We start from the raw sequence: 229,114 nt of genomic DNA on the forward strand, positions 1-229,114 counted from the left end.
GGGCGACGTCCTTGCGGGACGGCACCTCGTACATCACCGACTGGAGGACCTCCTCCATGATGGCGCGCAGGCCGCGCGCGCCGGTCTGGCGCAGGATCGCCTGGTCCGCGATGGCCTCCAGGGCCTCGCGCTCGAAGTCCAGCTCCACACCGTCGAGTTCGAAGAGTCGCTGGTACTGCTTCACCAGCGCGTTACGCGGCTCGACGAGGATCTGGAGCAGGGCCTCGCGGTCGAGGTTGTGGACCGAGGTGATGACGGGAAGGCGGCCGATGAACTCGGGGATCATCCCGAACTTCACCAGGTCCTCCGGCATGATGTCCTCGAACTGGTCCTTCTCCTCCAGCTCCCGCTTGGAGCGGATGGTGGCGCCGAAGCCGATGCCCTTCGCGCCCGCCCGGGCCTCGATGATCTTCTCCAGGCCCGCGAAGGCGCCGCCCACGATGAACAGCACGTTCGTCGTGTCGATCTGGATGAACTCCTGGTGCGGGTGCTTGCGGCCGCCCTGCGGCGGGACCGAGGCCGTCGTGCCCTCCAGGATCTTGAGGAGGGCCTGCTGGACGCCTTCACCCGAAACGTCACGCGTGATCGACGGGTTCTCGCTCTTCCGGGCGACCTTGTCGATCTCGTCGATGTAGATGATGCCCGTCTCGGCCTTCTTGACGTCGTAGTCGGCGGCCTGGATGAGCTTGAGGAGGATGTTCTCCACGTCCTCGCCCACGTACCCCGCCTCGGTGAGCGCGGTGGCGTCCGCGATGGCGAAGGGGACGTTCAGCATGCGGGCCAGGGTCTGGGCGAGCAGCGTCTTGCCGGAGCCGGTGGGGCCGAGCAGCAGGATGTTGGACTTCGCCAGCTCGATGGCGTCCTCGCGGCCCTGCGCGCCGCCGTTCTCCCCGGCCTGGACGCGCTTGTAGTGGTTGTAGACGGCGACGGAGAGGGCCTTCTTGGCGGGCTCCTGGCCGACTACGTACCCCTCGAGGAACTCGTAGATCTCGCGGGGCTTGGGCAGCTCTTCCCAGCGGACCTCGCTCGTCTCGGCGAGCTCCTCCTCGATGATCTCGTTGCAGAGGTCGATGCACTCATCGCAGATGTACACGCCCGGGCCTGCGATGAGCTTCTTGACCTGCTTCTGACTCTTTCCGCAGAACGAGCACTTGAGCAGATCGCCGCCGTCACCGATGCGTGCCACGGTGTGCTTCCCCTTCGCCTGGGAGACGCCGTTGGTCCAGCGGCTCCTGGTGCCTTGTATCCGACGGTACCTTGCCTGGCCCCCCGTTCGGGCCCCCCTTGGCGCGGTTCGCTGCTACGCGGAACCGTGAAGAACTACGAAATGTCGCAGATCGCCACGGACCGACGCGACCGCGCCAAGGAGCGGGCAGTTGGTGCTGCGGTTTCCCCGGACGAGTATCAGGCGACCGCGGAGTTGTTCATCTTGCGGGTGGAGATGATCTGGTCGATCAGGCCGTACTCGAGCGCGTCCTCGGCGGTGAGGATCTTGTCGCGCTCGATGTCCTCGCGGATCTTCTCGATCGGCGTCGAGGAGTGCTTGGCCAGCATGTCCTCGAGCTGCGTGCGCATCCGGAGGATCTCGTTGGCCGCGATCTCCAGGTCGGAGAGCTGCTCGCGGCCGGTGCCGCCGGACGGCTGGTGGATCAGCACGCGCGCGTTCGGCAGGGCCATCCGCTTGCCGGGGGTGCCGGCGGCCAGGAGCACGGCCGCGGCGGAGGACGCCTGGCCCATGCAGACCGTCTGGATGTCCGGCTTCACGAACTGCATCGTGTCGTAGATGGCCGTCAGGGCGGTGAAGGAGCCGCCCGGGCTGTTGATGTAGACCGAGATGTCCCGGTCGGGGTCCATCGACTCCAGGCACAGGAGCTGCGCCATGACGTCGTTGGCGGAGGCGTCGTCGATCTGGACGCCGAGGAAGATCACGCGCTCCTCGAAGAGCTTCGCGTACGGGTCGTACTCGCGCACGCCCTGCGACGTGCGCTCGACGAAGCGCGGGATCACGTAACGGTTGTCCACCTGGGGGCCGGTGTGCAGGCCCGCGGGCTGGCCGCTGATGGGGAAGCTGTTCATCTGAGGTGTTCCGTCCTGGTGATGAGCGTGGGCTTGGTCGGCTGGGGCCGGCCGCTGCGGGCCGCCCCGGGCGGGGGCCTCCTCAGGCCCCCTGGGCGCCTTCTCAGGCGCCCGTGCCGCCGCCGCCCGGAACACCGGAAGCGGCGCTGATGATCTCGTCGATGAGGCCGTACTCCTTGGCCTCCTCGGTGGTGAACCAGCGGTCGCGGTCACCGTCGCGGATGATCGCCTCGACCGTCTGGCCGGAGTGGCGGGCGGTGATCTCGGCCATCCGCTGCTTGGTGCGCAGCAGGTACTCGGCCTGGATCTTGACGTCCGAGGCCGTGCCGCCGATGCCCGCGGAGCCCTGGTGCATCAGGATGTCCGTGTGCGGCAGGGCGAAGCGCTTGCCCGCGGTGCCGCCGGTCAGCAGGAACTGACCCATGGAGGCGGCCATGCCCATGCCGATCGTCACCACGTCGTTCGGGATGTACTGCATGGTGTCGTAGATCGCCATGCCGGCGGTCACCGAGCCGCCGGGGCTGTTGATGTAGAGGTAGATGTCCTTCGAGGGGTCGGCCGCGAGGAGGAGCATCTGCGCCGTGATCTTGTTCGCGATGTCGTCGTCGACCTGCTGGCCGAGGAAGACGATGCGCTCGCCGAGCAGCCGGTTGTAGACATGGTCGCCGAGGCCACCACCGATGGACGGCTCACCGGCTGCGTAAGGCATCAGATTCGTCACGTATCCACCTGCTCGTCTCTGACGGCACCGGCCGTCTCAGCATCTTCGTTCTGAGGGCAACGACTCCACTGCCCCCGTATTCATGGACCCTAACGCGCGGCCCCCTTCGGGGAATCCCGCAAGGGCAACTGTTCGCTGTGAGCGCAGGTAGCACGCCCTGCGCACAGCGCCCCGAAGGGGCGCCGGGAACCGCGCGCCCGGCCCACCGCGGAGCAGCGCCCGCACGCGCTCCGGAAGGGGCGGACGCGTACGCCCCGCGGGGCGTGAAGGGCCCCCGGGACGGGTGTCCCGGGGGCCCTTCACGTACTACTGGGGGGATCAGGCCTCGGCCTTCTCCTCACCGTCCTTGTCCGCCTCGGCGGCGGCCTCGGCGGCCTCGCCCTCGGCGGAGTCGGCCTCGTCCTCGTCGTCGAGGTCCACGACCTCGCCGTTGGTGTCCTTGACCGTGGCGGCCTCGACGACCACCGCGAGCGCCTTGCCGCGGGCGACCTCGCCGACGAGCATCGGGACCTGGCCGCCCTCGACGACAGCCTGGGCGAACTGGTCGGGGCTCATGCCGGAGGACTGGGCGCGACGCATGAGGTGCTCGGTGAGCTCCTCCTGGTTCACGTTCAGCTTCTCCTTGTTGACCAGCTCGTCGAGGATGAACTGGGTCTTGATGCCCTTGACCGCCTGCTCGCGGGTCTCGGCGTCGAACTCCTCCTCGGTCTTGCCCTGGATCTCCAGGTACTTGCCGAGGTCGAGGCCCATCTGGCCGAGCTGGTGGTGCTCCAGGTTGTGCTTGCGGGTGCGGATCTCGTCCTCGAGGAGCTTCTCGGGGACCGGCACCTCGACGAGCTCCAGGAGCTTGTCCAGGACGCGCTCCTGGGCCTGGGTGGCCTGGTCGAACTGGCGGGCCGTCTCCAGGCGCTTGCGGCTGTCGCCCTTCAGCTCGTCCAGGGTGTCGAACTCGGACGCCAGCTGCGCGAAGTCGTCGTCCAGCTCCGGCAGTTCGCGCTTGGCGACCTGGGTGACCTTGACGGTGACCTCGGCCTCCTTGCCCGCCGCGGAGCCGCCCTTCAGCTCGGAGGTGAAGGTGGCCTCGCCGTCGGCCTCCAGGCCCTTCACGGCGTCGTCGATGCCCTCGAGGAGCTCGCCGGAGCCGATGGTGTACGAGACGCCGCTGGCGACGCCGTCCTCCAGGACCTCGCCGTCGACCTTGGCCTCCAGGTCGATCGTCACGACGTCGCCGTCCTCGGCGGCGCGCTCGACCGGCGCGGTGGACGCGAAGCGGCCCCGCAGGTCCTCGACGGCCTTGTCGACGTCCTCGTCGCTGACCTCGACCGCGTCGACCTCGACCTCGATGCCGGAGTAGTCCGGGATCTCGATGGTCGGGCGGACGTCGACCTCGGCGGTGAAGCTGAGGGTCTCGTTGTCCTTGAGCTCGGTGATGTCGACCTCGGGCTGGCCGAGGACGTTGAGCTCGGCCTCGTTGACCGCCTCCGTGTAGAACTTCGGGAGGGCGTCGTTGACGGCCTCCTCCAGCACAGCACCGCGGCCGAACCGCTGGTCGATGACCCGGGCGGGGATCTTGCCCTTACGGAAGCCCTTCACCGTGACCTGCTGGTTGATCTTCTTGTACGCCGCGTCGAGGCTGTCCTTGAGCTCCTCGAAGGGCACCTCGACAGTGAGCCGAACCCGGGTCGGGTTCAGGGTCTCCACGGCGCTCTTCACGGTTCGGTCTCCTTGTGGGCTGACTGCTTGGGTTTCTGCCCGGTCGAGAGACACACGGGCACACAGCTTGCATAGTAACGGCACGCGGGAGCCGACCCACAATGCGATCTTGAAAGACGGGCCGAAGACAGGCCGCGAATCCGGCCGGAGCGCCCGCATCCGGATCCTCGGCCCGGGAAACCGGCCACTGAGCTGGAGAGATCCTGCTGGTCGGGGTGGCGGGATTTGAACCCACGGCCTTCCGCTCCCAAAGCGGACGCGCTACCAAGCTGCGCCACACCCCGTCGGTGCGACACGTAGGGTACATGCCCGCGGGGGGTGCGGCGCCCGCTTGCGGGGGCGCGCGCAGAGCGCGGGGACGGGGGTGTGCGGCGGACCGCCGTGACCCGCTACGATGCATGCCGTGCCGCGCTCGCCGATCTGCGAGCCGCTGCACCAGCTGTGCGGGCGTAGCTCAATGGTAGAGCCCTAGTCTTCCAAACTAGCTACGCGGGTTCGATTCCCGTCGCCCGCTCCACGGCCTCCGGCCCGGCGCCCAGGTTCGTCCCTGGGCCCCGGGCCGGAGGCTTTTTCACGCCCGCGCGCGCCCGCGCACACCGGTCACGGGTTGCGTATGTCGAGGCTGTACACGGAGCGGATGCCGTAGGGGACGTAGAGCGCGTCGCCGACGAGGGTCGGCGGGACGCCGGAGACCACGCCCACGACGCCACCGGCGATCTCGGAGCCTGCACGGGTCCACCGCACGCGGCCGGTCCTGCGGTCGAGGGCCGCGAGACGGCCTCCGGGAGAGGCGACGAAGACGTACTCGTCCGAGACAAGCGGCGGACCGGGGAACTCCACTCCGGAGTCGCGCTCCCACTTGAGGCGCCTCGTCAGCGGGTCGACGGCACGCACGCCACCGCCTTGGCGCGTGAAGTAGAGGGTGCCGCGGCTGAGGGTCACGTCGCTCGCGGGCGGCTCCAGTGGCAGCGACACGGGGTCCGCGTCGCGGGTGTCCACGTCGACGGTCAGGATCCCGGTGCCCTCCTCCTCCACGTCGGAGCTGACGAAGACGAGCCGGTCGGCGCTCCGGCCGACGAGATCCTGCTGTCCGTCGAGCGTGACCGTCCAGCTCCGCCTGCCGTCGGAAGGGGCGACGCGGTGGACACGGGTGACGTCTCCGCCCTTGGTGCTGGCGTAGCAGAGCAGGTAGCCGTCGCCGGCCGCCACGGCCACCTGACAGGTCGCGTCCCCGGTCGAGGGCACCGGCAGGGGCCGCTTCCAGCGCACCTCGCCGTCGGCCTCGTTCAGCAGGGCGTACGAGGTCCCCGCGGCGCCGTACACGGTGAGGATGCCGTCGTCCGTGCGAGCCGCGTGCCCACTGACGTCCGGGGCGGGGTCCGGCGCCTGCGCGTGGGGGCCGCGCTCGACGGGCCGGGACCACAGGACCTTGCCGATCCGGGCGTCGACCGCCTCGATGGCGTAGTTGTCATCGGGATCGCTGTCGCCCCTCCCGTCGGCGATCTGGTTGTTCCCGTAGACGAAGACGCGTCGGCCCGCGGCCCCGATGACGGCGCCCTCGCTGTTCAGGACCGGGCTCGCGCTGGAGTTGACCGGCAAGCCCCACTCCTTCTTGCCGGTGGCGAGCGAGAGCCGTACGGCCTTGACGTCGTCGCCCGCGCAGATGAGTCCGCCGTCCACCGCGGTGCAGCCGCTGAAGGAGCCGCCCGGAGAGTCGTCCTCGCTGACGACCTCGCTCCGCCAGGCCCGCCAGCCGTCGGGCAGATCGCTGGGCGGACGGTGGCCGGGCAGCCACATGACCAGCCCGGCGGTGAGGCCGGCGAGCAGAGCGCCACACACCGACGCGGCGATCACCAGCCGACGGCGGCGACGCGGGCGGGTGACGGGCGGGGGTTCCGCCTCGGCGAGCCGGGGCGGAAGGGGGTCACCCCGCAGCAGGGCCAGGAGTTCGTCCGGGGTCGGGCGTTCCTTGGGGTGTTTGGCCAGGCAGAGGGTGACCAGGGCGCGCAGGTCGGGGGGTACGGCGTCGAGCCGGGCGTCGCCCTCGACGACGCGGGTCGCCGTCTCGTACGGGGAGACGTCGTCGAAGGGGCCCCGGCCCGTGGCGGCGTGGACCAGGACGGAACCGAGGGAGAAGACGTCGGACGCGGGGCCCACGTCGCGGGGCGAGGTGAGCTGCTCCGGGGACATGTAGGGCGGGGTGCCCATGACGCGGCCGGTCTGGGTGAGGGGGTCCCCGGCGAGGGCCTCGGCGGCGCGGGAGACGCCGAAGTCGATGACGCGGGGGCCGTCGTCGGCCAGCATCACGTTGGCCGGTTTCAGATCGCGGTGGACGACGCCCACGCGGTGGATGTCGCGCAGCGCCTCGGCGAGGCCCGCCGCGAGCTCCGGGAGGCGCTCCGCGGGCAGCGGGCCGTGGCGGCGCACGTGCTCGCCCAGGTTCTCGCCCGGAATGTAGAGCGTGGCCATCCACGGGCTCGGCGCGTCCGCGTCGGCGTCCACGACGGGGGCGGTGAAGGCGCCGCTGACCTGCCGCGCGGCCTCGACCTCGCGACGGAACCGGGTGCGGAATTCCGGATCATCGGCGTACTGCGCGTGCACGACCTTGACCGCGAGGCGCCGTCCCGACGCGGAGCGCGCGAGATAGACGACGCCCATCCCGCCCGAGCCGAGGCGGTCCTCGACCGGATAGCCGCCGACGTCCTCAGGGTCCGTTTCCCGCAGCGCCACCGCTCCCAGACCCCCCAGTGTCGCCGCGGCCGGCCGTCAGCCGTCAGAACTGTATGTCGCCGATGGTCTCCGCCAAGGAGTTGAGAAGCTCCTGGATGTCGTCCGCCATTCCCGTCGAGGCGAGGGTGAAGCCGAAAGTCGCCGCGACGATGGCAGGCCATACCTTGATGTTCCCTTGACGAATCATCAAGACGAGGACGATCGCCAACAGCAGTACCACTGACAGCGAAATGGCCACACTCATCACACCCTAGGTCGGTCGCTCTCCCGCCCGGGGGGTACGGCCCCGCACACCCCCGCCAGGAACCATCGTGCCACCAACACGACCGCCCTATGCGGCCGGTGACACATCGTCGGCCACGCGTTGACCAGTGACGCACCCGTCCCGCCCGTGTCCCGGAGGGCCGCGGGGCACGCGCCGCACGGGCGCCACCCGCATCCGTACGGCAATTCGACGGTTCCACTGGAGGGCGAATTCGACGTGATCGTTTCCATGGCCAGCCATCGCCCCGAGGCCTCGCGCACCGGCTCCCGCACCGGCAGTTCACCGGGAATTCGAATGGTGGCCGAGAACACATCGCACGGGTTCCCATAACCCATCACGGACCGATCAACCAGGACATTTCACCAGAGTCGCCCGCAGGCGTTATGCACGATTTAAGCGGTACGAGTGGTGACGTATCGGACAGCGATCAGTGAGTTTTCGGTCTTTCGCCCCGGGTACCCGGAGTCCAATTGCGGGAACCCGGCCGAGCGGCGGACAGACGGACCGACCGGGGTTGTCGACGTCGTTACGAGCGTATTGGCGAGGCATTGCACGAATGAATGAGCCGAGAGTTTTACGGCAGCGGCGGAGCGGCGCTAGGGTGCCCCAGATGTTCCACGCTGCCATGACCCCCGTAGGCGCAGTGCGGTCCCGGATCGTCTCACCGAGCTCTTGGTGGGAGGGCCTGTGACGAACTCCGTGCAGCCGCACGGCCGGCACCGGGCACCGCTGCCCCCCGTGCAGGAGACGGCCCCGCACTCCTTTGGACCCGCTTCCCCCCACCACTCCCCCCGGCCCGCCGCTCCCGCCCCGCGCTCCGCCACCGGCCCCGCCGGACGCCCCGCCAAGCAGCGCGACGCGTTCTTCGACAACGCCAAGTACCTGGCGATCGTGCTCGTCGCGATGGCCCACGCGTGGGAGCCGCTGACCGATCACAGCCGCACCGCCGAGGCGCTGTACATGACCGTGTACACGTTTCACATGCCGGCCTTCATCCTGATCTCCGGCTATTTCTCCCGCAGTTTCGACATGCGGCCCGACCGGCTCAAGCGCCTGGTGACGGGCGTCGCCGTGCCGTACGTCGTCTTCGAGGTCGCCTACACCTTCTTCAAGCGGTGGGCGGACGACGACCCGACGCAGCCGATCAGCCTGCTTGACCCCTGGTACCTGACCTGGTTCCTGATCGCCCTGTTCGTGTGGCGCCTCACGGTCCCGCTGTGGAAGGTCGTGCGCTGGCCGGTGCCGCTCTCCCTGTGCGTGGCCCTGCTCGCCGTCATCTCCCCCGACATCGGCGACGACCTGGACCTCCAACGGGTCCTGCAGTTCATGCCGTTCTTCGTCCTCGGCCTGTTCCTGAAGCCCGAGCACTTCCAGCTGGTGCGGCGGCGCGAGGTCCGGATCCTGTCGGTGCCCGTCTTCGCCTGCGCGGTCGCGCTCGCGTACTGGGCGGCGCCGCGGATGACGTCGGTGTGGTTCTACCGGCGCGAGAGCGCCCAGGAGCTGGGCGTGCCGTGGTGGGTCGGCGTCGTGATGACGCTGGCGCTCTTCGGCTGCTCCGTGGTGCTCACGGCGTGCTTCTTCGCGTGGGTGCCGCGGCGGAAGATGTGGTTCACCGTCCTGGGCGCGGGAACCCTGTACGGGTATCTGTTGCACGGGTTCCTCGCGAAGGGCTCCCGGTTCTGGGGCTGGTTCGAGGACTACGCGTGGCTGCACCGGCCGCTGGGCGAGGTGTTCGTCTCGGTGGTGGCCGCGGCGGTGGTCACGGCGCTGTGCACGCCGGTGGTGCGGCGGGTGTTCCGCTTCGCGATGGAGCCCCGGATGGAGTGGGCGTTCCGCCGCGACGCCACCGAGGTCGCCCGGGAACGGGCGGGAGCCTCCGCCCGCTAGGCCCCCCGAACGCACAGCCCCAGGCGCTCAGTTGCTCGGAGCCTGGGGCTGTGCTCGCGGCCGGGGCCGGCCCTTCGGACAGGCCCTAGGTCTGCCGCAGGGCCGCGCGGGCCGGGAGGGTCGTGGCCAGGAGGCCCAGGAGGACCGCCGAGCCCGCGAAGGACGCGTAGAGCAGGGGCGGGACGTACGGGGACTCCCCGGTGAGGCCGCGCATCATCGGCACCAGCGTGGCGAGCGCGATGGCCGTACCGATGATCACGCCCGCGCAGGTCACGAGCAGGGCCTCCCAGCGGACCATCCGCATCACCTGGCTTCGGGTCGAGCCGATCAGGCGCAGCATGCCGAGCTCGCGGCGCCGGTCGAGGACCGTCATCACCAGGGTGTTGACGGCGGCGACGGCCGCGAAGCCGCCGAGGACGGCCGCCATGACGGTGTTGGCCCAGGCGTTGAGCTTCCGGTCGAGGGACTGGGCGGTGGTGTAGCCGTCCCGGTCGCTGACCGTGCCGAGGGACTTCAGCCCGGCCGCCGTGCCGCCCTTCGTCCAGATCTCCGTGTCGAGCGCGGCCGTGACGTGCTGGCGCACCGCGGCGGCGGGCAGCGTGACCTGGGAGAGGCCGAGGCCCCGCTCGTACGTCGCCGCGAGCGTCGGCCGGATCTTCGTGCCGTCGGGCAGGCGCAGCTCGACGCGGTCGCAGGTCTTCAGGTGCGCGGAGGTCGCGAGGTTCGCGTCGAGGCCGATCTCGCCCTCGCGCAGGGTCAGTTCGCCGGTCTCCACGTTCAGGTCCTGCACCTCGGCGAGGTCCGCGGCGGAGCCGGTGACGCCCTGGGCGGACGCGGACTGCAGCCAGCGGTCGCCGCCGGAGCCCATGGGGATGAGTACGGACGTCTTCAACAGGCCGACCGCGGAGGTCACTTCGGGGGCCTTCGCCGCCTCGCGCACGGCGCCGGGGCCGAAGCCCGCGCCGGAGGTGACGATGTGGTCGGCGGTGATGCCGTCCCGCTGCTGGTCGGCCGTCACCTTGTCCTCGCTGGTGTGCATGAAGACGAGCGTGGAGGCGAACGCCATGGCGAGGACGATCGGGGTGATGGCGGAGGCCAGCCTGCGGGCGTTCGTACGGGAGTTGGCGGCCGCGAGGGACGCGGAGGCGCCCGCGCCGCGCAGCGGCAGGCCGAAGAGGGCCGCGCAGCCGCGGGCCACCAGCGGGCCGAGCAGCGCCACCGCCAGCATGAACAGCATGACGACGCCGAGGGCCGCGTTCGCCGCGTCGTCGCCGGTCGAGGTGGCGGCGACCCGGGACAGGACGATGCCGCCCACGGTCGCGGCGATGCCGAGCGGCGTACGGATCCAGCCGGGCCGCAGCCGCTCCACCGAGGCCTCGCTGAGGGCCTGCCCCGGCTTGATGCGGGAGGGGCGGCGCGCGGCCGTGTACCCGGCGAACAGGGCGGTGAGGACGGCCGTGCCCGCCGCCGTGACGAGCGGGATCCAGGACACGGCGAGGTCCACCGCGTCCGGGACGGCGCCGCGGTCCTTGAGCTGGCCGAACCACCAGTTCGCCAGGGCGATGCCGGGCAGACAGCCGAGGGCGCCCGCGAGCGGGGCGACGAGCAGCGTCTCGGTGGCGATGGTGCGGCGCACCTGGCGCGGGGTCGTGCCGATGGCGCGCAGCAGGGCGAACTCGCGGGCCCGCTGGCCGACGGAGAGCGCGACGGTGCCCGCCGCGGTGAAGACGGCGACCACCGCGGCGATGCCGCCGAAGGAGCCGCCGAGGCCGGTGAGCAGTTCCTCGGCGCCGACGAGCGAGGGGTCCTCGACGCCGCCGCGGTCCTCGCCCGTGTGGACCTTCGCCTTGCCGTCGAGGGCCTTGGCGACCTGGGCCTTCAGGGCCGCCTCGGTGACGCCGTCCTTGGGCAGGACCGCGATCGCGTCGACGCGGCCCGGGTGCCCGGAGAGGCGGAGCGCGTCGGCGTCGCGGAACCAGACGGTGGGCTCGGCGGCGCCGGAGACCGTGCCGGAGACCCGGACCTCGCGGGGGCCCGCCGCCGTGGTCAGCGTCACGCGGTCGCCGACGCGGGCCCCGGTGCCCGCGAGGACCGCCTCGCCCGCGGCGGGCGCGCGGCCCGCCGTGAGCTTCTCGCCGGTGAAGGCGGTGGCTCCCCAGCCGTGCGCGGTCAGGGCCTTGCCGCCCCCGGCCGCGAGCGCCACCGGGAAGGTGACGTCCGCGACGGCCGTGCGCGCGCCGGGCACCGCCGCGGCCTTCGCGACCAGGGAGCCGTCGAGACGGGCCCGGTCCGGGACCGGCTCGGTGGAGGCGCTGTCGCCGCTGCCGAAGTGGACGCGCTGGTCGGCGGCGGCCACGACGGGCGCGTCCGCGTAGCGGGTGGGCGGCACGGAGGCGCGCAGGCCCGTCTCCAGGAGGATGCCGCAGGCCGACACGATCAGGGACGCCATCATCAGCGCGACGAACGTGCCGACGAACGCGGCGGGCTTGAAACGGACGGCCGCGCGGGCCAGGCCGTTCGGGACGAAGCTCATGCCGCCGCCACTCCCGCGTACGGGGGTGCGGGCGTGGCCGCGGGCGCCGCCAGGGCGCGCATCCGGTCCGCGATCCGCGCGGCCGACGCGCCCTCCAGACGGTCCACGATCTCGCCGTCGGCCAGGAACAGCGTGCGGTCCGCGTACGCGGCGGCGGCCGGGTCGTGGGTGACCATCACCACGGTGGCGCCCATGCCGTCGACGGCCGAGCGCAGCAGGCCGAGGATCTCCGCGGCCGTGGTCGTGTCCAGGGCGCCCGTCGGCTCGTCGGCGAACACCACGTCCGGCTCGGTCACCAGGGCGCGGGCGATCGCGACGCGCTGCTGCTGGCCGCCGGAGAGCTGTCCCGGGCGGCGCCTGCCCTTGTCGCCGAGGCCCACGCGGGCCAGGACGTCGGCGGCCTTGCGGTGGTCGGGCCGGTGGCCCGCGAGGCGCATCGGCAGCAGGACGTTCTGCTCGACGGTGAGCGAGGGCAGCAGGTTGAAGGCCTGGAACACGAAGCCCAGGCGGGTGCGGCGCAGGGCCGTCAGCTTGTTCTCGCTCATGCCGGTGATCTCGGTGCCGCCGAGGTGGACCGTGCCGGCCGTGGGGCGGTCCAGGCCCGCCGCGCACTGCAGGAACGTGGACTTGCCGGAGCCGGAGGGGCCCATCACGGCGGTGAAGCTGCCGCGGGGCAGGGCGAGGTCGATGCCGCGCAGGGCGTGCACGGCCCGGTTGCCGCGGCCGTACTGGCGGCGGACGCCGCGCAGCTCCACCGCCCAGTCGGCCGGGGCGCCGTACGGTGCCCTCTGCTCGGGGGCGGGGGTCGCGCTCTGCTGGCCCCGCTGCCTCTTCTTGCGCAGCCCCATGGCTTGCCCAGCCCTTCCGTAGTCCTGTCCGTGCTCGATGCATCGAACCTACGGATCCGGGTCCTGTCCGGGCCATGAGGTGCACCGGCGAATGGGGGGTGGGGTTTCCCCCACCTGCCCCCTCAGGCTGTCCCCTCGCGGGTGCGCCCCAGGCCCGCCCCTTCCCGATTCCTGGGGGCTCCGCCCCCAGACCCCCGCTCCTCAAACGCCGGAGAGGCTGGATCTGTGCCCGGACGACGGCGTGCAAGCCGCCAGGTCGGGGCCGGGCCGGGTGACTGGGGTGGGACGGTTCGAGGCCCAGGGGCCAGGTCAGGCGTCGCGGCAGAGGAGCAGGAGGGCCCTGTCGTCGTTGACGTCCTTGGCCACGGCTTCGATGAGGTGCCAGGCGGCTCCGTGGAAGCCGCCGGCGACGTAGCGGTCGGCCTCGCCGGTGAGGCGGTCGATGCCCTCGCCGATGTCGCGGTCGGCGGTCTCGACGATGCCGTCGGTGAACAGCATGAGGACGTCACCGGGGCGCAGGGAGCCCTTGACGGGGTCGAACTGGGCGCCGTCGTACACCCCGAGGAGGGGTCCCTCCCCGGCCTTCTCCTCCCAGCGGCCCGTGCCCGCGCTCAGCTGGAGCGCGGGGAGGTGCCCGGCGGAGAGGAGTTCGTAGTCGCCGGTCTCCAGGTCGAGGACCAGGTGGATGGACGTGGCGAAGCCCTCGTCCCAGTCCTGGCGGAGCAGATAGCCGTTGGCGGCGGGCAGGAAGGCGTGCGGCGGGAGCGACCCGAGCAGGCCGCCGAACGCGCCGGACAGGAGCAGCGCCCTCGACCCGGCGTCCATGCCCTTGCCGGAGACGTCCGTGAGGACGACCTCCAGGGTGCGGCCGCCGTTGGTGCGGGCGGCGACGACGAAGTCGCCGGAGAAGGACTGGCCGCCCGCCGGGCGCAGCGCCATCTCGCGGTGCCAGCCGCGCGGCAGCTTCGGCAGCTTGCTCTGTACGCGGATGCGCTCGCGCAGGTCGAACAGCATCGTTCCGCCGCCGCGCCACGGCACGCCGACCCGGCTGCGGAACTGGGCGATGAGCAGCCCGAAGAAGCCGCACGCGGCGACGGTCAGGACGGTGCCGGGGGTGACCCGTGCCGGGCCCTCGGTGTAGGGCCCGAGCCGGGCGGACTCCACGATGAGGGCAGCCGCGGACGCCGCGTACAGGCCGAGGAGGCTGGAGGGCCTGAGCAGCAGTCCGCCCGCGACGATCGGCAGGACGAGGACGGAGGGCGAGAACCACACCGGGTTGACGATCGTGCACACGGTGATCACCGGCACGGTCAGGAGCAGCGCGGCGAGCGCCACCCAGTCCGAGCCGTCGCCCCGGAAGTAGTCCACTCCGGATTTGCGCAGCCCTATGCGGGCCCGGTGGAGCCGCTTCTTCATCCGGGCCGGGAACGTCTCGGCTGCGGCGCGCCGCTCACGCGGTGCGCGCCGCTCGCGCTTGTTTCGTCGTACCGCCATTGCTCGTGGACCCTATCCACCGGGCCAGGCGCTTCGCACGGGAGGTACCTCTTGTCCCCCTTCAGGGGCACCTCGCCCGTATCTCCGCTCCCAGCGTCCACACGCGCGTTCCGGTACGCGGAAAACATCTCGCCGCGTCCCAGGAGCCCTGGTAGGCATGGCATATGACAGCAGACTTGCGGGAGTTGGGCCAGAGAGATTGGGACCGCTGGTACGGAACGCTGGAGCGGGCCTTCGGCGGAGTGGCCGAGGCGGCGGAGGAGCGCGCGCTGTGGGACGCGCTGACGGAGCACGACCGCTCCTACGGCCTCTGGGACGGCGAGGCGTGCGTCGGCACGGCGAGCGCCTTCAGCTTCCGCGTGACCGTGCCGGGCGGAGCCCTGGTGGACGCGGCGGGCGTCACGATGGTGAGCGTGGCCGCCACGCACCGCCGCCGCGGCCTGCTCACCACGATGATGCGGCGGCAGCTCGACGACCTGCGGGCGCGCGGGGAGGCCCTGGCGCTCCTGACGGCGTCCGAGCCCGCGATCTACGGCCGGTTCGGGTACGGCGTGGCGTGCTGGCAGCTCAGGGCGTCGATCGACACGGCGCGCGTGCGCCTCACCGTGCCCGCGGGCACGGACGAGGTGACCCTGCGGTACGCGGTCCCGGCCGAGGCCGCGGCGGCCTGTGAGGCGGTGTACGCGCGCGTGGTGCCCGGCCGTCCCGGGATGCTGGCGCGCCAGCCGGGCTGGGAGCGCCTCGCGCTGCTCGACCCGGAGGGGGACCGCGACGGCGCCTCGCCGTTGCAGTGCGTGCTCGCGGAGCGCGCCGGTGAGGTCGTCGGGTACGCGCACTTCGCGGTCAAGCCCGACTGGGACGTCCGGGGCCCGCAGGGCGTGGTCCGGGTGCGCGCCGTGGAGGCGGTGGACCCGGCGGCCTACGCGGCCCTGTGGCGCTTCCTCTTCGACATCGACCTGACCTCGCGGATCGAGGCCCGCAACCGCCCGGTGGACGACCCGCTGCTGCACCTCGTCTCGGACGTGCGGCGCTGCGGCCTGGTGACGCGCGACTGGCTGTACGTGCGTCCGGTGGACGTCGGCGCGGCCCTGGAGGCGCGCGCGTACCGGACGCCGGTGGACGTGGTCCTGGACGTCACGGACGCGTTCTGCCCCTGGAACGAGGGGCGCTGGCGGCTCACGGGCGACCCCAAGGGCGCTTCCTGCAAGCGCGTCGACGACGACGCGCCCGCCGACCTCGCCCTGTCCGTACGCGAGCTGGGCTCGGCGTACCTGGGCGGTGTGTCCCTCGCGGAGCTCGCCCGGGCGGGCCGGGTGCGGGAGCTGCGCCCCGGGGCCCTTGCGGAGGCGAGCCCGGCCTTCGGGTCGGAGGCCGCGCCCTGGCTGCCGCACGGGTTCTAGCCGGGGGCTTCGCGCGGGTCGTCGTGCCGCGCGCGGGTCCTCACGCGCCGGACGGGCTTCGCTGGCACCCGGGGCACCAGAACAGATTGCGGGCGGCGAGATCGGCGGTGCGGATCTCGCCGCCACAGATGTGGCAGGCCATCCGGGCTCTGCGGTACACGTACACCTCGCCGCCGTGGTCGTCCACGCGCGGCGGGCGGCCCATGGCCTCGGGGGTGTGCTCGGGCCGCACGGTGTCGATCCGGTTGTTGCGCACGCCCTCGCGCATCAGCTCCACCAGGTCCGCCCAGATCGCGGTCCACTGGCGGTGCGTGAGGTCCTTGCCGGGCGTGTACGGGTCGATGCCGTGGCGGAAGAGGACCTCGGCCCGGTAGACGTTGCCGACGCCCGCGATGACCTTCTGGTCCATGAGGAGGGCGGCGATGGTGCTGCGGCTGCGGGAGACGCGGCGCCAGGCCCGGTCCGGGTCGTTCTCGCCGTCCTGCGGGCGCAGCGGGTCCGGGCCGAGGCGGGCGTGTATGTCCTGCTTCTCGCCGTCGGTGATCAGCGCGCAGGTGGTGGGGCCGCGCAGGTCGCTGTAGTGATCGGGGTTCGCCAGGCGCAGGCGGACGGTGTCCGTGGGCGGCGGGGCGGGGGCGTCGCCGAAGGTGTACTTGCCGAAGAGGCCCAGGTGGATGTGGATCCAGCCGGACGCGGCGAAGCCGAGGAAGAGGTGCTTGCCGTGCGCTTCCGCGGTGTCCAGGGGCTGGCCGTGCACGAGGGCCGCGCCGTCGGAGAACTTGCCCTGGGGGCTGGTGGCGTGCACGGGGTGTCCCTGGAACCGGCTCCGGTGATCGGCCGCGAGCCGGTGGATGGTGTGCCCTTCCGGCACGGTGCCTCCTGTCGGGGTCCCTCGCGGTGCGCCCCAGGCCCGCCCCTTCCCGATCCTGGGGGCTCCGCCCCCAGACCCCCGCTCCTCAAACGCCGGAGGGGCTATTCATAGCCCGTCCGGCGTTTGAGGACGAGGCGCGGAGCGCCGATACGGGGGTCCAAGGGGGCGGAGCCCCCTTGTTCGGGAAGGGGCGGGTCAGGGGCGCCCCGCGAAGGTCAGGCCTGCGGGTGGTGGGGCGGGATCGCGGGGAGCTCGCCCGAGGTCTCGTAGCGCGACAGCATCTCGATGCGGCGGGTGTGCCGCTCCTCACCGGAGTACGGCGTCGCGAGGAAGATCTCGACGAACTTGGTCGCCTCGGCCTCGGTGTGCATGCGCCCGCCGATGGAGATCACGTTCGCGTCGTTGTGCTCGCGCCCGAGCGCCGCCGTCTGCTCGCTCCAGGCGAGAGCCGCCCGTACGCCCTTCACCTTGTTCGCGGCGATCTGCTCGCCGTTGCCGGAGCCGCCGATGACGATGCCGAGGGAGTCGGGGTCCGCGGCCGTCTTCTCCGCGGCGCGGAGGCAGAAGGGCGGGTAGTCGTCCTGGGCGTCGTAGATGTGGGGCCCGCAGTCGACGGGCTCGTGGCCGTGGGCCTTGAGCCATTCGACGAGGTGGTTCTTGAGTTCGTAACCGGCATGATCGGAGCCGAGGTACACGCGCATGGGTCCGAGTGTGGCATGCGGGGCGGCGGCAGGCCGTCACGGGGCCGGTCCCCGGGGCCCCACGACGGCCTCCCGCCGCCGATTGGTTCAGGCCAATCCGGTGTCCGGTCATCGTCAGTGACCGATCGTTCACTCTGCATTCCGCTGAATACAACGATCCGGAGACGGGTCTTTCGTCCCGTACGCCCATGAGCTTTTAATGCGGAAGCTCTTGCCCGTGAACCAAAGGATCTGCCTATGACCTCGCAACCGTCCCTTGCGAAGGAAGACAGCACCCCCGGCGGGCCTGTGAAATCCCAGCCGGGGAGCGGGAACGGCGACGGTGACGGCCTCAAGGCCGGTCTCAAGAACCGCCATCTGTCGATGATCGCCATCGGTGGCGTGATCGGAGCGGGTCTCTTCGTCGGGTCCGCCTCGGGCATCAAGGCCGCGGGCCCCGCCATCCTGGTGTCGTACGCGCTCGTGGGCACCATGGTCGTGCTCGTGATGCGGATGCTCGGCGAGATGGCCGCGGCGCGGCCGTCCTCCGGTTCCTTCTCGGCCTACGCCGACCAGGCCCTCGGGCGCTGGGCGGGCTTCACCATCGGCTGGCTGTACTGGTTCTTCTGGGTCGTGGTGCTCGCCGTCGAGGCGACCGCCGGCGCCGTGATCCTCAACGAGTGGGTGCCCGCGGTCCCGCAGTGGGGCTGGGCGCTCATCGTCATGGTGGTGCTCACCGCCACCAACCTCGTCTCGGTCGGCTCCTACGGCGAGTTCGAGTTCTGGTTCGCGGGCATCAAGGTCGTGGCGATCGGCGGCTTCGTCCTCATCGGTCTGCTCGCCGTGTTCGGCGTCCTGCCCGGCTCGGACAACCCGGGCGACGGCTTCAAGCACCTCACCGACGCGGGCGGCTTCATGCCCAACGGCGCGGGCGCGATCCTCACCGGCGTCCTGATGGTGGTCTTCTCCTTCATGGGCTCGGAGATCGTCACGCTGGCCGCCGGTGAGTCGGAGGACCCGCAGCGCGCCGTCACCAAGGCCACGAACAGCGTCATCTGGCGCATCGGCGTCTTCTACCTCGGCTCGATCTTCGTGGTCATCACGCTCCTGCCGTGGAACGACAAGTCGATCGTCAAGGACGGCTCCTACGTCGCCGCGCTGAACTCGATCGGCATCCCGCACGCCGGTCAGGTCATGAACGTGATCGTCCTGACGGCCGTGCTCTCCTGCCTCAACTCCGGCCTGTACACGGCCTCGCGCATGGCCTTCTCGCTCGGCGAGCGCGGCGACGCCCCGAAGGCGTTCGCCCGCACCACCGCCTCGGGCGTGCCGCGCACCGCGATCCTCGGCTCGGTCGTCTTCGGCTTCGCCGCCGTGTGGTTCAACTACCAGTGGCCCGAGACCGTCTTCGACTTCCTGCTGAACTCGTCCGGCGCCGTCGCCCTGTTCGTGTGGCTCGTCATCTGCTTCACGCAGCTGAAGATGCGCGGCATCATCCTGCGCGAGCAGCCGGAGAAGCTCGTCGTGAAGATGTGGCTGTTCCCGTATCTGACCTGGGTCACCATCGGCATGATCTCGTTCGTGATCGTCTACATGCTGTACGACGACGCCGGGCGCAAGCAGATGGTGCTCTCGCTGCTCGTCGGCGCCCTGGTCCTCGGCATCGCCCTGGTGCGCGAGAAGGTGGCGCCCCGGAAGCGGGTCTCCTCGTAACACTCAGGAGCACTCAGGAGCACTCATCGGTTCACGGCGGCGGGGTGCCGCCCGGGCTCGGGCCCGGGCGGCACCCCGCCGCCGTGTGCGGGCAGACCCGACCGGGGTGCGGGAAACCTGACGGCACCTGTCAGGTTTCGGCGGCAGGGTGACCTCCGTCAGCGCGATCGCCGCGCACCACGCACGACGGAGGCACCCGTGGAACTCAGCGACCCCACCGCCAAGCGACTCACCTTCCGCCCCGGTCAGCAGGGGTACGAGGAGGAGGTCGCGGGCTTCCAGACGGGCTTCGCCCAGCGGCCGGACGTGGTCTTCGCCGCGTCGGACGCCGAGGACGTCGTGGCCGCCGTGCGGTACGCGGCCGCCGCGGGCCTGCCCGTGGGCGTCCAGGCCACCGGGCACGGCCTGCCGGACGCCGCGCGGGGCGGCGTCCTGATCAGCACGCGCCGCATGGACTCCGTGACCGTCGACGCCGGGACGCGCACCGCGCGGGTCGGGGCCGGGGCGCGCTCGGGCCAGGTGGTGGCGGCCGCGGCGGAGCACGGCCTCGCCCCGCTGAACGGCTCGGCGCCGGGCGTGGGCGTCGTCTCGTACACGCTCGGCGGCGGGATCGGCATCCTGGCGCGGGAGTTCGGCTACGCGGCCGACCACGTGCGCGCGGTGGACGTCGTGACGGCGGACGGCACGCCGCGGCACGTGACGGCGGCGGACGAGCCCGAGCTGTTCTGGGGCCTGCTCGGCGGCGGCGCGAACCTGGGCGTGGTGACCGCCCTGGAGATCGGCCTGGTGCCGGTGGCGCGCCTGTACGGCGGGGCCCTCGCCTTCGACGGCCGCGAGGTCGACCCGGCGGCGGTCCTGCGCGGCTACGCCGCCTGGGCCGAGACCCTGCCCGACGAGGTGACCTCGTCGGTCGCCGCCCTGGTCTACCCGGACCTCGACCAGCTCCCGCCGCACCTGCGGGGCCGCTATCTGGTGACGGTGCGCATCGCCTGCACCGGCACGGCCGAGGACGGGGAGCGGCTCGTGGCGCCGCTGCGCGCGCTCGGGCCGACCGTCTCGGACAGCCTGCGCGAGCTGTCGTACGCGGAGAGCCACACGATCCACAACGACCCGGACTTCCCGCACGCCTACTACGGCGACAACCTGATGCTCACCGAGCTGGACCTGCCGGGCGCCGAGCGGCTGCTCGCGCTCACCGGGCCCGCCGCGGACCACATGCACGTCGTCCAGCTCAACCACCTGGGCGGCGCGCTCGCCCGGCCCGTCCACCACGACAACGCCGTGCCGCACCGGAGCGCGGCCTGGGCGGTGCGGATCCTGTCGCCCCTGGAGGGCACGGACCGCGAGGCGCTGCGGGAGCTGTACGCGCGGGCGTTCGCCCCGCTGGCCCCGCACGCGGTGGGCCGGGCGGTGAACTTCGCCCTTGCGGGCGGTGACCGCCCCGAGGGCGTGTACGACGCGGACACGCGAAAGAGGCTCGCCGGGCTGAAGGCCACGTACGACCCGGCGAACCTCTTCAGGCGGAACTACAACGTCGGCTGAGCCGCCGGGCGGCGGCCCAGGCCGACCGGGCCCGGTGTCAGCCCTTGTCGCCGAGCAGCTTCCACGACAGCGGCAGCGCGCCCATGGCGAGGGCCGCCTTGAGGGCGTCGCCGATCAGGAACGGGGTGAGGCCCGCGGCGACCGCCTCGGTCAGGGACATGCCGGTGGACGCGGCCAGGTAGGGCACGCCGACGGCGTAGATGATCGCGGAGCCGAGGACCATCGTCCCGGCCGTGCGCAGCACGTTCCGGTCGGCGCCGCGCCGGGCCAGGGAGCCCACCGCGGCGGCGGCGAGCATCATGCCGAGGACGTAGCCGAGCGAGGGCATGCCGTAGCCGGACTTGGCCTCGGCGAACCACGGCACGCCCGCCATGCCCACCAGGGCGTACAGCGCGAGCGACAGGAAGCCGCGGCGCGCGCCGAGCGCCGTGCCGACCAGGAGCGCGGCGAAGGTCTGCCCCGTCACCGGCACCGGCGAGCCCGGCACGGGCACGGAGAGCTGGGCGGCCAGGCCGGTGAGCGCGGCGCCGCCGAGCACGAGGGTCGCGTCGCGCAGGCGGGAGGCGGGGATCAGGTCGGCCAGGACCTGGCCCGGGCGGGTGGTGGCGGCGGCTGTGCTCATCGGGACTCCGCGGTTCTGGGACGTCTGGGGGCAGGTGGTGCGTGGGACGACCTGACCCTAACCCCGGGGCGGGCGCCCCATCAGGGGCCGCGGATGACAAAGGGAGCGGCTCCGCCTTGGTGGGCTCCGCACAAAGGGCGCGGCCCACACCCGGCCGGGCGTGATGCTGGTCACGGAGGTCAGGAATGCCGGGGCCGGGTTTTGCGTTCAGGGGCAGGCGCCGGTGAGACTGTGGAGTCTCACCAACTCGCCTCTGAGCACCACGAGCGCCCCGAGCACCCCGAGCACCCTGAGAGTCAGCTGAGCCCGATGCACGATCACCAGCGGCCCGACTCGGGGGTGCCCTCGACGGCTCCCGCGGACCCCTTCGGCCCCGCCGAGCCCCTCGGCGGCGGCCTCAAGCAGCGCCACCTGACCATGCTGGGCCTCGGCGGCGTCATCGGGGCCGGCCTGTTCGTCGGCTCGGGCGCCGGGATCGCGGTCGCCGGGCCCGGCATCGTCCTGTCGTATCTGATCGCGGGCGCGCTCGCGATGTGCGTGATGCGGATGCTCGGCGAGATGTCGGCGGCGATGCCCTCCTCGGGCGCGTTCTCCGTGCACGCCGAGCGGGCCCTGGGCCGCTGGGCCGGGTTCTCGGTCGGCTGGATGTACTGGTTCCTGCTCGTCGTCGTGCTGGCCGTGGAGGCGACCGGGGCGGCGCGGATCGCGCACGCGTGGGCGCCGGGCGTGCCGCAGTGGGCGTGGGTGCTCCTCTTCATGGTGTTCTTCACCGGCGCCAACCTCGCGGCGGTGAAGAACTTCGGCGAGTTCGAGTTCTGGTTCGCCGCCCTGAAGGTCTTCGCGATCGTCGCGTTCCTGGTGCTCGGGCTCCTCGCGGTCTTCGGGCTCCTTCCGGACACCGACCCGGTCGGGTTCACCCACCTCACCGGCGAGGGCGGCTTCCTGCCGCTCGGCTGGGACGGGGTGGTCTCCGGCGTGGTCGTGGTCCTCTTCGCCTTCGGCGGCCTGGAGATCGTCACGATCGCGGCCGCCGAGTCCGACGACCCGGTGCGCGCCGTGGCCCGCGCGGTGCGCAGCGCCGTGTACCGCATCCTCTTCTTCTACGTCGGCTCGATGCTGGTCATCGTGACGGTGCTGCCGTGGACGGCGCAGCAGGCCGGGTTCAGCCCGTATGTGAAGGTGCTCGACTCCATCGGCGTCCCCGCGGCCGGGACCCTGATGAACATCGTGGTGTTCGTGGCGCTCCTGTCGTCCCTGAACGCCAATCTGTACGGCGCCTCGCGCATGGTCTTCTCGCTCGCCGAGCGCGGCGAGGCGCCCCGGGGCCTGCTGAAGGTGGCGCGGGGCGGGGTGCCGCGGCGCGCGGTGCTCGCCTCGGTGGCCTTCGGCTTCGTCTCGGTGCTGCTCAATCTGAAGTGGCCCGACACCGTCTTCCTCTACATGCTCAACTCGGTCGGCGCGGCCCTCCTCTTCGTCTGGGCGCTGATCGCCGTCTCGCAGCTGCGCCTGCGCCGCCGCATCGAGCGCGAGGCGCCGGAGCGGCTCACCCTGCGGATGTGGTTCTTCCCCTGGCTGACGTGGGCGGCGCTCGCGGGGATGGGCGTGGTGATCGCGCTGATGCTGCGCGACGACGGCGCGCGCCCGCAGCTGCTGTGGTCGGCGGGCGCCACGGCAGTGGTGATCGCGGTGGCGCTCCTGCGGGACTGGGCGACGCGTCGTACACGCCGTACGTAACTCTTCTACGAACGGCGCATGACACCGGTGGGACATCGCGGCCGGAACACCCCGCCGGATCACGTGAGTATGACGAAATCGTGAAGACGTCTTCACCTTGTGTGAGCGTCGTGTCCGTATACCGGTCAACTGTTCCCTGTGAGCGGTGCCAGTGCTCAGACTGTGCCCCACTTCCCCCTGTGGTTCCCGCGCGGTTCCTTCCTTCCGTCTCCCCGCTAGCGAACAGGGACGCCCATGTCTCAGACGTCCGTGAAAGACGCACCACCCCAGGCCGACGCCCCCCTCGGACACGGCCTCAAGCAGCGTCATCTGTCGATGATCGCCCTCGGCGGCGTCATCGGCGCCGGGCTCTTCGTGGGCTCCGGGAAGGCCATCGCCGCCGCGGGGCCCTCGATCATCCTGGCCTACTCGCTGTCCGGCGCCCTGGTCATGCTCGTCATGCGCATGCTGGGCGAGATGGCGGCGGCCAACCCCGCGTCCGGCTCCTTCTCCGTGCACGCCGAGCGGGCCCTCGGCCCCTGGGCCGGGTTCACGGCGGGCTGGTCCTTCTGGTTCCTGCTCTGCGTGGCCGTCGGCCTCGAGGGCATCGGCGCCGCACAGATCGTGCACGGCTGGGTGCCCGGCGTGCCCGAGTGGGCCTGGGTCGCCCTCTTCATGCTGATGTTCTGCGCCACGAACCTCGCGGCCGTGAAGAACTTCGGCGAGTTCGAGTTCTGGTTCGCCGCCCTGAAGATCACCGCGATCGTCCTCTTCCTCGCCATCGGCGTGCTGGCGATCCTCGGCTGGCTCCCCGACACCGACGCGCCGGGCACCGCCAACCTCACCGGGCACGGCGGCTTCATGCCCAACGGCGTGGACGGCCTCATCGTGGGCCTGCTCGCCTCCGTCTTCGCCTACGGCGGCCTGGAGACGGTCACCATCGCGGCCGCCGAGTCCGAGCACCCCGTCCAGGGCGTGGCCAAGGCCGTGCGCACCGCGATGTGGCGGATCGCCATCTTCTACATCGGCTCCATGGCCGTCGTCGTGACGCTGCTCCCCTGGACCTCCGACGAGGTCGCCACCAAGGGCCCGTACGTCGCCACGCTCGACCACCTCGGCATCGACGGCGCGGGCCAGATCATGAACGTCGTCATCCTGGTCGCCCTGCTCTCCGCGATGAACGCCAACATCTACGGCGCCTCCCGCATGGCCAACTCGCTCGTGCAGCGCGGCCAGGGCCCGAAGGCCCTGGGGCGGCTCTTCAACGGCGTGCCGCGGATCGCGGTCCTCACCTCGTCGGTCTTCGGCTTCCTGTGCGTGCTGCTCAGCTACTGGCGGCCCGACGACATCTTCCAGTGGCTGCTCAACACCATCGGCGCGATCATCCTCGTCGTCTGGTTCTTCATCGCCGCCGCCCAGCTGCGGCTGCGCAAGAAGCTGGAGCGCGAGGCCCCCGAGACGCTCGTCGTGAAGATGTGGCTCTTCCCCTGGCTGACGTACGTGGCGCTCGCCGGGATGGCCACGGTGTTCGTCCTGATGGCCCGCGAGGAGGAGACCCGTACGCAGCTGTACTACACGGGCGGCCTGACGCTGCTCCTGATGGTCGTGGGCTTCGTACGGCAGAAGATGGCGGAGGGCCGCGAGACGGCGCCGAGCGCCTGATCCGACGCGCCCCGCCGACGGCCGGAGGCCCGGTCCACATGCGTGGACCGGGCCTCCGGCCGTTCCCGCTCCCGGGCGCGCCGGGGCTCGCGACCTAGGGCCAAGGGCTGATCAACTTCCGGCGCCTCCTGCTGCTAGCCTGCACTTGCACATAGGTCGCAATAAGAGGTGCGCCGCGGCACCGGGCGATACGGCACGGTCCCCCGCGGAGCACGGTCGGAGGGCTCACTGATGGCCATTTACACGCTCCCTGAACTTCCGTACGACTACGCGGCGCTGGAGCCGGTGATCAACCCGCAGATCATCGAGCTGCACCACGACAAGCACCACGCCGCATACGTGAAGGGCGCGAACGACACCCTGGAGCAGCTGGCGGAGGCCCGCGACAAGGACGCGTGGGGCGCCGTCAACGGCCTGGAGAAGAACCTGGCCTTCCACCTCTCCGGGCACATCCTGCACAGCATCTACTGGCACAACATGAACAGCCCCAAGGACGGCGGCGGCGGTGAGCCCACCCACGCCGACGGTGTGGGCGAGCTCGCGGACGCCATCACCGAGTCCTTCGGCTCCTTCGCCAAGTTCAAGGCGCAGCTGACGAAGGCCTCGGCGACGACGCAGGGTTCGGGCTGGGGCGTGCTCGCCTACGAGCCGCTCAGCAACCGCCTGATCGTCGAGCAGATCTACGACCACCAGGGCAACGTCGGCCAGGGCTCGACGCCGATCCTGGTCTTCGACGCCTGGGAGCACGCCTTCTACCTGCAGTACAAGAACCAGAAGGTGGACTTCATCGAGGCGATGTGGCAGGTCGTCAACTGGCAGGACGTGGCCAAGCGCTACGAGGCCGCCAAGCAGCGCGTGAACAGCCTGCTGCTGGCCCCCTGACGCCGCCTCCTCCCGATACGTCCTGCCTCGTGATCGTCTTCTCAACCTTCGCGTCGGCAGGCGGATGGACGAAGGGCCCCCGCGAGGACGTGACTCGCGGGGGCCCTTCGCCTCGGTCCTCGGCACTCAGTCGAAGATGGGGCCCTGCGTCCTCGTGCGCTTGATCTCGTAGAAGCCCGGGGTCGAGGCCACGAGCAGGGTGCCGTCCCAGAGCCTGGCCGCGGCCTCGCCCTTGGGGGCGGGGGTGACGACCGGGCCGAAGAAGGCGATCTGCTCGCCGTCGGCGCCGGGGACGGCGATGACGGGCGTGCCGACCTCCTGGCCGACCTTCTCGATGCCCTCGTTGTGGGAGGCGCGCAGCTCGGCCTCGTACGGGGTCTCGTCCCAGTGGCCGAGGAGGGACTCGGGCAGGCCGACGTCCTTCAGGGCGCCGGCGACGGCCTCCTTGGTGGGGCCCTCGCCCTGGTTGTGGATGCGGGTGCCGAGCGCGGTGTAGAGGTCGCCGAGCACCTGCGCGCCGTGCTCCTGCTGGGCGGCGATGACCACGCGGACCGGGCCCCAGGCCTTGGTCGCCAGCATCTCGCGGTACTCCTCGGGCAGCTCGTCGAGCTTGTTCTCGTTGAGCACGGCGAGGCTCATCACGTGCCAGCTGACCTCGATGTCACGGACCTTCTCGACCTCCAGGACCCAGCGGGAGGTCATCCAGGCCCAGGGGCAGAGCGGGTCGAACCAGAAGTCGACGGGGGTCTTGCCGTTCTCGGTGGTCGCAGAGGACGCGGACATGTCTCTCCCTAGGGAATGTGTGCGAAGCCTGGCCAGGGCAACGTCGGGGGTGTGGCAGGGCATTCCCGGATGTCCGCCGACCGGGGCACGTGCGAGGATCAGAGGCATTCGAACGAGAGTCATGCGAGCCACGAGGGAGTGCCGCCCGTGCCCGGTGAGAATCTGTCCCGCGACGAGGCCCAGGAGCGGGCCGCGCTGTTGTCCGTCGACGGGTACGAGGTCTTCCTCGACCTGCGGTCGGCGGTCGGCGACAGCCAGGAAGGCGACACCACGCCGCGCACCTTCCGCTCCGTCACGACGATCCGCTTCCGCTGCGCCGAGCCGGGCGCGGCGAGCTTCGCGGACCTGGTCGCCCCGAGCGTCACGGCCGTCTCGCTGAACGGCAAGGACCTCGACCCGTCCGAGGTCTTCGACGGCAGCCGCATCGCGCTGGAGGACCTGCGCGAGGAGAACGAGCTGGTGGTGGACGCCCAGTGCGCCTACAGCCGCACCGGCGAGGGCATGCACCGCTTCGTCGACCCGGAGGACGGCGAGGTCTATCTCTACACGCAGTACGAGCCCGCGGACTCCCGCCGCGTGTTCGCGAACTTCGAGCAGCCCGACCTGAAGGCCCCCTTCCGCTTCTCCGCACGGGCCCCCGAGGGGTGGACGGTGTGGAGCAACGGCGCGGGCGAGCAGGTGGACGGGGTCTGGCAGTTCGCCGAGACCAAGCCCATCTCGACGTACATCACGGCGGTCGTCGCGGGCCCGTACCACTACGTGACCGACTCCTACGAGCGCGTCTTCGAGGACGGCACCCGGCTGGAGATCCCCCTCGGCGCGATGTGCCGCAAGGGCCTGGCCAAGCACTTCGACGCGGACGACGTCTTCCTGGTCACCAAGCAGGGCCTGGACTTCTTCCACGACCACTTCGACTTCCCCTACCCCTTCGGGAAGTACGACCAGGCCTTCGTGCCGGAGTACAACCTGGGCGCGATGGAGAACCCGGGCTGTGTGACCTTCCGCGAGGAGTTCATCTTCCGCGGCAAGGTGACCCAGGCGTCGTACGAGCGCCGGGCGAACGTCATCCTGCACGAGATGGCGCACATGTGGTTCGGCGACCTGGTCACCATGCGCTGGTGGGACGACCTGTGGCTGAAGGAGTCCTTCGCCGACTTCATGGGCTCCTTCTCGATGGTCGAGGCGACCCGGTTCACCAACGGCTGGATCACCTTCGCCAACAACCGCAAGGCGTGGGCGTACCGCGCGGACCAGTTGCCCTCCACCCACCCGGTCACGGCCGACATCCGCGACCTGGAGGACGCCAAGCTGAACTTCGACGGGATCACGTACGCCAAGGGCGCCTCCGTCCTCAAGCAGCTCGTGGCGTACGCGGGCCGCGACGCCTTCCTGGAGGGCGCCCGGCGCTACTTCAAGCGGCACGCGTACGGCAACACCCGCCTCGGTGACCTGCTCTCGGTCCTGGAGGAGACCAGCGGGCGCGACCTGGCGGCCTGGTCGCGGGCCTGGCTGGAGACGGCGGGGGTCAACTCCCTCACCCCGCAGGTCACCCTGAGCGCGGAGGGCCGCGTCACGGAGCTCGCCGTCGTCCAGGAGGCGGCCGAGAGCCACCCGACCCTGCGCCCGCACCGCGTGGCCGTGGGCCTGTACCGCCGCTCGGACACGGGCGACCTCGTGCGGTACGCCCGCGCGGAGGTGGACGTCGAGGGCCCGCGCACCGCGGTCGCGGAGCTCGTCGGCGCCGAGGCCCCCGAGCTCGTCCTGGTCAACGACGACGACCTGACGTACTGCAAGATCCGCTTCGACGAGACCTCGCTCGCCACCCTGCGCGAGCGCCTGGGCGACCTCACCGACCCCCTCGCCCGCGCCCTGTGCTGGTCGGCGCTGTGGAACCTCACGCGGGACGGGCTCATGCCCGCGCGGGACTTCGTCGGCCTCGTGCTGCGGTTCGCCGGGCGCGAGACGGACATCGGCGTGCTCCAGATGCTGCACGCCTGGGCGGGCACGGCCCACACGCACTACGCCGCGCCCGGCTGGCGCGAGGAGGGCGGGCGGCTGCTCGCCGAGGGCGCGCTGCGGGAGCTCAGGATCGCCGAGCCGGGCAGCCAGCACCAGCTGACGTGGGCGCGGTTCTTCGCCTCCGTGGCCTCCTCGGACGCCGACCTCCAGCTCCTCCAGGGCCTGTTGGACGGCACCGCGAAGATCGACGGCCTGGAGGTGGACCAGGAGCTGCGCTGGGCGTTCCAGCTGCCGCTCGCGGTGCACGGGGTGGCGGACGAGCGGGCGCTCGCGGCCGAGCTCTCCCGCGACGACACGGCGTCCGGCAAGCGCCACCAGGTCCGCTGCCTGGCCGCGCGGCCGTCGGCGGCGGTCAAGGCGCAGGCCTGGGCCTCCGTGGTGGAGTCGGACGCGCTGTCCAACGCCCTGGTGGAGGCGACGATCTCGGGCTTCGCCCAGCCCTCGCAGCGGGCGCTCGTCGCCGAGTACGCCCCGAAGTACTTCGCCGCCATCGAGCGGGTCTGGGCGGAGCGGTCCATCCAGATCGGCATGGACGTGGTGCGGGGCCTGTTCCCACACCTCCAGGACAGCCCGGAGACGGTGGCCGCGGCCGACGCGTGGCTCTCCGCGCACGAGTCGGCCCCGCCGGCCCTGCGCCGCCTCGTCCTGGAGGCCCGCGACGACCTGGCCCGGGCCCTGCGCGCCCAGGCCTGCGACGGCACTGCCTGACCGCACCCCCGAAGGGCTGGGGCCGCAGCGGTGCGGCCCCAGCCCGGAGGACCGGGAGACCGGGCGTCAGCCGATCTGCGCTCCATAGCGCGAGAGCGCGTCCACGACGGGCGCGAAGTAGGTCCGGCCGCCGCTGGAGCAGTTGCCGCTGCCGCCGGAGGTGAGACCGAGCGCGCTGGTGCCCGCGAACATCGAGCCCCCGCTGTCACCGGGCTCAGCACAGACGTTGGTCTGGATCAGACCGTTGACCGTGCCCTGGGGGTAGGAGACCGACGCGTTGAGCCGCTGCACGCTGCCGCCGTGCACCTGGGTGGTGGAGCCGCTGCGCTGTACCTGCTCGCCGACCACGGCCTGGCGGGCCCCGGTGATCTGCTGGGAGCCGCCGTTGTAGAGGTTGACCTCGCTCGGGTGGGCGACGTTCGCGGTGTACTTCACGATGGCGTCGTCGCGCCCGGGGAAGCCGTAGTCCTCGACCTGGGCGATCACGGGCCCGCCCCGGGTCTCGGACCAGCTGGTGCCCGCGAGGGAGGCGCAGTGGCCCGCGGTGAGGAAGTAGGGCTGGCCGCCCTTGACGACGTTGAAGCCCAGCGAACAGCGGCCGCTGGAGCTCCAGATGGCGTCGCCGCCGCGGATGAGGGGCTGGAACTTCCCCGCGGTGCGCTCCAGGACCGCCTTGCCGTCCTGGGCCGCCACGCGCTGCTTCAGCCGGTCGAGGGCGGCGCCCCTGACCGTGGAGTCGGCCGTGACGACCACCTTGTTGAGGACCGGGTCCGTGGCGCGTGCCGTGCCGGGCACCGCGCGCTCGCCCAGGGCCCGCTGGACGGCGTCCAGTTGGGCCTGGGAGTGGGCGACCGTCCGCGGCTCGGCTCCGGCGGCGCGGACCCGGTCGGCCGCGGCCTCGTCGAGGACGTTGACGACGAGCTTCTTGGCGGGGGCGTCGTAGTAGGCGCCCGCGGTGCCGGTGGGGAAGCCGTCGGTCAGGGAGTCGGCGAGCCTGCCCGCCGCGGTGGCGCCGACGGCCTTCGGAGTGGGGTCCTGGGCCGCCGAGCTGGTGGTCGCCGCGGTGAGGGTGCCCGCGACCAGGGCGGCGACGCCGATGCCGGTGAGGACGAGGCGCCGTGTGGTTGCTCGTGGGGGTGTCACTCAGTACCTCCATGGGGGGATGGAGCCGTCCAAGTCGGATGCGGCTCCGGGGAGTTACCGGTTCCTGGCACGGACCGCCGACGGGTTACGTCGCGTTCATGCCAAGCATCGCGCCGAGTATGACGACGGGGCCGACCGCCCACAAGGGGGTGGCGCGGGAAAGCGGACGCACTCCGTCCCCGCCGCGCGCCCCCCGAACCGCACCTTTTCGGTCCTCGAACTCCCGTACTTTAGGACGGGCTTGTCCGGTTTTGTCGACGGGACTGTAACAGCGGTTAGGGGGCGGACCGGCACCGGGAATGGCCACGGCATGAACCACAACACCCCGCTCTCCCCCCGCCCCCTGCGCCACCTCGCCGACGTCCAGCGCCGCGTCCTGAGCACGGCCCAGCTGCGCGCGCACGGCGTCGGCGCCGCCGAGGTCAGCGCGCACTGCCGCCCCGGCGGCCCCTGGCAGCAGCTCCTGCCGGGGGTCCATCTGCTCCACCCGGGCCCGCCCACCAGCGAGGAACGGCTGCACGGCGTGCTGCTCTACGCCGGGCGGCCCCCGGCCAAGGAGTCCCGGGCGATCCCCGCGCAGCCGCGGCCCGGCGAGCCGCACGCGGGCTACGCCGACGCGATGATCACCGGGCTCGCCGCCCTCACCCTGCACCGCTTCTCCTCCGCGCCGCCGCTGCTCTCCCTGGACCGGATCGACGTCCTGGTCCCGCGCACCCGGCGGCTGCGTTCGACCGGCTGCGCCCGCCTCGTCCGGGCGCACACGCTGCCCACACCGCTGCAGATCACCGGCGTACCGGTGGCGCCGGTGGCGCGGGCGCTCGCCGACGCCGTCGCCCATCTCGCCGAGGCGCGCGCGGTGCGGCGGCTGCTCACCGAGGCGGTGCGCGGCGGGCACTGCGAACCGGCCGCCCTGGTGGCCGAGTTGAACCGGGCGCGGCTGCTGGGCCGTCCGCACGTGGTGGACGCCGTGGACTCGCTGCTCGCCGAGGGCCGCGCGATCGCCGAGGACCGGCTGCACGCCCTCGTCCATGACCACGGGCTCCCCGATCCGCTGTGGAACGTGGATCTGCGCCTTCCGGGCGGGCCGCACCTGGGCGGCGTCGACGCGTACTGGCCCGAGCAGGCCGTGGCCGTGGAGCTGGACACGCGGGCGCCGCGGCACGGCCGCACGGGACGCAAGGAGTGGGAGGACGACGAGCAGTGGTCCGAATACGCCCGCAAGCGCGAGCACTTGGAGCGGCTCGGCGTCACCGTCGTCCACATCACCCCGAAGAAGCTGCGGGACGCCCCCGACCAGCAGGCGGCGGTCGTCCTGACGGCCCTGATGGCCTCCTGCGACCGGGATCCGGCGGCGTACATCGTGGTCCTGCCCAGATAGCCCGGCCGCCCGTGCCCGCGGGGCACGGGGCGGGCCCGCGAGGGGGGTGCGGGGGCGGAGCTCCGGACGGCGGGGCTCCGCCCCCGCACGGGTGCGGCCTACGGGGCTCCGCCCCCGCGCGGGTGCGGACGGCGGCGGTCAGGCGCCGCAGAACTCCGCGGCCAGGATCCGGTCCTGGCCGCCCGCCCGGTCGCCGTTGAAGTTGAACGTCAGGGCGTGCCCGCCGTCGGCCGTGGCCAGGGACAGGGACAGCGAGCCGTGGATGCCGCCGCCGTGGCCCCAGAGGACCGTGCCGCAGGGCAGTTCGAGCCGCAGCAGGCCGAGGCCGTAGCGGCCGCCCGCGCCCTCCTTCCCCCGGGCGAGGACCGTCCTCTTCATCGCGGCGAGCTGCTCGGGCGGCAGCAGCTCGCCGCGGAGCAGGGCCGCGTAGAAGCGGTTCAGGTCCGCCGCGTCCGAGATCAGCTCGCCCGCGGCGCCCGCCACGGACGGGTTCAGCTCGGTCACGTCGTACGTCCTGCTCCCGGCGGCGCCGGAGAGCTTGGAGTACGCGCGCGAGCTGGGCCGGGGCAGGGTGGGCGTCGTGCCGGGCACGGAGGTGGCGCGCAGGCGCAGGGGAGTGATGACGCGGTCGCGGATCTCGTCCGCGTAGGACCGGCCCGTGACCTTCTCGATGACCATTCCGGCGACGACGTAGTTGGTGTTGGAGTACGCCCAGCCCCGGCCGGGGGCGAAGTCCGGCGCGTGGCGCGTCGCGAGCGCGACCAGGGCCGCCGGCCGCCAGGTGCGGTGGCGGTGCGCGAAGAACTCCGGGGTGGTGAGCCGTCGGCGGACGTCCGGGTCCTCGCTGTAGTCGTGGATGCCGCTGGTGTGGTTGAGGAGCTGCCGGACGCTGATCCGGTCGCCGTTGTGGCCGTTGCCCTCGATCACGCCGGGCAGCCACGCGCCCACCGTGTCGTCGAGGTCGAGCCTGCCCTCGGCCTCCAGCTGGAGCAGCACGGTCGCCACGAACGTCTTGGTGACGCTGGCCGCGCGGAACCGGTCGTGCGCGCCGCGCGGGGTGCCCCGCCGCAGGTCGCCGACGCCCGCGGCGCCGCTCCACGGGCCGTGCCGGTCCCGTGCGTGGGCCGTCACGCCGGGGACGCCGCCGCGGACGGCGGCCGCCAGGGCGGCCCGGGTCCCGCGGTGGTCCCGGTCCGTGCCGGGCGTCGCGGCCGCGGGGGCGGTCAGGGCCCCCGCCACCGCCACGACCAGGGCTGCCGCCGCCACGCACCCCTTGCGCACCGGGGTGAGCCGTCTCCGCACCGCCATGGGTCACTGTCCCTTCGCCCGCTTCGCCCGTACGTCCGCCCGTTACGCAGGGCAGAACTCCTCCCCGGCCGGGAAGTCACGGCCGGGGCGGTCGGGCGGGGCGGTCGGGCGGGGCCGGGTCAGCGCTTGCGGAGGACGAGTTCCGTGTTGCGGTCGCCCGGTGCGCCGCCGAGGGCGGGCTTGGCGCCCGGGGCGTTGAAGGCCAGCTCGCGGTAGAGCGCGGCGAGTCCGGTCTGGGAGAGGTCGGCGAAGTCCGTGCGGTGCGGGGCCGCCGACTCGATCAGGGTGGTGAACAGGGACAGCGTGCCGTCGTGGTTGTCGACCAGCTCGATCACGCGCGCGAGCTGCGGGAAGTCCACGTGCGAGGCGGTGGAGACCTCCCAGAGCGAGCCGTGCGGGGTGATGGCGTTCTTGTGGCTGTGGCCGTTCACCCAGGCCAGGACGGAGCGGTGGCGGCGCAGCAGCGCGAGCACCTCGTCGCCGCCGTGCCGGGCCTCGCGCGGGTGGTGCGGATCGGTGACCAGATTGCGCATGGTGCGGCTGGTGTGGTGGCTGAAGACGATGACGTACGAGGCGTCGCCGCTACGCTCGACGGCCTTCAGGGTCCGCTCCAGCCAGCGCAGTTGGGCGGTGCCGAGCGAGCCCTCGTAGTGGCCGCCCGGGTCGGTGGTGTCCAGGCTGATGCCGAGGACGTCGTCGGTGATGCGGAAGGCGTAGTACTGCGTGCGGTGCGCCAGGTTCTCCTGGGTGTAGCCGTGGCCGACGGGTCCGCGGCCCGCGTGCGCCGGGTCGAGGTGGGCGCGGAGGTACTCGGCGGGGGTGAAGGGGGCGCGCGCCGCGTCCGGGGTCACGGACCGCATGCGCCGCTTCTCGGCCCGCAGCACCTCCTTGAAGTGGGCGCCCTTGGGGTCCTGCCCCTTCTTGACGGCCTTCCACAGGGCGGCGCCGCGCGCCGCGTCCAGGGACATCAGCTTCCGGCCGCCGACGGCGAGGTCGGCGAAGTACGAGTCGCCGGGGGCGTAGCACCCACCGGGCAGGGCGTCGTGGTTGCCGACGGTGGAGTACCAGGGAAGGTTCAGGCCCGGGCTGTTGACCTGCCGGATCGCGGCGTCGAGGAAGCCGTCCAGCTGCGGGAAGCCGACGCGCTTGTCGGCGTCGCGCAGCGCGGCGTCGGGGTGCCAGTACAGCTTCAGACCGCTGTTCTGCACGCCTTCGTAGTGGCGCGGGTCGCCGGAGTTGGGGGTGACGCGGCCGCCGCTCATCACCTTGAGGAACCAGTCGAGTTCGGTGCGGGAGTTGTTGTCCGTGTTGTCGCCGGTCGTCATCACGAAGTGCAGGGGCGCGCCGGTGGCGGGCGCGCCGCGCAGCGCGTTGACCCGCTCGACGAGCGAGACCGCGCCCGCCACGGACAGGGCCTCCTGCGGCCGCCAGGCGCTCGCCGTCTGGGCGCGCAGGTACTCGTACCGCAGCGGATGCTGTACGTCGACCAGGTGCAGGTCCGTGAACTGCACGAACGCGGCCAGCGCGGTGCGGCGCGCCTCCCGGCCCCGGTGGGCCGGGGCGAGGTCGGCGCGGACCACGCGCGGCCAGGCCGGTCCTTCGCCCAGGCGCCGGAAGCCGGAGGTCCCCCGGGGCGCGGCCGCCGAGTGGAGGGTGGTGCCCGCGCGGTAGGGGGCGAGCGGGGCGGCGGGTGCGGGGCGGGACACCGCGACCGGGCCGCGCTGGGCGGCGGCCGCCTTCCCGTGGCCTCCCGGCCCCACGGCGTACCCGACGCCCGCGGACAGGGACACCGCGCCCGTCGCGGCGAGGAACGCCCGGCGGTTGACGGCGGCGGTCGTGACGGCGGTGGCGACAGAGCGTATGCGCGACATGGCGCGTCTCCCCGAGTGCGAACGCGTCGGCAGTGGTCGCGGGGAGGTCCGGACCGTGGCCGTCCGGTGCGCTCCCCGCTCGTACTGGATCGTTGGCAGCGGGGGTGGCCTGCGCGTTAACGTCGCCACAACGGGTGACGCCGATCACCGTAAGTGGATCTGAGGGGCACCCTGCGTGTGCATGCGCATCTCTCCGGGCGGAGGCGCGCCGGTCACGCGCCGTTCACTTCCCGGGGTAGGGGGCGCGCCGCGGGGTCAGGGTCAGGGTCAGGGGCGGGTGCGGGCGTAGTGGCGTGAGGCCTTCGCGCGGTTGCCGCAGACGGCCATGCTGCACCAGCGCCGCGTGCCGTTGCGCGAGGTGTCGAAGAAGTGCAGGACGCACGCCTCGTGGGCGCAGCCGCGGATCCGGTCGGGCGCGGCGGACAGCAGGTCGAGGTAGTCGCGCGCGGCGAGCCAGGCGGGCCCCCAGGCCGGGTCGGCGAACTCCGGTTCCTCGGCGGGGCCTTCGGGGGTGAGCCGGGCGCGGATCCGGCCGTGGGCGAGCACCGCGTCGAGGCGGGCGACCGCCGTCGCGTCGCCGCCCGGCTTGCCCGGCAGGTCGACGAGTCCGGCGAGGGCGTCGCGGGCGGCGAGGACGTTCCGCAGCGTCCGCGCGTCGGCGGCGAAACGCGCGTCGAGGCCGTTCGCGGCGAGCCAGACGGCGAGTCCCCCGGGGGCGGCGAGCAGGTCCTCGCGGGCGCCGTCGTGCATCCAGCGGGTGTTGAGCAGGTCCAGGGAGAGGGGCTCGCCGGTGAGCGGGCGGGGGTCGTGGGCGGCGGGCATGGGCTCTCCCTTCAGAGCTAACCAGTCAAGAGTACGTGAGCGGTTGACGCTCTCGATCACTAACCACTAATCTAACTTTCAACGGTTAGCCGATCCGGCGCGGAGGACCGACAACTCCCCCGTGCCGCCGGACGGAAGCACCCACAGGGGAGAGTCATGACCACGATCAGCGCACCGCCCACCGGCCACATCGGCCTGAACGTCACCGACCTGGACCGCTCGCTCGCCTTCTACCGGGACGTCATGGGCTTCGAGGTGACCGGCGAGGGCGCCGACGACGGCCGCCGCTACGCCTTCCTCGGCCGCGAGGGCACCCTCGCGCTCACGCTGTGGCAGCAGGCGAGCGGCGCGTACGACTCCGGGCGCGCGGGCCTGCACCACCTGTCGTTCGAGGTGGAGTCCGTCGACGTCGTCCGCGACTACGAGCGCGATCTGCGGGCCCGCGGCGTGGAGTTCGCGTACGACGGCGTCGTGCCGCACGGCGAGGGCGCGGCGTCCGGCGGGATCTTCTTCCACGACCCGGACGGCACCCGCCTGGAGATCTACACCCGGTCCGGCGCCGACACCGGCGCGGCCCCCTCGGGCTCGGCGCCGACCTGCGGCTTCTTCTAGGAGCCTCGCCCCCGCTCCCCCGCTATCCCGAGCCCCTAAGGAGGGCAGCGCCGTGACCGAGCACGATCCCTACCACCCCGGCTCGCGCGCCGTGCAGGACCGTGTGGGCGTGCGCGCGCTCGCCGACCACGTCGGGCGGTCCATCGGCCCGGGCATCCGCCCGGTCGCCGCCGCGTTCCTCGCGCTCCAGCCGATGCTGGTCGTCGGCGGGCGGGACCCGGACAGCGGGCGGGTGTGGGCGTCGCCGCTCACCGGCGACCCCGGCTTCGTCCGCGCCACCGGGGCGCACCAGGTGTCCGTGGCGGGCGGGGCCGGGGCGGGCGATCCGCTCGCCACCGCGCTCGGCCGCCCCGGCACGCCCGTCGGCACGATCGCCCTCGACCCGCGCACCCGGCGCCGCATGCGGCTCAACGGGCGGGCCCGGCCGACGCCGCGCGGCCTCGCGATCGAGGCGGACCAGGTGTTCTCCAACTGCCCCAAGCACCTCCAGCGGCGGCAGCTGGTCGGCGGGCGGCGCGACGGGGCCCCGCAGGCGACCCGCGTCACCTCCGAACTGACCGCAGGACAGCGGCGGTTCGTCGCCGCCGCCGACACCTTCTTCATCGCCACCGTGCGGGACGGCGGCGCGGACGCCAGCCACCGGGGCGGCAACCCCGGCTTCGTCCGGGTCCTCTCCCCGACCGAGCTGAGCTGGCCCGACTACGCGGGCAACGCCATGTTCCTCACCCTGGGCAACCTCACCGCCGACCCCGGCGCCGGGCTGCTCTTCCTCGACTGGACCAGCGGCACCGCGCTCCAGCTCACCGGCACCGCCACCACCGCGTACGGGCCCGACGGCGAGCGCACCGTCCGCTTCAGCGTCGACGAGGCCGTCGAGACCGCCGGGGCCAGCCCGTGGACCTGGTCCGCGCCGGAGTACTCCCCCGCCAACCCGTGATCGGCAGTTGGGTAACAGACCGTGCCTTGCCGGTGTACGCGGTCTAACGTCAGCGAATGCACAAGGAGCTCCGGGTGGCGGCCTACGCCGTATGCGTACGGGACGGATCGGTGCTGCTCGCCCGCTGGGTCGCGGGGGACGGCAGCAAGCGCTGGACGCTCCCCGGGGGTGGCATGGACCACGGCGAGGACCCCTACGACACGGTGATCCGCGAGGTCGACGAGGAGACGGGGTACGCCGTGGAGCCCGTCGTGCTGCTCGGCGTCGACTCGCTGCGGCGGCGGTATCCGCGGCGGCTCGGGGCGGTCGCCGACTTCCACGGGGTGCGGCTCGTGTACGAGGGGCGGGTGGTCGGGGGGGCGCTGCGCCACGAGACGTCGGGGTCGACGGACCTGGCGGCTTGGCACGCGCTGGACTCCGTCCCGGGGCTGGACCGGGTGAGCCTGGTGGACGTGGGGCTCGGGCTGTGGCGTGGCCGCCCGGCCAGCGGACACCTCGCCTGACCCCTGGGTCCTGAACCGGTCCCCACCGCTACCGCGGCGGGGTTTCCTCCCACCGCCCCCACCCGTTTCCACCCCAGCGCCCCGGCCCGGCCCCGACCTCGCGGCTTTCCCCGCCGTCTTCGGCCGCCCGCCGCTACCGCGGCGGGATTTCCCCCACCCGCCCACCCGTTTCCACCCCAGCCACCCGGCCCGGCCCCGACCTCGCGGCTTTCCCGCCGTGCCCGGTGGACACGTTCAGCCCGTCCGGCGTTTGAGGACGAGGCGCGGAGCGCCGACAGAGCGGGGGCACGGGGGCGGCAGCCCCCGGATCGGGAAGGGGCGGGTCTGGGGCGCGCCGCGTGGAGCCGGTGGGGGCAAGTCCCGTTATGGGGCGTGTTGTTCCGTGTGGCGTATGGCGGAAGTACGCCACCGCGTAACCCCGGGGCAGGCAGGGCTCCCCAAAAAGGCACCCCTTACGTAAAGCTGAGCGGTCATCCGGCCCCGATTTCCGGACCGCTTTGGCCACTTCGAACCTGACCACTTCGAATTCACGTACAGGGATGTAGATGACCCGCGAAGCACAGCACTCCACCGAGGACGCACCGGGCGCGAGACGCACCGCCCGCCTCGCCACCGCGATAGCCGTGGCCGCCGCCCTGACCGCGGCGGCCCCGCTCCCCCTGGCCTTCGCCGACGACACGCCCGCCCCGGCCCCCAAGTCCGCCGCCGCCAAGCTGGGCGCCGCCGACGCGGAGCTGCTCGCGGACGCGAAGGCGGACGGGGACAAGACCGTCACGATGATGGTCGCGACCCAGCCCGGCGCGACCGAGCAGGTCGCCAAGCAGCTGGACGCCGTCGAGGGCGGCTCGGTGGGCCGCACGTACGACAAGCTCGGCTACGTCCGCGCCTCCGTGCCGACCGCGAAGGCCGACGCCGCGATCAAGGCGGCGAGCAAGCTCACCACGGTGCACGGCATCGACCTGCGCCAGGAGATCGAGCTGGACGACCCGAAGCCGCAGAGCGCGAAGGGGGCCGGGCCCGCCGCGGGCGCCGACGCCTACCCCGCGCCCGGCAAGGACACGCCCGCCAAGAACCCGTACAACCCGTCCTTCGAGACGGGCGCCGTGGACTTCGTGAAGAAGAACCCGAAGGCCGACGGACGCGGGATCACCATCGGCGTCCTCGACTCGGGCGTCGACCTCGGGCACCCGGCGCTGCAGAAGACCACCACCGGCGAGCGCAAGATCACCGACTGGGTGACGGCCACCGACCCGATCGTGGACGGCGACGGCACCTGGCGGCGGATGACGAACCCGGTCAGCGGTCCGGCCTTCACGTGGGACGGGGACACGTGGAAGGCGCCTTCGGGGTCCTTCCAGATCAGCCGGTTCCGCGAGGCCGCCACCGCGGGCGGCGACGCCAAGGGCGACCTCAACCGGGACGGCGACACGACCGACACCTGGGGCGTGCTGTACGACCCCGCCGCCGGCACCGTCCGCGTCGACCTGAACGACAACAAGGACTTCACCGACGACAAGCCGATGAAGCCCTACGGCGACAAGCACCAGGTCGCCTACTTCGGCAAGGACGACCCGGCCACCGACGTCGCCGAGCGCGTGCCGTTCGTCGTGGAGATCCGCAAGGACGTCCCGACGGACCCCTACGGCGGTGACTGGGTCGGCAAGAAGGCCGACTTCGTGAACATCGGCCTCATCGAGTCCGAGCACGGCACGCACGTCGCGGGCATCACGGCCGCCAACAAGCTGTTCGGCGGCAAGATGAGCGGCGCCGCGCCCGGCGCCAAGATCGTCTCCTCGCGCGCCTGCACCTGGTCCGGCGGCTGCACCAACGTGGCCCTGACCGAGGGCATGATCGACCTCGTCACCAAGCGCGGCGTCGACATCGTCAACATGTCCATCGGCGGTCTGCCCGCGCTGAACGACGGCAACAACGCCCGTGCCGAGCTGTACAAGCGCCTCATCGACACCTACGGCGTGCAGCTGGTCATCTCGGCGGGCAACGAGGGCCCCGGCGCCAACACCATCGGCGACCCCGGGCTCGCCGACCACGTCATCTCCGTGGGCGCGGCCATCTCCAAGGAGACCTGGGCCGCCAACTACGGCTCCGAGGTGACGAAGAAGTACGGCATGTTCAACTTCTCCTCGCGCGGGCCGCGTGAGGACGGCGGCTTCCAGCCGCTGATCACCGCGCCGGGCTCGGCCATCAACACCACGCAGACCTGGCTGCCCGGCGGCCCGGTCGCCGAGGCGGGCTACAAGCTCCCGGCCGGCTACTCGATGCTGAACGGCACGTCGATGTCGTCGCCGCAGGCGGCGGGCTCCGCCGCGCTGCTGCTCAGCGCCGCCAAGCAGCAGCGGATCGACCTCACCCCGGCGAAGCTGCGCACCGCGCTCACCTCGACCGCCGACCGCATCCCCGGCGTCCAGGCCTATGCGCAGGGCACCGGCCGGATGGACGTCCTGGGTGCCTGGGACGCCATCAAGAGCGGCGCCAAGGCGCACGAGTACACCGTGAAGGCGCCCGTCGACACGGCCCTGGACCAGGAGCTGAAGAAGCCCGGCACCGGTCTGTACGACCGTGAGGGCGGCCTGAAGGCGGGCGAGAAGAAGACCTACAAGGTCACCCTCACCCGGACCACCGGGCCGCGCGGGCCCGTGCGGCACGAGCTGAAGTTCGCGAACAACCACGAGAAGACGTTCCGGCTCGTCGGCCCCTCCGAGATCCTGCTGACCCGCGACAAGCCGGTCACGGTCAAGGTGGAGGCCGCGCCGCGGTCGGCGGGCGTCTCCAGCGCCCGTCTCACCGTGAACGACAAGCGCACGCCCGGCATCGACCACCAGATCATGACGACCGTGGTGGTCTCCAAGGAGCTGGCCAAGCCGAAGTTCACGTACACGGCGAAGGGCTCGGTGCAGCGCAACGGCACCACGTCGCACTTCGTGACGGTCCCCAAGGGCACCAAGACCCTTGAGGTCGCCCTCGGCGGGCTCGCGGACAAGAGCCAGACGCGCTTCATCTCCGTGCACCCCTACGGCCTGCCGTCGGAGGAGACGTCCTCGCTCGTCTGCTACCCGAACTTCCCGAACCCGGACAACACCTGCCGTCCCGACCTGCGGTCGTACAAGAACCCGACGCCGGGCGTCTGGGAGATCGAGGTCGAGTCGCGGCGCACGTCGCCGGTGCTCGACAACCCCTACCGCCTCGACGTGTCCGCGCTCGGCGTGTCCTTCGCCCCGGCGCCGCAGCAGGTCGACGACGCCAAGGTCGGGCGGCCGACCCCGGTCACCTGGAAGGCGACGAACGACTACGCCGCGGTGGACGGCAAGCTGAAGGGCGGCTCGCTGGGCTCGGCCGCCACCGCGCGGCCCACCATCAAGCAGGGCCAGAAGCAGACCACCACGGTCGTCGTGCCCGAGGGCGCCGAGCGCCTGGACGCCGCGATCGGCTCCACCGCGGACGCCCGCGCCGACCTCGACCTCGCGGTCCTCAAGGACGGCCGGGTCGTCGCGCAGTCGGCGGACGGCGACTCGGACGAGTCGGTGAGCATCGCCAAGCCCGCGCCGGGGACGTACACGATCGAGGTCGCGGGCTACTCCATCCCGACCGGCCAGACCGCGTACGACTACCGTGACGTGTTCTTCTCCGCGTCGCTCGGCCAGGTCAAGGTCGACGAGGCCAAGCCGGTGAAGCTCGCCAACGGCGAGTCCGCCACCGTCGCGGCCGAGCTCGTCGCGGGCACGCCCGCCGCCTCGGGCCGGGTGCTGTTCGGCGAGGTCAACCTCCTGAACGCGCGCGGCACCGTCGCGGGCGCCGGCACCGTGACGGTCGCGAAGGTCACCGAGTAACCGGTACTCACCGAGCAACCGGTACGGAGACCGTCCGCGGCACGGCATGCGGAAGGGGCGGGCACCTGGTCCAGGTGCCCGCCCCGTTCTCGTGCGTGCGGCGGTGCCGCGCGGGGGATCAGCGCTTGAGCGAGCCGAGGTCCTGCGCGTAGGTGCCGACCGCGTTCGCGATGACGTCGACGTTCACGTCGAAGACCTTGCGGTCGATGTTCTTCAGGGTGTCGCCCTTGCCGTGGTAGTTCGGGTCGTAGGGCTGGCCGGCCTTGCCGCCCGCCTTCGCCGCCTGCTCCTCGGTCTTGAGGCCCTCGGCGCCGGTGAAGGTGCCGCCCGCGGGGATGCCCTCGGCGATGAAGGGGCCGTAGTCGGAGCGGCCGTCGAAGTCGGTGCCCCAGTGCGGGACCTTCTTCTTGTCGAGGAAGCCGTTGATCAGCTTCTCGATCTGGGCGGAGCCCTTCGGGCCCGGGCCGGAGCCGACGCCGTCGGAGTTGTCGCCGTCGTAGACGAGTTCGGCCGCGTTCGGCGAGCCGATCATGTCGAAGTTCAGGTACAGCTTGATGTTCTTCTTCTGCTTGGCCGTCAGCGACTTGACGTAGTGGTCGGAGCCGAGCAGGCCGAGCTCCTCGGCGGACCACCAGGAGAAGCGGACCTTGTTGTTGAGCTTCGTGCCGCCCTTGGTCGCCTTGGCGAGCTTCTCGGCGACCTCGATCAGACCGGCGGAGCCGGAGCCGTTGTCGTTGATGCCGGGGCCCTCGGGCACGGAGTCCAGGTGGGCGCCGAGGCCGACGACGCGGTCGGCGCGGCCGCCGCGGGTCTCCGCGATGACGTTGCGGGTCTTGTGCGGGACGGCCTTGGTGGCGACGTCCAGGGAGACCTTCACCTCGCCCTGGGCGATCTGCTTGGCGAGCGCCTCGCCCTCGGCCAGGGTGATGCCCGCGGCCGGGATGTGCGCGTTGTCCGGGGTCTCCAGGTTGCCGTGGACGGGCTTGTCGCCGGAGTGGTTGTACAGGATGAGGCCGATGGCGCCCGCCTTGGCCGCGGCGGCCTCCTTCTCGGCGAAGGTGCAGGAGCCGCGCTTCACCAGGGCGATCTTGCCGGTGAAGGTGTCCGAGGCGTAGTCGTCGGCCTCGCAGCCGGGGGTGTCGTCGACGCGGGCGGCCGCGAGCGGCGCCTGGATGCCGCCCTCGGGCGTCGCCTTGCTGAAGTCGAAGGCCACCGCGTTGAGCTTGCGCGCCTCGGGCGACAGGACGGCCGCGCCCTCGCGCAGCGTCTCCGACTCGTAGAACGTGAAGTCCTGGTACGAGACCTTGTACCCGGCCTTCTTCAGGCGGTCGTGCACGTACGTGGTGGACGCCTTGTGGCCCTTGGTGCCCGCGGCGCGGTTGCCGCCGTTCTTGTCCGCTATCTCCTGGAACTTCTCCAGGTGGCGGTAGGCGCCCTTGCCGGAGGACTTCTCGACGAGCTTCTTGGCGAGCTTCTTCGCCTGCCGCTCCTGCGTGGTGGGGTGCGGCTTGTGGTCGGCCTGCGCGCCCGCCTGGGGTGCGGCGGCGAAGAGGACGGGGACGGCGACGGCCGCGGAGACGAGAGCGGCCGTCGCCCGGCTGCGGGGTGCGCGCACGGAGGTCCTTCCATGGGGGGTTCGGTGATCAGTGACGACCACTGCTGATCGCTGGTGATCATCAGTGATCGCGGTGGAAGGAAGTTAGCCCGGAAAAACCGCAGTTCAAAGGGTTTATCGCCGGGCGCAACAGCGCCTTCACCCAACTGTCACCGGAACTCAGCACTCCAGTCCGTGCCCCTCAGCACCCGGTTCCGTGCCCCTCAGCACCCGATTCCGTGCCCCTCAGCACTCCAGTCCGCGCGCCTTCGGCAGGGCGGCGAGGATCCAGCGGCGCTCCTTCGGGATGCCCTTGCCCGTCGTCCAGACGTCCGGCGAGGCCTCCCCCTCGGGGATGCCGATCAGGGCGTGGTCGCCCGCGCGCAGGGGTGGATCCGCGTTCACGTCCATCACGAACGTCACCTCCTCCGGCGCCTCGGCGGGCTTGTAGGCACGGGACACGTCCAGGGTGATCCGGTCCTGGCCGCCGCCCGGCAGCGTCTCCACGCTCTGTACGGTGCCCTCGACGATGAGGCGGGCACAGGCGACGTAACCCGCGGGCGACCCCTTTCCGTCCGCGTCCTGCTGGGGGCCGTCGTCGCCCGGCTCCCGGCGCTCGACCCCGGCGTCGGCGCCCGCGCCCGCCGACTTGTCGGCTCCGTCGTCCCCGGCGCCGAGGTCGGCCCGCGCGCCCAGCCACACCACGCCGCCCAGCAGGCCCGCCGCGGCCGTGGCGGCGAGGGCGAGCAGCGCGCGCCGCCGCACGGGCGCGCCCGGCCGCGGGCCGCGCACCGGCACCGGCCGCGGCGGCGCCTCCCCCGGGCCCCGCGCCAGGGCGTCCCCCACGGCCCGCAGCTGCTCCCGCAGCGCCGCCACGTCCGCGACCGCCGCCGCGTGCTCGGCCAGGAACCGCTCGTCGGCGCGCGCCGCCTCGGGCACGGGCTCGTCCGTGACCGCGAGCATCAGCGCGTCGGGGCCGTCGTAGCGCTCCCCGGGGGGCCCGCCCCGCGCGGCGCGGCCCTCGTGCCCGTCCTGCTCGTCGTACGCGCCGTGCGCCACGGTCACACCACCTCTTCCTTCTGCAGCCGCGTGCGCAGCATCCGTACGGCCGCGTGCAGCCTGCTCTTGACCGTGCCCTCCGGGATGCCGAGCTCGGCGGCGATGTCCCGCACCGGCAGGTCCGCGTAGAAGCGCAGGACGACGACCTGCCGCTGGCCGTCCGGCAGTTCGTCCAGGCCCTGCGCCACGGCCAGCGACAGGACGCGCGACTCGGCGCCGTCGTCCGCGGGCCGCTCCGGGCGCAGCGCGGCGAGCCGTTCGCCGAGCCGCTCCTGGCGGTGCCGGGCCCGGTGCCAGTCCACGGCCCAGTTCGAGGCGACGACCGCGGCCCAGGCGGACACGTTGCGCGGGGCCTGCTCCCCCTTCGCCGCCCGTTCCAGGAGCCGCAGCCTGACCTGCTGCACCCCGTCCTGGAGTTCGCCGTACGGCACCCCGCCGAGCGACAGGACGGCCCGGACGCGGGCCTCCTGGGCCGGGTCGAGCGGGTCCGCCGCCGGTGTGCGGCGGTCGGCCGCGTCGCGCGCCTGACGGCGTGGTTTTCCGCGCAGCAATGCCCCTCCCCCTCCTCCGTTTCCCCTACGACGCGGCAGCGGGGCGAATCGTTCGGCGGCCGGGGAGATGTCTCCGGCGGACCGGGACATCGCCTCCGGCGGGCCGGGGAACTCCCGGGACGGGGCGCGTCACCGCAGGTCAGCGGCGTGTCGGGGTGGTGTATCCGGAACCTCCTCCGCCACTTCTCCTCATCGACTTCACACTGTCTCCACTGACACGATGAGCCCCATGACGCACATCTCCAAGGGGGCCAACACCCCTGTCCCGGTGGCTCCGTTGCGGGTCGCGGTCTGCCGCTCGCAGGTGCCCGGGGCGCCCGTCGTCGACGCCTCCGCACTGCTCCTCGACGCGCGCGGCACGGTCCGGGGCGACGCCGACCTCGTCTTCTACAACCAGCCCGCGCACCCCTCCGGCGCGGTGCGGCACGCGGGCACGGCCGAGGGCGGCGGGCAGCTCGCCGAGTGGCTGGAGGTCGACCTGCCGCGGATCGAGCCGGACGTCCAGCGCGTGCTGATAGCCGGGTCCTGCGACGGCGGCACCTTCGGCGCGGTGCCCGGCCTGTACCTCCAGGCCATGACCGGTGACGGCGGCGTCGTCGCGCACTACGCCGTCACCGACGCGAGCACCGAGACGGCGTTCGTGCTCGGCGAGTTCTACCGGCGCGACGGGGGCTGGAAGTTCCGTGCGGTCGGGCAGGGCTACGCGTCCGGCCTCGCGGGCCTGGCGACGGACTTCGGCATCGCGGTGGAGCAGCCGGGTCCCGCGCCCGCGCCCGCACCGCAGCCGGTACAGCCCCCGCAGCCCCCGCAGCCGGTGCCCGTCCCGCAGCCGTCGTACGCGCCGGCCGTGCCCGCGGCCGGGCCCGCGCCCGCCGCGCCCCTGGGCCCCGAGTTCCACCCCTTCGCCCAGCAGGGCCACGGCAACGGCGTCGTCAGCGTCGACGCGCCGCTGCCGCCCGGCGCCGCGGTGCTCGTCGAGGCGTGGCAGCGCGGCGACGGCTACTTCGGCGTGACCACGCTCAACCGCCGCAACAAGGACGACGACCACCTCTTCAACAGCACCCTGGACGACTTCCGGGGCCGCGTGCTCGTCAAGGTCCCGCAGGGCCGCCCGCTGCGCCTGCGCGTGGAGGCCGACAACGAGTGGGGCGTACGCGTCCTGCCGCTCTCGGCGGCCCGCCCGCTCGGCCCCGGCGCGCTCCAGGGCTACGGCCCCGACGTGCTCGCGTACCACGGCACGGCCGCCGACCTCGACGTGGACTTCGCGGGCGACGAGGACGGCGGCGGCTACATCGGCCTGAAGAGCCACGACGCCACCAGGCTGCGCGACCTCGACGACTACGACCTGCTCGTCAACGACACCGACCGGCTGCGCCAGACCGTGCCGCTCACCGACGGGCCGCTGCTGCTCGCCCTGGAGGCCGACGGCCCCTGGCAGCTCAGCGCGCGCCCGCTGCCGGTCGTCGACCAGGCCGTCGCCCAGGCGACCGGCGCCTACTCCGGACGCGGCCGGGCCACGGTCACGCTGGTCAATCCGGCCCCCGGCCGCCCCGCCCTGCTCGACTACGCGATCGCGGGCGAGGACTCCTTCCTCGGGTACGAGGCGAAGCTGCTCGACGAGTACGACGACGAGGAGCAGTTCCTCAGCGGGCAGAACAACGGCGAGCGCGGCCGGACCCTGATCTTCCGCGACGGCGCCGCGCAGGTGCGCCTCAAGCTGGAGGGCACGGGCGACTGGAGCCTCAGGCTGCTGCCCGTCGAGCAGGCGCCGCCCCTGACCGGTCCCGCCGAGGGCGCGGGCAGCGCGGTGTTCCGCTACGCCGGGCCGCCCGCGCTGCTCGGCCTCGCCCGCACCGGCTCCGGCGACGAGCCCCTGAGTACCCGCACCGTCCAGGCGCACGGCCGCACGGTGATCTCCGCCGACACCTCGGGGCGCCGCCGCCCCGTCACCGGACCGCTGTGGGTCTCACCCGCGGGCCACGCCTACGTCCTGGTCAGCGCGGGCGACCACACCGCCTGGCGGATCGAGCCCGCCCCGGCCGCGAGCGCGCCCGCCCTCGGCAAGGGCGGGCGCGTGGAGGGGCAGGGCTACGGAGTCGTACGTCACACCGGTGCGGAAACCGAGATGATGCTCACCCACGAGGGCCGGGGCCTGATCGACCTCCTGGTCCTCTGGGAGCTCGACGAGCGGCTCGAACCGGTGCGGCGGATCAGCACCGCGGCGGGCCTGCAGCTGCTGCCCGGCGGCTACTTGCAGATCAGGACCAGCGGCCGCTGGGGCATCGAGCACCGGGGCTGAGCGCCCCGCGGGGCCGGGGGCGGCGTCTCACCTGCTGGTCAGCGCCGCCCCACGGCACGATTGAGACCTCAATGAATTGGACAGGCGCCCTGGGGTCCCCCGCATGATGGGAAGGCTGAAAGCCAGCCGAGGCACGTGCCAGAACTTTAGGGAGTAGCCGTGAAGGTCGGAATCGTCGGAGCCACCGGTCAGGTCGGCACGGTCATGCGCAAGATCCTGATCGAGCGGAAGTTCCCGGTCGACGAGCTGCGCCTGTTCGCCTCGGCCCGCTCGGCCGGGACCGTCGTCGACGGCGTGACCGTCGAGGACGCCTCGACCGCCGACTACACCGGCCTCGACATCGTGCTGTTCTCGGCCGGCGGCGCCACGTCCAAGGCCCTCGCCGAGAAGGTCGCCGCACAGGGCGCCGTCGTGATCGACAACTCCTCGGCCTGGCGCCGCCACCCCGAGGTGCCGCTGGTCGTCTCCGAGGTGAACCCGCACGCGATCGCCGACCGCCCCAAGGGCATCATCGCCAACCCGAACTGCACGACCATGGCCGCGATGCCCGTCCTCAAGCCGCTGCACCTGGAGGCCGGGCTCACCTCGCTGGTCGTCGCGACCTACCAGGCCGTCTCCGGCTCCGGTCTCGCTGGTGTCGAGGAGCTGTACGGGCAGATCGAGAAGGTCGGCGCCGACGCCCCGCGGCTGGCCCACGACGGCTCGGCCGTGGACTTCCCCGCGCCCGACAAGTACGTCGCCCCGATCGCGTACAACGTCCTGCCGATGGCGGGATCCGTCGTCGACGACGGCCTGAACGAGACCGACGAGGAGCAGAAGCTCCGCCACGAGTCCCGCAAGATCCTGGAGATCCCCGGCCTCAAGGTCTCCGGCACGTGCGTGCGCGTGCCCGTCTTCACCGGCCACTCCCTCCAGGTCAACGCCCGCTTCGAGCGGCCGATCAGCCCCGAGCGCGCCGTCGAGATCCTCTCCGGCGCGGAGGGCGTCGTCGTCACGGACGTTCCCACCCCGCTGGTCGCCGCGGGCCGCGACGAGGCCTTCGTCGGCCGCGTCCGCCGCGACGAGACCGTCGAGCACGGGCTCGCGTTCTTCATCTCCGACGACAACCTCCGCAAGGGCGCTGCGCTGAACGCCGTGCAGATCGCTGAGCTCGTCGCCCAGGAGTCCTGACCCGTCCCGCCGGTTCCGACCCCGCGCTGACGCGCTCGTCCTCAAACGCCGGACGGGCTGGATGGCCCCGGCCGGGCGCCGTCGCCGACCGCCCGTCTGTTCTCCCCGCCCACCCGCCCCTTCCTCAGGGGTGGGTGGGCGGGGTTCGTCGCGGAGCGGCGAAGCGGACGGACGACGGCGGGCGAGCCGCCAGGTCGGGGCTCGGCCGGGTCGCTGGGGTGGGAACGGGTGGGCGGGTGGGAGGAATCGCCGCGGTAGCGGTGGGGCGAGGTAGGTGTCCGGAAAGCGCCAGCGTGGGCGCGGGGCACAGCGGAGGGTGGGGGACATGAGCACCCTGTACACACCTCAGCCCATCCCGCCGGAGGCGTTGGCGGAGCTGCGCGAGACCGATGACGCGGGCCGCGCCTGCGTGCCGTACACGGACGAGGAGGGCGGCAGCCCCCTGCGCTGCTGTCTGCGCCCGATCGCCCCGGGCGACCGCGTCGCCCTGGTCGCGTACGCCCCGCTCCGCCGCTGGGCGGCACGGACCGGCGCCCGGCCGGGCGCCTACGACGAGCAGGGCCCGGTCTTCATCCACGCGGACCCCTGCGAGGGCCCCGCGCGGGAGGCGGCCACCGGCTACCCGTTCGCGCGCGCCGGGGCGCTGCGCGCCTTCCGCCGCTACGACGACCGGGGCCACATCGTCGGCGGCCGTCTCCTGGAGCTGCCCGAGGACACGACGGCGGGCTACGACGAGGCCTTCGAGGAGGCGTTCGCCGCCCCGGAGGTCACCCAGGTGCACGTGCGGGCCGTGGAGTACGGCTGCCTGCACTTCGTGGTGCACCGCCCCGAAGCCGCGTAGCAGGGCGTCACGCCGCCGCGGCCACGGCGGTCGCCTCGGTCACCGCCCGCGCGAACGCCCGCACCCGCTCCGTCTCCCCGTCCCGGTGCCAGACCATGCCGAGCACCGAGTCCGGCACCCCGTCCACCGGCACGAAGACGACGTCCTCGCGGCCGTGGTACGCGGCCGTGGGGCGGCACAGGAGCATCGCGCCCTGCTCCGCGGCGACCAGGGTGAGGCCTTCCTGGAGGGTCCGGACGGCGGGCGCGGGCAGGGCCGAGGGGGCGTGGGCCTCGCGCCAGTAGGCGGGGGCGGGCGGCGCCGCCGCGATCAGGGGCGTGCCGTGCAGCTCGGCCGCGGCGAGCCGCTCCCGCCCCGCGAAGGGATGCCGTACCGACACGGCGACGGTCTGCTGCTGCCGGGAGAAGAGCGGGCCGAGGACGAGGTCCGGCTCGGCCACCGGCAGGAGCACGATCGCCACGTCCACCTCGCCCTGGCGCACCGCCCCGAAGGGATCCGCGAAGGGCACCTCCGCGATCTGGGTCACACAGCCCGGGTGCCGCCGCTGGAAGGTGGTGATGGCCTCCATGAGCCGGGCGTCGGCCGTGCCCTGGAAGCCGATGCGCAGGCGCCCCTCCACCCCGCGCGCGGCCTCCTTGGCCCGGTCGACGACGGCGGTCAACTCCGTGTAGGCGGGCCGCAGTTCCGCGCGGAACCGCTCGCCGAGCGGGGTCAGCCGCACCCGGCGGCTAGTACGCTCCACGAGCCGGGCCCCGACCCGCTGCTCCAGCGCGGCGAGCAGCTGGCTGACCCGGCTCTGCGAGACGTACAGCCGTTCCCCCGCCCGCCCGAAGTGCAGCTCCTCGGCCAGCACGAGGAAGCACTCCAGCTCCCGTATCTCCACTCCGCCCACAGCCGGCAGCTCCCGCCCACGCTCGATCGTTCCGGGATCGATGAGTCCCGCTCATTCAAGGATGAGATCTTCGGCGTTGTTCCCGGTCGCCGGGCGGGCGTTGTCTGGTGCCCATGGAAACGCCCATGGAAACGCCCACCGAAACCCTGACCCAGACCCCCCACGTGGACACGCGGCAGCGGGCCCTGCCGCTGTCCGTCGTCGCCGTCGCCGCCGCCACCTTCTCCGTCGTGACGACGGAGATGCTGCCCGTCGGCCTGCTCACCTCGCTCTCCTCGGGCCTCGGCGTGTCCGACGGCACCGCGGGCCTGACCGTCACCCTGCCCGGCGTGGTCGCGGCGCTCGCCGCCCTGCTCCTGCCGGTCGCGGTGCGCGGCGCGGACCGCCGGGCCGTCCTGTGCGGCCTGATGCTCCTGCTGGGCGCCGCGAACCTCCTGTCGGCCCTGGCGCCGTCCTTCGAGGTCCTGCTCGTCGCCCGGATCGTGGTCGGCCTCTGCATCGGCGGCGTGTGGGCCGTCGCGGCCTCGCTCGCGGTGCGCCTGGTGCGGGCCGAGTCCGTCGGCCGGGCCACCGCCGTGATCTTCAGCGGCATAGCCGTGGCGTCGGTCCTCGGAGTGCCCGCGGGCACCTTCCTCGGCGAACTCGCCAGCTGGCGCTGGGCGTTCGGCGCGATGGCCGTGCTCGGCCTCGGCGTGGCCGCGCTGCTCGCCGTGGTGCTCCCGGCGCTGCCGCCGAGCGAGCCGGTGCGCCTCGGCGTCTTCCCCGGCCTGCTGCGCCTGCCCCGGCTCCGCGTCGGCCTGATCGCGGTGGCGTTCCTGGTCGTCGGCCACTTCACCGCGTACACGTACGTCCGTCCGGTCCTGGAGCGGGTGCCGGACGTGGGCGCGGGCCTGATCAGCGGCCTCCTTCTGTGCTACGGCGTCGCGGGCGTCGCGGGCAACTTCCTGGGCGGCACCTTCGCGGCCCGCGACCCGCGCCGCACCCTCCTGCTGATCTCCGCGGCCCTGGCGGGCGTGGTGCTGCTCCTGGTCCCCGCGGGCTCGTCGCTGCCCGCGTCCGTCGCCCTGCTCGTCGCCTGGGGCCTGGCCTACGGCGGCGTCTCCGTCTCCTCCCAGAACTGGGTCATGGCCGCCGCCCCCCAGGCCCGCGAGGCCGCGTCCGCGCTCTTCGCCGGGATCTTCAACACGGCGATCGCCCTGGGCGCCCTGCTCGGCGGCCGGGTGGCCGACGGCCTGGGCGCGACGGACGTCCTGTGGCTGGGCGGCGGCCTCGCGGTGCTCGCGCTGGGGGTGGTGGCGACGGCGGGCAGGAGCGCGCGCTAGGCGGCGGCGCCGAGCTCGCACCAGACGTATTTGCCCGCGTCACCCTCCTTCGGCAGCGGGTGCCAGCCCCAGGTGTCGGAGCAGCAGCGGATCAGGTCGAGGCCCCGGCCGTCCTCCAGGTCGAGGGGGGCCGGGCGCGGGGTCGGGGCGGGCGGCGTGGGGTCGGCGTCCCAGGCGCCGATGCGCAGGACTCCGTCGGCCCACAGGAGGCGGAAGGAGACGGGGCCCTTGGTGTGGCGCACGGCGTTGGAGACCAGCTCGGTCGCCAGGAGTTCGGCCACGTCGACGACGCCGCCGAGGCCGTGCACGGAGAGGATCACCCGGAGGGTATGGCGACACACAGTGACCGCGCAGAGCTCGCGCGGGATGTGCAGGGTGTACTCCCAGGGCTCCGCACCGGGGCCGGTTTCGGGTTTACTGCCGTCTTCAGACATGCGTGAACTCCGTTGAGGGTCTGAGGAGTTGGATACACGCTGCGCGCGCAGGGCGGGGGCGCGACCACCCCGTCATGGCATGCGGGGACAGTCGGCCTCCGGTACTCCCGAACGCTTCGCAGCGTTGCGACACATCACGTAGAGTAGGGCGAAAATTTTTCCTCCCGCAACCGATTGCCCTAATCTGACACCCGAACGAGCGGCATCCACAGGCGAGTTGAGACCCGGAGGAGTACATGGCGCCCAGGAATCAGCCCACCGCACGACAGGTGCGCCTGGGCACCGAGCTGCGCAGACTGCGGGAGGCCGCCGGACTGAAGGCCAGGGAGGCGGCAGGGTTACTGAGCTCGACCTCGGCGCAGATGAGCCAGGTCGAGGCGGGCCTCGCGGGCGTCAGCCCGGAGCGGGTGCGACGGCTCGCCGCTCATTACGCCTGCGCCGACGAGGCGCTGGTCGACGCCCTCGCGGCCATGGCGGCCGACCGTACGCAGGGCTGGTGGGATGAGTTCCGGGGCGTGCTGCCACCGGCGTTCCTGGACGTCGCCGAGCTGGAGCACCACGCCACGTTCCTGCGCGAGGTCGTCATCACGCACGTACCCGGGCTGCTGCAGACTCCCGACTACGCCCGGGCGGTCTTCTCGTACGCGGTCCCGGAGCTCCCGCCCAGCGAGCTCGAACCCCGGGTGGAACACCGGATGAGGCGCCGGGCCGCCATCGAGGGCGACGAGGCCGCCACGTACGAGACGGTCGTCCACGAATGCGCGCTGCGGATCCTCGTGGCCGACCGCAGGGTGGCCCGCGATCAACTCCGGGCCATCCTGCACCAGATCGACCGAGGTCACACCGTACGCGTCATCCCCTTCGGGGTAACCGGCTTCGCCGGGGCGAGCAGCGCGATGCTGTACACGGGCGGCCCGATCCCCCAACTGGACACCGTGCTGCGGGACTCGCCGCACGGCACGGCGTTCCTGGACGCGGAATCCCAGCTGGACCGTTTTCGAAAACTTTTCCGTAAAGTGGAGACGGCGGCCTTGCCCCCTGGGCCGTCGAGGGACTTCGTTCACCGCACTCTCAAGGACCTGTGAGGCTCAGTCATGACCCAGGACCTCCACTGGCAGAAGTCCACCTTCTCCGAGGCCGGAGACGGCAACACCTGCGTCGAGGTCGCCTCCACCCACGACTCCGTCCACCTGCGCGAGAGCGACGCCCCGGGCGCCGTGCTGACCACCACCCCCGCCGCGCTCGCCCGGCTCCTGGGCCGGCTCAGGGAAGCCCCCACGACCCCCTCCCGTTGAGCTCCGCGACGTCCGTGCCCGTCGTCCAGCGGTACGCGGCCTCCAGTTCGCCGAGCTCCTCGGGCGTCAGCACGTCCTCCACCCGCTCGAAGCCGTCGGGGGCGCGCTCGGCGACCGCCGCGAGGAAGCGGTCGGCGGGCATCCGGCGGTTGGCGAGGACCAGGGCGGCCGTGGCCTCGCGGCGGATCTCCTCGTAGGCGCGCAGCCCCGCGGCCCGGTCGGGGTCCGTGACGGCCAGGCAGCGGGCCAGGACGCGGGCGTCCAGGATGGCCTGGGAGCCGCCGTTGGAGCCCACGGGGTACATGGGGTGCGCGGCGTCCCCGAGGAGGGTGACGGGCCCCTTGCCCCACCACGGCAGCGGCTCCCGGTCGACCATGGGGTACTCCAGGATGCGGCGGGTCGCGGCGAAGAGGGCGGGCACGTCGAGGTCGCCGATGCGCCAGCCCGCGTAGTGCGGCAGGACGTCGGAGAGGCGGCCGCCCCGGTTCCAGTCGGCGGAGCCCGGCCCGGCGCCCGGCTCCGGCGGGAAGCGGACCTCCGCCACCCAGTTGAGCAGGGCCCGGCCGCGCAGCTCGGCCTCCCGCGAGATGGGGTAGACGACCAGCTTCGCGTGGGCGTTGCTGCCCGCGACGGCGACCGTGCGGCCGCCGAGGACCGGGTGCCACTCCGTGACGCCGCGCCACATCCGGATGCCGTTCCAGCGCGGCGGGCCCTCGCCGGGGTGCAGCCGGGCGCGGACCGTCGAGTAGAGGCCGTCGGCGCCGACGAGGGCCCGCACGCGCACCGCGTGCTCCCGCCCGCGGGCCACGTCCCGCAGCACGACCCGCAGCGCGTTGCCGTCCTCCATGAAGCGGACGAACGCCGTGCCGGTGACCACGGCCCGGTCGCCGAGCCGCTGGCGCACCGCGTCGAGCAGCAGCATCTGGAGGGCGCCCCGGTGGATGGAGTACTGCGGCCAGTGGTAGCCGAGCGCGAGGCCGCGCGGCTCGCCCCAGATGCGGTTGCCGTGCCGGTCGTAGTGGACCATGTCGGCCGTCTGCACGCCGGTCGCGGCGAGCAGGTCGCCGAGGCCGAGTTCGGTCAGCTCCCGCACGGCGTGCGGGAGGAGGTTGATGCCGACGCCGACGGGCCGCAGCACGTCGACCGGTTCGACGACGCGCACGCCGATGCCCGCCGCGTGCAGGCTCAGCGCGGTGGTGAGGCCGCCGATGCCCGCGCCCGCGATCAGTACGTCCACGGTCATGGCCGGCGCACCGCCCGTCCGACCTCGGCCCGGAGCTTCACGAACTCGGGCAGGCCGCGGGTGGCGATCTGGTCCCGCGGTGCGGGCAGGTCGACCCGCAGCTCGCGGTGGACGCGGCCCGGGGCGCCGCTGAGGACGACGACGCGGTCGCCGACGTACACGCTCTCGTCGATGTCGTGGGTGACCAGGAGGATGGTCATGCGCCCCGGTGCCGCGTCCCGGCCGCCCGCCGCGTTCCCGCGGCCCGCCGTGGCCCCGCCGTCCTCCGCGTGTCCGCCGTCCTCCGCGTGTCCGGCCCGTACGGCGAGGAGCAGGTCCTCCAGGTCCTCGCGGGTCTGGGCGTCCACCGAGCCGAAGGGCTCGTCCATGAGCAGCAGCGCGGGCCGGTACGCCAGGGCCCGGGCGATGGCCACGCGCTGCTGCATGCCGCCGGAGAGCTGCCAGGGGTACTTGGCCGCCGCGTCCGCGAGGCCGACCTGGGCGAGCGCGTCCCGGGCGCGGGCGCGGCGCCCGGCGCGGTCGAGGCCCCGGCGGCGCAGCGGAAGGGCCACGTTGTCGCGGACGGTCAGCCAAGGGAAGAGCGAGCGCGTGTAGTCCTGGAAGACGACCGCGAGGCCGTCCGGTACGGCGCCCTCGACGGCCCGGCCGCCGACCGTGATCCGGCCCGCGCTCGGCCGCTGGAGGCCCGCCACGCACCGCAGCAGCGTGGACTTGCCGCACCCCGAGGGGCCGACGATGCTGACCAGTTCGCCCCGGTCCACGAAGAGTTCGACGTCCTCGACCGCCTGATGGCCGTCGTCGTAGCGATGACTGAGCCCCGCGATGTCCAGCATCCCGTGTTCCCCCTGTGCGCTGAAGCCAACTGCCTCGTGGTCTATGTGAATTGAGTGCTCACGTGCTTCGGTCGTTCCCTCCGCTCCGGGTGAACCGGTTGCACGGGAACGGCGGGCGCCCCCACGCCCTAGGTGTTCCCGCGCCTCGCACCCCGGTGCCAGGCGAGTGCCTTCCGCTCGACCAGCAGGAAGAGTCCGTTGAGTACGCAGCCGACGGCGCCGAGCTGGAGGATCACCACCCACATCCGGTCGGGGCGGAACTCCCGCTCGGCCGCGTTCAGCCGGGCGCCGACCCCGTCGCCCGCCCCCATCAGCTCGGCGACGACCATGAGGATCAGCGCGAAGCCGAGCGCGACGCGCAGCCCCGCGAAGACCTTCGGCGCGGCGGCGGGCAGCACCACGTACCGCAGCCGCGCGGCCCGGCCGAGGCCGAAGACCCGGGCCGAGTCCAGCTGCACCGGCTCGACGGAGCGCACCCCGTCGACGGTGTTGAGCAGCACCGGCCACACGACCCCGAACACGACGGTCGCGAGGCGCATGGACGTGCCGAGCCCGAAGACGACCATGAAGAACGGGATGAGCGTGGGCGGCGGCACGGCCCGCGCGAACTGCAGCACCGGTTCGAGCACGTACCGCGCCACCCGCGAGAGCCCGACCCCCACCCCGACGGCGACCCCCACGGCCCCGGCGATCGCCCACCCGAGGAGCAGCTGCCCGAGGCTCTGCCGGAGCGCGTCGAGCCCGGGTTCGCGCACCATGAGCCGCACGATGCGCCCGGGCGGCGGAAAGTAGACGTCCCCGGCCCGCCGGGCGGCCACTTCCCAGGCGAGGACGAGCAGAGCGAGCAGCCACCCCCGCAGCAGCAGAAAGCGCACAACGGTCATCATTCAGCCCGTCCGGCGTTTGAGGACGAGCGCGAAGCGCGATATCCGGGGGTCGAGGGGGCAGAGCCCCTTCGTCTCGGGAAGGGGCGGGCTTGGGGAAAAGCCACCCGCCCCACGGCCACGAGCACCCCGTTCGCCACCACCCCCAGGGCCCCCGCCCACACCGCCCCGGCCACCATCAGGTCCGGTCGCCCGCCCCCGGACTGCGTCTGGAGCAGATACACGCCGAGCCCCGAGTCACCCCCGGCCCGCAGCTCCGCGCTGACCGCCACGACGAGCCCCACGGAGGCGGCGATCCGCACCCCCGTGAGCACGAACGGGCCCGCGCTCGGCAGGGACACCCGCCAGAGGACGGACAGCGGCCCGAAGCCGAAGGACCGCAGGGTCTCCTTGGCGACGGGGTCGACGTCGCGCAGCCCGTACAGGGTGTTGAGGAGGATCGGCCACAGCGCGGCGTAGCACACGAGGGACCGCTCGACCCGGACCGGCTCGGCGAACACGAGGATCGCGAGGGGGATGAGCGCGACGGACGGCACGGGCCGGGCCAGCTCGACCACGGCGAGGCTCGCGGCGCCGAGCCGGGGCAGCGAGCCGAGCAGGAGCCCGGCGGGCACGGCGAGGGCGACGGCGAGCGCGAGCCCCCCGAGCCAGGCGGAGACGGTGGTGCCCAGATGGCCGAGGAAGCCGTCGTCGACGGCCATCCCGGCGGCGCGGGCGAGCACGGAGGTGGCGGGCGGCAGCTCCCCGTCGCCGAAGGCGCCGGTACGGGAGAGGAGTTCGAGGACGAGCACGGCCCCGCCCACGCCGAGCGCGCCGAGCAGGGCCCGCCCCCACCGCCGGGAGACGAGCGCCCCGGCGCGCGGAAGGGCGCCCAGGCGCACGCGGCGACGGGCGCGCGCCCCTGCCTCCGGGCCGGACCCGGAACCGAAGCGCGCCGCCTCCTTCACCGCATCGCCCTCACGGCCCCGTGCGCACGAGCAGCGGTTCGACGTCGAGCGGCCGCCGCAGATAGCCGAACTCCCGCATCAGGTCCACCACCCGGCGCAGCCGCGCCGGGTCCAGGGCCACCGGATAGCCGCCGAGGTGGAGCTGGGCGGCCTGGTCGGGAGTGATCCTGGTGTAGTCGGGGAGCGTGCGCACGACCGTGGTGCGGTTGGCGGCCTGCTTCTGGGCGCGGGCCATGGCCCGCTGGAAGGCCTCGACGGTCTTCTTGTTCTTCTCGGCGAAGCGCGCCGTGGTCGCGTACCCCGCGATCGGGAAGCCCGCGGTCGGCGGCCTGCCGAGGTCGGCGACGACGCGGCCGGTGCCGGACTCCTCGATCGCGCTGACGAACGGCTCCGCGGCCTGCACGGCGTCGACGCTGCCCGTCTTCAGGGCGGTCTCCATGTTCGGCATGTCGACCTCGGCGAAGTCCTCGTCCTCGTCGAACGTCACGCCCTCGGCCTTGGCGGCCTTCTGGACGAGCAGGGAGCTGATGTTCCGCTTCGTGTTGACGGCGATCTTCTTGCCTTCGAGGTCCTTCAGGGTCTTGACCGGCGAGTCCTTGCGCACCAGGACCGCGTGCGTCTTGGGCGCCAGGGCGAAGGCGTCGGCGACGATCCGCACGTCCAGGGCCTTGTTGGCGTGCGCGAGGAAGTACGAGACGTAGTTGCCGAAGGAGATGTCGAGGGCGCCCGCGCGCAGCCTGCCGACGGACTCGGCGCCGCCCTGGAGCGTCGTCGTGCGGACGGTGAGCCCCTCGGCCTTGAAGAAGCCCTTGCTGATCGCGAGCTGGAGCGGGGCGGTGTCCGCCACGGACATCGTGCCGACGGTGATCGTGCTCTTCTCCAGGCCCTTGCCGTCCGCCGTGCCGCCCCCGTCGTCGCCGGAGTCGCCGCAGCCCGCCGTGGCGAGCAGCAGGGCCAGGGCCGCCGCCGGGGCGAGGACCGCGCGCGGACAGGTCCCGCGTAACCGGCCCCGTACTCCCCGTGCCATATACACCTGCTTCCGCGCGTGACCGCCACCGTGGGGCCCGCCCAAGGCCGTGGGGCCTGAGCCGACGCGCGGATGCTAACCGCAGGGCGGGCCGAGAACAATGGGCCGGGGCACCCCGCCGTCCCGCATGGAAGGATGGCCGGAAACATCACAGAAACTTCGCAAGTCGCACTGAGGAGATGACCGCGTGCCCGGCACCAATCTGACCCGCGAAGAGGCGCAGCAGCGGGCGAAGCTGCTCACCGTTGACTCGTACGAGATCGATCTCGACCTCTCCGGAGCGCAGGAGGGCGGCACCTACCGGTCGGTGACCACCGTGCGCTTCGACAGCGCCGAGGCGAACGCCGAGACGTTCATCGACCTGATCGCCCCGGCCGTCCACGAGGTGGTCCTCAACGACCACGCCCTGGACGTCGCCGCGGTCTTCCGCGACTCCCGGATCGCCCTGCGGCACCTGCGCGAGGGGCGCAACGAGCTGCGCGTCGTCGCCGACTGCGAGTACACGAACACCGGCGAGGGCCTGCACCGCTTCGTCGACCCGGTGGACCAGCAGGCCTATCTGTACACGCAGTTCGAGGTGCCGGACGCGCGCCGCGTGTTCGCCTCCTTCGAGCAGCCGGACCTGAAGGCCACGTTCCAGTTCACCGTGAAGGCACCCTCCGGGTGGACGGTGATCTCCAACTCGCCGACGCCCGAGCCGAAGGACGACCTCTGGTCCTTCGAGCCCACGCCGCGCATCTCCACGTACATCACGGCCCTGATCGTCGGCCCGTACCACGCGGTGCACTCGTCGTACGAGAAGGACGGGCAGAGCGTGCCGCTCGGCATCTACTGCCGGCCCTCGCTCGCCGAGTTCCTCGACGCCGACGCGATCTTCGAGGTGACGCGGCAGGGCTTCGACTGGTTCCAGGAGAAGTTCGACTACGCGTACCCCTTCAAGAAGTACGACCAGCTCTTCGTGCCGGAGTTCAACGCGGGCGCGATGGAGAACGCGGGCGCGGTGACGATCCGCGACCAGTACGTGTTCCGCTCCAAGGTGACGGACGCCGCGTACGAGGTGCGCGCCGAGACCATCCTGCACGAGCTGGCCCACATGTGGTTCGGCGACCTCGTGACCATGGAGTGGTGGAACGACCTGTGGCTGAACGAGTCGTTCGCCACCTACACCTCCATCGCCTGCCAGGCGTACGCGCCGGGCTCGCGCTGGCCGCACTCGTGGACGACGTTCGCGAACTCCATGAAGACCTGGGCGTACCGGCAGGACCAGCTGCCGTCCACGCACCCGATCATGGCGGACATCCGCGACCTCGACGACGTGCTCGTCAACTTCGACGGGATCACCTACGCGAAGGGGGCCTCGGTCCTCAAGCAGCTGGTGGCCTACGTCGGCATGGACGAGTTCTTCCAGGGCGTGCAGGCGTACTTCAAGCGCCACGCGTTCGGCAACACCCGCCTCAGCGACCTGCTCGGGGCCCTGGAGGAGACCAGCGGCCGCGATCTGAAGACCTGGTCGCAGAAATGGCTCCGGACCGCGGGCATCAACGTCCTGCGCCCGGTCGTGGACGTCGACTCCGCGGGTGTCATCACCTCCTTCGCGGTCAAGCAGGAGGCCCCGGCGCTCCCCGCGGGCGCCACGGGCGAGCCCACCCTGCGGCCGCACCGCATCGCCATCGGCCTGTACGACCTCGACGACAGCTCGGGCAAGCTCGTGCGCACCGACCGCGTGGAGCTGGACGTCGACGGCGAGCTGACCGCCGTGGAGGCCCTGGTCGGCCGGGCCCGCCCGGCGGTCGTCCTGCTCAACGACGACGACCTGTCGTACGCGAAGGTCCGCCTGGACACCGAGTCCCTCGCCTTCGTCACCGCGCACCTCGGCGACTTCGAGGCCTCGCTGCCGCGCGCCCTGTGCTGGGCGTCCGCCTGGGACATGACGCGTGACGCGGAGCTGCCCACGCGCGACTACCTGGCGCTCGTCCTCTCCGGCATCGCCAAGGAGTCCGACATCGGCGTGGTGCAGTCCCTGCACCGCCAGGTGAAGCTCGCCCTCGACCTGTACGCCGACCCGGCCGGGCGCGACGCGCTGCTCGCCCGGTGGACGGAGGCGACCCTGGAGCACCTGCGCGCGGCCGCGCCCGGCGGCGACCACCAGCTCGCCTGGGCGCGGGCGTTCGCGGCCACCGCCCGCACGGAGTCCGACCTCGCGCTGCTCGAAGAGCTGCTCGACGGCTCCGAGACCATCGAGGGCCTCGCCGTGGACACGGAGCTGCGCTGGGCGTTCGTGGGGCGGCTCGCGGCCATGGGCCGACTCGACGAGGCGGGCATCGCCGCCGAGTCCGAGCGGGACAGGACCGCCGCGGGCGAGCGGCACGCCGCCGCCGCGCGGGCCGCGCGGCCGACCCCCGAGGCCAAGGCGGCCGCGTGGGCGTCCGTCGTGGAGTCCGACGCGCTGCCCAACGCCGTGCAGGAGGCCGTGATCTCCGGCTTCGTACAGACCGAGCAGCGGGAGCTGCTCGCGCCGTACGCGGAGAAGTACTTCGGCGCCGTCAAGGCGGTGTGGGAGTCCCGGTCGCACGAGATGGCGCAGCAGGTCGCCGTGGGGCTCTACCCCTCGGTCCAGGTGTCCGCGGCGACGCTCGACGCGACCGACGCGTGGCTCGCCTCGGCGGAGCCGAGTCCGGCTCTGCGGCGGCTGATCACGGAGTCCCGTGCCGGGGTGGAGCGGGCCCTGCGGGCGCGGGCCGCCGACAAGGCCTGACCCCGGCTGCCCCGGGGGGCCCTGTCCTCCCACCCGCCCACCCGTAGCTCCCCGGCTTCGCCAGACCGGCCCCGACGCGGAGCGCCCACGGGTGGGCGGGCAGGCGCCCGCCGCTACCGCGGCGGGTTCTTTCCCACCCACCCACCCGTAACACCCGAGCTTCGCCGGCCCGGCCCCGACGCGAAGCGCCCGCGGGTGGGTGGGCAGGTGGGCCCCCGCTCCCCCGTCCCTTCGTGGGGCGGCACGGGTGGGCGGGCGCGTCAGCCTTTGCCGCTGTGGGCAATCGTCCCGCAGGGCGGGACGGGTGGGCACAGCGCCCAGGTGCCGCCCGGCCGTTCCGCTGGGGCCCGAGGCCCAGGTGCCGCCCCGCCGTTGGCACAGGGGCTCAGGCCGGGGCCGCCGCGTGGAGGGCGGTGAGGACGTGGGTCACGGCGGGGCCCGCGCCCCGCCGGGTCGCCGCCACGACGTGGCGGTAGGGCCGCTCCGCCCCGAGCCCCCGCGTCACCACGCCCCCACACCCGGCGGCCCCCGCCATCCGCGGCACCAGCGCCACCCCCATCCCCGCCCCCACCAGCGCCAGGATCGCCGTCCACCCCGCGGCACTGTGCGCCTGCTCCGGCACGAACCCCGCGGCCTCGCACGCGGCCCGCGTGATGTCCGACCAGGGGCCGGACCCGCCGAAGATCCACGGCTCGTCGGCGAGGTCGGCGAGCCGCAGCCCCCGCTTGCGGGCCAGCGGATGCCCCTCGGCCAGGGCGACGTCCAGCGGGTCGGCGAAGAGGGTGACCCCGGTGAAGCGGGGGTCGCTCCGCGCCGGGGCGTGCGCGGCGAGGGACAGGGCCAGATCCACCTCGCCCGCCGCGAGCAGCTCGTACGCCTGCGCCGCCTCGGCCTCCCTGACCCGTACGAAGACGCCGGGCCTGGCCTCCCGCAGGGCCCGTATGGCGGGCACCACGAGCGCGGGCACCGCCGTGGAGAAGGCCCCGACCCGCACCTCCCCCGCGTCGCCCCGCGCGTGCGCGGCCAACTCCGCGTCGGCCCGCTCCAGTTGGGCGAAGACCGCCTCGGCGTGCCGCAGCACGAGGTGCGCGGCGTCGGTGAGCCGCACCCGCCGCCCCTGCGCTTCGAGGAGGGGGACGTCCAGCTGCCGGGCGAGGTTGGACAGCTGCTGGGACACGGCGGACGGCGTCATGCTGAGCGCCCCGGCGGCCGCCGTCACCGTGCCGTGGTCCCGCAGCGCGCGCAGGATCCGCAGCTTCTTGATGTCCCACTCACTCATGCGGCCAACGTACCCGCGGCCCCGCCGGTCTCCCCCGCGCGGCGGAGGCGGTACCGCCCGGGGACCGACGCCGAGGCCCCCCGCCGCCCGGGAGGATCGGAGCACGCCGGCCGGGCGAGCCCCGTCCCGTCGGCCGGGCGCGCCCGTACAGTCAGGCGGGCGCGCCCTCCCGCCCCCGTCCCGCAGGAGCCGCAGCCGTGTTCAAGAACGCCCTCCGCGCCACCGCCCTGGCCGCCCTCGCCACCGCGGTGGCCGTGCCCGCGGCCCTCGCCGGGCCGTCGGGCGCCGAGCCGCGGCCCGCCACCGCGAAACCCCCGGTCGTGACCTCCGTGCTCAAGGGCGAGGGACGCATGGACTATCCGGTCAGGAGCGAGGACGTCCGGATCAAGGTCGACGCCGAGGCCGTCTTCCCCGCGGACCGGCCCTTCCGGCCGAGCCGGACCACGGGCACGTTCCGCATCCAGCACAGCTACCCCGCCCGCGACGGCAAGCCCGCGCGCACGCTGTGGGGCGACTTCAAGGTGGACTGCCTGACCACGGGCGGTCCGACCGCCACGGTCACCGGCATCCTCGTGCGCACCAGCCCCGGCCACCCCTGGCGCACCGCCCTCGACCGGCACACCCGTATGGGCGTCAGCTTCTACGTCCCCGGCGGTGACGGGAAGAACGCCGCGCGGGACACCGCCCGCATCGGTCTGAGCGGCGCCACGGCCAAGGGCAGGCCGAGGCTCACCCGGTGCATGGCACCGGCCGCCGACGCGGCGGTCGTCGACGGCGGGTACGCCCTCAAGGACCGGCTCACGAGCTGAGCGACCGCCCGCGGCCCGCCGTCGAGCCGAGCACCACGCCGCCGAGGATCAGGCCCATGCACGCCGCCCGCGGCCGGCTCATCCCCTCGCCGAGCAGGGCGAAGGACAGCAGCGCCACGCAGACGGGCTGGAGGTAGTAGACGACTCCGGCGCGGGCCGCGCCGATCAGGGCGATGGCCTTGTTCCAGGCGAAGAAGGCGACGGCCGAGGAGACGACGCCCACGTAGAGCAGCGGCGTCACCGTGGCCGGTGTCGGGGTGAAGCCGCCCTGGGCCGTGAGGCTGACGGCGTACGCGGGCAGCAGCATCAGCGTGCCGAGCACGAACGTCGCGAAGAGGAAGGGCAGTCCGCCGAGCTCCGGGGGCCTGCGCCGCAGCAGCGCGCTGTAGGAGCCGAAGGCGAGGGCGCCGCCGATCACCCACAGGTCGCCGGGGGCGAGGTCGAGGGTGAGGGAGCCCTTGCTGACCAGGAGCAGCACCCCGGCGCAGGCGATCAGCATGCCGGTGGTGCGGCGGGCGCCGAGCCGGGCCCCGCCGAGGCGTTCGTAGCAGGCCATCAGCACCGGCGACGCGGCCATGATCATGCCCATGTTGCCCGCGGTGGTGGTGACGCCCGCCTGGTTGACCAGGGTGTTGTAGAGGGCGACGCCGAGGAAGGAGGCGGCGAGGAGGTAGCCGAAGTGACGGCGCAGGACGGCCCGTCGGCGCCAGGTCCGGCGGAGCGCGAAGGGCGCGACCGCCGTGACGGCGATCAGCCAGCGCCAGAAGGCGTGCTGGACGGGCGGCACGCTGTCGGCGAGGGCGCGGGACGTGACGAAGCTGCCCGACCAGACCACGGTCGCGAGCAGCGCGAGCCCGAGCCCGGCGCCGAGGCCGCCGACAACGGCCGACCGGGCCGACCAGTCGTCCTGGTCGGCCCGGTCGGCCCGTGCGCTTCCCGCGCCCCTCGCGCCCTCCACGTCCCCTGCGTCCTCCGCGTCCTCCGCGTCCTCCGCGTCCTTCACGTCCCCTGCGTCTTCCGTGCCCTCCGCGCCCCCCGCATCCCTCGCGCCCTCCGCGTCCCCCGCGCCCCCTGCATCCCCCGCGCCCTCCCTGCCCTCCCTGCCCTCCGGGCCCTTCGCGCTCGGCTCGGCGGTCCGGTCCAGGGGCGTCGCCACTGATGTCCCTCGCCTCTCTCCCCGGGTCCGGGGCGGTGGGTGCGTTCGTTCGCCGGACTACCGTCGCACCGCCGAACCGCTCAGGTCCATCGAATCTTTCCGACCGTTCTTTGAAGCCGAGCTGAACGATCCGGCGGCGGCGGGCACTCCCGCCACCGTGCGCGCCCCGGCCGGCTCCGCCTTCTCGCGGGGCTTGAGCTGACCGAACAGCGTCGCCGCGAACGCGAGCGCCATGCCCGCCACCTGCACCGCCGTCAGCGACTGGCCGAGCGCCGCCCAGCCGATGACCGCCGCCGTCAGCGGCGAGAGCGGTCCGAGCAGGCTGACCTGCGTCGCGCTGAGGCGGCTGAAGCCGCGGAACCACAGCCAGTAGGCGACGGCCGTACCGGCGATGGAGAGGTACACGTAGCCCGCGACGTTCCGGCCGTCGAGCGCGGGCGGCGCGCCCTCGATGAAGAAGGCGAGCGGCGCGATGAGCAGGCCGCCCATGGTCAGCTGCCAGCTCGTCAGGGCCAGCGGGCCCACGCCCTCGGGGCGGCCCCAGCGCTTGGTGAGCACGGTGCCCGTGGACATCGACGCGGTGGACGCCACCGCCGCGAGCAGACCGATCGCGTCCAGGCTCCCGGCGGCCTTGAGGACCACGAGGCTGACGCCGAACGCGGCCGCGATCCCGGTGAGCAGCGTGCGGACGGTCGGGCGCTCGCTGAGGACAAGAGCCGAGAGCCCGGCGACGAACAGCGGCCCGACGGAGCCGACGACGGCGGCCATGCCACCGGGCAGGCGGTAGGCGGAGAGGAACAGGAGGGGGAAGAAGGCCCCGATGTTCAGCGCCCCGAGGACCGCCGCCTTCCCCCACCACACCCCCTTCGGCAGCCGTCTGGCCAGCAGGAGCAGCAGGAGTCCGGCGGGCAGCGCCCGCATCATGGCCGTGAACAGGGGCCGGTCCGCCGGCAGGAACTCCGTGGTGACGAAGTAGGTGGAGCCCCAGGTGATGGGGGCGTAGGCGGTGAGCAGGATCGTGGCGGCGCGGTTCATGGCACACCTCTCTCGGCGGCCCGACAGGCCGGAGTGGAAGCTTGGTGGTGATTAGCTTAGCCGCAAGCTACTTAACGTCAACCCACTTAGCGAAAATTCACTTAGCTTGAATCTGCTTACTTGCAAGCTTCTGGAGTGGGGACCGATACTTCCCCCATGCACTCCCCGGACACTCCGCACGTCGACGCCGACGCCGTCGACGCGATCATCGATCAGTGGGCCTCGGTCAGGCCCGAACTGGAGACGACCCCCATGGAGATCTACGGCCGCGTGTACCGCGTGGCGCAGGCGGTCGGCGACCGCGTCGAGAAGGCCTACCGCGAAGTGGGCACCACCCGGGGCGAGTTCGACGTCATCGCCACGCTGCGCCGGCACGGCGAGCCGTACACGCTCTCGCCCCGGCAGCTCTCCGCCACGCTGATGCTGACCACCGGCGGCATGACGGGGCGCCTCGACAAGCTGGAGCGGGCGGGCCTGCTGCGCCGCTCGCCCGATCCGAACGACCGGCGCGGACTCCAGGTCACGCTGACCGACGCGGGGCGCGAGCTCGTCGACCGGGCCGTCGTGGCCGGTCTCGAGGCGCAGCGCGCGGCGCTCGGCGCCGCCGGGCTCGACGAGAAGGAGACGGCCCAGCTCGCCGGCCTGCTCAGGAAGCTGCTCGCGGGCGCCGCGCCCGCCTGAACACGCACGAGGGCGCCCTCCGGCGGCGTGCACGCGGAACGCGTACGCCGCCGAGGGGCGCCCTCGACGTCAGAAAAGGGGGGCGGATCAGCCCTGCTTCTGCTGCTTGCGGGACTTGTCACCCACCATGACCAGACCCGCGATCACCAGGAAGAGGACGATCGGTGCCGCCACGTACAGCCCGAGCGTCTCCGCCACGCTCAGCTTGGGAGCCGGGTCGTCGCCGTCGTCGCGGGTGAGCGCGAGCGCGGGGGACGACATGAGCAGCATCATCAGCGTCGTACCGGTGGCAACGGCACCGGCGCGCAGGGCGTTCTTCTTGTCCACGATGCCAAACTAGCGAACGGCTCCGCGGGCCGCGCGCCCGGGGTGCCATCAGGGGACCGCGCCCGGGCCCCGGCAGGCCCCGCCGGCGCGGGCGCCCCGGAACTCCCGGAAGACGTCGAGCAGCGCGTGCAGCCGGGGCGACGCCGTCAGGTCCTCCAGGGACACCGGGCGCCCGGCGGCGTCGGCGATGGGCAGCCGCCAGTTCGGATACGCGTCCAGGGTGCCCGGCAGGTTCTGCGGGCGGCGGTCCCCGACCCCGTCCGGCAGCCAGACCCCGATCAGCCGGGCCGGGGTCGCGAGCAGCAACCGGTGTACCGCGCGCACCTCGTCCTCCTCGTGCCCGGCGCCACCGCGCAGCAGCCCGAGCCGGGCGGCGAGCGCCAGCCATTCGCGCACCTCGGCCGCGGCTTCGGCGCGCTCGGCGGCCAGCGGCCGGGTCAGCAGGCCCAGGTCGTGGCGGAGCGTGACGTGCTCGCCGGTGACGCGGGCCGCCGTGGACGGCAGGTCGTGGGTGGTGGCGGTGGCGAGGCAGTCCGCGCGCCACTCCCCGGGCGGCAGCACCTTGCCCGACCCGCCGGAGCCGGGCTCCTCGGTCGCCCAGTCCCGCTCGAACCAGAGCACCGACGTGCCGAGCACCCCGCGCTCGCGCAGCGCGTCGCGCACGCCCGGCTCGACGGTACCGAGGTCCTCGCCGATGACGAGCGCGTCCGCGCGGTGCGCCTCCAGGACGAGGGCGGCGAGCATCGCCTCGGCGTCGTACCGCACGTACGTGCCCTCCGTGGGCGGGCGTCCCTCGGGCACCCACCACAGCCGGAACAGGCCCATCACATGGTCGACGCGCACCGCGCCCGCGTGCCGCAGCGCCGCGCGCAGGAGCTCGCGGAACGGCGCGTACCCCGACTCCGCGAGCCGGTCGGGCCGCCACGGGGGCAGGTTCCAGTCCTGGCCGCGGGCGTTGAAGGCGTCCGGGGGCGCGCCCGTCGACATGCCCGCCGCGAAGCAGCGCCGCTGCGCCCAGGCGTCGGCGCCGTCCGGGTGCACGCCCACCGCCAGGTCGTGGACGAGGCCGATGCCCATGCCCGCGTCCCGCGCGGCCCGCTGCGCCGCGGCCAGTTGCTCGTCGACGTACCAGGCGAGGCGCTCGTGGAAGTCGACGCGGTCCATCAACTCGGCACGGGCGCGGGCGGTTTCGCGGCTGTCCGGGTCGCGCAGGGGCGCGGGCCAGGCGTGCCAGTCGGGTCCGTGCCGCTCGGCGAGCGCGCACCAGGTGGCGTGCGCCTCCAGGGCCTCGCCGCGCTCGGCGAGGAAGTCGCTGTACGCGGCGCAGCGGCCGGGGCCGAGCGGCACCCGCGCGGCCAGTTCGAGCGCCTCGGCCTTGGCCGCCCACACCGCGTCGCGGTCGATGAGGCACCCGTCCCGCAGCACCGCGCGCCGCAGCCCGTCGCCGCGTTCGAGCAGGGCGCCCGCCCGCTGCCGCGCCGCGCCGCGCAGCCGGGCGAACTCCGGTACGTCCTCCACCCGTACGTGCACGGGGTCGGGGAAGCGGCGCGAGGAGGGCCGGTACGGCGAGGGGTCGCTGCTACCGCCGGGCGGCGCGGGCACCGCCGCGTGCAACGGGTTCACCTGGACGAAGCCCGCGCCCACCGAGCGGCCCGCCCACGCGGCGAGCTCCGCCAGGTCCCCCAGGTCGCCCATGCCCCAGGAGCGGCGGCTCAGCAGCGAGTACAGCTGGACGAGGAAGCCGTACGCCCGCGCGCGCGGCCCGGGCGCGCGGCTCGGGGCGACGAGGAGGTGCGCCTCGGCGACGGCCCCGTCCGGAGTGGTGGCGCGCAGCCGGTGGGCACCCAGCGGCAGGGGCGGGGGCGGTGACGGGGCGTCCCAGGTGAGCGTGTCGCCCTGCTCGGTACGGAGGTGGAGGCGGGTGCGGGCGGGCAGCGCGCTCAGGGGCTTGGGGGCGGCCCCTTCCTCCGGCAACTCCTCCGCCGCGCGCCAGAGGACCACGGTCGGGGGCAACAGCCTTTCCCGCAGGGCCCGTTCGCGCTCCGCGAGGGCCGCGACCACCGCGTCCGGCGTACGCGCGTCGACGTCGAGTGCGGCGAGCGCGGCGACGAGCGCCGCGTCGGAGGCCTGGACCGTGCGGCCCGGGGACGGGGAGTACGAGGCGGCCACGCCGTACAGGGCGGCGAGCCGGGCCAGGGTCACCCCGCGCCCTAGATCCCGGCCGGGTCCAGGCCCGCGGCCGTGCCCGTGGAGGTCGGCTCGCTGGTGAGGGGCGCGGCGTCGGTGAGCGGCGGCTCACTGGTCAGCGGCGCGGCGTCGGCGAGCGGGGGCTCGCTGGTCAGGGGCGGCTCCAGGCAGCCGCAGGAGCAGGATCCTTCGAGTCCTGAGTCCGGGTGCGAGACCTCCGGGGGGAGGCCGGACGGGAGAAGATTCGCCGAAGGGGGCACGGGACGCTCCTTGTTTCGCGGGTGGGCGTGGATGCGCGAGGGATTTCGCGGGCTTCGGTTCCCGGGGGCATACCCACTGCGCCGCACCACAGACGCAAACGACCCGCGAAGGTGACGCTGGTCACAGCGACCCCGCCGGGGGCTTCCCCGAACCCGGCCGCGATCCAGCCCGTCCGGCGTTTGAGGACGAGGCGCGAAGCGCCGACAGACGGGGGGCGCGGGGGGCGGAGCCCCCGGGATCGGGAAGGGGCGGGCCAGGGGCGCCCCGCGAGGGCCGGGCCCCCGCGTTGACACCCGCCCCGCGGCAATGGTGGGCTCAGTGCTCTACGTGACCGTTCGTGCGACGACAGTGACGAGGAGGGGGCCGTGCAACTGCGCGGCAGGAAGGGCGCGGCCGCCATCGCCGCAGCCGTCATCGCGAGCACCCTGGGCACCACCACCGCCCTCACGGAACCGGCCCTCGCCGCCCCACCGCCCCCGGGCGACCCCCGTACGGAGAACGAGCAGACGACGACCGGCCCCCCACAGGTGTGGCCCCGCCCCCACCACCTGGAGCCCACGGCCACCGCCCCGGTCCCCGTCGGCGACGGGGTCGCCCTGGTCACCGACGGGGACGCCGACCCGCACGCCCTGGACGTCCTGCGCGGCCTCCTGCGCGACGCGGGCGCACGGCGGTTCACCGAGGTGCGCGACGGCACCCCGCCCCCGCCCGGCACGCACCTGGTGATCCGCGCGGGAGGCACCGGCGCGGCCGAGGCGCTGCGCGCGCTCGGCGCCCGGCCCCGCGCCGGCCTGCCCCCGGGCGGCTACCGCCTGGCCGTGGGCGAGGTCGCGGGCCGGGGCACGGTGGCCCTGGACGGCGTCGGCCCGGACGGCCTCTTCCACGCGGTGCAGACGCTGCGGCAACTGACGGACGTCCAGGCCCGGCTGATCCCCGGCGTCCGCGTCCACGACTGGCCCGCGGCCCCGGTGCGCGGCCTAACGGAGGGCTTCTACGGCACGCCGTGGACGCGCGAACAGCGCCTGGCCCAGCTGGACTTCATGGGCCGGACGAAGCAGAACCGGTATCTGTACGCGCCGGGCGACGACCTGTACCGCCAGGCCCGCTGGCGCGAGCCGTACCCGGCGGCGCAGCGCGCCGGGTTCCGCGCGCTCGCCGAGCGGGCCGCCCGCAACCACGTGACGCTCGCCTGGGCGGTCGCCCCCGGCCAGGGCATGTGCCTGTCGTCGGGCCGGGACGTGCGGGACCTCGCCCGCAAGGTGGACGCCATGTGGGCACTGGGCTTCCGCGCCTTCCAGCTCCAGTTCCAGGACGTGAGCTACAGCGAGTGGCACTGCGCCGAGGACGCGGACGCCTTCGGCTCGGGCCCCCGCGCCGCGGCGCGGGCGCAGGCGCGGGTCGCGAACGCCCTGTCCCGGCACCTCGCCGCCCGGTACCCCGGGGCGGGGCCGCTGTCCCTGATGCCGACGGAGTACTTCCAGGACGGCTCGACCGCGTACCGCGACGCCCTCGCGCGGCACCTGGACGGCGGGGTGGAGGTGGCGTGGACGGGTGTGGGCGTCGTGCCGCGCACCATCACGGGCCGTGAACTGGCGGACGCGCGCGAGGCGTTCGGCGCGCATCCGCTCGTGACGATGGACAACTACCCGGTGAACGACTTCGCGCGGGACCGCGTCTTCCTCGGCCCCTGCACGGGCCGCGAGCCCGCCGTGGCGCAGGGCTCGGCGGGCCTGCTCGGCAACGCCATGGAGCAGCCCGCCGCGTCCCGCATCCCGCTGTTCACGGCCGCCGACTACGCCTGGAACCCGCGCGGCTACCGGCCCCACGCGTCCTGGCTCGCGGCGATCGACGACCTGGCGGGCGGGGACGCGCGGGCGCGCGGCGCGCTGCGGGCCCTCGCGGGCAACGCCGCCTCGTCCGTCCTCGGCGCCGAGGAGTCGGCGTACCTGCGGCCCCTGCTGCGGGCGTTCTGGGCGGCCCGCACGACGCCCGAGCAGGGCCGTGCCGAGGCCGCGGCCCACGCGCTGGGGTCCGCCTTCGCCGTCATGCGCGCGGCGCCCGGGCACCTCGCCGGGACGGAGGTGGGGCGCGAGGTGGCGCCCTGGGCCGCACAGCTGGCGCGCTACGGCGCGGCGGGCGAGACGGCCGTCGCCCTGCTGTCGGCGACCGCCCGCGACGACGGCGCCACCGCCTGGCGCGCGGCCCGGGCCCTGCACGGGCTCCGCGCGGAGCTGCGGACCGGCGGCGTGACCGTCGGCGCGGGCGTCCTGGACCCGTTCCTGGACCGCGTCGAGCGGGCGTACGGGCGGTGGGCGGGGCTCGACGGGGCGCACGCGGCGGACGGGCCCGAGGCCCGCTGGGGCCGGGCCCGGGCGCTGGCCGCCGTGACGGCCCTGACGGACCCCGGCACCCGGGGCGCGCTGGAGGCCCACGTGCCGGGCGCGGGCTGGCGCCGCCTCGCCGGGCTCTCCGCCTCCGGGTTCACCGAGGCCCGCCCGGAGCCGGGCCTGCGCGCCGACGCCGTACGGGTCACCGCGTCCGGCGGAACGGTCTTGCACCTGGCGCCCTGGTTCGCCGACGGCCCCGCGGCCCGGCTGACACTGGCCCGCGCCGAGGCGGACGCGGAGATCGGCGGCGCCCCCGTACGGCTGACGGCGCGGCTGCTCCCGCGCCGCCCCGGCCCCGTGCACGGGCACCTCGAGGCGCGGGCGCCCGGGGGCATCCAGGTGCGCGTCCCGGAGGCGACGGCGCTGCCCCGCGGCACCCGGGTCGAGGTGCCGCTCGACGTGCGCGTCCCCGCGGGCACGCGCGCGGGGACGTACGAGATCCCGGTGTCCTTCGCGGGCGGGACGCGGACGGTGGCGGTGCGGGCCTTTCCCCGCACCGGCGGCCCGGACCTGGCACGCGGGGCGCGGGCGTCGTCCTCGGGCGACGAGACGGCGCGCTTCCCGGCCGCGGCGGCCCTCGACGGCGACGCCGCCACCCGCTGGTCCTCCCCGGCCGAGGACGGCGCCTGGTGGCAGCTGGAGCTGGCCGGTCCGGTGCGGCTGGGCCGGGTGGTGCTGCGCTGGCAGGACGCGTACGCCGCCGCGTACCGGATCCAGACGTCGGCCGACGGCAGGACGTGGCGCACGGCCGCCACCGTGCGGGACGGGCGCGGCGGGGTCGAGTCGGTGCGCATGGACGCGCCGGGCACCCGCTTCGTCCGGGTGCAGGGCGACCGGCGGGCGACGCGCTTCGGCTACTCGCTGTGGTCGGTGGAGGCCTACGCCGTGGCCGAGCGGGGGGCGGCGGACTGGGGCCCCGGGCCCGGCCCACGCCCGTGACTCGTGCCCGTGGGCCGCGCCCGTGCTCCGTGCCGTGGCCGTGGCCGTGGATCGGGCCGTGGCCGTGGCCGCGATGCTGTCGTAGCCGCGACGCCGCACATCCTGGCCGTGCGTCGTCGCGGCTACGACAAAGGCCCGAACCGATCCGGTCCCCTAGGCGGAGATGCCGTCGATCCGGGCCATCGCGTCGTCCGCGCCGAACGGCTGCAGGTACGGCAGCCAGCGCGGGTCCCTATGCCCGGTGCCGATGATGCGCCAGGCGAGACCTGTGGGCGGGGCGGGCTTGTGGCGCAGGCGCCAGCCCAGCTCCATCAGGTGCCGGTCGGCCTTCACGTGGTTGCAGCGGCGGCAGGACGCCACCACGTTGTCCCAGACGTGCTGGCCGCCGCGGCTGCGCGGAATGACGTGGTCGACGCTGGTTGCGACGCCACCGCAGTACATGCACCGGCCGCCGTCACGGGCGAACAGCGCACGTCGCGTCAGAGGAACGGGCCCCCGGTAAGGGACCCGCACGAACCGCTTGAGCCGGACCACGCTGGGTGCGGGGATGGTGCGGGTCGCGCTGTGCATGAAGGCGCCGGACTCCTCGAGGCAGAGTGCCTTGTTCTCCAGGACGAGGATGAGCGCGCGGCGGAGCGGTACGACGCCAAGGGGCTCGTACGACGCGTTGAGGACCAGGACATGCGGCACGGAGGCCTCCTTGTACGCCGGCGGCGCGTGGCTCGCGCCGGGACGATCTGTGGACCAGTTTCCCCTCATGCCTGGTCGTAGCGCCACCATGTCCCGGTAACGGCCTTGAAGTGTTTTCAACCACATCCCTCCGGCACCGCTGATGACACGTGTTCCCACGGCTGAGCTGCCGCTGGTCACCGGGTGATCACCCCGCCGCCTTCGAACATGACAACGATCCCCACACAATGCCCCGTTAGTGTGGTGGGTCTGCCCGGCGCATCTCCTGGGCAGACCGCTATGCCTGGAGGTACCCGCCGTGTTCCTGTCCGTGCTCTCGGCCGCCGGGACGGACCCGGACCCGACGAAGACGCCGAAGCCCGTCACGCTCGACGACGCGCACGAGAGCGCTCAGAACGCCGCGAGCTGGGTCGAGGAGAACTGGTCGACGTGGCTCGCCATCGGGCTCCGCATCCTGCTGATCGTCGTGATCGCGATGGTCCTCAGAGTGCTCGTACGGCGCACCATCACCAAGTTCATAGACCGGATGAACCGCACGGCGCAGGCCGTGGACGGCACCGCGCTCGGCGGGCTCCTGGTCAATGTGGAGCGGCGGCGGCAGCGGTCGCAGGCCATCGGGTCCGTGCTGCGCTCGGTGGCGTCGTTCCTGATCCTGGGCACGGCCGCGCTGATGGTGCTCAGCACCTTCGAGATCAACCTCGCGCCGCTGCTCGCCTCGGCCGGTGTGGCGGGCGTCGCGATCGGCTTCGGCGCGCGCAACCTGGTCACCGACTTCCTCTCCGGCGTCTTCATGATCCTGGAGGACCAGTACGGCGTGGGTGACTCCATCGACGCCGGGGTGGCCTCCGGCGAGGTCGTCGAGGTGGGCCTGCGCGTCACCAAGCTGCGCGGCGACGCCGGTGAGATCTGGTACGTGCGCAACGGCGAGGTCAAGCGCATCGGCAACCTCTCCCAGGGCTGGTCGACCGCCGGGGTCGACGTGACCGTGCGCTCGGACGAGGACCTGGACAAGGTCAAGCGGGTGCTCGGCGAGGTCGGCGAGCGGATCGGCAAGGACGAGCCCTGGAACGAGCAGCTGTGGGGTCCGGTCGAGGTGCTCGGCCTGGACAGCGTGCTGCTCGACCAGATGGTGGTGCGGGTCTCGGCGAAGACGATGCCCGGCAAGTCGCTCGGCGTGGAGCGCGAGCTGCGCTGGCGCATCAAGCGGGCCTTCGACGAGGAGGGCATCCGCATCGTGGGCGGCCTGCCGCTGCCGCTGGAGGAGGCGCCCGCCGCCGACCCGACGGCGGGCATGGCGGCGCCGTCCGCGTACGCCTCGACGACGTCCCCGCAGTCGCTGACGGCGTCGCCGATACCGCCTCCGACGAACCTGTCGAAGTAGCCGTCGGGCTCCGCCGCGGGAGCCCCTCGGGCTGTTTTCGGACACCTTCGCATCCGCCCCTGGGGGCGCCCAGCACCGGCCGGGCGCCCCCTTCGGCGTCCCCGGCCCGTACGTGCGCCCCGGTGGATCTTCCGCAGGTAACGAGTTGGTTGCCCCCGCGCCGCCCACTCTTGACGGGCCCTTCACGGCGGCTTACGTTCCTCGCAACCAATAGGAAGCCTTCCTAACAGTGACGTAGGGGGGCAGGTCGCCGAAGGGCAGGTGTCGTCAGCGATGGCCGGAACCACCCCGTCCAACGGGTCGCCCGGTGTTCCGGGCACGCCCCGCGTGCTCCGCGCCATGAACGACCGCGCCGCGCTCGACCTGCTCGCCGCCCACGGGCCGCTCACCCGCACCCGCATCGGCGAGCTCACCGGCCTGTCCAAGCCCACCACCTCGCAGCTGCTCAGCCGCCTGGAGAGCGCGGGCCTGGTCCGCACCACCGGCCGCCAGAGCGGCCGCCCCGGACCCAACGCCGTCCTGTACGAGATCGACCCCGGCGCGGGCAGCGTCGCCGCCCTGTCCGCCGACCCCACCGGGCTGACCGCCCTGGTCGCCGACATCACCGGGCGCGAGGTGGGCCGCTTCCGCATCGAGGCCGACGCCATCGCCGAGGACGTGCGCCACCGCACCGCCCAGCTCGTCGCCGAGGCCGTGGACGGGGCGCTCGCCCAGGCCGGGCTCGGCCACGACGACCTGCGCGCCACCGTCATCGGCACGCCCGGCGCCATCGACCCGCACGACGGCCGGCTCCGCTACGCCCCGCATCTGCCCGGCTGGCACTCGCGCACCCTGCGCGCCGAGCTCGCCGAGGTGCTCGGCACCCCGGTCACCATCGAGAACGACGTGAACCTCGCCGCCATCGCCGAGCAGTACGAGGGCGCGGCCCAGGACCACGACGACTTCGTGCTCGCCTGGCTCGACGAGGGCGTGGGCGCCGCGATCGTCCTCGGCGGCACCCTGCTGCGCGGCGCGACCGGCGGCGCGGGCGAGATCGGCTACATGCCGGTGCCGGGCGCCCCGCTCCTGCGCGGCCCCGAGTCGACGCCCGGCTCCTACCGGGGCGGCTTCGAGAGCCTCGTCTCCGGCTCCGTGGTCCGCAGGCGGGCCGGGGGCAAGCCGCTCGCCGACGCCCTCGCCGACCCCGCCGTGCGCGACGAGCTGGCCGGTCACATCGCCACCGCCCTCGCCGCGGTCGTGGCGGTCGTCGACCCCGAGCTCGTCGTCCTGTCCGGCCAGGTGCCGCAGGCGGGCGGCGAGGAGCTGCGCCTGCGCGTCGAGGCCGAGCTGACCGGCCTGGCGCTGCCCCGCCCCCTGCTGCGCATCAGCGAGCTCGACGGGGACCCGATCCTCACCGGCGCCCTGCGCACGGCCCTCACCCAGGCCCGCGACACCCTCTTCGACACGGCCTGAGCCGCGCCGGACCCCGCACTCCCCCGTCCGCTCCCTCCCCCTTCTCCCTCCCTCTCCTCCCTCTCCTCCCTCCCGCAAAGGAAGTCCGCCATGCCGCGATGGCGCATACGCGCACGCGTGCCGGTCGTGCTCGCCGCCGCCGGACTGCTCCTGTCCGGCTGCGCCAACCCGAGCACCGGCAGCGACGACGACGATCCGACCAAGCCCGTGACGCTCAAGTTCTGGCACGGCTGGTCGGCGCCCGGCGAGGTCAAGGCGATCGACGAGAGCATCGAGCGGTTCGAGAAGCTGCACCCGAACATCGATGTGAAGGCGACCGGCAACGTCACCGACGCCACCATCAACCAGGCCCTCAGGGCGGGCGGCGGCGAGGCCCCCGACGTGGTGGTCTCCTTCACCACCAACAACGTCGGCCAGTACTGCGACTCCGGCATGTGGGTCGACCTCGACCCCTTCATGAAGAAGACCGGCCTCGACAAGAAGAAGACGTTCCCCAAGACCCTCCTCGACTACACGAGCTACCAGGGCACCCAGTGCGCGCTGCCGCTCCTCGCGGACGCGTTCGGCATGTACTACAACAAGGACCTCTTCGAGGAGGCGGGCATCGCGCACCCGCCGCGCACCATGTCGGAGCTGAAGGCCACGGCCAAGAAGCTGACCGTGCGCAGCGGCAAGGACTCGTACAAGCGGGTCGGCTACATGCCCAACTTCCGCCTGTACCAGGGCAGCCCGGACCGCCTCTTCGCGCAGTGGGGCCCGCGCTACTTCGACGCCGACGGCAAGTCGCGGCTGGCGAAGGAACCCGCCTCGTACGACTACTACAAGACGACGAACGCGCTGATCGACGCGCAGGGCGGCTTCGGAGACCTGGAGAAGTTCCGCCTGACCTTCGGCGACGAGATGTCCAGCCAGAACGCCTTCCTCACCCAGAAGCTCGCCATGCTCCTGGACGGCGAGTGGCGCGGCCTGATGCTGAAGGACGCCAAGGCCAAGTTCAACTGGGACGTCGCGCCCCTTCCGGTGCCCGACGACCAGGCCGACACCTACGGCCGCGGCTTCATCACGGGCACCGTCGCGGGCATCGCGCACAGCAGCAAGCACCAGAACGCGGCCTGGGAGCTGGTGCGCTTCCTGACCGCCGACACCGGCCAGGTCGTGGACCTCGCCAACGCCATCCACAACGTGCCCTCGACGTTCGCGGCCCTCAAGTCGCCGAAGCTGGACGCCGATCCGACGTTCCGCACCTTCTTCAAGATCCTGCGGAGCAAGCACAGCCAGGCCCTGCCGCCGACCACCAACGGCAACTCCTACGTCAACTCGTTCGGGGACTACTCGTACGGGGTCGAGGCGGGCCACGAGAAGAACCTGCGCGAGGGCCTGAAGGAACTCGACGACCAGATCGACGCCGACAACCTCCAGTCAGAGAACTGAGGAGGGCCCCGCCATGGCAACACTCTCACCCCCGACGCGCCGCAGACTGCGCGTGCTCGGCTTCCTCTCCCCCTGGCTGATCGGCTTCAGCGTCTTCTTCGCGTACCCGCTGATCGCCACCGTCTACTTCTCGTTCATGCACTACAACCAGATCAAGGAGCCCACGTTCGTGGGCCTGAAGAACTGGCGGTACGTGTTCGAGCAGATGCCGCTCTTCGGCCCGGCCCTGTGGAACACGCTGTGGCTGGTCGTCGTGATGGTGGCCCTGCGCGTGCTCTTCGGGCTCTCGCTCGGGCTGCTCGTGACGAAGATCAAGAGCGGGGTCGGGTTCTTCCGCACCGCGTTCTACATCCCCTATCTGGCCCCGCCGGTGGCGGCCACCGTCGCCTTCGTCTTCCTGCTCAACCCGGGCACGGGTCCGGTCAACGAGATCCTGTCCAAGGTCGGCATCGACGCGCCCACCTGGTTCAACGACCCGAACTGGGCCAAGCCGTCCCTGGTGATGCTGTCCCTGTGGGGCATCGGCGACCTGATGGTGATCTTCATGGCCGCGCTGCTCGACGTCCCCAAGGAGCAGTACGAGGCCGCGGAGCTCGACGGAGCGGGCTCCTGGGCGAAGTTCCGGTACGTCACCTGGCCCTCGATCACACCGATCGTGATGTTCGCCGTGGTCACCGGGATCGTGCAGACCATGCAGTACTACACGCAGGCCCTGGTCGCCGGGAAGATCGCCTCCGGCGTCAACATCGGGCCCGGCTCGGTGATCCAGCCCGGCTACCCCGACCACTCCACGCTCACGGTCCCCCAGCTCGTCTACTCGATGGGCTTCCAGAACTTCAACACCGGCGCGGCGTGCGTGCTCTCGCTCGTGCTCTTCGCCATCGCCATGGCCGCGACCCTGCTGCTCATGCGCAAGCGCTCGGGCCTGCTCTCGGCGGAGGACTGATCCCCATGACTTCCACGACCCTCAGCGCGCCCGCGCCCTCGAAGGCCGCCGCGCCCGCGGGGCGGCGCGACCCCGCGGCCGTCCGTGCCCGCCGCAAGCGGATCCTGCACTGGATCGCCGTGCACAGCGTGGCGATCGCCGTCGCGCTGCTCTTCCTCCTGCCGTTCGTCTTCGTCTTCCTGACGTCCGTGATGAGCGACTCCCAGGCGATGAGCGGCGACCTGTGGCCGTCCTCCTGGCACTGGGAGAACTACAAGACCGTCTTCGAGACCGACGGCTTCCTCACCTGGTGGCGCAACTCCCTGCTGTACGCGGGCCTCGGCACGCTCTTCACCGTGTGCTCGGCGATCCCCGTCGCGTACGCGCTCGCCAAGTTCCGCTTCCGCGGCCGCCGCACCGCGATGCTGCTCGTCATCTCCACGATGATGCTGCCGCCGCAGGTCATCGTGATCCCGATGTACCTGGTGTGGGCCCAGCAGTTCCACCTGTCCGGCACGCTGTGGCCGCTGATCATCCCGATGGCGTTCGGCGACGCGTACTCGATCTTCCTGCTCCGCCAGTTCCTCCTGACCATCCCCAAGGAGTACATCGAGTCGGCGCGCGTCGACGGCTGCGGCGAGTTCAGGACGCTCCTGACGATCATCGTGCCGATGGCCAAGCCGGGCATCGCGGCGATCGCGCTCTTCCAGTTCTTCTACTGCTGGAACGACTACTTCGGCCCGCAGATCTACGCGGCGCAGGACCCGGGCTCGTGGACGCTGAGCTACGGCCTGGAGTCCTTCAAGAGCGCCCACATGGTGAACTGGAACATGACCATGGCGGCGACGCTCCTTGTCATGGCTCCGGTCATCGTCATCTTCTTCTTCGCACAAAAGGCCTTCGTGGAAGGCGTCACCCTCACCGGAGTAAAGGGCTGAATCAGCAATGAAGCTCGCAGTGGTCGGCGGAGGCTCGACCTACACACCCGAACTCATCGACGGCTTCGCGCGGTTGAGGGACACCCTGCCGATCGAGGAGCTCGTCCTCGTCGACCCGGCGGCGGAGCGCCTCGAACTCGTCGGCGGCCTCGCCCGGCGCATCTTCGCCAAGCAGGGCCACCCGGGCCGGATCGTCACCACGTCCGACGTGGACGCGGGCGTCGCCGACGCCGACGCGGTCCTGCTCCAGCTGCGCGTCGGCGGCCAGGCCGCCCGCCAGCAGGACGAGACCTGGCCCCTGGAGTGCGGCTGCGTCGGCCAGGAGACGACCGGAGCGGGCGGCCTGGCCAAGGCGCTGCGCACCGTCCCGGTGGTCCTGGACATCGCCGAGCGCGTGCGCCGCACCAACCCGAACGCCTGGATCATCGACTTCACCAACCCCGTCGGCATCGTCACCCGCGCGCTGCTCCAGGCCGGGCACAAGGCCGTCGGCCTGTGCAACGTGGCGATCGGCTTCCAGCGGAAGTTCGCCGCGCACCTGGGCGTGGACCCGGCGCGGGTGCACCTGGACCACGTGGGCCTGAACCACCTGACCTGGGAGCTCGGCGTCCGGCTCGGCGGCCCCGAGGGCGAGAACGTCCTGCCGGGCCTCCTCGCCGAGCACGGCGAGGCCATCGCGGCCGACCTGCGCATGCCGCAGACCCTGGTGGACCGCCTCGGCGTCGTCCCCTCCTACTACCTGCGCTACTTCTACCAGCACGACGAGGTCGTGCGGGAGCTGGCCACCAAGCCCTCGCGGGCGGCCGAAGTCGCGGAGATGGAACGGCAGTTGCTGGCGATGTACGGCGACCCGGCCCTGGACGAGAAGCCGGAGCTGCTCGCCAAGCGCGGCGGCGCCTTCTACTCGGAGGCGGCCGTGGACCTCGCGGCGTCCCTCCTGGGTGGTGGCGGCAGCCCGTACCAGGTGGTCAACACCTACAACAACGGCACGCTCCCCTTCCTCCCCGACGACGCGGTCATCGAGGTCCAGGCCTCGGTCGGCAAGGAGGGCGCCACCCCGCTGGCCGTCCCGTCGCTCGACCCGCTCTTCTCCGGCCTGATCGCGAGCGTCACCGCGTACGAGGACCTGGCGCTGCACGCGGCCCTGCACGGCGGCCGCGACCGCGTCTTCAAGGCGCTGCTCGCCCACCCGCTGGTCGGCCAGTACGCGTACGCGGAGCAGCTCACCGACAAGCTCGTCGCGCACAACCGGGAGCACCTGGCGTGGGCCTGAGTTCCGTGCTCGCCATCGACGCGGGCAACAGCAAGACCGACGTCGCGGTGGTCGCGGCCGACGGCAGCGTCGTCGGCACGGCCCGCGGCGGCGGATTCCGGCCCCCGCAGGACGGCGTCGAGACGGCCGTGGACGTCCTCGCGGACGCCGTGGGCCGGGCCCTGCGGGAAGCGGGCCCGACGTCCGTCGGCCACGTCTCGGCCTGCCTGGCCAACGCCGACCTCCCGGTCGAGGAGCGGGAGCTCGCCGACGCGCTGCGCCGCCGCGGCTGGGGCGGGACCGTCGACGTGCGCAACGACACCTTCGCGGTGCTGCGCGCGGGCCTCCTGGAGGACGCGGAGCCGCGCGGCGTCGCCGTGGTGTGCGGCGCGGGCGTCAACTGCGTGGGCATGCTGCCCGACGGGCGCACCGCCCGCTTCCCCGCCATCGGCAAGATCTCCGGCGACTGGGGCGGGGGCGGCGGGCTCGCCCAGGAGGCCCTGTGGCACGCCGCCCGCGCCGAGGACGGGCGCGGCGGACCCACCGCGCTGATGCGGGACCTGCCCGCGCACTTCGGGCTCGACTCCATGTACGCGCTCATCGAGGCGCTGCACCTGGGCCGCGTCGAGGCGGTGCGCCAGCACGAGCTGACGCCCGTGCTGTTCGCCACGGCCGCCGCGGGTGACGCGGTCGCGCGGGCGCTGGTGGAGCGGATGGCGGAGGAGATCGTCGCCATGGCCGCGGTGGCGCTCGCCCGCCTCGACCTCCTGGAGGAGGAGGCGCCCGTGCTCCTGGGCGGCAGCGTGCTGGCCGCGCGCCACCGCCTTCTGGACGACGGCGTCCGCTCCCGGCTCGCCGAGCGCGCGCCCAAGGCCGTGCCCCGCGTGGTCACCGAACCCCCCGTCCTGGGCGCGGCCCTCCTCGCCCTGGACACCACGGCGGCCCCGCCCTCCGCGTACGCCCGCCTCCGCCACCACTACGCCTTCTGACCCCGGCTCAAAGCACCGCGCTACCGCGCTTGTCCTCAAACGCCGGACGGGCTGGTTGGGCCCGCCGCACGCCGTCGTTCGACTGACCGCCGAACGACGGCGCGCAGGCCGCCAGGTCGGGGCCCGACCGGCTCGTTGGGTGTCACGGGTGGGGGCGGTGGGAGAGATCCCGCCGCGGCGGCGGTGCGGAAGGGAACCGGAGCGCGGTCGAGCGCGTGTTCCAAAGTGCGCGGCCCACCGCAATCCGCACAAGATCGAGGCAAGCCCCGTGCGGATCCCCGCCCCGACGGCGATACTTGCGGCCGAGCACCACTTCCTGCCCGGGGCCCGGGGTCCAGGAAGAGACGGCGGTGCCACGCCCGATGACCGAGGGGGAGGTCGAGGCCCAGGTGACACACCCGCCAGCAGCACCCGAGGCACCGCCCGCGGCGCGGCCCGCCGCGGCGCCCGCCGCTGTGCCGGAGCCGCCGCCCAAGGCCCCCGCGCGGGAGTCCGCCTGGGCGGAGGGCGTCAAGCGCCTGCGCAAGGCGGCCACCACGGAGCCGGGCAGGCTCCGCGTCATCGGCGCGGTCCTCGCCGCCCTGGTCCTGGCGTTCGGCGCGGTCACCACCTGGGAGACGACGTCGCGCGCGGACGCCGCGGACCGCGTGCTGCACCGCAGCCAGCCGCTGAGCGCGGACGCCGCCGCGATCTACCGCTCCCTCGCGGACGCCAACACGGCCGCCTCGACCGGCTTCCTGGGCGGCGGCCAGGAGCCCGCGAACATAAGGGAGCGCTACCAGCGGGACATCGAGCGGGCCAGCGAGAAGCTGGCCACGGCCGCGGCGAACGCGGGCACCGGCGGCAACGGCTCGTCGGCCGCGGCGATCAGCGCGCTCAACAAGCTGCTGCCCCGGTACGCGTCCCTGATCGAGCGGGCCCGCGCCAACAACCGCCAGGGCCTGCCTCTCGGCGGCGCCTATCTGCGGTACGCCAACGACACCATGCAGACCCGCATGCTGCCCGCCGCGGAGAAGCTCTACAAGGCCGAGAACCAGCGCCTGGACGACGACTACGCCGACGCCGAGCCCTACCCGTGGGCCTCGCTGGCCCTCGGCGCCCTCGCCCTGGCCGCGCTCGTGTGGGCCCAGCGCCGCAACTACCGGCGGACGAACCGGGTGTTCAACGCGGGCCTCCTCGCCGCCAGCACGGCCGCCGCCGTCGTCCTGCTGTGGCTCGTCGTCGGCCACACCGTGGCCCGCTCCGGCCTCAGCACCTCGTACGACGACGGCGTTCGGTCCCTGACCGTCCTCAACGACGCCCGGATCAGCTCCCTCAAGGCCCGGGGCAACGAGAACCTGACCCTGGTCAGCAGGGGCGCGGAGACGACCGAGGACGGCAAGGACGCGTTCGACACCGCCTACCAGGAGCAGATGAGGCGGCTCGCGGGCGGGTCCGGGCTGCTCGCGCGGGCGGCCCGGCTCGCCGACGACGGCGCGGGGCAGCGCCCGGTCGCGGCCGCGGTGGACAACGTGACCGAGTGGAAGGCCCGGCACAAGTCGGCCCGCGCCAGCGACGACGCGGGCTCCTACGAGGCCGCGCTCGACAAGGTCATCGGCTCCGAGAGCACCAAGGGCGAGTCGACGGGCGAGTCCTTCGACAATGTGGACGCCGCCCTGGACACGGCGCTCGCGCACGAGCAGCGCGAGTTCCAGCAGGCCGCGCAGGACGGCAAGGGCGCGATGACGGGCCTGCCCGTCGGCGCGGCCGTGCTCGCGGTCCTCGGCGCGGCGGGCGCGGTGCTCGGCATCGGCCGCAGGCTGTCGGAGTACCGGTGAGCGGGGCAGGGGTGACGGGGTGAAGGGAGGCACGCGGACGATGCGTACGCGACGTGACGGGACTCGGTGGCACGGCGGGGGCGTGGCGCGGCTGCGCGGCTGGGGAGGCGTGGCCACGATGGCGCTCGCCTGCCTCCTGGCGACCGCCCTGGTCCTGGTCCTGCCCCGGCTCAGCGACGGCGGCAGCGGCAGCGGCAACAGCGCCGCGCGGAAGGCCGGTTCGCGGGACGCCGACCAGCTCACGCAGGCCGCGCCCGCGCGCGCCGACGAGGAGTGCAAGGAGCCGGAGCGCAGCCTGCGGCCCTCGCCCAAGGACGGCCCGGTGCTCGAAGCGATCAAGAAGCGCAAGGTCAGGAAGCTGGTCGTGGGCGTCGACCAGAACAGCTTCCGCTGGGGCTACCGCGACCCGAACAAGGAGAAGGGCGAGCTGGAGGGGTTCGACATCGACCTCGCCCGTGAGATCGCCGAACGCCTGCTCGGCGACCGGAAGGCGGTGGTGTTCCGGGCGATCCCCACCAACCAGCGCATCCCCGCCCTCCAGAGCGGCCAGGTCGACATGGTGGTCCGCACCATGACCATCAACTGCGCCCGCATCGAGCAAGTCGACTTCTCGACGGCCTACTTCGAGACCGGCCAGCAGGTGCTCGCCCCCAGGAAGTCCACGATCACCGGCTACAACGACACCCTCAAGGGCCGGCGCGTGTGCTCGGCGGCGGGCTCCACTGCGGAGGCCGCCCTCAAGGAGAAGAGCTTCGGTGCCGACATCAAGACCACGGTGCCGAACCAACTCGACTGCCTGGTACGGCTCCAGCTGGGCCAGGTGGACGCGGTCCTCACCGACGGCGCGCTCGCCGCGGGCCAGGCCGCCCAGGACCCGACGGTCGCGCTGAAGGGCAAGCCGTTCACCACCGAGTACTACGGCGTGGCGATGAAGAAGGGCGCCGACGACCTGGTCCGCCGGGTGAACGACGTCCTGGAGGACTACCGCAAGGACGGCTGGAAGAAGTCCTACGACGACTGGCTCGCCGACGACCTGGACTCCCCGGCCCGCCCGCCGAAGCCGAAGTACAAGGACTGACCCGACCCGACCGGACCGACCAGACCCGACCCGACCCGACCCGACGAGAACCGGCGAGTACCGGCGAGACCCGACAACTGGCCCGACAGCACGCAAGAGTTGGCAACGCAGAGCGGAGAGGTGATCGATGAGCGTCGCGGGACCCCCCGGCCCCGTCATGGACCGGGACGAGGTGGACCGTGCCCTTGCCCGCCTCGACGCCGAACACGAGGCGATCGAGACCTCGCTCCTCGCCCTCCAGGACCACGCCGGCCGCCGTCTGCTCGAAGGCGCCCGGCTCACCGGCACCACCCAGGAGCGGTGGCTCGGCGCCGAGCGCCAGATCACGCTCCTGTGGACGTACTTCGACGCGTACGCGGGCGCCCTGCGCACCGCCCGTGAGGTGCGCGAGCGCAGGCGCTGGCCCAGCCGCGACGACCTGACGGAGCTGACGCTGCTGCTTCGCGGCGAGAGCGTCACGCTCGCGGGCGGGTCCGCGTCGGGCGCCGCCCCCTCGATCACCGGCCCCGCCAGGCTCACCGAGCGGTTCACCCTCGAAGAGCTGGTCGCGCGGATGAACGACCTGTACGCGCACTCCCTGGACACGGTCGTCGCCGCCGACGCCGTCTGGTCGGCGCTGCCCGCCCGCATCGACCTGCTCGCCGCCGAGCTCCAGCGCACCCGGCAGCTCGCGCACTCCGTGGGCGTGCGCCCCGGCGAGCACCCCTCGGGCGACGACCTGGAGAGCATCACGCGGGAGCTGGCCCTGCTGCGCGAGCAGGTGGTGTCCGACCCGCTCGCGTTCTGGCAGCCCGCGCCGGGCAGTTCGGCCCCCGGCGGCGGCCGCCCGCACACCGACCGCTACGACACGGCGGCCCGCGCCCTGGAGGACGTGCGCCGCGAGATCGACGCCGTGCTCACCGTGCGCCAGGACGCCGAGGCCCGGCTCGGCAAGCTGCGCGACCTCCTGTCGCGCGCGGACCGCACCCTCGCCGAGGCCCGCTCCGCGCGCGGCGAGGTCCTCGCGAAGATCGCGGCGTCCGAGGTGCCCGCCGTCTCCGGGCCGCCGACGGCCCTCCAGGAGCAGCTGGCCATGGCCGCCGACTACCGCCGCAACGCGCAGTGGCACCGGCTCTCGCCGCTCCTCGAGTCCCTGGAGCAGAAGGCCGAGGACGAACTCCTGCGCGCCCGCGAGTCGCTGACCGCCGTCACCGCGCCGCTCGCGGTCCGCGCGGAGCTGCGCGGCCGCCTCGACGCGTACAAGGCGAAAGTCGCCCGGCACGGCCTCGCCGAGGACCCGTTCCTCATCGAGCGGTACGACACCGCGCGCCGGATGCTCTGGAGCGCGCCGTGCGACCTGCGCGTCGCCGAGCAGGCCGTGCTGCGCTTCCAGCAGGCCGCCGCCGAGGCCCTGGCACCGCGGGTCCCGCAACCGGGCGGGCCCGCCGACCGGAGGGGGGACGCATGAGCGAGCACACGGCCGGAGGGCCCGCGGGGCCGCGGCCCTGCCAGCGGCCCGGCTGCACCGGCGCGTACGAGGACGTGGGCGGCGGCGAGCTGTACTGCGACACCTGTGGGCTCGCCCCGGTCGTCTCGCCGCAGGGCATGGTGGGCTCGCCCGCGACCGGCATCACCGGCGGCGCCAAGGGCTCGGGCGCCTCGGGCCGGTCCGCCTCCGCCCGCTCCACGCGCGGCAGTTCGCGCTCCTCGCGCTCCCAGTCGTCGCGCCGCTCGGTCTCCGGCCGCCTGTCGCGCTCCCTGTCGGGGCGCACGTCGTCGCGGTCGGTCTCCGTGCGCAGCTCGGGCACGTCCAGCGGCTCGTCGGCCCGCGCCCGCCTCGGCATGGGCCTGGTCGCGGTGCCGGGGGTGCCGCGCCCCGACCCGCGCGGCGCGGTGCAGCGCGACCCCGAGGTGCCCGAGCGCAAGCGGTTCTGCTCGCGCTCCGACTGCGGCGCCCCGGTGGGCCGCGCGCGCGGCGACCGGCCGGGGCGCACGGAGGGCTTCTGCACCAAGTGCGGCCACCCGTACTCCTTCGTGCCCAAGCTGCACCCGGGCGACGTCGTGCACGGCCAGTACGAGGTCGTGGGCTGCCTCGCGCACGGCGGCCTCGGCTGGGTGTACTTGGCGGTGGACCGCGCGGTGTCCGACCGCTGGGTGGTCCTCAAGGGCCTGCTCGACACGGGCGACCAGGACGCCATGGCCGCCGCGATCGCCGAGCGCCGCTTCCTCGCCGAGATCGAGCACGCCAACATCGTGCGGATCTACAACTTCGTGGAACACCTGGACCAGCGCACGGGCTCCATGGACGGCTACATCGTCATGGAGTACGTGGGCGGCAAGTCCCTCAAGGAGATCGCCAACGGCCGCCGCACCCCGGGCGGCAAGCGGGACCCGCTGCCGGTCGAGCAGGCCTGCGCGTACGGCATCGAGGCCCTGGAGGCCCTCGGCCACCTGCACAGCCGCAACCTGCTGTACTGCGACTTCAAGGTCGACAACGCCATCCAGACCGAGGACCAGCTCAAGCTGATCGACATGGGCGCGGTCCGCCGCATGGACGACACCGAGTCCGCGATCTACGGCACGGTGGGCTACCAGGCGCCGGAGGTCGCGGAGGTCGGCCCCTCCGTGGCGTCCGACCTGTACACGGTGGCGCGCACCCTCGCGGTCCTCACCTTCGACTTCCAGGGCTACACCAGCGTCTTCGTGGACCTGCTGCCCGACCCCGACCACATCGAGGTCTTCCGCCGGTACGAGTCCTTCTACCGGCTGCTCGTCCGGGCCACCGACCCCGACCCGGCCCGCCGCTTCGCCTCGGCGCAGGAGATGGCCGAGCAGCTGACGGGCGTCCTGCGCGAGGTGGTGGCCCTCCAGAGCGGCCGCCCGCGCCCCGCGCTCTCCACCTTGTTCGGCCCGGAACTGAAGGTCACGGACACGGAGCTGTTCGGCGAGGTCGAGGGCGAGGTCTCGGTCCTCGGCTCGCGCGTCGTCGTCGCTCCCGCCGCGGGCCCCGCACCCGCCCCCGCCGCCGCTCCCGCCGTGCCCCACGCCCGTGCGGCCGGGGCCCCCGGCGAGGAGAACGGCGCCCCGGCGGCGGTCCCCGTCCCCGTGAAGCCCCTGGACGCCCCCGCCGCGGCCCTGGCCCTGCCCGTCCCCAGAGTCGACCCCGCCGACCCCAACGCGGGCTTCCTCGCGGGCCTCGTGGACTCCGCGGGCGGCGGCGAACTCCTGGCCGCCCTCCAGGCGGCCCCCGCCCGCTCCGCCGAGCTCCGCCTGCGCGAGCTCCGCGTCCGCCTCACCCTGGCCGAGCACGTGCTGGCCGCGGGCGCCCTGGAGGACCTGGAGCGGGACTACCCGGACGACTGGCGGGTGGTCTGGTACCGGGGCGTCGCCGCCCTCGCCACCGGCGACCACGAGAACGCGGCGCTGTCCTTCGACGCGATCTACGACGCGTTCCCCGGCGAGCCCGCGCCCAAGCTCGCCCTCGGCCTGTGCGCCGAGGTCCTCGGCCAGCTGGACAACGCCGCCGAGTACTACCGCCTCGTGTGGACCACCGACCCCAGCTACGTCAGCGCCGCCTTCGGCCTGGCCCGCGTCCAGCTGGCCACCGGTGACCGCGCGGGCGCCGTACGGACCCTGGAGTCCGTGCCGGAGTCGTCGATCCACTACACGGCGGCGCGGGTCGCCGCGGTGCGGGCGCGGCTGCGACGGCGTATGACGTTCGACACGGCCCAGGGGCCGGGAGCGGGCTTCCTGGACGACCTGACGGCCGCAGCCGGGCAGGTGGAGGCCCTCGCGGGCTTCGGGCTCGACGCGGTGCGCAGGGAACACCTGTCGACCGAGGTGCTCGGCACCGCGCTCGACTGGGTACTCTCCGGTAGGCACTCTGGTCACGCTTCCGCCCCGTCGACGGCCCACGGCGACCGGCACGCGCGGACCGTACTGCTCGGCAGCGATCTGGACGAGCGCGGCCTCCGGTTCGGTCTGGAGCGCGCGTACCGGACGCTCGCCCGGCTCGCCCAGGGTGGCGAGGAGAGGATCGAACTGGTGGAGCGGGCAAACCGTTTCCGCCCCCGGACGTGGGTGTGAGGATGTCGGAAATGCACCAACCGGCGGCCCTGTCGACGTGTCCCAGCTGTGAGTGGCCCCTGGATACGGGCGACTTGTACTGCGGCGCGTGCGGCTACGACCTCTCGGCGGCTCCGGTGTCACCGGACGACCGCCCCACGCTGGTGATCAACGGCTTGCCCCGCACCGCCCCCGAGCCCCCGGCGGCTCCCCCCGCGGCGCCCCCGGACGGGCCCGACGCGTGGCCCGCCGCCCCCGACGCCGCGCGCGGCGCCCGGGGCGACATCGCCGCGAGCGAGACCCAGGACGCCGACGACGTACGCGTGCGGGAGAGCGCCGACGCGCGGGACGGGCACGCGGGCCGGGACGAGGCGGCCGAGCCCGACGACTATCCGCTGCCCGCCCCCGATCCGCGCGCCGGGGCCCCGGCGGCCCCCGCGGCCGAGCCCGCCGCGGAGACCAAGGTCTGTGTCGCCTGCCGCGCGGGCAGCGTCGCGCCGGACGGCTACTGCGAGAACTGCGGGCACGCCCAGCCGCGCGAGCGCGACCACATGGAGCGGGAGCTCGACGCGGTCGCCGCCGTCAGCGACCGCGGCCTGCGCCACCACCGCAACGAGGACGCCTTCGCGATCTCCACGGCCGCCCTGCCCGACGGCTCCCCCGCCGTCGTCGCGATCGTCTGCGACGGCGTCTCCTCGGCGACCCGCCCCGACGAGGCCTCCGCCGCCGCGGCCCGCGCCGCCGACGCGTCCCTGCGGGCGGCCCTGCCGCGCGGCACCCATCCGCAGCAGGCCATGCACGACGCGATCGTCTCCGCCGCCGACGCCGTCAACGCCCTCGCGGACGAGCCCGCCGCGGCCCGCGAGCACCACCCGCACCAGAACGCGCCCGCCTGCACCCTCGTCGGCGCCGTCGTCACCGGCGGCCTCCTCGTCGTCGGCTGGGTCGGCGACAGCCGCGTCTACTGGGTTCCCGTCGACCGCACGGGCCCCGCCGTCCGCCTCACCGAGGACGACTCCTGGGCCGCCCAGATGGTCGCCGCGGGCCTGATGAACGAGGCCGAGGCGTACGCCGACGAGCGCGCCCACGCCATCACGGGCTGGCTCGGCGCCGACGCGTACGAACTGGAGCCGCACACCGCTTCCTTCAAACCGGACCGTGCGGGTGTAGTGGTGGTGTGCACCGACGGCCTGTGGAACTACGCGGAGGCGGCCGAGGAGATGGCCGCGGCCGTGCCCGCGGACGCCGCCGAACGGCCGCTGCACAGCGCCCGGGTGCTCGTCGGCCACGCCCTCGACGGCGGCGGCCACGACAACGTAACAGTGGCGGTCCTGCCGTTCCCGGCCGCGTCGCGAGGGGCAGGATCGGCCTAGCGGTCCGGGCGCGACGCCGTCGCCCGCGCCGGGACCTTCGTACGGTACGGGCCCCGACGGGCTGCCGTGCACCCGTACTTCATGCGCGCGCCCACACCGTGGGACCGCCGTGGGAACCGTCTCAGGGGGGAACAGCAACCATGGCCAATTTCTTCAAGTCGAGCGTCCCGCAGTTCACCGTCGACGTCTATCAGAACGAGTACCTTCCCGAGGGCGGCCGCGAGGTCAACGCGATCGCCACGGTGACCTCCACCGGCGGCGGCACCATCGGCTCCGCCGTCAGCGCGCCCCATCTGTACGCGGCGGGCCAGGGACCGGACGCCGCCGTCGCCATCATGGTCGACTGCTCGGGCTCCATGGACTACCCGCCGACGAAGATGCGCGGCGCCCGCGACGCCACGGCCGCCGCCGTGGACGCCCTGCGCGACGGCGTGCACTTCGCCGTCATCGGCGGCACCCACGTCGCCAAGGAGGTCTACCCCGGCGGCGGCCGCCTCGCCGTCGCGGGCCCGCAGACCCGCGCCCAGGCCAAGGAGGCCCTGCGCAAGCTCAGCGCGGGCGGCGGCACCGCCATCGGCACCTGGCTGCGCCTGGCCGACCGGCTGCTCTCCTCCGCCGAGGTGTCGATACGGCACGGCATCCTGCTCACCGACGGGCGCAACGAACACGAGTCGCCGGACGCCCTGCGCGCCTCCCTCGACGCCTGCGCGGGCCGCTTCACCTGCGACGCCCGCGGCGTCGGCACCGACTGGGAGGTGAAAGAGGTCACAGGGATCGCCTCCGCGCTGCTCGGCACCGCCGACATCGTCGCCGACCCCGCGGGCCTCGCCGACGACTTCACGCGCATGATGGAGACGGCCATGGGCAAGGAGGTCGCCGACGTCAGCCTGCGGCTGTGGACCCCGATGGGCGTCGAGATCGTCTTCGTCAAGCAAGTGGCGCCCACCGTCGAGGAGTTGACCGACCGGCGCACCGAGGCCGGGCCGCGCGCGGGCGACTACCCGACCGGGTCCTGGGGCGACGAGTCCCGCGACTACCACGTCTGCGTCCGGGTCCCGGGCGCCGAACTCGGCCAGGAGATGCTCGCCGCCCGCGTCTCCCTGGTGGTGCCGCAGCACGACGGCACCGTACAGACGCTGTCCCAGGGCCTGGTGCGGGCGGTGTGGACCGACGACCTGGCAGCGTCCACCTCCATCAATCCGCAGGTCGCGCACTACACCGGCCAGGCCGAGCTGGCCCAGGTGATCCAGCAGGGCCTGGACGCCCGCAAGCTGGGCGACCTCGACGGCGCAACGGCCAAGCTGGGCCGGGCCGTTCAGCTCGCGAGCGCCTCCGGCAACGAGGACACCGCGAAGCTGCTTTCGAAGGTGGTGGACGTCGTGGACGCCACGACAGGTACTGTTCGATTGAAGGCGCGCGTCGCCGAGGCCGACGAGATGACGCTCGAGACGCGCTCGACGAAGACCGTGCGCGTGAAGAAGTAGCACGAGCCGGCGAACGTGTCCCTCGTCATACGACGGCACGGAGCGTCGTGATACGACGGCGCAGTACAGCTACGTCTGCCCGTACCGGACAAGCACCGCACACGGCCCTCGGGCCGGAGAAGGAGAGGGGGAAGCGCCGACATGCCGACCTGCCCGAACGGACACCAGTCGGGTTCCGACGACTGGTGCGAGGTCTGCGGTCACCGCATGGCCGGTGCCGTACCGCCGCCGCCTTCTCCGCCGCCCCCGGCCGCCGGGTACGGCTACCCGCCGCCGGGGCCCGGTGGCCGGCCCGGTCCCGGGCAGCCCGGTCCGCCGCCCGCGCCCGGCGGCCGCCCGCACCTGTCCGCGGTGCCGGACCGCGAGCCCCAGCTGTGCCCCCAGTGCCGCACCCCCCGCGAGGCGAACGCGCCGTTCTGCGAGGAGTGCCGCTGGAACTTCCTGACGAACACGGCGACGTCGTACACGCCCGCCGCGCCGAACCCGCCGCTGCCCACGTCCGCGGGCATGCCCGGCCCCGGCGGGGCGCCCGGCGGCCCGCCGCGGCCCGGCTTCGACGGGTCCGCTGGGCCTGGCGGGCCCGGTCCGCACGGTGGCCCCGGCGGTCCTGGTGGGCCTGGTGGCCGCGGTCCGTTCGGTGGTCCCGAGGGGCCCGGCGGCCCCGGGCGTGCGCCGGGTGGGCCCGGCGGTCCTGGTGGTCCTGGTCCGTTCGGTGGGCCCGGGGGTCCTGGCGCGGCCGGGGGCCCCGGTGGGCCGGGTGGTCCCGGCGGCCCCGGGGGTCCTGGCGCGCCTGGCGGCCGTGGGCCGTTCGGTGGGCCTGACGGTCCCGGTGGGCCCGGCGGCCCGGGTCCGGGTGGTCCCGGTCCGGGTCCGGGTGGCCCTGGCGGTCCCGGTGGGTTCGGTGGCCCGGAGGGTCCCGGTAGGCCGGGCGGTCCGGGCGGTCCCGGCGGCCCGGGCGCGGGCGGTCCCGGTCCGGGTGGTCCCGGTCCCGCGGGTGGCCCTGGTCCGTTCGGTGGCCCGGAAGGCCCCGGCGGCGCCCGTCCCTTCGGCGAGGGCCCCGGTGGGCCTGGCGGCGGACCCGGTGGCCCCGGCGGGCCCGGTGGCCCCCGCCCGTTCGGCGGCCCGGAAGGCCCCGGTGGTCCCGGCGGCCCCCGTCCCTTCGGTGGCCCCGGTGCCCCGAACGGCCCTGGCGCGCCCGAAGGCCCCGGCGGGCCGGGCAGCGGTCCTGCCGGGCCCGGTGGCCCCGGAGGCTCCGGCGGCCCCAACCCCGGTTCCCAGTTCCCCCCGTCCGCGGGCTCCGGCTCCGGCCACGACCCCTTCGACTACCAGGGCTCCCGCCCCTCGCAGGTGAACCGCCCCGCCGAGCCGATCCCGCCCTTCGGCGGCGGCCCGTCCGCGCCGCCGCCCGGCGGCCCGGAGAGCGGCGCGCCGCAGGGGTTCCAGCAGGGTCCCCCGGCGCCGCCCGCGTTCCCGCGCGAGACCGGTGCCCCGCAGGGGCCCCCGCCGCCGGGCCCCGGCCCGTCGGGTCCGCTGACCGGTGGCGACGACTGGGTCCTCTCGCCTCCCTCGGCCGAGGCCCCCGCACAGGGCTTCCCGCCCCAGGGGCAGCCGCAGGGCCCGGGGACCTGGACCGCGACCGTCGGCCCCGACCGCGAGTACTTCATGGCGATGATGCAGCGCAGCGGCCCCGAGGCCGCGGGCCTGAACCTGCCCGCGTACTCGCCCGAGCAGCACCGCCCGCTGGTCGGCAACCAGGTCACGATCGGCCGCCGTCGGCACTCCACCGGCGACACCCCCGACATCGACCTGTCGGTGCCGCCGGAGGACCCGGGCGTATCGCACCAGCACGCGATCCTGGTCCAGCAGCCCGACGGCGGCTGGGCGGTCGTCGACCAGAACTCGACCAACGGCACCACGGTCAACGGCGGCGAGGAGCCCATCCAGCCGTTCGTCCCCGTCCCGCTCCAGGACGGCGACAAGGTGCACGTGGGCGCCTGGACGACGATCACCGTCCGCCGCGACTGACCCCACCGCGCACAGCACGACCCGAGGGCCGTACGCCCGCCGTCACAGCGGCCAGGCGTACGGCCCTTCGGGGTCGTCCAGCCACGCCCACGCGTACTCCCCGCTGACCGTCACCCCGAACCGCTCCCGCACCGGCCGCCGCTCCCGCTGCCACAGCGCGAGCGCCTCGTACGGATCCAGGGTCCCGGCCGTCAGCTCCAGGAGGAAGCGGAACAGCTCGCTCTGCAGCGCCCGGCGCGGCAGCCCCCCGAGCTGCGGCTCCTGCGCCATCCGGCCGCTGCCGCCGCGCAGCGGCACGAAGTACGCGGGCGTGTGCAGGAACCGCCCCTCCGCGTGGGTGGCGTCCCGCACCCGCAGCGCGATGAGCCCCGTCGCCAGGGGCGCGAGCACAAGGGCCCCCGGACGGCACTGCGCCAGCCACGGCCTCGGCACCGAGTTCAGCGTGCAGGTCGCGACGATCCGGTCGTACGGCGCCCGGCGCGGACACCCCGCGGCCCCGTCCCCGGTGACCACGGTGGGCCGGTACCCGGCCACGGCGAGGTGCCGCCGCGCGGACTCGGTGATCTCCGGGTCCAGGTCGACGGTCGTGACGCGGCCGTCCCCGAGCCGGTGCGCGAGCAGCGCCGCGTTGTAGCCGGTGCCCGCGCCGATCTCCAGGACGTCGTACGGCCCGCCGTCACCGACCCGGAGCTCCACCAGCATCTTGGCCATGAGCGAGGGCTGGCTGCTGGAGGAGAGCAGCTCCCCGTCCCGGACGCGGGTGGCGAGCGGCGCGTCCGCGTACGCCCCGCGCAGCCACCTGGCCCGCCGCACCGGGTCGGGGTCCTCGCCCCACAGCCGCTCGTAGCCCCCGGTCTGGCTCACGTAGTAGTAGGGCACGAACACGTGCCGCGGCACCGCGTCGAACGCCTCCCGCCAGCCGGGATCGCCGTCGAAGGCACCGCCCGCCTCGATGTCCCGCACCAGAGCGGCCCGCGCCTCGGCGGCGACGACGGGGTCGGGTTCGTCCCTGAGCGGAGCTTGCGCACCCATACCCCCACTGTGCTGCTCCCGGCCGTCCGATGCGAGCGGTCCTAAGCCTTCCGTCCTCGGCCACGGCGTCTGAGACCATGGAGAGGTGAATGAGATCCCGCGCGGCACGCTTCAGGAGCAGACCTTCTACGAACAGGTCGGCGGCGAGGAGACCTTCAGGCGCCTGGTGCGCCGGTTCTACGAGGGCGTCGCCGAGGACCCGCTCCTGCGGCCCATGTACCCGGAGGAGGACCTGGGCCCGGCCGAGGAGCGCCTCGTGCTGTTCCTGATGCAGTACTGGGGCGGCCCCCGCACCTACAGCGACAACCGCGGCCACCCGCGGCTGCGCATGCGCCACGCCCCCTTCACGGTCGACCGCGCGGCCCACGACGCCTGGCTCCGGCACATGCGCGCGGCGGTCGACTCCCTGGACCTCACCGAGGAGCACGAGCACACGCTGTGGAACTACCTGACCTACGCGGCCGCCTCCATGGTGAACACCCCGGGCTGAGCGGGCCCGCCACGCGCCTCAGGCGGGCGTGACGGACAGCGCTCCGACGCCCGCCCGCCGCAGCGCGACGGACCCGTAGGGCGTGCGGAGCCGCAGCCAGACCCCGGCCGACAGCAGGTCGAGGGAGTCCCCCCGCAGGAACCCGAGCGACTGCGCGGCGTGCGCGGCCCGCACGGGCAGCCCCGTGCCCGGCACGACGCGGGACCAGATCTCCCGCCCCACCCGGTCCAGCTCCGCCCTGACCCTCCGCTCCGGCGCCAACTCCTCCACCCGGGCCCGGAATTCGGTGACGGCACCCCGCACCAGGGCCCGCACCTCGGGCGCGGCCGGAAGGCCGGGGACGCGCTCCCAGCCGCCCCGCGGCGGCAGCACACCGGCCCACGGCGGCCCGGTCACGGCGGCGGGCACGGCGGCCGTGCCCGCCGTCCCCGCCGATTCCGCCGAATCACCCACGGACTCCAGGAACTCGCCCGCGGACACCGTCACGTCGAGCGAGGTGTCCAGCCCGTCCTCGTACGGCTTGGCGAGCCGCGCCGTCCGGATCGCGAGGACCTCGAACGACGGCGGCCGCCCGAACACGGCGAGCGTCTCCCCCGCCGCCTGCAGCCGCACCGCGGCCGCCTTGTCGTAGTGGACCAGACGGGCCAGGAAGGCGGCCAGGTCCGCCGCCTCCCCCGGGTCCACGAAGTGCAGCCGCGCGGTCATGCGACCAGCGCCTCCGCACCGCCCGCGCCGTCGTCCTGGTACTCCTCCAGGACCGCGCGCTCCTCGGCGGTGATCCGCCGGGGACGCTGCGCCCGCAGGTCGAACGGCACGACGACCGTCGTCGCCCGCACGTACACCTGCTCCGGGTCCTTGATCTCGTACGAGACCGTCAGGGACGCGGCGCCTATCTTCGTCACCCACGACTCGATGGTGACCGGCTCGTGCCGGTGCACCAGCGGCCGCAGATAGTCGATCTCGTGCCGTGCCACCACGGACCCGCCGGAGAACGACGGGCCGTCCTCCGACGAGAGCCGGAACATGAAGTCGATGCGCGCCTCTTCCAAGTACCGCAGGAAGACCGCGTTGTTGACGTGCCCGAAGGCGTCCATGTCCGACCACCGCAGCGGGCAGCTGTACAGATGACGGGCCATGTCAGCCCCGGGTGAGCTTCTTGTACGTGGCGCGGTGCGGACGGGCCGCGTCCGGGCCCAGGCGCTCGATCTTGTTCTTCTCGTACGACTCGAAGTTGCCCTCGAACCAGAACCACTTGGACTCGCCCTCGTACGCCAGGATGTGCGTGGCGACGCGGTCCAGGAACCAGCGGTCGTGGGAGACGACCACGGCGCAGCCCGGGAACTCCAGGAGCGCGTTCTCCAGGGACGACAGGGTCTCGACGTCCAGGTCGTTGGTCGGCTCGTCGAGGAGCAGCAGGTTGCCGCCCTGCTTGAGGGTCAGCGCCAGGTTGAGGCGGTTGCGCTCACCGCCGGAGAGCACGCCCGCGGGCTTCTGCTGGTCCGGGCCCTTGAAGCCGAACGCGGACACGTAGGCGCGCGAGGGCATCTCGACCTGGCCGACGTTGATGTAGTCCAGCTCGTCGGAGACGACGGCCCACAGCGTCTTCTTCGGGTCGATGTTCGCGCGGCCCTGGTCGACGTAGGAGATCTTGACGGTGTCGCCGACCTTGATGCTGCCGGCGTCCGGGGTCTCCAGGCCCTGGATCATCTTGAACAGCGTGGTCTTGCCCGCGCCGTTCGGACCGATGACGCCCACGATGCCGTTGCGCGGCAGCGTGAAGCTCAGGTCGTCGATGAGGACCTTCTCACCGAAGGCCTTGGAGAGGTTGTTGACCTCGACGACGATGTTGCCCAGGCGGGGGCCCGGCGGGATCTGGATCTCCTCGAAGTCCAGCTTCCGCATCTTGTCGGCCTCGGCGGCCATCTCCTCGTAGCGGGAGAGTCGCGCCTTGGACTTGGCCTGCCGCCCCTTGGCGTTGGAGCGGACCCACTCCAGCTCTTCCTTGAGGCGCTTGGCGCGCTTGGCGTCCTTCTGGCCCTCGACCTTGAGGCGGGTGGCCTTCTTGTCGAGGTACGTCGAGTAGTTGCCCTCGTAGGGGTGGGCGCGGCCGCGGTCGAGCTCCAGGATCCACTCGGCGACGTTGTCCAGGAAGTACCGGTCGTGGGTGACGGCGACGACGGTGCCCGGGTACTGCGCGAGGTGCTGCTCCAGCCACTGCACGGACTCGGCGTCCAGGTGGTTGGTGGGCTCGTCGAGGAGCAGCAGGTCGGGCGCCTCCAGGAGCAGCTTGCACAGCGCGACGCGGCGGCGCTCACCACCGGAGAGGTTGGTGACCGGCCAGTCGCCGGGCGGGCAGCCCAGGGCGTCCATGGCCTGCTCGAGCTGGGTGTCCAGGTCCCACGCGTTCGCGTGGTCGAGGTCCTCCTGGAGCTTGCCCATCTCCTCCATGAGCGCGTCCGAGTAGTCGGTCGCCATCAGCTCGGCGACCTCGTTGAACCGCTTGAGCTTGTCCATGACCTCGCGGGCCCCGTCCTGGACGTTCTCCAGGACGGTCTTGGACTCGTCCAGCGGCGGCTCCTGCAGGAGCATGCCGACGGTGAAGCCGGGCGACAGGAACGCGTCGCCGTTCGACGGCTGCTCCAGACCCGCCATGATCTTCAGCACCGTGGACTTACCGGCGCCGTTCGGACCCACGACACCGATCTTCGCGCCAGGCAGGAAGTTCAAGGTGACGTCGTCGAGGATCACCTTGTCGCCGTGCGCCTTGCGCGTCTTGCGCATGGTGTAGATGTACTCAGCCAAGAGAAACCGTCCGGCAATCAGTGTGTGGGCAGATACACCCCATCTTGCCGTACGGCTAGCCCCAGGCGAAAACCAGTATGTGCGGGGGCCCTGACCAGGGGCGCAAAGGTCAGCCGCGCACGCGGCAACCGTCGCTACCTGTCGTTGTTGGTCGTCGTCGGGCACCCTCGGACGGCCCACAGACGGCCCCACGGGCGGCCCGTGACGACCTCTACCGGTAGAGGCCGGAACCTCTAGCGCTAGAGGTCTCACTAGCGGTCTGCACCGCCTCTGACCAGGGTGGTAGACGCTAGAGGCTGCCTTCGCGGAATCAGCGGATAGCCCCTGGGGCAGGGTCTGCGGCGGTCGCGCCGAGAGCTCTAGCGGCTCGGGCCCGACGCTCCCAGCGGCTCGCGGCCACGAGTCGCGAGAGCCGCTATCGATAGCGGCAGGGGGCGCTAACGTTAGCGCCCCTGATAGCGGCCCAAACCGCTGTCGACCTGGTCGCTAGCAGATAGCGAGGCACCTGGGCAGACCCCGGAATCCGGCCACTAGGGGCCTCCCGGGAGGGGCGCCGCCGGATCGCTATCAGCCCCGGCCGGACCGCGCGCGGCTGCCGGCCGTTGCGGGGGAAGAGCACGAAGGAGCGGCCTGCGGCCGCACGATCTTTGGCAGCTCGCTGCGCTCGCGCGCCCGGTCACCGTGGACTGGCCCCGATCCGGCGGCTGCGGGCCGTGGGCGGCCGTGACGGCTGCCTGACGCCTGACACTGTCACGGCGCCTGACACCCAAACCCCTAGGCACACGCGGTGTCACGCGCCCTGACACCCGGCCTGACGCCTGACGCTGACACCGCTTGACGCTCACCCTGACGCCCCGCCGACCGCGCCACACGACGGCATTTCAGGGGAAGGGAGAGCGCCCCCGCCTTGGAAGGCGGTCCTGTCGGCCTTCCAAGGCGGCGCGGCAGCCCTGGCCCACCCTGAAATGCCGTCGTGTGACGCTCCGTACAGCTCACCGTGACTCCGGCACCTGGAGCACGCCGTGACTCGTCACATGTGACGGGCCCGTCACACCCAAACCCCTAGGCAGACGCGGGCGTGACGCGCCCATCACAGCGGTCGTCACACCGCATCACACCTGCCTGTCACAGCATCTGGCCCAAGCAAGAAGAGCACCCCGCCCCGCCCGGTGCTCTTCTTGCTTGAACCGACCGCGCATACCGTGATCGCGCCGTACCTGGAGAGCCTTCCTTCTTCTCTTACTAGAGAGTTGAGAGGGAATAGCGTCCGCAGCGTCCGCCGGGCGACGCTCACCCCATCTGACCTGCGCTGTTCCTGCGGACGCTAAACAAAATGTTTAGCGTCCGCAGCGTCCGGACACACCCTGTCACCAAGAGCGTGTTTCAGCAGGTCAGGGCAGCTCTCAGCAGATGGAGGGGTGCGGACGCTGCGGACGCTAACCCACGCCGGGAGCCTCGAAGAGGCCACCACCCGGACGCCGGGTGGCCTCTTCGCGGCGTCGACGGCCGGTCGTGCGCGACGATGCTCAGCGCGGTACGGCGACTGTCGCGCGCGAGCGCAGCGAGCTGCCAAGGGTCGCGCGGCCGAAGGCCGCTCCACACTGTTCGCTACTGAGGCAGGAAGCCGGGGGCCGTCTGCCCCAGTTCGCGCAGATGCGCAAGGTAGTCCTGAGTCGCAGGCTCGGACGCGTAACGGCGCTTCATCTCCGCCGCAAGCTCGCGGCTGATCATGATGAGTGACGGAACCGACTGGCGCTCCCCTTCGAGAGCTCGCTCCCCCAGGATGAGTGCTTGTTCGAGGTCACCTTCCCGCGCGGCCGTCACGCCCAACGTGACGCGTGCTTCCGCGTTGCGCATCGGCGCCCGCTCCGTGCCGTCGAAGTCCGTGCCTGCCCGGAGAACTTCCTCAGCAAGCGTCCGGGCCAGCTTGTCCTCTCCCACCAAGCGGTAGCAGTCCATCGCGTAGTAGTCGAACTTCGCGGGGTCCACCACGAAGTGGTTGTCTAGGTTCTCCGGATGCGGCATCCCTTCGAGCAGGTTGCGCCCCCTGTCGAGCGCCACCTCAACCCGTCGGCGGTCCCCGAGCCGAGCCCATGCCTTGGCCTCCTGCGCGGCAAGCTGCACGGCTACGCCCTGGTGGGCGGCCACCTCTGTCCCTGCCTGTGCCGCTGCGACGACCCCGCGGTAGTCCCCCGTCGTGAGCGCGAACCAAGCTCGCATCTCATGGGCCCAACCGGCGACTTCAGCATGGTCCGCTTCGGTTGCCAGTGACAGGGCGGCCCGGCGCGTCGACTCGGCTGCATGGCGGTCGCCCATGTCGTACTCCACGCACCCCACGAGGAGTGCTAGCCAGCCGGACAGGGACAGTACCTCGCGGTGCTGCGAGAGCGTCAGGCTCTTGGAGTGGAGCTCTACGACGCGGCGGAGCCACTGGCGGCCTTCGATGAGAAGCTGTCCGCTCGGCATGAATGGGTACTCCGAACAGAGCCGATCTGTAGTGATCCGCAGTGCGTCGAGCGTGGCAGCGTCCACGTCGGACCGGTTGAGACGGCTCACGATCTCCAGTGTCTCCATGCCGCTCACGGCCAGGATTTCCCTGTCTCCATCCCGACGCGGCGGCGCGGGGAAGAGCGCGTGCGTCACGGTGCCGAAGACCGCCGCGATCAGAGGTTGGTAGAACTCGTTGGGGCTCTGCCCAGACTCCCAGCGCTTCCACTGCCGGATCAGGCTGTCATCTGCGGGAAGTTCTCCGTCCGCGTGGGCACGAAGCGCTCTTACCGCGTCTCGCTGGGACCAGTCGCGCGCCGCACGTTCGGCCGCAATGCGCCGTGCCCAAGCGGGCCTGCCGTCGCTCATACGCCCTCCTCCGAGTGCCTACGCTCCGAGTCTCACCCGCGGCCCGGGGGGACAGGGAAGGGGACAGCAAGGTGACACCGGACATGTCCCCTGCTTCGGTTCACTGCCCCCCTCAGTGTCACTTACGTCACAGGCCGCCGTGCTCGCATTCTGGTTCCAGATCAAGCACCGCCAGAGTGAGAGCGGTTCTCCAGCGCTTCGAGCCGTTCAGACAGCATCTGAATCTGGGAGCGGATTTCCTTGATGTCATCGCGCACGTCGGCCGGAGGCACGGTTCCATCGCCGACAAAGTTGCCGAGGTTCCCGGCCGAGATGACCAGCCCTTCGGCCTTCAGCTTGTTCAGTCCGTTTTGGATGGTTTGGCCCGCGAATCCGAACCGGTCAGCCAAGTCCTTCTGTGACGGAAGTTGCTGGCCGGGCTCCATCGTCTTGATGTCCTCGCGGAGCGCGTCCGCGACCTGTTCCGCCTTCGTCTTGGGCAAGCCTGTGGCAGTCATGCTCTGAGGGTACCGGCGCACACCACAGCGAACTAGTGCACTCCAACTCAGGGGTTGCGCACTAGCGTGTACTAGTGCACGCTAGTGCATGCAAAGCCGACCGCCACAAGGCGAGCGCACGACAAAAGGCCCTGGTCAACGCCGGGGCGAAGAAGCAGGGAGCGGCTCCCTACCGCCAAGCAGATAGCCGCTCCCCGACCCTCGAAGGGGTACCTCCATCATGCCTGGAACTGTCATGGAGCAGGGCACCGCGCAGGATGCGGTCTTAGGGATCACCCGCAGCGAACTCGGCGTTCTGCTGGACCACTTGCGGGAGATCCGGCAGTCGATCTCCGGTATGGAGCGGCGGATCGACGCGCTGGAGAACGCGGCGCGCATCCCGGCCGTGTCGGAGGCAGCGCAGCCGGTCACGATCGTCGCGAGCGGCCCGGTCGGCCGCCTGGTGGACAACGTGGACGTGCTCGGGGACCCGGAGCCGGGAGCTCCCATGCGAGTGACCGTGGACGTGTGCTCGCACCTGTCGTTCGGTGAACTGCTGGCCCTGCTGCTGTTCACGCCGGGTCTGAACCTGCTGTGGTCCGAGCTGGAGGACGACGACGCTGCGGTCCGGGAGAGCGTGAGCTTCGCCGTGCTGGCCAATGATCTGCTGGCCCTGGACGACCGCGCGGACTACGCCCTGTCCCTGTACCAGCGGCGGCCGCAGGCCTGCGCCCCGGCGGGGCTGGCGGTGACGGACATGGACCCGACGTACGTGTACTGCGTGGGGCAGGCCATCCAGCGGGTCTACGGGGTGACGGCATGACCATCACGAGGGAACGCGAGCGGACGCCTTCGCTGGTGACCGTGACGGTCAACGGACCAGTTCCCCCGCAGCCGCAGGCGCTGCGGGCCGCGAACACCCCGTTGGGGCACGCCCGGCTGGCGCGCGGCTGGTCGCAGGACAAGACGGTGCGGGCCCTGCGTCTGCTCGCGGAGAACTGGGGCTGGCAGATCGCTGCGGAGACCTCGCTGAAGGTACAGCTGTCCCGCTGGGAGCACGAGTCGGGCCGTCCCAGCGAGATGTACCAGGTACTGCTGTGCGCGCTGTACCGGGCCACGCCCGATGAACTCGGCTTCCGCCGGACGCCGGTGACGGTGAAGGCGCTTCAGAACCGTATCGACGACCTGGAAGCCCTGGTGTGCACGCTCACCGCTGAGCGGGAGGCGCAGGCATGAGCACTACTGCCCTGGACGCCCTGTACACGCAGGTGCGGACCGCTGCGGCGCCGGTCGTCTCCCTTTCAGGGATGGACCGGCGCCGGGACGGCGACACCTTCGCCACCATCCCCGTGGCCGGGCTGGAGCTGACGGTGGGCGAGGCAGCCGCCGCGCTGTTCGAGACGGCTGCGGAGGATCTCGCGCTTCCGGTGCCCAGCACCGACGCCCTGTACGCGGCGCTCACCGCCGCCGTGAACACGCTGGGCCCAACGGGAATCGCGGAGCACACGCCCGAGTTCGAGGGCCTGGACGGAGACCCGGTGGAGTGGCCCGAGGTGGCCACCTGCCGCAGGTTCGCCTACCGGCTGGCCCTGTCGTTCTGGTACGCGGGAGCGCGCTCGCGGCCGATGACGGCCGGGGAGGTCGGCGCGGCGGTGTACCTCTCCAGCCTGAACCGCTACCGGGCGGAGGTCTTCCGTGAACTGCCCGGCCGCAAGCTGCTGCTGGCCCGCGCGATCCACGAGGGCGCCACGGCGGTGCCGACCGAGACCCTGATCCGCCTGGGCGCGGTGATGGGCGGAGAGCTCGGCGGAGCCGACCGCGACCGCGAGCGGGAGTGGCTGTACAAGCAGGCCCTGCCCGACTACCACCGCCGCCGCTTCGCGTTCGACCTGGTGCGCTTCGACCGCAGTCAGCCCGCGCCGCTGGTCGTGCGCCCCGACTCCGGCGGCTACACCATCGGCCTGACCCCGCCGCCCGGCCCTGACGGCACCTGGCTGCGGCCCCTGCGGGCGGAGTGGTAGCCGTGCGCCCCGGACATCCCCTCAACTCCGCGCGGCGGCGCGTGCGCAAGGAACAGCTCGCGCGCCGCCACGGGCAGCGCTGCGCCTACTGCCGCCGCCCGTTCTCCTGCCTGAGTGAGGCCACCCTCGATCACGTGGCACCGTGCTCACTGTGGCGCTCGTGGTCGGTCACCTCCCTGATGCTGGCCTGTGTCGACTGCAACCACGCCAAGGCCAACCAGCTGCCGCTCTCGCTCGCCCTGGTGCTGTGCGCGGCGCTGCGGTCGACGCCCGTCAACGACGCTTCGACGCCCGTCGCCCCGACCGTCGACGCCCCGACTGTTCACGTCAATGGCCCCGCGCTCACGGCCGCTCATGCCGTGTTCACGGCGCCGTTCACGCTCGGCCTCTGGCGGCTGCTGGCCCGACTCGCACACGCCCACCAGCCGACGTTCACGGCCGTGTGGTCGCCCGACCCGACCGGCCGACGGTCGACCCCTGACCGGCCTCAATCGGCCTGCCACGACCGCCGTGAACAGCACCCGTCGGCCCGACCGAACTGCCTGCGCGCACCCCGACCAGTGCGGACGTGCACGGGCTCGACTGGAGAGGCGGTGTGCGCGTGAACGCGATGAACGGCCGCATGAACGGATCGGCCCGACCCGTGAACACGGTGAACGGCGCCGTGAACACCACGGCCGACCCGGTGAACACCCCCACACCCGACGCGAGTCGGGCGGCCGTCGATCGGACCCGGTCGACCGGCCGTCGGCCCGACCATGGCGACGATGGCGGCAAGAAGCCTCCCGTGGCGGCCCGGATCGTCGATATGGCGCGGGAGGAGTACCGGTTCGTGACGTCTCCCGACGGCCGCCCCTACGCGGTCGCCCTGGACGGGCCGAACGTCGCGCTGCCGCTGCGGAACAAGGGCGGCTTGCGGCAGCGGCTGGCCCGGCAGTTCGCCGACGCCTACCCCGGAGAAGTCGCCTCGCAGTCCGCGCTCGCGGACGCCATGACCGTGCTGGAGGGCATCGCCGATTCCGGCGACCCCGAACCGGTGCACCTGCGCGTGGGACGCGACCCCGCCGGCGGAATCGTGGTCGACCTCGCCAGCGCCGACGGCCGCGCGGTCCAGGTCACCGCAACCGGCTGGAACGTCGTGGAGCGGGCCCCGGTGCTCTTCCGCCGCTCCGGGGCCATGGCACCGATGCCCGCCCCCGTCCTGGACGGCGACGGACTGGCCAAGCTGCACGCCCTGCTCAACATGGACCAGCCCTCGTTCCATCAGCTCGTGGCGTGGCTGGTCGCGGCCTGGATTCCCGACATCCCGCACCCCGCCCTGGTGTGCAAGGGCGAGCAGGGCACGGGCAAGTCCAAGGCCGCGCAGATGTTCATCAACCTCATTGACCCGTCCCCGGCCGCCAAGCGCAGCCAGCCACGCGACGAAAAGGCCTGGTCCCGCCAAGCGTTCAGCTCCTGGGCCCTGTGCCTGGACAACGTGAGCACGATCCCGCCGTGGCTCTCGGACACCCTGTGCAAGGCCGTGACCGGTGACGGTGTGGTCGACCGCGCCCTGTACACCGACGACGACGTGGTCGTGCTCACCTTCAAGCGGGTGCTGGCCCTCACCACCATCGACGCCGGGGCACTCGCCGGGGACCTGGCCGAACGCGTCCTCCTGCTGGACTTGCAGCTCATCGACTCCGAACACCGCCGCTCCGAAGAGGAGTTGGACGCCACCTTCGAAGCGGTCCGTCCGGCCGTGCTCGGCGCTCTGTTCGACGTGCTGGCGTGTGTCCTCGCGGTCCTGCCGGGGGTGCGGCTGGCGTCCATGCCTCGCATGGCCGACTTCGCCCGCGTCCTGGCCGCAGTCGACCAGACGCAGGGCTGGAACACCCTGAACGACTACCTCGCCACCTCGGCGAACGTCGCCACCGACGCCCTGGAAGGCGACCTGTTCGCCATGGCCATCGCCCGCCTGGTGGAGCAGGCGGGCACCTGGCAGGGCACCGCCGGGCAGCTCCTCGAGACACTGCCCGCACCACTGGTCCGCCCGCCGAACTGGCCCAAGGACGCCACCCGCACCAGCGGACGCGTCAAGCGCCTCGCCCCGCTCCTACGCTCCATCGGAATCATGGTCGACGACACGCAGCGTAGCCGCGACCGGACCCGTCACAAGCTCCTCACCCTGTCCCGCGCACCCGACGAGGACGAGCCAGCGTCCGCACCCGAACAGGGCCCGCTCTGGCCGGAGGTGGCCCCGCCGGGGCACGGCAGAACCCCGCACGACCAGCCATGACGTAGCCGGAACACCTGCCGGGCCGGGCCGCACACCAGCGGCCCGGACACGTCGAAACCTGCGGACGCTACAGCCGCCCCGCGTCCTCAGCGTCCGCACTAGCGTCCGCACCCCGCACCCCCGCTGGCCTGCCACAACGCGGCCGTGCGGACGCTGGGAAGCTGCGGACGCTGAAATACACCAACTCTCTAGGACGGCAACCGGCACCACTCCCACGCACCGCATCCCGGACACGAGGAGTCACCACCGCCATGCCCCCCGCCGACGAGCCGACCGATCCGCGCGAGACCCTGCGCGGCGGCCTCCCGGACCGCTACCTCACCCCCGAAGACCTGGTCACCATCTTCAGCCTCCCCAGCGTCGAAACCGTCTACCAGTGGCGCCGCAAACGCATCGGCCCCACCGGCTTCCGCGTCGGCCGCTACCTCCGCTTCAACCCCGCCGCCGTACAAGCCTGGGAAGCCGAACAGACCGCCCTTAACGACGCGGCCTGAACGGCTGCTAGGCCTAGCGCCCACCCCTGCTAGGCCTAGCACCCCCACTAGCGGCCGATCCGCCCCCTGACCAGCCACCTAGCGCCTAGCACCACCACCCGCCGAGACGCCCGAAACGGGCCCGGACGGCGGGGGAGGCAGCACCCGCCGGGCCGGGGAAGGGGGAGAACTCCCCCCGAACCTTCCTCGGCCGCCTCCCCCGCAGCCACCTGCGGAAACACCCCCAGGGGGAGGCGGGGGAGGCCCCGCCGGAGCTCCCCCGAAACCCCCTCAGACGGCCGCTTCGGGCCCCCGTCTCCACCTCCCCCACCGCGCCCCGGCGGGCACCGCGAGCGGCAGGGAGGCACCACCCGCCACCCCAGGGAGCCAGGGAGAACTCCCTGACCACCTCCCTGCTCCGCCTCCCTCCACCTGACCAGCGCAAACAGCCCCTCAGGGAGGCAGGGAGGCACGCCCCCAGCACTCCCGGAAGCCCCCTCAGGAAGCCAACCGAGACCCCTGTCTCCACCTCCCTGAAACCCCACCGGAGGGCGCTACCGATAGCACCCGCACCCGCTACCGGTAGCAGGCCCACTAGCAGCCCAAACCCCCAGTGATCAGGCCCGTAGCAAGTAGCGGGCCCGGTCCAGCACACCCCGAAACCGGCCGGACGGGCGCCACCAGGTCCCACCGCGCCCTGCTACCGAGAAGGGAGTCAGCCCCGATGGCTGGCCATGTCCAAGACCGTTGGTACAAGACCGAGACCGACGCCGACGGCAAGGAGATCAGGGTCAGAAGCGACCGTTACGGCACGGGCCTGCGCTACCGGGCCCGCTACATCGGACCCGACGGCACCGAGAAGTCCAAGAGCTACGCCGACGGCAAGAAGCGGCTTGCCGAGAAGTGGCTAACGCGGATCGAAGCGGACATGGACGCGGGGCAGTTCATCGACCCAAAGGCCGGACAGATCACGTTCGGGGAATACGCCGAGAAGTACCTAGGCGGACTGACAACCGATCTGGGCAGCCGTGAAGTCGTGTGCCGACGCATCCGGTTACATGCCGTTCCCTATCTGCGCACGCGCCCCATGGGATCCTTCAAACCCGAGCACATGCGCACCTGGTTGAACCAGCTTCAGCTAGCGGTGCCGAACGGGACTTACCGCCGTGCGATCTACGATTCGGTGTCGTCGCTCTTCAACGCTGCCGTAGACGATCGCGTGATCAGGTCGAACCCCTGTCATGCCCAGTCGGTCAAGTCTCCGATCCCTGAAGACCGACTGATCGTGCCGTGGCCCGAAGAGCGGGTAGTGGCTGTTCGCGAAGGGATGCCCCCGCGGTACGCCGCCACTGTGGACGCTGGCGGCGGATGCGGGCTCCGCCAAGGTGAGGTGTTCGGCCTTGCCGAGGACAACGTGGACTTCGACACCGACTGGGTGCACGTCCGACAGCAGATCAAGCGTGTGGGCGGCGTCCTGGTCTTCGCCCCGCCCAAGCGCGGCAAGCTTCGGGACGCGCCGCTCAGTCCGGTGGTGGGGGCGGGGCTGCGTGAGCACATGGAGCTGTTCCCACCCGTCGACGTAAAGCTGCCGTGGAAGACGCCGGACGGACCGCTGGTGACGCGGAAGCTGATCTTTACGAGCGGCGTGGGCAAGGCCATCTGGCGCAGCTACTTTGACGATCACGTGTGGAAGCCCGCCCTGGCTCATGCCGGTGTGATTCCCCCCAGGAAGCCGGGCCAGCGCTACGCCGCCGCCCCGGACGACGGCATGCACGCGCTGCGGCACTTCTACGCCTCGATGGTCCTGGAGGGCGGAGGCAGCATCAAGGCGCTGAGCACCTACCTCGGGCACTCCGACCCCGGGTTCACGCTGAAGATCTACACCCATCTCCTCCCCAGCAGCGAGGAGAAGGCTCGGGCTGCCGTGTCGGCCGTGTTCCAGCGGATCCGCCCGGCCCCGGAGCTCCCGGTGGCGGCCTGACGGCCCCCAGACGGCCCACGGCCCGTGCTCGGCCCCTGGTTGGCGGTTCTCCCGCTGGTCAGGGGCCGTTCGCATGGTCGGGCTCGGCAGAAACACCCCATCTTGCCGTACGGCTACCCCCCGGAGAAAACCGGATAGCCGTGCGGCCCGCCCGACCCGTGGGGGCCACCCGTCAGGAGTGCGGGTGGTGGACCCGGGGCCGGTGGCACACACCGTGGCAGGGTGGTCACGATGTGCTTACTCCTCGGTCGGGGTGGCCTTGTCGGTCCCGGCCGGGTCGTTCTTCTTGCGGAGCAGGAACACCGCGCCGCCGCCGACCACGACCAGGGCGATCGCGAGCCCTGCTATCAGGGGCGTGGCGTTCGACCCGCCGGTCGCCGCGAGGTCACCGCCCCCGGACGTACCGCCCGCCGACGCGGGGCTCGGCTGGGGCGCGGGCTGCGCCTTGCCGCCGACGCCGACGACCGCACCGGCTTCGGTCCGGCAGTCGAGCACTCCGCTGAAGCGCTTCTCGAAGCCGCCGGGCCCGGTGATCGTGAAGTCGTAGGCCTGGTCCTCCTGGAGCGGAATCGTCACCGTGCGTGACTCACCGGCCTTGATGGTGTGCTTGGCGCCCATCAGACTGAAGGTGAACGGCGCGTCGCCCTTGTTGCTCGCCGTGATGTCCACGCCGGACTCCGCGCAGTTCTTCTCCGCGGACAGCGCCGGTATCGGGCCCTTGCGCGCCCAGTGCGCGGTCGCCGTCGCGGCCACCGTCGACTCGCTGGAGCCCGCGAGGATCTGCGTCTGGCTCCTGGTCTCGGAGGTGAAGGCCCGCCCGACCGGCACGGTCGTGGACGCCTGCACCTCCAGCGAGGCCATGCCGTCCGGCGTGCCCTTGGGGACGGCGAAGTACAGCTTGCCGCCGTCGGACACCGACTTCGCCGGCTTGCCGTTCTTGCCGACGACCCGCACGCCGCTCGCCGGGTCGGCGGGGGGTATGACGGTCACGCTGTCCGCGCCCGTCCGCACGGTCACCGGGCCGAGCCGCTCCCCCGCGCGGCCGGACACGGCGGGCGGCTCCAGGGTCAGCGACGCCTTCGGCTCGGGGCTTGTGCGCGCGCTGCGCTCCAGATAGTCCGCGAGCTTCTCGGCCCGCGGGTCCACCGCCTCCACCTCGACCCCGGCGGTCCGGCCCGTCCCGTGCGACTTGCCCGCCCGCTCCGCTCCCTTCGCCTTCTCCGCCTTCTGGGCCTTCTCCGAGTAGCGCCAGATCGCCACCTGGGTGCCCGCCGCGGCCGTCTCCTCGGTGAGCGAGCCCGCGCCCGCCTTGCGGGCCAGCTCCGCCAGGTCGTTCACCTGGGGGTAGGAGTGCTGGAGGATCCAGCGGATCTTGCCCGCGTCGCGGTTGGCGTGCAGGGACGTGCCGCGCCAAGGGGTCTCCTTGTACTGCGCGTCCTTCTGCGTGGGGTTGTGGAGGTCGACGCAGTACGTCTGGAGGGTGCCGCCGTTGTCCACGGACATCTCGAAGAGGCCCGCGGGGATTCGCTGGCTTTCGCCGTCCTCGCGGATGACGGCCTGGCTGTAGGTCGTCAGGCCGTCCAGCGTGGCGGTGGCCCCGCCCCGGTACGGCGGGGCGTCCGTCGCCACGGCCGCCGCCGCGGTGGCTGTCGCGCCCGCCGAGACGAGCCCGGACGCGACCAGCGCGGCGGCGAGGCGCGCGGCACCCCGGCCCCGTATGGACAACGCAGCAATCACAGAATTCCCCTCCGGGCAGGACCGATTCACATGGGGGGACGGGTCCCGCCAGCAGACTCAGAGCGAGCAGAGTCACCTGCCGAGCGCTCCACTCGGGCATCAACTGACCCACGCAGCCACGCCCGGAATCCTAAAGACGCGACGCATCGCCGTTCCCAGTACGACCGTCCGACAACCGATCCGAATCGGAATCGTTATCGGCAACGCCCCCGTTGAGCTGGGCTTATCGATAAATCCATGGTTCCGTTCCCCTCATTTCACAGGGGGACGGCGGGCGTTGGACGCGGGGCCGGGCCTTCCGGCGCCTCAGCCGACCGCGGCCGGTTCCGGGTGGGCGTCGGCTGCGGCTTCGGGCTCCGCCCGCACCGTGGCCGTGGCATCCGCCACCGCGCCGCTCGCCTTCTCGGCGCCCGGGTCGGCCCCTTCCGCGGGGGACTCCCAAGCGGGCTCGCGCTCCATCGGCGCCTGGGCCGGCGCCCTGCCGCGGCGGAACGCGGACGTCCCCCGCGCCAGGTCGTGACCGATCGCGTGCGCGTCGATGTCCACCGACAGCCAGTGCTGGCCGCCGCGCTCCTCGTCCTTGATCTTCAACCTGCCCTGCACGATGACCTGTTCGCCGAGCGACAGCGAGCTCTGCACATTCAGGCCGAGGGCCTTTCGGGCCCAGACCGTGAAGAAGTTGGTGTGCCCGTCCGCCCACTCGTTGCGCGCGCGGTCGAAGTGACGGGGTGTCACCGCGATCCGGAAGCGTGTCACCGGGCCGGACGGCAGCTCCCGGAACACCGGTGTCGTGGCCACCCGCCCCACCACCGTGATCATCGTGTCGTTCATCGTCGGGCCCCTCCCTCGCACACCGCGTGCGGGCCTCTCCCGCGTCGGCGGCGGTCGCGACGACCGCAGATCCAGACTGCGCCGGTCCGGCCGGGCCCGCTGAGCGCTGTGCCGTACCCACGGGTTGTGGACAACTCCGTCACCCGACGGAGGCCCTCCGCTTCCCGCCCGGGCCCCGGCCCCGGCCCTCGGCCGGCCCCCGGCCCCGGCCCCTCACCCCCGCTGAGCCACCCGCACGTACTGCTCCCGCACCTCGCGGTACCGCAGCAGCTCCGCCGCCACCGGGTCGAGCACCCGTGCCCGGCCGCACCCCGAGGCCGCCTCCCGCAGCCTGCGTTCCGCCTCGAAGCCGTACCGGCGCGCGGGTCCGCGTGCCGCCATCCGGCTCAGCCACTCCACCCCGGGGCCGCCCAGGATGCCCGCGAGCATCAGCAGCACGGGCACGCCCAGGTTCGGCGTCGCGACCCCCACGATCTGCGCCACCAGCCAGAGCCCGCCGACGACTTGGAGCAGCGTCATCACCGCCTGCGCGAACACCGCGACCGGCCACCAGCCGGGCCGGGGCGGGCGCCCCCGCGGCAGCCCGGCCCGCACGGCCAGCTCGTCCAGCGCCTCGGGCAGCCCCTCGGCGCCGCGTGCCGCCGCCTCCCGCACGGCCTGTCCCCAGGGCGTGGGCAACCCCGTCGCCGCCTCGTCGGCGACCGTGCGCACGGCGTGCTCCACGCGCGCGCGTGCCGTGGCCTCCTCGTCGACGGGGGCGCGGGTCACGGGCGCGACGATCGACCCGAACGGCGAGCGGCGCGCCTCGTACCAGCGCCACAGCCGCAGCCAGGGCGTACCGCACGCCTTGTTGGCGTGCCTGCGCCAGGCGCGCTCGGCGGCCTGGCCCACGGCGGTGGCGCCCACCGCCTCCGCGAGCCGGTCGGCGAACTCCTCGCGGGCCTCCTCGCTGAGCCCGACCCGCCCCCGGCCGACGGCGGGCCCCGCGTCGGCGGCGTACACCGGGCGCAGGCGCGCGGCCGCCGCGTCCAGGTCCGCCTCCACGCGGCGCGCGGCGGCACGCCGCTCGCGCGTGAACTGCCCGAGCGCCTCGCGCAGATCTCCGACGCCGTCGCCGGTCAGCGCGGACAGGGCGAGCACCGCGGCGCCCGGTTCCCCGTGCTCGCCCAGGGCGATGCCGTCCTCGTCGAGCAGCCTGCGCAGATCGTCGAGCACCTGGTCGGCGGCGTCCCCGGGGAGCCGGTCCGTCTGGTTGAGCACGACGAACATGACCTCGGCGTGGCCCGCCATGGGCCGCAGATACCGCTCGTGCAGGACCGCGTCGGCGTACTTCTCCGGGTCGACGACCCAGATGACGGCGTCCACGAGCCGGAGGATGCGGTCCACGTGCCGCCGGTGGTCCTCGGCCGCCGAGTCGTGGTCGGGCAGGTCGACGAGGACGAGCCCCTCCAGGGCCTGGGCGTCGGTCCCCGGGAGGGGCCTTCTGCGCAGCCGACCCGGAATGCCGAGCCGGTCGAACAGGCCCGCGGCGCCATCCGTCCAGCTGCACCCGATGGGCGCGGCCGTGGTCGGCCTGCGGACGCCGGTCTCGGAGATCATCACGCCCGCGAGCGCGTTGAACAGCGTCGACTTGCCGCTGCCGGTGGCCCCGGCGATGGCCACGACGGTGTGCCGGTCGGACAGCCGCCGCCGGGCCGCCGCCTCGTCGAGGACGCGCCCCGCCTCGGCGAGCGTGGCGCTGTCGAGCCGCGTCCTGGAGAGGCCGATCAGCTCCCGCAGTGCGTCGAGCCGGGCCCGCAGCGGCCCTTCGTAGAGGGCGGTCGCCTCGGCGGCTGCCTCGTAGGGGCCGTCGTGGTCGTAGGCCTTCTCGTAGCCGGAGGAGTGCGCGTGCGGGGAGGACGTCCCGTAGGCGGACGGGCTTTCGCCCCCTGTCGGGCCCCGGTCCCCCGTCCCCGTAGAGCCCGTGCCCGCCGAATCGTCGCCCCCAGGGGAGCCATGGCCACCGGCCCCGGCCCGCCGTGCGATGAGGCCGTCGTCCCAGATGCCGTCGGCCTCCCGCGCGCGGGAGGCCGGGTCTTCGGGCCGGTCGGCGTGGTCGGTGTGATCCGTGACGGCGGTCACCGCGGTCACCTCTCCTTCTGCAGTACGGACAGCGCGGCGATGAGTTCGGCCTGGGGTTCGGGGTGGACGCCGAGCGCGTCGAGGGGGGCGAGGCGCCGCTCCCGCTCCGCGCCGAGGACGGTGTCCAGGTAGTCGGTGAGCAGCCGGCCGCCCCGGTCGCGCAGGCGCAGCGCGCCGTGGGCGCCGACCCGTTCGGCGAGGGACTCCCCCGCGGAGCGCGCCCGGCGCCCGCCGAGCAGGGCCGTGGCGAGCAGCGCGGTGAGGACGTCGGGGTCGGGCGGGGCGCCCTTGTCTACGCGGTCGAGCGCGCGGACCTCGTCCTCCACGTACTCCTCCAGGACGCGCCGCCAGCGGCGCACGGCCATCCCTACGCGGTGCTCCGCGCCGTCCTCGCGCCGCGGGACGAGGCTGGGGAGTCCGGCGGCGGGTTCGCGGCGCCAGGCCTCGTCCACGCGCTCGTCGGCGGCGGTGACGGCGCACACCAGGAGCGTCTCCAGGCCGGCCGAGACGGCGTCCAGGAGCTCTCCCGGGCCGCAGTCGAGGGGATAGGCCCGCCAGCGCTTCAGCGCGTCCCCGGCGAGCACGGCGCCCGTCTGGAGCCGTTCCCGTACGCGCGCGTGCTCGCCCTCGTACGCCTCGTCGACGGCTGCGGTGAGACGCAGGGCGGCCGCGTGCTGGGCGGCGACGGCACCGGCGAGTTCGGGCATGCGGGAGTTCAGCGAACCGAGCACTCCGTGGGCGGTGCGCGCGATCGCCTCCTCCCGGGCCGCGGTGTCCTGCGCGCGGTCGGCGAGCCAGGTCAGGAGCGGCGCCACGGCGGTCGCGGGCAGCAGTCCGCCGCCGCCCGCGGACTCGGGCAGCTCGGGCACGGTGAAGCGGGGCACGTCGCCGAGGCCCGCCTTGGCGAGCAGCGCCTCGTACTGCCGGGACACCTCCGTGACGACCTGGTGCGGCACGCGGTCGAGGACGGTGACGAGGGTGGCGTCGTGCTCCTTGGCGGTGCGCAGCAGGTGCCAGGGCACGGCGTCGGCGTAGCGGGCGGCCGTGGTGACGGTGACCCACACGTCGGCGGCACAGATGAGTTCGGCGGCCAGGACGCGGTTGTCGGCGACGAGGGAGTCGATGTCGGGCGCGTCCAGGAGGGCGAGCCCTCTGGGCAGCGTGTCGGCGGTCTCCACCCGCAGCACGCGGCTGCCGTCGCCGTCCCTCGCGCCGTCCTCGCCGTCCTGGAGGGGCACCCACACGCGCGTGAGGTCCGGCAGCACCCTCATCCCCGCGAACCAGTGGTGGTCCTCCGGATGGCAGACGAGCACCGGTGTACGCGTCGTGGGCCGCAGCACACCCGCCTCGCTGACCTGACGGCCCACCAGGGAGTTCACGAGCGTGGACTTCCCGGCCCCCGTGGACCCGCCGATGACGGCGAGCAACGGTGCTTCGGGAGCCCTGAGCCGGGGCACCAGATAGTCGTCGAGCTGGGCGAGAAGCTCGTCCCGGTTGGCACGCGCGCGTGGCGCCCCCGCCAGGGGGAGCGGAAAGCGTGCGGCGGCGACACGCTCACGCAGGGTGGAAAGCGCGTCAAGCAGCTGAGGCCGTACGTCCAAGGTCACCACATACGAAGAATGCCCAATTTTGATGGCTTTCTGAAGCATATGGGCACGCCTGCGCGCCGATCGGACAGACGTGACGGAAGGGACGAGTGGGGCACAGGCATAACGAGTGCACAACACCCGGGGCGCCAGGCGCCAAAAGCGCTGCGAGATTCGCACCTGCCTGCGATTATCAGGACCGCTTCACCGAACCTCCACATCACGGTGCGGAGGTGAAGCACCAGGGACAAGGACCCGGGAGCCCTATCCTTGTCCCCGGCAAGGTCACGGACCGGCCCCACACCGGGCTCCAGGCCACCGGCCACCACCCGGCCCCCGTAGCTCAGTGGATAGAGCAGGTGCCTTCTAAGCACTTGGCCGCAGGTTCGAGTCCTGCCGGGGGCGCACCTCATCGGCCTTCCTTCGGGAAGGCCTTTTCGCTGCGGGTACGCGCGCGGGGCCCGGCCCCCGGGCACACCCGCGGCCAGGCCCCGCCCAGGCCCCCGTCACGCCGGGCGCGCCCCCCGCGCCCCTCGGCCGTGCGCCAGCCTGCCGAGCAGCGCCGCGTTGCACAGCCCCGCCGCCGCCGTGCCGACGGCGAAGATCGACGGGGCGAGCCAGGTGAGGGAGGACTGCTCGGCGGGCAGCGACGCCAGGAGGGCGAGGACGCCGAGGGGCGCCGTGGCGAGGAACGGGTAGAACCCGGCGAGCCCCGGGTCAGGGCCGACGTACCAGGCCCCCAGGAAGAACGCCAGGGCCGCCGCGACCACCGCGAGGTAGGCCCGCGCGAGCCAGGTGTCCGTGGCGAGCGCGAGCAGGCGGCGCAGGCGGCGGCGAGGGCGGGAGGAAGGCGGCATCGCGGGTCCTTGGGCTCGGTCCGGTTGGGCGAGCACCACTGTGGCCCGGCGGCCCGCTCCCGGCATGAGTACGCGTACTCACCGGAGCGGCCACCGAGCCGGAGCCCGTGACATGAACGCGCATCCACCGGCACGGCCACCAAGCCGGACCCCGCGGCGGCACGGGTGCACGCACGCACCGGCGCGGTCACCGGGCCAGAGCCCCGCGGCATGAACGCGCACCGTCCGGCGCGGGCACCGGACCGGAGCCCCGGCACGAGCAAGGCCGGGCCCCCGCCGGGCCCCTTCACGCGACCGGGTGCGCCACCTCGTCCTCGCTCTCCCGCCGGGAGGGCGCCACCGCCGCCCCAGGAGCCTCGCCCCGGCGGCCCGCCAGACGGCAGCCGACGCAGCCCGGGTGCCCCGCGCGCGCCGCGCTGTCGCGCCGCCTCATGGGCCGCTGGGACGCCGGCCTCGGGCCCGGCCCCTTGCCCCAGCCCGCCAGGTGCAGGAACCAGGTGACGAACACCGCGAGGGCCATCACGCCGAGCCCCAGCCAGATGCCGGGGCGCCAGCCGGTGATGCCCACTCCCGCGATCAGCGCCCCCACCGTGCCGACCGCGCAGCCGGTCCAGCCGGCGATCGTGTGGCCGTCGTCATGTGTACTCACGTGTCGCGCCCTCCCCGTGCCCGTCGGGGCACGGCCTGGCCGCACCCCGGCACCAGACGTAAGATGCCTTAGCGAGTAAGCAATTTATCTTACGTACTAAGGGATTTCAATGGAGGGCAAGCGCCACCCCAGCGCGTCCGCGCAGGACGTGGTCGCCGCGGTGGACGACCTCGTCGCGACGAGCGTCATCGGGCAGCAGGAGTTCGCACGGAACCTCGGCCTGTCCGTCACGGACCTGATCTGCTTCGCGTACGTCCTCCAGGCCGGGGACGACGCGGTCACCGCGGGCGAGCTGGCCACCCGCGCGCACGTCACGACGGGCGCGGTGACGGGCATCCTCAACCGCCTGGAGCGCGGCGGGTTCGTGACCCGGCGCCCCGACCCCGCCGACCGGCGCCGGGTGCGCGTCGTCGCCGTACCGGCCGCGTCCGCGCGCGTGCGGGAGATCTACGAGCCGTACTACGCGCGCCTGATGGCGCTGTTCGACGACTTCACGCCGGACGAGATCGCCGTGATCGCCGCCTGGTCCGCGCGCGCGAGCGCCGTCGCGCGCACCTACCTGGAGGAGTCGTGCGAGGAGCCGGACGCGCCCTGACGCCCAGCCCCGGCAGGGCACTCAGCTCCGGTAGGACATTCAGCCCCGGCAGGACGCTCAGCTCCGGTAGAGCGCCTCGATCTCCTGCGCGTACGCCTGCTCCACGGCCCGTCGCTTGATCTTCAGGGACGGGGTGAGCAGCCCGTTCTCCTCGCTGAACTCCCCCTCCACGACCGCGAAGCGGCGAATGGACTCGGCGCGCGACACCGCTTCGTTGGCGTGGTCCACGGCCTTCTGGAGGTCCGCGAGGAGCTTCGGGTCGCGGCGCAGCTCGGCCAACGGCGTGCCCGCGGGGTGCTTGCGGACGGCCAGCCAGTGCGCCACGGCCTCCGGGTCGAGGGTGATGAGCGCGCCGACGTAGGAGCGGTTGTCGCCGACGACGAGGCACTGGCCGACGAGGGCCCGGCCGCGCAGCCGGTCCTCCAGGACGGCGGGCGAGACGTTCTTGCCGCCGCTGGTGACGATGATGTCCTTCTTGCGGCCGGTGATGGTGAGGTAGCCGTCCTCGTCTAGGGCGCCCAGGTCGCCGGTGGCGAACCAGTCGCCGGTGAGGACGGCGTCGGTGGCGTCCCGGTCGTTCCAGTACGAGGTGAAGACGATGCCGCCCTTGATGAGCACCTCGCCGTCGTCCGCGATGCGCACCGCGGTGCCGGGCACCGGCAGGCCGACGGTTCCGGGGCGCGGCCGCAGCGGCGGGATGATCGTGGCGGCCGCGGTGGTCTCGGTGAGACCGTAGCCTTCGTAGATGACGATTCCGGCAGCGTAGAAGAACAGGTTGAGCTGTCGGTCGAGCGGGGAGCCGCCGCTGATGGCGTAGCGCAGACGGCCGCCGACCTCCTTGCGGATGCGCCGGTAGACGAGCAGGTCGTACAGCGCCCAGCCGGCGCGGAGTCCGACGGACGGGCCGGGTCCGGTGCCGAGGAACCCGTTCAGATGCGCCTCGGCGAAGCGCACGCCGATCCGCTCCGCGCGGTCGAAGGAGGCGCCCCTGCCGATGCGTTCGGCGGTCGCGCGCCCGGTGTCGTGGATCTTCTCGAAGAGGTACGGCACCCCGACGACGAACGTCGGTCTGAAGGCGCGCAGTTCGGGCCGAAGATCGTCCGGCTTGATGCTCGGACAGTGGCCGAGTTCGATGCGGGCGAGCATGCAGGCGATCTGGATGCTGCGGCCCAGGATGTGGGCGAGCGGCAGGAAGAGCAGCGTGGCGGCCCGTTGGCCGGTGATCGCCTTGAAGACCGGGTACAGCAGGTCGACGGTGTTGGCCGCCTCGGCGTGCAGATTGCCGTGGGTGAGGACGCAGCCCTTGGGACGCCCCGTGGTGCCGGACGTGTAGCAGAGGGTGGCGATGGTGTCGGGGGTGAGCGCCGCGCGCCGCTTGGCGACCTCCTCGTCGCTCACCTCCTGCCCCCGCTCGGCGAGTTCGAGGACCGCGCCGTCGTCGATCGTCCGGACGGCCGGGGGCACGTCGAGGCCCGCGGTGGCGTCCCGTGCCGTCGCGGCGTTCGCCGGAGACTCGGCGAAGAGCAGGCTCGCGCCGGAGTCCCGTACGATCCACTCGATCTGCGCGGCCGACGACGTCGGGTAGACGGGCACGGTCTGGCCGCCCGCCGCCCAGACGGCGAAGTCCAGCACCGCCCACTCGTAGCGCGTACGGGACATCAGGGCGACCCTGCCGCCCGGCGCGAGCCCCGCCGCGATCAGGCCCTTCACGGCCGCGGTGACCTCGCGGGCGAAGGCCGCGGCCGTCACGGGCCGCCACCGGCCCGCCTCCTTGCGGCGCAGCACCACGGCGTCGGGGGCCTCGGCGGCGTTGGTGAAGGGGATGTCGGCCGTGCTGCCGTGCGTGGCCTCCGGGGCGAGGGCGGGGACGCGGGCCTCGCGCACCACGCCGTGCTCGTCCCGGACGAGGTCGACCTCGGCACGCCCGGCGAGACCGGGGTGACGCCGCGCCTTCTTCAAGTCCTTGCGTACGCCCATGACGGCTCCCGGTACGTGTCCGTGGTGCGGATGCGGGTGCGTGCGGTACGAGTGCGCGTTGCTGCGCGGCGTGCATGCGGTACGAGTGCGCGGCGTGCGTGCGCCGCGTACTTACTTTTGAGTCAACTTACCGATGCGTAGGGGAATTTCAATGGGCCGTACCGAAGTCCGGGGAGCAGGCGGAAGGGGGCAGGGCGTTCCGGGCGGCGACGCAGGTGCCGGTCGGCCAGCAGGCGTCGCGACGTCAGTCGTGGGCCGGGACCCAGACCTCCCCCTCCAGGACCCGCCCCATCCCGACCCAGACCATGTTCATCAGGCGCAGGGTGACGCCCTCCGGCGACTGGTCCGGGTTGCGGACCATCCAGTCGGTGAGCGAGTCGGCGGCGCCCACCAGGGCGTGGGCCACGAAATCGGCGTCCCTTTCGGAGAGTTGCGAAGCGGTCGCGCTCTCCTCGATGCCCGCCCGGACGAGCTCCGCGACCTGCGCCATCACCGCGCGGCGCGCGTCGGCGACGGCGACCGCGATGGTCTCGCTCAGCTCCGACGCCTGCCGGTGGAGCACCACCCAGCTGTCGCGGTGCTCGGCGACGAAGGAGAAGAAGGCCAGGAGCCCGGCGTACAGGCGCACTTCGGGGGCGCCCTGGGGCTTCGCCGCGCCCGACCGCGCACCCCGGCCCCGGGCGTCGGCCGGGCCGCTCGCGGCCGCCTCCCGGGCCGCCCCCTGGAACGCCGTGACCAGCCGGTCGGCCTCCCGCCGCAGACAGGCCAGGAACAGGCCTTCCTTGGAGTCGAGGTAGAGGTACACCATCGGCTTGGAGATCCCGGCCAGTTCGGCGATCTCGTCGACCGACGCGGCGTGGTAGCCCCGCTTGGCGAAGACCTGGACCGCCACGTCGATCATCTGCTGCTCGCGCTCCTTGCGCGGAACGCGCCGCCTGCGCTCCTGTGGCGTGCCACCCACCCTTGTCAGCCTCCTCGCCCCGGCTCTACCTTACCTTCCAGTAAGTTTACTTCGTGGTAAGGAGCTTGCGATGGGGACGGACAAGGCCGGGGGAATCGCGGGGCTCGACTTCGCCAGTGTGACGCCCGCTGAGTTCGCGCGGATCGTCAAGGGCCTCTCCGGCAAGGAGCTCACCGAGATCGCCACGGACGCCCCGCTGCGCGCCCGCGTCCTGCGGGAGGTGTTCAGGCGCATGGAGCAGCAGTTCAGACCGGAGGCCGCGGGCTCCCTGGAGGCGCTGATCCGCTGGCAGGTCACCGGGAGCGGGGGCGTCGGGGACGCGGTGTACGAGACGGACATCGCGGAGGGCGCGTGCGTGGTGCGCGAGGGGGGCTCGGCCGCGGAGCCGCGGGTCACGCTGGTGATGGGCGACGCGGAGTTCCTGAAGCTGGTGTCCGGCAACGCGCATCCCGTCACGCTGTTCATGACCCGCAAGCTCAAGGTCGTGGGGGACGTGGCGCTGGCCGCGGGGCTCACCCGGTACTTCGACATCCCCAAGGCGTGACGGGACCGCCCGCGCGGGTCCCGGTCCGCGCGGGGCGCCCCGGACTCGCCCGCGCGGGTCCCGACTCTCGCCGGGCGCCCCGGGCCCGCCCCTTAAGGCCTCGCTGACCTGCGCCGAAGTACCGTGCATGACATCCATGCACCCTCCCCTCCGGTCCCGGCAGCCCTTCCGGGTCGTCGTGTGTCTGCTGCCCGCGCTCGCCGTCGTCTGGGCCGGGTACCAGCGGCGCTGGATGTCCGACGACGGGCACATCTACGTCCGGACGGTCCGGCAGGTGCTCGCGGGGCACGGGCCGGTGTTCAACGCGGGCGAGCGGGCCGAGTCCTCGACGGGCACGCTGTGGCAGTGGCTGCTCGTCCTCGCGGGGCTGCCGGGCGCCGACGTGGTGGCCGCCGCGGTGTACGGCGGGCTGCTGCTCACGGCGGCCGGGTTCGCGCTCGCCGCGTGGGGCGCGGCGCGCCTGCACACGGGGGTGTCCGGCGGCCCCCTCCTGCCGCTCGGCGCCCTGGTGCCGCTCGCGCTGCCGCCCGTGTGGGACTTCGCCACCTCCGGCCTGGAGACGGGGCTCGCCACGTGCTGGATCGCGGGCGCCTGGCTGCTGCTCGTGACCCGTCCGCGCGCGCTGGCCACCGCGTTCGTCCTCGGGCTCGGTCCGCTGGTGCGGCCCGATCTCGCCCTGGTGTCCGCCGTGTTCCTCGGCGCGCAGTGGCTGAGCGCACGCCCCTCGCGCCGTGCCGCGCTCTCCGGGGCGGCCGTCGCGGGCGCCCTGCCCGTCGCCTACGAGGTCTTCCGGATGGGCTACTACGGGCACCTCGTGCCGCTGCCCGGCGTCACCAAGGAGGCCTCGTCCAGCCTGTGGGGGCGCGGGGCCGCCTACCTCGCCGACTTCGCCGGGCCGTATCTGCTGTGGCTGCCCGCCCTGTTCGTGCTGGCCGCCGTGGTGCCCGCGCGGCGCGGCGGCCGGCCGATGTCGCCGCTGACGCCGGTGCGCGCGGTGCCCTTGGTGCCCGCGCTCGCGCCCGTCGTCGCGGGGGTCCTGTGCTGGGCGTACGTCATCAAGGTCGGCGGGGACTTCATGCACGCCCGGATGTTCCTGCCGGGGCTCCTCCTGCTGGTCCTGCCGGTGTTCGTGGTGCCCGCCACGCGCACGTGGGCCCTCACGGCGGTCGGCGTCGGGGCGTGGGCGCTGGTCTGCGCGGCGTCGCTGCGCATTCCGTACGAAGGGCTGATCGGGCCGCGCGGCATCGCGGACGAGCGCGGCGTGTACGTGCGGCAGAACGCGGCCGCGCACCCCCTGCGGCACACCTTCGCCGGGTTCCTGGGCAACGCCGCGTACGCGCGTGAGGTGCGGGACGCCGCACACACCGGGGCGCCCACGCTGTTCCTGGCCCGCACCCGGGTCGAGGGCGCGGCGCCCTCCGTGTCCGGCGCCTACGCGACGCTCGGGCTCAACGGCACCGTCGTCCCCCTCGACGGCGCGGCGCTCGACCCCATCGGGCTCGCCTACCCGCTGGCCGCCCACTCCGAGCGCATCGCCCACGCGCGCGTGGGCCACGACAAACGGCTCCCCGACGAGTGGATCGTCGCCGACCGGGGCACCGGCGACCTGCCGCCCGGCATGGACCCGGCGCGGGTGGCCGCCGCCCGCCGCGCCCTGGCCTGCGGCCCGCTGGCCGAACTCCGCGCGGCCACCCGGGAGCCCCTCACGGCGGGGCGCTTCCTGCGCAACGTCGGCGGCGCCCTGGAGCGCACGGCGTTCCGCTTCCCGAACGATCCGGTGCGGGCGGAACGCGAGCTGTGCGGTGCGGGCAGGCCCTAGGGGCCTGCCCTAAGGGTCCGCGACGCCGTGCCGACCCGTCGGGGAGGCCCTAGGACACCACGTCCTTGTGCGCGAACCCGCGGAACGCGAGGGCGAAGAGCACCAGCGCGTACGTCACCGAGACGGCGGTGCCCTGGAGCATGCCCGACCACTCCGGGGTCGGCTGGAAGACGTCCGCCCAGGCGAACTGCCAGTGCGCGGGCAGGAAGTCGCGCCAGCCGCCGAGCGCGGTCACCGCGTCCAGGACGTTGCCCGCGATCGTCAGGCCGACCGCGCCGCCGACCGCGCCGAGCGGCGCGTCCGTCTTCGTGGAGAGCCAGAACGCGAGGCCCGCGGTGACCAGCTGGGACGCGAAGACGTACGCGACGACGACGGCGAGGCGCCGCGCGGCCGTGCCGGGTTCGAGGACGCCGCCGGTCGGGATCTCCAGCGGCCCCCAGCCGTACGCGAGCGTGCCGACGGCGAGCGCCACCACCGGGAGCAGTGCGATCGCGGCGGCGCTCAGGCCGAGCCCCACCGCCAGCTTGGACCACAGCAGCCGGGCCCGGGGCACGGGCGCGGCCAGCAGATAGCGCAGGCTCGACCAGCCCGCCTCGGAGGCCACGGTGTCCCCGCAGAACAGCGCGACGGGGATGACCAGCAGGAACCCGGCCGACACGAACAGGCACGTCGCCGCGAAGTTCACGCCCGAGGCCGTGGCCGTGTCCATCAGCGTCACCCGGTCGTTGCGGCCGCCCGGCGAACCGGCGATCGCGAACGCGAGGAGCAGCACGAGGGGCAGCAGGGCGAGGACGCCGCCCATGACGAGCGTGCGCCGCCGCTTGAGCTGGCGGACGGCCTCGACGCGCAGCGGCAGCGTGCGGCCCGGGCGGTAGCCGGGCGCGGTGGCCGTACCTCCGTCCCGGAGCCCTTCAGTCGCCGCGGAGCCGGTCTCCCCGGGGCCCTCGGCCGCCGCCGTGCCGGTCTCCCGGGGTCCCCCGGTCGCCGCCGCCCGGGGCCCGTCCGGGGCCGCCGTGGTGTCCTGTGGGGCCGTCACGCCGCACCTCCTCCGATCAGGGTCAAGAACGCGTCTTCCAGGCGCCGGTGCGGGCCGAGCGCCTCCACGGGCACCTCCAGGCGGACCAGTTCGGGCAGGAGCGCCGCCCCCGTGGCCGCCGGGCCGCCGTCGAGCCGCACCAGGAGCCCGCCTTCGGTGCGGGCCGCCGACGCCACGCCCGGAAGCGAGGCCACCTTCTCGACGAGCGGGTCGGGGATGTCCGCCGCGAGCCCGACCAGGAGCGTGTCCCCGGAGCCGACGATCTCGTCGACCGGGCCCGCCTGCACGAGGCGGCCCCGGTCCATGACGACCAGGTGCGTGCAGGACTGCTCGACCTCGGCGAGGAGGTGGCTGGAGACGATGACCGTGCGGCCGCCCGCCGCGTACCGGATCATCACCTCGCGCATCTCGCGGATCTGGGGCGGGTCGAGGCCGTTCGTCGGCTCGTCCAGGATCAGCAGGTCCGGCAGGCCCAGCATGGCCTGGGCGATGGCCAGGCGCTGGCGCATGCCCTGGGAGTACGTCCGCACGGCGCGGGCGAGGGCGTCGCCGAGCCCGGCGATCTCCAGGGCCTCCTCCAGGTGCGCGTCCCCCGCGGGGCGGCCGGTGGCGCGCCAGTACAGCTCCAGGTTCTCCCGGCCGGACAGGTGCGGCAGGAATCCGGCGCCCTCGACGAACGCGCCGACCCGGGACAGGACGGGCGCGCCGGGCCTGATGGCCTGCCCGAAGACGCGGATCTCGCCCGCGTCCGGGCGGATGAGGCCCATGAGCATGCGCAGGGTGGTGGTCTTGCCCGCGCCGTTGGGCCCGAGGAGGCCGAGGACCTGGCCCTTCTCGACGCGGAAGGACAGCTCGCGGACCGCGTACCGCTCGGTGGACTTCGCGTACCGCTTGCTCAGGCCGGTGATCTGGAGCGGCACGTCGGCGAGGCCGGGGTCGGGGGCGGGCGCCGTGACGCGTCTGCGGCCGACCAGGAGCAGGGCGGCCGCCACGGCGGCGCCGGCCGGCGGCAGCCACCACACCCAGGCGGGCAGCGGGGCCGCGGCCGTGTCCACGCCGGGGGCCGTCGGGACCTTCAGGCCGCTCTTCAACGCCACCGTGTACGCGGCCGGTTCGGCCGGTGAGGCGTAGCCCAGGTCGGTGGCGGCGAACACCAGGCGCAGCCGGTGGCCCTTCTTCAGCTCGTGGTCGACGGCGGGCAGCCGCAGGTCGAGGGTCCTGCCGTCCACGGCGCCGCCGATCCGCACCGGGGCGACGAGCTGCGCGGGCAGCACCTGCTGGCGGCCGCCGCCGGGCCCCACGTCGTAGACCTTGCCGAAGAGCACGGTGTCCGCGCTGTCTGACTTCACCCGCACCCGCACGGCGGGGGCGCCGGTGATCCGCAGGTCCTCGGTGAGCGGCTTCGACTCGAAGGCGGCGTACTGCCCGGGGAAGTCGAGGGAGACGCCGACGCCCAGCGAGGACAGGCGGCTCAGGCCGTCGCCCCCGCCGCCCGCGCCGCCGAGGCCCGGCAGCCCCGAGACGGCGGGCGGCGCGGCGCCCGCGGGGTTGTCGAAGGTCTGCGGGCGCCCGGTGAGCGGGACCTCGCGCAGTCCGCCGCCCAGCCCCGGGTAGCGGTCGGCGCTCGCGCCGCGCAGCGTCGCCGCGCCGTCCGTGGAATCGATGCCTCCGGTGCGGGTGACGCGGAAGGCGGGGCCCGTGTCGGCGCCCTTGTCGTCCTTGAGATAGCGGTCGAACCACCGCGTGACCCGGCCCGCGACCCGGTCGGTCTCCTGGTCGCCGCCGTCGTGGCCGCCCGCGGTCCAGTCGACCGCCACGGGCGCGTGGTTGCCGCGGATCGCCCTGGCCATCGCGTCGGCCTGGTCGAGCGGGAACAGCGAGTCCCGCTGGCCCTGCACGATCAGGGCGGGCACCTTGACCCGGTCCCCGACGGCGGCCGGGCTGCGCCCCGCGAGCAGCTCGCGCGCCCGCGCGTCGGGCTTGCCCGCGACCGCCACGCGCTCGTACATCGCGCACAGCTTCGGCTCGAACTTGTCGCAGCCGCCGCCCGCGCTCAGGAACATCCCGGCCCACTGCTTCTTGAAGACGTCCTTCGGGAACAGCGCGTCCGCCAGGTTCCAGTACGTCATCAGCGGGGCGACGGCGTCGATCCGGTCGTCGTGCCCGGCCGCGAGCAGCGAGACCGCGCCCCCGTACGAGGCGCCCGTGACGCCCACGCGCGGGTCGCCGTCCTTGTCGAGGCGGACCTCGGGGCGCTTGGCCAGCCAGTCGACGAGCCGCGACACGTCGGCGACCTCGCCCTTCGGGTCGTTGAGCCCGATGCGTCCGGTGGACTTGCCGAAGCCGCGCGCGGACCACGTCAGGACCGCGTACCCGTCGCGGGCCAGGCGCTCGGCCTGCTCGCGCACGTCGTCCTTGCTGCCGCCGAAGCCGTGCCCGACGAGCACCGCGGGGCGCTTGGCGCCGGGGTCGCCCGCGGTGAAGTACGAGGTGTCGATCCGCACCTCCTGCCCCTGGCCCCGGCCCATGGCGAGCGTCTGGTCCGTGCGGCGCACCGCGGGTGCCTCGTCGGACGCGAGCGCCGTCCACGTGCCCGCGCCCGCGAGCACCACAACCGCCGCCGCGGCGGCCGTCCGCCGCGGCGCGCGCAGCGCCGCCTTCCAGGCTCCGGCCCGGGGCAGTCGTAGATCCATGCGTCAACGGTACGGGCGGTCACCGACAACCGATGCAGCCGCCGGTCGGAACCCCGCTGTCTCCCCGGGGAGTACGGCCCCCGGCCCGCGTACGTCCACCGTGGTACGCGGCCGCATGTCAGGGGTGCCTACGCTGCTGACCCATGACATCCCTTGCCATCGGCCAGCGTTCGCTGGGTGACCCTTCCGTCCGCTTCCCGCTCTGGCCGCCGCTCACGGCGGGCTGTCCGGTCACGAGCACCGCCGACGTCGCGTACCCCGTAGAGGTCGACTACGCCTACGACCAGGTTCCCGACGGCTTCTTCGCGCCCGGGGCGGCCGCCGCGAGGCCGCGCGGGCACGAGCGCTGGGCGCCGCTCCTTCCGCCGCTGCGCGCCCCCTCCCTCGCCGAGGGCGGCACTCCGCTGCTCCCCTTGGAGGACGGCGTGTGGATCAAGGACGAGTCCCGCAATCCGACCTGGAGCCACAAGGACCGGCTCAACCGGATCACGGTGAGCGCGGCCGTCGGCGTCGGCGCCCCCGGTGTCGTCGTCGCCTCCTCCGGCAACCACGGCGCGTCGGCGGCCGCGTACGCCGCCCGGGCCGGTCTTCCGTGCACGGTCCTCACCTCGCCGGACGTGCCGCCCGCCGTCGACGCGTTCCTGCGCGCGTACGGCGCCACCGTGCTGCACGTGCCCACCGACGAGCGGTGGCCGCTGCTGCGCCGCGTCGTCGAGCGGACCGGCTACCACCCCGTCAGCAACCTCACGTCCGCCGCGCACACCGGGCACGGGTTCGGGCCTGAGGGCTACAAGACGATCGCCTACGAGATCCACGACGAACTCGGCACCCTCCCGCGCGCGGTGTTCGTGCCGACCGGGTACGGGGAGATGCTGTTCGGCGTCTGGAAGGGGTTCGCCGAGCTGGTGCGGCTCGGGTACGGGGAGCGGGTGCCGCGCCTGTACTCCTGCGAGCCCGCCGCGGGCGGGCCCCTCGCGGCCGCCGTGCGCGACGGGGCGCCCGCCGCGCACGTCCCCGTCGGGGAGACCGCCGCGTACGCCATCGACTGCCCGGTGGGCGGCTACCGGGGCGTGCTCGCGCTGCGCGGGAGCGGGGGCGCGGCGCTGCTCGTGACCGACGAGGAGCTGGTGGCCGCGCGGGCGGAGCTGGCGCGGGGCGGGGTGTGGGCGGAGGTGTCCGCGGCGGCGGGCCTCGCGGGCCTGCGCCAGCTCGGCCGCTCCGGGGCCGGGGCCGTGGAGGGGCCCGTGGTGTGCGTCTCCACGTCCAGCGGCTTCAAGGACCGGGACCTGTTGGCAGGCCCGTAGCCCTCGCGGTGCGCCCCAGACCCGCCCCTTCCCGCTTCCTGGGGGCTCCGCCCCCAGACCCCCGCTCCTCAAACGCCGGAGAGGCTGAAAGGCCGGCCACTACTCCGGCACCGTCACCAGCCAGCGCGTGGCCGTCCGCGGCCGCAGGTAGCAGGCCCAGTACACCGTCGCGACGGCCACGATGCCGCCGGTCCACAGGAGGTACCGCGCCTCCTGCTGGCTGAGGACGTACGCGAGGACCGCGATGAGCACCACCGGGATCCCGGGCCACAGCGGCATCCGCCACGCGGGAGCGGCCCCGTGGCTGCCCCGGCGGGCGAGCAGCGCGGCCACCGCGACGAGCAGGTACATGCCGGTCACGGACACGCCGGTGACGCCGTACAGGGTGTCGAGGTTCACGAAGCAGAGCGCGGCGCCGGGGACGCCGACCAGGAGGGTGGCGACCCACGGGGAGCCGAAGCGGCCGCCGAGCCGGGACAGGACCGCGTTGACGGGCTCGGGCCAGGCCTTGTCGCGCGCGGAGGCGAACAGGACGCGGGAGTTCTGGATGACCATGACGATGCCGGCGTTGATGATGGCGAGGGCCACGCAGAGGCTGATGAAGGTGCCGACGCCGGAGCTGGACCAGGCGGTGACCATCGCGCCGATGTCGCCGCCGGTGAGGGCGGCCAGGTCCGGCGCCCCCAGGGTGATCGCGGCGACGGGCACGAGCAGGACGACCGCCGAGATGCCGAGGGTGAGCAGCACGGTGCGGGCCACGTTGCGGCGCGGGTTCTCCATCTCCTCGGAGAGGTAGACGGCCGTGGAGAAGCCCTGGGTGACGAAGAGCGCGATGGCGAGCCCGGAGACGATCAGCATCGCGGTGACGGTCTTGGTGCCGTCTCCGGAGCCGCTCGCCACGCTGAGGTCGACGAGGCTGCCCGCGCCGCGCTCGGCGTGGGCGAAGCCGAGGACGGCCACGACGGCGGCCGCGACCACTTCGAGGACCAGGAAGATCCCGGTGATCCAGGCGTTGGCCCGCAGGTCGAGCAGGCCCGCGAGGGTGGCGAGGAGCATCACGCCCGCGCCCGCGTAGGCGGGTTCGATCCTGACCAGGGGCGCGAGGTAGTCGGCCGTGCCCATGGCGATCACGGGCGGCACGATCATCACGACGAGCAGCGAGAGCACGAACACGAGCCAGCCCGCGAGCCGTCCGGCCATCGTGGAGACCATCGCGTACTCGCCGCCCGCGCTGGGGATCAGCGTGCCGAGCTCGGAGTAGCAGAAGGCGACGCCCACGCAGAGCAGCGCGCCGATCGCGATGGTGAGGGTGGTGGCGGTGCCGAGCGTGGAGAACAGGTCGGGCACGACCACGAACAGCGTGGACGCGGGCGTCACGCAGGACAGCGTGAGCAGGGTGCCGCCGCCGACGCCGATGGACCGCTTCAGCTTGCGGGGAGCAGCCGGGGTCCCGGGGGCTCCCGCCGCCGCGGGGGCGGCCGCGGACTGCGGCGGCGTGTGCAGCGTTTCGGTCATGCGGCGATTCCGATCGGCTCGTACCAAAGGGGGGCGGCAGAGCGTCATGGAATCCCCGCGTCAGGAAAACGTCAATGGCCGGTTACCTACGGAATCCGCAGCCCTGACGATCTTCAACTGACCAATGAATCGCAGATGTTGGCGACTATAGGTGGCAATTAGCCAGACGTTCGCCTTGGCGACCTTTGATAGCAAGGTCGAATTACGCATGAACCTTTCTCGCCCCATTCATCCCCTCCGTACGGGAACCGCAGCTGATCGGCGAAAAAAGGAACGAAGCCGTCCGCAGGGCGGACGGCTTCGTTCGGTGGGGTGGAGCTGTCAGTGATTGCGCGGGAACCCCAGGTCCACGCCCGCCGGGGCGTCCGAGGGGTCCGGCCAGCGGGTGGTGACGACCTTGCCGCGGGTGTAGAAGTGCGTGCCGTCGTTGCCGTAGATGTGGTGGTCGCCGAAGAGGGAGTCCTTCCAGCCACCGAAGGAGTGGTAGCCCACGGGCACCGGGATCGGCACGTTCACGCCGACCATGCCCGCCTCGACCTCCAGCTGGAAGCGGCGCGCGGCGCCGCCGTCCCGGGTGAAGATCGCCGTGCCGTTGCCGAACGGCGAGGCGTTGATGAGCGCCAGGCCCTCCTCGTAGGTGTCGACGCGCAGCACGCACAGGACGGGGCCGAAGATCTCGTCCTTGTACGCGTCCGCCGTGACGGGCACCCGGTCGAGCAGGGACAGACCGATCCAGTGGCCGTCCTCGTGGCCCGCCACGGTGAAGCCGGTGCCGTCCAGGACGACCTCGCAGCCCTGCGCGGCGGCGCCCGTCACGTACGAGGCCACCTTGTCGCGGTGCGCGGCCGTGATGAGCGGGCCCATCTCGGAGGCCGGGTCGCTGCCGGGCCCGATCTTGATCTTCTCGGCGCGCTCCTTGATCTTCGCGACGAGCTCGTCGCCGACCGAACCGACCGCGACGACGGCCGAGATGGCCATGCAGCGCTCGCCCGCGGAGCCGTACGCGGCCGAGACGGCGGCGTCGGCCGCCGCGTCCAGGTCGGCGTCCGGAAGGACCAGCATGTGGTTCTTGGCGCCGCCGAGGGCCTGGACGCGCTTGCCGTTCGCGGAGGCCGTGGTGTGGATGTAGCGGGCGATCGGGGTCGAGCCCACGAAGGACACCGCGGCCACGTCCTGGTGCTCCAGGAGCCGGTCCACGGCCACCTTGTCGCCGTGCACCACGTTGAACACGCCGTCCGGCAGGCCCGCCTCGGCGAGCAGCTCCGCCACCCGCATCGCGGCCGACGGGTCCTTCTCGCTGGGCTTCAGGACGAAGGTGTTGCCGCACGCAATGGCGAGCGGGAACATCCACATCGGCACCATCGCCGGGAAGTTGAAGGGCGTGATGCCCGCGACGACGCCCAGCGGCTGGCGGATCGAGGAGACGTCCACACGGCTGGCGACCTGCGTGGACAGCTCGCCCTTGAGCTGCACGTTGATGCCGCACGCCAGGTCGACGACCTCCAGGCCGCGCGCGACCTCGCCGAGCGCGTCCGAGTGGACCTTGCCGTGCTCGGCGGTGATCAGCTCGGCGATCTCGTCGCGGTGCGCGTCGAGCAGCGCCCGGAACTTGAAGAGGACGGACGTGCGCTGCGCCAGCGAGGACTGGCCCCAGGTCGCGTACGCGGCCTTGGCGGCGGCCACCGCCGCGTCCACCTCGTCCACGCTCGCGAAGGCCACCCGGGTGGTCACGGCGCCGGTCGCCGGATCCGTGACCGGGCCGTACGTGCCGGAGGTCCCCTCGACGCTCTTGCCACCGATCCAGTGGTCGACGGTCTTCGTCATGCTGGTCATGCCGGGAACTCCTTCACAGATGGCGGCGCCGGTCGGACACGTGCCGGTCGTACTCCTCGCGGGCCTTGACCGCCGACGGGCGGGTCGCGGTCTCGGCCACGGGCACATCCCACCACGCCTGCGCCGGGGGCGGGCCCGACACTGTGTCTGCCGTTTCCGTCTCCACGTAGACACATGTGGGACCGTCCGCTTCGCGTGCTTCGCGCAGGGCCGCGCGCAGCTCGGCCACGGTCCTCGCCCGCGTCACGGGCAGCCCCAGCGAGGCCGCGTTGGCGGCGAGGTCCACGGGCAGCGGGCCGCCCGTGTACGTGCCGTCGGGCGCCCGGTAGCGGTAGTCGGTGCCGAAGCGCTCGCCGCCGACGGACTCCGACAGGCCCCCGATGGAGGCGTAGCCGTGGTTCTGCAGGATGACGACCTTGATGGGGATGTCCTCCTGCACCGCCGTGACGATCTCGGTGGGCATCATCAGGTACGTGCCGTCGCCGACCAGCGCCCACACGGGCCGCTCGGGCGCGGCCAGGGACACGCCGATCGCCGCCGGGATCTCGTATCCCATGCAGGAGTAGCCGTACTCGACGTGGTACTGGCGCGGCGAGCGGGCCCGCCACAGCTTGTGCAGGTCGCCGGGGAGCGAGCCCGCCGCGTTGATGACGACGTCCTCGTCGGTGACGAGCGCGTCGAGCAGGCCGAGGACCTGTGTCTGGGTGGGGCGCGCGGCGTCCTCGTCGGCCGCGTACGCGGCGTCGACGCGCCGCTCCCAGCGCTCCTTGCCGTCCGTGTACGCGGACACGTACGCCGGGTCGACGCGGTGGCCTTCGAGCGCCCGGGTCAGCGCCTCCAGGGCCGTGCGGGCGTCGGCGACGACGGTCGCGCCCGCCATCTTGTGGGCGTCGAACGGCGCCACGTTGAGGTTCACGAAGCGCACGCCGTCCGCGGCGAAGAGCGTGCCGGACGCGGTGGTGAAGTCCGTGTAGCGGGTGCCGACGCCGATCACCAGGTCGGCGCCGCGGGCGAGTCCGTCGGCGGTGGCGGTGCCGGTGTGGCCGATGCCGCCGACGTCCGCCGGGTGGTCGTGGCGCAGGGAGCCCTTGCCCGCCTGCGTGGACGCCACCGGGATGCCGGTGGCGTCGGCGAAGGCGCGCAGGGCGTCCTCGGCGCCGCTGTGGTGCACTCCCCCGCCCGCGACGACCAGGGGCCGCGCGGCGGCGCGCACGGCCCGCGCCGCGGCCTCCACCTCCGCGGGGTCGGGGGCCTGGCGGCGCACCGGCCAGACGCGCTCGGCGAAGAACTCCGCCGGCCAGTCGAAGGCCTCCGCCTGCACGTCCTGCGGCAGCGCGAGCGTCACCGCGCCGGTGGCGACCGGGTCGGTGAGCACCCGCATCGCCTGGAGCGCGGCGGGGATCAGCGCCTCGGGCCGGGTGACGCGGTCGAAGTACGCCGACACCGGGCGCAGACAGTCGTTCACGGACACGTCGCCCGCGTACGGCACTTCGAGCTGCTGGAGCACCGGGTCGGCCGGGCGGCTCGCGAAGACGTCGCCGGGCAGCAGCAGGACGGGCAGGTGGTTGATGGTCGCGAGGGCGGCGCCCGTGACGAGGTTGGTGGCGCCGGGGCCGATGGAGGTGGTGACGGCGTGGGTCGTCAGGCGCCCCGACTGCCGGGCGTGGCCGACGGCCGCGTGCACCATGGCCTGCTCGTTGCGCCCCTGGTGGAAGGGCATCTCGTCGCCGTGCTCCACCAGGGCCTGGCCGAGCCCGGCGACGTTGCCGTGGCCGAAGATGCCCCAGGTCGCGCCGATGAGGCGCTGGTGGACGCCGTCCCGCTCGGTGAACTGCCGGGCCAGGAAGCGCACCAGGGCCTGGGCGGTGGTGAGCCGGACCGTGCCGCTCATCGGTATCCCTCCGTGTGGTCAGGGTGGAAGCAGATCTTCCATTCCCGTTCGTCGCCGGGGCCCGCCATGACGTTCAGGTAGTACATGGCGTGGCCCGGCTGGGCGATGGACGGGCCGTGCCAGCCGTCGGGCACGAGGACCGCGTCGCCCGAGCGCACCTCGGCGAGCACGTCGGTGCCGCCCTCGCGGGAGGGGAAGACCCGCTGGTAGCCGAAGCCGGAGTCGCCCTCGATCTCGAAGTAGTAGATCTCCTCAAGCTCGGCCTCGACGCCGGGACGGTGCTCGTCGTGCTTGTGCGGCGGGTACGAGGACCAGTTGCCGCCGGGCGTGATGACCTCCACGGCGATCAGCCGGTCGCACGCGAACGCGTCCGCGGCGGCGAAGTTGCGCACCTGGCGGGCGCAGGTGCCGCTGCCGCGGTGCTCGACGGGGACCTCCGGCGCGGGGCCGTAGCGGGCGGGGAGTCGGCGCTCGCACTTCGCTCCTGCCAGGGCGAAGCGGCCTCCCACGCCGGAGGCGATCTGGATGTGGGTATCGCGGGGAACGTAAGCGAAGTCACTCGCTCCGCTGAACACGCTCTCCCGGCCCAGGAGTTCGATGATCTCGCCCTCCGCGTGCACCGTACAGCCGCCGGTCAGCGGGAGCACGATCCATTCACTCTCCCCGGTGGCGAAGGAGTGCAACCCGCCGGGCGGCAGTTCGACCACGCGCAGACTGGAGTAGGTCCAGCCCGCGCGCGCGGGATCGACGGCGAGGGCGTACGGGCCCTCGGCCGCGCTGCCCTTCGGTACGTACGTCATGCGGATCTCCTGTCGGGTGCGTACGTCACGGCTACAGCAGCCCGACGGCGGTGTCGACCGCGCCCGCCACGTCCCCGTCCGGCGGGTACAGCAGCGTCCGCCCGGCCACCAGGCCGTACACGGTGGGCAACTGGAGCGCGCCGCGCCACTTCTCGAACGCGGTGTCCGTGTCCCCGCCGATGTCTCCCCCGAGCAGCACGGCGGGCAGCGTCGAGGTCTCCATGACGCGCGCCATGTCGTCCGGGTTCTCGGTCACGGGGACCTTCAGCCAGGTGTACGCGGAGGTGCCGCCGAGGCCCGACGCGATGGCGATGGACCGGGTGACCGCTTCGGCGCTCAGGTCGTTGCGCAGACCGCCGGGCGACCTGCGGCACAGGAACGGCTCGACGAACACCGGAAGCTGACGCTCCGCCATCGCGTCGACCGCGCGCGCGGTGGAGTACAGCGTGGCGAGCGACCCGGGGTCCTCGTAGTCCACGCGCAGCAGCAGCTTGCCCGCGTCGAAGCCGAGCCGCTCCAGGTCCTCGGCGCGGTGGCCGGTGAACCGGTCGTCCAGCTCGAAGGCGGCGCCCGCGAGCCCGCCCCGGTTCATGGAGCCCATCACGACCTTGCCGTCGAGCGCGCCGAGCAGCAGCAGGTCGTCGAGGATGTCGGCGGTCGCGAGCACGCCGTCGACGCCGGGCCGCGACAGCGCCAGGCAGAGCCGCTCCAGGAGATCGGCCCGGTCGGCCATGGCCAGCGGGTCCTTGCCCACGCCGAGCGCGCCCCGCGCCGGGTGGTCCGCCGCGATGATCATCAGCCGTCCGGAGGCCCCGACCAGCGGCCGCCGAAGCCGCCGCGCGGCGGCTTCGGCGATGGCTTCGGGGTGGTGGGCCCGGGTCCGCACGAGCGCGGAGACGTCGACGGAAGTGCCGGAGGCACCGGAGCGGCTCACAGCACAGCCCCCGCTTCCAGGGCGGCCTCGACCTCGGCCTCGTACGGCATCGCGGAGGAGCACTCAAGGCGCGAAGCGACAATGGCCCCGGCCGCGTTGGCGTACCGGATCACCCGCGAGAGCTCCCACCCGGCGAGCAGGCCGTGGCACAGCGCCCCGCCGAACGCGTCGCCCGCCCCGAGCCCGTTCACCACCGACACCGGCAGCGGCGGCACCTGAGCCACCGCCCCCGCCCGGTCCATCGCGAGCACGCCCTTCGGCCCCTGTTTGACCACGGCCAGCTCGACCCCCGCCGCGAGCAGGGCCTCGGCGGCGGCGCGCGGCTCGCGCACGCCGGTGGCGATCTCCACCTCGTCCACGTTGCCGACGGCGACGGTCGCGTGCCGCAGCGCGGCGGCGTAGTGGGGGCGCGCCGCCTCGGGGTCGCTCCAGAACATGGGCCGCCAGTCGAGGTCGAAGACGGTGGTACCGCCGGTGCGGGCGGCGAGCGCGGCCAGGGTCGCCGCCCGGCTCGGCTCCTCGCTGAGGCCGGTGCCGGTGACCCAGAAGATCCGCGCCGCGGCGATCGCGCCGAGGTCGAGCTCGTCCGCGCGGATCTCCAGGTCGGGGGCCTTGGGAAGGCGGTAGAAGTACAGCGGGAAGTCGTCGGGCGGGAACACCTCGCAGAAGGTGACCGGCGTCGGCAGGTCCGGCACCTCGGTGACCCACCGCTCGTCGACCCCGAACGCGCGCAGCTGGCCGCGCAGATACTCGCCGAACGGGTCCTGTCCCGTCCGCGTGACGACGCCGACGCGCCGCCCGAGCCGGGCCGCCGCGACCGCCACGTTCGACGCCGAGCCGCCGAGGAACTTCCCGAACGTCGTGACCTGCGACAACGGCACCCCGGTCTGGAGGGGGTACAGGTCGACGCCGATCCGGCCCATCGTGATGACGTCGTACGGATCGGCGCCGGCGTCGGCGTGCGGATCCGGGTGCGGATCGGTCACCCTGCACATCCCTTCGTGGTGGCTTCCCTCAGGTCTAATCCCGTCCCAGGAACCCTGTCAACATTTTGTCCTTACATTCGGACTACTCCTTGACACTGTTCTCGGCGGGCGGCGAGGCTTGCGGCCATGGCGCAGCAGACAGAGTTGTCGCGTGGTTCCCGGTTGACCCGCATCCGGATCGGTTCGGCCCCCGACTCCTGGGGCGTGTGGTTCCCCGACGACCCCCAGCAGGTGCCGTGGGACCGCTTCCTCGACGAGGTCGCCGCGTCGGGGTACGAGTGGATCGAGCTGGGCCCGTACGGCTATCTGCCGACCGACCCGTCCCGGCTCGCCGACGAGACGCGGCGCCGGGGCCTGAAGGTCTCGGCGGGCACCGTGTTCACCGGCCTGCACCACGGCCCGGACGTGTGGGACAAGACGTGGGAGCACGTGTCCGCCATCGCCGGCCTCACGCAGGCGACGGGCGCGCGGCACCTCGTCGTCATCCCGTCCTTCTGGCGCGACGACAAGACCGGCGAGGTCCTGGAGGACGCGACCCTGACGCCGGAGCAGTGGCGTCAGCTGGCGTCGCAGACCGAGCGGCTCGGCCACGAGGTGCGCGAGCGCTACGGCCTGGACATCGTCGTCCACCCGCACGCGGACACCCACATCGACACCGAGGAGAACGTCGCCCGTTTCCTCGACGCCACGGACCCCGCCCTCGTCTCGCTGTGCCTGGACACCGGCCACTACGCGTACTGCGGCGGCGACAGCGTCAAGCTCATCGAGACGTACGGCGAGCGCGTCGGGTACCTCCACCTCAAGCAGGTGGACCCGGCGGTCCTGGCCGAAGTGCGGGCGCAGGACGTGCCGTTCGGGCCCGCCGTCGCACGCGGCGTGATGTGCGAGCCGCCCGCCGGGGTGCCCGCGCTCGAACCGGTCCTCGCGGCGGCCGAGAAGCTGGGCGTCGACCTGTTCGCCATCGTCGAGCAGGACATGTACCCGTGCGCGCCGGACAAGCCGCTGCCCATCGCCCGCCGCACCCGCGCCTTCCTGCGCTCCTGCGGGGCGTGAGGCCCCCGCGCTCCTGACGCCTGAGGGGAGGCCGCGACCGCGCGGCCTCCCCTCAGGCGTGTCCGGACACCCTTCGGCGACGCCCGTCCCCTTACCCCCTCGACGGGCGAACGCGCCCCCAACACGCCGGGCGCTCGCGCCAGTCAAGCGCGTCACGTCGGTGACAAACACTGCACTCCCGTCACACATGTGACACGTACGCGGGTTTCCCGTCACAGCCAGTCGACAAGCACTCCCCCACAGTCACTCTCCGTCGTTCACGGGGCACAGGCTGAGTGACACCAGTGCCGCGCCCAGCTCCCCCGTCGGCCGTTCCGGTCGCCCTGGGTGCGCACAGGGAGGAGCCACTGATGACCGACCGCAGGCTCTGGTCGTACAAAGACATCGCCGCGCACATCTGCGTCCAGCCGGACACCGTGCGCTCCTACCGCAAGCACGGTCTGCTGCCGGAGCCCGACCACGTGGAGGGCGGCAAGCCCTTCTGGTACGCCGACACCATCCGTGCCTGGGTCGCGTCGCGGCCCGGCAACCGCGCGCGCAAGGGCGAATGACCCCCGTCCCGCCCCGTCACCCCAGCCCCTCTTGGAAAATACCCCCTAGGGGTATAGTGTGAAGCACGTCGGGAGGTTCCCTGGAGCCATCGGAGCCCCTCGCGACGTCGACGTTCCGACAACCCGCACGTCACACACGTTTCACTGAGGAGAACGACATGACCGCCAACGCCCAGACCTCGCAGCCCGGCGCCGTCACCACCGTGTACGACGTGAAGGGGATGACCTGCGGCCACTGCGAGTCCGCGGTCACCGGGGAGATCTCCGAGCTCACGGGCGTCAGCTCGGTCCAGGCGGTCGCCGCCACCGGCAAGGTGACCGTGGTCTCCGCGGCCCCCCTCGACGAGGAGGCCGTCCGCGCCGCGGTCGACGAGGCCGGTTACGAGCTGACCGGCGCGACCGCCTGACCTCCCTCCCCCCCGGCCCCGGGCCCCGCGCCACCACGGCGCGGGGCCCTGAGCCCTTTCCGCACCGCACACCCCCACGCCGCGAAAGAGCCGTCATGAACACCTCCGAGGTCGAACTCGCCGTCGGCGGCATGACCTGCGCCTCCTGCTCGGCACGCATCGAGAAGAAGCTGAACCGCATGGAGGGCGTGACCGCGTCGGTCAACCTCGCCACGGAGAAGGCCAAGGTCAGCTACGCCGACGGGGTCGAGGTCGCCGACCTCCTCGCCACCGTCGAGAAGCTCGGCTACTCGGCGCGCGAGCTCGTCCCGCCGGCGCCCCGGGGCCCGGACGCGCCGGTGGACCCCGCCGGGCGCCCCACCACCGCCGACCTCACGGAGGCCGACCGGCTGCTGCGGCGGCTGCTGGTCTCCGCCGCCCTCGCGCTGCCGGTGGTCGTGCTCGCGATGGTCCCCGCGCTCCAGTTCACGTACTGGCAGTGGCTCTCCCTCACGCTCGCGGCGCCGGTCGTGGTGTGGGGCGGGCTGCCCTTCCACCGGGCCGCGCTCCTGAACGCCCGGCACGGCGCCGCCACCATGGACACGCTCGTGTCCCTCGGTACGCTCGCCGCCTTCGGCTGGTCGCTGTGGGCGCTGTTCGTCGGCACGGCCGGGGAGCCCGGCATGCGGCACGGCTTCGACCTGACGGTGACACGTACCGACGGATCGTCGGCGATCTACCTCGAAGTCGCCGCGGGCGTCGTCACGTTCATCCTGCTCGGCCGCTATCTGGAGGCGCGCTCCAAGCGGAAGGCGGGCGCGGCGCTGCGCGCGCTGATGGAGTTGGGCGCCAAGGACGTCACCGTTCTTCGTGACGGGACTGAAAAGAACGTTCTGGTCAGCGAGTTGAAGGTCGGGGACCGGTTCCTGGTGCGGCCCGGCGAGAAGATCGCCACCGACGGCACGGTCGTCGAGGGTGATTCCGCCGTGGACGCCTCCATGCTCACCGGCGAGTCCGTGCCCGTGGACGTCACCACCGGGGACACGGTGACCGGGGCCACCGTGAACGTCGGCGGGCGGCTCGTCGTCGAAGCGACCCGCGTCGGCGCGGACACCCAGCTGTCCCGGATGGCCAAGCTCGTCGAGGACGCGCAGAACGGCAAGGCCGCCGCGCAGCGCCTGGCCGACCGCATCTCCGGGGTCTTCGTGCCCGTCGTCCTCGCCCTCGCGGTGGCCACGCTGGGCTTCTGGCTCGGCAACGGCGTCGGCGCGTCCGCGGCGTTCACCGCCGCCGTGGCCGTGCTGATCATCGCCTGCCCGTGCGCCCTCGGGCTCGCCACGCCGACCGCTCTCATGGTCGGCACCGGGCGCGGCGCCCAGCTCGGCATCCTCATCAAGGGCCCCGAGGTCCTGGAGTCCACCCGCCGCGTCGACACGATCGTCCTGGACAAGACCGGCACCGTCACCACCGGCAGGATGACCCTCCAGGAGGTGTACGCGGCCGAGGGCACCGGCGAGAAGGAGCTGCTGCGGCTCGCGGGCGCCCTGGAGCACGCCTCCGAGCACCCCGTGGCCCGGGCCCTGGCGGCGGGCGCGGCGCGGCGGTCGGGGCTCGACGTGGCGGACCTGCCGGTGCCCGAGCGGTTCGAGAACGTGCCCGGGGCCGGGGTGCGCGGCACCGTGGACGGGCACGCGGTCCTCGCCGGCAGCGCGCGGCTGCTCACCGGGGCCGGGGTCACCGGCCTGGACGCGCTGGCCGACGCCCGGGCGCGGGCCGAGGCGGCGGGCCGCACCGTCGTGCTCGTCGCCTGGGACGGCGTCGCGCGCGGGCTGCTCGCGGTCGCCGACACCGTCAAGGACACCAGCGCCGAAGCGGTGCGCGAGCTGCGGCAACTCGGGCTCACCCCGGTCCTGTTGACCGGCGACCACCAGGCCGTGGCGGACTCGGTCGCGCGGGCCGTGGACATCGGGACCGTGTACGCGGACGTGCCGCCCGAGGACAAGGCGGACGTGGTGCGGCGGCTGCGCGCCGAGGGGCGGGTCGTCGCCATGGTCGGCGACGGCGTCAACGACGCCGCCGCGCTCGCCACGGCGGACCTGGGCCTGGCCATGGGCACCGGCACGGACGCCGCGATCGAGGCGAGTGATCTCACTCTCGTACGCGGCGACTTGAGGGCCGCGGCGGACGCCATCCGGCTGTCCCGCAGGACCCTCGCCACCATCAAGTCCAACCTCTTCTGGGCCTTCGGCTACAACGTCGCCGCGCTGCCGCTCGCCGCCGCCGGACTGCTCAATCCGATGATCGCCGGAGCGGCCATGGCCTGCTCGTCGGTCTTCGTAGTGACGAACAGCCTCCGCTTGCGGTCTTTCACATAGACTCGCGATCCTTCACACTGTCTTCGCGGGACCCTCACGTGGGCAGGGGAATCCACATATGGGTCCTCTTGTGTGCACACAGGACATATGCAAGAGACGCAGATCACAACGATCCGAACGTAACCATCGAGGGGGCTCGTGAGTCTAAGAGGGCGACACCAGAGGGATCTTGGGGGATCCCTCCGGTGTTCGGGGACATCTTGGGGGATGTCGCCGAAGGGGGTACCCCCAGCTCCTTGAGAGCTAGGGGAGCGTTGGCCGGGGCACGTGCACCGGGGAGCTTTGAGCGGCCCTCCCGAATCCGTACGCGTCCCGGCAGATCGCAGTACCGCACCCAGACTCGGGCAGCACCTCAGACTCCCGGCCGGATCCCGTGGGGGGAATCCGCACCGGGGCAAAGGAAAGCGCCCCGACCGTCGACCCGTGGGGGGATCGACGGCGGGGCGCTTTTCCCTGACGTGGGCGTCCTGAACCGGTTCAGAAGCCCGCGCTGGCGCGCTTGTCCTCAATCGCCGGACGGGCTCCATCGGTCTCGCCCTCCCGGCTCCCGGCCCGGCTCGAAGCATCGCGCCGGCGCGGCGGCGTGCGAGCCGCCAGGTCGGGGCCCGGCAAGGTCGCCGGGGTGGAACGGGTGGCCCGGTGGGAGAAATCGCCGCGACAGCGGGACATGCGACAGCCCGCCGCGAACGGGGCGGCGGGCTGTGGGTGGGGCGGAGCAGCCGGTGCTACCGGGACTCCACCGGGACGAAGTCGCGGATGACCTCGCCGGTGTAGATCTGGCGGGGACGCCCGATGCGCGACCCGGGCTCCTTGATCATCTCGTGCCACTGCGCGATCCAGCCCGGAAGGCGGCCGAGCGCGAACAGGACCGTGAACATCTCGGTCGGGAAGCCCATGGCCCGGTAGATCAGACCGGTGTAGAAGTCCACGTTCGGGTAGAGGTTGCGCGAGACGAAGTAGTCGTCGGAGAGCGCGTGCTCCTCCAGCTTGAGCGCGATGTCGAGCAGCTCGTCGGACTTGCCGAGGGCCGAGAGGACATCGTGCGCCGCCGCCTTGATGATCTTGGCGCGCGGGTCGAAGGACTTGTACACCCGGTGGCCGAAGCCCATCAGGCGGACGCCGTCCTCCTTGTTCTTCACCTTGTTGATGAAGGAGTCGACGTCGCCGCCGTTGGCCTGGATGCCCTCCAGCATCTCCAGGACGGACTGGTTGGCGCCGCCGTGCAGCGGGCCCCACAGCGCGGAGATGCCCGCGGAGATGGAGGCGAACATGTTCGCCTGCGACGAGCCGACCAGGCGGACCGTCGACGTCGAACAGTTCTGCTCGTGGTCCGCGTGCAGGATGAGCAGCTTGTCGAGGGCCGAGACGACGACCGGGTCGAGCTCGTACTCCTGGGCGGGGACCGAGAAGGTCATGCGCAGGAAGTTCTCGACGTACCCGAGGTCGTTGCGCGGGTAGACGAAGGGGTGGCCGATCGACTTCTTGTACGCGTACGCCGCGATCGTCGGCAGCTTGGCGAGCAGCCGGATCGTGGAGAGGTGACGCTGCTTCTCGTCGAACGGGTTGTGGCTGTCCTGGTAGAACGTGGACAGGGCGCTGACCACGGAGGACAGCATCGCCATCGGGTGGGCGTCGCGTGGGAAGCCGTCGAAGAAGCGCTTGACGTCCTCGTGCAGCAGCGTGTGCTGGGTGATCTCGTTCTTGAACGTGGCCAGCTCGTCGACCTTCGGCAGCTCGCCGTTGATCAGCAGGTACGCCACCTCGAGGAAGGTGGAGCGCTCGGCCAGCTGCTCGATCGGGTAGCCGCGGTAGCGCAGGATGCCCTGCTCGCCGTCGAGGTAGGTGATGGCGGACTTATAGGCGGCGGTGTTGCCGTAGCCGCTGTCCAGGGTCACCAGACCGGTCTGGGCGCGGAGCTTGCCGATGTCGAAGCCCTTGTCGCCGACGGTGGACTCGATCACCGGGTAGGTGTACTCGCCATCGCCGTACCGCAGTACTACAGCCTTGTTAGCGTTCTCGCTCACGTCATCCCTCACCGACGTTGTGCCTCTTCTTCGAGGTGCCCTGACTGTCTCTACCATCCCCCATTTGGCCCTGGAGAGTGCACTCGGGGTCGACCATTGGGCCTACTAGCGGCACTCAGTGCCGCCAACCTGGTCATCCTGCCCCCTTCGTCCCCGTTCCGAAAGTGGTGTGTGACCTTTACGACTCAAATGATCGATCAACCGCGTGGGGGCGTTGACGTCAAGCCGTGTGGCGGCCCGCGAGCCGGTGGTCCAGGGCCGTGCAGCGCCTGCCCGCGGAGACCGTGCGTACGGCCTGCCCCAGAGCCTTGCGCGAACCGACGAGTACGACCAGCTTCTTGGCGCGTGTCACGGCCGTATAGAGCAGATTCCGCTGAAGCATCATCCAGGCGCCGGTGGTGACAGGGATCACCACCGCCGGATACTCGCTGCCCTGGGAGCGGTGGATCGTCACCGCGTACGCGTGGGCGAGCTCGTCGAGTTCGTCGAAGTCGTAGGAGATCTCCTCGTCCTCGTCGGTCAGGACCGTCAGGTGCTGCTCGTCCTGGTCCAGGGCGGTGACGACGCCCACCGTGCCGTTGAAGACGCCGTTGCTCCCCTTTTCGTAGTTGTTCCTGATCTGGGTGACCTTGTCCCCCACGCGGAAGACACGGCCGCCGAAGCGCTTCTCGGCCAGGCCGGGGCGGCCGGGGGTGATGGCCTGCTGGAGCAGGCCGTTCAGCGTGCCGGCGCCCGCGGGGCCGCGGTGCATCGGGGCCAGGACCTGGACGTCCCTGCGCGGGTCCAGCCCGAACTTCGCCGGGACGCGGCGGGCCGCGACGTCGACGGTGAGGCGCCCGGCCTCCTCCGTGTCCTCCTCCACGAAGAGGAAGAAGTCCGCGAGGCCCTGGGTCAGGGGCGGCTGCCCGGAGTTGATCCGGTGGGCGTTGGTGACCACGCCCGACTCCTGGGCCTGCCGGAAGATGCGGGTCAGGCGCACGACGGGGATCGGGCTGCCGTCGCTCAGGAGGTCCCGCAGGACCTCGCCCGCGCCGACGCTCGGCAGCTGGTCGACGTCGCCGACGAACAGCAGGTGCGCGCCGGGCGGGACGGCCTTCACCAGCTTGTTGGCGAGGAGCAGGTCCAGCATGGAGGCCTCGTCCACCACCACCAGGTCGGCGTCCAGGGGCCGGTCCCGGTCGTACGCGGCGTCGCCGCCCGGCTTCAGTTCGAGCAGGCGGTGGACCGTGGAGGCCTCGGCGCCGGTGAGCTCGGCCAGGCGCTTGGCGGCGCGGCCCGTGGGCGCGGCGAGCAGCACCTTGGCCTTCTTGGCGCGGGCCAGCTCCACGATGGAGCGCACGGTGAAGGACTTGCCGCAGCCGGGCCCGCCGGTGAGGACGGCGACCTTGCGGGTCAGCGCGAGCCGGACGGCCGCCTCCTGCTCGGGCGCGAGCTCGGCTCCGGTGCGCCCCGCCAGCCAGCCGAGCGCCTTGTCCCAGGCCACGTCCTGGAAGCCGGGCATCCGGTCGTCGTCGGCGCGCAGGAGGCGCAACAGCTGGGCGGACAGGGACAGTTCGGCGCGGTGGAAGGGCACCAGATAGACGGCTGTGACGTCCGGGCCGTCGGGGCCCGGCACGGACTCGCGCACCACGCCCTCCTCCTCGCCCGCGAGCTCGGCCAGGCAGTCGATGACCAGGCCCGTGTCGACCTGGAGGAGCTTGACCGCGTCGGCGATGAGGCGCTCCTCGGGCAGGAAGCAGTTCCCCTGGTCGGTGGATTGCGACAGGGCGTACTGGAGGCCGGCCTTGACGCGGTCGGGGCTGTCGTGCGGGATGCCGACGGACTGGGCGATGCGGTCGGCGGTGAGGAAGCCGATGCCCCAGACGTCGGCGGCCAGGCGGTACGGCTGGTTCTTGACCACGGAGATGGAGGCGTCGCCGTACTTCTTGTAGATCCGTACGGCGATGGAGGTGGAGACGCCGACGCCCTGGAGGAAGACCATGACCTCCTTGATGGCCTTCTGCTCCTCCCAGGCCTCGGCGATCTTCTTGGTGCGCTTGGGGCCGAGGCCCGGCACCTCGATGAGCCGCCCGGGCTCGTGCTCGATGACGTCCAGGGTGTCCACGCCGAAGTGGGTCGTGATCCGGTCGGCCATGACGGGGCCGATGCCCTTGATGAGGCCGGAGCCGAGATAGCGGCGGATGCCCTGGATCGTGGCGGGCAGCACCGTCGTGTAGTTCTCCACGGTGAACTGCTTGCCGTACTGCGGGTGGGAGCCCCAGCGGCCCTCCATCCGCAGCGACTCGCCGACCTGCGCGCCGAGCAGCGAGCCGACGACCGTGAGCAGGTCCCCGGCACCGCGGCCGGTGTCCACGCGCGCGACCGTGTACCCCGTCTCCTCGCTGGCGAACGTGATCCGCTCCAGGACGCCCTCCAGGACGGCCGTGCGGGGTGCGGGGACTCCGGGCGAACCCTGCCGGGCAGCAGTCGACATGATCCGACGCTACCGCCGGGCACCGACAACGCGTCCGGCGATCCCCGCGTACAGGAGCGCGAGGGGCGGGCGTGGCCTGGGTCACGATCTGGTTTCGGCCAGCCGTCAAGGGGTTGTCAGCCATCGTGTAATCGTTTTCACTCCCTCGTGTAATCGATTCCACGAGGAGGTGGCATCGGCAGTGGCAAGCGTCGGCATCAAAGACGTCGCGGCCCGGGCGGGAGTCTCCGTGGCGACGGTGTCCCGGGTCCTGAACGGGCACGCGTCCGTCAGCCCGGCCGCCCGCACCCGCGTGCTCGACGCCGTGGCGGCACTCGGCTACCGGCCCAACACCCTGGCCCGGTCGCTGCGCACCGACCAGACGCGCACGCTCGGGCTCGTCATCAGCGACGTCCTGAACCCGTACTTCACCGAGCTGGCCCGCTCCGTCGAGGAGGAGGCCCGCGCGCTCGGCTACAGCATCATCTTCGGCAACGCCGACGAGCGGCCCGAGGTGCAGGACCACCACATCCGCACCCTCCTGGACCGCCGCATCGACGGCCTGCTCGTCTCCCCCGCCGACGGCGGCTCCCCGCTGGTCCTGGACGCCGCGCGCGCGGGCACCCCGATGGTGTTCGTGGACCGGTGGATCGCGGGCGCGGACGTGCCCGTCGTCCGCTCGGACGGGCGCGCCGCGGTGCGCGACCTGGTGGCCCATCTGTACGCGCTCGGCCACCGCAGGCTCGCCATCATCGCGGGCCCCGCCGCCACGACCACCGGCAGCGAGCGCGTCGAGGCCTTCCGCGAGGCGCTCGCGGAGTACGGCCTGGAGCTGCCCGCCGCGTACGTCGGCCAGGGCGACTTCCAGGCGGCCAGCGGGCGCCGCGCCACCGAACGGTTCCTGGACCTGCCGACACCGCCCGACGTGGTCTTCGCCGCGGACAACCTGATGGCGCTCGGTGCGCTCGACGCCATCCGCGCGCGGGGCCTGCGCGTGCCGCACGACATCGCGCTCGCCGCGTTCGACGACATCCCGTGGTTCGTGCACACCGACCCGCCGATCACCGCGATCGCGCAGCCGACGGGCGAGCTCGGCCGGGCCGCCGTACGGGCGCTCGCCGACCGCATCGAGGGGCGCGTGCCGCGGTCCGTGACGCTGCCCGCGCGCCTGGTCGTGCGGCGCTCGTGCGGCGAGCCCGCCGCTCCCGAAACCCCCGAAGCCCCCGAAGCCCCCACCGAGGAATCCCCTGCTGGAAGGAGCACCCCGTGAGCCACGACGGTGAGCTGCTGCGCGTCGAGGGCATCCGCAAGGCCTTCCCCGGCGTCGTGGCGCTCGACGGCGTCGACTTCGACCTGCGCGCGGGCGAGGTGCACGTGCTGCTCGGCGAGAACGGCGCGGGCAAGAGCACGCTGATCAAGATGCTGTCGGGCGCCCACCAGCCCGACGCCGGGCGCATCCTGGTGGACGGCGAGGAGGTCCGCGTGCACGGCGCGCAGGACGCCGAGCGGCTCGGGATCGCCACCATCTACCAGGAGTTCAACCTCGTCCCCGATCTGACGGTGGCCGAGAACATCTTCCTGGGCCGCCAGCCGCGCCGCTACGGCCTGATCGACCGCAAGAGGATGGAGGCCGACGCGGCCGGGCTCCTCGCGCGCGTGGGCGTCGACGTGTCCCCGCGCGCCCGCTGCCGCGAACTGGGCATCGCCCGGCTGCAGATGGTGGAGATCGCCAAGGCGCTCAGCCTGAACGCGCGCGTGCTCATCATGGACGAGCCGACCGCCGTGCTCACCTCCGGAGAGGTCGACACGCTCTTCTCCCTCGTACGGGCGCTGCGCGCGGACGGCGTCGGCGTCGTCTTCATCACGCACCACCTGGAGGAGATCGCCGCGCTCGGGGACCGCGTGAGCGTCATCCGCGACGGCCGCAGCGTCGGCCAGGTGCCCGCGAGCACCCCCGAGGACGAGCTGGTGCGCCTGATGGTGGGCCGCTCCATCGAGCAGCAGTACCCCAGGGAGCGCCCCGACGTCGCCGAGGAGGAGGCGCCGTTGCTGCGGGTGCGCGGTCTGACCCGCGGCGGCGTCTTCCACGGCGTGGACTTCGAGGTGCGCGCGGGCGAGGTCGTGGGTGTCGCGGGCCTGGTCGGCGCGGGCCGCACGGAGGTCGCGCGGGCCGTCTTCGGCGCCGATCCGTACGACGCGGGCTCGGTGGAGGTCGCGGGCCGCCCGGTCCCCCGGCACGACGTGTACGCGGCGATGACCGCGGGCATCGGGCTCGTGCCCGAGGACCGCAAGGGCCAGGGCCTCGTCCTCGACGCCTCCGTGGCGGACAACCTCGGCCTGGTGACGCTGCGTTCGGCGACCAGGGCCGGGCTCGTGGACCGTGCCGGGCAGCGCGCGGCGGCCGAGCGGATCGCCGGGCAGCTCGGTGTGCGCATGGCGGGCCTGCACCAGCACGTGCGCACCCTGTCCGGCGGCAACCAGCAGAAGGTCGTCATCGGCAAGTGGCTGCTGGCGAAGGCGCGGGTGCTGATCCTCGACGAGCCGACGCGCGGCATCGACGTCGGCGCGAAGGTCGAGATCTACCAGCTGATCAACGAGCTGACGGCGGCCGGGCACGCCGTCCTGATGATCTCCAGTGACCTGCCCGAGGTGCTCGGCATGAGCGACCGGGTCCTGGTGATGGCCCAGGGCCGCCTGGCGGGCGAACTCGCCGCTGGGGAAGCGACGCAGGACGCCGTGATGGCCCTGGCCGTCAGCACCGCAACCGCCCTTGACCGGGCCGCCGCCGAGCGGCACGACAGCGCCCCCGCGGGGGACGACAACGACGAGAAGGGAGCCTCCCGTGGCGACCACTGACCTGCGTCCGGACAAGCCCGGCGCATCCGGCGCGGGCGACGGCCCCGACCTGCGCCGCGTGCTGCTCGACAACGGCGCGCTGAGCGCCCTGGTGGTCCTGGTGGTGGCGATGTCGCTGCTCTCCGGCGATTTCCTCACCACGCAGAACCTGCTCAACGTCGGTGTGCAGGCGGCCGTGACGGCGATCCTCGCGTTCGGCGTCACGTTCGTCATCGTCGCGGCGGGCATCGACCTGTCGGTCGGCTCGGTGGCGGCGCTCTCGGCGACCGTCCTCGCCTGGTCGGCGACGAAGGAGGGCGTGCCCGTCTGGATCGCCCTGATCCTGGCGGTCGCCACGGGCCTGGCCTGCGGTGTCGTCAACGGCCTGCTCGTCTCGTACGGGAAGCTGCCGCCGTTCATCGCGACGCTCGCGATGCTGTCGATCGCCCGCGGCCTGTCCCTGGTGATCTCGCAGGGCAGCCCGATCGCGTTCCCGGAGTCCGTGTCCAAGGTCGGTGACACGCTGGGCGGCTGGCTGCCGGTGCCGGTGCTCGTGATGGTCGCGATGGGCCTGATCACCGCGCTGGTCCTGGCGCGTACGTATCTGGGCCGGTCCATGTACGCGATCGGCGGCAACGAGGAGGCGGCGCGCCTCTCGGGTCTGCGGGTCAAGCGGCAGAAGATCGCGATCTACGCGCTCTCCGGTCTGTTCGCGGCCGTCGCGGGCATCGTGCTCGCCTCCCGTCTGGTGTCCGCGCAGCCGCAGGCCGCGCAGGGCTACGAGCTGGACGCGATCGCCGCGGTCGTCATCGGCGGGGCGAGCCTCGCGGGCGGCGTCGGCAAGGCGTCGGGCACGCTGATCGGCGCCCTGATCCTGGCGGTGCTCCGCAACGGCCTCAACCTCCTTTCGGTGTCGGCGTTCTGGCAGCAGGTCGTCATCGGCGTCGTGATCGCGCTCGCCGTGCTCCTGGACTCGCTGCGCCGGCGGACGTCGGCGACGGCGGGCACGCCTGCGGGCAGTACGTCTTCGGGGGCCGGGCGCAAGGGCCCGCAGGCGGTGAGGTACACGCTGGCGGCGGTGGTCGCGGCGGCCGTCATCGCGGCGGTGTCGCTGTGGAACCACGGCTCTTCGGGTACGTCCACGAAGGTCGGCCTGTCCCTGTCGACCCTGAACAACCCCTTCTTCGTCCAGATGAAGGAGGGCGCGCAGGCCGAGGCGGCGAAGGCGGGTGTGGACCTGACGGTCACGGACGCCCAGAACGACGCCTCCCAGCAGGCCAACCAGCTCCAGAACTTCACCAGCGGCAACATGAAGGCCGTCATCGTCAACCCGGTCGACTCCGACGCGGTGGGCCCGGCGGCGCGCGCCGCGAACAAGGCGGGGATCCCGGTGGTGGCCGCGGACCGGGGCGTGAACAAGGCGGACGTCGCCACGCTCGTCGCCTCCGACAACGTGGCGGGCGGCAGGCAGGCCGCGAAGGCCCTCGCCGACAAGCTGGGCGGCAAGGGCGAGGTGGTGGTCCTCCAGGGCACGGCGGGCACGTCCGCGAGCCGTGAGCGGGGCCAGGGCTTCGCCGAGGGCATCAAGGCCTTCCCCGGCATCAAGGTGGTGGCCAAGCAGCCCGCGGACTTCGACCGCACCAAGGGCCTGGACGTGATGACGAACCTGCTCCAGTCGCACGCGGGCGTCGACGGCGTGTTCGCCGAGAACGACGAGATGGCGCTCGGCGCGGTGAAGGCGCTCGGCGGCAAGGCGGGCAAGTCGGTGTCGGTGGTCGGCTTCGACGGCACGCCGGACGGTCTGACGGCGGTCGCGGACGGCACCCTGTACGCGTCGGTGGCGCAGCAGCCCAAGGAGCTGGGCCGGATCGCGGTGCGCAACGCGGTGGCCGTGGCCGACGACAAGAAGGTGCCGTCCTTGGTGAAGGTGCCGGTGAAGGTCGTCACGGCGGAGAACGTGAAGGCCTTCCAGTGACCGTACGGTGGCAGGGCGGCCACTTCAGGCGGCGTGAACAGCGCGAAAGGCAGTACGGGAATGGATGAGTACGACCTGTTGGTCGTGGGGTCGGCCAACGCCGACCTGGTGACGGCCGTGGCGCGGCGGCCGGGCGCGGGCGAGACGGTCCTCGGCTCCGACCTGGCCGTCCACCCGGGCGGCAAGGGCGCCAACCAGGCGGTGGCGGCGGCCCGGCTCGGGGCGCGCACGGCGCTGCTCGCGCGGGTCGGTGACGACGCGTACGGGCGGCTGCTCCTGGACGCGCAGGAGTCGGCGGGCGTCGAGGTGGCGGGCGTCCTCGTGGGCGGCGCGCCGACCGGGGTCGCGCTGATCACGGTGGACCCGTCGGGCGACAACAGCATCGTGGTGGCGCCGGGCGCGAACGCACGGCTGACGCCTGCCGACGTACGGGCGGCGCGGGGTCTGTTCGCGGCGGCCCGGGTGGTCTCGCTCCAGCTGGAGATCCCGCTGGAGACGGTCGCGGAGGCGGCCGGGGCGCTGGCGCCCGGGGCCCGGCTCGTCCTCAACCCGTCGCCGCCCGCCCCGCTGCCGCGGGAGGTCCTCGGGGCCTGCGATCCGCTGATCGTGAACGAGCACGAGGCGCGGGTGGTCCTTGAGGGCGCGGGTGCGGAGGTCCCGGACTCCCCGGAGGAGTGGGCGGGGCGGCTGCTCGCGCTCGGCCCGCGCTCGGTGGTGGTGACGCTGGGCGCCGAGGGCGCGCTCGTGGCCACGGCCGAGGGGTGCGAGCGGGTGCCGTCGGTGAAGGTCGACGCGGTGGACACCACGGGCGCCGGGGACGCGTTCACGGCGGCGCTCGCGTGGCGGCTCGGCGTGGGCGAGGACCTGGTGACGGCGGCGCGGTACGCGGTGCGGGTCGGGGCCCTCGCGGTGACGCGGGCGGGGGCGCAGGCCTCGTACCCGACGGCCGCCGAGGTGGCGGAGCTCGGCGGGGCGGGCGCGGCGCGGTGAAGCGGGCGGGCATACTCAACCGCCATCTCGCGGGCGCGCTCGCGGAGCTCGGCCACGGGGACCGGGTGCTCGTGTGCGACGCGGGCATGCCGATTCCGGTGGGGCCCCGGGTGGTGGATCTGGCGTTCACGGCCGGGGTGCCGTCGTTCGCGCAGGTCCTCGACGGGCTGCTCGCCGAGCTTGTGGTGGAGGGCGCGGTGGCGGCGGTCGAGGTGCGGGCGGCGAATCCGGCGGCGGCCGGGCTCCTGGCGGAGCGCTTCCCGGGGGCCGCGCTGGATCTCGTACCGCACGACGAGGTGAAGGAGCGGTCGGCGGGCGCGCGTCTCGTCGTGCGCACCGGGGAGGCTCGGCCTTATGCGAATGTGCTGCTGACCTGCGGGGTCTTTTTCTGAGGCGGCCTGAGCTCCGAGGTGGGCCGAGCGTCGGGTGTCGTGTGGGGCCCGGCGTTCCGCGTCCGGCGTTTTCGAAGGGGCCCGGTCCGTCGACCGGGCCCCTTCGGTTTCCCCTCCCTTGTCAGCGCCCTTCCGGATCCCCCCAGATCCCCCCTCCAGAGCGCATGACACCCACTACGACCCGTGACGCCCGGGAACGGTTGCACGGCTTCGGAAAGTTACTCCGGAAGATTTCAGGGTGCCGACAAACCCGCCCGGACGTAGCTTTCCGTACATGAGTGACACCTCATTCGAAAACGACGTACTCGACGAGCTCGGTGACGACAAGCTCCAGGAGATCGCCACCCTGCTCGGCACGGACGCGGAGGGGGCGCGGAGCGTGGTGGGCACCACGGCCTCCACCCTGTCCGCGCCCCTTCAGGAGGAGGCGGCCGCTCAGGCCCCCGCCCCCGCGGACGATCCGCCGCTGCAAGGTGTCGCCACGCTGGGCGGCGGCCTCGGCGGGCTGCTCGGCGGCGGCATGATGGCGGGCGTCCTGGCCAAGGTCGCCAAGCCCGTGGCGACGGCGGTCTCGAAGAAGACGGGCCTGCCCGTGGCCACGGTGACCCGGGTGATCGAACTGCTGATCCCGGTGGTCCTCGCGGTGCTCAGCAAGCGCGCGGGCCGCACGCCTCCGCGTACCTCCTGACGGTCTCCGCGAGGACCTCGCGGCCGTCCCGCGCCCACAGCTCCTCGTTGAACAGCTCCACCTCGACCGGCCCCGCGTAGCCCGCCCCGGCCATCAGGCGGCGCCAGTGGGCGAAGTCGACCGCGCCGTCGCCGAGCGGGCCCCGGCCGGTGAGCGCGCCGTGCGGCAGCGGCGTCGTCCAGTCGGCCAGCTGGAACGCGTGCAGACGGCCCGCCGCGCCCGCCCTCACCACCAGGTCGGGCACCGTGTCGTCCCACCAGAGGTGGTACGTGTCCACACACACGCCCACCCGTTCGGCCGGGAACGGCTCCGCGAGAGCCAGCGCCTGCGCCAGCGTGGACACGACGCTGCGGTCGGCCGCGTACATGGGGTGCAGCGGTTCGACGGCCAGGCGGACCTCTCGGTCGGCCGCGTAGGGGGCGAGTTCCACCAGGGCCGCGGCCACGCGGGCGCGTGCCGCGGGCAGGTCGCGGTCGCCGGGCGGGAGGCCGCCGGGGACCAGGACCAGCGTGTCGGTGCCGAGCGCCGCCGCCTCGTCCACGGCCGCGCGGTTGTCGGCCAGGGCCCGGGCGCGCTCCGCCGGCTCCGCCGCGGTGAGGAAGCCGCCCCGGCACAGCGTGGTGACGGTCAGGCCCGCGTCCCGCACGAGCTTCGCCGCCGCCTCCACCCCGTACGCCCGGACCGGCTCCCGCCACAGGCCGACGCCCCGGATGCCGAAGTCGACGCAGGCCGCGACCAGTTCGGGCAGCGGGAGCTGCTTGACCGTCATCTGGTTGACGCTGAACTCCGCGGGCGCCGCCGCCGTGCCCGTCATCGCCTCACCCCGTGGACCTCTCGGAGCAGGCCCACGCGGTGTTCCGCCAGGCCCGGATCGGGGAACAGGCCCAGCTCCGCCGCCCGTTCGTACGCCGTCACGAGATGCGGCAGCGAGCGCGCCGACTGGAGCCCGCCGACCATCGTGAAGTGCTCCTGGTGGCCCGCCAGCCAGGCGAGGAACACCACACCCGTCTTGTAGTAGCGCGTGGGTGGCTCGAACAGGTGGCGGGCGAGCGCCACCGTCGGGTCGAGGACCGCGCGGAACCCGGCGGGGCCCTCCGCGTCGAGCGCGCGCATCGCCTTCGCCACCAGGGGCGCCAGCGGGTCGAAGACCCCGAGCAACGCGTCGCTGAAGCCGTGCTCGTCCCCCGCGATCAGCTCCGGGTAGTGGAAGTCGTCACCCGTGTAGCAGCGGACGCCGGGCGGCAGGCGGCGCCGCAGCGCCTTCTCCCTGTCCGCGTCCAGGAGCGAGATCTTCACCCCGTCCACCTTCTCCGGGCGGGCGGCGACGACCTGGAGTAGCGTCTCCGTGGCCGCGTCCAGGTCACGCGTCCCCCAGTAGCCCTCCAGGGCCGGGTCGAACATCGGGCCCAGCCAGTGCAGGATCACCGGCTCGGTGACCTGGTCCAGCAGCCCGCCGTACAGGGTGAGGTAGTCGTCGGGGCCCCTCGCCGTCGCCGCCAGGGCCCTGGACGCCATGAGGATCGCCTGCGCGCCCGCCCCCTCGACCAGGGCCAGCTGTTCCTCGTAGGCGTCGCGCACCTCGGCCGGGGTGGCCGCGCCGTACGTGAGCTGGTCGGTGCCCGCCCCGCACGCGACGCGGCCGCCCACCGCCTTCGCCTCCGCCGCCGAGCGCCGGATCAGTTCCGCCGCGCCCGGCCAGTCCAGGCCCATGCCGCGCTGCGCGGTGTCCATCGCCTCGGCCACGCCCAGGCCGTGCGCCCACAGATGGCGGCGGAAGGCCAGGGTGGCGTCCCAGTCGACTGCGGCGGGGCCCTCCGGGGGGACGTCCGCGTGCGGGTCCGCGACGATGTGGGCCGCCGCGAAGACGGTCCGGGGTCCGGCTTGCGCGGGGGCGCTTCGTTCTTGTCCGGGCTGGGGGGTTCTGATGGCTGCTGGAGCGTTGTGGGCTGGCGTGTGGTGGGCTGGCGCGTTGTCCGCTGGCGCGTTGCGGGCTGGCGCTTTGTCCGCTGGCGCGTTGTGGGCTGACGCGTTGTCCGCTGCCGCGTTGTCGGCTGCCGCGTTTTCCCTCACCGTGTGATCTCCGGTACGTCGATCCTTCGGCCCTCCGCCGCCGACCTCAGGCCCAGCTCCGCCAGTTGTACCCCTCGGGCCCCCGCCAGCAGGTCCCAGTGGTACGGCGCGTCCGCGTACACGTGCCTGAGGAACAGCTCCCACTGCGCCTTGAAGCCGTTGTCGAACTCCCCGTTGTCCGGCACCTCCTGCCACTGCTCGCGGAACGCGTGCGGCGACGGCAGGTCCGGGTTCCACACCGGCTTCGGCGTCGCCGCGCGGTGCTGGACGCGGCAGCCGCGCAGGCCCGCCACCGCCGAGCCCTCGGTGCCGTCGACCTGGAACTCCACCAGCTCGTCCCGGTGCACCCGCACCGCCCAGGACGAGTTGATCTGTGCGATCACTCCGCCCTCCAGTTCGAAGATCCCGTACGCCGCGTCGTCCGCCGTCGCGTCGTACGGCTTCCCCCGCTCGTCCCACCGCTGCGGCACGTGCGTCGCCGTCAGCGCCTGGACGCTCCGGACCCGGCCGAACAGCTCGTGCAGCACGTACTCCCAGTGCGGGAACATGTCCACGACGATGCCCCCGCCGTCCTCCGCCCGGTAGTTCCACGACGGCCGCTGCGCGGGCTGCCAGTCACCCTCGAACACCCAGTACCCGAACTCCCCCCGCACGGACAGGACCCTGCCGAAGAACCCGCCGTCCAGGAGGCGCTTCAGCTTCCGCAGGCCCGGCAGGAACAGCTTGTCCTGGACGACACCGTGCTTCACCCCCGCCGCGCGCGCCCTCCGGGCCAGGTCCAGGGCCCCCTCCAGCGTCGTCGCCGTCGGCTTCTCCGTGTAGACGTGCTTGCCCGCCGCGATCGCCTGCCGCAGCGCCCCCTCCCGCGCCGCCGTCACCTGCGCGTCGAAGTAGACCTCGACAGCCGGGTCCGCCAGGACCTCCGCCAGGTCCGTCGACCAGTGCGTCAGGCCGTAGCGGTCCGCCAGCTCGCGCAGCGCTCCCTCCCTGCGGCCCACCAGGACCGGCTCCGGCCACAGCCGGGTGCCGTCGCCCAGGTCGAGGCCGCCCTCCTCGCGCAGCGCGAGCAAGGAGCGGACCAAGTGCTGGTGGTGACCCATCCGTCCGGTCACGCCGTTCATGGCGATACGGACCGTCCTGCTTGTCACGTGAGTTCCTCCCTGGGGCCCGGAGTGGCTCTTGGGGCAGGTTCGCGTCGATCCACCTGCCCTTCGAGGCGTAGCAAGCGCTTTCTACGGGGGAGAAGCTAGCCTGCGGACAACGTTCGTACAAGACCGGAGGACCGGAGGACCACTAGATGACCGTGACCCTGGCGGACGTGGCGGCCCGCGCCCAGGTGTCCCCCGCCACCGTCTCCCGCGTACTGAACGGCAACTACCCCGTCGCCGCCGCCACCCGCGAGCGCGTGCTGCGCGCCGTGGACGAACTCGACTACGTCCTCAACGGGCCCGCGAGTTCGCTTGCCGCCGCGACGTCCGACCTCGTCGGCATCCTCGTCAACGACATAGCCGACCCCTTCTTCGGCATCATCGCGAGCGCCGTGCAGTCCGAGATCGGCGGGCCCGGCGGGCGCGCCGGGGGCGAGCGCATGGCCGTCGTCTGCAACACCGGCGGCTCCCCCGAGCGCGAGCTGACCTATCTGACGCTCCTCCAGCGGCAGCGCGCCGCCGCCGTCGTGCTCACCGGCGGCACCAGCGAGGACCCCGAGCACGCGGTCGCCATCGGGGCGAAGCTGCGGCGGCTCGGGGACGCGGGGTCGCGGGTGGTGCTGTGCGGGCGGCCTCCGGCCGAGGGCGCGCCGGACTCCGTCGCCCTCACCTTCGACAACCGGGGTGGCGGGCGGCGGCTCACCGAGCACGTGCTCGGGCTCGGGCACCGGCTCGTCGGGTACGTCGCGGGGCCGGTCGAGCGGACCACCACGCGCCACCGGCTCGAAGGGCACCAGGAGGCCCTCGCGGCGGCCGGGCTCCCCGACGATCCCCGGCTGACGTTGCACGGGCCCTACGACCGGCGCTCCGGATACGACGCCACCGTCGAACTCCTGCGGCGCGAGCCCCGGTTGACCGCAGTCGTCGCCGCGAACGACACCGTGGCCCTCGGAGCGTGCGCCGCCCTGCGGGACCGGGGGCTCTCGATCCCCGGGGACGTGTCCGTGGCCGGGTTCGACGACCTGCCGTTCAGCGTGGACGCGGTGCCCGCGCTCACCACCGTGCGGTTGCCGCTGTACGAGGCCGGGGCGCGGGCCGGGCGGATCGCGATGGGGCGGGAGGAGGAGCCGCCCGGGGGGATCGCCACGGTGCACGGGGAGTTGATGGTGCGGGGGTCCACGGGGGTCCCTGGCGGGGCTGGTTAGCGCTGGGGGCCGCTTCGTTGTGGTGCCGGTTCGCTGTCCTCTTTCCCGCCGCGCCCTGCGCCCGGTGCCGGTTCGTCTCCCTCTTTCCCGCCGTTTTTTGCGCCTGCCGTCCCGGAGGGGCGGGGCCCCGGCGGTATGTCCGTCCTCGCCGTCTTGTGCGCGGGGTGGATTCCCGCGCGGGGCGGTGCCGTTGCTGTGCTCCGGGCGGACATACCGCCGTGTCCCCTTCTGTTCGTCGGCGTCCGACCCTCCTCAGAAGCTGATCGTCCAGCTGCCCGTTTCCTTGTACTCGGAGTCGTAGATCTTCGCCGTCATGCCGGGGGCCAGCTCGTAGTGGTGGAGGTTCCCCGCCCAGTAGCGCAGGATCCGGGCCAGCTCCCGGTACGTCACCTCGTCGAGGGCCGTCTCGTCGCATTCGACTTCCAGGTGGAATTTCATGGCTTCCATCGTTTCATTGAAGTCGCTCTTGGGACTTTGGCCTGCTGAATGGGGTGAGGGCTGGAGAAAGTCTCAAGTGGCCTGGTCGAGGGGTGCGGGCGGGCTTACGCTCGTCATCTCTGACTGAGTCAACCGTCTGGGGTGCTCATGAGCGTTCAGGAGATCCGTTCGTTCAACCGCTTCTACACGAACCTCATCGGCGCCCTCGACTACAGCCGTCATCTGTACGCCCCTTACACGCTGACCGAGTCCCGTGTGCTGTACGAGCTCGCCCACTCGGTGCGGACCGACGCTGCGGATCTGCGGACCGAGCTGTCTTTGGACGCCGGGTACTTGAGCCGCATCCTGGCCCGGTTCGAGGAGGACGGGCTCGTGGAGCGGGCGCCGTCGGAGCGGGATCCCCGGCGGCGGCGGGTTTCGTTGACGGCTCGGGGGCGGCAGGCGGCCGACCTGCTGGACGAGCGGTCGCGGGAGGCCGTGGGAGCGTTGCTCGGGGGTGTCAGCGCCGGTGAGCGGGAGCGGCTCGTGGCCGCCATGGGGGTGGTCCGGGAGGTCCTGGGAAGGCGGCGCGCCCCAGAGGGTGCGGACGTGCTCCTTCGGGAGCCGGGGGCCGGGGAGCTCGGGTGGATCGTGCAGCGCAACGGGGCCGTCTACGCCTCGGAGTTCGGGTGGAACGCGGACTACGAAGGGCTCGTCGCGCGGATCGTCGCCGACTTCGCCCAGGACCACGATCCGCACGTGGAGCGGGTGTGGATCGCCGAGCTCGACGGGCGGCCCGTGGGGTGCGTGATGTGCGTACGCGACGAGGTGCCGGGCGTCGCGCGGCTGCGGCTCCTGCTCGTGGAACCCGACGCGCGGGGGCTGGGCGTCGGGGGCCGCCTCGTACGGGCCGTCGTCGCGTTCGCGCGGAGCGTGGGGTACCGGGAAGTGGTCCTGTGGACCAACGACGTCCTCGCCTCCGCTCGGGGCATCTATGAACGGCACGGGTTCGTCCTGGTCGCGGAGAAGGCCCACCGGTCCTTCGGCGTCGACCTCGTGGGGCAGGACTGGCGGCTTCCGCTCGGGGACGAATGACGCGGGGCGTTCTGGATAGGGTCCCGGCCATGGAACTCGCCTTCTCCACGCTCGGCGTGCCCGGCCTGCCCGTCGCGGACGTGCTCCGCCTCGCCACCACGCACGGCTACCACGGCGTCGAGCTGCGCGCACATCCCGAAGAACCCGTCCACCCCGGGCTCGGTACCGCCGAACGAGCCGACGTGGCCGCCGCCTTCAAGGACGCCGGGGTTTCCGTGCTGGGGGTCGCCGGATACGCGCGGCTCGCCTCGGACGCCCCCGACGACGCCGTCCTCGACGAGGTGCGGGGGCTGGTCGGGCTCGCCCGGGACCTGGGGGCCCCGTTCGTCCGCGTCTTTCCCGGGGGCGGGGAGAACACCGACGCCGACGCCGACGCCGCCCGGCGGCTCGGGGTCGCCGCCGAGTTCGCCGCCGACGCCGGGGTGCGGGTCCTGATGGAGACCCACGACTCCCATCGCACCGGCGCCGACGCCGCCCGCGTCCTCGGCGCCGTCGGACATCTGCACGCCGGCGCCCTGTGGGACCTCATGCACACCTGGCTGGGCGGGGAGGACGTCACCGAGACCTTCGCCGCGCTCGGGCCCTATCTCGGGTACGTGCAGGTCAAGGACGTCGCCGGCGCCGATGACACCACCCCCGTCGCCCTGGGCGCCGGAGTCCTCCCGGTGGCCGAGTGCGTCCAGCTCCTCGCCCGCCGGGGCTGGGACGGCTGGCTGTGCTGGGAGTACGAGAAGCGGTGGCATGAGGATGCCGCTCCGCTCGCCGCATTGCTCGGCGGGGGGCGGGAGTTGCTCGCCCGGTTGGTGAGTGACAGCGCCTAGGAGTTCGCCACCCGTTCCCCGGTCTGTACTCCAGCCTGTCCTCTGGTGCCCGTTCCTTGTCGCCTACGGTCCGGCGTCCGTCACGTACGCGTGCAGGCGGCTCGTTCCCTCCAGGGTCGCCCTGGAGGTTTGGGTGAGGTCCCGCGTCCTGCGGTCCAGGGCCGCGCGCAGGGCCTCGCTGCCGCCCGCCCCGCGCAGGTCCTCGATGACCGGGCGGATCTGGGCCAGGGGGTAGCCCGCCTGGCGGAGCAGGCTGATCATGCGGGCGTCGCGGAGGTCCGCCGCGCCGTAGCGGCGGTAGTGGGTGCCGCGCTCCCGGGCGGGTGCGAGCAGGCCCGCCGACTCCCACACGCGCAGCGCCGAGGGACGTACGCCCACCCGGGCCGCCGCCTCCGACACGGTGAGCGGGGCGCGGGGGCGCAGACCCGGCCCGTCCACCGAGGCCTCGCCCGCGACCGCCTGGAGCGCCTCGGCCGTCGCCCGCAACGCCTCGCGCCGGGCGTGCAGTTCCGCGTGCGCGGCGTCCACCAGGGCCAGCGCCTCGGGGACGTCGTCCGCGTGCACCGCGCGCATGATCTCCCGCGCCGTCTCCGGGCCGAAGCCCCTCGCCAGCGCGCGGTACGTCAGGAGCGCCCGGGCGTGCACCGGACGGAAGCGGCGGTAGCCGGACGGGGAGCGCTCGACGGGCGGCAGGACCCCCGCGTCGGCGTAGTCGCGGACCAGCTGTGTGGACACGCCCGCGAGCCGGGCCAGGTCGACGGGGCGCAGGGCTCGCTCGGCGGTCATACCGGTGTCGCGGTTTCCTTCGGGGCTGCGGGAGGCATGGGCGCAGCGTACGCCGGGGGCTTCGGCGTACGGGCGAAGGAGGTCAGCGCCACCCCGCCGACCAGGAGGGCCGCCGCGCACCACTGGAGGCCGCTCACCGACTCGTCGAGGAACAGCGCCGACGACGACATGCCGAACACCGGGACCAGGAGCGTGAAGGGCGCCACCGTCGACGCGGGGTGGCGGCGCAGCAGCCACCCCCAGGCGCCGAAGCCGAAGACCGTCGCGACCCAGGCCACCCAGACGACGACGCCCGCTCCCTGCCAGTCGAGCGAGCGCAGCGCGTCCAGGTCGCGCGACGGGCCCTCGAACAGCAGCGAGAGGGCGAGCAGGGGCAGGATCGGGACCGTGCTCACCCACACCATGAAGTTCAGTGCGTCGGGAGGTGCCGCCTTGCGGGTGAGGACGTTGGACACGCCCCAGCAGGCGGCGGCCGCGATCGTCAGGCCGAAGGCGGTCAGCGGCCCTGACGCGCCCTCGTCGACCGCCGCCACGCCGATGCCCGCGAGCGCCACGGCCATGCCCGCCACGCGCAGGCGCGTGGGCACCTCGCCCAGGACCGCGAAGGCGATGAGCGCCGTGAACACCGACTGGACCTGGAGGACCAGGGACGACAGGCCCGCGGGCATGCCCGCGTCCATGCCGATGAACAGCAGGCCGAACTTCGCCACGCCCAGGGCCAGGCCCACGCCGATCAGCCACTTCCACGCGACCTTGGGGCGGCCGACCAGGAACACGGCGGGCAGTGCCGCGACGAGGAAGCGCAGGGCCGAGAAGAGCAGCGGCGGGAAGTGGTCGAGGCCGATCTCGATCACGACGAAGTTGACGCCCCAGATGGCGGTGACGAGCACGGCAAGGGCGATGTGGGAGGGACGCATGCGTCGAGGATCACTCGCCGGGAGTGTGTAGCACCAGCACGGATTTCTTCATGATTGGATTTAGCTGCGCTTAGTTTTTGGGTGCCGGTGGCGGGGGCGCCGCCCCGCCGGGCCGGTGGCGCCCGCGCGTTCGTCGTGACCCCAAGGAGGTCGCCTTGCTCGATCTGGCTCGGCTCAAGGCACTGCACGCCGTGTCCGTGCACGGGACCGTGGGCGCGGCCGCCGCCGCGCTCGGCTATACGCCCTCCGCCGTCTCCCAGCAGATCGCCAAGCTGGAGCGGGAGACCCGCACCACCCTGCTCGAACGCCGGGGGCGCGGTGTCGCGCTCACCGAGGAGGCGCTGCATCTCGCCGCCACCACGCGGGAGTTGCTGGCCATCATGGAGCGTGCCGAGACGGAGCTGGAGGAGCGGCGCGGCGTGCCCGCCGGGCGGCTGACGGTCATGGCGTTCGCCTCCGCGGCGCGCGGGCTGCTGCCCGGTGTCCTCGCCGAGCTCGCGCGGCGCCATCCGGCCCTGGACGCCCGGCTCTCCGAGGTCGAGCCGCATCTGTCGGTGGACCTCGTCGCCAAGGGCGTGGTGGACCTCGCGGTCGTGCACGACTGGGACATCACTCCGCTGGCCACGCCGCCCGGCGTCGACCAGGCCGTGATCGGCGACGACCTGTGCGACCTGCTCGTACCGGAGGGGCATCCGCTCGCCGGGCGGGACGCCGTGCGGCGCACCGATCTGAAGGGCGAGCGCTGGGTCTCGCAGCCGCCGGGGCAGATCTGTCACGACTGGCTGGTGCGGACGATGCGGGCCGCCGGGTGCGAGATGGACATCGTCCACCAGGCCGAGGAGAACCCCACGCTGATCGCGCTCGTCGCCGCCGGGCTCGGCATCGCGCTGCTCCCCCGCCTCGGGCGCGGCCCGCTGCCGCCCGGTGTGGTCGCGGTGCGCCTCGACCCGCTGCCGATGCGCCGTCTGTACGCGGTGTGGCGGACCGGCGCCGCCCGGCGGCCCGCGATCGCCGAGACCGTACGGGTGTTGCAGGAGGCCTGGCCCGCGTAGGCGCGGGCCCGTAGGGCGGCTCCTGGGCCCCACCGGCACCGCGCGCACCGACTTCGCGCGTTCCGCGCCCCTCGGGGAACCCGGAGGGCGGCCCGCTCGTCCAACGGACACGCTGCCGGAGAGTCTCGCGAGCGGTGTCGGCATCGCTGCTGGCTGCGACCGCTGACCTCCCTCTCCGCCGCCCGCGGCCGGCAGCGCGCCGCCACCGGTGCGCCCCCTCCATTGCGCCGGTGGCGGCACCGTCCCCGGCTCCCGGAGCCTTGACCCGCCGCACGGCACGGGATATCCGTGGCAGGTGCCTCACGACTCTCTTGACGCTGCCCCTGTCACCGTGGACGACCCGCGTGCCCTCCTGGCCCGCATGACGCTCGAAGAGAAGGTCGGCCAGCTCTTCGTCCTGCACGTGTACGGCCACCACGCCACCGAACCCGACCCCGCCGACATGGAGGTCAACGAGCGGGAGCTCGGCGTCCGCACCGCCGCCGAAGCCGTGGCCAAGTTCCGGCCCGGCGGGCTCATCTACTTCGGCTGGGCCCACAACACCCGTGATCCGCGCCAGCTCGCCACCCTCTCCAACGACGTGCAGCGCGTCGCCCTCGGGCAGTCGCCCGGGGTGCCGCTGCTGCTCACCATCGACCAGGAGCACGGCGTCGTCGCCCGCGTCGGCGCGCCCGCCACGCTCCTGCCGGGCGCGATGGCGCTCGGCGCGGGCGGCTCCCGCGACGACGTGCGCGAGGCGGCCCGCATCGCCGGCGTCGAACTGCGCGCGCTCGGCGTCTTCCAGAACTACGCGCCCTCCGCCGACGTGAACGTGAACCCGGCCAACCCCGTCATCGGCGTACGGTCCTTCGGCGCGGGCCCCGACGCCGTCTCCGAGTTCGTGACCGCCCAGGTCGAGGGCTACCGGAGCGCCGGGATCGCCACCGCCGCCAAGCACTTCCCCGGCCACGGCGACACCGAGACCGACAGCCACACCGCGCTGCCGCACATCCACCACAGCCGTGAGGAGTGGGAGGAGCTCGACGCCCCGCCGTTCCGCGCCGCGCTGGCCGCCGGGGTCGACGCCGTGATGACCGCCCACCTCGTCGTGCCCGCCCTCGACCCGGCGCTCGACCCGGCCACCCTCTCGTACCCGATCGTCACCGGCGTGCTGCGCGAACAGCTCGGCCACCAGGGCCTGGTGGTGACCGACTCGCTGTCCATGCAGGGCGTCCGCACCAAGTACGGCGACGACCGCGTGGCCGTACTGGCCCTGAAGGCGGGCGTCGACCAGCTCCTGGACCCGCCGCAGCCGGAGCTCGCCTGGAACGCGGTCGTGCGCGCCGTGCGCGAGGGCGAGCTGAGCGAGGAGCGCATCGACGCCTCCGTGCTGCGCGTCCTCGAACTCAAGGCGAAGCTCGGCCTCTTCGACGATCCGTACGTCTCCCTCGACGGCGTCGACGAGACCGTCGGCAACAGCGCCCACCGCGCCGCCGCCGACCGCATCGCCGACCGTACGACCACACTCCTGCGCAACGACGACGGCCTGCTGCCGCTGTCCCCCGACACCCACCGCGACCTGCTCGTCGTCGGCGCCGACCCGGTGTCCCCGTCCGGCACGACCGGTCCGCCGACCGCCGTCCTCGCCGCCGCGCTCACCGACCTCGGTTTCGACGTCGCCGTGCTGAGCACGGGGGGTGCGCCGTCCAAGGAAGCCGTCGACGACGCCGTGGCCGCCGCGTCGGGGCGTGCCGCCGTGCTCGTCACGGCCTACGACGTCACGGAGGGCGACGCGCAGCACGGCCTCCTCACCGCGCTGGCCGCCACCGGCGTGCCCGTCGTCACCCTCGCGGTCCGCACCCCGCAGGACCTGCCCGGCGCCGCCGCCCTCGCCACCTACTCCTGGACCGACGTCGAACTGCGCGCCGCCGCCCGCGTCATCGCGGGGCGCGCCCGGCCCGCGGGCCGCCTGCCGGTGCCCGTGCCGCGCCCGGACGCCCCCGGGCAGGTGCTGTACCCCCTCGGCCACGGCCTTTCGTACGAGCCGTACGCCGCGTCCGACTGACGGGCGTACCGGCCGTACGCAGCGCGCGTCCCGCCCCCTCGCCAACGAGCGCAAAGCCTCCCGAGCGCCTGGCGTGCCCGCGCGTGGCGGGGTCACGCTGGGTACACATGGTCATGGGGCGGGGGGCTGCCATGTGGACGACCAGGGCGGAAGCGGCGTGCGGGGGCGCGCTGCTCGCCGCCGCCCTGGTCCTGGCGGGATGTCAGAAGTCCGGGGGCTCCGACGCCGCGTCGGAGCGGCCCACGCTCACCGGCTCGCCCGCCGGGCACGGGGCCGTCTTCCTCGGTCTCGATGACTGCGCGTCGCGGGGGCGCGAGCGCGTCACGGAGGTGCCCTGCGGCAGCGAGCGGGCGGCCGCGCGCGTCATCGCCCGCCACGACGGGCCCGTCGGCGACGGGCCCCTGTGTCCCGCGCGCACCGACTACGTCCTGCACATCAGCGAGCGCCGGCCCGCCGTCGACGAGGACGGCGACGGGGAGGTGTCGCGCGGGTACGCCTGCATGCGGAACCTGGAGCCGCCGCATCCCGGGGATCCCGGCGGCGGGGGCGGGCCCCGGACCGTCGTGGGCGACTGTGTGTACGGGGCCGGGCGGGGCGAGGTCCGCGAGACCCCGTGCGACGGCTCGGGCCGCCGGGCCCCGGAGTACCGCGTCGTGGCGGCCGTGGCCGCGCGGTCGTCCTGCGCGCCGGGCACCGCCCTGTACGTATCCCTGGGCGGCCGCCACCCGGTCGGCTGCGCGGTCCGGGTGTGACCCTGCCGGGGGCCTCCCCGATCCCGCCCCTTCCCGAAACTGGGGCTCCGCCCCGGACCCCGCTCCTCAAACGCCGGAGGGGCTGGATCCTTCAGCCCCTCCGGCGTTTGAGGACGAGGCGCGGAGCGCCGACTACGGCCGCAGCGTCATCTGGTGCTTGCGCTCGCGGTCCAGCTTCGCGTCGTACGGGGCGGGCTTCGCCGCGGGGACTCCGGCCCAGGCGAGGATGCGCTCCGTGGCCTTGGCCTTGTCGGCGGACGTGAGCCCGGCGACGTTCGCCCCGTGGTTGCCGCCCGGCGCCGTGAAGACGTGGGAGTCGTGCTTGGCCCCGCGCGCGGGGCGGAACGGCTCCGCGCCCCACGGGTCGTTCTCCCCGTACACGAACATCATCCGGTGCGAGTGGTGGCGCACCCAGCGGTCGACGTCCTTCATGGCGTGCTTCTGGAAGGTCATCGGGATGTCGCGCGGCACGAAGTTCCGCGGCGGCTGGTAGCCGTAGCGGCTCAGGTCGGCGAGCCAGGGCTGCTTGATGTCGGGCGAGCCGAGCTGCGTGCCGGCCTGGTAGTAGTACGGGGTGTAGTACTCAAGACCCTGGTCGGCGTAGGAGGACCAGCCGCCGACGTCCTCGATCCAGTCGAACAGGCCCTGGTCGGAGGCCGTCGCGGCGGTCGGCACCTTCGCGCAGGCGGTCGCCGACTGCTGGTACTGCCAGAAGCCCCAGTTCACGTCGAGGACGACGGCTTCGAAGGCCTTGTCGAGATTGCCGATGGTCTTGAAGGTGTAGCCGTTGGCGGCCGCGTAGGAGGCGTACAGCTTCTCCAGGGGCTCCCGGCGCACCAGGGCCTCGCGCTGCACGGCCTCGATCTTCGTGCGGCACTCCTTGGTGCCGACGGTCGCGAGGAAGCGGTCGTAGGCGGAGTCTTCCTTGTTGTTCACGTCGTTGGGCGCCACGTAGGCGACGACGCCGTCCATGTCACGCGGGTAGAAGCGCTCGAAGTAGGTGGCGGTCATGCCGCCCTTGGAGGCGCCGGTGGACAGCCACTTCTTCGTGTAGATCGGCTTGAGGGCCTCGAAGATGCGGTGCTGGTCGCTGGCGGCCTGCCAGATGTCGAGCTTCTTCCAGTCGGCCGGGGCCGGGCGGGACGGCGTGAAGAAGCGGTACTCCATGGAGACCTGGTTGCCGTCGATGACGCGGGTGGGCTCGGAGCGGCCCGGGTTCACGTTCAGGCCGTAGCCCGAGGTGTGGAAGACGGTGGGCCGGGCGGTGTCCTTGTGCAGCACGGTGATGCGCTGCTGGAAGGTGCCCTTGGCGGGGTGCCGGTGGTCCACCGGCTGGCGGTAGTTCAGGACGAAGAAGCGGTAACCGTCGTACGGCTTCTCCTCGATGAGGCTCATGCCCTTGATGGCGAGGAGCCGGTCCTTGATGTCGGTCGTGGCTGCGGGTGCCCCGGGCGTGGCGGCGGTGGCCGCCGTGGCTCCGGTGAAGCCTATGGTGCCTATCAGCACCACGAGTGACAGCACCCATCTGAGCGCCTTGCGCATGCGTCCTCCCCTGTCGGCGCGGCAATTCCCCGGAACCTAACGGAGCAACTGGTCGCACACCAGGCCGCATTGGCGACATAAGGGCGCTACACCGCCATCTCGGGCGGAGGAAAATTCACTGAGGGGACGGTCGTGTCCGTCCAGCGGACGCGTGCCGGGTCCAGCACCAGGTCCGGCGCCAGGTCCTTGTCCGGCGCCGGGCGGTCAGCAGAGGATCCAGCCGGAGCTGACCCCTTGGCCGCTCACATCGCCCTTGATCCACACACAGCGGTGGCCCGCGTGCACCTTCACCGGGCCCGCGAGGCGCAGGAAGCGGCCGTGGTCCCGCACCGGGCGGCTCCCGCGCGCCTGCACGCTGACGGACATGGGCTTGCGGTTGCGGGTGCTCTTGGCATACGTCACGGCGCAGACGAAGCCGCGCTTCTTGAAGAGGACGACCTTGCCGGTGCTGAAGGTGAGGGTGCGGATCTTCTGGCCGGGGCAGACCGGGGCGGCCTGGGCCGCGCCCGCGCCGGGCCCCACCAGCGAGAACAAGAGGGCAGCGGTGACCGCGGCGGCACCCCCCGCCACGCGGCGCCGTATCCGACCACTCTCCACGATGACCCCTCCCGCCACCCCGGCATCAGCGTACGGACGTACGGACGCCGGACAGGCATCCGACGGTTGCGGAATGGTGCCTGCCATTTTCCAGGTTTGACACAACTTCCCGAAGCCACCCGTGGTCGAACGGAGCAGAACGTGAAAGGCAGGACATCCCATGACTCCGATACGTCCGTTACGCCGCGGCTCCGGCCTTCGCCGCGCCCGTCCGATCCTCGCCGCCGCCCTCCTCGCCGCCGTGGCCGCCGTGCCGTCCGCGGCCGCCGCCGAGCCGGGCCGGGCACCCGCCCGCAGCGGCAGCCCGGGACCCGCCTACGAGCGGGTCGCCCACTTCTACGGCGCGTACGTCGACATGGCGGGCGCCCCCGGCTCCGCCAAGGCCGCCGCCGCCCTGCGCACCTTCTATCTGACGCCCGACCTGCGCGAGCGGCTGCTCGACTGGGAGCGCCGCCACGACGCCGACGGCGTGCTGCGCGCGCAGAACGCGCCGACCGCCTGGCGCGTGACCGCGGGCGACAGCGGCATGGGCAAGACGACCTCCACGGTGCGCCTGACCTGGGGCACCGGCCAGAAGCACACGTACACCTATCTGACGGTCCAGTCCGACCTGGCGACCCGCAGGATCACGGACATCAGGTCGGCGTACTGAGCCCGGCCGGGCTCAGGCCTCCACCGGCTCCCCCACGAACGTGCGCCACAGGCGCGCGTACCGGCCGTCGCGGGCCAGGAGTTCGTCGTGGGTGCCGTCCTCCGCGACCCGGCCGTGGTCCATCACGATCACGCGGTCCGCGCGGGCGGCCGTGGTCAGGCGGTGGGCGACCACCAGCGTCGTGCGCTTGCCCGCGATGCGGTCGGTGGCCAGGTTGACCTGGGCCTCGGTGGCCAGGTCCAGGGCCGCCGTGGCCTCGTCCAGGAGCAGGACGTCGGGGTCGACGAGCTCCGCGCGGGCCAGGGCGATCAACTGGCGCTGCCCCGCCGAGAGGTTGCGGCCGCGCTCGGCCACCTCGTGCAGATAGCCGCCGTCGAGCGTGGCGATCATGTCGTGCGCGCCGACCGCGCGGGCCGCCGCCTCGACCTGCGCGTCGGTGGCGTCGGGGCGGCCGTAGGCGATGGCGTCGCGCACGGTGCCCGCGAACAGGTACGCCTCCTGCGGCACGACGCCGAGCCGGTGCCGGTAGGAGGTCAGGTCGAGGGACCGCAGGTCCGTGCCGTCGACGGTGACGCGGCCGCCCGTCGGGTCGTAGAACCGGGCGACGAGCTTGACCAGGGTGGACTTGCCCGCGCCGGTCTCACCGACGAAGGCGACGGTCTGGCCCGCGGGGATGCGCAGGTCGATGCCGCTGAGCGCGGTCTCCCCTGCGGCGGCGGTTTCGACGGCGGGGGCTTCGACGGCGGCGGTGGCCGCCTCGCCCGTGTCGCCCCCGTACGCGAACTCCACGCCCTCGAAGGCGATCTCGCCGCGCAGGGAGAGCACCTCAAGCGGCTCGTCCGGGGCCTTCGTCGAGGTCGGCTCGCGCAGCAGCTCCTGGATGCGGCCGAGGGACACGGTGGCCTGCTGGTAGCCGTCGAAGACCTGGGAGAGCTGCTGCACGGGGGCGAAGAACAGGTCGATGTAGAGGAGGTAGGCGACCAGGGCGCCGGTCGTCAGGGTGCCCGCGTCCACGCGGTGCGCGCCCACGATCAGGACGGCGACCACCGCGGCCGACGACAGCAGCTGCACGAACGGGAAGTACACCGAGATCAGCCACTGGCCGCGCACCCGCGCCAGGCGGTAGTCCTGGCTGCGGGCCGCGAACCGCGCGCCGCCCGTCCGCTCGCGCCGGAACGCCTGCACGATCCGCAGCCCGGACACCGTCTCCTGGAGGTCGGCGTTGACCACGGACACGCGCTCACGGGCCAGTTCGTACGCCTTCACGCTCGACCTGCGGAAGAAGTACGTGCCGACGACGAGCGGCGGGAGCGTCGCGAAGACGACGAGGGCGAGCTGGAGGTCGATCACGAGCAGGGCGGCCATGATGCCGAAGAAGGTGACGACGGAGACGAACGCGGTGACCAGGCCCGTCTGGAGGAACGTGGACAGGGCGTCCACGTCCGTCGTCATCCGGGTCATGATGCGCCCGGTCAGCTCCCGCTCGTAGTAGTCGAGTCCGAGGCGCTGGAGCTGCGCGAAGATCTTCAGGCGCAGCGAGTACAGGACGCGCTCGCCGGTGCGGCCCGTCATCCGGGTCTCGCCGGTCTGGGCCACCCACTGCACGGCGACGGCGACGAGCGCGAGACCCGAGGCCGCCCACACCGCGCCGAGCGCGGCCTGCGAGACGCCCTCGTCGATGCCGTGCCGGATGAGGACGGGCAGGAGCAGCCCCATCCCCGCGTCCACGGCGACGAGCAGCAGGCTCAGGAGCAGCGGGAGGCCGAAGCCGCGCAGCAGCCTGCGCAGGCCGTACGCCTCCTCGGGGGCGACGGCCCGCGCCTCGTCGATGTCGGGCGTGTCGGTGGCGGGCGGCAGGGCGTCGACCTGCGCGAGCAGCTCGGGCGTGGCCGGGGCCCCGGCGAGCGCGGCGTCCTTCGGCTCGCGGTCGCCCGTCCACAGGCGCGGGGTGATGCCGCGCTCGGCGTCGAACTCGGCGTCCAGCTCGTCGCGTACGGAGGTGTCCTCGACGGCGCCGGCCGCGCGGGGCGGGGCGGTGTGGCCGGGCGAGACGCCGCCCAGCTCGTCGGGGTCGGTGAGCAGGCGCCGGTACAGCGGCGAGGTGCGTTCGAGCTCGGCGTGCGTGCCGATGGCGGCGAGCCGGCCGCCGTCGAGGACGGCGATGCGGTCGGCGAGGCCCAGGGTGGAGCGCCGGTGCGCGATGAGCAGGGTGGTGCGGCCCTCCATGACCTGCTTGAGCGCCTCGTGGATCTCGTGCTCCACCCGGGCGTCCACCGCGGAGGTGGCGTCGTCGAGCACCAGCAGGCGCGGGTCGGTGAGGATGGCGCGGGCGAGCGCGACGCGCTGGCGCTGGCCGCCGGAGAGGGTGAGCCCGTGCTCGCCGACCTTGGTGGCGTAGCCGTCGGGCAGCTCGCTGATGAAACGGTCCGCCTGGGCGGCGCGGGCGGCCCGCTCGACCTCCTCGTCCGTCGCCTCCGGATGGCCGTACGCGATGTTGGCGCGCACGGTGTCGGAGAAGAGGAACGAGTCCTCGGGCACGAGGCCGATCGCGGCGCGCAGGGACTCCTGCGTCAGCTCGCGCACGTCGTGGCCGCCGATGAGGACGGCGCCGCGCGACACGTCGTAGAAGCGGGGAAGGAGCAGCGAGACGGTGGACTTGCCGCTGCCGGAGGAGCCGACCACGGCGAGGGTCTCGCCGGAGCGGATCTCGAAGCTGAGCCCGTCGAGGACGGGGCGCCGCTCGTCGTCGTAGGAGAACGCCACGTCGTCGAACTCGACGGTCGCCGGGGCGTCGGCGGGCAGCTCCTTGGTGCCGTCCGCGATGGCGGGCCGGGTGTCGATGAGCTCCAGGACGCGCTCGGCGCCCGCGCGGGCCTGCTGGCCGACGGTCAGGACCATGGCGAGCATCCGCACCGGACCGACGAGCTGCGCGAGGTAGGTGGAGAACGCCACGAAGGTGCCGAGGGTGATCTCCCCCTCGACCGCGAGCCAGCCGCCGAGCGCCAGCATCGCGACCTGCCCGAGGGTGGGCACGGCCTGGAGGGCGGGCGTGTAGCGGGAGTTGAGCCGGATGGTGCGCAGGCGGCCCGCGAACAGCCTGCGGCCGACCTCGCGCAGCTTCCCGGTCTCCTGCTCCTCCTGCCCGAAGCCCTTGACCACGCGCACGCCGCTGACGGCCCCGTCGACGACGCCCGCGACGGCGGCGGCCTGTGCCTGCGCGTACCAGGTCGCCGGGTGCAGCCTGCTGCGGCTGCGGCGGGCGATCCACCACAGGGCGGGCGCGACGGCCAGGGCGACGAGGGTGAGCGGCAGCGAGAGCCAGGCCATGATCGCGAGGGACATCGCGAACAGCAGGACGTTCCCGATGGTCATGGGCAGCATGAACAGCAGGCCCTGGATCAGCTGGAGGTCGCTGGTGGCCCGGCCCACGACCTGCCCGGTGGACAGCTCGTCCTGCCGCCGCCCGTCGAGCGCGGTGATCGTGTCGTACATCTCCGTGCGCAGGTCGTGCTGCACGTCGAGGGCGAGGCGGCCGCCGTAGTAGCGGCGGACGTACGTCATGACGTAGACGAGGACGGCGGCGCCGAGCAGGGCGCCCGCCCAGGGGGCCATGGCGCGGCTGTGGTCGCCGATCACGTCGTCGATGACGACCTTGGTGAGCAGCGGGACGACGGCCATGACGGCCATGCCCCCGAGGGACGAGCCGAGTGCGAGCACCACGTCCTTGGGGTAGCGCCAGGCGTACCCCCACAGCCGTCTCGCCCAGCCCTGCCGCTCCGGCCGCTCCGTCACCGCGTTCCTCTCGCCGTCCTGACCTGCCGAGAGGCCCAACACGGCGGGGAGCCGATTTCATCCCGCCGCAACAAACGCGGCGGGATGAAGGGGCTTTCCGTCAGGACTGCGGGACGGGGACCGACGCCTCCTTCGGGGTGTCCGTCGGGGCGTAGCGCTGCGGGGCCTGGGTGAGCGGGGTCAGGTCCTTGTGGATGGCCTTGGAGACCCGCTGGATGGTGTCGACGCCGTAGTTCATGGAGCCGTTGCCGTGGGTGAGCACGGAGATCGTGTAGTCGTGGCCGCGGCCCTTGAAGGCGCCGATGCTGTGCACGCGCCAGCCGTGCGTGGCCCGGGGCAGCCAGCCGTTCTTGACGTGGGTCTTGACGCCGGAGGGGGCGCCCGCCGGGGTGCCCCAGCGCTGGTCGCGGACGACCTGGTTCATCAGCTTCAGGACGTACGCGCGGGCGTTGTCGCTGAGCACGGAGTTCGGCGCGGTGACCAGGGCGAGGAGCTTCTGCTCGTCCTGGACGTTGATGCGGGTCAGACCCCAGTAGCCGCCCGAGCCGGGCACGGTCTTGGTCATCTTCGCGGCGGCGAGGAACTTCTTGACCTTGCCCGCGCCGAGCTGGCGCCACAGCGCGCTGGTGGCGTTGTTGTCCGACTTGGTGATCATGGCCTTGGCGAGGCTGGACTCGCGGTCCGTCAGATACCGGTCGTTCTTCTTCGCGTCCCACAGGAGCGTGGCGAGCACGGTCACCTTGACGACGCTCGCCGAGTCGAACGCGGTGGTGCCGCGCAGGGTGCACGTCGTCTTGGTGGCCTTGTCGTGGAAGCCGACGGCGATGGTGCCCTTGCGGTTCTTCAGCGCGGCGTTGATGTCCTTGGTGAGCTTCTTCGCCAGCTCCGGCTGGGCCGAGGTGCACGTGACCTGGGCCGTCGCGGCGGCGGCGGGGGTGGCGGCGGCCGTCCCCACGATCGGCACGAGAACGGCGGCGGCCGCACCCGCGCTCAGCACGCGGGCACGCCGGGATATGCGGTGAGTCATGGAGGTTCCCCCCGTAGTTCGGTACACGCGTGCGCTCCTGCCGCACGCGCATCCCATGACTCACCTACACGAGTGAATGGTTGTACGCAGAACAGTACTGTGACGAAACCGATCGCCGAGGGGGGTGGCCCTCCTCAGCCGAGGTGCGTCGGCGCGAACATCCGAAGCAGCGCGGGCAGCACGACGACGCTCGGCCCCGGCTCGGCCAGGGCCTTCGCCAGGTCGTCCCGCAGCCGCTCCGGCGACGTCCGTACGCCCGGCACCCCGAACGACTCGGCGAGCGCGACGAAGTCGGGCCGGGCCAGCTCCGTGGCGGTGGCCTCGCCGAAGGCGTCCGCCATGTACTCGCGCAGGATGCCGTAGCCGCCGTCGTCGACGATCAGCCAGGTCACGTTGAGGCCGTACTGCCTGGCGGTGGCCAGCTCGGCGATCGAGTACATCGCGCCGCCGTCGCCGGAGACCGCCAGCACGGGCCGCGTCGGGTCGGCGGCGGCCGCCCCGAGCGCGGCCGGGAAGCCGTAGCCGAGGCCGCCCGCGCCCTGCGCCGAGTGCATGGTGTTGGGGCGCCGCGCGTCGAAGGCGGACCACGCCCAGTAGGCGAGGATCGTCATGTCCCAGAAGGACGGCGAACCGTCCGGCAGGGCGGCCCGCACGGCGGCGAGCACGTCCTGCTCCAGGGTCAGCTCCTGCCCGTCGATTCGCTCGCGGACCTTCGCGAGGACGGCCGCGACCCGCTCGGGCGCGGCCGGGTCGGGCCGCTCCCCCACCGTCTCCAGGAGCGCGGTCAGGGCGAGCCGGGCGTCGGCGTGGATGCCGAGCGCGGGGTGGTTGGACTCCAGCTTGCCGGGGTCGGCCTCGATCTGGACGACCCGGCCGCGGGGCGCGAAGGTGTGGTAGTTCGAGGAGAGTTCGCCGAGCCCGGAGCCGACCACGAGCAGGACGTCGGCGTCCTCCAGGAAGTCGGTGGTGTGCCGGTCCTCCAGCCAGGACTGGAGGGACAGCGGGTGCTCCCAGGGGAAGGCGCCCTTGCCGCCGAAGGTGGTGACGACCGGCGCGTTCAGCTTCTCGGCGAGCGCGCGGAGCTTGCCGGAGGCGTCGGCGCGGACGACCCCGCCGCCCGCGATGATCACCGGGCGCTCGGCGCGCGTCAGCAGATCGGCGGCCACGGCGGTCAGCTCCGGGCGCGGCACGAGGTCGCGCGGTGTCGCGTCGACGGCGGTGACCTGCGGCAGCGTCGTCCCGGCGAGCAGCACGTCCTGCGGGATCTCCACCCACACCGGGCCGTGCGGCGCGGTGAGGGCCGACTCCCAGGCCGCCGCGATCGCGGACGGGATCTGGGACTGGGTGCGGACGGTGTGGACGGACTTGACCACGTCCCGGAACGAGGCCTGCTGGTCGCGCAGTTCGTGCAGATAGCCGTGGCGCCCGCCGCCGAGCCCGGCGACGGGGACCTGGCTGCCGATGGCGAGCACGGGCGCGCTCGCGGCGGCGGCCTCCTGGAGCGCGGCGAGCGAGGTGAGCGCGCCCGGCCCCGTCGACAGGAGCAGCGGCGCGACCTCGCCGGTCACCCGGCCGTACGCGTCCGCCGCGAAGCCGGCGTTGTTCTCCACGCGCAGGCCGACGTAGGCCAGGTCGGAGCGGCGCAGCGCGTCGAACATGCCGAGGGCGTGCTGCCCCGGCAGGCCGAACACGGTGGCCGCGCCGAGCCCGCGCAGGGTCTCGACGACGAGGTCGCCGCCGTTGCGCCCGGCGGGCGGGTTGAGGGCGGCCTCGGTCTGCGCGGCGGTGGGCCTCAGTTCCAGGTCGTGGTCGTGGGTCACTTGGCGCGGGCCTCCGCGATCTGGCGGGACATGATCGTCGTCAGTTCGTACGCGGTGTGGGACGCGGCCACCGAGGTGATCTCGGCGTGGTCGTAGGCCGGGGCGACCTCGACGACGTCGGCGGAGACCAGGTTGCAGGAGGCCAGGCCGCGCAGGATCTCCAGGAGCTCGCGGGAGCTCATGCCGCCCGCCTCCGGGGTGCCGGTGCCGGGCGCGAACGCCGGGTCGAGGCAGTCGATGTCGATGGAGATGTACAGCGGCCGGTCCCCGATGCGCTGGCGCAGCTGGTCGGCGACCTCGTCGGCGCCGCGCCGGTAGACGTCCGAGGAGGTGACGATGCCGAAGCCCATCTTCTCGTCGTCGGTGAGGTCCTTCTTGCCGTACAGCGGGCCGCGGGTGCCGACGTGGCTGAGGGCCTCGGTGTCGAGGATGCCCTCCTCCACGGCCCGGCGGAACGGGGTGCCGTGCGTGTACTCGGCGCCGAAGTACGTGTCCCAGGTGTCGAGGTGCGCGTCGAAGTGGAGCAGCGCCACCGGGCCGTGCTTCTTCGCCACCGAGCGCAGCAGGGGCAGCGCGATGGTGTGGTCGCCGCCGAGGGTCATCATGCGGGCGCCGGTGCCGAGCAGGTCGTCGGCGGCGGCCTCGATGGTCTCCACGGCCTCGTTGATGTTGAACGGGTTCGCCGCGATGTCGCCGGCGTCGGCGACCTGGGCGAGCGCGAACGGGGACGCGTCCTGGGCCGGGTTGTACGGGCGGAGCAGGCGGGACGCCTCCCGGATCGCGTTGCCGCCGAAGCGGGCGCCCGGACGGTAGGACACACCCGTGTCGAAGGGGACGCCGACGACCGCCACGTCCGCGGTGCCGACCTCGTCGAGGCGGGGGAGGCGGGCGAACGTCGCGGGGCCCGCGTAGCGCGGGATCCGCGAGGAGTCCACGGGGCCGCGGGGGGTGGTGTGCTCGGGGGTGGTCATGGTCGGTGTCTCCTGGTGGAACGAACGTACGTAAACAGTGTGAACCCTCACGGGTGTGCCCCAGGCCCGCCCCTTCCCGAACAAGGGGGCTCCGCCCCCTTGGACCCCCGTTTTCGGCGCTCCGCGCCTCGTCCTCAAACGCCGGACGGGCTACAAGTAGCCTCTCCGGCGTTTGAGGAGCGGGGGTCTGGGGGCGGAGCCCCCAGGAATCGGGAAGGGGCGGGGTAGGGGAAAGATCAGGCCGTCACGGGCACCTCCGCCTCGGCCTCGCGGCCGGCGACGCGTTCGCGCCAAGCCGCGAGCGTCCCCGCATCCGTGGGCCTCGTCGACAGGGAAACCCCCACGTACACCACGAGCGAAGTCAGCAGCCCGTAGTAGATGGGCTCGTTCGCGAGGATTCCGTAGTGCCACATGAGGCCGATCACGGAGAGCCCGCCCGCGACGACGGCGGCCAGCGCGCCCGCCCCGGTCCCCCGCCGCCACAGCAGCCCGCCGAGGATCGGCACGAGCAGCCCCCCGACGAGCAGGTTGTACGCGACGGTCAGCGCCTGGACGACGTCGTTGAGGGCGATGGAGACGCCGATGACGCCGACGCCCATGACGAGGATGAAGGCGCGGTTGCCCTTCACCTCGTCGTGCGGGTCCCCCTGCGCGGACGCGCCCCGCAGCCGCGACCAGATGTCGTTGTTGGCCACGGTCGCGCAGGCGATGAGCGCGCCCGACGAGGTGGACATCACGGCGGCGAGCGCGGCGGCGAGCACCAGGCCCCGCACGCCCATGGGCAGTTCGTCCTTGACGATGGTGGCGAAGGCGGAGTCGGGGCTGGGCAGGTTCGGGTACATGACCTTCGCGGCGGTGCCGATGACGGCGCCCGCGAGCGCGTAGACGAGGCAGTACGTACCGGCGACCGTGCCGCCCCAGCGGGCGACCTTGTCGCTGCGCGCGGTGAACACCCGCTGCCAGATGTCCTGCCCGATGAGCATGCCGAAGGTGTAGATCAGCACGTAGGTGAAGATCGTCTCGCCGCCGACGCCGAACGGCTCGAAGTACGCGTCGGGCAGCTTCGCCTTCATCTCGCCGAAGCCGCCCGCCTTGACGACCGCGATGGGGAGCAGCAGGAGCAGCACGCCGATCGTCTTGACGACGAACTGCACCATGTCCGTGAGCGTGATCGACCACATGCCGCCGAGCGTGGAGTATGCGACGACGATGGAGCCGCCGATGACGATGGCGAGCGTGCGGTTCACGTCGAACAGGACGTCGAAGATCGTGGCGTACGCGATGGTGGAGGTCACCGCGAGCATCAGCGTGTAGCCCCACATGACGACGCCGGACAGGACGCCCGCGCGGCCGCCGTAGCGCAGGTCGAGCATCTCGGAGACGGTGTAGACCTTCAGCCGGGCGATGCGGGCGGAGAAGAAGACGGAGAGGGCGAGCAGGCCCAGGCCGATGGTGAAGACCATCCAGGCGCCGGACAGGCCGTGCGTGTAGCCGAGGCCGACGCCGCCGATGGTGGAGGCGCCGCCGAGGACGATCGCGGCCATCGTGCCGGAGTACATCCACGGCCCGAGGCGGCGGCCCGCGACCAGGAACTCGCTCTTGGACTTGGCGCGGCGCATGCCCCACCAGCCCATGGCCAGCATCCCCGCGAGATAGACGACGATCACCGCATAGTCGACAGCCATGGGTACCTCTCCTTCACGCGCCTGAGGGGGACGACCTCGGTGTGACGGTCGACACGACCCTAGGTGGCCGGAAAGCATCGCTGAAGTGTACGTTTCCTCTACTTTCACCGGCCTTGATGGAGGGATCATCCACCATGGCGGAATCCAGCCCGCCCCCGTCGGCCCCACCTCCGACGCCCCCCTCCCCGTCGGCCCCGCGGCCCCCGGCCCCGCCCACCCCGCCCGTCCCGCTGGCCGCCCTGCTCGCGCGCGAAGGCCTCGGCCTGCGCCAGATCGCGGGCCCGGACGCGGCGGCCGCCGACATCCACTGGGTGCACACCTCGGAGATGGCCGACCCCTACCCGTACCTCCTGGGCGGCGAGCTGCTCCTGACCGCCGGGGTGCACGTGCCGGACGCGGCGGCCGCCGGGCCGCTCCTCGACACGTACGTGTCCCGCATCGTGGCGGCGGGCGGCGCGGCCCTCGGCTTCGGCGTCGCCCCCGTGCACGACACCGTGCCGCGCGCGCTGGTGGAGGCCTGCGACCGCCACGGCCTGCCGCTGCTCGAAGTGCCGCCGCAGACGACGTTCAGCGGGGTCGCGCGGGCCGTGTGGCAGCTGATGGCGGAGGCCAGGCACACCGAGCTGCGCCGCGTCGCCCAGGCCCAGCAGGGCCTCGCGGCGGCCGCCGCCCGGCCCGACCCGGTGCCCGCGCTGCTGCGGCAGCTGGCCACGCGCCTCGACGGGTACGCGGTCCTGCACACCGCCGACGGCACGCCCGCCCAGAGCGCGGGCACCCCGCCGGACGCGGCGGCCCTGGCCGCCCTCGACCGGCTCGCCGGGGTCGTGCTGCACCCGGCCGAACCCCGCCCTGCCCCCGCCTCCGGCACGGACACCGTCGGCGCCACCCACCTCGCCGCGTACGCGCTCGCCGGGCCGCAGGGCCTGGCCCTCGGCGTCGCGACGCCGCGCCGCGAGCCGGGCGACCACACCGTCGCCCAGGTCGCCGCCGTCCTGCTCGCCCTGCTCACCGCGCCCCACCAGGGCGCCACCGAGTCCGCGCGCTCCGCGGCCCTGGTCCGGCTGCTGCTCGGCGCGGGCCCGGACGAGGTGGCGCCCCTGCTCGGCGCCGACCGCTGGACCGTGGTCCACGCGCGGGTGCAGCGCGGCTCCGGCACGCCGGCGCCCACCCCCGCGGCCCTGGCCACGGCGCTCGGCAGCACCCTCGTGGACCCCGCGGCCGAGGCCACCACGCTGCTGCTGCCCGCCGACCGCGAGGTCACCGCGCAGCGCGGCTGGACCCTCGGGGTGTCCGCGCCCGCCGCCGCCGGGGCCCTCGCCGCCGCCGACGCGCAGGCCGCGCGGGCCGTGCGCAGGGCCGAGGCGACCCGCGTCCCGCTGGTGCGGCACCGGGAGACGGGTCTGGCCGCCCTGGTCGTGCCCGCCGAGGCCGACGCCCACGCGCGCGTGCTGCTCGCTCCGCTCGGCGGCAGCGCGGCCCTCACCGAGACGCTGCGCACCTGGCTCTCCCTGCACGGCAGTTGGGACCGCACGGCGAGCGCCCTGTCCGTGCACCGCAACACCGTGCGCCAGCGCGTCGCCCGCTGCGCCGCCCTGCTGGACGCCGACCTGGACGACCCGGACGTACGCATGGAGCTGTGGTTCGCCTTGAACCGCCCCGTCTGACGAGCCCCGAAGGGGCGCGGGGCCGCACCACTCCGCGGCTCCGCCGCATGGGTGCGAGGGGCCGACGGCACAATGGACCCATGCCGACACCGACCCGCGCAGCGCTCGTAGACCACCTCGTCCGCACCCGCATAGCGGGCGACGTGGCCACGCCCCGCGAGAACAACCTCGACCACTACCGCAAGCTCGCGAACGGCGACCGTCACTACTGGCTCGGCCTGGAGCTCGACGACCGCTGGAGCGACGAGCAGGACGTGCTCGCGGTGATGGCCGAGCGCTGCGGCGTGATCGACGACCCGCTGCACCGCCAGGGCCAGGACACCATCGACCCGGAGCTGACGGTCGACGCCCTGGAGCGGATGGCGGGCCGGCTGCGCAAGGCCGCCGGTGCCAAGGAGCGCGTCCTGTTCGCGACCGGCCACCCCGGCGGCCTGCTCGACGTGCACCGGGCGACGGCGGCCGCGCTGCGCGCGGCGGGCTGCGAGGTCGTCGTCATCCCCGACGGCCTGACGGCGGACGAGGGCTTCGTCTTCCAGTTCGCGGACGTGGCGGTCCTGGAGCGCGGCGCGACGCTGTGGCACACGCACTCGCCGGAGCCGATGAACGCGGTCCTCGACGGCCTCCTGCGCGCCGAGCGCCCCCTGCCGGACCTGGTCGTCGCTGACCACGGCTGGGCGGGCCGCGCGGGCCAGCGCGGCATCGACGCCGTCGGCTACGCGGACTGCAACGACCCGGCCCTGTTCATCGCGGAGGCCGAGGGCACGCTCCAGGTGACGGTCCCCCTGGACGACCACGTGACGAGCCCGCGCTTCTACGACCCGATGACGGCCTACCTGCTCGACGCGGCGGGCCTGCCGCAGGCCTGAGCGGGCCCGCTAGGGCCTCGGCACCCGGACGACGCCCTCCTGGATGACGGTGACGGCGAGCCTGCCGTCCCGGGTCCAGATGCGGCCCTGGCCGAGGCCCCTGCCGCCGCCCGCCGACGGGGACTCCTGGTCGTACAGGAGCCACTCGTCCGCCCGGAAGGGCCGGTGGAACCACATCGCGTGGTCCAGCGACGCGCCCACGACGTCCCCGACGGCCCAGCCGCCGCGCCCGTGCGCGAGCAGCACCGAGTCGAGCAGCGTCATGTCGGACACGTAGGTGGCCAGGCACAGGTGGAGCAGCGACCCCGCGTGCTCCCCCTCCAGCTTGCCGTTCGTGCGGAACCAGACCTGGGAGCGCGGCTCCCGGGGGCGTCCCACCGTGCCCCACGGCGGCAGGTCCGCGTACCGCAGGTCGACGGCGGCGCGTGCCTCGACCAGCCGCCGGGCGACGTCCGGCGGCAGGTGCAGCGGCAGCGCGTCGGCGGCCGTGGGCAGCGTCTCCGGGTCGGGCGCCGCGGGCATCCCCACCTGGTGTTCGAGCCCCTCCTCGTACGCCTGGAACGACGCCGACAGATGGAAGATCGGCTGGCCGTGCTGCACGGCGACGACGCGGCGCGTGGTGAAGGAGCGCCCGTCGCGGATGCGGTCGACGGTGTAGACGATGGGCGCGCCGGGGTCGCCGGGGCGCAGGAAGTAGGCGTGCAGGGAGTGGGCAGTGGGGCCTCCCCTGCTCGAGCGAAGCCGAGAGCTTGGGGAACTGTCGTCCGGTACGGTGCGGCCCGCCGCGACCAGGGCCTGGGCCGCGACCTGCCCGCCGAAGACGCGCGGCACCAGGGCGGAGCGGCTCACCCCGCGGAAGATGTCCTGCTCGACCCGCTCCAGGTCGAGCAGGGCGAGCAGGTCGGCCAGGGGGCCGCGAGCGCCGTTGGCCCCGTTCTCCTCGCTCATGGGCGGGGTTACAGACCCATCGACTTCGCGATGATCATCTTCATGACCTCGCTGGTGCCGCCGTAGATGCGGTTGACGCGGTTGTCGGCGTACAGGCGGGCGATCGGGTACTCGTTCATGAAGCCGTAGCCGCCGTGGAGCTGGAGGCAGCGGTCGATGACGCGGTGCGCGACCTCGGTGCAGAAGAGCTTCGCGGACGCGGCCTCGGCCGGGGTCAGCTCGCCCGCGTCCAGGGCTTCGAGGGCGCGGTCGGCGACGGCCTCGGCGGCGTCCACCTCGGCCTGGCAGGCGGCCAGCTCGAACTTGGTGTTCTGGAAGGAGGCGACGGACTTGCCGAAGACCGTGCGCTCCTGGACGTACTCCTTGGCGAACCGGACGGCGGCCTTGGCCTGCGCGTAGGCACCGAAGGCGATGCCCCAGCGCTCGGACGCCAGGTTGTGGCCGAGGTAGGCGAAGCCCTTGTTCTCCTCGCCGAGCAGGTCCTCGACGGGCACCTCGACGTCGACGAAGGCCAGCTCGGCCGTGTCGGAGACCTTCAGGCCGAGCTTGTCGAGCTTGCGGCCCACCGAGTAGCCCGCGGCCTTGGTGTCCACCGCGAAGAGGGAGATGCCGAAGCGGCGGTCGTCCTCGCGCGGGGCCGCGGTGCGGGCGCAGACGATCACGCGGTCGGCGTGCACGCCGCCGGTGATGAAGGTCTTGGCGCCGTTGAGGACGTAGTGCGTGCCGTCCGCGGAGAGCTTGGCCGTGGTCTTCATGCCCGCGACGTCGGAGCCGGTGCCCGGCTCGGTCATGGCGAGCGCCCACATCTCCTCGCCGGAGACGAACTTGGGCAGGAAGCGCTTCTTCTGCTCGTCGGTGGCGAGCATCTGGATGTACGGCAGGCCGAGGAGCACGTGCACGCCGGAGCCGCCGAAGGAGACGCCCGCGCGGGCCGTCTCCTCGTACATGACGGCCTCGAACTTGTGCGAGTCGATGCCCGCGCCGCCGAACTCCTCCTCGACGCGGATGCCGAAGACGCCGAGCTCGGCGAGCTTGTAGTAGAAGTCGCGGGGCGCCTGGCCCGCCGCGTACCAGTCGTCGTACACCGGCACGACCTCGGCCTCGATGAAGGCCCGGACGGTCTCCCGGAATGCCTCGTGGTCCTCGTTGAAGACGGTACGCCGCACGACTGAGCTCCCTGGGTCACGGATCCGGCCAAGCGCCGTTGGCTAAGCGCTTGCTCAGGTCGAGGTTACCCATGGGTTTCCGTGACCGTCCAGAGCGAAAGCCGTAACCGGCGGGTGAGCGCGGGCCGTCGCGGCCTTCGGCCTTTCTCGTCCTCAAACTCCCCCAAGCTCTTAAGGAGCAGGGAGGTGCCCCCTCGACGGGCTTGATACCCCCGCCGCCGCCAGCGCCCCGCGGGCCAGCCTGTGCAGCAGGTCCGCCATCGCCTCGCGGTCGGGCAGGGAGCCCGGTCTGCCCAGGTGCGGGGTCGAGTTCAGCAGGCCGAAGACCGCGTGCACGGACGCGCGCGCCTCCACCTCGGCGAGCCCCGGATACACCTCCCGGACGGTGGCCACCCACAGCTCCACGTACTGCCGCTGGAGCTGGCGCACCATCTTGCGGTCGCTGTCCCGCAGGCGGTCCAGCTCGCGGTCGTGGAGAGTGATGAGCGGGCGGTCGTCCAGGGCGAAGTCGATGTGGCCCTCGATGAGCGAGTCCAGGGCGGCGACGGGCGAGCCCGCGGCCTCCGCGGACCGGCGCTTGCCCCCGGTGAGCAGCCGTTCGCTGATGCCGACGAGCAGCTCGGCGAGCATCGCGTCCTTGCCCGGGAAGTGGCGGTACAGACCGGGGCCGCTGATGCCGACGGCGGCTCCTATCTCGTCCACGCCGACCCCGTGGAAACCGCGCTCGGCGAAGAGCCGGGCGGCCTCCTTGAGGATCTGCTCGCGGCGGGTGGGGGCGTCGGTCCTGGTGGCCATGGAAACGATTCTAGACAGGGCCGTTAGCGGTCGTTAACCTGAAGTCCTGACGTTAACGCTCACTAACCCGGGGAGCACAGCGGATGCAACAGGCACCGGTCCTCACGAGCGCGGCGGACCCCGCGTCGGACGCCTGGCGGGCGAACGAGTCGGCGCACGCCGCGCTGGTGGCCGAGCTGCGCGGCAAGCTCGCCGCCGCCCGGCTCGGCGGCGGCGAGCGCGCCCGGCAGCGGCACGTGGCGCGCGGCAAGCTGCTGCCGCGCGACCGCGTCGACGCGCTGCTCGACGCGGGCTCGCCGTTCCTGGAGCTGGCCCCGCTCGCGGCGGACGGGATGTACGGCGGCGACGCCCCGGCGGCCGGCGTCATCGCGGGCATCGGCAGGGTCAGCGGCCGCGACTGCGTGATCGTGGCCAACGACGCCACCGTCAAGGGCGGCACGTACTACCCGATGACGGTCAAGAAGCACCTGCGGGCCCAGGAGATCGCCCTGGAGAACCGCCTGCCGTGTCTGTACCTGGTGGACTCCGGCGGCGCCTTCCTGCCCATGCAGGACGAGGTGTTCCCCGACCGCGAGCACTTCGGGCGGATCTTCTACAACCAGGCCCGGATGTCCGGCGCGGGCATCCCGCAGATCGCGGCGGTCCTCGGCTCCTGCACCGCCGGCGGGGCGTACGTCCCGGCGATGAGCGACGAGGCCGTCATCGTCCGCGGCCAGGGCACGATCTTCCTGGGCGGCCCGCCCCTGGTGAAGGCGGCCACCGGCGAGGTCGTCACGGCCGAGGAGCTCGGCGGCGGCGAGGTCCACTCCCGCGTCTCCGGCGTCACCGACCACCTCGCGGAGGACGACCCGCACGCACTGCGCATCGTGCGCACCATCGTCTCCACGCTCCCCGCGCGCGGGGAGCTGCCCTGGGAGGTGCGGCCCGTCGAGGAGCCGAAGGTCGACCCCCTCGGTCTGTACGGCGCGGTGCCGGTGGACTCCCGCACCCCGTACGACGTGCGCGAGGTCATCGCGCGCGTGGTCGACGGCTCCCGCTTCGCCGAGTTCAAGGCGGAGTACGGCCAGACGCTCGTCACCGGCTTCGCACACATCCACGGCCACCCGGTGGGGATCGTCGCCAACAACGGCATCCTGTTCTCGGAGTCCGCCCAGAAGGGCGCCCACTTCATCGAGCTGTGCGACCAGCGCGGCATCCCGCTGGTGTTCCTCCAGAACATCTCCGGCTTCATGGTCGGCAAGGACTACGAGGCGGGCGGCATCGCCAAGCACGGCGCCAAGATGGTCACCGCCGTGGCCTGCGCCCGCGTGCCCAAGCTGACCGTGGTGGTCGGCGGTTCGTACGGAGCGGGCAACTACTCCATGTGCGGCCGGGCCTACTCGCCCCGCTTCCTGTGGATGTGGCCGAACGCCAAGATCTCCGTGATGGGTGGCGAGCAGGCCGCTTCGGTGCTCGCCACCGTCAAGCGCGACCAGCTCGAAGCGCGCGGCGAGCCGTGGTCGCAGGAGGACGAGGAGGCCTTCAAGGCCCCCGTCCGCGCGCAGTACGAACAGCAGGGCAGCGCCTACTACGCCACGGCACGCCTGTGGGACGACGGCGTCATCGACCCGCTGGAGACCCGCCAGGTGCTCGGCCTGGCCCTGACCGCGTGTGCCGGTGCGCCCCTGGGCGAACGCGGCTTCGGCGTCTTCCGGATGTGAGGGGCAGACACGGAATGAGCATGTTCGAGACAGTCCTCGTGGCCAACCGGGGCGAGATCGCCGTCCGCGTCATCCGCACGCTGCGCTCCCTCGGCGTCCGCTCGGTGGCCGTCTTCTCCGACGCGGACGCCGACGCCCGGCACGTGCGCGAGGCCGACACGGCCGTGCGCCTCGGCCCGGCGCCCGCGAGCGAGAGCTACCTCTCGGTGGAGCGCCTCCTCGCCGCGGCCGCCGCGTCCGGCGCCCGGGCGGTCCACCCCGGCTACGGCTTCCTCGCGGAGAACGCCGCCTTCGCGCAGGCCTGCGCGGACGCCGGGCTCGTCTTCATCGGGCCGCCCGCCGCGGCGATCGACCTGATGGGCGACAAGATCCGCGCCAAGGAGACCGTGCGCGCGGCCGGGGTCCCCGTGGTGCCCGGCTCCTCGGGCAGCGGCCTCACCGACGCCCAGCTCACCGCCGCCGCGCGGGAGATCGGCACCCCGGTCCTGCTCAAGCCGTCCGCGGGCGGCGGCGGCAAGGGCATGCGCCTGGTCCGCGACGCCGCGCTGCTCGGCGAGGAGATCGCCGCCGCGCGGCGCGAGGCGCGCGCCTCCTTCGGCGACGACACCCTGCTCGTCGAGCGCTGGGTCGACCGCCCCCGGCACATCGAGATCCAGGTCCTCGCCGACGCCCACGGCAACGTGGTGCACCTGGGCGAGCGCGAGTGCTCCCTCCAGCGCCGCCACCAGAAGATCATCGAGGAGGCGCCCAGCGTCCTGCTCGACGAGGAGACGCGCGCCGCGATGGGCGCCGCCGCCGTCGAGGCCGCGCGCTCCTGCGGCTACGTCGGCGCGGGCACGGTCGAGTTCATCGTGCCGGGCAGCGACCCGTCCTCGTACTACTTCATGGAGATGAACACCCGCCTCCAGGTGGAGCACCCGGTCACCGAGCTGATCACGGGGCTCGACCTGGTGGAGTGGCAGCTGCGGGTTGCGGCGGGCGAGCCGCTGCCCTTCGGGCAGGACGACATCACGCTGACCGGGCACGCGGTGGAGGCCCGCATCTGCGCCGAGGACCCGGCCCGCGGCTTCCTGCCGTCCGGCGGCACGGTCCTGCTGCTGCGCGAGCCCTCCGGCGACGGCGTGCGCACCGACTCCGGCCTCAGCGAGGGCACGGAGGTCGGCAGCCTGTACGACCCGATGCTGTCCAAGGTGATCGCGTACGGCCCCGACCGGGCGACGGCCCTGCGCAAGCTGCGCGCGGCGCTCGCGGACACGGTGATCCTGGGCGTGCCGACGAACGCGGGCTTCCTGCGGCGCTTGCTGGCCCACCCGGCGGTGCTGGCCGGGGAGCTGGACACGGGCCTGGTGGAGCGGGAGGCCGAGGGGCTTGTCGCCTCGGAGGTACCGGCTGAGGTGTACGAAGCCGCGGCGCTGGCACGTATCCCCCACCCCGCCCCTTCCCGAAACCGGGGCTCCGCCCCGGACCCCGCTCCTCAAGCGCCGGAGGGGCTGAATTCGTGGGTCGACCCCTTCTCCGTACCCAACGGGTGGCGCCTCGGCGGCGAAGCCGCGTGGACCGTGCACCACCTCCGGGTACCGGGACACGACCCGGTCGTCGTCCGCACCCGGCTCACCGCCGAAGGCGATGTCGAGGTCGACCATGGGGGGTCCAGGGGGCGCAGCCCCCTGGTTGCGGGAAGGGGCGGGCTTGGGGAGCCCCCGGCAGGGCCCCACCGCCACCACCGCGCCGGAACCTGGCTCGGCCGGGACGGCGACGCCTGGGAGGTCCGGGACCACGACCCGGTGGAGGCCGCGCTCACCGGCGCGACCCACGCGGGAGCGGACGCCCTGACCGCCCCGATGCCCGGCACCGTCACCGTCGTCAAGGTCGCCCCCGGCGACCGGGTGGCGGCGGGCCAGAGCCTGCTCGTCGTGGAGGCGATGAAGATGGAGCACGTCATCTCCGCGCCGCACGCGGGCACCGTCACCGAGCTCGACGTCGCCCCGGGCACCACGGTCGCCATGGACCAGGTCCTGGCCGTGGTGGTGCCCGACGAGACCGCCGAGGAGGCGTCGTGACCGCCCCCGGCCTGCCCATGGCCGTCCCCGCGCGGGGCCTGCCGGCCCGGGTCCGCATCCACGAGGTCGGCGCCCGCGACGGCCTGCAGAACGAGAAGGCGACGGTCCCCACCGAGGTCAAGGCGGAGTTCGTGCACCGCCTGGCCGACGCGGGCCTGACCACGATCGAGGCCACGAGCTTCGTGCACCCCCGGTGGGTGCCCCAACTGGCGGACGCCGAGCGGCTCTTCCCGCTGCTCGGCGACATCGAGGGCGTGCACCTGCCGGTCCTTGTCCCCAACGACCGCGGCCTGGACCGCGCGCTCGCCCTCGGCGCCCGCCGCGTCGCCGTGTTCGCCAGCGCCACCGAGTCCTTCGCCAAGGCCAACCTGAACCGCACGGTGGACGAGGCCCTGGCGATGTTCGAGCCGGTGGTGGCCCGCGCCAAGGCGGCACAGGACGCGCACGACCACGTCCACGTGCGCGGCTACCTCTCCATGTGCTTCGGCGACCCCTGGGAGGGCCCGGTCCCCGTCGCCCAGGTCGTCCGCGTCTGCAAGGCGCTCATGGACATGGGCTGTGACGAGCTGAGCCTCGGCGACACCATCGGCGTGGCCACGCCGGGCCACGTCCTGGCGCTGCTCGCCGCGCTCGACGAACAGGGCGTGCCGACGGACCGGATCGGCGTGCACTTCCACGACACGTACGGCCAGGCCCTCGCCAACACCCTCGCCGCGCTCCAGCACGGCGTGACCACCGTCGACGCCTCCGCGGGCGGCCTCGGCGGCTGCCCCTACGCCAAGAGCGCCACCGGGAACCTCGCCACCGAAGACCTCGTGTGGATGCTGCACGGCCTCGGCATCGAGACCGGGGTCGACCTCGGCCGCCTCACCGACACCAGCGTGTGGATGGCCACCCAGTTGGGCCGACCGAGCCCGTCCCGCACCGTGCGTGCCCTCTCCCACAAGGAGCCGTGATCTCCATGGACCACCGCCTCTCCCCAGAGCACGAGGAACTCCGGCGCACCGTCGAGGCGTTCGCGAACGACGTGGTCGCCCCGAAGATCGGCGACTACTACGAGCGGCACGAGTTCCCGTACGAGATCGTGCGCGAGATGGGCCGCATGGGCCTGTTCGGCCTGCCGTTCCCGGAGGAGTACGGCGGCATGGGCGGCGACTACCTGGCGCTCGGCATCGCCCTGGAGGAGCTGGCGCGGGTCGACTCCTCCGTCGCGATCACCCTGGAGGCGGGCGTCTCGCTGGGCGCGATGCCGCTGCACCTCTTCGGCACCGACGAGCAGAAGCGCACCTGGCTGCCGCGGCTGTGCTCGGGCGAGCTGCTCGGCGCGTTCGGGCTCACCGAGCCCGGCGCGGGCTCGGACGCGGGCGGCACCCGGACGACGGCGCGCCTGGACGAGGCCACCGGCGAATGGGTCGTCAACGGCACGAAGTGCTTCATCACCAACTCCGGCACCGACATCACGGGCCTGGTCACGGTCACGGCCGTCACCGGCCGCACCGACGCGGGCAAGCCGCTGATCTCCTCGATCATCGTGCCGTCCGGGACGCCGGGCTTCACGGTGGCGGCGCCGTACTCGAAGGTCGGCTGGAACGCGTCGGACACCCGGGAGCTGTCCTTCGCGGACGTGCGCGTGCCGAAGGCCAACCTCCTCGGCGAGCAGGGCCGCGGCTACGCCCAGTTCCTGCGCATCCTCGACGAGGGCCGCGTCGCCATCGCCGCGCTCGCGACGGGGCTCGCGCAGGGCTGTGTGGACCAGTCCGTGAAGTACGCCAAGGAGCGGCACACCTTCGGGCGGCCGATCGGCTCCAACCAGGCCATCCAGTTCAAGATCGCCGACATGGAGATGAAGGCCCACACCTCCCGCCTCGCCTGGCGCGACGCGGCGTCCCGGCTCGTCTCCGGGGAGCCCTTCAAGAAGGAGGCGGCCCTCGCCAAGCTCTACTCCTCGACGATCGCCGTCGACAACGCCCGCGAGGCCACCCAGATCCACGGGGGCTACGGCTTCATGAACGAGTACCCCGTGGCCCGCATGTGGCGGGACTCCAAGATCCTCGAAATCGGCGAGGGCACGAGCGAGGTCCAGCGCATGCTGATCGCCCGGGAACTGGGCCTGACGAGCTGACCCGCCCCGTGGCCGAGGTGGGGGCCCTGCCGGACAACAGGGAAGGTTAGGTTAACCTAAGCACGATTTCCGGCCAGGACCCCGTCAGGGGGTTCCCTACGAAAGCAGAGACCCCCATGTCCCGTCTCCCCCACCTCAGCCGCCGCGGCGTCCTCGCCGCGGGCGGTGCCCTCGGCCTCACCGCCGCCCTCGCCGCGTGCGGCGACGAGAAGGGCGGCAAGAGCAAGGGCGGCGGCGCCGGCAAGGACGGCGGGCCCTGGTCGTTCAAGGACGACCGCGGCGAGACGGCCAAGAAGGACTCCACGCCGAAGAACATCGTCGCGTTCACCGGTGTCGCCGCCGCGCTGTTCGACTACGGCATCGAGGTGAAGGGCGTCTTCGGCCCCACCAGGACCAAGGACGGCAAGGCGGACGTCCAGGCCGGCGACATGGACATCAGCAAGCTGACGATCCTCGGCAACGCGTGGGACCAGTTCAACATCGAGAAGTACGTGGGACTCCAGCCGGATGTCCTGATCTCGACCATGTTCGACGACAAGGGAACGCTCTGGTACGTCCCCGAGGCGTCCAAGGACAAGATCCTCAAGCTCGCCCCGAGCGTCGGCGTCTCGGTGTACGACCGCCAGATGACCAAGCCCCTGGAGCGGCTGCTCGCCCTCGCCGAGTCGCTCGGCGCGGACGTGAAGGCCGACAAGGTCGTCAAGGCGAAGAAGCGGTTCGAGGCGGCGGCGGAGCGGCTGCGCAAGGCCGCGAAGTCCCGCCCCGAGATCAAGGTCCTGGTGGGCTCCGCGAGCGCGGACGTCTTCTACGTCTCCGGCGCGAACCTCTCCGCCGACCTGGAGTACTTCAAGGCCCTCGGCGTGAACATCGTCGAGCCGCCGGCGCAGGCCCTGAAGGCGAGCGGCGGCTGGTTCGAGAACCTGTCCTGGGAGAACGTCGACACGTACAAGGCCGACGTCATCATGATGGACAACCGCACCTCCGCCCTCCAGCCGGACGGCCTGGCGGACCAGAAGCCCACCTGGGGCAAGCTGCCCGCGGTGAAGGCCGGGCAGGTCATCCCGCGCGTGACCGAGCCGATCTTCTCCTACGCCAAGTGCGCGCCGATCCTGGAGGACCTCGCCGAGGCGATCGAGAAGGCCAAGAAGGTCTCCTGACCCGACGCCCGCGCCGGGCCCGCACCCGGTCCGGACCCGCACCGGACCCGGACCCGCACCGGGCCCACCCCCGGACCCGGCCCCAGGCCGGGCGCCGCCCACCCAGAGCCGCCCCTCCGCCGCCGCGGAGAGGGCGGCTCCTGCGTACCCGCCGCCTCGCGGACCCCTCCCGCCCCCTTGATTTGAACTTAGGTTAGGCTAACCTTAGTTCAACGTCGCGCCCCGGATTCCTCCCCGCTGTGCCCTGCCCCGGGGCGCGACCCCAGTCCCCTCACCTGGAGGACCGTTCATGCGCTCGCACCTGCTCAACGCCACGACCACCGAGCGGTACCGCGCCTGCCTGACCGAGGGAGTCGAGCGCGTGGCCGCCGAAGTCGCCGCCGCCCCCCGGCCGTTCACCGGCACCCAGGCCGACGACCCGTCCCCCCGCGTCGCCGCCGTCGACCTCGACGCCCCGCTGCACGACACCGTGGCCGCCCTCGACGAACTCGACGCGCTGTATCTGCGCGACGCGGTCTCCTTCCACCACCCCCACCACCTCGCGGGCCACGAAGGGCCGGTCGTCATCCCGGCCGTCCTCGGCGAGGCCGTGCTGTCCGCCGTGAACGCCTCGCCCGACAGCCGGGACCGGTTCGCGGGCGCCGCCCTCATCGAGCGGCGCCTCGTCGACTGGACGGCCGAGCGCGTCGGGCTCGGCCCCGCCGCCGACGGCGTGTTCGCCTCCGACAGCGAGCAGGCCGGCCTCCAGGCGCTGCTGCTCGCCCGCGAGGAGGCCGGGGCGGACGACCCGCGCGCCCTGCGCGTGTTCACCTCCGCGGCGGCCCGCCCCGGCGTCCGCAGGGCGGCGCACCTCCTCGGCCTCGGCCCCGACGCCGTCGTCGCCGTCCCCGCCGACCGGGCCGGGCGCCTACAGGCCGTGGCGCTGGTCCGCGAGCTGGAGCGCTGCGCCCGCGAGGGCCTGGTCCCGATGGCCGTCGTCGCGACGGCGGGCACCGCGGACTTCGGCTCCGTCGACCCGCTGCCGCAGCTCGCCGAGGTGTGCGCGCGGCACGGCGCCTGGCTGCACGTGGACGTCGCGCACGGCGGCGGGGCGCTCCTCTCGCGCACCCGGCGCCACCTCCTCGACGGCATCGAGCGCGCCGACTCCGTGGCGGTCGACTTCCACGCGTCCTTCTTCCAGCCCGCCGACTGCGCCGCGCTCCTCGTCCGCGACGCGGCGGCCCTGCGGCACGCGGCGGACCCCGCGGACCGCCTCGACCCGCGCCGCGCCGCCTGGGAACGCGCCCCCGGCCGGGCCGGGACGCCCCCGCGCGGCACCCGCCGCTTCGACGCCCTCAAACTCTGGCTGACGCTGCGCGTCATGGGCGCGGACGCCGTCGGCGACCTCTTCGACGAGGTCTGCGCGACCGCCGCCCGCGGCTTCGACCTCATCGCCGCAGACCCGCGCTTCGACGTCGTGGCCGAGCCCGATCTCGCCACCCTCGTCTTCCGCTACATCCCGGCCGCGATCTGCTCCCCCGCCGACATCGACCGCGCCAACCTGTACGCCCGCAAGGCCCTCTTCGCCTCCGGCGCGGCCGTGGTCGCGGGCACCAGGGCGGGCGAGCGCCAGTACCTGAAGCTCGTCCTGCGCGACCCCGGGACCACGGCCGCCGACCTGACCGCCGTGCTCGACCTGATCGCGGGCCACGCCGAGCAGTACCTGGGAGAGAGCCTTGACCGCGCCAGCTGACCCCCGCGAGCCGCGCCAGGAGTCCGCCGTATGAGCCCCTTCGGAACCCTCACCCTGCGTCCGCTCGACCCCTTCACGGACGCCCAGGTCATCCACCCCTGGGTGACGCACCCCCGGTCCGTCTTCTGGCCGATGTGGGGCGCGCGCCTCCACGAGGTGGAGCGCGCGTACATGCACGTCGCGGCCGAGGAGCACCACGACGCGTTCCTCGGTCTGCGCGACGGCGAGCCCGCGTTCCTGGTGGAGCGCCACGACCCGCGCCACGCCGGACCCGCCGGACCCGCCGAACCCGTCGGCCTCTACGAGCCCGAACCCGGCGACGTCGGCCTGCACTTCCTGGTCGCCCCGGACGCGGACCGCGACCCCGGCTTCGGCCAGGCGGCGCTCACCACCGTCCTGGAGCACCTCTTCGCCGACCCCCGGACGGTACGGGTCGTCGTCGAGGCCGACGCCGCCGACCACCGCGCGCGGGAGCTCCACGAGGTCGCGGGCTTCGTCGCGGCGTACGAGGTGCAGCGGCCGGAGCAGCACAGCGTGCTCAGCCTCTGCACCCGCGAGCGGTTCGAGGCGGCCGCCGTCCGCCGGGCCGTGGCCGCCCGCCCCGCCCTGACGGCGGCGCGCCCCTGAGACCGGACGGGGTTGCGGAGTACGGTCCTCCGCAACCCCGTCCCCGTACGCGGCGCCTCCGGCATACGCGGCGCCTCCGGTCGCACTCCGTCGTACGCGGCCGGTCAGCGCCCGGGCCAGGGCACCTGCGGCGACCGGAAGTAGCCGATGCCCAGGGCGTCCCAGCGCGGCGCCTGCTCCGCGAGCCGCGCCCGGTACGGCTCCCAGCCGTGCCGCGCGGCGGGCGACCAGCCGAGCTCGGCGATGCCGGGCAGGCGCGGGAACGCCATGTGGTCGAGGTGCGCGGTCGTCGACAGGGTCTCCGTCCACAGCGGCGCCTCGACGCCGAGGATCGCGTCGGCCGGAGCGCCCGGCAGATAACTGCCCGGATCCCAGTCGTAGGCCCGCCGCACGTCCACGTATCCGGCCCACTTCAGGCCGAGCGGGGTGTCCTTGTCGTACTTGTGGTCGAGGTAGGAGCGGTCGGCGGGCGAGAGCACCAGGCCGGTGCCGTTGCGCGCCGCGTTCACGACCCGGTCGCGCTCGGCCTGGCCGGTGCGGTCGTAGCCCCAGTACTGCGCGACGGCGCCCGGCGCGGGCGTCGCCTCGGTGAGCTGGTGCCAGGCGAGCACGGTCTTGCCGTACTTGGCGACGATCGGCTGCACCCGGTTCATGAACGTCACGAAGTCCTCGTGGCTGGTGGAGTGCGCCTCGTCGCCCCCGATGTGGAGGTAGCGGCCCGGGGTGAGCGCGGCGAGCTCGCGGAGCACGTCGTCCACGAAGTCGTACGTGAGGTCCTTGTGCACGCACAGCGAGCTGAAGCCGACCTCCGTGCCCGTGTACAGGGGCGGGGCCACGCCGTCGCAGTTCAGCTCCGCGTAGGAGGCGAGCGCCGCGTTGGTGTGGCTCGGCATGTCGATCTCGGGGGTCACTTCGAGGCCCCGCGAGGCCGCGTAGGAGACGATCTCCCGGTACTGCTCCTTGGTGTAGTGGCCGCCGGGGCCGCCGCCGACCTGGGTGGAGCCGCCGTACTCCGCCAGGCGCGGCCAGGAGTCGACGGCGATGCGCCAGCCCTGGTCGTCACTCAGGTGCAGGTGCAGCGTGTTCATCTTGTAGAGGGCCAACTGGTCGACGAACCGCTTGACTTGGCCGACGGGGAAGAAGTGGCGGGACACGTCGAGCATGGCCCCGCGGTAGGCGTAGCGCGGGGCGTCCTCGATGGTGCCGCCCGCGATCCGCCAGGGGCCGCGCTGCGGGGAGGTCCTCTCGACGGCGGCGGGCAGCTGCTGGCGCAGCGTCTGGACGCCGTGGAAGAGGCCCGCGCCGGACCAGGAGGTGAGGGTGAGGGAGCGGCGCTCGGAGATCAGCCGGTAGCCCTCGCGGCCGAGGGCCTTGTTGTCGGAGTTGCCGAGGTCCGCGTGCCCGGCGCCGACGCTCAGCCGGATGCCGTCGCGCCCCGGGCGGTCGGTGACGGGCAGGCGGAAGCCGGTGGCGGGGCGGAGCAGCCGGGCGAGGTACTCGCCGACGCGGCGCTCCTCGGGGTGGTCGCCGACCCGGATCCGGGTCTCGGCGGTGATCTCGTAACCGGGCCCGTACGCCTCGGCCTTCAGGGGCGCGGGGATGATCCGGCCGAGCGGAGTGGGCGCGGGAGCCGGACGGCGTTCGCCGTCCGGCGCGACCGCCGCGGTCGACAGGCCGGCGGCGGCGATGAGGAGCAGAGAGCCGATGACACGTGTCGGTCGGTGGTCCTTTCTCACCAGCGGGTCCCTTCGACAGGCAACGCGGATGTGATGCGGTCGAACCGTCACCATCCGTACCGCGCACCCCAGATCGGGTCAAGGTGTAGACCACCTGACCAGGGTCGCGGTGCGAGAATCCCTCCATGGCGGAAATCATCCAGCGGGACGGGACCTGGACCTTCGACGGAGTGACGCTGCGGCTCGTGCCGGGGCGCGACAAGGGCGTCTCGCTGCTGCGCAAGACCCTGGGCGAACTCACGCTGCCCCTCCAGGCCTTGGCGGGCGTCGCCTTCGAACAGGGCAAGAAGAGCGGGCGGCTCCGGCTGCGCCTGCGCGACGGCGCGGACCCGCTGCTCCAGGCGACCGCGGGCAAGCTCGCCGACGCCTCCGACCCGTACCAGCTCGCGGTGGAGCCCGACCGGTACGGCGTCGCCGAGTACGTGGTCGACGAGCTGCGCAACGCCCTGCTGCTTGAACAGGTCCCGGCCGCGGGCTGTGACGCCTATCTGCTGTCGGGGCCGTCCGTGCCGCTCCAGGTCTCCGCGGGCGACGCCACCGTGGGCTTCGACGGGGAGCAGGTCCGGCTCGAGTGGAACTGGAAGACGGAGGAGGCCAAGGCCGCCGCGGGCACCCGTACGATCGCGCTCGCCGATGTCGCCGCCGTGGAGTGGCAGCCCGCGATAGGCCTGGAGAACGGCTACCTCCGCTTCACCGTGCGGAACGCGCCCACGAAGGCCCCGCCGAAGTACGACCCGAACTCGGTGGAGCTGTGGGGCTTCAAGAAGGACCCGCTGATGGCGCTCGTCGCGGCGGCCGTGCAGGCCCGGCTCCCGCACCCGGCACGTCCCGCGGCCCCGGCCCCCGCTCCGGCCCCGGAGCAGCTCGCGCCGGCCACCGCGCCCGCCCTCGCGCCCACGCCCGCGCCCCCGGCCGAGGACGACCACGACGCGCTGCTGCGGCGGCTGCGCGAGCTGGGCGAGCTGCACCGGAGCGGCATCCTCACGGACGAGGAGTTCACGGCGGCCAAGCAGGCGGTCCTGAAGCGGATGTGACGCGGGGGGGCGCCCCGGCGAAGCAGCGGCGCACCCCGTCTTCCGCCAGCAATCGAGCGAATCCTGCCCGATTCCGGGCAGGATTCTTGCGCAAGGACCCTGCGTAATCCAGGATCGACGGGTGCACGAAGACCTTGTCGATCACCTGACGCGCTCCACCCAGCTCCAGCGCGGCGAAGCGCTCCGGGTGGTCCAGGACGTGCTCGCGTACTTCGACGAGACGACCGAGGCGTACGTCCGCCGCCGCCACCGCGAACTCCAGGGTCAGGGCCTGGTGAACGCGGAGATCTTCGAGCGGATCGCGGCGGACCTGCGCTACCGCGCCGTGGCCCCGCCCGAGCTCTCGCTCAGGCAGCTGCGCCGCATCGTCTACGGCTAGACCATCCCCACCACACCCAAGGGACCCTTATGTGCGGAATCGTCGGATACATCGGCAAGCGTGACGTCGCCCCGCTCCTCCTGGAGGGACTCCAGCGCCTGGAGTACCGCGGTTACGACTCCGCGGGCGTCGTCATCACCGGCCCCAAGGCCACCGGCCTGAAGATGGTCAAGGCCAAGGGCCGCGTGCGCGACCTGGAGGCCCGTGTCCCCAAGCGCTTCACCGGCACCACCGGCATCGCCCACACCCGCTGGGCCACGCACGGCGCCCCCTCCGACGAGAACGCCCACCCCCACCTCGACGGCGCGAACAAGGTCGCCGTCGTCCACAACGGCATCATCGACAACGCCACCGAGCTGCGCGCCAAGCTGCTCGCCGACGGCGTGGAGTTCCGCTCCGAGACCGACACCGAGGTGATCACCCACCTCATCGCGCGCTCGCAGGCCGAGACCCTGGAGGAGCGGGTCCGCGAGGCCCTGCGCCACATCGAGGGCACCTACGGCATCGCCGTCCTGCACGCCGACTTCAACGACCGCATCGTCGTCGCCCGCAACGGCTCGCCCGTCGTCCTCGGCATCGGCGAGAAGGAGATGTTCGTCGCCTCGGACGTCGCCGCGCTCGTCTCCCACACCCGCCAGGTCGTCACCCTCGACGACGGCGAGATGGCCACCCTCAAGGCCGACGACTACCGCACGTACACCACCGAGGGCTCCAGCACCCAGGCCTCGCCGACCACCGTGGAGTGGGAGGCCGAGTCGTACGACATGGGCGGCCACGACACGTACATGCACAAGGAGATCTTCGAGCAGGCCGACGCCGTGGACCGCGTCCTGCGCGGCCGCATCGACGACCGCTTCTCCACCGTGCACCTCGGCGGCCTGAACCTGGACGCCCACGACGCCCGCAAGGTCCGGCGCGTGAAGATCCTCGGCTGCGGCACCTCGTACCACGCGGGCATGATCGGCGCCCAGATGATCGAGGAGCTGGCCCGCATCCCCGCCGACGCCGAGCCCGCCTCCGAGTTCCGCTACCGCAACGCGGTCGTCGACCCCGACACCCTGTACGTGGCCGTCTCCCAGTCCGGTGAGACGTACGACGTGCTGGCGGCCGTGCAGGAGCTCAAGCGCAAGGGCGCCCGCGTCTTCGGCATCGTCAACGTGGTCGGCTCCGCGATCGCCCGCGAGGCGGACGCGGGCGTGTACGTGCACGCGGGCCCCGAGGTCTGCGTCGTCTCCACCAAGTGCTTCACCAACACCACCGTCGCCTTCGCGCTGCTCGCCCTGCACCTGGGCCGCATCCGGGACCTGTCGGTCGCCGACGGCAAGCGGATCATCGCGGGCCTGCGGCAGCTGCCCGCGCAGATCGAGCAGATGCTGGCGCGCGAGGACGAGATCCAGAAGCTTGCGCAGGAGTTCGCCGAGGCCAAGTCGATGCTGTTCATCGGCCGGGTGCGCGGCTACCCGGTGGCCCGCGAGGCCTCCCTCAAGCTCAAGGAGGTCTCCTACATCCACGCCGAGGCCTACCCCGCGTCCGAGCTGAAGCACGGCCCGCTCGCCCTGATCGAGCCCGCCCTGCCGACGGTCGCGATCGTGCCCGACGACGACCTCCTGGAGAAGAACCGGGCGGCCCTGGAGGAGATCAAGGCCCGCAGCGGCAGGATCCTCGCGGTCGCCCACCAGGAGCAGGAGAAGGCCGACCACACCATCGTCGTCCCGAAGAACGAGGACGAGCTGGACCCGATCCTCATGGGCATCCCGCTCCAGCTCCTCGCCTACCACACGGCCCTGGCGCTCGGCCGGGACATCGACAAGCCGCGCAACCTGGCGAAGTCCGTCACCGTCGAGTAGGCGCCGCACGAGTGAGTGGCCCCCCGCGCGTGCCACCAAGCACACGGGGGGCCACTCCTTCAGGAACCGGGGTCGCCCATTACCCCGGCCCGTGCCTGCCTCAGCCGGTGGCCGTCACCCCCCGGCCGGCAGGGCGCCGGGGGTCCGCGGGAGGCCGCGGTGGGAAGTCGCTGTGCTGCGGCGCCCCGGCGACCGGTATGTACCCTTCACAAGGGCACGAACCACCTCTACGCGCGAGTAGATTTATGCGCCGCGGTACGGGAGTTGACGCCGCGACACCCTCGTCCCACCTGGGACGGAGGGACGTTACGGAATGACGACGACGGGCCGTTGCGCACGGCGCGCGAGACGGCCCGCGACGGAGCCGAAGATGCGCCCCACGATGCCGTGCGTCGAGCCGACGACGATGGCGTCCGCGGAGTACTCCCGGCCGACCTCTTCGAGCTCGTGGCAGATGTCGCCACCGCGCTCGACGAGGATCCAGGGCACTTCCGACAGATAGTCCGCGCAGGCCAGTTCCAGACCGAGGACCTCGGTGCGGTGGTCGGGGACGTCGACGAAGACCGGTGGCTCACAGCCCGCCCAGACGGTGGTGGGCAGTCGGTTCGCGACGTGGACGATGATCAGGCCGGAGCCGGAGCGGTGCGCCATGCCGATCGCGTAGGCGAGGGCCCGCTCGCTGGACGTCGAGCCGTCGAAGCCGACGACGACGCCGTGCCGGAAGGCCGGATCGCAGGAGTGACGTGGTTCTTCCGCCGCTTGGGGGGTCGTCGTCGGATCGGCGACCTGCCGCTTGCGGTCCGCGGGTTCGGAGAATTCGTGACCGGCCATCGGTGTCTCGGCGAAGGAGTCCTCTGTGGGAGGGTCGGCTCTGTCCAGGTGCTGCGGCGCCCGTGGTGCGGCGCCGTGGATCGGGTCGTGCGCGGATTCCCGGGTGGAGTACGGGGAGCGGGTCGAGCGCGGATCGGTGCGGGTCGGGCCCTGCGGCCTTCGGCGGACACGGGCCGTCACCGGACGCGTGTCCGGGAATCATCTTCCCAACCCCTTACCCCCAAGGGTACGGCGACACTCCTCTCCTGCCCAGGTCCCGGCCGGGGGTCTCCCGGGCCGCGACGGCGGCTGACGCCGCCCGCCCGGGGCCTCGGTGCGGCCTCCGCACGGCCTCGCGGCGTTCACCGGAGCATGCATGAGCGGGGCCCGGATGGCAATGGCAGCTGCCCCGTACAGGCGGTTTGCGCCCGGTTCGCGCGCACTGGCCCCTTCCGGCCAGTGACCGGCCGCATGGCCACGCGTTGAACCCGTGAAACCACTCTTTCGGAGACATCCCCAGGAACAGACACCACGTGCGAAACCACCGCCGCAGGGAGTACGCCGTGCCAGGACCGATCACCGCCGCCCCCGTCGCCGCACCGACCACCCGCCGCCGCGCCGCCGAGGGGGCGCACGAGCGCCGGGGCCCCGGGGCCGCCGGACCCCTGGGCGCCGAGGCCCCGGGGACGGTCCCGCAGGAGTCGGCGAGCGACGTGGTGCGCTGGGCCGCGTTCTCCTGTGTCCTCGTCCCGGTCGTGCTCGTCGGGTACGGGACCTCGCTGGCCGGGGCCGCCGGATCGGCCCTCGGACTCGCGGCCGTCACCGGGGTGTGCCGGGTGCTGCTGAGGCAGTCCGAGCGGGGGGCCGAGCGGGCCCGCGTCGCGCGGCGCCCCGCCACCGCCGGGCGCCGGACGGGAGCGGCTCCGGGGGCGCGCCGGGGCGGACGGCACGCGGGGCCGAACGCGCCGGTGGACTGACCGATTCCGGCGCACTCCCCCATACGTTTTCAGCCAACTTCCGGCTGGTCCGCATTCCCTGGCCGAACGGGGGGTCAACCCACGTCCCACCAGGGGTGAAAGGAGCGTAGAAGGCATCCGCACCCTACGTTGACCGGCCACTGAGACGAGGCGCACTTCCCTGCACGGCCCGTGAGTGCGACGCTTCGTGATCGAATGCTTCACGCCAAGTTGCCATGTCGACAATGCGCCGAGTGCTGAACTGGTCACGGCAGCGTCACACGACGCAGTAGATTCGATCTTGACTGTAGTACGGCGGGGGACTGGTGGAGGACCGAGGGGAAACGTGCAGGAGCGACAGGTCCAGCAAGCACGTCAAGAACAGGGAGCCGCGACGACCGAGGGGGGCTTAGCGCCATGAGCCACGACTCCACTGCCGTGCAGGAAGCTGCGGCGCGCAAACTCTCCGGGCGGCGCCGTCGGGAAATCGTCGCGGTGCTGCTCTTCAGCGGTGGTCCCATCTTCGAGAGTTCCATACCACTCTCCGTGTTCGGCATTGACCGGCAGGACGCGGGAGTGCCCCGGTACCGGCTGCTCGTATGCGCCGGTGAGGAGGGGCCGCTGCGCACCACCGGCGGGCTGGAACTCACCGCGCCGCATGGCCTGGAGGCCATCGCGCGCGCCGGCACCGTCGTCGTCCCGGCCTGGCGGTCGATCACGTCGCCGCCACCGCTGGAGGCACTCGACGCGCTGCGCCGGGCACACGAAGAAGGGGCCCGCATCGTCGGTCTGTGCACCGGCGCGTTCGTCCTCGCGGCGGCCGGTTTACTGGACGGCCGCCCGGCGACGACGCACTGGATGTACGCGCCGACGCTCGCCAAACGATATCCGTCCGTCCACGTCGACCCGCGCGAGCTGTTCGTCGACGACGGGGACGTCCTGACGTCGGCCGGAACCGCGGCCGGAATCGATCTCTGTCTGCACATCGTGCGCACGGATCACGGCAACGAAGCGGCGGGCGCGCTCGCCCGCAGGCTCGTCGTGCCGCCGCGCCGCGCGGGCGGCCAGGAGCGCTACCTGGACAGGTCGCTCCCGGAGGAGATCGGCGCCGACCCGCTGGCCGAGGTCGTCGCCTGGGCGCTCGAACACCTCCACGAGCAGTTCGACGTGGAGACGCTCGCCGCCCGCGCCTATATGAGCCGCCGCACCTTCGACCGGCGCTTCCGCTCACTGACGGGAAGCGCTCCCCTGCAGTGGCTGATCACCCAGCGGGTGCTCCAGGCACAGCGGCTCCTGGAGACCTCGGACTACTCCGTGGACGAGGTCGCCGGGCGCTGCGGCTTCCGCTCGCCCGTCGCGCTGCGCGGCCACTTCCGGCGCCAGCTCGGCTCCTCGCCCGCCGCCTACCGCGCCGCGTACCGGGCGCGCAGGCCGCAGAACGAGCGCGGTCTGGACGGTGCCGCCGGGGCGACCGGCGGCCCGATGGCCATGCCCAGCGCGCCCACCGTGGTCTCCGCGGCGGACGGGATGGGCGGACCGGGTGGTCCGGGCGGGCCCGGCGGTCCGGGCGGGCACAGCTCCGTGCCGGGCCCGAATCCGGGCATGCCCCCGGGTCCGGTACCGGCCCAGACCCGGCGTACGGCGGCGGCGGGCGCCTTCGGGGCCTCGGCATCCCTGGCCATGGACGCGGGCAAGCAGACCGCCGATGCGTACGCACAGGGACGCACGCCGCTCCCCGGCCAGAGGAGCGCGCCGTAGGGTTGGGCGCATGAACGATCGCATGGTGTGGATCGACTGCGAGATGACCGGGCTCTCGCTGACGGATGACGCACTTATCGAGGTGGCCGCCCTGGTCACCGACTCGGAACTGAACGTGCTCGGCGAAGGTGTGGACATCGTGATCCGCCCGCCGGACGGAGCCCTGGAGACCATGCCCGAGGTGGTGCGGCAGATGCACACCACCTCGGGACTCCTCGACGAGCTGTCCGGCGGCACCACGCTGGCCGCCGCCGAGGAGCAGGTCCTCGACTACATCCGTGAGCACGTGAAGGAACCCCGCAAGGCCCCGCTGTGCGGCAACTCGGTCGGCACCGACCGCGGCTTCCTGCTGCGGGACATGCCGACCCTGGAGAACTTCCTGCACTACCGGATCGTCGACGTCTCCTCGGTCAAGGAGCTCGCCCGGCGCTGGTACCCGCGGGCGTACTTCAACAGCCCGGACAAGAACGGCAACCACCGGGCGCTCGCCGACATCCGCGAATCCATCGCCGAGCTGCGCTACTACCGCGAGGCGATCTTCGTCCCGCAGCCGGGCCCCGACTCGGACACGGCGAAGTCGATCGCGGCGAAGCACGTCCTGCCCGCGAGCTAGGCGGCCCGGAAGGGCCTGGTGGACGGGGTCGGAAGAAGGGGTGCGCGAGCACCCCTTCGGACCCTGTACACTTTTTCTCGGCCGGTCAGAAGAAAGACAAAAGACCGGCTCATGGTGGGTGTAGCTCAGTTGGTAGAGCACCTGGTTGTGGTCCAGGTGGCCGCGGGTTCAAGTCCCGTCACTCACCCTGATGATCAAGGGCCCGACCTGCGAAAGCAGGCCGGGCCCTTGTCGTTCCCCGAGGGCGCCCCACGGCGGGGGCCTGGCTGTCTTCGTACCGGGCCAGCTCGGCCTCAAGCAGGGGCACGGCCCGCAGGGGGCGGCACAGCTCCGTCCAGCAGCGGCCGGTCATGATCTCCAGTTCGGTGCGGTCGACCCATGCTGCCCAGTCGGGCTGGGGCTGCCCGTCCGCTGCCGCCGGCGCTTCGTTCCGGTCACAGCCGGGGCGAGCCGACCGTCGGACTCGGCCTAGCTCTCCGCAACCTCACGCGCCGTGTCCACCAGCCAGGCCGGGCCGTCCCTGTCGATGGCACGCAGCGTGGATCGCAGGCGCCCTTGAATTCGGGATGACGCCACAGTCCGCAACAGCGGTTTCAGGCGGAGCAACGGCGCTTCGGCCTCCCTCCACGCGCCGAGCCGCACGAGCGCGTCCAACTCGGCGACGGCGAAGTACAGAGCGCCCCGGCCCATCGGGTTGACCGATTTCTGTAGCCCGACGGTCTGCTCGAAACGCGACACCGCTCGTGCGGGCTCTCCGAGCAGCAACGCCACCTCGCCATCGTGCCCAGTGACTTCCAACTCATCCACCCACCACGACCAGTGTGGATCCCGAGAGTGGAGCGAGTCTTCCAGTCGGCTACGAGCCCTCCCGATCGCCTGGAGGGCCCGAGGGCGGTCACCGGCGGCGGCGAGCGCCCGGCTCCGCCGCACTTCAGCCAGGAGCGCTACCCGCGGCGGCACCGGCCGGTCTGTGATCTCCTCACAGAGAGACAAGGCCTCGCCAACGCGCCCGCTCTGAGCTGCTTCCATGGCCAGCAAGCTCATCGCGAACCACTGCATGGTCTGGTCCCCGGCAGAGCGGGCGAGGTGCAGAGACTCCAGCCAGGCAGCGCGTGCTTCCTCCGGCCGGGCCGCGTCGAACAGCAGCCACCCGGCGATTTCGGCAACCTCGGAAACCACGGCAAGGCGGGCCTTGTCGCCTCCGATGATCTGTGCGCGCTCGGCGCGCCACACCTGTACGGCTGCATCGGCCACGTGGTCGCCACCGTGCGCGGTGTCGTGAGCAAGCAGCCACCCGGCCCGCTGCTGCACAACAGCGTGCGGGTGATCGTCCTGTGGCAGTTCCGCCACCTCACCCCGAGCCTGCGCGGCAGCCCGCTCCAACTCCTCCAGCGGCACGGCGAGGGCGGTGGCCAGCGACGGCAGCCAGGCGTCCGGCACACGCTTCCCCCGCTCCCACCGGGAGACATCGCTGCGGGTCACCGTGGTTGTGCTGCTGACCACGCATAGTCGCGCCGCGAGCTGGGGCTGCGTCAACCGTGCCCGCTTGCGCAGTGCGGCCAGGTGCGCGCCGAACGCACGTCGCGCTGCCATCTGCTCGTCCATGCAGGGGCCTCCTCGCCATCACGCTACCCGCGCAACAGGCCCCTGGCTGGCCCCTTGTTGGCTCCTCCATCCGGACCGGCGAAGGGACTTCGATGGACGGAGGACCCCGGCGACCGGCCCCGGGGCGTGGCCGACCACCAAGGAGTCGAGATGGGCGAGAGTGCGGCCCCCGTGCCAGCGCCGGGAAGCAGCGCCCGAGCACAGGTGCCCTCGCAGGCGGAGAACCGGTTGATCGCTGACTGGCTGGCCCAAGCCCATCCCCTGCCAGGCCGGGCCCGGCGGGAGTGGTCGGACGCCTACGTTGCGATGATCCCGCTCGGGCCGCGCTTCGATGCCGTGCGCGTACCCGCTCGGCGAGTGCACACCGCGGTTGCCAGTGAGGAGCCCGCCACGGTGGCCGCGGCCCTGCGGGACTGGCTGGGCGGCCCGGTGATCCGGGACCTGCGCAGCCCTGCGGGCGCGTACTACTTCCTGGTGACGCCAGGCGCGCAGTGGGACGGCCCGGAGGAACGCCTGAGCACGGGCACCTTCCTCGGGGTCCCGCGCGTGGGGCACATCGCCTACCTCATGACCTGGGTCGTGCCGCCGGAGCACCCCGGCAACCTGTGCGACACCGCCGTCCTGCGCACGCTGCTCGCCACCGCCGATCCGCTGCGGACGGTGGGCCGACCATGACCGACCACGAGGACCGCCCAGAGCCGAGGGGCCCGTACGAGGCCTACCGCGAGCACCTGGACACCTGCCCCCGTCGGCACGTCGGCATCCTCGCCGACTGCTCCGAAGGCGTACGTCTGCACGCCGCCTGGATCGAAGGCGGCCGCGCGGCCACCGCGCCCGCGGGCCCGGCCGCAGGAGGCCGGGATGCCTGACCCCAAGCCGGTGGTACTGCTCGCCGCCCTCCCCCGGCCCGACACACTCGACACGGCGCAGCTGTCCGGCAGCGCCTGCGTCTGGTGCGCGTACGCGTTCCATCCCGGCGAGGGGATCGACCTCGGCAGCCCCGGCCCCTTCCGGCCGCACGGCTGCCTGGACTGCTGCGAGGCCAGGACGAACTCCCTGACGACCTACCTCGCCTGGTACGACCACACCGTCACCTGCCCACGATGCCCCTACGGCCCCTGCGTGGAAGGCCGGACCCTCGGCATGGACCACCTGGCCGTACGGGAACAGGCAGGCCACCCGGCGATACGCTGCGCCGCCTGCCAGGCCCCCATCACCCCCGGCCGGCCCCTGCGCCCGCACTACTGGCGAGAAGAACCCTGGCCCATGTTCGGCTACCTCCACGCACGCGACTGCCCCGGTCCCCGCCTCAGGACGACGCGCGGGGGATCAGCTCCGTCGGCAGGACGATCCGGGGGCGGGCGAGGCGGCGGGGCACCGGGGGGCGGGGGTCGGCGATCTCGGTGAGCAGGACGTCCGTCATCGTGCGGCCCATCTCCACGATGGGCTGGCGCACACTCGTCAGCGGCGGATCCATGTGGCGGGCGATCGCCGAGTCGTCGAAGCCGACCAGAGCCACGTCGTCCGGTATGCGGCGGCCCGCCCGGCGCAGGACCTGACGCGCGCCCGCCGCCATCACGTCCGACGCCGCGAAGACCGCGTCCAGGTCCGGCCTGCGCGCCAGCAGGTCCGCCATCGCCCGCCGGCCGCCCTCCTCGGTGAAGTCGGCGAGCGCCGTCAGGGCCTCGTCCGGCTCGTGCCCGGCCTCCGCCAGGGCGTCGCGGTAGCCGTCGAGACGCCGCTGGGCCCCGTACACATCGAGGCGGCCCGTGATCGTGGCTATCCGGCGGCGGCCCCGGGCCACCAAATGGGTGACGGCGGCGCGGGCCCCCGCGAAATTGTCGGAGTCCACCGAGGCCAGCGGCTCGTCGGCGCGGCGGCGGCCGCTGATCACCGCCGGTATCCCCAGCTGCTGCAGCAGGTCCGGCAGCGGATCGTCCGCGTGCACCGACACCAGGAGCACGCCGTCCACCCGGTGCGCCGACAGATACTGCGCGAGGCGGCGGCGCTCCCGGTCGCCACCCGCGAAGGTCAGCAGGAGCTGCAGATCGGTGTCCGCGAGCGCGGCCCCCACGCCGTGGATGATGTCCGAGAAGTACGGCTCGGCGAAGAACCGGGACTCGGGCTCGGGGACGACCACGGCGATCGAGTCCGTACGGTTCGCGGCGAGCGCCCGGGCCGCCGTGTTCGGCACGTACCCCAGCTCGGCGACGGCCTCCTCCACGGCGGCGCGGGTGTGCGCGCTCACCCGGGGCGAGCCGTTGATCACCCGGGACACCGTCCCCCGGCCGACACCCGCCCGCGCGGCCACCTCTTCCAGCGTGGGCCGCCCCCCGCTGCGCCCCTTGGGCTGACGACTCCCCATCAGTGCCTCCCCACGACGCGAAATCTAACAGCCGGGCCCCGGCCACCAGCGACGGCGCCGACGGCCCGCAACTCCCGCCGTCCGGTGCCTTGACACCCCCGCAGCGAGCCGTAACCCTTCAAGGCATCAAATATGGGAGCGCTCCCACCCTACTCGGCTCTTTCACGATCCGCACGCTCCGGCCGAGCCGCCCCTCTCCAACTCAGGACTCCCCCAGGGCAGTTGGCCGACAGGTGGTGCGGCGGAGCACTAGGAGGACACCATGCGCCACAGCAGAAGCCGCAGGACGCATGACCGGACTCGCTACAGGACTCGAACGCCCCGTACGGCCGTGGTGCTCGCGGCCGTCGCCGCGCTCGCCGGCGGAGCGCTCACCGGCTGCGCGGAGGACTCCGACGACCCGGGCACCGGCGGCTCCTCCGGCGGCGGGGGCGGAGGCGGCAAGGGGAAGACGACCCTGACCATCGGCGTGTTCGGCGCCTTCGGCCTCCAGGAGGCCGGTCTGTACGCGGAGTACGAGCGGCTCCACCCGGACATCGACATCAAGCAGAACTCCGTCCAGCGCAACGAGAACTACTGGCCCGCGCTGCTCACCCATCTGAGCAGCGGCAGCGGCCTGTCCGACATCCAGGCCGTGGAGGTCGGCAACGTCGCCGAGCTGACCGGCGGCCACGCGGACAAGCTGGTGGACCTCGGCAAGACCCCCGGCGTCGACAAGAGCGCCTACCTCGGCTGGAAGTGGAAGCAGGGCACGGCCGAGGGCGGCAGGACCATCGCGCTCGGCACCGACATCGGCCCCACCGGCATCTGCTACCGCAAGGACCTGTTTAAGAAGGCCGGCCTGCCCACGGACCGCGAGGCCGTGGGCAGGCTGTGGGCCGGTGACTGGGACAAGTACCTCCGGGCGGGCGAGCGCTTCAAGGCGAAGGCGCCCGAGGGCACCGCCTTCGTGGACGGCGCGACGGGCGTGATGGCCGCCGTGCACGCCTCCGGCACGCAGAAGTTCTACGACGCCGACGGCAAGCTCGTCTACAAGGACAGCCCGGCGGTCAAGGAGGGCTGGGACCTCGCGGCGCGGTTCGCCGAGGCCGGGCTCACCGCGAAGCTCCAGCAGTTCCAGCCCAGTTGGGACCAGGCCTTCGCCAACGGCTCCTTCGCCACGGTGACCTGTCCGCCCTGGATGCTCGGCTACATCAAGGACAAGGCGGGCGCCGACGCGAAGGACCAGTGGGACGTCGCCGCCGCGCCGAAGCCCGGCAACTGGGGCGGCTCCTTCCTCACCGTGCCCGAGGCGGGCGAGCACAAGGAGGAGGCGGCGAAGCTCGCGGCCTGGCTGACCGCGCCGAAGCAGCAGGCCAAGCTGTTCGACGAGCGGGCCAGCTTCCCGAGCGCCAGCGCGGCCTACGACCTGCCCGCGGTGAAGGACGCCAAGAACCCCTACTTCGGCGGCGCGCCCGTGGGCCGGATCTTCTCCAGGGCCGCCGAGGGCGTGCCCGTCCAGCCCATCGGCCCCAAGGACGGGATCATCTCCCAGTACCTGGCGGACACCGGGATGCTCGGCGTCGACCAGAAGGGCACCTCGCCCGACAAGGCCTGGGGCAGGGCCGTGAAGACCATCGACAACGCGCTGGACCAGTGACGCGGTGATGGACCTTCCGAGTGACTCCCGGACGGCCGTGGCCCCCGCCCCGGCGGTGGCCACGGCCCGGGACGAGCGCCGCCGGGCGCGGCGCAGCCGCCGCTACCGCTGGGACGTGCGGTTCAGCCCCTACGCCCTCATCGCGCCGTTCTTCCTCTTCTTCGTCGCCTTCGGGCTCTTTCCGCTCCTCTATACGGGGTGGGCCTCGCTGCACCGGGTGGAGCTGGGCGCGCCCACCGACATGGAGTGGGTGGGCCTGCGCAACTTCTCGCGGCTGCTCGACGACGACTTCTTCTGGAACGCGCTGCGCAACACCTTCACCATCGGCCTGATCTCCACCGTGCCGCAGCTGCTGATGGCGCTCGGGCTCGCCCATCTCCTCAACTACCGGCTGCGCGGATCCATGTTCTTCCGGGTCGCGATCCTCACTCCCTACGCCACGTCCGTGGCCGCGGCGACGCTCGTGTTCGTGCTCATGTTCAGCAGGACGGACCACGGGCTGATCAACTGGGGGCTCGGGCTCGTCGGGATCGACGCCGTGGACTGGCAGAACGGCGACTGGACGGCACAGCTCGCGGTGTCCGCCATCGTGATCTGGCGGTGGACCGGCTACAACGCGCTGATCTACCTCGCCGCGATGCAGGCCATTCCGCACGATCTGTACGAGTCGGCGGCGCTCGACGGGGCGAGCCGCTGGCAGCAGTTCCTGCACGTGACGGTGCCGTCGCTGCGGCCCACGATCCTGTTCACCTGCGTGGTGTCGACGATCGGGGCGACGCAGCTGTTCGGTGAGCCGCTCCTTTTCAGTCAGGGGGCGAGCCCCACGGGTGGCTCGGACCACCAGTTCCAGACGCTCGGTCTGTATCTGTACGAGCAGGGCTGGTTCAACCAGCACCTCGGGCGGGCCTCGGCGATCGCCTGGACCATGTTCCTCATTCTCGTGCTGATCGGCCTGCTCAACTGGGCGGTCGGCCGGTGGATCCGCAAGAGCGCGTGAGGGGATGACATGACCGAAGTGACGCAGACGCGCCGCGCGCCGCGCACCGGCGGGCCCGGGCCCGGTCCGACGCGGCGCGGGCGCGGCCCGGGGAAGCGCGGCGCCGGACGGCAGCTGCACGGCGGGAAGCTGACGTACGCCGTCCTGGTGCTCTTCACCATCGGGTCGCTCTTCCCGCTGGTGTGGACGGCGATCGCCGCGTCCCGGACCAATACGCGGCTCGCCCAGACACCGCCGCCGTTCTGGTTCGGCGGGAATCTCTTCAAGAACCTCGAGATCGCCTGGACCGACGCCAACATGGGCACCGCCCTGCTGAACACGCTGGTGGTGGCGGGCACGATCACCATCGGCACGGTGCTCTTCTCCACCCTCGCGGGCTTCGCCTTCGCCAAGCTGCGGTTCCGCTTCCGCGGTCTGCTGCTGCTTCTGGTGATCGGCACGATGCTGGTGCCGCCGCAGCTCAGTGTCGTACCGCTGTTCATGATGATCGCCGAGTTCGGGTGGACCGACCAGCTGCAGTCGGTGATCCTGCCGACGCTGGTCAGCGCCTTCGGGGTGTTCTTCATGCGGCAGTACCTCATCGAGGCGCTGCCCACCGAGCTGATCGAGGCGGCGCGGGTGGACGGGGCGAGCAGCCTGCGCCTGATCTGGCACGTGGTCTTCCCCGCGGCGCGGCCCGCGATGGCCGTCCTGTCCATGCTGACCTTCGTCATGGCGTGGAACGACTTCTTCTGGCCGATCATCGCGCTCACCCAGGGCGGCGAGCCCACCGTGCAGGTCGCCCTCGCCGGGCTCGGCCGGGGGCAGATCCCCGACCAGTCCGTGATCATGGCGGGCGCGCTGCTCGGCACGCTGCCGCTGCTCCTCGCCTTCGTCCTGTTCGGCAAGCAGATCGTGGGCGGGATCATGCAGGGCGCCGTCAAGGGGTGAGCCCGCGCCCCGCCCTCCCGCCACTCCTCCATCCGTACGAATCCTGGGAGCGCTTCCATGCCCGATGCGAACCTGCGGTTTCCCCCCGGCTTCCTGTGGGGTGCCGCGACCGCCGCGTACCAGATCGAAGGGGCCGCGCGGGAGGACGGCAGGACCCCGTCGATCTGGGACGCCTTCAGCCATACGCCGGGCAAGGTGCTCGGCGGGGACACCGGGGACGTCGCCTGCGACCACTACCACCGGTGGCGCGAGGACGTGCGGCTCCTGGCGGACCTCGGGCTCAAGGCCTATCGCTTCTCGGTGTCCTGGCCCCGGGTGCAGCCCACCGGGCGCGGGCCCGCCGCGCGGCGCGGCCTCGACTTCTACCGCGCGCTGGTCGACGAGCTGCTCGCGCACGGCATCACGCCGATGGTCACGCTCTACCACTGGGACCTGCCCCAGGAGCTCGAATCGGGGCTGCCCGGCGGGGGCCCGGCGGGCGGCGGCTGGCCGGAGCGGGACACCGCCGAGCGCTTCGCGGAGTACGCCGGGATCGTCGCCGGGGCGCTCGGTGACCGCGTGGAGCTGTGGACGACCCTCAACGAGCCCTGGTGCAGCGCCTTCCTGGGCTACGGCTCGGGGGTGCACGCCCCCGGGCGCACCGACCCCGCGGCCGCCCTGCGCGCGGCCCACCACCTCAACCTCGCGCACGGTCTCGGTGCCCGGGCGCTGCGCGCGGCCCTGCCCGCGCGGGCCCGGATCGGGGTGAGCCTCAATCCGAGCGCGGTGCGCCCGCTCACCTCCTCGCCCGCCGATCTGGACGCGCGGCGCCGGATCGACGCGCTCGCCAACCGGGTCTTCACCGGGCCGATGCTGCGCGGCGCGTACGACGACGATCTGCTCGCGGACACCGCGCGGGTCACGGACTGGGCCTTCGTGCGCGACGGCGACCTGGACGTCACGCGGCAGCCGCTGGACTTCCTCGGCATCAACTACTACTCCCCCGCCGTCGTGTCGGCCGCCTCGCCCTCCGGTGCCCCGCGCCACGACGGGCACGGGGGCGGCGACCACTCCCCCTGGCCGGGCGCGGACTCCCTGGTCTCCTTCCACCGCGCGCCCGGCGAACTCACCGCCATGGACTGGCCGGTGGATCCCACGGGACTGAAGGACCTCCTCCTCGAATACACCGCTCAGGCCCCCGGGGTTCCGCTCTATGTGACGGAGAACGGCGCCGCCTACGACGACAAGCCCGAGGGCGGCGCCGTCCACGACCCCGACCGGGTGCGCTACCTGCACGGACACCTGTCCGCCGTACACGCGGCGATCCGGGAGGGCGCCGACGTCCGGGGCTACTTCCTGTGGTCGCTCATGGACAACTTCGAGTGGGCGTACGGCTACAGCAAGCGCTTCGGCGCGGTGTACGTCGACTACGAGACGCAGCGGCGCACGCCCAAGTCGAGCGCCCGCTGGTACGCGAAGGTCGCGGCGAGCGGTGAGCTGCCGCGGGCCGTGGCCGAGGGGTGAACGGATGCGTGCCCCGGCCGGAGGGGGGTGGCCGGGGCACGCGTTCCCGTGGGGGGATCCGTGCAGCACGTTAGCCCTGCTCCGGGGCGCCGAAGCAGCCCTTATGCCGGACTTAAGGAAGGCATCGGGGGTGGTTAAGCCCGCGGCAACCAGCGGCAACCAGCGGCAACCAGCGGAGGCCTAACGTGCCGGGGCACGGCGTCGACGCCGCCTCTCCCCCGGCCGGACGGCCGCCCGCTGGAGCCAGAGCCGCACCTCCGTGCCGCCGAGGACCGAGCGGCCGATCCGTACGTCGCCGCCGGTCGACTCGGCCAGGCGGCGCGCGATGTCGAGGCCGAGCCCCGTCGACCCGATCGCGCCGTCCGGGCCCTGGGTGCCGCTCGGCCCGCCCGTGCCGCCGGAGCCGCCGCGGGCGAGGGCGGCCTGGGGGTCGGTGATGCCGTCGCCCGCGTCGGAGACGAGCACGATCACCGCGTCCTCGCCGCTGTGCACGTCCACGGCGAACGCCGCGCCCTCCCGGGTGTGCCGGAAGACGTTGCCGAGCAGCGCGTCGAGCGCGGCGACCAGATCGGCCCGCGCCACCGGTATCCACACGGGCCGCTCCACGCCCGCGACGCGCGCCTCGCGCCCCTCGTCCTCGGCGAGCGCCGACCAGAACTCCATGCGCTCGCGGATCACTTCGGCGGCGTCGCAGCCCGCGCCGGTGCCGCCGGCGGCCGTGCGCGGCTTGGCCTCGCGGGCGGTGCGGATGATCGTGTCGACCTCGCGCTCCAGCTTCTCCACGGCGACGCGGGTCTGTTCGGCGGCGGGCCCGTCGCCGAGGGAGGCCGCGTTGAGCCGCAGCACGGTCAGCGGGGTGCGCAGGCGGTGCGACAGGTCGGCGGCCAGCTCCCGCTCGTTGGCGAGGAGGTGGACGACCTGGTCGGCCATCGAGTTGAACGCCACGGCGGCCAGGCGCAGTTCGGTGGGCCCGTCCTCCGGCACCCGCGCGGTGAGCCTGCCCTCGCCCAGGTCGCGGGCGGCGCCGACCAGGCGTCTCGCGGGCCGGACCATGCGGACGCCGAGCCGGTCCGCGACGGCCACCGAGCCGATGACGAGACCGACCCCGACGCCCGCGAGCACCAGCCAGGCCGTGGTCACGCCCTTGCTGACCTCGCTCTCCGGCACGTGGATCTCGACCACGGCGATCCCTCCGGAGCCGATGGCGAAGGGCTGGAGCAGCGCGTAGCCACCGGGCACGGCGACGGTCCTGGCCCGGCCCTGTGCGCGCGTCGCGGCGACGTCGTGGGGGTGGGCGCGGCGGTCGCCGATGGCCAGCGCGGGGTGCGTGCCGACGGCCGGGACGTGGACGGCCATGCGCCCCTCGCCGCCCGCCTCGGAGGTGGCGACGGCCCGGGTGAGCTCGGCGCGGTCGGTGGTGATGGACAGCGTGGGGCCCATGCCGGCGGCGTGCCGTTCGGCGGCGGAGAAGGCGCGGTCGCGGGCCATCTCCTGGATGACGAGGCCCAGCGGGACGGCGAAGGCGGCCGCGACCATCGTCGTGACGGCCAGGCACACCTTCACCAGGGCCCACCTCATGGCGCGGGCTCCCCGGGGGCGCCGCCCGCCGCCGTCACAGCGGCGGCTCCAGTTTCACCCCGACGCCCCGCAGGGTGTGCAGATAGCGGGGGCGCGCGGCGGTCTCGCCCAGCTTCCGGCGCAGCCAGGAGAGGTGGACGTCGATGGTCTGGTCGTCGCCGTAGCTCTGCTGCCAGACCTCGGCGAGGAGTTCCCTGCGCGCCACGACGACGCCGGGCCGCCCGGCGAGAAACGTGAGCAGGTCGAACTCGCGCCGGGTCAGGTCGAGCGGCGCGCCGTCCAGCTGTGCCCGGCGGCGCAGCGGGTCGATGGCGAGGCCGCCGACGCGCAGCACCCGGCTCGCCGGTGACGCCCCCGAGCCGCGGGCGCGGCGCAGCACGGCGGTCATGCGCGCGGACAGGTGCTCGACGGAGAAGGGCTTGGTCAGATAGTCGTCGGCGCCGTCGTTGAGGAGCCGGACGATCTCCGCCTCGTCGTCGCGCGCGGTCGCCACGATCACGGGTACGTCGGTGACGCCGCGCAGCATCTTGAGCGCCTCGGCGCCGTCGAGGTCGGGCAGGCCGAGGTCGAGGATCACCACGTCGAACCGGAAGTGGGCGACCTCCCGCAGGGCCTCCAGGGCGGTGCCGACGCTCCGTACGGTGTGGGAGGCGTCGGACAGATACCGGATGAGGGCCGAGCGGACGAACTGGTCGTCCTCGACGACGAGCACACGAGCCATGGGCGGCACCGTACGCCATGCGGACGGTGCCGGTGCCCCGTGGGACTTTTGGCCCGGACATGGGCGTCATGTCCCTTACGGGGCGCGGGAGATGTGGCCACCGGGGTGGTGGTGGGGCACCATGGCGCGCTATGCGCAGAGCTCTCCTGCACGCCGGCGCGTGGTCGCTCGCCACGGGTGTGGCGGTCACCCTGTCGTGGTGGGGCGTGCACACCGTGATGGCGGGCACGGCCTACGATCCGCCGCGCGCGCTGCCGCTCGCGGCGGAGCACCCGGAGCGCACGGTGTCGTCGTCCACGCACCGGCCCGAGCCGGAGCCCGGCGCGCGGTCGTCGGGGCCCGCGCGGCCCCCGGCCGCCCCCGAGCCGTCGCGCGAGCCGCCCGCGGCGCGCGCTCCTGCTCCCCGGACGTCCCCTCCCGCCGGACCCGCGGCCGGCCGGGTGAAGACCTACCCCACCGAAGGCGGCCGGGTCGTGTTCGACCTCGGCGGGGACACCGCCACGCTGGTCTCCGCGTCGCCCGCGACGGGCTGGTCGATGCGGGTGTGGAAGGCCCCGGCGTGGATCCGGGTGGAGTTCACGTCGGGCGCGGACCGCGTCTCGGTGTTCTGCACCTGGCACGACCACGCGCCACGGGTCGACGTCACCACGTACTGAGCCGCGGCCCCACGGCTCAGCGGCCCCACCACTCAGCGACTCAGCGACTCAGCGGAAGACGGAGGGCGGCGGCGCGGGCGAGGCCACCGCGCTCGCGTCGGTGACGGCGGCCGCCCCGCCGCCGAAGTCGAGGAGGGCGCGCCCGTGTTCGACGCGCGCCGGGTGCGGGTCGCTCGCGCTGCGCCGGGTGAGTTCGGCGAGGGGCAGGGGGCGCGCGGAGGCGAGGAGCACGGCGTTGCCGAAGCGCTTGCCGCGCAGCACGGCGGGGTCGGCGACGAGCGCGAGCTCGGGGAAGACGGCGGCGGCGGTGGCGAGTTGGCCGCGCAGATAGCCGAGCGGCGGGCCGTCGGCGAGGTTGGCGGCGTAGTGCCCTTCGGGCTTCAGGACGCGGCGCACGTCGCCGAGGAACTCCACGGACGTCAGGTGCGCGGGGGTGCGGGCGCCGCTGAACACGTCGGCGATCACCAGGTCCGCCCAGCCGTCCGGCACCTTGGCGAGTCCCTCGCGGGCGTCGGCTCCGCGCACGCGCACGCGTGCCTGCGGGTCGAGCGGCAGCACGCGGCGCACCAGGCTCACGAGGGCGGTGTCGCGCTCGACGACCTGCTGGGTGGAGCGGGGGCGGGTCGCGGCGACGTAGCGGGCGAGGGTGAAGGCGCCGCCGCCGAGGTGCAGCACGTGCAGGGGGGTGCCGGGCGGGGCGGCGAGGTCGGCGATGTGGCCGAGCCTGCGCTGGTACTCGAAGTCGAGGTGGGCGGGGTCGTCGAGGTCGACGTGGGACTGGGGTGCGCCGTCGATGACGAGGGTCCAGGCGTGGGGGCGGTCGCGGTCGGGCAGCAGTTCGGCGAGGCCGCCGTCGACCTCTTCGACCACCGCTTCCCGCGCCGCGTCGCGGCTCCGCCTGTTCCTTGCCATCGGGCCATTATCGCCGGGGCCGCGGTGTGCCGCTCGCGCGGTGCGCCCCAGGCCCACCCCTCCCCGAACCGGGGGCTGGCCGCCCCCGGGCCCCGGCCCTTATCGGCGCTCCGCGCCTCGTCCTCAAACGCCGGACGGGCTGAATGGTGCCGCTGCGCGCCGCATCTCGCCTGCGGGCCGGGACTGGTCCGCGGTCCGCGGACGAGATGCGGCCCGCACCGGAGACTTTCAGCCCGTCCGGCGTTTGAGGACGAGGCCGAAGGCCGATCAACGGCTGGCCACCCCGGCAGGGCTCAGCGGCAGTTGTCCGCCGCCTCGATGATGCGTTGGGCCTCGCCGAGGGCGGCGCGGAGGGCCGCGGGGTCCGTCACCGGCTCCGTCGGGCGGGGCGGTACCAGCCAGCCCGTGCCGGCGACCGGGGGCGGGGGCGTCGGGTCCCGGACGTCGGTGCCGGGCCCGGCGAAGGTCTGCGTACAGGCGCTGCCCGGCAGGTCCCACGCGGCGGCCGTGCCGGGCGGCACCAGGAAGCCGAGGGTGTCGCAGCCGCCGTCGTGCAGGACGGGCCCCACGGCCTCGTCCCCGGCGCCCCGGCGCAGGATGTCGACGGCTTCGAGGCCCTGTCGCGCGGGCACGGTCACCAGGTCGCAGTGCTCGTGACCGGGGTCGACGCCGTACGGAGCGTACGGGGCGTGGGGGTTGTACGGGGTGTGTGCGGTGTGTGCGGTGTGCGGGGCGGACGGGGCGTGACGTGCGTACGGCTCGTGGCCCCGGGGCCCGGGATGGGCGGGGCCGCACGGCTCGCCGCCGCCGGGTCCGGCACTGCGGTCCTGGCTCGGCCGGTGCCGCGCCGTGGTCAGTGAGCCCCCAGATTCGCTGTTCTCCATGCCGACCTCCAACAAGGGAACCCCTCCTCGCCAGGGCGGAAGCCGCTTCGCTCCCTCTCCGCACTGGTTCAACGCGCCACCGCGTCAACGGCTACGGCGCCACGCCGCCGCAAAGGATGGCAGTTCATGGCAGATCACGGATGAGATATCCGGTTTGTAGCCAAACTCCACGTCGTCTCGGGGTCACAGAGGGTACTTTCTTGCTCCGCCGGGACACGGCCGGACCACGGGGCAGCGCGGGGGCGGGACGCGCGGCGCGGGACTCCGGCGGTTCGTCGGCACGGTCCCCCCACGAGAGGGCCTCGGTCCCCACGAGAGGATCCGGCATGGCGTCGTCTTCCACGGCCTCGTCCACCCCGCCGTCGCGGCCGAACCTCGCCTTCCGGCGGCTGCGCGGGCAGCGCTCACCGGGCGAGTTCGCGGCCCTGGTGCGGCGGGCCGCGCGCGAGATCGGCGAGCGGGTCAGCTGCGACGCGCGGTACGTCGGCCGCGTCGAGGCGGGCGAGATCCGCTGCCCCAACTACGCGTACGAACGGGTGTTCCTGCACATGTTCCCCGGCCGGACGCTGACGGACCTCGGCTTCGCACCGCGCGCGGCGGTGCGCGGCCGGGGGGCGCGCACCGACTCCGACGCGCCCACGGCGCACGGCCCGGGCCGCGTCCCCGCCCCGGGCGGGCTCCGGCACCCCGAAGAGAACCACAGTGACGAGGAGAGCGACGTGCGGCGTCGCGCATTCATGGCCGGCGGCACCGCCACAGTGGCGGCCGCCTCCCTGACGGCCCTGCCCCTGAGCGGCACCGCCGGAGCCGCGGCGGGCGCGATCCCACGCCCCCGCACGGCGGGCGAGGCGGAGGTGCACGCGGTGGAGGAGGCGGTCCGCAGGATCCGGCTGCTCGACGACCGGCACGGCGCCGACGGCCTCTACCGGCGCGCCGCCGCCCCGCTGCGCACCGCCTACGCCCTGCTCGACGCGGGTACCGCACGCCCGGCCACGGCGGACCGGCTGTACACGGGCGCGGGCGAACTGGCCATCTCCGTGGGCTGGCTGGCGCACGACTCGGGCCGCTTCGACGACGCCCGCTCGCACTACGCGGAGGCGCTCGCGACGGCCCGGATGTCCGGGGACCCCGCCCTGGAGGCCCACGCCTTCTGCAACACGGCGTTCCTCGCGCGCGACGCCGGACGCCCGCGCGAGGCGGTGCGGGCGGCACAGGCCGCGGCGCGCGCCGCCCGGCAGGTCGCCTCGCCCCGGCTCCTGTCCCTGATCGCGCTGCGCGAGGCGGGCGGCTGGGCGGGCCTCGGCGACCGCGCGGGCTGCGAGCGGGCCCTGTCGCAGGCGCACGCCCTGTTCGACCGGGGCCCCGGCCCGCAGGACCCGGAGTGGATGACCTTCTACGGGCCCGCGGAGCTGGCGGGCCTGGAGGCCCAGTGCTGGTCGGCGCTCGGCCACTGGGAGCGCGCCTCGCGGCACGCGTACCGGGCGGCGGACGTGGCGGCGGCGCAGACGCCCGAGTTCACCCGGAACATCGCCCTGTACACCGCCGAGCTCGCCGACGACCTGGCCCGCGCGGGCCGCCCGGACGAGGCGGCGGCGGCGGGCCTGCGGGTGCTCGCGCTGCTCGACGAGGTCCAGTCGTCCCGCATCCAGGGGATGCTCGCCACCACCGCGCGCCTGCTGCTCCCGCACCGGCGCGCCTCAGGGGTGAACGGCTTCCTGGAGCACCACGCGTCCCGCGCGCGCGGGTGACGGCCCGCCCGCTCAGCCGGCCAGGTGCCCGGTCTCGTTCCAGGACTCGATCGCGGGCTCCCCGTACGCCCAGCCGAGGACCGACAGGGACGTCGGGTTGAGGCGGATGCGGGAGGCGAAGGAGATGTCGTTGCCGAGCCAGCGGGCGCCGATGGCGCGCAGGATGTGGCCGTGGGCGAAGACGAGCACGTCCCGGTCGGCGCCGCGGGCCCAGTCGATCACCTCGTCGGCGCGCGCGGAGACCTGCGCCAGCGTCTCGCCGTCCGGCACGCCGTCGCGCCAGATGAACCAGCCGGGCCGGATCGCCTGGATGTCGGCCGGGGTCAGGCCGTCGTACGCGCCGTAGTCGAACTCCATCAGGGCGTCCCACTCCGCGGCCCGGTCGCCGAACCCGGCGATCTCGCACGTCTCCCGCGCGCGGGACAGCGGGCTGGTGCGGACCTCGACACCGGGGAGGCCGTCGTAGGGCGCCCGGTGCAGCCGCTCGCCGAGCAGCTTGGCGCCGCGCCTGCCCTCGTCCAGGAGCGGGATGTCGGTCCTGCCGGTGTGCTTGCCGGACAGCGACCACTCGGTCTGTCCGTGCCGGGCCAGCAGGATGCGCGGTGCCATGAGGAGCCTTCCCAAGGAGATGCGAGGAGGAGCGGGGGGCAGCGGGCAGCAGTGAGGCGAACCGATATGTCAGAAATCGACTGGGACAAAAGCGGACAAGTGATTGTCCGCTCCCTCATGCGCCCTTCTGTTTCCTTCCATCATCACTCACGCGCGCGATGAGCAACCCGCGCGCCGATCTCTGCGTCTATGACCACCAGGGGGATGGCTCGTCGGCCTTCGCGTACGCCGTAAAGTGACCCAGCGGCCGTACGCCGTGAGAACTGAGCGAGAACAGCGCGAACTGAGATGGGGGACCCACCGGATGCCGCACACCGAGGCACAGGGCGCCGGCAACGGCGGCATATCCGGGCACCGGACGCGGGGTGTCCCCGGCCTCCGCCCGCGCTGGTGGACCGAGCTGCCGCTGATCCTGCTGGTCTACGGAGCCTACTCGGCGGGCCGTCTGCTGGCGCGCGGGGACGTGACCACGGCCGTCGACCACGGCCTGTCCATCCTGCGGGTCGAGAAGGCCGTGAACCTGAACCTCGAACACCCGCTGAACCGGTTGTTCACCGCCCACGCCTCCCTCGGCGTCCCGGCCGACTTCTGGTACGCGTCGCTGCACTACCTGGTCACGCCGCTGATCCTGATCTGGCTGTTCCGCAGCAGGGCCGTGCACTACGCCGCGGCCCGCACCTGGCTGATGGTCTCCACGCTGATCGGCCTGATCGGCTTCTCGCTGATGCCGACCTGTCCGCCGCGCCTCCTCGACTCCGGCCACGGGTTCGTCGACACCATGGCGCAGTACAGCGACTGGGGCTGGTGGGGCGGCCAGGCCAGCGCCCCGCGCGGCCTCGGCGGGATGACCAACCAGTACGCGGCGATGCCGAGCCTGCACGTCGGCTGGTCCCTGTGGTGCGGCGTGATGCTGTGGCGGTACGGGCGCGGCCCGGTGGCGAAGACGGCGGCGGTCGCCTATCCGCTGCTGACCACGATCGTCGTGATGGGCACCGCCAACCACTACTTCCTGGACGCGGTCGCGGGCGTCGCCGTGATGCTCGTGGGGCTGCTCCTGGTCAAGCCGGTCCAGCGGCTCGCGGAGCGGGCCAGGGCGCGGCTGCGGCCCGTGGTCGCGGCGGCGCTGCCCGACCGGTTCGGTTCCGGTTCCGGTTCCGGTTCCGGTTCCGGTTCCGGCCAGGACACCGGGTCCGCCAAGGGCGCGGACGCGTCCTCGGGGCGGGCCGTGGACGCCACTTCCGGCGCACACGCCTCGGTTGTCAGTGGCGGATGCCAGACTTCCGCGGGTGAGCGAATTCCCCATCAGCGCAAGCTCGGTGCCGAGTCCGGCTCCCGCGGCCCGAGGAGCGCACGACCGGCAGGCCGCCCCGCCGACACCGCCGACACCGGGGACGGCGCTGCGGCGACGGCTGGCGGAGCTGCGCGGACCTGACGTACCGGCGCAGCCGCTCGACGCCCGCGCCCTCGCCGCGCTCGCGGCGAACCCGGGCTGTCGCAGACGGGCGCTCCTGGACGGCGCGGGCGTGCCCAAGGCGGAGCTCGCGCGCTCGCTCGGCGCGCCGTCGGCGTTCGGGCAGTCCCAGTTCGCGTTCATGCGCGGGCACGCCTTCGAGGCGCGGGTCAAGGCGGACGGCGGCGCGGAGCTGCTCCGGCTCACGCACGCGCGCGTGGGCGGCGGCCCCGAGCCGGTGCCGGGCGAGGCGCGGGTGCCGGACCTCACGGCGGCGGGCCCGCGGGGCCGCGCGGCCCGCACGGAGCTCGCCCTGGGCGAGGCCACGGCGGCCGGGGCCTGGACGCTCCTGGACCACCCCATGCTGGCCCTGGACGTCGCGGGCACCCCGGCCTTCCTCGAACCCGACGCGGTGGTGGTCGCCCCGGACGGCACGTGGACGGTCGTGGAGATCAAGTCGTTCCCGATGATCGACGGATCGGCGGACGCGGCGAAGGTGGGCGCGGCCGCCCGGCAGGCGGCGGTGTACGCCCTCGCCCTGGAGGACCTGGCCGCCCGGCTCGACGGCCCGGCGCCCCGGGTGCGCGACCAGATCCTCCTGGTCTGCCCCAAGGACTTCTCGAACCTGCCTGCGGCGTCCCCGGTCGACATCCGCAAGCAGCTCTCCGTCACCCGCCGCCAGCTGTCCCGGCTCACCCGCGTCGAGGACATCGCGGCGGGGCTTCCGCCGGGCACGACCTTCGACGTCAACCGCCCCGCCGCCGAGCTGACCGCGGCGGTCGACGCGGTGCCCGCGACCTATGCGCCGGAGTGCCTCGCGGCCTGCGAGCTGGCCTTCCACTGCCGGGCGCGCTCCCGTGCCGCGGGGGAGGTCACGGCGCTCGGGCGGTCGCTGCGGGGGGAGCTGGGCGCGCTGACCACGGTGGAGCAGGCCCTCGCGGCGGCCCGGGGGGAAGCCGGGGATCCGGACGACCCGGTGGTGGCCGAGCTGCGGGCCGCGGGGGCGCTGCGGGCCGAGGCGCTGGCAGCGCCTCGCGGGTGCGCCCCAAGCCCGCCCCTTTCCCGGAACCAGGGGGCTGCCGCCCCCTGGGCCCCCGCTCCATCGGCGCTTCGCGCCTCGTCCTCAACCGCCGGACGGGCTTGATGTCCCACTCTTCGCACGCAAGGACCCCGAGGCCCCGCACATGACCCTCATCGACAACCTCGCGCGGCTGGAGGCCACGGCCAGCGGGCGGGCGCAGCCCCGGGCCACGGTGCGCCACCGCCACCTGTCCCAGCGCCCGCTGGTCCTCGTCCCGCTGACCACGGCCGGTGAGGCGGGCGCCCCGCTCGGGGCGCTGATCGGCACCGAGCGCACGGCCCCGCGGCTGCTCGTCGTCCCCCAGCCCCGCGACCGCGACCTCCGCTTCGCCTTCCTCGCCGAGCTCGCCGACGTGCTGCTGCCGTACGTGGAGGCGTACGGCGACGACGTGGAGGCGGCCGAGCGCACCGAGACCGACCCGGAGTCCGGCAAGCGCGTCAAGGTCGAGGTCGACCTGTGCGCGGACGCGCCCCAGCTGATCGTGCCGAGCCGTGCGGGCATCGAGTTCGTCCGGCTCCTCGGCCGCTCCATGCGGTTCCGCCGCACCGCCGAGCAGGACCCGGACACACCGCACCCGGCGCCGCCGCGCGTGCCGCTGCTCGGCCGCTGGCTGACGCACTTCGGGGAGCGCGCCCGGGTGCCCGGCTCGGCGCTGCTGCTCGCCATGACGGACCTGCTGTCGCGGCACTGGGCGACGGGCCAGTCCAGCCTGGAGGAGCAGCACCTGGGCGCGCTGCTCGCCTGGATCGAGGCGCCCGACGGCACCTCGGGCGGGGCCGCGGCGCTCCGCGCGGAGCTGGCCAGGGACGCCGCCGGGCAGCTGCTGTGCCCGCCCGCGGGCCCGGCCACCGACCCGGCGTTCGACAACGACCTGCTGGCTCCGGCCATCGAGGCCTACGACCGCGCGCGCACGGCCCTCGCCGCCGCCGAGGACGGCCCGGCGGCCGAGGCCCGCCTTGCCGGCCTCACCGCCGCCGAGCGGGAGATCCGCGCCCTGGTGGACAGCCGTACCCGGCCCACCTGGGACGCGGTGTGGCGCGGCCTCGACGCCCTGTGCACGCTGCCCGAGGCGGCGCACGCCGAGGACCGGTGGCGGAGCGACCGCTGGTCGTTCACCGCGCACCGCGACCGGGTCGCCGCCGGTGAACCGCCGCAGCCGCGCCTGGACGACGCGGTGACGGCGGCCCAGAAGCTGGCCACGCGCGAGCGGGAGCAGGCGCGGCTCGACGCGCACGAGGCGCTCGACGACCCCCTGGTGATGGCCGGGCGGCGGCTGCGCGGCGAGGCGTTCGCCGGGGAGGTCACCCAGGTCGTGCCGGCGTACAGCGAGGGCAAGTCGCCGCGCCCGCGCCCGCTGGTCACCGTGCGCACGGCCGACCGGCCGCATCTCGACGAGGGCGTGAAGGTGTACCGCTCCCTGGCCGGGAAGCCGCAGACCGCGCACTTCGTGACGTACGAGGGGGACGGGGCGCTGGTGCTGCGGATCGTGGACAAGATGGGGCGCGGCAAGGAGCCCGAGCCCGGCTCCGTGCCCGAGGCGGGCGACGTGCTGTGCTGGACGCTGTTCGAGCACGAGCAGCGGGGCGGCCCGAAGCTGCCGGACCCGGAGGACACCCCCTGGACGCACGGCGGCCCGCCGGACGCCACCGCCGAGACCCCCGACCCCGTGACCGCGGAGGACACCCTGTGACCCCGGCCTCCCCCACCGCCTTCGACTCCGGCGCCGCGGCCGCCCGCGCCACCGAGGCGATCCTGCGCGACACGCTCCAGGGCGCGCACCGCGGCGTCGTCGTGGACTCGCCGCCGGGCGCGGGCAAGTCCACGCTCGTCGTGCGGGCCGCACGCGAACTGGCCGCGGCGGGGCGGCCCCTGATGGTGGTCGCGCAGACGAACGCGCAGGTGGACGACCTGGTCCTGCGCCTGGCCGAGAAGGACCCCGAGCTGCCGGTGGGGCGCCTGCACAGCAGCGACTCCGACCCGTACGACAAGGCGCTCGACGGCCTGGCGAACGTGCGGAAGTCCACCAAGGCCGCCGAGCTGAAGGGCCTCGACGTGGTGGTGTCCACCGCCGCGAAGTGGGCGCACGTGCGGGGCGTCGAGCCGTGGGGGCACGCGATCGTCGACGAGGCGTACCAGATGCGGTCCGACGCGCTGCTCGCCGTGGCCGGTCTCTTCGAGCGGGCGCTGTTCGTGGGCGACCCGGGGCAGTTGGACCCGTTCGCGATCGCCGAGGCCGAGCAGTGGGCCGGGCTGGCCTACGACCCGTCGGCCAGCGCGGTGTCCACGCTGCTCGCGCACAACCCCGAGCTGCCGCAGCACCGTCTGCCGGTGTCGTGGCGGCTGCCCGCGTCGGCCGCGCCGCTGGTGTCGGACGCGTTCTATCCGTTCACGCCGTTCCGCAGCGGTACGGGCCCCGAGGACCGGGCCCTGCGCTTCGCGGTGCCCTCGGACGGGTCGGGGCCGGACCGGGTGATCGACGAGGCGGCGGCCTCCGGCTGGGGCCTGCTGGAGCTGCCCGCCCGGCACACGCCGCGCACCGACCCGGAGGCGGTGCGGGCCGTCGCCCTGGTGGTGCGCCGGCTGCTCGACCGGGGCGGGGCGGCCACGTCGGAGCGGGCCGCGGAGCCGGTGCCGCTGACCGCGGACCGGGTGGCGGTGGGCACGGCGCACCGCGACCAGGCGGCGGCGGTGCGCGCGGCGCTCGCCGCGCTCGGCGTGGTGGACGTGACCGTGGACACGGCGAACCGGCTCCAGGGCCGGGAGTTCGACGTCACGGTGGTGCTCCACCCGCTGTCGGGGCGGCCGGACGCGACGGCGTTCCACCTGGAGACGGGCCGCCTGTGCGTCCTCACCTCCCGGCACCGGCACGCGTGCGTGGTGGTGTGCCGGGCCGGGGTGGACTCCCTGCTCGACGACCACCCGTCGACGGAACCCGTACGCCTGGGCGTGACGGTGAAGTTCCCCGACGGCTGGGACGCGATGATGACGACGTGGTCCCACCTCACCGAACACCGAGTGCACTGGCACCCCTGACCACCGCACCGACACCAGCCCGTGTGCCACACCCCACACACCACCGCCCCACCACCGGACGGAGTCCAGTACGCCGCCGGAGGCGGCCGAAGGAAACAGCCCCGACGGCTGGGACGCGATGATGACGACGTGGTCCCACCTGACCGAGCACCGGGTGCACTGGCACCCCTGACCACCGCGCCGGTACGCGCACCGCGTGCGTGGGCACGCCGTGCCGGTACGCGCGCACCGCGTGCGTGGGCGGGGGTGTCGGGGCCGCAGCCCCCGGCCTCTTGCGGGGCGGGGGACAATGGGTCGCGGCACGTGGCGTACGAGGGAAGGAACGTGAAGATGGCGGAACCCGAGGCCCAGGGCAAGCGCATGCGCCCCGCGCCGTTGCTCTTCGAGCCCGCGGAAGCCGCCGCCGACCCGGAGCACTTCTTCGACCTGGAGTCCATCGAGGACCCGCGCGAACTGCTGTCCCGGGCGACCGAGTTGACCCTCGCCTTCCGGGCGGCGACGGACCGCTCCGTGGAGTTCCAGGCGATCGCGGCCGCGCAGCTCGCCGATCCGCGGCGGTTCGACCGGCTCACGGCCGCGGACATCGCCGAGCGCGCGCAGTGGACCGAGGACTACGCCAAGAAGATGGTGGAGTTCGGCCGGGACCTGCTGCGCAGGGACGGGGCGGGCACGCCGTAGGCCCCGGGCCCCTGCCGGGCGGGCATCCGGGCCCCACCGGGCCCGCCCGCCCCCTTGCCCCCGGCAAACCCTCTGGCATATGCCGAGGGCGCACGGTACCCCACCCGGGCGGCCACTGTCCCGGATTTCGGGAACCCTGCGGAACCGGGCACTCACTCCCGGTACACGTAGTCGCCATGAGCCTCACCCTCCCCCACAGCCCGCAGCCCCACGCGTTCGGCTCCGCGGCCGAGGTGACCGCCGACGGCGCCACCTGGCTCACCTCAGCGGAAACGTATCCGCGCAGGGTCCTCACCGACTGGCGGGCCCGGCCCCACGAGCCCGCCGTGCTGTCCTGCGGCAGCGCCTTCGACGTGGTGAGCGTGCCCGCCGTCTTCGGGCGGCGCATGGTCGACCGGCTCTGGCACGAGGGGCCGGGCTCCGGCCCCGTCGCCGTGCACCGGGGCCGCGTCCTGCTCTTCGCCGCGCCCGGCACCGCCCAGCGGCTCCCCTCGCTCCTGCGCTGGGAGGAGTGGGGCTCCGCCGTGCCCTCGCTGCTCTGCCACGGCGCCGGGGACGCCGTCACCGTGCCGCCACTGGCACGCGACGAGCGCGACCGCGGCGGGTCACGCTGGGTGGTCGGCCCCGACACCCGCAGCCCCTGGCTGCCGGGGCCCGAGGTGGTCCTGTGGGCCTGTGTACGGGCCGCCCGGGGCGCCGCGGAGACGGCGGTGCGTATATCGATTTTTCCCAGCGGCGATCAGGATGCTAAGGTCTACGACGTCAGCAGGCGCCGCTAGCTCAGTTGGTTAGAGCAGCTGACTCTTAATCAGCGGGTCCGGGGTTCGAGTCCCTGGCGGCGCACCGACAGAATGAGGCCCCTCGCGGAAACGCGAGGGGCCTTTTTCGTTGCTGTCCGTGACCGGCACCGGCTCAGGCCGGGGTGATCTCCACGGTCCAGCCGCCGGACCGGGTGCGGTCCGCGACCTCGATCCTGACCCCGGCGCCCGGCACCGTGAAGCTCTCCCCCGCGCGCACCGGCGCGTCCGCCAGCGGCGGATAGACCGACTCGCTCCAGCACGCCTCGGTGCGCGGGTGGGCGTCCACCACCTCGACGGGGCCCCGGCCCGACGCCGTGTCGCTGTGGACCCGGTACACCAGGACGCCCTCGCTGCACGTCGCGCGGTCGTTGCCCGCGGGGCCCCGGGCCTCGACGGCGACGGCGCTGCCCCGGCCGGTGCGGACCACCGCCAGCTTGGTGCCGCCGACGCCGCCGCGGGCGGGCGCCGCCAGGGGTTCGAGGGTCAGCCGCCGGGGGCCGCCGCCCTGGACGCAGACCACCTGGCGCGGGTCGAGCCAGCCCAGCTTCCACTTGTGCCAGCCGAACAGGTCCGGGGCCAGGCCGAACTGGCTGCCCATGACGTCCCAGTCGCCGACGTGCGTGTCCCAGTCGCCCTCGCCGTCGGTCGGCCGGTGGTACAGGTCCGGCAGGTCGAAGACGTGGCCCGTCTCGTGCGCGAGGACGTTGCGGTCCGGTGGATGGCGCTCGAAGACCGTGACCATGCGCCGGATCGAGGCCCCGTCGGCACGCATCGGCCGGTCGAAGTTCACGACCTTCGTCGCGTCCGAGTCCACGCCCGGCGCGTCCGGATCGGCCACGAAGTACACGATGTCGTACGCGGAGAAGTCCACGTGCGGATCGGCCGCCGCCAGCGCGTCCCGCAGATAGGAGGCGCGCCGCTGGGCGTTCCAGTCGCGCTCTATGGCGTACGCGGTGGACGCCTTGGGCATCGGGATCCACTCGGACTGGGGATGCGCGCGCAACCGGAACCGCCCGTACGAGGCACGCGCGAAGAAGTCGCTGGTCTCGGGGAAGTAGTCCGCGGCGAGCTCCGCCGGCGTCGTCACCGGTGGCGAGTCCGGGAACGACAGGAAGACCATGACGGCGTCCCGGCTCCGGGTGGGCCGCGGATAGGCGGCGTTCCAGGTGTCCAGGCCCTCCGAGTGGTGCGCGGCCGTGCGGCGGAGGGCGCACGGGCCCGCCGCGCCGTGGGCGATCGCGGGGCCCGCGACCAGGGACGTGGCGGCCACGGCGGTCAGGCAGGTGAACAGCGTGGCCGTGGTGCGCAGCCGCTCCCCGCCACGGGTGAGCCGCCAAGGGGGGAGCTGACGCTCCACGTCGACCTCCGGGTGCGGAATGCGGGACACCCCACCCACCCTGTGGTGATTTGTTGACCTTCGCCCAGTTTGTCTGACCTGACCGAGTGAACATGGTCGAGAAGGCGACACTCCCGGCGCTCACTCACCGTCACAAGCGGTCGTCGCAGAAAGAAAGCGGGGCCGGGCCGAGCAGAAACGATCTGCCGCGGTCTCCGGGGCCGCTTCCGCGAGGTGCGGCGGCTGGAGGCGATGCGGGCCACCCTCTATGATCGGCACACTTTCCGGGCCCCGTCGGCCGCACATGAGCGGTCGATCGCCTCCCCAGACCCGCCAGGAACAGGGGCCCCATCGACCTGCTCGATCGATCGCACTGCGGGAGCAAGCGGTGAACGGAACGTCCGAAGGGCCGACTGCCACAGCGGTCACAGCACCGGGCCGTACCCGGCCTGCCGTCACAGAGCGTAATCAATGCGGTGTGGCCGGGCACTCCGTCCAGCACATCGCCGACTACCGCGCGGCCTTCGCCGCGGCCCCCCTCCCCCTCGCCGTCGTCGGCCGCGACGGGCTCGTCGTCTGCGCCAACGAGGCGTTCGCCGGGCTGCTCGGCGCGGACCACGCCGACCTGCCCGGCCGGGTCGCCGCCGACCTCGTGGACCTGGCGTCCGACGCCCGCGCCTGGCACGCGTACCACGAGGTGCTCCGCGGCCGCCAGGCCAAGCTGCGCTGTACGCGCCGGCTCAAACATCCCGACGGGCACTCCCTGTGGACGCAGATCACCGTCTCGCCGCTGCCGGACGAGCGGCACGCGCCGGGCACCGTGCTGCTCGCCGTCGCCGACATCAGCGCCCGCCGCGACCTCCAGGCGCGCCTGCGCCACCTCCAGATGCACGACCCGGTGACCCGCCTCCCCAACCGCGCGCTGTTCTTCGAGCGGCTCGCGACCGCCCTGGAGGCGGGCGCGTACGACGACACGAGCACGGGCCGCGTCGGGCTGTGCTACCTGGACCTCGACGGGTTCAAGGCGGTCAACGACACCCTCGGCCACCGCGTCGGCGACCGGCTGCTCGCCGCCGTGGCCGAGCGCCTGACCGGCTGCGCCGACCGGGCCGCGTACGGCAGGACGTCCGCGCCGCTCGTGGCGCGGCTCGGCGGGGACGAGTTCGCGCTCCTCGTGGAGGACTCCACGGGCACCGACCAGCTCGCGGAGCTGGCCGACGCGACCCTGCGGGCGCTCCAGGAGCCCTTCGACCTGTCCGGGCAGCGCCTTTCCCTCTCGGCGTCCATCGGCGTCGTCGAGCGGCGCGCCGCCGGGACGACCACGACCGGCCTGATGCAGGCCGCCGACACCACGCTGTACTGGGCGAAGACCGACGGCAAGGCCCGCTGGACGCTCTTCGACCCCGAGCGCAACGCGCACCGCATGACCCGGCAGGCCCTGGCCAGTTCGCTGCGGCCCGCCGTCGAGCGCGACGAGTTCGTGCTCGACTACCAGCCGCTCGTGGGCATGGAGGACGGCGGTCTGCGCGGCGTGGAGGCGCTGGTGCGGTGGGATCATCCGCAGTTCGGTCTGCTCACGCCGAATCGGTTCATCGGACTTGCTGAAGAAGACGGGTCCATCGTGCAGCTGGGCCGCTGGGTGCTGCGCACGGCCTGCCTGCAGGCGCGCCGCTGGCAGCTCGAACACCCGGAGCGGGAGCCGGTGTTCGTGAGCGTGAACGTCGCCGTGCGGCAGGTGTGGGACTCCGACCTCGTCGCGGACGTCGCGGAGATCCTCGCCGAGACCGGGCTCGCGCCCGAGCTGCTCCAGCTGGAGCTCACCGAGTCCGCCGTCATGGGCTCCGCCGGGCGCCCGCTCCAGGCCCTCCAGGCGCTGAGCGACATGGGCGTGCGCATCGCGATCGACGACTTCGGCACGGGCTACTCCAACCTCGCCTATCTGAGCCGCCTGCCCGTCTCCGTGCTCAAGCTGGACGGGTCCTTCGTCCGGGGCTTCCAGTACGAGGAGGGCGAGGGTCACGTCAACCCCGCCGACGAGGTGATCGTCGAGGCCCTGGTGCGCCTCGCCCACCAGCTCGGGCTCACCGTCACCGCCGAGTGCGTGGAGACCTCGGGGCAGGCGGAGCGGCTGCGCAGGATCGGCTGCGACACCGGGCAGGGCTGGCTGTACTCCCGGGCCGTGGCCGCCGAGCGGATTTCCAAGATCCTTACGGCGGAGGGGCTTGCTGCCGCCGGGGCGTGACGCCTCGGGCGCCGTGTGCGGGGGCCCTGTGCGGGGTGCCGCCCCCACCCCCGTGAAGGGGCGGCACCCCCGCTTCGCCGGGACGCGCCGCGCTGGACCGTCCTTCGTCTGCGAGTTCGTCGTGGCTGGGCGCGCCCGCGCGGCGGAGCCGCATATCAGCACAGCCCCGCGCCCCTAGGGGGCCTTCCTTACGGGGCCTTGGGCAGGTCGTAGGCGTTCGCTATGAGTTCGTAGCTGCGCAGGCGGATGTCGCCGCCGTGGGCGTTGGCCGTGAGCATCAGCTCGTCGGCGCCGGTGCGCTTGGCGAGGTCGTCGAGGCCCGCGCGGACCTGGTCGGCCGTGCCGTGGATGACGTTGCTGTTCCAGCTGGTCACGAAGTCCCGCTCCGCCTCGGTGAAGCGGTGCGCGGCCGCCTCGTCCGGGGTGGGCACGAGCCCGGGGCGGCCGGTGCGCAGCCGGATCATGTTGAGGGCGGCGGCCCTGACCTGGCGGCGCGCCTCCTCCTCGGCGTCCGTGGCGAGCGCGGAGACGCCGATGAGGGCGTACGGGGCGTCGAGGAGCGCCGACGGGCGGAACGACTCGCGGTACAGGTCCAGCGCGGGGAGCGTGTTCTGCGCGGAGAAGTGGTGCGCGAACGCGAACGGCAGCCCGAGGACTCCGGCGAGCCGGGCGCTGAAGCCGGACGAGCCGAGCAGCCAGATCGGCGGGCGGTGCCGGGACTGGACGCCGCCCGGGGACGTGGCCTGGACCGGCCCGGGGACCGCGTGGATCCGGGCGTACGGGTGGCCGTCGGGGAAGTCGTCGTCGAGGAACCGGGTCAGCTCCGCGAGCTGCTGCGGGAAGTCGTCGGCGCCCTCGCCGAGCCGGTCCGTGCGGCGCAGGGCCGCCGCGGTGGCGCCGTCCGTGCCCGGGGCCCGGCCGAGGCCGAGGTCGACGCGGCCCGGGGCCAGGGCCTCCAGGGTGCCGAACTGCTCCGCGATGACGAGCGGGGCGTGGTTGGGCAGCATGACGCCGCCCGAGCCCAGGCGGATGCGGGTGGTGTGGGCGGCCAGGTGCGCGAGGATCACGGCCGGGGACGAGGAGGCCACGCCCGGCATCGAGTGGTGCTCGGCCACCCAGTGGCGGTGGTAGCCGCGGGACTCGGCGAGCTTGGCGAGGGCGACGCTGGTGCGCAGGGCGTCGGTGGCGGTGCGGCCGGAGCCGACGGTCACGAGGTCCAGGACGGACAGGGCCGTGGGGGCCGTGCCTCTCGGCTCGGCCCGGATGCCGTCGCCGCCGCCGTCGTTCGCGTCCATGTCCACTGGCACTGGGGCCTCCTGCGGTCCGCCTCGTCCGTCCGTACGGAGGGCGGTAACAGGAGGGGGGCTCCGTTTATTCCCGGGCCCTGCCGGGGGCTTCCCCAATCCCGCCCCTTCCCGAAACTGGGGCTCCGCCCCAGACCCCGCTCCTCAAACGCCGGAGAGGCTGAAAGATCTGCCGCAACCGGCGACAGATCCAGCCCGTCCGGCGTTTGAGGACGAGGCGCGGAGCGCCGACAAACGGGGGTCCGAGGGGGCGCAGCCCCCTTGTTCGGGAAGGGGCGGGATCGGGGCGCACCGCGAGGCCTAGGACCCCGTTGCCTGGACCAAGGGCTCCTTCGTGAAGAGCGTCCCCAGGGTCGGGGCGTTGACGCGGCGGGAGGCCAGGCGGAGGGCCTCCCAGACGGTGACCTGGTTGGCGGTGAGGACGGGCTTGCCGAGGGCGGCCTCCAGGTCGGGGAGGTGCGCGGCGGTGTGCAGGGCCGTGTCGGGCAGGAGGACGGCCTGCGCGTCGGGGTGGTCGCCCGCGCGGGCGAGCGCGAGGACCTCGTCCCGCCCCCACGTGCCGACCTCGGCCGCCGTGACGATGCCACTGGACCGCAGGGACACCACGTCCACCCCGGCCGCCTTGAGGAACGCGGCGAAGTACCCGGCGACGTCCTCGGGATACGTGGCCGCGACGGCGACCCGCCCCGCCCCCAGCTCCCGTACCGCGTGCGCGAACGCGAAGGACGTGGAGGACGCGGGCAGCCCCGCCGCCCTGGCCAGGCCCCGCACCTGGTCGTGCGCGCCCTCCCAGCCGAGGACGAAGCTCCCGCTGGTGCACGCCCACACCACGGCCTCCGCGCCGGTGAGGCGCAGCTCCTCGACCCCGGCGGCGAGCCGCGCGGGCGACCCCATCTCCACGAGCGCGTCGACGCGGTGGGCGTCCTCGCCGATGTCGGTGTGCACGACCTGGAGGCGGATGTCGGAGCCGAGGAGCTGCTCGACGCGGGGGTAGTCGTCCTCGGCGGAGTGCCCCGGGTAGAGGAATCCGAGTGCGGTCAAGTCCAGCCTCCTTCAGGGGTGGGGCCCGTGGCTCCGGGCCCCGCGGGCGGTTCCGGCAGGGCCTCCGGGGGCGCCGCGGGGGCGGCCGGCCCGGGGGCGGGCGGCTCGGTCACCGCCGGTTCCGCCACCCCGCCCGGCCGTGGCTCGACCACGGCGGGTCCCGCCATCCCGGGCGCCGGCGGTTCGGTCACCGCACGCTCCGCGATGCCGCCCGCCGGGGACCCGAGCGCCGGGTCCAGGGGGGCGAGGGTCGCCGCGCCCGGCCGCGCGCCCGCGTCGATCAGCGCTTGGTAAGGCCCTACCGCACGCGTACCCAGTCGTCGCAGGGCCGACCACATCGTCACCTGGTTCGCCGAGAGGACCGGCACCCGCAGCTCCGCTTCCAGCTGCGGGATGACGTCGTACGTGGGCAGGTTCGTACAGCTGATGAACAGCGCGTCCACCGGCCGCAGGACGGCGCGGCGCGCCATGTCCGCGACGTCGCGGTAGGGCACCTTCCAGATGTGCCGGGTGAGTCCGAGGTAGGCGCGGCCCACGACCGAGACGCCCGCCTCGCCCAGATACTCCTCCAGGGCCTGCGTCACCGACCAGGTGTACGGCGTGACGAGGGCGATGCGGCGCGCGTCCAGCTCGGCGAGGGCCTCCAGGAGGGCGCCGGAGGTGGTCACCGCGGCCACCTCGCCCTCGCGCGTCATGGCCTCGCACATCGCCCGCTCGCCCGCCACGCCGCCGACGAAGCTGCCGGACGTGCAGGCGTACGCGAGGACTTCGGGCTCGGCGGCGGTCAGCGCCCGGACCGCCTCGGCGAGCGTCTCGTGCTCGCTGACCAGGCGCGCGAGGTCGAGGCTGACCTCGACGGGCACATACGGCGTGCGCGTGAGGTGCAGGGAGACGTCGTCGGGGACCCAGCGCCACAGCTCGCGGTCCAGGGCGAAGTCGAAGGGGGCGACGACACCGACACCGCGCTGCGGGTGCGGTCCGCCGGCCAGGGAGAACGACGTGACGTCCATGAGCAGGCCCTACGTTCGTGCGTGCGTGCAGTGACAGGGCCGGCCGGGGGCCGGAAGTGGTGCGGTACCGGCGACGCGCCGGGACGTCGGGACGGGGGGCGTGTGCGGCGTGCACACGGTGGCGGGAGCGGGTGCGCCGAACGTACTCGCCGCCGCCGTCACGGGAGTGCAGTGCCTCTGTTGACGAAGGTAGGTTCGGGTGCCAGCGTGGTCAATCCGCACATCTCAGACAGTCGAAGACGCCGGCTCGCGCGGCGTCGCGGGCGCCGTCCGGCCCGTCGTCCGAGCCGTCCGTCCGCGCGCGGTCCGGGCGCTCCGTGCGGACCGTGCGGGCCGTGGCCCGGGCGCTCGGAGACACGTGCCGCACACCTCCAGTCCAGCACGCACTTCCAGGGAAGCGGGCTCTCGTTGCGAAACGGATTCTCCACCGTGTCCGAAAGAACCGGGTCCGGGGGCGCCGGGGCGCCCCCCACCGTCCTGGTCCTCGACGCCCCGGCGCCCGCGCCGCCGCCGCGGCTCGGCGCGCTGACCGGCCGGGCCCGCGTCCGGCACACCGACGCGGACGGCCTCGCCGGGGAACTGCCGGGCGCCGACGTGCTGTTGGTGTGGGACTTCCTGTCCGACGCGGTGCGCCGCGCCTGGCCTGGCGAGGGGCCGCGGCCGCGCTGGGTGCACACCGCGAGCGCGGGTGTCGACCGGCTGATGTGTCCCGAACTCGTCGCCTCCGACACCGTGGTGACCAATGCCCGGGGCGTCTTCGACCAGCCGATCGCCGAGTACGTCGCGGCGCTCGTGCTCGCGCTGGCCAAGGACCTGCCGCGCACGCTCGCCCTCCAGGGCGAGCGGACGTGGCTGCACCGCGAGAGCCAGCGGGTGGCGGGCACGCGCGCGTGCGTGGTGGGTTCGGGCCCGATCGGCCGGGCGATCGTGCGCGCGCTCAAGGCGATCGGCGTCACCACGGTCCTGGTCGGCCGCACCCCGCGGACCGGTGTGCACGGCCCCGCCGACCTCGACCGGCTGCTCGCCCGCGCCGACTGGGTGGTGTGCGCGGCGCCGCTCACCGAGGACACCCGCGGCATGTTCGACGAGCGCCGCTTCGGCGTGATGCAGCCCTCGGCGCGGTTCATCAACGTGGGCCGGGGCCCGTTGGTCGTGGAGGACGACCTGGTGGCCGCGCTGTCGAAGCGGTGGATCGCGGGCGCGGCCCTGGACGTCTTCGAGCACGAGCCGCTGGCGCCGGACAGCCCGCTGTGGACGGCTCCCGGGCTGCTGGTGTCCCCGCACATGAGCGGCGACACCGTGGGCTGGCGCGACGAACTCGGCGCGCAGTTCGTGGCGTTGTACGGCCGGTGGGAGGCGGGGCGGCCGCTGCCGAACGTCGTCGACAAGGAACGCGGATACGTTCCGGGGCACTGACCGCGGGCGCGAGTGGGCAGGGATCACGCGTCCCCCGAGTTCCCCCG

The 229,114-nt window shown here is 73.2% G+C and carries 186 protein-coding genes and 5 tRNA genes (1 of these 191 only partly in view); 101 read left to right on the forward strand and 90 right to left on the reverse strand.

Annotated elements, in window-relative coordinates:
- The 5 genes from clpX to C9F11_RS14740 all read right to left on the reverse strand — a co-directional run.
- Positions 1 to 1,186, reverse strand: partial view of an ATP-dependent Clp protease ATP-binding subunit ClpX gene (gene clpX, locus C9F11_RS14720; protein WP_030673850.1) — the 5' portion only. It extends 101 nt beyond the left edge of the window; only the first 1,186 of its 1,287 coding nucleotides appear in the window; it begins with the start codon at positions 1,184 to 1,186; the stop codon falls past the left edge of the window.
- A gap of 218 nt (positions 1,187 to 1,404) precedes the next feature.
- The gene (locus C9F11_RS14725; protein WP_138959726.1) at positions 1,405 to 2,076 is read right to left on the reverse strand and encodes an ATP-dependent Clp protease proteolytic subunit; all 672 of its coding nucleotides are present in this window, start codon (positions 2,074 to 2,076) and stop codon (positions 1,405 to 1,407) included.
- A 103-nt stretch (positions 2,077 to 2,179) separates the two neighbouring features.
- A complete protein-coding gene (locus tag C9F11_RS14730) occupies positions 2,180 to 2,785 on the reverse strand; it encodes an ATP-dependent Clp protease proteolytic subunit (RefSeq protein ID WP_030362534.1) in 606 nt (201 codons plus the stop codon).
- Positions 2,786 to 3,115: 330 nt separating this feature from the next.
- Positions 3,116 to 4,510, reverse strand: a complete 1,395-nt coding sequence (tig, locus tag C9F11_RS14735) for a trigger factor (RefSeq protein WP_138959727.1) — start codon at positions 4,508 to 4,510, stop codon at positions 3,116 to 3,118.
- A gap of 207 nt (positions 4,511 to 4,717) precedes the next feature.
- Positions 4,718 to 4,794, reverse strand: a tRNA-Pro gene (locus C9F11_RS14740).
- Between the two features lie 159 nt (positions 4,795 to 4,953).
- Between C9F11_RS14740 and C9F11_RS14745 the strand changes: the two genes are divergently transcribed.
- Positions 4,954 to 5,027 (forward strand) — tRNA-Gly (locus C9F11_RS14745).
- Between the two features lie 83 nt (positions 5,028 to 5,110).
- Here the strand turns inward: C9F11_RS14745 and C9F11_RS14750 are convergent.
- Entirely contained in the window at positions 5,111 to 7,240 is a 2,130-nt protein-coding gene (locus C9F11_RS14750) for a serine/threonine-protein kinase (protein ID WP_138959728.1), read from the reverse strand.
- A gap of 43 nt (positions 7,241 to 7,283) precedes the next feature.
- Positions 7,284 to 7,478, reverse strand: coding sequence for a hypothetical protein (locus C9F11_RS14755; protein WP_030673834.1), 195 nt, complete (start codon positions 7,476 to 7,478; stop codon positions 7,284 to 7,286).
- A 714-nt stretch (positions 7,479 to 8,192) separates the two neighbouring features.
- On the opposite strand from C9F11_RS14755, the gene C9F11_RS14760 reads away from it, so the two are divergent.
- On the forward strand, positions 8,193 to 9,392 hold the full coding sequence (locus C9F11_RS14760; protein WP_138959729.1) for an acyltransferase family protein: 1,200 nt from the start codon (positions 8,193 to 8,195) through the stop codon (positions 9,390 to 9,392).
- A gap of 85 nt (positions 9,393 to 9,477) precedes the next feature.
- Here the strand turns inward: C9F11_RS14760 and C9F11_RS14765 are convergent, their stop codons facing one another.
- From C9F11_RS14765 to C9F11_RS14775, 3 genes are all read right to left on the reverse strand, one after another.
- On the reverse strand, positions 9,478 to 11,925 hold the full coding sequence (locus C9F11_RS14765) for an ABC transporter permease (RefSeq protein ID WP_138959730.1): 2,448 nt from the start codon (positions 11,923 to 11,925) through the stop codon (positions 9,478 to 9,480).
- Positions 11,922 to 12,773 (reverse strand): ABC transporter ATP-binding protein, encoded by an 852-nt coding sequence (locus C9F11_RS14770; RefSeq protein ID WP_138959731.1) that lies wholly within the window; start codon positions 12,771 to 12,773, stop codon positions 11,922 to 11,924. Before C9F11_RS14770 ends, C9F11_RS14765 begins: the two co-directional genes overlap by 4 nt.
- Before the next feature lie 309 nt (positions 12,774 to 13,082).
- Positions 13,083 to 14,267, reverse strand: a complete 1,185-nt coding sequence (locus tag C9F11_RS14775) for a PP2C family protein-serine/threonine phosphatase (RefSeq protein ID WP_138959732.1) — start codon at positions 14,265 to 14,267, stop codon at positions 13,083 to 13,085.
- Between the two features lie 164 nt (positions 14,268 to 14,431).
- Here C9F11_RS14775 and C9F11_RS14780 point away from each other — a divergent pair, with 164 nt between their 5' ends.
- Positions 14,432 to 15,667 (forward strand): GNAT family N-acetyltransferase, encoded by a 1,236-nt coding sequence (locus tag C9F11_RS14780; RefSeq protein ID WP_138959733.1) that lies wholly within the window; start codon positions 14,432 to 14,434, stop codon positions 15,665 to 15,667.
- A gap of 40 nt (positions 15,668 to 15,707) precedes the next feature.
- On the opposite strand, the gene C9F11_RS14785 is transcribed toward C9F11_RS14780, so the two are convergent.
- Positions 15,708 to 16,538: a DNA-formamidopyrimidine glycosylase family protein gene (locus C9F11_RS14785; protein WP_138959734.1), complete on the reverse strand. Its 831-nt coding sequence runs from the start codon at positions 16,536 to 16,538 to the stop codon at positions 15,708 to 15,710.
- A 215-nt stretch (positions 16,539 to 16,753) separates the two neighbouring features.
- On the reverse strand, positions 16,754 to 17,239 hold the full coding sequence (locus C9F11_RS14790; protein ID WP_138959735.1) for a ribose-5-phosphate isomerase: 486 nt from the start codon (positions 17,237 to 17,239) through the stop codon (positions 16,754 to 16,756).
- A gap of 237 nt (positions 17,240 to 17,476) precedes the next feature.
- On the opposite strand from C9F11_RS14790, the gene C9F11_RS14795 reads away from it, so the two are divergent.
- Positions 17,477 to 18,931, forward strand: coding sequence for an amino acid permease (locus C9F11_RS14795; RefSeq protein WP_138959736.1), 1,455 nt, complete (start codon positions 17,477 to 17,479; stop codon positions 18,929 to 18,931).
- Positions 18,932 to 19,129: 198 nt separating this feature from the next.
- Positions 19,130 to 20,473, forward strand: a complete 1,344-nt coding sequence (locus C9F11_RS14800) for an FAD-binding oxidoreductase (protein ID WP_138959737.1) — start codon at positions 19,130 to 19,132, stop codon at positions 20,471 to 20,473.
- Between the two features lie 37 nt (positions 20,474 to 20,510).
- On the opposite strand, the gene C9F11_RS14805 is transcribed toward C9F11_RS14800, so the two are convergent.
- Positions 20,511 to 21,095, reverse strand: coding sequence for a biotin transporter BioY (locus C9F11_RS14805; RefSeq protein ID WP_138959738.1), 585 nt, complete (start codon positions 21,093 to 21,095; stop codon positions 20,511 to 20,513).
- 417 nt (positions 21,096 to 21,512) lie between these two features.
- Here C9F11_RS14805 and C9F11_RS14810 point away from each other — a divergent pair, with 417 nt between their 5' ends.
- From C9F11_RS14810 to C9F11_RS14820, 3 genes are all read left to right on the forward strand, one after another.
- Positions 21,513 to 22,829, forward strand: coding sequence for an amino acid permease (locus C9F11_RS14810; RefSeq protein ID WP_249402177.1), 1,317 nt, complete (start codon positions 21,513 to 21,515; stop codon positions 22,827 to 22,829).
- A 234-nt stretch (positions 22,830 to 23,063) separates the two neighbouring features.
- Positions 23,064 to 24,470 carry an amino acid permease gene (locus C9F11_RS14815; RefSeq protein WP_138959740.1) on the forward strand — a complete coding sequence of 469 codons (1,407 nt, stop codon included), beginning with the start codon at positions 23,064 to 23,066 and terminating at the stop codon, positions 24,468 to 24,470.
- A 231-nt stretch (positions 24,471 to 24,701) separates the two neighbouring features.
- On the forward strand, positions 24,702 to 25,352 hold the full coding sequence (locus C9F11_RS14820; RefSeq protein WP_138959741.1) for a superoxide dismutase: 651 nt from the start codon (positions 24,702 to 24,704) through the stop codon (positions 25,350 to 25,352).
- Between the two features lie 126 nt (positions 25,353 to 25,478).
- On the opposite strand, the gene C9F11_RS14825 is transcribed toward C9F11_RS14820, so the two are convergent.
- The gene (locus C9F11_RS14825) at positions 25,479 to 26,135 is read right to left on the reverse strand and encodes a DsbA family protein (RefSeq protein WP_138959742.1); all 657 of its coding nucleotides are present in this window, start codon (positions 26,133 to 26,135) and stop codon (positions 25,479 to 25,481) included.
- Positions 26,136 to 26,282: 147 nt separating this feature from the next.
- Here C9F11_RS14825 and pepN (C9F11_RS14830) point away from each other — a divergent pair, with 147 nt between their 5' ends.
- Positions 26,283 to 28,862 (forward strand): aminopeptidase N, encoded by a 2,580-nt coding sequence (gene pepN / locus C9F11_RS14830; RefSeq protein WP_138959743.1) that lies wholly within the window; start codon positions 26,283 to 26,285, stop codon positions 28,860 to 28,862.
- A gap of 66 nt (positions 28,863 to 28,928) precedes the next feature.
- Here pepN (C9F11_RS14830) and C9F11_RS14835 read toward each other — a convergent pair whose 3' ends face one another.
- On the reverse strand, positions 28,929 to 30,005 hold the full coding sequence (locus tag C9F11_RS14835) for a S1 family peptidase (protein WP_138959744.1): 1,077 nt from the start codon (positions 30,003 to 30,005) through the stop codon (positions 28,929 to 28,931).
- A gap of 310 nt (positions 30,006 to 30,315) precedes the next feature.
- Here C9F11_RS14835 and C9F11_RS14840 point away from each other — a divergent pair, with 310 nt between their 5' ends.
- Positions 30,316 to 31,383 carry a hypothetical protein gene (locus C9F11_RS14840; RefSeq protein WP_138959745.1) on the forward strand — a complete coding sequence of 356 codons (1,068 nt, stop codon included), beginning with the start codon at positions 30,316 to 30,318 and terminating at the stop codon, positions 31,381 to 31,383.
- 138 nt (positions 31,384 to 31,521) lie between these two features.
- Here the strand turns inward: C9F11_RS14840 and C9F11_RS14845 are convergent, their stop codons facing one another.
- The 3 genes from C9F11_RS14845 to C9F11_RS14855 form a co-directional block, all read right to left on the reverse strand.
- A complete protein-coding gene (locus C9F11_RS14845) occupies positions 31,522 to 32,691 on the reverse strand; it encodes a serine hydrolase domain-containing protein (protein ID WP_138959746.1) in 1,170 nt (389 codons plus the stop codon).
- A 119-nt stretch (positions 32,692 to 32,810) separates the two neighbouring features.
- Positions 32,811 to 34,562, reverse strand: a complete 1,752-nt coding sequence (locus tag C9F11_RS14850) for a TIGR03767 family metallophosphoesterase (protein WP_138959747.1) — start codon at positions 34,560 to 34,562, stop codon at positions 32,811 to 32,813.
- A 267-nt stretch (positions 34,563 to 34,829) separates the two neighbouring features.
- Positions 34,830 to 35,384, reverse strand: coding sequence for a CGNR zinc finger domain-containing protein (locus tag C9F11_RS14855; RefSeq protein WP_138959748.1), 555 nt, complete (start codon positions 35,382 to 35,384; stop codon positions 34,830 to 34,832).
- A 156-nt stretch (positions 35,385 to 35,540) separates the two neighbouring features.
- Here C9F11_RS14855 and C9F11_RS14860 point away from each other — a divergent pair, with 156 nt between their 5' ends.
- The 4 genes from C9F11_RS14860 (at position 35,541) to C9F11_RS14875 (ending at position 41,281) form a co-directional block, all read left to right on the forward strand.
- Positions 35,541 to 35,996 (forward strand): VOC family protein, encoded by a 456-nt coding sequence (locus C9F11_RS14860; protein ID WP_138959749.1) that lies wholly within the window; start codon positions 35,541 to 35,543, stop codon positions 35,994 to 35,996.
- Between the two features lie 52 nt (positions 35,997 to 36,048).
- On the forward strand, positions 36,049 to 36,933 hold the full coding sequence (locus C9F11_RS14865) for a pyridoxamine 5'-phosphate oxidase family protein (RefSeq protein ID WP_138959750.1): 885 nt from the start codon (positions 36,049 to 36,051) through the stop codon (positions 36,931 to 36,933).
- Between the two features lie 56 nt (positions 36,934 to 36,989).
- A complete protein-coding gene (locus C9F11_RS14870) occupies positions 36,990 to 37,436 on the forward strand; it encodes an NUDIX hydrolase (RefSeq protein WP_138959751.1) in 447 nt (148 codons plus the stop codon).
- Positions 37,437 to 37,981: 545 nt separating this feature from the next.
- The gene (locus C9F11_RS14875; RefSeq protein ID WP_138959752.1) at positions 37,982 to 41,281 is read left to right on the forward strand and encodes a S8 family serine peptidase; all 3,300 of its coding nucleotides are present in this window, start codon (positions 37,982 to 37,984) and stop codon (positions 41,279 to 41,281) included.
- Positions 41,282 to 41,399: 118 nt separating this feature from the next.
- Here C9F11_RS14875 and C9F11_RS14880 read toward each other — a convergent pair whose 3' ends face one another.
- From C9F11_RS14880 to C9F11_RS14890, 3 genes are all read right to left on the reverse strand, one after another.
- A complete protein-coding gene (locus tag C9F11_RS14880; protein WP_138959753.1) occupies positions 41,400 to 42,896 on the reverse strand; it encodes a M28 family metallopeptidase in 1,497 nt (498 codons plus the stop codon).
- A 225-nt stretch (positions 42,897 to 43,121) separates the two neighbouring features.
- A complete protein-coding gene (locus C9F11_RS14885; protein ID WP_249401739.1) occupies positions 43,122 to 43,940 on the reverse strand; it encodes a hypothetical protein in 819 nt (272 codons plus the stop codon).
- Positions 43,937 to 44,482, reverse strand: coding sequence for a sigma-70 family RNA polymerase sigma factor (locus C9F11_RS14890; RefSeq protein WP_249402178.1), 546 nt, complete (start codon positions 44,480 to 44,482; stop codon positions 43,937 to 43,939). Before C9F11_RS14890 ends, C9F11_RS14885 begins: the two co-directional genes overlap by 4 nt.
- A 232-nt stretch (positions 44,483 to 44,714) precedes the next feature.
- Here C9F11_RS14890 and C9F11_RS49925 point away from each other — a divergent pair, with 232 nt between their 5' ends.
- The 3 genes from C9F11_RS49925 (at position 44,715) to C9F11_RS14905 (ending at position 48,795) form a co-directional block, all read left to right on the forward strand.
- A complete protein-coding gene (locus tag C9F11_RS49925; protein ID WP_346347273.1) occupies positions 44,715 to 46,784 on the forward strand; it encodes a TerD family protein in 2,070 nt (689 codons plus the stop codon).
- A gap of 159 nt (positions 46,785 to 46,943) precedes the next feature.
- Positions 46,944 to 47,954, forward strand: a complete 1,011-nt coding sequence (locus C9F11_RS14900) for an aspartate-semialdehyde dehydrogenase (RefSeq protein WP_138959754.1) — start codon at positions 46,944 to 46,946, stop codon at positions 47,952 to 47,954.
- A gap of 325 nt (positions 47,955 to 48,279) precedes the next feature.
- Positions 48,280 to 48,795 carry a DUF1203 domain-containing protein gene (locus C9F11_RS14905; RefSeq protein ID WP_138959755.1) on the forward strand — a complete coding sequence of 172 codons (516 nt, stop codon included), beginning with the start codon at positions 48,280 to 48,282 and terminating at the stop codon, positions 48,793 to 48,795.
- Between the two features lie 7 nt (positions 48,796 to 48,802).
- Here the strand turns inward: C9F11_RS14905 and C9F11_RS14910 are convergent, their stop codons facing one another.
- Complete coding sequence (locus C9F11_RS14910) at positions 48,803 to 49,687, reverse strand: LysR family transcriptional regulator (protein WP_138959756.1); 885 nt, start codon at positions 49,685 to 49,687, stop codon at positions 48,803 to 48,805.
- Between the two features lie 125 nt (positions 49,688 to 49,812).
- On the opposite strand from C9F11_RS14910, the gene C9F11_RS14915 reads away from it, so the two are divergent.
- Positions 49,813 to 51,009 (forward strand): MFS transporter, encoded by a 1,197-nt coding sequence (locus tag C9F11_RS14915; RefSeq protein ID WP_138959757.1) that lies wholly within the window; start codon positions 49,813 to 49,815, stop codon positions 51,007 to 51,009.
- On the opposite strand, the gene C9F11_RS14920 is transcribed toward C9F11_RS14915, so the two are convergent.
- Positions 51,006 to 51,443 (reverse strand): ATP-binding protein, encoded by a 438-nt coding sequence (locus C9F11_RS14920; protein WP_138959758.1) that lies wholly within the window; start codon positions 51,441 to 51,443, stop codon positions 51,006 to 51,008. The genes C9F11_RS14915 and C9F11_RS14920 overlap by 4 nt on opposite strands.
- A 236-nt stretch (positions 51,444 to 51,679) precedes the next feature.
- On the opposite strand from C9F11_RS14920, the gene C9F11_RS14925 reads away from it, so the two are divergent.
- A complete protein-coding gene (locus C9F11_RS14925) occupies positions 51,680 to 52,528 on the forward strand; it encodes a helix-turn-helix transcriptional regulator (RefSeq protein ID WP_138959759.1) in 849 nt (282 codons plus the stop codon).
- Positions 52,529 to 52,537: 9 nt separating this feature from the next.
- Complete coding sequence (locus C9F11_RS14930) at positions 52,538 to 52,738, forward strand: DUF397 domain-containing protein (protein WP_138959760.1); 201 nt, start codon at positions 52,538 to 52,540, stop codon at positions 52,736 to 52,738.
- Here the strand turns inward: C9F11_RS14930 and C9F11_RS14935 are convergent.
- The 5 genes from C9F11_RS14935 to C9F11_RS14955 form a co-directional block, all read right to left on the reverse strand.
- On the reverse strand, positions 52,707 to 53,981 hold the full coding sequence (locus C9F11_RS14935; RefSeq protein ID WP_138959761.1) for a flavin-dependent oxidoreductase: 1,275 nt from the start codon (positions 53,979 to 53,981) through the stop codon (positions 52,707 to 52,709). The genes C9F11_RS14930 and C9F11_RS14935 overlap by 32 nt on opposite strands.
- Positions 53,978 to 54,814 (reverse strand): ABC transporter ATP-binding protein, encoded by an 837-nt coding sequence (locus tag C9F11_RS14940; RefSeq protein ID WP_138959762.1) that lies wholly within the window; start codon positions 54,812 to 54,814, stop codon positions 53,978 to 53,980. Before C9F11_RS14940 ends, C9F11_RS14935 begins: the two co-directional genes overlap by 4 nt.
- Positions 54,815 to 54,942: 128 nt before the next feature.
- On the reverse strand, positions 54,943 to 55,689 hold the full coding sequence (locus C9F11_RS14945) for an ABC transporter permease (protein ID WP_249401740.1): 747 nt from the start codon (positions 55,687 to 55,689) through the stop codon (positions 54,943 to 54,945).
- An 8-nt stretch (positions 55,690 to 55,697) separates the two neighbouring features.
- Positions 55,698 to 56,645 (reverse strand): ABC transporter permease subunit, encoded by a 948-nt coding sequence (locus tag C9F11_RS14950; protein ID WP_138959764.1) that lies wholly within the window; start codon positions 56,643 to 56,645, stop codon positions 55,698 to 55,700.
- A gap of 10 nt (positions 56,646 to 56,655) precedes the next feature.
- Positions 56,656 to 57,672 (reverse strand): ABC transporter substrate-binding protein, encoded by a 1,017-nt coding sequence (locus C9F11_RS14955; RefSeq protein WP_138959765.1) that lies wholly within the window; start codon positions 57,670 to 57,672, stop codon positions 56,656 to 56,658.
- Positions 57,673 to 57,859: 187 nt separating this feature from the next.
- On the opposite strand from C9F11_RS14955, the gene pepN (C9F11_RS14960) reads away from it, so the two are divergent.
- Positions 57,860 to 60,427, forward strand: coding sequence for an aminopeptidase N (gene pepN, locus C9F11_RS14960; protein WP_138959766.1), 2,568 nt, complete (start codon positions 57,860 to 57,862; stop codon positions 60,425 to 60,427).
- A gap of 385 nt (positions 60,428 to 60,812) precedes the next feature.
- On the opposite strand, the gene C9F11_RS14965 is transcribed toward pepN (C9F11_RS14960), so the two are convergent.
- Positions 60,813 to 61,706, reverse strand: coding sequence for a LysR family transcriptional regulator (locus C9F11_RS14965; protein WP_138959767.1), 894 nt, complete (start codon positions 61,704 to 61,706; stop codon positions 60,813 to 60,815).
- A 197-nt stretch (positions 61,707 to 61,903) separates the two neighbouring features.
- On the opposite strand from C9F11_RS14965, the gene C9F11_RS14970 reads away from it, so the two are divergent.
- Positions 61,904 to 62,515, forward strand: a complete 612-nt coding sequence (locus C9F11_RS14970) for a hypothetical protein (RefSeq protein ID WP_138959768.1) — start codon at positions 61,904 to 61,906, stop codon at positions 62,513 to 62,515.
- On the opposite strand, the gene C9F11_RS14975 is transcribed toward C9F11_RS14970, so the two are convergent.
- A complete protein-coding gene (locus C9F11_RS14975; RefSeq protein WP_346347274.1) occupies positions 62,505 to 63,671 on the reverse strand; it encodes a DMT family transporter in 1,167 nt (388 codons plus the stop codon). The genes C9F11_RS14970 and C9F11_RS14975 overlap by 11 nt on opposite strands.
- A gap of 57 nt (positions 63,672 to 63,728) precedes the next feature.
- A complete protein-coding gene (locus C9F11_RS14985) occupies positions 63,729 to 64,706 on the reverse strand; it encodes an EamA family transporter (RefSeq protein WP_138959770.1) in 978 nt (325 codons plus the stop codon).
- A 156-nt stretch (positions 64,707 to 64,862) separates the two neighbouring features.
- Between C9F11_RS14985 and C9F11_RS14990 the strand changes: the two genes are divergently transcribed.
- Entirely contained in the window at positions 64,863 to 65,387 is a 525-nt protein-coding gene (locus C9F11_RS14990) for a MarR family transcriptional regulator (RefSeq protein WP_138959771.1), read from the forward strand.
- 87 nt (positions 65,388 to 65,474) lie between these two features.
- Here C9F11_RS14990 and C9F11_RS14995 read toward each other — a convergent pair whose 3' ends face one another.
- The 3 genes from C9F11_RS14995 to C9F11_RS15005 are packed head-to-tail and all read right to left on the reverse strand — an operon-like array spanning position 65,475 to position 68,161.
- Entirely contained in the window at positions 65,475 to 65,714 is a 240-nt protein-coding gene (locus C9F11_RS14995) for a hypothetical protein (RefSeq protein ID WP_138959772.1), read from the reverse strand.
- A 48-nt stretch (positions 65,715 to 65,762) separates the two neighbouring features.
- The gene (gene malQ, locus C9F11_RS15000; RefSeq protein ID WP_138959773.1) at positions 65,763 to 67,916 is read right to left on the reverse strand and encodes a 4-alpha-glucanotransferase; all 2,154 of its coding nucleotides are present in this window, start codon (positions 67,914 to 67,916) and stop codon (positions 65,763 to 65,765) included.
- 8 nt (positions 67,917 to 67,924) lie between these two features.
- On the reverse strand, positions 67,925 to 68,161 hold the full coding sequence (locus C9F11_RS15005) for a hypothetical protein (RefSeq protein ID WP_138959774.1): 237 nt from the start codon (positions 68,159 to 68,161) through the stop codon (positions 67,925 to 67,927).
- 366 nt (positions 68,162 to 68,527) lie between these two features.
- Between C9F11_RS15005 and C9F11_RS15010 the strand changes: the two genes are divergently transcribed.
- Positions 68,528 to 71,488, forward strand: a complete 2,961-nt coding sequence (locus C9F11_RS15010; RefSeq protein ID WP_138959775.1) for a beta-N-acetylglucosaminidase domain-containing protein — start codon at positions 68,528 to 68,530, stop codon at positions 71,486 to 71,488.
- A gap of 153 nt (positions 71,489 to 71,641) precedes the next feature.
- On the opposite strand, the gene C9F11_RS15015 is transcribed toward C9F11_RS15010, so the two are convergent.
- On the reverse strand, positions 71,642 to 72,178 hold the full coding sequence (locus C9F11_RS15015) for an HNH endonuclease (protein WP_138959776.1): 537 nt from the start codon (positions 72,176 to 72,178) through the stop codon (positions 71,642 to 71,644).
- A 298-nt stretch (positions 72,179 to 72,476) separates the two neighbouring features.
- Between C9F11_RS15015 and C9F11_RS15020 the strand changes: the two genes are divergently transcribed.
- The 13 genes from C9F11_RS15020 to C9F11_RS15085 all read left to right on the forward strand — a co-directional run bounded on the left by C9F11_RS15020 (position 72,477) and on the right by C9F11_RS15085 (position 90,342).
- Entirely contained in the window at positions 72,477 to 73,559 is a 1,083-nt protein-coding gene (locus C9F11_RS15020) for a mechanosensitive ion channel family protein (RefSeq protein WP_138959777.1), read from the forward strand.
- Positions 73,560 to 73,832: 273 nt separating this feature from the next.
- Positions 73,833 to 75,011: an ROK family transcriptional regulator gene (locus C9F11_RS15025; RefSeq protein WP_138959778.1), complete on the forward strand. Its 1,179-nt coding sequence runs from the start codon at positions 73,833 to 73,835 to the stop codon at positions 75,009 to 75,011.
- 90 nt (positions 75,012 to 75,101) lie between these two features.
- Positions 75,102 to 76,442, forward strand: a complete 1,341-nt coding sequence (locus C9F11_RS15030) for an ABC transporter substrate-binding protein (protein WP_138959779.1) — start codon at positions 75,102 to 75,104, stop codon at positions 76,440 to 76,442.
- Positions 76,443 to 76,455: 13 nt separating this feature from the next.
- On the forward strand, positions 76,456 to 77,388 hold the full coding sequence (locus C9F11_RS15035; protein ID WP_138959780.1) for a sugar ABC transporter permease: 933 nt from the start codon (positions 76,456 to 76,458) through the stop codon (positions 77,386 to 77,388).
- Between the two features lie 5 nt (positions 77,389 to 77,393).
- Positions 77,394 to 78,305, forward strand: a complete 912-nt coding sequence (locus tag C9F11_RS15040) for a carbohydrate ABC transporter permease (protein WP_138959781.1) — start codon at positions 77,394 to 77,396, stop codon at positions 78,303 to 78,305.
- 7 nt (positions 78,306 to 78,312) lie between these two features.
- The gene (locus tag C9F11_RS15045; protein WP_138959782.1) at positions 78,313 to 79,578 is read left to right on the forward strand and encodes a 6-phospho-beta-glucosidase; all 1,266 of its coding nucleotides are present in this window, start codon (positions 78,313 to 78,315) and stop codon (positions 79,576 to 79,578) included.
- Positions 79,569 to 80,546 (forward strand): BadF/BadG/BcrA/BcrD ATPase family protein, encoded by a 978-nt coding sequence (locus tag C9F11_RS15050; protein WP_138959783.1) that lies wholly within the window; start codon positions 79,569 to 79,571, stop codon positions 80,544 to 80,546. The genes C9F11_RS15045 and C9F11_RS15050 overlap by 10 nt, the downstream gene beginning before the upstream one ends.
- 362 nt (positions 80,547 to 80,908) lie before the next feature.
- Positions 80,909 to 82,363, forward strand: a complete 1,455-nt coding sequence (locus C9F11_RS15060; protein ID WP_249401741.1) for a hypothetical protein — start codon at positions 80,909 to 80,911, stop codon at positions 82,361 to 82,363.
- Between the two features lie 40 nt (positions 82,364 to 82,403).
- A complete protein-coding gene (locus tag C9F11_RS15065) occupies positions 82,404 to 83,441 on the forward strand; it encodes a glutamate ABC transporter substrate-binding protein (RefSeq protein WP_138959786.1) in 1,038 nt (345 codons plus the stop codon).
- A 127-nt stretch (positions 83,442 to 83,568) separates the two neighbouring features.
- Positions 83,569 to 84,888 carry a hypothetical protein gene (locus C9F11_RS15070; RefSeq protein WP_138959787.1) on the forward strand — a complete coding sequence of 440 codons (1,320 nt, stop codon included), beginning with the start codon at positions 83,569 to 83,571 and terminating at the stop codon, positions 84,886 to 84,888.
- Positions 84,885 to 87,506, forward strand: a complete 2,622-nt coding sequence (locus C9F11_RS15075) for a serine/threonine-protein kinase (RefSeq protein ID WP_138959788.1) — start codon at positions 84,885 to 84,887, stop codon at positions 87,504 to 87,506. The genes C9F11_RS15070 and C9F11_RS15075 overlap by 4 nt, the downstream gene beginning before the upstream one ends.
- Before the next feature lie 2 nt (positions 87,507 to 87,508).
- Positions 87,509 to 88,858 (forward strand): protein phosphatase 2C domain-containing protein, encoded by a 1,350-nt coding sequence (locus tag C9F11_RS15080; RefSeq protein ID WP_138959789.1) that lies wholly within the window; start codon positions 87,509 to 87,511, stop codon positions 88,856 to 88,858.
- Between the two features lie 140 nt (positions 88,859 to 88,998).
- Positions 88,999 to 90,342 carry a VWA domain-containing protein gene (locus tag C9F11_RS15085; protein WP_138959790.1) on the forward strand — a complete coding sequence of 448 codons (1,344 nt, stop codon included), beginning with the start codon at positions 88,999 to 89,001 and terminating at the stop codon, positions 90,340 to 90,342.
- A 263-nt stretch (positions 90,343 to 90,605) separates the two neighbouring features.
- On the opposite strand, the gene C9F11_RS48625 is transcribed toward C9F11_RS15085, so the two are convergent.
- Entirely contained in the window at positions 90,606 to 90,851 is a 246-nt protein-coding gene (locus C9F11_RS48625) for a hypothetical protein (protein WP_249402289.1), read from the reverse strand.
- Between C9F11_RS48625 and C9F11_RS15090 the strand changes: the two genes are divergently transcribed.
- On the forward strand, positions 90,850 to 92,367 hold the full coding sequence (locus C9F11_RS15090) for an FHA domain-containing protein (RefSeq protein ID WP_249402180.1): 1,518 nt from the start codon (positions 90,850 to 90,852) through the stop codon (positions 92,365 to 92,367). The two genes, C9F11_RS48625 and C9F11_RS15090, sit on opposite strands and share 2 nt — an antisense overlap.
- A gap of 42 nt (positions 92,368 to 92,409) precedes the next feature.
- On the opposite strand, the gene C9F11_RS15095 is transcribed toward C9F11_RS15090, so the two are convergent.
- Positions 92,410 to 93,399, reverse strand: coding sequence for a methyltransferase domain-containing protein (locus tag C9F11_RS15095; RefSeq protein WP_138959792.1), 990 nt, complete (start codon positions 93,397 to 93,399; stop codon positions 92,410 to 92,412).
- Positions 93,400 to 93,484: 85 nt separating this feature from the next.
- Here C9F11_RS15095 and C9F11_RS15100 point away from each other — a divergent pair, with 85 nt between their 5' ends.
- The gene (locus tag C9F11_RS15100) at positions 93,485 to 93,889 is read left to right on the forward strand and encodes a globin (RefSeq protein ID WP_138959793.1); all 405 of its coding nucleotides are present in this window, start codon (positions 93,485 to 93,487) and stop codon (positions 93,887 to 93,889) included.
- An 18-nt stretch (positions 93,890 to 93,907) separates the two neighbouring features.
- On the opposite strand, the gene C9F11_RS15105 is transcribed toward C9F11_RS15100, so the two are convergent.
- The 5 genes from C9F11_RS15105 to C9F11_RS15125 form a co-directional block, all read right to left on the reverse strand.
- Positions 93,908 to 94,594, reverse strand: a complete 687-nt coding sequence (locus C9F11_RS15105; RefSeq protein ID WP_138959794.1) for a hypothetical protein — start codon at positions 94,592 to 94,594, stop codon at positions 93,908 to 93,910.
- Positions 94,591 to 95,025, reverse strand: a complete 435-nt coding sequence (locus C9F11_RS15110; RefSeq protein WP_138959795.1) for a thioesterase family protein — start codon at positions 95,023 to 95,025, stop codon at positions 94,591 to 94,593. The genes C9F11_RS15105 and C9F11_RS15110 overlap by 4 nt, the downstream gene beginning before the upstream one ends.
- 1 nt (position 95,026) lies before the next feature.
- Entirely contained in the window at positions 95,027 to 96,691 is a 1,665-nt protein-coding gene (gene ettA, locus C9F11_RS15115) for an energy-dependent translational throttle protein EttA (protein WP_138959796.1), read from the reverse strand.
- A gap of 1,608 nt (positions 96,692 to 98,299) precedes the next feature.
- Positions 98,300 to 99,547, reverse strand: a complete 1,248-nt coding sequence (locus C9F11_RS15120; RefSeq protein WP_138959797.1) for an XRE family transcriptional regulator — start codon at positions 99,545 to 99,547, stop codon at positions 98,300 to 98,302.
- Between the two features lie 161 nt (positions 99,548 to 99,708).
- Positions 99,709 to 100,044 (reverse strand): winged helix-turn-helix domain-containing protein, encoded by a 336-nt coding sequence (locus tag C9F11_RS15125; RefSeq protein WP_138959798.1) that lies wholly within the window; start codon positions 100,042 to 100,044, stop codon positions 99,709 to 99,711.
- A 220-nt stretch (positions 100,045 to 100,264) separates the two neighbouring features.
- Here C9F11_RS15125 and C9F11_RS15130 point away from each other — a divergent pair, with 220 nt between their 5' ends.
- From C9F11_RS15130 to C9F11_RS15160, 7 genes are all read left to right on the forward strand, one after another.
- The gene (locus tag C9F11_RS15130; RefSeq protein ID WP_138959799.1) at positions 100,265 to 100,846 is read left to right on the forward strand and encodes a hypothetical protein; all 582 of its coding nucleotides are present in this window, start codon (positions 100,265 to 100,267) and stop codon (positions 100,844 to 100,846) included.
- On the forward strand, positions 100,843 to 101,259 hold the full coding sequence (locus C9F11_RS15135) for an XRE family transcriptional regulator (RefSeq protein WP_249401742.1): 417 nt from the start codon (positions 100,843 to 100,845) through the stop codon (positions 101,257 to 101,259). Before C9F11_RS15130 ends, C9F11_RS15135 begins: the two co-directional genes overlap by 4 nt.
- Positions 101,256 to 102,044, forward strand: a complete 789-nt coding sequence (locus C9F11_RS15140; protein ID WP_249401743.1) for a hypothetical protein — start codon at positions 101,256 to 101,258, stop codon at positions 102,042 to 102,044. Before C9F11_RS15135 ends, C9F11_RS15140 begins: the two co-directional genes overlap by 4 nt.
- A gap of 2 nt (positions 102,045 to 102,046) precedes the next feature.
- On the forward strand, positions 102,047 to 102,649 hold the full coding sequence (locus C9F11_RS15145) for an HNH endonuclease (RefSeq protein WP_249401744.1): 603 nt from the start codon (positions 102,047 to 102,049) through the stop codon (positions 102,647 to 102,649).
- Positions 102,650 to 102,687: 38 nt separating this feature from the next.
- A complete protein-coding gene (locus tag C9F11_RS15150; RefSeq protein WP_249401745.1) occupies positions 102,688 to 104,322 on the forward strand; it encodes an ATP-binding protein in 1,635 nt (544 codons plus the stop codon).
- A 251-nt stretch (positions 104,323 to 104,573) separates the two neighbouring features.
- Positions 104,574 to 104,816 carry a helix-turn-helix domain-containing protein gene (locus C9F11_RS15155; protein ID WP_138959802.1) on the forward strand — a complete coding sequence of 81 codons (243 nt, stop codon included), beginning with the start codon at positions 104,574 to 104,576 and terminating at the stop codon, positions 104,814 to 104,816.
- 703 nt (positions 104,817 to 105,519) lie between these two features.
- A complete protein-coding gene (locus C9F11_RS15160; RefSeq protein WP_138959803.1) occupies positions 105,520 to 106,776 on the forward strand; it encodes a site-specific integrase in 1,257 nt (418 codons plus the stop codon).
- Positions 106,777 to 107,013: 237 nt separating this feature from the next.
- On the opposite strand, the gene C9F11_RS15165 is transcribed toward C9F11_RS15160, so the two are convergent.
- The 4 genes from C9F11_RS15165 to C9F11_RS49930 form a co-directional block, all read right to left on the reverse strand.
- Entirely contained in the window at positions 107,014 to 108,495 is a 1,482-nt protein-coding gene (locus tag C9F11_RS15165) for a Cys-Gln thioester bond-forming surface protein (RefSeq protein ID WP_138966506.1), read from the reverse strand.
- 324 nt (positions 108,496 to 108,819) lie between these two features.
- Positions 108,820 to 109,344: a single-stranded DNA-binding protein gene (locus C9F11_RS15170; protein WP_138959804.1), complete on the reverse strand. Its 525-nt coding sequence runs from the start codon at positions 109,342 to 109,344 to the stop codon at positions 108,820 to 108,822.
- Positions 109,345 to 109,557: 213 nt separating this feature from the next.
- The gene (locus C9F11_RS15175; RefSeq protein WP_138966511.1) at positions 109,558 to 111,465 is read right to left on the reverse strand and encodes a YfjP family GTPase; all 1,908 of its coding nucleotides are present in this window, start codon (positions 111,463 to 111,465) and stop codon (positions 109,558 to 109,560) included.
- A 5-nt stretch (positions 111,466 to 111,470) separates the two neighbouring features.
- Positions 111,471 to 113,075, reverse strand: coding sequence for a dynamin family protein (locus C9F11_RS49930; RefSeq protein ID WP_138966509.1), 1,605 nt, complete (start codon positions 113,073 to 113,075; stop codon positions 111,471 to 111,473).
- Between the two features lie 308 nt (positions 113,076 to 113,383).
- Between C9F11_RS49930 and C9F11_RS15185 the strand changes: the two genes are divergently transcribed.
- Positions 113,384 to 113,456, forward strand: a tRNA-Arg gene (locus C9F11_RS15185).
- A gap of 101 nt (positions 113,457 to 113,557) precedes the next feature.
- Here C9F11_RS15185 and C9F11_RS15190 read toward each other — a convergent pair.
- Entirely contained in the window at positions 113,558 to 113,908 is a 351-nt protein-coding gene (locus C9F11_RS15190; RefSeq protein WP_138959805.1) for a hypothetical protein, read from the reverse strand.
- Between the two features lie 286 nt (positions 113,909 to 114,194).
- Entirely contained in the window at positions 114,195 to 114,557 is a 363-nt protein-coding gene (locus C9F11_RS15195) for an HGxxPAAW family protein (RefSeq protein WP_138959806.1), read from the reverse strand.
- Between the two features lie 109 nt (positions 114,558 to 114,666).
- On the opposite strand from C9F11_RS15195, the gene C9F11_RS15200 reads away from it, so the two are divergent.
- Entirely contained in the window at positions 114,667 to 115,152 is a 486-nt protein-coding gene (locus C9F11_RS15200; RefSeq protein ID WP_138959807.1) for a MarR family transcriptional regulator, read from the forward strand.
- Positions 115,153 to 115,209: 57 nt separating this feature from the next.
- Here the strand turns inward: C9F11_RS15200 and C9F11_RS15205 are convergent, their stop codons facing one another.
- Complete coding sequence (locus tag C9F11_RS15205; RefSeq protein ID WP_138959808.1) at positions 115,210 to 117,129, reverse strand: AMP-dependent synthetase/ligase; 1,920 nt, start codon at positions 117,127 to 117,129, stop codon at positions 115,210 to 115,212.
- A 244-nt stretch (positions 117,130 to 117,373) separates the two neighbouring features.
- Entirely contained in the window at positions 117,374 to 118,030 is a 657-nt protein-coding gene (locus tag C9F11_RS15210; RefSeq protein ID WP_138966513.1) for a TetR/AcrR family transcriptional regulator, read from the reverse strand.
- A 130-nt stretch (positions 118,031 to 118,160) separates the two neighbouring features.
- On the opposite strand from C9F11_RS15210, the gene C9F11_RS15215 reads away from it, so the two are divergent.
- Both C9F11_RS15215 and C9F11_RS15220 read left to right on the forward strand, forming a co-directional pair.
- Positions 118,161 to 118,634, forward strand: a complete 474-nt coding sequence (locus C9F11_RS15215; protein ID WP_138959809.1) for an SCP2 sterol-binding domain-containing protein — start codon at positions 118,161 to 118,163, stop codon at positions 118,632 to 118,634.
- Between the two features lie 136 nt (positions 118,635 to 118,770).
- Entirely contained in the window at positions 118,771 to 120,453 is a 1,683-nt protein-coding gene (locus C9F11_RS15220) for a hypothetical protein (RefSeq protein WP_138959810.1), read from the forward strand.
- A 49-nt stretch (positions 120,454 to 120,502) separates the two neighbouring features.
- Here the strand turns inward: C9F11_RS15220 and C9F11_RS15225 are convergent, their stop codons facing one another.
- Both C9F11_RS15225 and C9F11_RS15230 read right to left on the reverse strand, forming a co-directional pair.
- Positions 120,503 to 121,309 (reverse strand): ABC transporter permease, encoded by an 807-nt coding sequence (locus C9F11_RS15225; RefSeq protein ID WP_138966515.1) that lies wholly within the window; start codon positions 121,307 to 121,309, stop codon positions 120,503 to 120,505.
- Between the two features lie 176 nt (positions 121,310 to 121,485).
- Positions 121,486 to 124,182 carry an alpha/beta fold hydrolase gene (locus C9F11_RS15230; protein WP_138959811.1) on the reverse strand — a complete coding sequence of 899 codons (2,697 nt, stop codon included), beginning with the start codon at positions 124,180 to 124,182 and terminating at the stop codon, positions 121,486 to 121,488.
- 143 nt (positions 124,183 to 124,325) lie between these two features.
- Here C9F11_RS15230 and C9F11_RS15235 point away from each other — a divergent pair, with 143 nt between their 5' ends.
- On the forward strand, positions 124,326 to 125,486 hold the full coding sequence (locus tag C9F11_RS15235; RefSeq protein ID WP_138959812.1) for a pyridoxal-phosphate dependent enzyme: 1,161 nt from the start codon (positions 124,326 to 124,328) through the stop codon (positions 125,484 to 125,486).
- Between the two features lie 99 nt (positions 125,487 to 125,585).
- Here C9F11_RS15235 and C9F11_RS15240 read toward each other — a convergent pair whose 3' ends face one another.
- The 6 genes from C9F11_RS15240 to iolC form a co-directional block, all read right to left on the reverse strand.
- A complete protein-coding gene (locus C9F11_RS15240) occupies positions 125,586 to 127,001 on the reverse strand; it encodes an APC family permease (protein WP_138959813.1) in 1,416 nt (471 codons plus the stop codon).
- 321 nt (positions 127,002 to 127,322) lie between these two features.
- On the reverse strand, positions 127,323 to 128,825 hold the full coding sequence (gene mmsA, locus C9F11_RS15245) for a CoA-acylating methylmalonate-semialdehyde dehydrogenase (RefSeq protein WP_138966517.1): 1,503 nt from the start codon (positions 128,823 to 128,825) through the stop codon (positions 127,323 to 127,325).
- Between the two features lie 22 nt (positions 128,826 to 128,847).
- A complete protein-coding gene (gene iolD, locus C9F11_RS15250) occupies positions 128,848 to 130,725 on the reverse strand; it encodes a 3D-(3,5/4)-trihydroxycyclohexane-1,2-dione acylhydrolase (decyclizing) (RefSeq protein ID WP_138959814.1) in 1,878 nt (625 codons plus the stop codon).
- Entirely contained in the window at positions 130,722 to 131,525 is an 804-nt protein-coding gene (iolB, locus tag C9F11_RS15255) for a 5-deoxy-glucuronate isomerase (protein WP_138959815.1), read from the reverse strand. Before iolB ends, iolD begins: the two co-directional genes overlap by 4 nt.
- Positions 131,526 to 131,556: 31 nt before the next feature.
- A complete protein-coding gene (locus C9F11_RS15260) occupies positions 131,557 to 132,459 on the reverse strand; it encodes a deoxyribose-phosphate aldolase (RefSeq protein WP_138959816.1) in 903 nt (300 codons plus the stop codon).
- On the reverse strand, positions 132,456 to 133,382 hold the full coding sequence (iolC, locus tag C9F11_RS15265; RefSeq protein ID WP_249402182.1) for a 5-dehydro-2-deoxygluconokinase: 927 nt from the start codon (positions 133,380 to 133,382) through the stop codon (positions 132,456 to 132,458). Before iolC ends, C9F11_RS15260 begins: the two co-directional genes overlap by 4 nt.
- Positions 133,383 to 133,571: 189 nt before the next feature.
- Between iolC and C9F11_RS15270 the strand changes: the two genes are divergently transcribed.
- From C9F11_RS15270 to C9F11_RS15285, 4 genes are all read left to right on the forward strand, one after another.
- Entirely contained in the window at positions 133,572 to 134,498 is a 927-nt protein-coding gene (locus C9F11_RS15270) for a sugar phosphate isomerase/epimerase (protein WP_138959818.1), read from the forward strand.
- A 350-nt stretch (positions 134,499 to 134,848) separates the two neighbouring features.
- Positions 134,849 to 135,049, forward strand: coding sequence for a MarR family transcriptional regulator (locus C9F11_RS15275; protein WP_138959819.1), 201 nt, complete (start codon positions 134,849 to 134,851; stop codon positions 135,047 to 135,049).
- A 158-nt stretch (positions 135,050 to 135,207) separates the two neighbouring features.
- The gene (locus C9F11_RS15280; protein ID WP_138959820.1) at positions 135,208 to 135,456 is read left to right on the forward strand and encodes a cation transporter; all 249 of its coding nucleotides are present in this window, start codon (positions 135,208 to 135,210) and stop codon (positions 135,454 to 135,456) included.
- A gap of 95 nt (positions 135,457 to 135,551) precedes the next feature.
- On the forward strand, positions 135,552 to 137,810 hold the full coding sequence (locus C9F11_RS15285) for a heavy metal translocating P-type ATPase (protein WP_138959821.1): 2,259 nt from the start codon (positions 135,552 to 135,554) through the stop codon (positions 137,808 to 137,810).
- A gap of 725 nt (positions 137,811 to 138,535) precedes the next feature.
- Here C9F11_RS15285 and C9F11_RS15290 read toward each other — a convergent pair.
- Together C9F11_RS15290 and C9F11_RS15295 are read right to left on the reverse strand one after the other, a co-directional pair.
- Positions 138,536 to 139,834, reverse strand: coding sequence for a citrate synthase (locus tag C9F11_RS15290; protein WP_030681772.1), 1,299 nt, complete (start codon positions 139,832 to 139,834; stop codon positions 138,536 to 138,538).
- Between the two features lie 220 nt (positions 139,835 to 140,054).
- On the reverse strand, positions 140,055 to 142,307 hold the full coding sequence (locus C9F11_RS15295) for an ATP-dependent RecD-like DNA helicase (protein WP_138959822.1): 2,253 nt from the start codon (positions 142,305 to 142,307) through the stop codon (positions 140,055 to 140,057).
- A 181-nt stretch (positions 142,308 to 142,488) separates the two neighbouring features.
- Here C9F11_RS15295 and C9F11_RS15300 point away from each other — a divergent pair, with 181 nt between their 5' ends.
- The 6 genes from C9F11_RS15300 (at position 142,489) to C9F11_RS15325 (ending at position 149,166) form a co-directional block, all read left to right on the forward strand.
- Positions 142,489 to 143,556, forward strand: coding sequence for a LacI family DNA-binding transcriptional regulator (locus tag C9F11_RS15300; protein WP_138959823.1), 1,068 nt, complete (start codon positions 142,489 to 142,491; stop codon positions 143,554 to 143,556).
- Entirely contained in the window at positions 143,553 to 145,142 is a 1,590-nt protein-coding gene (locus tag C9F11_RS15305) for a sugar ABC transporter ATP-binding protein (protein ID WP_138959824.1), read from the forward strand. Before C9F11_RS15300 ends, C9F11_RS15305 begins: the two co-directional genes overlap by 4 nt.
- A 1-nt stretch (position 145,143) precedes the next feature.
- Positions 145,144 to 147,096 (forward strand): substrate-binding domain-containing protein, encoded by a 1,953-nt coding sequence (locus tag C9F11_RS15310; RefSeq protein ID WP_138966519.1) that lies wholly within the window; start codon positions 145,144 to 145,146, stop codon positions 147,094 to 147,096.
- Positions 147,097 to 147,156: 60 nt separating this feature from the next.
- Entirely contained in the window at positions 147,157 to 148,086 is a 930-nt protein-coding gene (locus C9F11_RS15315; RefSeq protein ID WP_138959825.1) for a ribokinase, read from the forward strand.
- Positions 148,083 to 148,478 (forward strand): D-ribose pyranase, encoded by a 396-nt coding sequence (gene rbsD, locus C9F11_RS15320; RefSeq protein WP_138959826.1) that lies wholly within the window; start codon positions 148,083 to 148,085, stop codon positions 148,476 to 148,478. Before C9F11_RS15315 ends, rbsD begins: the two co-directional genes overlap by 4 nt.
- A 274-nt stretch (positions 148,479 to 148,752) precedes the next feature.
- Positions 148,753 to 149,166 carry a DUF937 domain-containing protein gene (locus C9F11_RS15325; protein WP_138959827.1) on the forward strand — a complete coding sequence of 138 codons (414 nt, stop codon included), beginning with the start codon at positions 148,753 to 148,755 and terminating at the stop codon, positions 149,164 to 149,166.
- On the opposite strand, the gene C9F11_RS15330 is transcribed toward C9F11_RS15325, so the two are convergent.
- The 3 genes from C9F11_RS15330 to C9F11_RS15340 all read right to left on the reverse strand — a co-directional run bounded on the left by C9F11_RS15330 (position 149,126) and on the right by C9F11_RS15340 (position 152,384).
- Positions 149,126 to 149,980 carry a sugar phosphate isomerase/epimerase family protein gene (locus C9F11_RS15330; RefSeq protein ID WP_138959828.1) on the reverse strand — a complete coding sequence of 285 codons (855 nt, stop codon included), beginning with the start codon at positions 149,978 to 149,980 and terminating at the stop codon, positions 149,126 to 149,128. The two genes, C9F11_RS15325 and C9F11_RS15330, sit on opposite strands and share 41 nt — an antisense overlap.
- A complete protein-coding gene (locus tag C9F11_RS15335; protein WP_138966521.1) occupies positions 149,977 to 151,092 on the reverse strand; it encodes a dihydrodipicolinate synthase family protein in 1,116 nt (371 codons plus the stop codon). Before C9F11_RS15335 ends, C9F11_RS15330 begins: the two co-directional genes overlap by 4 nt.
- Before the next feature lie 140 nt (positions 151,093 to 151,232).
- Entirely contained in the window at positions 151,233 to 152,384 is a 1,152-nt protein-coding gene (locus C9F11_RS15340; RefSeq protein ID WP_138959829.1) for a Gfo/Idh/MocA family oxidoreductase, read from the reverse strand.
- Positions 152,385 to 152,533: 149 nt separating this feature from the next.
- Between C9F11_RS15340 and C9F11_RS15345 the strand changes: the two genes are divergently transcribed.
- On the forward strand, positions 152,534 to 153,589 hold the full coding sequence (locus C9F11_RS15345; RefSeq protein WP_138959830.1) for a LacI family DNA-binding transcriptional regulator: 1,056 nt from the start codon (positions 152,534 to 152,536) through the stop codon (positions 153,587 to 153,589).
- Between the two features lie 252 nt (positions 153,590 to 153,841).
- Here the strand turns inward: C9F11_RS15345 and C9F11_RS15350 are convergent, their stop codons facing one another.
- The gene (locus C9F11_RS15350) at positions 153,842 to 154,036 is read right to left on the reverse strand and encodes a hypothetical protein (protein WP_346347276.1); all 195 of its coding nucleotides are present in this window, start codon (positions 154,034 to 154,036) and stop codon (positions 153,842 to 153,844) included.
- A gap of 138 nt (positions 154,037 to 154,174) precedes the next feature.
- Between C9F11_RS15350 and C9F11_RS15355 the strand changes: the two genes are divergently transcribed.
- Together C9F11_RS15355 and C9F11_RS15360 are read left to right on the forward strand one after the other, a co-directional pair.
- Positions 154,175 to 155,101, forward strand: coding sequence for a helix-turn-helix domain-containing GNAT family N-acetyltransferase (locus C9F11_RS15355; protein WP_138959831.1), 927 nt, complete (start codon positions 154,175 to 154,177; stop codon positions 155,099 to 155,101).
- Between the two features lie 29 nt (positions 155,102 to 155,130).
- Positions 155,131 to 155,922, forward strand: coding sequence for a sugar phosphate isomerase/epimerase family protein (locus tag C9F11_RS15360; RefSeq protein WP_138959832.1), 792 nt, complete (start codon positions 155,131 to 155,133; stop codon positions 155,920 to 155,922).
- Positions 155,923 to 155,985: 63 nt separating this feature from the next.
- On the opposite strand, the gene C9F11_RS15365 is transcribed toward C9F11_RS15360, so the two are convergent.
- Both C9F11_RS15365 and C9F11_RS15370 read right to left on the reverse strand, forming a co-directional pair.
- A complete protein-coding gene (locus C9F11_RS15365) occupies positions 155,986 to 156,708 on the reverse strand; it encodes a MerR family transcriptional regulator (RefSeq protein ID WP_138959833.1) in 723 nt (240 codons plus the stop codon).
- Positions 156,705 to 157,625: an EamA family transporter gene (locus C9F11_RS15370; RefSeq protein WP_138959834.1), complete on the reverse strand. Its 921-nt coding sequence runs from the start codon at positions 157,623 to 157,625 to the stop codon at positions 156,705 to 156,707. The genes C9F11_RS15365 and C9F11_RS15370 overlap by 4 nt, the downstream gene beginning before the upstream one ends.
- A gap of 155 nt (positions 157,626 to 157,780) precedes the next feature.
- Between C9F11_RS15370 and C9F11_RS15375 the strand changes: the two genes are divergently transcribed.
- From C9F11_RS15375 to C9F11_RS15385, 3 genes are all read left to right on the forward strand, one after another.
- Positions 157,781 to 158,677, forward strand: coding sequence for a LysR family transcriptional regulator (locus C9F11_RS15375; RefSeq protein WP_138959835.1), 897 nt, complete (start codon positions 157,781 to 157,783; stop codon positions 158,675 to 158,677).
- Between the two features lie 361 nt (positions 158,678 to 159,038).
- Positions 159,039 to 160,721, forward strand: a complete 1,683-nt coding sequence (locus C9F11_RS15380) for a glycoside hydrolase family 3 protein (protein WP_138966525.1) — start codon at positions 159,039 to 159,041, stop codon at positions 160,719 to 160,721.
- A 131-nt stretch (positions 160,722 to 160,852) separates the two neighbouring features.
- Positions 160,853 to 161,473, forward strand: coding sequence for a hypothetical protein (locus C9F11_RS15385; RefSeq protein WP_138959836.1), 621 nt, complete (start codon positions 160,853 to 160,855; stop codon positions 161,471 to 161,473).
- A 132-nt stretch (positions 161,474 to 161,605) separates the two neighbouring features.
- Here the strand turns inward: C9F11_RS15385 and C9F11_RS15390 are convergent, their stop codons facing one another.
- Both C9F11_RS15390 and C9F11_RS15395 read right to left on the reverse strand, forming a co-directional pair.
- Positions 161,606 to 163,015, reverse strand: a complete 1,410-nt coding sequence (locus C9F11_RS15390; RefSeq protein ID WP_138959837.1) for a S28 family serine protease — start codon at positions 163,013 to 163,015, stop codon at positions 161,606 to 161,608.
- A gap of 204 nt (positions 163,016 to 163,219) precedes the next feature.
- Entirely contained in the window at positions 163,220 to 163,612 is a 393-nt protein-coding gene (locus C9F11_RS15395; protein WP_138959838.1) for a hypothetical protein, read from the reverse strand.
- Between the two features lie 160 nt (positions 163,613 to 163,772).
- Here C9F11_RS15395 and C9F11_RS15400 point away from each other — a divergent pair, with 160 nt between their 5' ends.
- The gene (locus tag C9F11_RS15400) at positions 163,773 to 164,264 is read left to right on the forward strand and encodes a hypothetical protein (RefSeq protein WP_138959839.1); all 492 of its coding nucleotides are present in this window, start codon (positions 163,773 to 163,775) and stop codon (positions 164,262 to 164,264) included.
- 12 nt (positions 164,265 to 164,276) lie between these two features.
- On the opposite strand, the gene C9F11_RS15405 is transcribed toward C9F11_RS15400, so the two are convergent.
- From C9F11_RS15405 to C9F11_RS15425, 5 genes are all read right to left on the reverse strand, one after another.
- Positions 164,277 to 168,056 (reverse strand): ABC transporter ATP-binding protein, encoded by a 3,780-nt coding sequence (locus C9F11_RS15405; RefSeq protein ID WP_138959840.1) that lies wholly within the window; start codon positions 168,054 to 168,056, stop codon positions 164,277 to 164,279.
- 100 nt (positions 168,057 to 168,156) lie between these two features.
- Complete coding sequence (locus tag C9F11_RS15410; RefSeq protein ID WP_138959841.1) at positions 168,157 to 169,083, reverse strand: serine hydrolase; 927 nt, start codon at positions 169,081 to 169,083, stop codon at positions 168,157 to 168,159.
- A 134-nt stretch (positions 169,084 to 169,217) separates the two neighbouring features.
- Positions 169,218 to 170,903 (reverse strand): thiamine pyrophosphate-binding protein, encoded by a 1,686-nt coding sequence (locus tag C9F11_RS15415; protein ID WP_138959842.1) that lies wholly within the window; start codon positions 170,901 to 170,903, stop codon positions 169,218 to 169,220.
- Entirely contained in the window at positions 170,900 to 171,874 is a 975-nt protein-coding gene (speB, locus tag C9F11_RS15420) for an agmatinase (RefSeq protein ID WP_138959843.1), read from the reverse strand. The genes C9F11_RS15415 and speB overlap by 4 nt, the downstream gene beginning before the upstream one ends.
- 236 nt (positions 171,875 to 172,110) lie before the next feature.
- Complete coding sequence (locus C9F11_RS15425) at positions 172,111 to 173,559, reverse strand: sodium:solute symporter (protein WP_138959844.1); 1,449 nt, start codon at positions 173,557 to 173,559, stop codon at positions 172,111 to 172,113.
- Positions 173,560 to 173,693: 134 nt separating this feature from the next.
- On the opposite strand from C9F11_RS15425, the gene C9F11_RS15430 reads away from it, so the two are divergent.
- Both C9F11_RS15430 and C9F11_RS15435 read left to right on the forward strand, forming a co-directional pair.
- Entirely contained in the window at positions 173,694 to 175,223 is a 1,530-nt protein-coding gene (locus C9F11_RS15430) for a PucR family transcriptional regulator (RefSeq protein ID WP_249401747.1), read from the forward strand.
- A gap of 80 nt (positions 175,224 to 175,303) precedes the next feature.
- Positions 175,304 to 176,089: a phosphatase gene (locus C9F11_RS15435; protein WP_138959846.1), complete on the forward strand. Its 786-nt coding sequence runs from the start codon at positions 175,304 to 175,306 to the stop codon at positions 176,087 to 176,089.
- A 9-nt stretch (positions 176,090 to 176,098) separates the two neighbouring features.
- Here the strand turns inward: C9F11_RS15435 and C9F11_RS15440 are convergent, their stop codons facing one another.
- The 3 genes from C9F11_RS15440 to C9F11_RS15450 all read right to left on the reverse strand — a co-directional run bounded on the left by C9F11_RS15440 (position 176,099) and on the right by C9F11_RS15450 (position 178,998).
- A complete protein-coding gene (locus C9F11_RS15440; protein ID WP_138959847.1) occupies positions 176,099 to 177,037 on the reverse strand; it encodes an acyl-CoA thioesterase II in 939 nt (312 codons plus the stop codon).
- A gap of 8 nt (positions 177,038 to 177,045) precedes the next feature.
- Positions 177,046 to 178,203: an acyl-CoA dehydrogenase family protein gene (locus C9F11_RS15445; RefSeq protein ID WP_138959848.1), complete on the reverse strand. Its 1,158-nt coding sequence runs from the start codon at positions 178,201 to 178,203 to the stop codon at positions 177,046 to 177,048.
- Between the two features lie 171 nt (positions 178,204 to 178,374).
- Positions 178,375 to 178,998, reverse strand: a complete 624-nt coding sequence (locus C9F11_RS15450) for a TetR/AcrR family transcriptional regulator (RefSeq protein ID WP_138959849.1) — start codon at positions 178,996 to 178,998, stop codon at positions 178,375 to 178,377.
- Positions 178,999 to 179,081: 83 nt separating this feature from the next.
- On the opposite strand from C9F11_RS15450, the gene C9F11_RS15455 reads away from it, so the two are divergent.
- The 7 genes from C9F11_RS15455 to C9F11_RS15490 all read left to right on the forward strand — a co-directional run bounded on the left by C9F11_RS15455 (position 179,082) and on the right by C9F11_RS15490 (position 188,396).
- Positions 179,082 to 180,698: a carboxyl transferase domain-containing protein gene (locus tag C9F11_RS15455; protein WP_138959850.1), complete on the forward strand. Its 1,617-nt coding sequence runs from the start codon at positions 179,082 to 179,084 to the stop codon at positions 180,696 to 180,698.
- Positions 180,699 to 180,718: 20 nt separating this feature from the next.
- Positions 180,719 to 182,758, forward strand: coding sequence for a biotin carboxylase N-terminal domain-containing protein (locus tag C9F11_RS15460; RefSeq protein WP_138959851.1), 2,040 nt, complete (start codon positions 180,719 to 180,721; stop codon positions 182,756 to 182,758).
- Positions 182,755 to 183,714: a hydroxymethylglutaryl-CoA lyase gene (locus C9F11_RS15465; RefSeq protein ID WP_249401748.1), complete on the forward strand. Its 960-nt coding sequence runs from the start codon at positions 182,755 to 182,757 to the stop codon at positions 183,712 to 183,714. Before C9F11_RS15460 ends, C9F11_RS15465 begins: the two co-directional genes overlap by 4 nt.
- A 5-nt stretch (positions 183,715 to 183,719) precedes the next feature.
- Positions 183,720 to 184,880 (forward strand): acyl-CoA dehydrogenase family protein, encoded by a 1,161-nt coding sequence (locus C9F11_RS15470; RefSeq protein WP_138959852.1) that lies wholly within the window; start codon positions 183,720 to 183,722, stop codon positions 184,878 to 184,880.
- Positions 184,881 to 184,996: 116 nt separating this feature from the next.
- The gene (locus C9F11_RS15475) at positions 184,997 to 186,037 is read left to right on the forward strand and encodes an ABC transporter substrate-binding protein (RefSeq protein ID WP_138959853.1); all 1,041 of its coding nucleotides are present in this window, start codon (positions 184,997 to 184,999) and stop codon (positions 186,035 to 186,037) included.
- A 289-nt stretch (positions 186,038 to 186,326) separates the two neighbouring features.
- On the forward strand, positions 186,327 to 187,769 hold the full coding sequence (locus C9F11_RS15485; RefSeq protein ID WP_138959854.1) for a pyridoxal-dependent decarboxylase: 1,443 nt from the start codon (positions 186,327 to 186,329) through the stop codon (positions 187,767 to 187,769).
- 30 nt (positions 187,770 to 187,799) lie between these two features.
- Complete coding sequence (locus C9F11_RS15490) at positions 187,800 to 188,396, forward strand: GNAT family N-acetyltransferase (protein WP_138959855.1); 597 nt, start codon at positions 187,800 to 187,802, stop codon at positions 188,394 to 188,396.
- A gap of 104 nt (positions 188,397 to 188,500) precedes the next feature.
- Here C9F11_RS15490 and C9F11_RS15495 read toward each other — a convergent pair whose 3' ends face one another.
- Positions 188,501 to 190,132: a beta-N-acetylhexosaminidase gene (locus tag C9F11_RS15495; RefSeq protein ID WP_249401749.1), complete on the reverse strand. Its 1,632-nt coding sequence runs from the start codon at positions 190,130 to 190,132 to the stop codon at positions 188,501 to 188,503.
- Between the two features lie 125 nt (positions 190,133 to 190,257).
- Between C9F11_RS15495 and C9F11_RS15500 the strand changes: the two genes are divergently transcribed.
- The 3 genes from C9F11_RS15500 to glmS all read left to right on the forward strand — a co-directional run bounded on the left by C9F11_RS15500 (position 190,258) and on the right by glmS (position 193,392).
- Positions 190,258 to 191,166, forward strand: coding sequence for a DUF4429 domain-containing protein (locus C9F11_RS15500; protein WP_138959857.1), 909 nt, complete (start codon positions 190,258 to 190,260; stop codon positions 191,164 to 191,166).
- A 121-nt stretch (positions 191,167 to 191,287) separates the two neighbouring features.
- Complete coding sequence (locus C9F11_RS15505; protein ID WP_138959858.1) at positions 191,288 to 191,545, forward strand: hypothetical protein; 258 nt, start codon at positions 191,288 to 191,290, stop codon at positions 191,543 to 191,545.
- Between the two features lie 29 nt (positions 191,546 to 191,574).
- The gene (gene glmS / locus C9F11_RS15510; RefSeq protein ID WP_138959859.1) at positions 191,575 to 193,392 is read left to right on the forward strand and encodes a glutamine--fructose-6-phosphate transaminase (isomerizing); all 1,818 of its coding nucleotides are present in this window, start codon (positions 191,575 to 191,577) and stop codon (positions 193,390 to 193,392) included.
- Positions 193,393 to 193,698: 306 nt separating this feature from the next.
- On the opposite strand, the gene C9F11_RS15515 is transcribed toward glmS, so the two are convergent.
- Positions 193,699 to 194,223: a universal stress protein gene (locus tag C9F11_RS15515; protein ID WP_030681921.1), complete on the reverse strand. Its 525-nt coding sequence runs from the start codon at positions 194,221 to 194,223 to the stop codon at positions 193,699 to 193,701.
- Between the two features lie 644 nt (positions 194,224 to 194,867).
- Between C9F11_RS15515 and C9F11_RS15520 the strand changes: the two genes are divergently transcribed.
- From C9F11_RS15520 to C9F11_RS15535, 4 genes are all read left to right on the forward strand, one after another.
- A complete protein-coding gene (locus tag C9F11_RS15520) occupies positions 194,868 to 195,179 on the forward strand; it encodes a hypothetical protein (protein ID WP_138966529.1) in 312 nt (103 codons plus the stop codon).
- A 396-nt stretch (positions 195,180 to 195,575) separates the two neighbouring features.
- The gene (locus C9F11_RS15525; protein WP_138959860.1) at positions 195,576 to 196,916 is read left to right on the forward strand and encodes a helix-turn-helix domain-containing protein; all 1,341 of its coding nucleotides are present in this window, start codon (positions 195,576 to 195,578) and stop codon (positions 196,914 to 196,916) included.
- A 10-nt stretch (positions 196,917 to 196,926) separates the two neighbouring features.
- A complete protein-coding gene (orn, locus tag C9F11_RS15530; protein WP_138959861.1) occupies positions 196,927 to 197,529 on the forward strand; it encodes an oligoribonuclease in 603 nt (200 codons plus the stop codon).
- Between the two features lie 114 nt (positions 197,530 to 197,643).
- Positions 197,644 to 197,716 (forward strand) — tRNA-His (locus tag C9F11_RS15535).
- Positions 197,717 to 197,997: 281 nt separating this feature from the next.
- On the opposite strand, the gene C9F11_RS15545 is transcribed toward C9F11_RS15535, so the two are convergent.
- Positions 197,998 to 199,134, reverse strand: a complete 1,137-nt coding sequence (locus C9F11_RS15545; protein ID WP_138959862.1) for a helix-turn-helix transcriptional regulator — start codon at positions 199,132 to 199,134, stop codon at positions 197,998 to 198,000.
- Between the two features lie 357 nt (positions 199,135 to 199,491).
- On the opposite strand from C9F11_RS15545, the gene C9F11_RS15550 reads away from it, so the two are divergent.
- Together C9F11_RS15550 and C9F11_RS15555 are read left to right on the forward strand one after the other, a co-directional pair.
- The gene (locus C9F11_RS15550) at positions 199,492 to 199,809 is read left to right on the forward strand and encodes a hypothetical protein (protein WP_249401750.1); all 318 of its coding nucleotides are present in this window, start codon (positions 199,492 to 199,494) and stop codon (positions 199,807 to 199,809) included.
- Complete coding sequence (locus tag C9F11_RS15555; protein ID WP_138959863.1) at positions 199,806 to 200,003, forward strand: hypothetical protein; 198 nt, start codon at positions 199,806 to 199,808, stop codon at positions 200,001 to 200,003. Before C9F11_RS15550 ends, C9F11_RS15555 begins: the two co-directional genes overlap by 4 nt.
- A gap of 440 nt (positions 200,004 to 200,443) precedes the next feature.
- On the opposite strand, the gene C9F11_RS15560 is transcribed toward C9F11_RS15555, so the two are convergent.
- Positions 200,444 to 201,499, reverse strand: a complete 1,056-nt coding sequence (locus C9F11_RS15560; protein ID WP_138959864.1) for a LacI family DNA-binding transcriptional regulator — start codon at positions 201,497 to 201,499, stop codon at positions 200,444 to 200,446.
- Between the two features lie 262 nt (positions 201,500 to 201,761).
- On the opposite strand from C9F11_RS15560, the gene C9F11_RS15565 reads away from it, so the two are divergent.
- Genes C9F11_RS15565 through C9F11_RS15580 form a run of 4 tightly spaced genes read left to right on the forward strand, consistent with a single transcriptional unit; the run spans position 201,762 to position 206,568 of the window.
- The gene (locus C9F11_RS15565) at positions 201,762 to 203,138 is read left to right on the forward strand and encodes an extracellular solute-binding protein (protein ID WP_138959865.1); all 1,377 of its coding nucleotides are present in this window, start codon (positions 201,762 to 201,764) and stop codon (positions 203,136 to 203,138) included.
- Positions 203,139 to 203,145: 7 nt separating this feature from the next.
- Positions 203,146 to 204,135: a sugar ABC transporter permease gene (locus tag C9F11_RS15570; RefSeq protein ID WP_249401751.1), complete on the forward strand. Its 990-nt coding sequence runs from the start codon at positions 203,146 to 203,148 to the stop codon at positions 204,133 to 204,135.
- 9 nt (positions 204,136 to 204,144) lie between these two features.
- Positions 204,145 to 205,065 carry a carbohydrate ABC transporter permease gene (locus C9F11_RS15575; RefSeq protein WP_138959866.1) on the forward strand — a complete coding sequence of 307 codons (921 nt, stop codon included), beginning with the start codon at positions 204,145 to 204,147 and terminating at the stop codon, positions 205,063 to 205,065.
- A gap of 57 nt (positions 205,066 to 205,122) precedes the next feature.
- Positions 205,123 to 206,568 (forward strand): GH1 family beta-glucosidase, encoded by a 1,446-nt coding sequence (locus C9F11_RS15580; protein WP_138959867.1) that lies wholly within the window; start codon positions 205,123 to 205,125, stop codon positions 206,566 to 206,568.
- A 180-nt stretch (positions 206,569 to 206,748) separates the two neighbouring features.
- Here C9F11_RS15580 and C9F11_RS15585 read toward each other — a convergent pair whose 3' ends face one another.
- Both C9F11_RS15585 and C9F11_RS15590 read right to left on the reverse strand, forming a co-directional pair.
- Positions 206,749 to 208,146 (reverse strand): HAMP domain-containing sensor histidine kinase, encoded by a 1,398-nt coding sequence (locus C9F11_RS15585; protein ID WP_138959868.1) that lies wholly within the window; start codon positions 208,144 to 208,146, stop codon positions 206,749 to 206,751.
- Between the two features lie 34 nt (positions 208,147 to 208,180).
- Positions 208,181 to 208,867, reverse strand: a complete 687-nt coding sequence (locus tag C9F11_RS15590) for a response regulator transcription factor (protein ID WP_171075743.1) — start codon at positions 208,865 to 208,867, stop codon at positions 208,181 to 208,183.
- 131 nt (positions 208,868 to 208,998) lie between these two features.
- Between C9F11_RS15590 and C9F11_RS15595 the strand changes: the two genes are divergently transcribed.
- A complete protein-coding gene (locus tag C9F11_RS15595) occupies positions 208,999 to 209,523 on the forward strand; it encodes a hypothetical protein (protein ID WP_138959869.1) in 525 nt (174 codons plus the stop codon).
- Between the two features lie 48 nt (positions 209,524 to 209,571).
- Here the strand turns inward: C9F11_RS15595 and C9F11_RS15600 are convergent, their stop codons facing one another.
- Both C9F11_RS15600 and C9F11_RS15605 read right to left on the reverse strand, forming a co-directional pair.
- Positions 209,572 to 210,435: a fused MFS/spermidine synthase gene (locus C9F11_RS15600; protein WP_138959870.1), complete on the reverse strand. Its 864-nt coding sequence runs from the start codon at positions 210,433 to 210,435 to the stop codon at positions 209,572 to 209,574.
- Between the two features lie 293 nt (positions 210,436 to 210,728).
- On the reverse strand, positions 210,729 to 211,076 hold the full coding sequence (locus tag C9F11_RS15605; protein ID WP_138966537.1) for a hypothetical protein: 348 nt from the start codon (positions 211,074 to 211,076) through the stop codon (positions 210,729 to 210,731).
- Positions 211,077 to 211,645: 569 nt separating this feature from the next.
- Between C9F11_RS15605 and C9F11_RS15610 the strand changes: the two genes are divergently transcribed.
- Positions 211,646 to 213,067, forward strand: coding sequence for a tetratricopeptide repeat protein (locus tag C9F11_RS15610; protein WP_138959871.1), 1,422 nt, complete (start codon positions 211,646 to 211,648; stop codon positions 213,065 to 213,067).
- A gap of 12 nt (positions 213,068 to 213,079) precedes the next feature.
- Here the strand turns inward: C9F11_RS15610 and C9F11_RS15615 are convergent, their stop codons facing one another.
- A complete protein-coding gene (locus tag C9F11_RS15615) occupies positions 213,080 to 213,676 on the reverse strand; it encodes a histidine phosphatase family protein (RefSeq protein WP_138959872.1) in 597 nt (198 codons plus the stop codon).
- Positions 213,677 to 213,980: 304 nt separating this feature from the next.
- Between C9F11_RS15615 and C9F11_RS15620 the strand changes: the two genes are divergently transcribed.
- From C9F11_RS15620 to C9F11_RS15650, 7 genes are all read left to right on the forward strand, one after another.
- On the forward strand, positions 213,981 to 215,108 hold the full coding sequence (locus tag C9F11_RS15620) for a phosphatase PAP2 family protein (RefSeq protein WP_138959873.1): 1,128 nt from the start codon (positions 213,981 to 213,983) through the stop codon (positions 215,106 to 215,108).
- On the forward strand, positions 215,074 to 216,270 hold the full coding sequence (locus C9F11_RS15625; RefSeq protein WP_249402183.1) for a hypothetical protein: 1,197 nt from the start codon (positions 215,074 to 215,076) through the stop codon (positions 216,268 to 216,270). The genes C9F11_RS15620 and C9F11_RS15625 overlap by 35 nt, the downstream gene beginning before the upstream one ends.
- Before the next feature lie 40 nt (positions 216,271 to 216,310).
- Entirely contained in the window at positions 216,311 to 217,897 is a 1,587-nt protein-coding gene (locus C9F11_RS15630) for a hypothetical protein (RefSeq protein ID WP_138959874.1), read from the forward strand.
- On the forward strand, positions 217,894 to 219,240 hold the full coding sequence (locus C9F11_RS15635) for an AAA domain-containing protein (RefSeq protein ID WP_138959875.1): 1,347 nt from the start codon (positions 217,894 to 217,896) through the stop codon (positions 219,238 to 219,240). Before C9F11_RS15630 ends, C9F11_RS15635 begins: the two co-directional genes overlap by 4 nt.
- Before the next feature lie 330 nt (positions 219,241 to 219,570).
- Positions 219,571 to 219,918, forward strand: a complete 348-nt coding sequence (locus C9F11_RS15640; protein WP_138959876.1) for a hypothetical protein — start codon at positions 219,571 to 219,573, stop codon at positions 219,916 to 219,918.
- 176 nt (positions 219,919 to 220,094) lie between these two features.
- Entirely contained in the window at positions 220,095 to 220,697 is a 603-nt protein-coding gene (locus C9F11_RS15645; protein WP_138959877.1) for a bifunctional DNA primase/polymerase, read from the forward strand.
- A tRNA-Lys gene (locus C9F11_RS15650) sits at positions 220,688 to 220,761 on the forward strand. Before C9F11_RS15645 ends, C9F11_RS15650 begins: the two co-directional genes overlap by 10 nt.
- Before the next feature lie 69 nt (positions 220,762 to 220,830).
- On the opposite strand, the gene C9F11_RS15660 is transcribed toward C9F11_RS15650, so the two are convergent.
- Entirely contained in the window at positions 220,831 to 222,105 is a 1,275-nt protein-coding gene (locus C9F11_RS15660; RefSeq protein ID WP_138959878.1) for a M6 family metalloprotease domain-containing protein, read from the reverse strand.
- A gap of 337 nt (positions 222,106 to 222,442) precedes the next feature.
- Here C9F11_RS15660 and C9F11_RS15665 point away from each other — a divergent pair, with 337 nt between their 5' ends.
- Entirely contained in the window at positions 222,443 to 224,296 is a 1,854-nt protein-coding gene (locus C9F11_RS15665; RefSeq protein ID WP_138959879.1) for an EAL domain-containing protein, read from the forward strand.
- A 188-nt stretch (positions 224,297 to 224,484) separates the two neighbouring features.
- Here the strand turns inward: C9F11_RS15665 and C9F11_RS15670 are convergent, their stop codons facing one another.
- From C9F11_RS15670 to C9F11_RS47380, 4 genes are all read right to left on the reverse strand, one after another.
- Positions 224,485 to 225,591, reverse strand: coding sequence for an LLM class flavin-dependent oxidoreductase (locus C9F11_RS15670; protein ID WP_138966539.1), 1,107 nt, complete (start codon positions 225,589 to 225,591; stop codon positions 224,485 to 224,487).
- 309 nt (positions 225,592 to 225,900) lie between these two features.
- Entirely contained in the window at positions 225,901 to 226,641 is a 741-nt protein-coding gene (locus C9F11_RS15680; protein ID WP_138959881.1) for an aspartate/glutamate racemase family protein, read from the reverse strand.
- A complete protein-coding gene (locus tag C9F11_RS15685; protein ID WP_138959882.1) occupies positions 226,638 to 227,651 on the reverse strand; it encodes an aspartate/glutamate racemase family protein in 1,014 nt (337 codons plus the stop codon). The genes C9F11_RS15680 and C9F11_RS15685 overlap by 4 nt, the downstream gene beginning before the upstream one ends.
- A gap of 211 nt (positions 227,652 to 227,862) precedes the next feature.
- Positions 227,863 to 228,009 (reverse strand): hypothetical protein, encoded by a 147-nt coding sequence (locus tag C9F11_RS47380; protein WP_171075744.1) that lies wholly within the window; start codon positions 228,007 to 228,009, stop codon positions 227,863 to 227,865.
- 71 nt (positions 228,010 to 228,080) lie between these two features.
- Here C9F11_RS47380 and C9F11_RS15690 point away from each other — a divergent pair, with 71 nt between their 5' ends.
- Entirely contained in the window at positions 228,081 to 229,067 is a 987-nt protein-coding gene (locus C9F11_RS15690) for a D-2-hydroxyacid dehydrogenase (protein ID WP_138959883.1), read from the forward strand.
- Positions 229,068 to 229,114: the final 47 nt, after the last annotated feature.

Origin of the sequence: Streptomyces sp. YIM 121038 (assembly GCF_006088715.1) — a bacterium.
Lineage (GTDB): Bacteria > Actinomycetota > Actinomycetes > Streptomycetales > Streptomycetaceae > Streptomyces.

What these genes read in the sequence shown, in the direction of transcription:
- C9F11_RS14725 (WP_138959726.1), bottom strand. Translation starts at nt 2,076, where the DNA reads ATGAACAGCTTCCCCATCAGCGGCCAGCCCGCGGGCCTGCACACCGGC.
- C9F11_RS14730 (WP_030362534.1), bottom strand. Translation starts at nt 2,785, where the DNA reads ATGCCTTACGCAGCCGGTGAGCCGTCCATCGGTGGTGGCCTCGGCGAC.
- C9F11_RS14765 (WP_138959730.1), bottom strand. Translation starts at nt 11,925, where the DNA reads ATGAGCTTCGTCCCGAACGGCCTGGCCCGCGCGGCCGTCCGTTTCAAG.
- C9F11_RS14770 (WP_138959731.1), bottom strand. Translation starts at nt 12,773, where the DNA reads ATGGGGCTGCGCAAGAAGAGGCAGCGGGGCCAGCAGAGCGCGACCCCC.
- C9F11_RS14775 (WP_138959732.1), bottom strand. Translation starts at nt 14,267, where the DNA reads ATGGCGGTACGACGAAACAAGCGCGAGCGGCGCGCACCGCGTGAGCGG.
- C9F11_RS14780 (WP_138959733.1), top strand. Translation starts at nt 14,432, where the DNA reads ATGACAGCAGACTTGCGGGAGTTGGGCCAGAGAGATTGGGACCGCTGG.
- C9F11_RS14790 (WP_138959735.1), bottom strand. Translation starts at nt 17,239, where the DNA reads ATGCGCGTGTACCTCGGCTCCGATCATGCCGGTTACGAACTCAAGAAC.
- C9F11_RS14795 (WP_138959736.1), top strand. Translation starts at nt 17,477, where the DNA reads ATGACCTCGCAACCGTCCCTTGCGAAGGAAGACAGCACCCCCGGCGGG.
- C9F11_RS14805 (WP_138959738.1), bottom strand. Translation starts at nt 21,095, where the DNA reads ATGAGCACAGCCGCCGCCACCACCCGCCCGGGCCAGGTCCTGGCCGAC.
- C9F11_RS14810 (WP_249402177.1), top strand. Translation starts at nt 21,513, where the DNA reads ATGCTGGGCCTCGGCGGCGTCATCGGGGCCGGCCTGTTCGTCGGCTCG.
- C9F11_RS14815 (WP_138959740.1), top strand. Translation starts at nt 23,064, where the DNA reads ATGTCTCAGACGTCCGTGAAAGACGCACCACCCCAGGCCGACGCCCCC.
- C9F11_RS14820 (WP_138959741.1), top strand. Translation starts at nt 24,702, where the DNA reads ATGGCCATTTACACGCTCCCTGAACTTCCGTACGACTACGCGGCGCTG.
- C9F11_RS14825 (WP_138959742.1), bottom strand. Translation starts at nt 26,135, where the DNA reads ATGTCCGCGTCCTCTGCGACCACCGAGAACGGCAAGACCCCCGTCGAC.
- C9F11_RS14840 (WP_138959745.1), top strand. Translation starts at nt 30,316, where the DNA reads ATGAACCACAACACCCCGCTCTCCCCCCGCCCCCTGCGCCACCTCGCC.
- C9F11_RS14845 (WP_138959746.1), bottom strand. Translation starts at nt 32,691, where the DNA reads ATGGCGGTGCGGAGACGGCTCACCCCGGTGCGCAAGGGGTGCGTGGCG.
- C9F11_RS14850 (WP_138959747.1), bottom strand. Translation starts at nt 34,562, where the DNA reads ATGTCGCGCATACGCTCTGTCGCCACCGCCGTCACGACCGCCGCCGTC.
- C9F11_RS14855 (WP_138959748.1), bottom strand. Translation starts at nt 35,384, where the DNA reads ATGCCCGCCGCCCACGACCCCCGCCCGCTCACCGGCGAGCCCCTCTCC.
- C9F11_RS14860 (WP_138959749.1), top strand. Translation starts at nt 35,541, where the DNA reads ATGACCACGATCAGCGCACCGCCCACCGGCCACATCGGCCTGAACGTC.
- C9F11_RS14870 (WP_138959751.1), top strand. Translation starts at nt 36,990, where the DNA reads ATGCACAAGGAGCTCCGGGTGGCGGCCTACGCCGTATGCGTACGGGAC.
- C9F11_RS14875 (WP_138959752.1), top strand. Translation starts at nt 37,982, where the DNA reads ATGACCCGCGAAGCACAGCACTCCACCGAGGACGCACCGGGCGCGAGA.
- C9F11_RS49925 (WP_346347273.1), top strand. Translation starts at nt 44,715, where the DNA reads ATGACGCACATCTCCAAGGGGGCCAACACCCCTGTCCCGGTGGCTCCG.
- C9F11_RS14905 (WP_138959755.1), top strand. Translation starts at nt 48,280, where the DNA reads ATGAGCACCCTGTACACACCTCAGCCCATCCCGCCGGAGGCGTTGGCG.
- C9F11_RS14915 (WP_138959757.1), top strand. Translation starts at nt 49,813, where the DNA reads ATGGAAACGCCCACCGAAACCCTGACCCAGACCCCCCACGTGGACACG.
- C9F11_RS14920 (WP_138959758.1), bottom strand. Translation starts at nt 51,443, where the DNA reads ATGTCTGAAGACGGCAGTAAACCCGAAACCGGCCCCGGTGCGGAGCCC.
- C9F11_RS14925 (WP_138959759.1), top strand. Translation starts at nt 51,680, where the DNA reads ATGGCGCCCAGGAATCAGCCCACCGCACGACAGGTGCGCCTGGGCACC.
- C9F11_RS14930 (WP_138959760.1), top strand. Translation starts at nt 52,538, where the DNA reads ATGACCCAGGACCTCCACTGGCAGAAGTCCACCTTCTCCGAGGCCGGA.
- C9F11_RS14935 (WP_138959761.1), bottom strand. Translation starts at nt 53,981, where the DNA reads ATGACCGTGGACGTACTGATCGCGGGCGCGGGCATCGGCGGCCTCACC.
- C9F11_RS14940 (WP_138959762.1), bottom strand. Translation starts at nt 54,814, where the DNA reads ATGCTGGACATCGCGGGGCTCAGTCATCGCTACGACGACGGCCATCAG.
- C9F11_RS14955 (WP_138959765.1), bottom strand. Translation starts at nt 57,672, where the DNA reads ATGGCACGGGGAGTACGGGGCCGGTTACGCGGGACCTGTCCGCGCGCG.
- C9F11_RS14965 (WP_138959767.1), bottom strand. Translation starts at nt 61,706, where the DNA reads ATGAGTGAGTGGGACATCAAGAAGCTGCGGATCCTGCGCGCGCTGCGG.
- C9F11_RS14985 (WP_138959770.1), bottom strand. Translation starts at nt 64,706, where the DNA reads ATGAACCGCGCCGCCACGATCCTGCTCACCGCCTACGCCCCCATCACC.
- C9F11_RS14990 (WP_138959771.1), top strand. Translation starts at nt 64,863, where the DNA reads ATGCACTCCCCGGACACTCCGCACGTCGACGCCGACGCCGTCGACGCG.
- C9F11_RS15025 (WP_138959778.1), top strand. Translation starts at nt 73,833, where the DNA reads ATGGCCGGAACCACCCCGTCCAACGGGTCGCCCGGTGTTCCGGGCACG.
- C9F11_RS15030 (WP_138959779.1), top strand. Translation starts at nt 75,102, where the DNA reads ATGCCGCGATGGCGCATACGCGCACGCGTGCCGGTCGTGCTCGCCGCC.
- C9F11_RS15035 (WP_138959780.1), top strand. Translation starts at nt 76,456, where the DNA reads ATGGCAACACTCTCACCCCCGACGCGCCGCAGACTGCGCGTGCTCGGC.
- C9F11_RS15040 (WP_138959781.1), top strand. Translation starts at nt 77,394, where the DNA reads ATGACTTCCACGACCCTCAGCGCGCCCGCGCCCTCGAAGGCCGCCGCG.
- C9F11_RS15045 (WP_138959782.1), top strand. Translation starts at nt 78,313, where the DNA reads ATGAAGCTCGCAGTGGTCGGCGGAGGCTCGACCTACACACCCGAACTC.
- C9F11_RS15060 (WP_249401741.1), top strand. Translation starts at nt 80,909, where the DNA reads ATGACCGAGGGGGAGGTCGAGGCCCAGGTGACACACCCGCCAGCAGCA.
- C9F11_RS15065 (WP_138959786.1), top strand. Translation starts at nt 82,404, where the DNA reads ATGCGTACGCGACGTGACGGGACTCGGTGGCACGGCGGGGGCGTGGCG.
- C9F11_RS15070 (WP_138959787.1), top strand. Translation starts at nt 83,569, where the DNA reads ATGAGCGTCGCGGGACCCCCCGGCCCCGTCATGGACCGGGACGAGGTG.
- C9F11_RS15075 (WP_138959788.1), top strand. Translation starts at nt 84,885, where the DNA reads ATGAGCGAGCACACGGCCGGAGGGCCCGCGGGGCCGCGGCCCTGCCAG.
- C9F11_RS15080 (WP_138959789.1), top strand. Translation starts at nt 87,509, where the DNA reads ATGTCGGAAATGCACCAACCGGCGGCCCTGTCGACGTGTCCCAGCTGT.
- C9F11_RS15085 (WP_138959790.1), top strand. Translation starts at nt 88,999, where the DNA reads ATGGCCAATTTCTTCAAGTCGAGCGTCCCGCAGTTCACCGTCGACGTC.
- C9F11_RS15090 (WP_249402180.1), top strand. Translation starts at nt 90,850, where the DNA reads ATGCCCGGCCCCGGCGGGGCGCCCGGCGGCCCGCCGCGGCCCGGCTTC.
- C9F11_RS48625 (WP_249402289.1), bottom strand. Translation starts at nt 90,851, where the DNA reads ATGCCCGCGGACGTGGGCAGCGGCGGGTTCGGCGCGGCGGGCGTGTAC.
- C9F11_RS15095 (WP_138959792.1), bottom strand. Translation starts at nt 93,399, where the DNA reads ATGGGTGCGCAAGCTCCGCTCAGGGACGAACCCGACCCCGTCGTCGCC.
- C9F11_RS15105 (WP_138959794.1), bottom strand. Translation starts at nt 94,594, where the DNA reads ATGACCGCGCGGCTGCACTTCGTGGACCCGGGGGAGGCGGCGGACCTG.
- C9F11_RS15110 (WP_138959795.1), bottom strand. Translation starts at nt 95,025, where the DNA reads ATGGCCCGTCATCTGTACAGCTGCCCGCTGCGGTGGTCGGACATGGAC.
- C9F11_RS15120 (WP_138959797.1), bottom strand. Translation starts at nt 99,547, where the DNA reads ATGAGCGACGGCAGGCCCGCTTGGGCACGGCGCATTGCGGCCGAACGT.
- C9F11_RS15125 (WP_138959798.1), bottom strand. Translation starts at nt 100,044, where the DNA reads ATGACTGCCACAGGCTTGCCCAAGACGAAGGCGGAACAGGTCGCGGAC.
- C9F11_RS15130 (WP_138959799.1), top strand. Translation starts at nt 100,265, where the DNA reads ATGCCTGGAACTGTCATGGAGCAGGGCACCGCGCAGGATGCGGTCTTA.
- C9F11_RS15135 (WP_249401742.1), top strand. Translation starts at nt 100,843, where the DNA reads ATGACCATCACGAGGGAACGCGAGCGGACGCCTTCGCTGGTGACCGTG.
- C9F11_RS15140 (WP_249401743.1), top strand. Translation starts at nt 101,256, where the DNA reads ATGAGCACTACTGCCCTGGACGCCCTGTACACGCAGGTGCGGACCGCT.
- C9F11_RS15155 (WP_138959802.1), top strand. Translation starts at nt 104,574, where the DNA reads ATGCCCCCCGCCGACGAGCCGACCGATCCGCGCGAGACCCTGCGCGGC.
- C9F11_RS15160 (WP_138959803.1), top strand. Translation starts at nt 105,520, where the DNA reads ATGGCTGGCCATGTCCAAGACCGTTGGTACAAGACCGAGACCGACGCC.
- C9F11_RS15170 (WP_138959804.1), bottom strand. Translation starts at nt 109,344, where the DNA reads ATGAACGACACGATGATCACGGTGGTGGGGCGGGTGGCCACGACACCG.
- C9F11_RS15190 (WP_138959805.1), bottom strand. Translation starts at nt 113,908, where the DNA reads ATGCCGCCTTCCTCCCGCCCTCGCCGCCGCCTGCGCCGCCTGCTCGCG.
- C9F11_RS15200 (WP_138959807.1), top strand. Translation starts at nt 114,667, where the DNA reads ATGGAGGGCAAGCGCCACCCCAGCGCGTCCGCGCAGGACGTGGTCGCC.
- C9F11_RS15205 (WP_138959808.1), bottom strand. Translation starts at nt 117,129, where the DNA reads ATGGGCGTACGCAAGGACTTGAAGAAGGCGCGGCGTCACCCCGGTCTC.
- C9F11_RS15210 (WP_138966513.1), bottom strand. Translation starts at nt 118,030, where the DNA reads ATGATCGACGTGGCGGTCCAGGTCTTCGCCAAGCGGGGCTACCACGCC.
- C9F11_RS15215 (WP_138959809.1), top strand. Translation starts at nt 118,161, where the DNA reads ATGGGGACGGACAAGGCCGGGGGAATCGCGGGGCTCGACTTCGCCAGT.
- C9F11_RS15220 (WP_138959810.1), top strand. Translation starts at nt 118,771, where the DNA reads ATGCACCCTCCCCTCCGGTCCCGGCAGCCCTTCCGGGTCGTCGTGTGT.
- C9F11_RS15230 (WP_138959811.1), bottom strand. Translation starts at nt 124,182, where the DNA reads ATGGATCTACGACTGCCCCGGGCCGGAGCCTGGAAGGCGGCGCTGCGC.
- C9F11_RS15235 (WP_138959812.1), top strand. Translation starts at nt 124,326, where the DNA reads ATGACATCCCTTGCCATCGGCCAGCGTTCGCTGGGTGACCCTTCCGTC.
- C9F11_RS15240 (WP_138959813.1), bottom strand. Translation starts at nt 127,001, where the DNA reads ATGACCGAAACGCTGCACACGCCGCCGCAGTCCGCGGCCGCCCCCGCG.
- mmsA (WP_138966517.1), bottom strand. Translation starts at nt 128,825, where the DNA reads ATGACGAAGACCGTCGACCACTGGATCGGTGGCAAGAGCGTCGAGGGG.
- iolD (WP_138959814.1), bottom strand. Translation starts at nt 130,725, where the DNA reads ATGAGCGGCACGGTCCGGCTCACCACCGCCCAGGCCCTGGTGCGCTTC.
- iolB (WP_138959815.1), bottom strand. Translation starts at nt 131,525, where the DNA reads ATGACGTACGTACCGAAGGGCAGCGCGGCCGAGGGCCCGTACGCCCTC.
- iolC (WP_249402182.1), bottom strand. Translation starts at nt 133,382, where the DNA reads ATGGGCCGGATCGGCGTCGACCTGTACCCCCTCCAGACCGGGGTGCCG.
- C9F11_RS15270 (WP_138959818.1), top strand. Translation starts at nt 133,572, where the DNA reads ATGGCGCAGCAGACAGAGTTGTCGCGTGGTTCCCGGTTGACCCGCATC.
- C9F11_RS15275 (WP_138959819.1), top strand. Translation starts at nt 134,849, where the DNA reads ATGACCGACCGCAGGCTCTGGTCGTACAAAGACATCGCCGCGCACATC.
- C9F11_RS15280 (WP_138959820.1), top strand. Translation starts at nt 135,208, where the DNA reads ATGACCGCCAACGCCCAGACCTCGCAGCCCGGCGCCGTCACCACCGTG.
- C9F11_RS15285 (WP_138959821.1), top strand. Translation starts at nt 135,552, where the DNA reads ATGAACACCTCCGAGGTCGAACTCGCCGTCGGCGGCATGACCTGCGCC.
- C9F11_RS15295 (WP_138959822.1), bottom strand. Translation starts at nt 142,307, where the DNA reads ATGTCGACTGCTGCCCGGCAGGGTTCGCCCGGAGTCCCCGCACCCCGC.
- C9F11_RS15315 (WP_138959825.1), top strand. Translation starts at nt 147,157, where the DNA reads ATGGATGAGTACGACCTGTTGGTCGTGGGGTCGGCCAACGCCGACCTG.
- C9F11_RS15325 (WP_138959827.1), top strand. Translation starts at nt 148,753, where the DNA reads ATGAGTGACACCTCATTCGAAAACGACGTACTCGACGAGCTCGGTGAC.
- C9F11_RS15330 (WP_138959828.1), bottom strand. Translation starts at nt 149,980, where the DNA reads ATGACGGGCACGGCGGCGGCGCCCGCGGAGTTCAGCGTCAACCAGATG.
- C9F11_RS15345 (WP_138959830.1), top strand. Translation starts at nt 152,534, where the DNA reads ATGACCGTGACCCTGGCGGACGTGGCGGCCCGCGCCCAGGTGTCCCCC.
- C9F11_RS15350 (WP_346347276.1), bottom strand. Translation starts at nt 154,036, where the DNA reads ATGGAAGCCATGAAATTCCACCTGGAAGTCGAATGCGACGAGACGGCC.
- C9F11_RS15355 (WP_138959831.1), top strand. Translation starts at nt 154,175, where the DNA reads ATGAGCGTTCAGGAGATCCGTTCGTTCAACCGCTTCTACACGAACCTC.
- C9F11_RS15360 (WP_138959832.1), top strand. Translation starts at nt 155,131, where the DNA reads ATGGAACTCGCCTTCTCCACGCTCGGCGTGCCCGGCCTGCCCGTCGCG.
- C9F11_RS15365 (WP_138959833.1), bottom strand. Translation starts at nt 156,708, where the DNA reads ATGACCGCCGAGCGAGCCCTGCGCCCCGTCGACCTGGCCCGGCTCGCG.
- C9F11_RS15370 (WP_138959834.1), bottom strand. Translation starts at nt 157,625, where the DNA reads ATGCGTCCCTCCCACATCGCCCTTGCCGTGCTCGTCACCGCCATCTGG.
- C9F11_RS15380 (WP_138966525.1), top strand. Translation starts at nt 159,039, where the DNA reads ATGACGCTCGAAGAGAAGGTCGGCCAGCTCTTCGTCCTGCACGTGTAC.
- C9F11_RS15385 (WP_138959836.1), top strand. Translation starts at nt 160,853, where the DNA reads ATGTGGACGACCAGGGCGGAAGCGGCGTGCGGGGGCGCGCTGCTCGCC.
- C9F11_RS15390 (WP_138959837.1), bottom strand. Translation starts at nt 163,015, where the DNA reads ATGCGCAAGGCGCTCAGATGGGTGCTGTCACTCGTGGTGCTGATAGGC.
- C9F11_RS15400 (WP_138959839.1), top strand. Translation starts at nt 163,773, where the DNA reads ATGACTCCGATACGTCCGTTACGCCGCGGCTCCGGCCTTCGCCGCGCC.
- C9F11_RS15410 (WP_138959841.1), bottom strand. Translation starts at nt 169,083, where the DNA reads ATGACTCACCGCATATCCCGGCGTGCCCGCGTGCTGAGCGCGGGTGCG.
- speB (WP_138959843.1), bottom strand. Translation starts at nt 171,874, where the DNA reads ATGACCACCCCCGAGCACACCACCCCCCGCGGCCCCGTGGACTCCTCG.
- C9F11_RS15425 (WP_138959844.1), bottom strand. Translation starts at nt 173,559, where the DNA reads ATGGCTGTCGACTATGCGGTGATCGTCGTCTATCTCGCGGGGATGCTG.
- C9F11_RS15430 (WP_249401747.1), top strand. Translation starts at nt 173,694, where the DNA reads ATGGCGGAATCCAGCCCGCCCCCGTCGGCCCCACCTCCGACGCCCCCC.
- C9F11_RS15435 (WP_138959846.1), top strand. Translation starts at nt 175,304, where the DNA reads ATGCCGACACCGACCCGCGCAGCGCTCGTAGACCACCTCGTCCGCACC.
- C9F11_RS15440 (WP_138959847.1), bottom strand. Translation starts at nt 177,037, where the DNA reads ATGAGCGAGGAGAACGGGGCCAACGGCGCTCGCGGCCCCCTGGCCGAC.
- C9F11_RS15450 (WP_138959849.1), bottom strand. Translation starts at nt 178,998, where the DNA reads ATGGCCACCAGGACCGACGCCCCCACCCGCCGCGAGCAGATCCTCAAG.
- C9F11_RS15455 (WP_138959850.1), top strand. Translation starts at nt 179,082, where the DNA reads ATGCAACAGGCACCGGTCCTCACGAGCGCGGCGGACCCCGCGTCGGAC.
- C9F11_RS15460 (WP_138959851.1), top strand. Translation starts at nt 180,719, where the DNA reads ATGTTCGAGACAGTCCTCGTGGCCAACCGGGGCGAGATCGCCGTCCGC.
- C9F11_RS15470 (WP_138959852.1), top strand. Translation starts at nt 183,720, where the DNA reads ATGGACCACCGCCTCTCCCCAGAGCACGAGGAACTCCGGCGCACCGTC.
- C9F11_RS15475 (WP_138959853.1), top strand. Translation starts at nt 184,997, where the DNA reads ATGTCCCGTCTCCCCCACCTCAGCCGCCGCGGCGTCCTCGCCGCGGGC.
- C9F11_RS15485 (WP_138959854.1), top strand. Translation starts at nt 186,327, where the DNA reads ATGCGCTCGCACCTGCTCAACGCCACGACCACCGAGCGGTACCGCGCC.
- C9F11_RS15490 (WP_138959855.1), top strand. Translation starts at nt 187,800, where the DNA reads ATGAGCCCCTTCGGAACCCTCACCCTGCGTCCGCTCGACCCCTTCACG.
- C9F11_RS15500 (WP_138959857.1), top strand. Translation starts at nt 190,258, where the DNA reads ATGGCGGAAATCATCCAGCGGGACGGGACCTGGACCTTCGACGGAGTG.
- glmS (WP_138959859.1), top strand. Translation starts at nt 191,575, where the DNA reads ATGTGCGGAATCGTCGGATACATCGGCAAGCGTGACGTCGCCCCGCTC.
- C9F11_RS15515 (WP_030681921.1), bottom strand. Translation starts at nt 194,223, where the DNA reads ATGGCCGGTCACGAATTCTCCGAACCCGCGGACCGCAAGCGGCAGGTC.
- C9F11_RS15525 (WP_138959860.1), top strand. Translation starts at nt 195,576, where the DNA reads ATGAGCCACGACTCCACTGCCGTGCAGGAAGCTGCGGCGCGCAAACTC.
- orn (WP_138959861.1), top strand. Translation starts at nt 196,927, where the DNA reads ATGAACGATCGCATGGTGTGGATCGACTGCGAGATGACCGGGCTCTCG.
- C9F11_RS15545 (WP_138959862.1), bottom strand. Translation starts at nt 199,134, where the DNA reads ATGGACGAGCAGATGGCAGCGCGACGTGCGTTCGGCGCGCACCTGGCC.
- C9F11_RS15555 (WP_138959863.1), top strand. Translation starts at nt 199,806, where the DNA reads ATGACCGACCACGAGGACCGCCCAGAGCCGAGGGGCCCGTACGAGGCC.
- C9F11_RS15560 (WP_138959864.1), bottom strand. Translation starts at nt 201,499, where the DNA reads ATGGGGAGTCGTCAGCCCAAGGGGCGCAGCGGGGGGCGGCCCACGCTG.
- C9F11_RS15565 (WP_138959865.1), top strand. Translation starts at nt 201,762, where the DNA reads ATGCGCCACAGCAGAAGCCGCAGGACGCATGACCGGACTCGCTACAGG.
- C9F11_RS15570 (WP_249401751.1), top strand. Translation starts at nt 203,146, where the DNA reads ATGGACCTTCCGAGTGACTCCCGGACGGCCGTGGCCCCCGCCCCGGCG.
- C9F11_RS15575 (WP_138959866.1), top strand. Translation starts at nt 204,145, where the DNA reads ATGACCGAAGTGACGCAGACGCGCCGCGCGCCGCGCACCGGCGGGCCC.
- C9F11_RS15580 (WP_138959867.1), top strand. Translation starts at nt 205,123, where the DNA reads ATGCCCGATGCGAACCTGCGGTTTCCCCCCGGCTTCCTGTGGGGTGCC.
- C9F11_RS15585 (WP_138959868.1), bottom strand. Translation starts at nt 208,146, where the DNA reads ATGAGGTGGGCCCTGGTGAAGGTGTGCCTGGCCGTCACGACGATGGTC.
- C9F11_RS15590 (WP_171075743.1), bottom strand. Translation starts at nt 208,867, where the DNA reads ATGGCTCGTGTGCTCGTCGTCGAGGACGACCAGTTCGTCCGCTCGGCC.
- C9F11_RS15595 (WP_138959869.1), top strand. Translation starts at nt 208,999, where the DNA reads ATGCGCAGAGCTCTCCTGCACGCCGGCGCGTGGTCGCTCGCCACGGGT.
- C9F11_RS15600 (WP_138959870.1), bottom strand. Translation starts at nt 210,435, where the DNA reads ATGGCAAGGAACAGGCGGAGCCGCGACGCGGCGCGGGAAGCGGTGGTC.
- C9F11_RS15610 (WP_138959871.1), top strand. Translation starts at nt 211,646, where the DNA reads ATGGCGTCGTCTTCCACGGCCTCGTCCACCCCGCCGTCGCGGCCGAAC.
- C9F11_RS15615 (WP_138959872.1), bottom strand. Translation starts at nt 213,676, where the DNA reads ATGGCACCGCGCATCCTGCTGGCCCGGCACGGACAGACCGAGTGGTCG.
- C9F11_RS15620 (WP_138959873.1), top strand. Translation starts at nt 213,981, where the DNA reads ATGCCGCACACCGAGGCACAGGGCGCCGGCAACGGCGGCATATCCGGG.
- C9F11_RS15630 (WP_138959874.1), top strand. Translation starts at nt 216,311, where the DNA reads ATGACCCTCATCGACAACCTCGCGCGGCTGGAGGCCACGGCCAGCGGG.
- C9F11_RS15640 (WP_138959876.1), top strand. Translation starts at nt 219,571, where the DNA reads ATGGCGGAACCCGAGGCCCAGGGCAAGCGCATGCGCCCCGCGCCGTTG.
- C9F11_RS15645 (WP_138959877.1), top strand. Translation starts at nt 220,095, where the DNA reads ATGAGCCTCACCCTCCCCCACAGCCCGCAGCCCCACGCGTTCGGCTCC.
- C9F11_RS15670 (WP_138966539.1), bottom strand. Translation starts at nt 225,591, where the DNA reads ATGGACGCGAACGACGGCGGCGGCGACGGCATCCGGGCCGAGCCGAGA.
- C9F11_RS15685 (WP_138959882.1), bottom strand. Translation starts at nt 227,651, where the DNA reads ATGGACGTCACGTCGTTCTCCCTGGCCGGCGGACCGCACCCGCAGCGC.